At 69.1% G+C, this 223,181-nt stretch carries 221 protein-coding genes, 4 tRNA genes and 2 pseudogenes (2 of these 227 only partly in view); 100 read left to right on the top strand and 127 right to left on the bottom strand.

Translation table 11 applies throughout. The features are described 5' to 3' along the window. Positions 1-96, bottom strand: the start of a protein-coding gene (locus tag ABFX55_RS39370) for a hypothetical protein (protein ID WP_346128321.1). The gene continues 780 nt to the left of window position 1, outside the view; the window shows 96 of its 876 coding nt (coding positions 1-96); it begins with the start codon at positions 94-96; its stop codon lies off the left edge, out of view. Between the two features lie 304 nt (positions 97-400). Here ABFX55_RS39370 and purF point away from each other — a divergent pair, with 304 nt between their 5' ends. Both purF and purM read left to right on the top strand, forming a co-directional pair. Beyond that, on the top strand, positions 401-1,840 hold the full coding sequence (gene purF, locus ABFX55_RS39365) for an amidophosphoribosyltransferase (protein WP_346128320.1): 1,440 nt from the start codon (positions 401-403) through the stop codon (positions 1,838-1,840). Next, positions 1,837-2,862 carry a phosphoribosylformylglycinamidine cyclo-ligase gene (gene purM / locus ABFX55_RS39360; protein ID WP_346128318.1) on the top strand — a complete coding sequence of 342 codons (1,026 nt, stop codon included), beginning with the start codon at positions 1,837-1,839 and terminating at the stop codon, positions 2,860-2,862. Before purF ends, purM begins: the two co-directional genes overlap by 4 nt. A gap of 367 nt (positions 2,863-3,229) precedes the next feature. On the opposite strand, the gene ABFX55_RS39355 is transcribed toward purM, so the two are convergent. Together ABFX55_RS39355 and ABFX55_RS39350 are read right to left on the bottom strand one after the other, a co-directional pair. Further along, positions 3,230-3,457: a DUF3073 domain-containing protein gene (locus ABFX55_RS39355; RefSeq protein ID WP_183654366.1), complete on the bottom strand. Its 228-nt coding sequence runs from the start codon at positions 3,455-3,457 to the stop codon at positions 3,230-3,232. A gap of 149 nt (positions 3,458-3,606) precedes the next feature. Then, positions 3,607-4,686 (bottom strand): Glu/Leu/Phe/Val family dehydrogenase, encoded by a 1,080-nt coding sequence (locus ABFX55_RS39350; RefSeq protein WP_346128316.1) that lies wholly within the window; start codon positions 4,684-4,686, stop codon positions 3,607-3,609. A 159-nt stretch (positions 4,687-4,845) separates the two neighbouring features. Here ABFX55_RS39350 and ABFX55_RS39345 point away from each other — a divergent pair, with 159 nt between their 5' ends. Next, positions 4,846-5,709, top strand: coding sequence for a DUF8083 family protein (locus tag ABFX55_RS39345; RefSeq protein WP_183654360.1), 864 nt, complete (start codon positions 4,846-4,848; stop codon positions 5,707-5,709). A 322-nt stretch (positions 5,710-6,031) separates the two neighbouring features. Next, positions 6,032-6,235: a developmental transcriptional regulator BldC gene (gene bldC, locus ABFX55_RS39340; RefSeq protein ID WP_013133571.1), complete on the top strand. Its 204-nt coding sequence runs from the start codon at positions 6,032-6,034 to the stop codon at positions 6,233-6,235. Between the two features lie 270 nt (positions 6,236-6,505). On the opposite strand, the gene ABFX55_RS39335 is transcribed toward bldC, so the two are convergent. Beyond that, on the bottom strand, positions 6,506-7,159 hold the full coding sequence (locus ABFX55_RS39335; RefSeq protein WP_346128315.1) for a TetR/AcrR family transcriptional regulator: 654 nt from the start codon (positions 7,157-7,159) through the stop codon (positions 6,506-6,508). A gap of 109 nt (positions 7,160-7,268) precedes the next feature. On the opposite strand from ABFX55_RS39335, the gene ABFX55_RS39330 reads away from it, so the two are divergent. The 4 genes from ABFX55_RS39330 to ABFX55_RS39315 all read left to right on the top strand — a co-directional run bounded on the left by ABFX55_RS39330 (position 7,269) and on the right by ABFX55_RS39315 (position 11,171). Continuing rightward, positions 7,269-8,312, top strand: coding sequence for a LacI family DNA-binding transcriptional regulator (locus tag ABFX55_RS39330; RefSeq protein ID WP_346128313.1), 1,044 nt, complete (start codon positions 7,269-7,271; stop codon positions 8,310-8,312). Between the two features lie 118 nt (positions 8,313-8,430). Beyond that, positions 8,431-8,676 carry a hypothetical protein gene (locus tag ABFX55_RS39325; RefSeq protein WP_346128312.1) on the top strand — a complete coding sequence of 82 codons (246 nt, stop codon included), beginning with the start codon at positions 8,431-8,433 and terminating at the stop codon, positions 8,674-8,676. Positions 8,677-8,704: 28 nt separating this feature from the next. Beyond that, positions 8,705-9,547 carry an N-acetylmuramoyl-L-alanine amidase gene (locus ABFX55_RS39320; protein WP_346128310.1) on the top strand — a complete coding sequence of 281 codons (843 nt, stop codon included), beginning with the start codon at positions 8,705-8,707 and terminating at the stop codon, positions 9,545-9,547. Positions 9,548-9,560: 13 nt separating this feature from the next. Next, positions 9,561-11,171 (top strand): beta-N-acetylhexosaminidase, encoded by a 1,611-nt coding sequence (locus ABFX55_RS39315; RefSeq protein WP_346128308.1) that lies wholly within the window; start codon positions 9,561-9,563, stop codon positions 11,169-11,171. 56 nt (positions 11,172-11,227) lie between these two features. Here the strand turns inward: ABFX55_RS39315 and ABFX55_RS39310 are convergent, their stop codons facing one another. Then, a complete protein-coding gene (locus tag ABFX55_RS39310; protein WP_346128306.1) occupies positions 11,228-12,295 on the bottom strand; it encodes a quinone-dependent dihydroorotate dehydrogenase in 1,068 nt (355 codons plus the stop codon). A gap of 11 nt (positions 12,296-12,306) precedes the next feature. Further along, the gene (locus ABFX55_RS39305) at positions 12,307-12,966 is read right to left on the bottom strand and encodes a response regulator (protein ID WP_346128305.1); all 660 of its coding nucleotides are present in this window, start codon (positions 12,964-12,966) and stop codon (positions 12,307-12,309) included. Between the two features lie 18 nt (positions 12,967-12,984). Here ABFX55_RS39305 and ABFX55_RS39300 point away from each other — a divergent pair, with 18 nt between their 5' ends. Then, complete coding sequence (locus tag ABFX55_RS39300; protein WP_346128304.1) at positions 12,985-13,368, top strand: tautomerase family protein; 384 nt, start codon at positions 12,985-12,987, stop codon at positions 13,366-13,368. Here the strand turns inward: ABFX55_RS39300 and ABFX55_RS39295 are convergent. Continuing rightward, the gene (locus ABFX55_RS39295) at positions 13,279-14,190 is read right to left on the bottom strand and encodes a DMT family transporter (protein WP_346128303.1); all 912 of its coding nucleotides are present in this window, start codon (positions 14,188-14,190) and stop codon (positions 13,279-13,281) included. The genes ABFX55_RS39300 and ABFX55_RS39295 overlap by 90 nt on opposite strands. Positions 14,191-14,261: 71 nt before the next feature. On the opposite strand from ABFX55_RS39295, the gene ABFX55_RS39290 reads away from it, so the two are divergent. Further along, positions 14,262-15,167: a LysR family transcriptional regulator gene (locus tag ABFX55_RS39290; RefSeq protein ID WP_346128301.1), complete on the top strand. Its 906-nt coding sequence runs from the start codon at positions 14,262-14,264 to the stop codon at positions 15,165-15,167. Here the strand turns inward: ABFX55_RS39290 and ABFX55_RS39285 are convergent. Both ABFX55_RS39285 and ABFX55_RS39280 read right to left on the bottom strand, forming a co-directional pair. Then, positions 15,152-15,781, bottom strand: a complete 630-nt coding sequence (locus tag ABFX55_RS39285; RefSeq protein WP_346128300.1) for a response regulator — start codon at positions 15,779-15,781, stop codon at positions 15,152-15,154. The genes ABFX55_RS39290 and ABFX55_RS39285 overlap by 16 nt on opposite strands. After that, entirely contained in the window at positions 15,772-16,806 is a 1,035-nt protein-coding gene (locus tag ABFX55_RS39280) for a sensor histidine kinase (RefSeq protein WP_346128298.1), read from the bottom strand. Before ABFX55_RS39280 ends, ABFX55_RS39285 begins: the two co-directional genes overlap by 10 nt. A 160-nt stretch (positions 16,807-16,966) precedes the next feature. Here ABFX55_RS39280 and ABFX55_RS39275 point away from each other — a divergent pair, with 160 nt between their 5' ends. The 8 genes from ABFX55_RS39275 to ABFX55_RS39240 all read left to right on the top strand — a co-directional run bounded on the left by ABFX55_RS39275 (position 16,967) and on the right by ABFX55_RS39240 (position 27,114). Beyond that, positions 16,967-18,754, top strand: coding sequence for a GTP-binding protein (locus ABFX55_RS39275; protein ID WP_346128296.1), 1,788 nt, complete (start codon positions 16,967-16,969; stop codon positions 18,752-18,754). 410 nt (positions 18,755-19,164) lie between these two features. Continuing rightward, positions 19,165-20,421, top strand: coding sequence for a sugar transferase (locus tag ABFX55_RS39270; RefSeq protein ID WP_346128294.1), 1,257 nt, complete (start codon positions 19,165-19,167; stop codon positions 20,419-20,421). 2 nt (positions 20,422-20,423) lie between these two features. After that, positions 20,424-21,671, top strand: a complete 1,248-nt coding sequence (locus ABFX55_RS39265; RefSeq protein WP_346128292.1) for an O-antigen ligase family protein — start codon at positions 20,424-20,426, stop codon at positions 21,669-21,671. Then, the gene (locus ABFX55_RS39260) at positions 21,668-23,158 is read left to right on the top strand and encodes a lipid II flippase MurJ (RefSeq protein ID WP_346128290.1); all 1,491 of its coding nucleotides are present in this window, start codon (positions 21,668-21,670) and stop codon (positions 23,156-23,158) included. Before ABFX55_RS39265 ends, ABFX55_RS39260 begins: the two co-directional genes overlap by 4 nt. Continuing rightward, on the top strand, positions 23,155-23,856 hold the full coding sequence (locus ABFX55_RS39255; protein ID WP_346128289.1) for a polysaccharide deacetylase family protein: 702 nt from the start codon (positions 23,155-23,157) through the stop codon (positions 23,854-23,856). The genes ABFX55_RS39260 and ABFX55_RS39255 overlap by 4 nt, the downstream gene beginning before the upstream one ends. After that, a complete protein-coding gene (locus ABFX55_RS39250) occupies positions 23,853-24,953 on the top strand; it encodes a glycosyltransferase (protein WP_346128287.1) in 1,101 nt (366 codons plus the stop codon). The genes ABFX55_RS39255 and ABFX55_RS39250 overlap by 4 nt, the downstream gene beginning before the upstream one ends. After that, a complete protein-coding gene (locus tag ABFX55_RS39245; RefSeq protein ID WP_346128285.1) occupies positions 24,950-25,534 on the top strand; it encodes a Wzz/FepE/Etk N-terminal domain-containing protein in 585 nt (194 codons plus the stop codon). The genes ABFX55_RS39250 and ABFX55_RS39245 overlap by 4 nt, the downstream gene beginning before the upstream one ends. A gap of 47 nt (positions 25,535-25,581) precedes the next feature. Next, complete coding sequence (locus ABFX55_RS39240) at positions 25,582-27,114, top strand: glycosyltransferase (RefSeq protein ID WP_346128283.1); 1,533 nt, start codon at positions 25,582-25,584, stop codon at positions 27,112-27,114. A gap of 176 nt (positions 27,115-27,290) precedes the next feature. Here ABFX55_RS39240 and ABFX55_RS50060 read toward each other — a convergent pair. Next, a pseudogene (locus ABFX55_RS50060) lies at positions 27,291-27,524 on the bottom strand (glycosyl hydrolase); the annotation flags it as partial. 618 nt (positions 27,525-28,142) lie between these two features. Here ABFX55_RS50060 and ABFX55_RS39235 point away from each other — a divergent pair. The 3 genes from ABFX55_RS39235 to ABFX55_RS39225 all read left to right on the top strand — a co-directional run bounded on the left by ABFX55_RS39235 (position 28,143) and on the right by ABFX55_RS39225 (position 31,947). Beyond that, a complete protein-coding gene (locus tag ABFX55_RS39235) occupies positions 28,143-29,327 on the top strand; it encodes a carboxylate--amine ligase (RefSeq protein WP_346128282.1) in 1,185 nt (394 codons plus the stop codon). Between the two features lie 53 nt (positions 29,328-29,380). Beyond that, positions 29,381-30,550, top strand: a complete 1,170-nt coding sequence (locus ABFX55_RS39230) for an NAD(P)-binding domain-containing protein (protein WP_346128280.1) — start codon at positions 29,381-29,383, stop codon at positions 30,548-30,550. A gap of 92 nt (positions 30,551-30,642) precedes the next feature. Continuing rightward, on the top strand, positions 30,643-31,947 hold the full coding sequence (locus ABFX55_RS39225; protein WP_346128278.1) for a GEVED domain-containing protein: 1,305 nt from the start codon (positions 30,643-30,645) through the stop codon (positions 31,945-31,947). A gap of 67 nt (positions 31,948-32,014) precedes the next feature. Here the strand turns inward: ABFX55_RS39225 and ABFX55_RS39220 are convergent, their stop codons facing one another. Further along, a complete protein-coding gene (locus ABFX55_RS39220) occupies positions 32,015-32,689 on the bottom strand; it encodes an oxygen-binding di-iron domain-containing protein (protein ID WP_346128276.1) in 675 nt (224 codons plus the stop codon). A gap of 270 nt (positions 32,690-32,959) precedes the next feature. Between ABFX55_RS39220 and ABFX55_RS39215 the strand changes: the two genes are divergently transcribed. After that, positions 32,960-33,724: a hypothetical protein gene (locus ABFX55_RS39215; RefSeq protein WP_346128274.1), complete on the top strand. Its 765-nt coding sequence runs from the start codon at positions 32,960-32,962 to the stop codon at positions 33,722-33,724. 35 nt (positions 33,725-33,759) lie between these two features. Here ABFX55_RS39215 and ABFX55_RS39210 read toward each other — a convergent pair whose 3' ends face one another. Further along, positions 33,760-34,575, bottom strand: a complete 816-nt coding sequence (locus ABFX55_RS39210) for a helix-turn-helix domain-containing protein (protein WP_346128273.1) — start codon at positions 34,573-34,575, stop codon at positions 33,760-33,762. A gap of 146 nt (positions 34,576-34,721) precedes the next feature. Here ABFX55_RS39210 and ABFX55_RS39205 point away from each other — a divergent pair, with 146 nt between their 5' ends. Further along, complete coding sequence (locus ABFX55_RS39205; protein ID WP_346128271.1) at positions 34,722-35,126, top strand: hypothetical protein; 405 nt, start codon at positions 34,722-34,724, stop codon at positions 35,124-35,126. A 207-nt stretch (positions 35,127-35,333) separates the two neighbouring features. Here ABFX55_RS39205 and ABFX55_RS39200 read toward each other — a convergent pair whose 3' ends face one another. After that, positions 35,334-35,741 (bottom strand): MerR family transcriptional regulator, encoded by a 408-nt coding sequence (locus tag ABFX55_RS39200; RefSeq protein ID WP_346128269.1) that lies wholly within the window; start codon positions 35,739-35,741, stop codon positions 35,334-35,336. An 83-nt stretch (positions 35,742-35,824) separates the two neighbouring features. On the opposite strand from ABFX55_RS39200, the gene ABFX55_RS39195 reads away from it, so the two are divergent. From ABFX55_RS39195 to ABFX55_RS39185, 3 genes are all read left to right on the top strand, one after another. Then, positions 35,825-36,745: an NAD(P)-dependent oxidoreductase gene (locus ABFX55_RS39195; RefSeq protein WP_346128268.1), complete on the top strand. Its 921-nt coding sequence runs from the start codon at positions 35,825-35,827 to the stop codon at positions 36,743-36,745. Next, the gene (locus tag ABFX55_RS39190; protein ID WP_346128266.1) at positions 36,742-37,173 is read left to right on the top strand and encodes a PPOX class F420-dependent oxidoreductase; all 432 of its coding nucleotides are present in this window, start codon (positions 36,742-36,744) and stop codon (positions 37,171-37,173) included. The genes ABFX55_RS39195 and ABFX55_RS39190 overlap by 4 nt, the downstream gene beginning before the upstream one ends. 294 nt (positions 37,174-37,467) lie before the next feature. Continuing rightward, on the top strand, positions 37,468-38,250 hold the full coding sequence (locus ABFX55_RS39185; RefSeq protein ID WP_346128264.1) for a glycoside hydrolase family 16 protein: 783 nt from the start codon (positions 37,468-37,470) through the stop codon (positions 38,248-38,250). A gap of 158 nt (positions 38,251-38,408) precedes the next feature. On the opposite strand, the gene ABFX55_RS39180 is transcribed toward ABFX55_RS39185, so the two are convergent. The 10 genes from ABFX55_RS39180 to ABFX55_RS39135 all read right to left on the bottom strand — a co-directional run bounded on the left by ABFX55_RS39180 (position 38,409) and on the right by ABFX55_RS39135 (position 50,800). Then, a complete protein-coding gene (locus ABFX55_RS39180) occupies positions 38,409-38,876 on the bottom strand; it encodes a hypothetical protein (RefSeq protein WP_346128262.1) in 468 nt (155 codons plus the stop codon). Positions 38,877-38,928: 52 nt separating this feature from the next. Further along, positions 38,929-40,170 (bottom strand): phage baseplate protein, encoded by a 1,242-nt coding sequence (locus ABFX55_RS39175; protein ID WP_346128261.1) that lies wholly within the window; start codon positions 40,168-40,170, stop codon positions 38,929-38,931. Positions 40,171-40,404: 234 nt separating this feature from the next. Further along, positions 40,405-42,072, bottom strand: a complete 1,668-nt coding sequence (locus ABFX55_RS39170; protein ID WP_346128259.1) for a hypothetical protein — start codon at positions 42,070-42,072, stop codon at positions 40,405-40,407. Positions 42,073-42,226: 154 nt separating this feature from the next. After that, on the bottom strand, positions 42,227-42,769 hold the full coding sequence (locus tag ABFX55_RS39165) for an SMI1/KNR4 family protein (protein WP_346128258.1): 543 nt from the start codon (positions 42,767-42,769) through the stop codon (positions 42,227-42,229). Positions 42,770-43,082: 313 nt separating this feature from the next. Continuing rightward, a complete protein-coding gene (locus tag ABFX55_RS39160; protein ID WP_346128256.1) occupies positions 43,083-44,393 on the bottom strand; it encodes a serine/threonine-protein kinase in 1,311 nt (436 codons plus the stop codon). 394 nt (positions 44,394-44,787) lie between these two features. Then, complete coding sequence (locus tag ABFX55_RS39155) at positions 44,788-45,300, bottom strand: hypothetical protein (RefSeq protein ID WP_346128255.1); 513 nt, start codon at positions 45,298-45,300, stop codon at positions 44,788-44,790. Between the two features lie 340 nt (positions 45,301-45,640). Further along, positions 45,641-46,474 (bottom strand): hypothetical protein, encoded by an 834-nt coding sequence (locus ABFX55_RS39150; RefSeq protein ID WP_346128254.1) that lies wholly within the window; start codon positions 46,472-46,474, stop codon positions 45,641-45,643. A 722-nt stretch (positions 46,475-47,196) separates the two neighbouring features. After that, entirely contained in the window at positions 47,197-48,381 is a 1,185-nt protein-coding gene (locus ABFX55_RS39145; protein WP_346128253.1) for a hypothetical protein, read from the bottom strand. A gap of 875 nt (positions 48,382-49,256) precedes the next feature. Next, positions 49,257-50,030 (bottom strand): MerR family transcriptional regulator, encoded by a 774-nt coding sequence (locus ABFX55_RS39140; protein WP_346128251.1) that lies wholly within the window; start codon positions 50,028-50,030, stop codon positions 49,257-49,259. Beyond that, a complete protein-coding gene (locus ABFX55_RS39135) occupies positions 50,027-50,800 on the bottom strand; it encodes an alpha/beta fold hydrolase (RefSeq protein ID WP_346128249.1) in 774 nt (257 codons plus the stop codon). Before ABFX55_RS39135 ends, ABFX55_RS39140 begins: the two co-directional genes overlap by 4 nt. Positions 50,801-51,145: 345 nt before the next feature. Here ABFX55_RS39135 and ABFX55_RS39130 point away from each other — a divergent pair, with 345 nt between their 5' ends. After that, a complete protein-coding gene (locus tag ABFX55_RS39130; protein WP_346128247.1) occupies positions 51,146-51,451 on the top strand; it encodes a tyrosine-type recombinase/integrase in 306 nt (101 codons plus the stop codon). A 42-nt stretch (positions 51,452-51,493) separates the two neighbouring features. On the opposite strand, the gene ABFX55_RS39125 is transcribed toward ABFX55_RS39130, so the two are convergent. The 6 genes from ABFX55_RS39125 to ABFX55_RS39100 form a co-directional block, all read right to left on the bottom strand. Beyond that, positions 51,494-52,480, bottom strand: a complete 987-nt coding sequence (locus ABFX55_RS39125; protein WP_346128246.1) for a hypothetical protein — start codon at positions 52,478-52,480, stop codon at positions 51,494-51,496. A gap of 774 nt (positions 52,481-53,254) precedes the next feature. Then, positions 53,255-55,258, bottom strand: coding sequence for a hypothetical protein (locus tag ABFX55_RS39120; RefSeq protein ID WP_346128244.1), 2,004 nt, complete (start codon positions 55,256-55,258; stop codon positions 53,255-53,257). Positions 55,259-56,116: 858 nt separating this feature from the next. Continuing rightward, a tRNA-Phe gene (locus ABFX55_RS39115) sits at positions 56,117-56,193 on the bottom strand. Positions 56,194-56,198: 5 nt separating this feature from the next. After that, a tRNA-Asp gene (locus ABFX55_RS39110) sits at positions 56,199-56,273 on the bottom strand. Between the two features lie 91 nt (positions 56,274-56,364). Continuing rightward, a tRNA-Glu gene (locus ABFX55_RS39105) sits at positions 56,365-56,437 on the bottom strand. Between the two features lie 82 nt (positions 56,438-56,519). After that, entirely contained in the window at positions 56,520-57,938 is a 1,419-nt protein-coding gene (locus tag ABFX55_RS39100) for a metallophosphoesterase family protein (protein WP_346128242.1), read from the bottom strand. Positions 57,939-58,031: 93 nt separating this feature from the next. Here ABFX55_RS39100 and ABFX55_RS39095 point away from each other — a divergent pair, with 93 nt between their 5' ends. Together ABFX55_RS39095 and ABFX55_RS39090 are read left to right on the top strand one after the other, a co-directional pair. Next, positions 58,032-58,382 carry a metallopeptidase family protein gene (locus ABFX55_RS39095; protein WP_183654207.1) on the top strand — a complete coding sequence of 117 codons (351 nt, stop codon included), beginning with the start codon at positions 58,032-58,034 and terminating at the stop codon, positions 58,380-58,382. A gap of 116 nt (positions 58,383-58,498) precedes the next feature. Then, positions 58,499-59,785: an MFS transporter gene (locus tag ABFX55_RS39090; RefSeq protein WP_346128240.1), complete on the top strand. Its 1,287-nt coding sequence runs from the start codon at positions 58,499-58,501 to the stop codon at positions 59,783-59,785. Here ABFX55_RS39090 and ABFX55_RS39085 read toward each other — a convergent pair whose 3' ends face one another. Then, entirely contained in the window at positions 59,786-60,127 is a 342-nt protein-coding gene (locus ABFX55_RS39085; protein WP_346128239.1) for a PspC domain-containing protein, read from the bottom strand. Positions 60,128-60,192: 65 nt separating this feature from the next. Between ABFX55_RS39085 and ABFX55_RS39080 the strand changes: the two genes are divergently transcribed. Beyond that, a complete protein-coding gene (locus tag ABFX55_RS39080; protein ID WP_346128237.1) occupies positions 60,193-61,347 on the top strand; it encodes an acyl-CoA dehydrogenase family protein in 1,155 nt (384 codons plus the stop codon). 52 nt (positions 61,348-61,399) lie between these two features. After that, a tRNA-Lys gene (locus ABFX55_RS39075) sits at positions 61,400-61,475 on the top strand. Positions 61,476-62,705: 1,230 nt separating this feature from the next. Here the strand turns inward: ABFX55_RS39075 and ABFX55_RS39065 are convergent. Together ABFX55_RS39065 and ABFX55_RS39060 are read right to left on the bottom strand one after the other, a co-directional pair. Beyond that, positions 62,706-64,850: a replication initiator gene (locus tag ABFX55_RS39065; protein WP_428834781.1), complete on the bottom strand. Its 2,145-nt coding sequence runs from the start codon at positions 64,848-64,850 to the stop codon at positions 62,706-62,708. After that, the gene (locus ABFX55_RS39060; RefSeq protein ID WP_346128235.1) at positions 64,847-65,599 is read right to left on the bottom strand and encodes an FtsK/SpoIIIE domain-containing protein; all 753 of its coding nucleotides are present in this window, start codon (positions 65,597-65,599) and stop codon (positions 64,847-64,849) included. Before ABFX55_RS39060 ends, ABFX55_RS39065 begins: the two co-directional genes overlap by 4 nt. A 133-nt stretch (positions 65,600-65,732) precedes the next feature. Between ABFX55_RS39060 and ABFX55_RS39055 the strand changes: the two genes are divergently transcribed. Both ABFX55_RS39055 and ABFX55_RS39050 read left to right on the top strand, forming a co-directional pair. After that, positions 65,733-66,275: a hypothetical protein gene (locus ABFX55_RS39055; protein WP_346128233.1), complete on the top strand. Its 543-nt coding sequence runs from the start codon at positions 65,733-65,735 to the stop codon at positions 66,273-66,275. Next, positions 66,272-66,817: a flavoprotein gene (locus ABFX55_RS39050; RefSeq protein WP_346128231.1), complete on the top strand. Its 546-nt coding sequence runs from the start codon at positions 66,272-66,274 to the stop codon at positions 66,815-66,817. Before ABFX55_RS39055 ends, ABFX55_RS39050 begins: the two co-directional genes overlap by 4 nt. A 110-nt stretch (positions 66,818-66,927) precedes the next feature. On the opposite strand, the gene ABFX55_RS39045 is transcribed toward ABFX55_RS39050, so the two are convergent. Beyond that, complete coding sequence (locus ABFX55_RS39045) at positions 66,928-67,362, bottom strand: hypothetical protein (protein WP_346128229.1); 435 nt, start codon at positions 67,360-67,362, stop codon at positions 66,928-66,930. Between the two features lie 75 nt (positions 67,363-67,437). On the opposite strand from ABFX55_RS39045, the gene ABFX55_RS39040 reads away from it, so the two are divergent. Together ABFX55_RS39040 and ABFX55_RS39035 are read left to right on the top strand one after the other, a co-directional pair. Further along, positions 67,438-67,773 (top strand): hypothetical protein, encoded by a 336-nt coding sequence (locus tag ABFX55_RS39040; RefSeq protein WP_346128228.1) that lies wholly within the window; start codon positions 67,438-67,440, stop codon positions 67,771-67,773. Between the two features lie 383 nt (positions 67,774-68,156). Next, positions 68,157-68,333 carry a hypothetical protein gene (locus ABFX55_RS39035; protein ID WP_346128226.1) on the top strand — a complete coding sequence of 59 codons (177 nt, stop codon included), beginning with the start codon at positions 68,157-68,159 and terminating at the stop codon, positions 68,331-68,333. A 1,006-nt stretch (positions 68,334-69,339) separates the two neighbouring features. On the opposite strand, the gene ABFX55_RS50055 is transcribed toward ABFX55_RS39035, so the two are convergent. The 3 genes from ABFX55_RS50055 to ABFX55_RS39025 form a co-directional block, all read right to left on the bottom strand. Next, positions 69,340-69,597 carry a hypothetical protein gene (locus tag ABFX55_RS50055; RefSeq protein WP_428834795.1) on the bottom strand — a complete coding sequence of 86 codons (258 nt, stop codon included), beginning with the start codon at positions 69,595-69,597 and terminating at the stop codon, positions 69,340-69,342. A 1,306-nt stretch (positions 69,598-70,903) separates the two neighbouring features. Next, the gene (locus ABFX55_RS39030) at positions 70,904-74,239 is read right to left on the bottom strand and encodes a type ISP restriction/modification enzyme (RefSeq protein ID WP_346128225.1); all 3,336 of its coding nucleotides are present in this window, start codon (positions 74,237-74,239) and stop codon (positions 70,904-70,906) included. A 558-nt stretch (positions 74,240-74,797) separates the two neighbouring features. Beyond that, positions 74,798-80,044, bottom strand: coding sequence for a hypothetical protein (locus ABFX55_RS39025; protein WP_346128224.1), 5,247 nt, complete (start codon positions 80,042-80,044; stop codon positions 74,798-74,800). 935 nt (positions 80,045-80,979) lie between these two features. On the opposite strand from ABFX55_RS39025, the gene ABFX55_RS39020 reads away from it, so the two are divergent. After that, a complete protein-coding gene (locus ABFX55_RS39020; RefSeq protein ID WP_346128222.1) occupies positions 80,980-81,144 on the top strand; it encodes a hypothetical protein in 165 nt (54 codons plus the stop codon). Positions 81,145-81,635: 491 nt separating this feature from the next. Here ABFX55_RS39020 and ABFX55_RS39015 read toward each other — a convergent pair whose 3' ends face one another. Continuing rightward, positions 81,636-82,634: a tyrosine-type recombinase/integrase gene (locus ABFX55_RS39015; RefSeq protein ID WP_487047405.1), complete on the bottom strand. Its 999-nt coding sequence runs from the start codon at positions 82,632-82,634 to the stop codon at positions 81,636-81,638. A 390-nt stretch (positions 82,635-83,024) separates the two neighbouring features. Here ABFX55_RS39015 and ABFX55_RS39010 point away from each other — a divergent pair, with 390 nt between their 5' ends. The 3 genes from ABFX55_RS39010 to ABFX55_RS39000 all read left to right on the top strand — a co-directional run bounded on the left by ABFX55_RS39010 (position 83,025) and on the right by ABFX55_RS39000 (position 86,400). After that, entirely contained in the window at positions 83,025-83,534 is a 510-nt protein-coding gene (locus ABFX55_RS39010; protein ID WP_346128219.1) for a hypothetical protein, read from the top strand. Between the two features lie 1,092 nt (positions 83,535-84,626). Beyond that, positions 84,627-85,514, top strand: coding sequence for a LysR family transcriptional regulator (locus tag ABFX55_RS39005; protein WP_346128218.1), 888 nt, complete (start codon positions 84,627-84,629; stop codon positions 85,512-85,514). Positions 85,515-85,518: 4 nt separating this feature from the next. Next, on the top strand, positions 85,519-86,400 hold the full coding sequence (locus tag ABFX55_RS39000) for a LysR family transcriptional regulator (protein ID WP_346128217.1): 882 nt from the start codon (positions 85,519-85,521) through the stop codon (positions 86,398-86,400). Between the two features lie 43 nt (positions 86,401-86,443). On the opposite strand, the gene ABFX55_RS38995 is transcribed toward ABFX55_RS39000, so the two are convergent. The 11 genes from ABFX55_RS38995 to ABFX55_RS38945 all read right to left on the bottom strand — a co-directional run bounded on the left by ABFX55_RS38995 (position 86,444) and on the right by ABFX55_RS38945 (position 94,987). After that, positions 86,444-87,049: a DUF998 domain-containing protein gene (locus ABFX55_RS38995; protein WP_346128215.1), complete on the bottom strand. Its 606-nt coding sequence runs from the start codon at positions 87,047-87,049 to the stop codon at positions 86,444-86,446. Next, positions 87,046-87,585, bottom strand: coding sequence for a dihydrofolate reductase family protein (locus ABFX55_RS38990; protein WP_346128213.1), 540 nt, complete (start codon positions 87,583-87,585; stop codon positions 87,046-87,048). The genes ABFX55_RS38995 and ABFX55_RS38990 overlap by 4 nt, the downstream gene beginning before the upstream one ends. After that, the gene (locus ABFX55_RS38985) at positions 87,582-88,388 is read right to left on the bottom strand and encodes a GlxA family transcriptional regulator (protein WP_346128211.1); all 807 of its coding nucleotides are present in this window, start codon (positions 88,386-88,388) and stop codon (positions 87,582-87,584) included. The genes ABFX55_RS38990 and ABFX55_RS38985 overlap by 4 nt, the downstream gene beginning before the upstream one ends. Before the next feature lie 323 nt (positions 88,389-88,711). Then, entirely contained in the window at positions 88,712-88,897 is a 186-nt protein-coding gene (locus ABFX55_RS38980) for a dihydrofolate reductase family protein (protein ID WP_346128209.1), read from the bottom strand. Between the two features lie 33 nt (positions 88,898-88,930). Next, positions 88,931-89,578, bottom strand: a complete 648-nt coding sequence (locus tag ABFX55_RS38975; protein ID WP_346128207.1) for a DUF998 domain-containing protein — start codon at positions 89,576-89,578, stop codon at positions 88,931-88,933. Between the two features lie 437 nt (positions 89,579-90,015). Continuing rightward, positions 90,016-90,303: a pyridoxamine 5'-phosphate oxidase family protein gene (locus ABFX55_RS38970; RefSeq protein WP_487047404.1), complete on the bottom strand. Its 288-nt coding sequence runs from the start codon at positions 90,301-90,303 to the stop codon at positions 90,016-90,018. Between the two features lie 156 nt (positions 90,304-90,459). Beyond that, positions 90,460-91,632, bottom strand: coding sequence for a serine hydrolase domain-containing protein (locus ABFX55_RS38965; protein ID WP_346128205.1), 1,173 nt, complete (start codon positions 91,630-91,632; stop codon positions 90,460-90,462). A gap of 23 nt (positions 91,633-91,655) precedes the next feature. Beyond that, positions 91,656-93,527 carry a CocE/NonD family hydrolase gene (locus ABFX55_RS38960; RefSeq protein WP_346128204.1) on the bottom strand — a complete coding sequence of 624 codons (1,872 nt, stop codon included), beginning with the start codon at positions 93,525-93,527 and terminating at the stop codon, positions 91,656-91,658. Positions 93,528-93,572: 45 nt separating this feature from the next. Then, positions 93,573-93,980, bottom strand: coding sequence for a hypothetical protein (locus ABFX55_RS38955; protein ID WP_346128202.1), 408 nt, complete (start codon positions 93,978-93,980; stop codon positions 93,573-93,575). Between the two features lie 137 nt (positions 93,981-94,117). After that, positions 94,118-94,549: a hypothetical protein gene (locus ABFX55_RS38950; RefSeq protein WP_346128201.1), complete on the bottom strand. Its 432-nt coding sequence runs from the start codon at positions 94,547-94,549 to the stop codon at positions 94,118-94,120. Positions 94,550-94,609: 60 nt separating this feature from the next. Continuing rightward, positions 94,610-94,987: a VOC family protein gene (locus ABFX55_RS38945; RefSeq protein WP_346128199.1), complete on the bottom strand. Its 378-nt coding sequence runs from the start codon at positions 94,985-94,987 to the stop codon at positions 94,610-94,612. Positions 94,988-95,518: 531 nt separating this feature from the next. Between ABFX55_RS38945 and ABFX55_RS38940 the strand changes: the two genes are divergently transcribed. Both ABFX55_RS38940 and ABFX55_RS38935 read left to right on the top strand, forming a co-directional pair. Next, entirely contained in the window at positions 95,519-96,025 is a 507-nt protein-coding gene (locus ABFX55_RS38940; protein WP_346128198.1) for a hypothetical protein, read from the top strand. 118 nt (positions 96,026-96,143) lie between these two features. Next, on the top strand, positions 96,144-96,341 hold the full coding sequence (locus ABFX55_RS38935; protein WP_346128196.1) for a hypothetical protein: 198 nt from the start codon (positions 96,144-96,146) through the stop codon (positions 96,339-96,341). A 476-nt stretch (positions 96,342-96,817) separates the two neighbouring features. Here the strand turns inward: ABFX55_RS38935 and ABFX55_RS38930 are convergent, their stop codons facing one another. Further along, on the bottom strand, positions 96,818-97,369 hold the full coding sequence (locus ABFX55_RS38930; protein WP_346128195.1) for a nitroreductase family protein: 552 nt from the start codon (positions 97,367-97,369) through the stop codon (positions 96,818-96,820). A 269-nt stretch (positions 97,370-97,638) separates the two neighbouring features. Beyond that, positions 97,639-97,776, bottom strand: coding sequence for a hypothetical protein (locus ABFX55_RS38925; protein ID WP_346128193.1), 138 nt, complete (start codon positions 97,774-97,776; stop codon positions 97,639-97,641). A 502-nt stretch (positions 97,777-98,278) separates the two neighbouring features. Here ABFX55_RS38925 and ABFX55_RS38920 point away from each other — a divergent pair. Beyond that, the gene (locus tag ABFX55_RS38920; RefSeq protein ID WP_346128191.1) at positions 98,279-100,225 is read left to right on the top strand and encodes a WD40 repeat domain-containing serine/threonine protein kinase; all 1,947 of its coding nucleotides are present in this window, start codon (positions 98,279-98,281) and stop codon (positions 100,223-100,225) included. Between the two features lie 87 nt (positions 100,226-100,312). Here ABFX55_RS38920 and ABFX55_RS38915 read toward each other — a convergent pair whose 3' ends face one another. From ABFX55_RS38915 to ABFX55_RS38900, 3 genes are all read right to left on the bottom strand, one after another. Beyond that, positions 100,313-100,984 carry a hypothetical protein gene (locus ABFX55_RS38915; RefSeq protein WP_346128190.1) on the bottom strand — a complete coding sequence of 224 codons (672 nt, stop codon included), beginning with the start codon at positions 100,982-100,984 and terminating at the stop codon, positions 100,313-100,315. A gap of 305 nt (positions 100,985-101,289) precedes the next feature. Then, positions 101,290-101,757, bottom strand: coding sequence for a pyridoxamine 5'-phosphate oxidase family protein (locus ABFX55_RS38905; protein WP_346128189.1), 468 nt, complete (start codon positions 101,755-101,757; stop codon positions 101,290-101,292). Then, on the bottom strand, positions 101,754-102,155 hold the full coding sequence (locus tag ABFX55_RS38900) for a nitroreductase/quinone reductase family protein (RefSeq protein WP_346131381.1): 402 nt from the start codon (positions 102,153-102,155) through the stop codon (positions 101,754-101,756). Before ABFX55_RS38900 ends, ABFX55_RS38905 begins: the two co-directional genes overlap by 4 nt. A 442-nt stretch (positions 102,156-102,597) precedes the next feature. Here ABFX55_RS38900 and ABFX55_RS38895 point away from each other — a divergent pair, with 442 nt between their 5' ends. Continuing rightward, positions 102,598-103,086, top strand: a complete 489-nt coding sequence (locus tag ABFX55_RS38895) for a hypothetical protein (RefSeq protein WP_346128188.1) — start codon at positions 102,598-102,600, stop codon at positions 103,084-103,086. Between the two features lie 330 nt (positions 103,087-103,416). On the opposite strand, the gene ABFX55_RS38890 is transcribed toward ABFX55_RS38895, so the two are convergent. Both ABFX55_RS38890 and ABFX55_RS38885 read right to left on the bottom strand, forming a co-directional pair. Further along, positions 103,417-103,635 (bottom strand): hypothetical protein, encoded by a 219-nt coding sequence (locus ABFX55_RS38890; RefSeq protein WP_346128186.1) that lies wholly within the window; start codon positions 103,633-103,635, stop codon positions 103,417-103,419. 176 nt (positions 103,636-103,811) lie between these two features. Beyond that, entirely contained in the window at positions 103,812-104,306 is a 495-nt protein-coding gene (locus ABFX55_RS38885; protein ID WP_346128185.1) for a cupin domain-containing protein, read from the bottom strand. Between the two features lie 366 nt (positions 104,307-104,672). Here ABFX55_RS38885 and ABFX55_RS38880 point away from each other — a divergent pair, with 366 nt between their 5' ends. Then, positions 104,673-105,332 (top strand): hypothetical protein, encoded by a 660-nt coding sequence (locus ABFX55_RS38880; protein ID WP_346128183.1) that lies wholly within the window; start codon positions 104,673-104,675, stop codon positions 105,330-105,332. A 69-nt stretch (positions 105,333-105,401) separates the two neighbouring features. Here the strand turns inward: ABFX55_RS38880 and ABFX55_RS38875 are convergent, their stop codons facing one another. The 3 genes from ABFX55_RS38875 to ABFX55_RS38865 form a co-directional block, all read right to left on the bottom strand. Beyond that, entirely contained in the window at positions 105,402-106,550 is a 1,149-nt protein-coding gene (locus ABFX55_RS38875) for an NAD(P)/FAD-dependent oxidoreductase (RefSeq protein WP_346128181.1), read from the bottom strand. 67 nt (positions 106,551-106,617) lie between these two features. Beyond that, positions 106,618-107,463 (bottom strand): RNA polymerase sigma factor SigJ, encoded by an 846-nt coding sequence (gene sigJ / locus ABFX55_RS38870; RefSeq protein ID WP_346128180.1) that lies wholly within the window; start codon positions 107,461-107,463, stop codon positions 106,618-106,620. Positions 107,464-107,707: 244 nt separating this feature from the next. Beyond that, a complete protein-coding gene (locus ABFX55_RS38865; RefSeq protein WP_346128178.1) occupies positions 107,708-108,589 on the bottom strand; it encodes a sigma-70 family RNA polymerase sigma factor in 882 nt (293 codons plus the stop codon). A gap of 335 nt (positions 108,590-108,924) precedes the next feature. Here ABFX55_RS38865 and ABFX55_RS38860 point away from each other — a divergent pair, with 335 nt between their 5' ends. Further along, the gene (locus ABFX55_RS38860) at positions 108,925-109,236 is read left to right on the top strand and encodes a hypothetical protein (protein WP_346128177.1); all 312 of its coding nucleotides are present in this window, start codon (positions 108,925-108,927) and stop codon (positions 109,234-109,236) included. 36 nt (positions 109,237-109,272) lie between these two features. Further along, positions 109,273-109,905, top strand: coding sequence for a flavodoxin family protein (locus ABFX55_RS38855; protein ID WP_346128175.1), 633 nt, complete (start codon positions 109,273-109,275; stop codon positions 109,903-109,905). A 193-nt stretch (positions 109,906-110,098) separates the two neighbouring features. Here the strand turns inward: ABFX55_RS38855 and ABFX55_RS38850 are convergent, their stop codons facing one another. Beyond that, positions 110,099-110,269 (bottom strand): hypothetical protein, encoded by a 171-nt coding sequence (locus ABFX55_RS38850; RefSeq protein WP_346128173.1) that lies wholly within the window; start codon positions 110,267-110,269, stop codon positions 110,099-110,101. Between the two features lie 350 nt (positions 110,270-110,619). On the opposite strand from ABFX55_RS38850, the gene ABFX55_RS38845 reads away from it, so the two are divergent. Then, positions 110,620-111,627, top strand: coding sequence for a hypothetical protein (locus tag ABFX55_RS38845; RefSeq protein WP_346128171.1), 1,008 nt, complete (start codon positions 110,620-110,622; stop codon positions 111,625-111,627). Between the two features lie 112 nt (positions 111,628-111,739). On the opposite strand, the gene ABFX55_RS38840 is transcribed toward ABFX55_RS38845, so the two are convergent. From ABFX55_RS38840 to ABFX55_RS38830, 3 genes are read right to left on the bottom strand one after another with little or no spacing between them, the layout of a single operon-like run. Beyond that, on the bottom strand, positions 111,740-112,099 hold the full coding sequence (locus ABFX55_RS38840) for a DUF1801 domain-containing protein (RefSeq protein ID WP_346128169.1): 360 nt from the start codon (positions 112,097-112,099) through the stop codon (positions 111,740-111,742). Position 112,100: 1 nt separating this feature from the next. Next, positions 112,101-112,646: a dihydrofolate reductase family protein gene (locus tag ABFX55_RS38835; RefSeq protein WP_346128168.1), complete on the bottom strand. Its 546-nt coding sequence runs from the start codon at positions 112,644-112,646 to the stop codon at positions 112,101-112,103. A gap of 32 nt (positions 112,647-112,678) precedes the next feature. Then, entirely contained in the window at positions 112,679-113,329 is a 651-nt protein-coding gene (locus ABFX55_RS38830; protein ID WP_346128166.1) for a DUF998 domain-containing protein, read from the bottom strand. An 89-nt stretch (positions 113,330-113,418) separates the two neighbouring features. Here ABFX55_RS38830 and ABFX55_RS38825 point away from each other — a divergent pair, with 89 nt between their 5' ends. The 5 genes and pseudogenes from ABFX55_RS38825 to ABFX55_RS38805 all read left to right on the top strand — a co-directional run bounded on the left by ABFX55_RS38825 (position 113,419) and on the right by ABFX55_RS38805 (position 116,867). Continuing rightward, a complete protein-coding gene (locus tag ABFX55_RS38825) occupies positions 113,419-113,733 on the top strand; it encodes a YciI family protein (RefSeq protein ID WP_346128164.1) in 315 nt (104 codons plus the stop codon). Continuing rightward, positions 113,733-114,944 (top strand): annotated as a pseudogene (locus tag ABFX55_RS50050) (RNA polymerase sigma factor); the annotation flags it as partial. The gene ABFX55_RS38825 and the pseudogene ABFX55_RS50050, both read left to right, overlap by 1 nt. 856 nt (positions 114,945-115,800) lie before the next feature. Further along, a complete protein-coding gene (locus tag ABFX55_RS38815) occupies positions 115,801-116,187 on the top strand; it encodes a VOC family protein (protein WP_346128161.1) in 387 nt (128 codons plus the stop codon). Between the two features lie 162 nt (positions 116,188-116,349). After that, entirely contained in the window at positions 116,350-116,541 is a 192-nt protein-coding gene (locus ABFX55_RS38810; protein WP_346128159.1) for a hypervirulence associated TUDOR domain-containing protein, read from the top strand. After that, a complete protein-coding gene (locus tag ABFX55_RS38805) occupies positions 116,538-116,867 on the top strand; it encodes a DUF3140 domain-containing protein (protein WP_346128157.1) in 330 nt (109 codons plus the stop codon). Before ABFX55_RS38810 ends, ABFX55_RS38805 begins: the two co-directional genes overlap by 4 nt. A 125-nt stretch (positions 116,868-116,992) precedes the next feature. On the opposite strand, the gene ABFX55_RS38800 is transcribed toward ABFX55_RS38805, so the two are convergent. After that, entirely contained in the window at positions 116,993-117,469 is a 477-nt protein-coding gene (locus ABFX55_RS38800) for an iron chaperone (RefSeq protein WP_346128156.1), read from the bottom strand. 151 nt (positions 117,470-117,620) lie between these two features. Continuing rightward, positions 117,621-118,076 (bottom strand): carboxymuconolactone decarboxylase family protein, encoded by a 456-nt coding sequence (locus tag ABFX55_RS38795; protein WP_346128154.1) that lies wholly within the window; start codon positions 118,074-118,076, stop codon positions 117,621-117,623. A 182-nt stretch (positions 118,077-118,258) separates the two neighbouring features. Here ABFX55_RS38795 and ABFX55_RS38790 point away from each other — a divergent pair, with 182 nt between their 5' ends. Continuing rightward, the gene (locus tag ABFX55_RS38790) at positions 118,259-120,736 is read left to right on the top strand and encodes a tetratricopeptide repeat protein (RefSeq protein WP_346128152.1); all 2,478 of its coding nucleotides are present in this window, start codon (positions 118,259-118,261) and stop codon (positions 120,734-120,736) included. 42 nt (positions 120,737-120,778) lie between these two features. On the opposite strand, the gene ABFX55_RS38785 is transcribed toward ABFX55_RS38790, so the two are convergent. Beyond that, the gene (locus ABFX55_RS38785) at positions 120,779-120,916 is read right to left on the bottom strand and encodes a LuxR C-terminal-related transcriptional regulator (RefSeq protein WP_346128150.1); all 138 of its coding nucleotides are present in this window, start codon (positions 120,914-120,916) and stop codon (positions 120,779-120,781) included. On the opposite strand from ABFX55_RS38785, the gene ABFX55_RS38780 reads away from it, so the two are divergent. Further along, entirely contained in the window at positions 120,915-121,115 is a 201-nt protein-coding gene (locus ABFX55_RS38780; protein ID WP_346128148.1) for a hypothetical protein, read from the top strand. The genes ABFX55_RS38785 and ABFX55_RS38780 overlap by 2 nt on opposite strands. A 104-nt stretch (positions 121,116-121,219) precedes the next feature. Here ABFX55_RS38780 and ABFX55_RS38775 read toward each other — a convergent pair whose 3' ends face one another. From ABFX55_RS38775 to ABFX55_RS38765, 3 genes are read right to left on the bottom strand one after another with little or no spacing between them, the layout of a single operon-like run. After that, positions 121,220-121,414 carry a hypothetical protein gene (locus ABFX55_RS38775; protein ID WP_346128147.1) on the bottom strand — a complete coding sequence of 65 codons (195 nt, stop codon included), beginning with the start codon at positions 121,412-121,414 and terminating at the stop codon, positions 121,220-121,222. 11 nt (positions 121,415-121,425) lie between these two features. Beyond that, a complete protein-coding gene (locus tag ABFX55_RS38770) occupies positions 121,426-122,007 on the bottom strand; it encodes a hypothetical protein (RefSeq protein ID WP_346128146.1) in 582 nt (193 codons plus the stop codon). Between the two features lie 4 nt (positions 122,008-122,011). Next, positions 122,012-122,641, bottom strand: coding sequence for a hypothetical protein (locus ABFX55_RS38765; protein WP_346128144.1), 630 nt, complete (start codon positions 122,639-122,641; stop codon positions 122,012-122,014). A 313-nt stretch (positions 122,642-122,954) separates the two neighbouring features. Here ABFX55_RS38765 and ABFX55_RS38760 point away from each other — a divergent pair, with 313 nt between their 5' ends. Together ABFX55_RS38760 and ABFX55_RS38755 are read left to right on the top strand one after the other, a co-directional pair. Further along, positions 122,955-123,287: a hypothetical protein gene (locus ABFX55_RS38760; RefSeq protein ID WP_346128142.1), complete on the top strand. Its 333-nt coding sequence runs from the start codon at positions 122,955-122,957 to the stop codon at positions 123,285-123,287. Further along, positions 123,284-125,404 carry a carbon starvation CstA family protein gene (locus ABFX55_RS38755; RefSeq protein WP_346128140.1) on the top strand — a complete coding sequence of 707 codons (2,121 nt, stop codon included), beginning with the start codon at positions 123,284-123,286 and terminating at the stop codon, positions 125,402-125,404. Before ABFX55_RS38760 ends, ABFX55_RS38755 begins: the two co-directional genes overlap by 4 nt. A gap of 15 nt (positions 125,405-125,419) precedes the next feature. On the opposite strand, the gene ABFX55_RS38750 is transcribed toward ABFX55_RS38755, so the two are convergent. From ABFX55_RS38750 to ABFX55_RS38710, 9 genes are all read right to left on the bottom strand, one after another. Then, complete coding sequence (locus tag ABFX55_RS38750) at positions 125,420-125,722, bottom strand: hypothetical protein (protein ID WP_346128138.1); 303 nt, start codon at positions 125,720-125,722, stop codon at positions 125,420-125,422. A gap of 69 nt (positions 125,723-125,791) precedes the next feature. Next, on the bottom strand, positions 125,792-127,486 hold the full coding sequence (locus ABFX55_RS38745) for a DEAD/DEAH box helicase (protein ID WP_346128136.1): 1,695 nt from the start codon (positions 127,484-127,486) through the stop codon (positions 125,792-125,794). Between the two features lie 213 nt (positions 127,487-127,699). Beyond that, entirely contained in the window at positions 127,700-128,074 is a 375-nt protein-coding gene (locus ABFX55_RS38740) for a hypothetical protein (protein WP_346128135.1), read from the bottom strand. A gap of 2 nt (positions 128,075-128,076) precedes the next feature. Continuing rightward, positions 128,077-129,603 (bottom strand): ADP-ribosyltransferase, encoded by a 1,527-nt coding sequence (locus tag ABFX55_RS38735; protein WP_346128134.1) that lies wholly within the window; start codon positions 129,601-129,603, stop codon positions 128,077-128,079. Further along, on the bottom strand, positions 129,587-130,834 hold the full coding sequence (locus tag ABFX55_RS38730) for a WXG100-like domain-containing protein (RefSeq protein WP_346128132.1): 1,248 nt from the start codon (positions 130,832-130,834) through the stop codon (positions 129,587-129,589). The genes ABFX55_RS38735 and ABFX55_RS38730 overlap by 17 nt, the downstream gene beginning before the upstream one ends. Positions 130,835-130,879: 45 nt before the next feature. Continuing rightward, positions 130,880-131,185 (bottom strand): hypothetical protein, encoded by a 306-nt coding sequence (locus ABFX55_RS38725; RefSeq protein WP_346128130.1) that lies wholly within the window; start codon positions 131,183-131,185, stop codon positions 130,880-130,882. Further along, positions 131,182-131,556, bottom strand: coding sequence for a YbaB/EbfC family nucleoid-associated protein (locus tag ABFX55_RS38720; protein ID WP_346128129.1), 375 nt, complete (start codon positions 131,554-131,556; stop codon positions 131,182-131,184). The genes ABFX55_RS38725 and ABFX55_RS38720 overlap by 4 nt, the downstream gene beginning before the upstream one ends. A gap of 445 nt (positions 131,557-132,001) precedes the next feature. Then, a complete protein-coding gene (locus tag ABFX55_RS38715) occupies positions 132,002-132,283 on the bottom strand; it encodes a hypothetical protein (protein ID WP_346128127.1) in 282 nt (93 codons plus the stop codon). A gap of 82 nt (positions 132,284-132,365) precedes the next feature. Continuing rightward, positions 132,366-133,175, bottom strand: a complete 810-nt coding sequence (locus ABFX55_RS38710; RefSeq protein ID WP_346128125.1) for an alpha/beta fold hydrolase — start codon at positions 133,173-133,175, stop codon at positions 132,366-132,368. Positions 133,176-133,302: 127 nt separating this feature from the next. Between ABFX55_RS38710 and ABFX55_RS38705 the strand changes: the two genes are divergently transcribed. The 3 genes from ABFX55_RS38705 (at position 133,303) to ABFX55_RS38695 (ending at position 135,800) form a co-directional block, all read left to right on the top strand. Next, entirely contained in the window at positions 133,303-134,691 is a 1,389-nt protein-coding gene (locus tag ABFX55_RS38705; RefSeq protein ID WP_346128123.1) for a GAF domain-containing protein, read from the top strand. A 99-nt stretch (positions 134,692-134,790) separates the two neighbouring features. After that, the gene (locus tag ABFX55_RS38700; protein WP_346128122.1) at positions 134,791-135,600 is read left to right on the top strand and encodes a glutamate ABC transporter substrate-binding protein; all 810 of its coding nucleotides are present in this window, start codon (positions 134,791-134,793) and stop codon (positions 135,598-135,600) included. A 68-nt stretch (positions 135,601-135,668) separates the two neighbouring features. After that, positions 135,669-135,800: a hypothetical protein gene (locus ABFX55_RS38695; protein ID WP_346128121.1), complete on the top strand. Its 132-nt coding sequence runs from the start codon at positions 135,669-135,671 to the stop codon at positions 135,798-135,800. Positions 135,801-136,000: 200 nt separating this feature from the next. Here the strand turns inward: ABFX55_RS38695 and ABFX55_RS38690 are convergent, their stop codons facing one another. After that, on the bottom strand, positions 136,001-137,062 hold the full coding sequence (locus ABFX55_RS38690) for an SDR family oxidoreductase (protein ID WP_346128119.1): 1,062 nt from the start codon (positions 137,060-137,062) through the stop codon (positions 136,001-136,003). 104 nt (positions 137,063-137,166) lie between these two features. After that, complete coding sequence (locus ABFX55_RS38685; RefSeq protein ID WP_346128118.1) at positions 137,167-137,733, bottom strand: TetR/AcrR family transcriptional regulator; 567 nt, start codon at positions 137,731-137,733, stop codon at positions 137,167-137,169. A gap of 122 nt (positions 137,734-137,855) precedes the next feature. Between ABFX55_RS38685 and ABFX55_RS38680 the strand changes: the two genes are divergently transcribed. Further along, positions 137,856-138,746 (top strand): sigma factor, encoded by an 891-nt coding sequence (locus ABFX55_RS38680; protein WP_346128116.1) that lies wholly within the window; start codon positions 137,856-137,858, stop codon positions 138,744-138,746. 78 nt (positions 138,747-138,824) lie between these two features. Here the strand turns inward: ABFX55_RS38680 and ABFX55_RS38675 are convergent, their stop codons facing one another. Both ABFX55_RS38675 and ABFX55_RS38670 read right to left on the bottom strand, forming a co-directional pair. After that, positions 138,825-139,748, bottom strand: coding sequence for an NAD-dependent epimerase/dehydratase family protein (locus ABFX55_RS38675; RefSeq protein ID WP_346128114.1), 924 nt, complete (start codon positions 139,746-139,748; stop codon positions 138,825-138,827). Next, positions 139,745-140,137 (bottom strand): hypothetical protein, encoded by a 393-nt coding sequence (locus ABFX55_RS38670; protein ID WP_346128112.1) that lies wholly within the window; start codon positions 140,135-140,137, stop codon positions 139,745-139,747. Before ABFX55_RS38670 ends, ABFX55_RS38675 begins: the two co-directional genes overlap by 4 nt. 161 nt (positions 140,138-140,298) lie before the next feature. Here ABFX55_RS38670 and ABFX55_RS38665 point away from each other — a divergent pair, with 161 nt between their 5' ends. From ABFX55_RS38665 to ABFX55_RS38635, 7 genes are all read left to right on the top strand, one after another. Next, the gene (locus ABFX55_RS38665; protein WP_346128110.1) at positions 140,299-141,171 is read left to right on the top strand and encodes an SseB family protein; all 873 of its coding nucleotides are present in this window, start codon (positions 140,299-140,301) and stop codon (positions 141,169-141,171) included. Next, positions 141,168-141,557, top strand: a complete 390-nt coding sequence (locus tag ABFX55_RS38660; protein WP_346128109.1) for a hypothetical protein — start codon at positions 141,168-141,170, stop codon at positions 141,555-141,557. Before ABFX55_RS38665 ends, ABFX55_RS38660 begins: the two co-directional genes overlap by 4 nt. Positions 141,558-141,673: 116 nt before the next feature. Beyond that, positions 141,674-142,078 carry a YbaB/EbfC family nucleoid-associated protein gene (locus ABFX55_RS38655; RefSeq protein ID WP_346128107.1) on the top strand — a complete coding sequence of 135 codons (405 nt, stop codon included), beginning with the start codon at positions 141,674-141,676 and terminating at the stop codon, positions 142,076-142,078. After that, complete coding sequence (locus ABFX55_RS38650; protein ID WP_346128105.1) at positions 142,075-142,419, top strand: hypothetical protein; 345 nt, start codon at positions 142,075-142,077, stop codon at positions 142,417-142,419. Before ABFX55_RS38655 ends, ABFX55_RS38650 begins: the two co-directional genes overlap by 4 nt. A gap of 52 nt (positions 142,420-142,471) precedes the next feature. Continuing rightward, positions 142,472-153,274, top strand: coding sequence for a WXG100-like domain-containing protein (locus tag ABFX55_RS38645; RefSeq protein ID WP_346128104.1), 10,803 nt, complete (start codon positions 142,472-142,474; stop codon positions 153,272-153,274). A gap of 36 nt (positions 153,275-153,310) precedes the next feature. Further along, positions 153,311-153,838 (top strand): hypothetical protein, encoded by a 528-nt coding sequence (locus ABFX55_RS38640; RefSeq protein ID WP_346128103.1) that lies wholly within the window; start codon positions 153,311-153,313, stop codon positions 153,836-153,838. Then, positions 153,831-154,424: a hypothetical protein gene (locus ABFX55_RS38635; protein ID WP_346128102.1), complete on the top strand. Its 594-nt coding sequence runs from the start codon at positions 153,831-153,833 to the stop codon at positions 154,422-154,424. Before ABFX55_RS38640 ends, ABFX55_RS38635 begins: the two co-directional genes overlap by 8 nt. A gap of 79 nt (positions 154,425-154,503) precedes the next feature. Here the strand turns inward: ABFX55_RS38635 and ABFX55_RS38630 are convergent, their stop codons facing one another. The 8 genes from ABFX55_RS38630 to ABFX55_RS38595 all read right to left on the bottom strand — a co-directional run bounded on the left by ABFX55_RS38630 (position 154,504) and on the right by ABFX55_RS38595 (position 160,197). After that, positions 154,504-155,058, bottom strand: a complete 555-nt coding sequence (locus tag ABFX55_RS38630) for a DUF3995 domain-containing protein (protein WP_346128100.1) — start codon at positions 155,056-155,058, stop codon at positions 154,504-154,506. Continuing rightward, complete coding sequence (locus ABFX55_RS38625) at positions 155,045-155,497, bottom strand: hypothetical protein (RefSeq protein ID WP_346128099.1); 453 nt, start codon at positions 155,495-155,497, stop codon at positions 155,045-155,047. The genes ABFX55_RS38630 and ABFX55_RS38625 overlap by 14 nt, the downstream gene beginning before the upstream one ends. Positions 155,498-155,619: 122 nt before the next feature. Next, on the bottom strand, positions 155,620-156,381 hold the full coding sequence (locus tag ABFX55_RS38620) for an alpha/beta fold hydrolase (protein WP_346128098.1): 762 nt from the start codon (positions 156,379-156,381) through the stop codon (positions 155,620-155,622). Next, positions 156,375-156,962, bottom strand: a complete 588-nt coding sequence (locus tag ABFX55_RS38615; protein WP_346128097.1) for a TetR/AcrR family transcriptional regulator — start codon at positions 156,960-156,962, stop codon at positions 156,375-156,377. The genes ABFX55_RS38620 and ABFX55_RS38615 overlap by 7 nt, the downstream gene beginning before the upstream one ends. Before the next feature lie 76 nt (positions 156,963-157,038). Further along, on the bottom strand, positions 157,039-157,539 hold the full coding sequence (locus tag ABFX55_RS38610) for a GNAT family N-acetyltransferase (RefSeq protein ID WP_346128095.1): 501 nt from the start codon (positions 157,537-157,539) through the stop codon (positions 157,039-157,041). 101 nt (positions 157,540-157,640) lie between these two features. Then, complete coding sequence (locus ABFX55_RS38605) at positions 157,641-158,696, bottom strand: hypothetical protein (RefSeq protein WP_346128093.1); 1,056 nt, start codon at positions 158,694-158,696, stop codon at positions 157,641-157,643. A gap of 113 nt (positions 158,697-158,809) precedes the next feature. Beyond that, positions 158,810-159,631, bottom strand: a complete 822-nt coding sequence (locus ABFX55_RS38600) for an NAD(P)H-binding protein (RefSeq protein WP_346128091.1) — start codon at positions 159,629-159,631, stop codon at positions 158,810-158,812. A gap of 71 nt (positions 159,632-159,702) precedes the next feature. Next, on the bottom strand, positions 159,703-160,197 hold the full coding sequence (locus ABFX55_RS38595) for an anthrone oxygenase family protein (protein WP_346128089.1): 495 nt from the start codon (positions 160,195-160,197) through the stop codon (positions 159,703-159,705). Positions 160,198-160,406: 209 nt separating this feature from the next. Between ABFX55_RS38595 and ABFX55_RS38590 the strand changes: the two genes are divergently transcribed. From ABFX55_RS38590 to ABFX55_RS38570, 5 genes are all read left to right on the top strand, one after another. Then, positions 160,407-161,315, top strand: coding sequence for a hypothetical protein (locus ABFX55_RS38590; protein WP_346128087.1), 909 nt, complete (start codon positions 160,407-160,409; stop codon positions 161,313-161,315). Between the two features lie 56 nt (positions 161,316-161,371). Then, positions 161,372-162,310 (top strand): GlxA family transcriptional regulator, encoded by a 939-nt coding sequence (locus ABFX55_RS38585; protein WP_346128085.1) that lies wholly within the window; start codon positions 161,372-161,374, stop codon positions 162,308-162,310. A 58-nt stretch (positions 162,311-162,368) separates the two neighbouring features. After that, positions 162,369-163,337 carry an AraC-like ligand-binding domain-containing protein gene (locus ABFX55_RS38580; protein WP_346128084.1) on the top strand — a complete coding sequence of 323 codons (969 nt, stop codon included), beginning with the start codon at positions 162,369-162,371 and terminating at the stop codon, positions 163,335-163,337. 116 nt (positions 163,338-163,453) lie between these two features. Further along, positions 163,454-163,846 (top strand): VOC family protein, encoded by a 393-nt coding sequence (locus ABFX55_RS38575; protein WP_346128082.1) that lies wholly within the window; start codon positions 163,454-163,456, stop codon positions 163,844-163,846. 13 nt (positions 163,847-163,859) lie between these two features. After that, a complete protein-coding gene (locus ABFX55_RS38570; RefSeq protein ID WP_346128080.1) occupies positions 163,860-164,666 on the top strand; it encodes an alpha/beta fold hydrolase in 807 nt (268 codons plus the stop codon). A 5-nt stretch (positions 164,667-164,671) separates the two neighbouring features. Here the strand turns inward: ABFX55_RS38570 and ABFX55_RS38565 are convergent, their stop codons facing one another. After that, a complete protein-coding gene (locus ABFX55_RS38565) occupies positions 164,672-165,874 on the bottom strand; it encodes an FAD-dependent oxidoreductase (RefSeq protein ID WP_346128078.1) in 1,203 nt (400 codons plus the stop codon). A 5-nt stretch (positions 165,875-165,879) separates the two neighbouring features. Next, positions 165,880-166,434, bottom strand: a complete 555-nt coding sequence (locus tag ABFX55_RS38560) for a TetR/AcrR family transcriptional regulator (protein ID WP_346128077.1) — start codon at positions 166,432-166,434, stop codon at positions 165,880-165,882. Positions 166,435-166,630: 196 nt separating this feature from the next. On the opposite strand from ABFX55_RS38560, the gene ABFX55_RS38555 reads away from it, so the two are divergent. Together ABFX55_RS38555 and ABFX55_RS38550 are read left to right on the top strand one after the other, a co-directional pair. Further along, entirely contained in the window at positions 166,631-167,020 is a 390-nt protein-coding gene (locus ABFX55_RS38555) for a hypothetical protein (RefSeq protein ID WP_183653983.1), read from the top strand. Between the two features lie 117 nt (positions 167,021-167,137). Continuing rightward, positions 167,138-168,700, top strand: a complete 1,563-nt coding sequence (locus tag ABFX55_RS38550; protein WP_346128075.1) for an MFS transporter — start codon at positions 167,138-167,140, stop codon at positions 168,698-168,700. Here ABFX55_RS38550 and ABFX55_RS38545 read toward each other — a convergent pair. Then, on the bottom strand, positions 168,695-169,618 hold the full coding sequence (locus ABFX55_RS38545) for a hypothetical protein (protein ID WP_346128073.1): 924 nt from the start codon (positions 169,616-169,618) through the stop codon (positions 168,695-168,697). The two genes, ABFX55_RS38550 and ABFX55_RS38545, sit on opposite strands and share 6 nt — an antisense overlap. Positions 169,619-169,760: 142 nt before the next feature. Here ABFX55_RS38545 and ABFX55_RS38540 point away from each other — a divergent pair, with 142 nt between their 5' ends. Both ABFX55_RS38540 and ABFX55_RS38535 read left to right on the top strand, forming a co-directional pair. Continuing rightward, positions 169,761-171,029, top strand: coding sequence for a cation:proton antiporter (locus tag ABFX55_RS38540; protein ID WP_346128071.1), 1,269 nt, complete (start codon positions 169,761-169,763; stop codon positions 171,027-171,029). Between the two features lie 61 nt (positions 171,030-171,090). Further along, entirely contained in the window at positions 171,091-171,612 is a 522-nt protein-coding gene (locus ABFX55_RS38535) for a DoxX family protein (protein ID WP_346128070.1), read from the top strand. 36 nt (positions 171,613-171,648) lie between these two features. On the opposite strand, the gene ABFX55_RS38530 is transcribed toward ABFX55_RS38535, so the two are convergent. Together ABFX55_RS38530 and ABFX55_RS38525 are read right to left on the bottom strand one after the other, a co-directional pair. Then, entirely contained in the window at positions 171,649-171,939 is a 291-nt protein-coding gene (locus ABFX55_RS38530) for a nuclear transport factor 2 family protein (protein WP_346128068.1), read from the bottom strand. Then, positions 171,939-172,151, bottom strand: a complete 213-nt coding sequence (locus ABFX55_RS38525; RefSeq protein WP_346128067.1) for a nuclear transport factor 2 family protein — start codon at positions 172,149-172,151, stop codon at positions 171,939-171,941. The genes ABFX55_RS38530 and ABFX55_RS38525 overlap by 1 nt, the downstream gene beginning before the upstream one ends. A 112-nt stretch (positions 172,152-172,263) precedes the next feature. Here ABFX55_RS38525 and ABFX55_RS38520 point away from each other — a divergent pair, with 112 nt between their 5' ends. Together ABFX55_RS38520 and ABFX55_RS38515 are read left to right on the top strand one after the other, a co-directional pair. Beyond that, complete coding sequence (locus ABFX55_RS38520) at positions 172,264-173,172, top strand: LysR family transcriptional regulator (RefSeq protein ID WP_346128066.1); 909 nt, start codon at positions 172,264-172,266, stop codon at positions 173,170-173,172. Positions 173,173-173,363: 191 nt separating this feature from the next. Beyond that, positions 173,364-173,570, top strand: a complete 207-nt coding sequence (locus ABFX55_RS38515) for a cold-shock protein (RefSeq protein WP_183653956.1) — start codon at positions 173,364-173,366, stop codon at positions 173,568-173,570. A gap of 108 nt (positions 173,571-173,678) precedes the next feature. Here the strand turns inward: ABFX55_RS38515 and ABFX55_RS38510 are convergent, their stop codons facing one another. Together ABFX55_RS38510 and ABFX55_RS38505 are read right to left on the bottom strand one after the other, a co-directional pair. Next, a complete protein-coding gene (locus tag ABFX55_RS38510; RefSeq protein WP_346128064.1) occupies positions 173,679-173,867 on the bottom strand; it encodes an RNA polymerase sigma factor in 189 nt (62 codons plus the stop codon). A 312-nt stretch (positions 173,868-174,179) separates the two neighbouring features. Beyond that, positions 174,180-175,334, bottom strand: coding sequence for a diaminopropionate ammonia-lyase (locus tag ABFX55_RS38505; RefSeq protein ID WP_346128062.1), 1,155 nt, complete (start codon positions 175,332-175,334; stop codon positions 174,180-174,182). A 94-nt stretch (positions 175,335-175,428) separates the two neighbouring features. On the opposite strand from ABFX55_RS38505, the gene ABFX55_RS38500 reads away from it, so the two are divergent. After that, entirely contained in the window at positions 175,429-175,908 is a 480-nt protein-coding gene (locus tag ABFX55_RS38500) for an Lrp/AsnC family transcriptional regulator (protein ID WP_346128061.1), read from the top strand. On the opposite strand, the gene ABFX55_RS38495 is transcribed toward ABFX55_RS38500, so the two are convergent. Then, positions 175,905-176,417: a CGNR zinc finger domain-containing protein gene (locus ABFX55_RS38495; RefSeq protein WP_346128060.1), complete on the bottom strand. Its 513-nt coding sequence runs from the start codon at positions 176,415-176,417 to the stop codon at positions 175,905-175,907. The two genes, ABFX55_RS38500 and ABFX55_RS38495, sit on opposite strands and share 4 nt — an antisense overlap. 105 nt (positions 176,418-176,522) lie before the next feature. Between ABFX55_RS38495 and ABFX55_RS38490 the strand changes: the two genes are divergently transcribed. The 3 genes from ABFX55_RS38490 to ABFX55_RS38480 all read left to right on the top strand — a co-directional run bounded on the left by ABFX55_RS38490 (position 176,523) and on the right by ABFX55_RS38480 (position 178,454). Further along, the gene (locus tag ABFX55_RS38490) at positions 176,523-177,383 is read left to right on the top strand and encodes an alpha/beta fold hydrolase (protein WP_346128059.1); all 861 of its coding nucleotides are present in this window, start codon (positions 176,523-176,525) and stop codon (positions 177,381-177,383) included. A 90-nt stretch (positions 177,384-177,473) separates the two neighbouring features. After that, positions 177,474-177,974 carry an HPP family protein gene (locus ABFX55_RS38485; protein WP_183653936.1) on the top strand — a complete coding sequence of 167 codons (501 nt, stop codon included), beginning with the start codon at positions 177,474-177,476 and terminating at the stop codon, positions 177,972-177,974. A 54-nt stretch (positions 177,975-178,028) separates the two neighbouring features. After that, positions 178,029-178,454 (top strand): NUDIX hydrolase, encoded by a 426-nt coding sequence (locus ABFX55_RS38480; RefSeq protein WP_346128058.1) that lies wholly within the window; start codon positions 178,029-178,031, stop codon positions 178,452-178,454. Here ABFX55_RS38480 and ABFX55_RS38475 read toward each other — a convergent pair. Beyond that, positions 178,435-178,875 (bottom strand): Lrp/AsnC family transcriptional regulator, encoded by a 441-nt coding sequence (locus ABFX55_RS38475; RefSeq protein WP_346128057.1) that lies wholly within the window; start codon positions 178,873-178,875, stop codon positions 178,435-178,437. The genes ABFX55_RS38480 and ABFX55_RS38475 overlap by 20 nt on opposite strands. 164 nt (positions 178,876-179,039) lie before the next feature. On the opposite strand from ABFX55_RS38475, the gene ABFX55_RS38470 reads away from it, so the two are divergent. The 3 genes from ABFX55_RS38470 to ABFX55_RS38460 all read left to right on the top strand — a co-directional run bounded on the left by ABFX55_RS38470 (position 179,040) and on the right by ABFX55_RS38460 (position 182,216). Next, positions 179,040-179,900, top strand: coding sequence for a tryptophan 2,3-dioxygenase (locus tag ABFX55_RS38470; protein WP_346128056.1), 861 nt, complete (start codon positions 179,040-179,042; stop codon positions 179,898-179,900). 17 nt (positions 179,901-179,917) lie between these two features. Continuing rightward, entirely contained in the window at positions 179,918-181,258 is a 1,341-nt protein-coding gene (locus tag ABFX55_RS38465) for an FAD-dependent oxidoreductase (protein ID WP_346128055.1), read from the top strand. 211 nt (positions 181,259-181,469) lie between these two features. Next, a complete protein-coding gene (locus ABFX55_RS38460) occupies positions 181,470-182,216 on the top strand; it encodes a hypothetical protein (RefSeq protein ID WP_346128053.1) in 747 nt (248 codons plus the stop codon). A gap of 184 nt (positions 182,217-182,400) precedes the next feature. Here the strand turns inward: ABFX55_RS38460 and ABFX55_RS38455 are convergent, their stop codons facing one another. Continuing rightward, the gene (locus ABFX55_RS38455) at positions 182,401-182,703 is read right to left on the bottom strand and encodes an STAS domain-containing protein (RefSeq protein WP_346128051.1); all 303 of its coding nucleotides are present in this window, start codon (positions 182,701-182,703) and stop codon (positions 182,401-182,403) included. A gap of 446 nt (positions 182,704-183,149) precedes the next feature. On the opposite strand from ABFX55_RS38455, the gene ABFX55_RS38450 reads away from it, so the two are divergent. Then, positions 183,150-183,353, top strand: a complete 204-nt coding sequence (locus ABFX55_RS38450) for a cold-shock protein (protein ID WP_346128050.1) — start codon at positions 183,150-183,152, stop codon at positions 183,351-183,353. A 66-nt stretch (positions 183,354-183,419) separates the two neighbouring features. Then, complete coding sequence (locus ABFX55_RS38445; RefSeq protein ID WP_346128048.1) at positions 183,420-183,800, top strand: STAS domain-containing protein; 381 nt, start codon at positions 183,420-183,422, stop codon at positions 183,798-183,800. Positions 183,801-183,803: 3 nt separating this feature from the next. On the opposite strand, the gene ABFX55_RS38440 is transcribed toward ABFX55_RS38445, so the two are convergent. Continuing rightward, positions 183,804-185,045 (bottom strand): DUF5994 family protein, encoded by a 1,242-nt coding sequence (locus tag ABFX55_RS38440; protein ID WP_346128047.1) that lies wholly within the window; start codon positions 185,043-185,045, stop codon positions 183,804-183,806. Between the two features lie 205 nt (positions 185,046-185,250). Between ABFX55_RS38440 and ABFX55_RS38435 the strand changes: the two genes are divergently transcribed. Next, the gene (locus ABFX55_RS38435; protein ID WP_346128045.1) at positions 185,251-185,901 is read left to right on the top strand and encodes a hemerythrin domain-containing protein; all 651 of its coding nucleotides are present in this window, start codon (positions 185,251-185,253) and stop codon (positions 185,899-185,901) included. A 110-nt stretch (positions 185,902-186,011) separates the two neighbouring features. Continuing rightward, positions 186,012-186,464 carry a DUF4383 domain-containing protein gene (locus ABFX55_RS38430; protein ID WP_346128043.1) on the top strand — a complete coding sequence of 151 codons (453 nt, stop codon included), beginning with the start codon at positions 186,012-186,014 and terminating at the stop codon, positions 186,462-186,464. Between the two features lie 3 nt (positions 186,465-186,467). Here the strand turns inward: ABFX55_RS38430 and ABFX55_RS38425 are convergent, their stop codons facing one another. Continuing rightward, positions 186,468-187,322, bottom strand: a complete 855-nt coding sequence (locus ABFX55_RS38425; RefSeq protein ID WP_346128041.1) for an FRG domain-containing protein — start codon at positions 187,320-187,322, stop codon at positions 186,468-186,470. Between the two features lie 49 nt (positions 187,323-187,371). Then, positions 187,372-187,734 carry an STAS domain-containing protein gene (locus tag ABFX55_RS38420; RefSeq protein WP_346128039.1) on the bottom strand — a complete coding sequence of 121 codons (363 nt, stop codon included), beginning with the start codon at positions 187,732-187,734 and terminating at the stop codon, positions 187,372-187,374. A gap of 154 nt (positions 187,735-187,888) precedes the next feature. Between ABFX55_RS38420 and ABFX55_RS38415 the strand changes: the two genes are divergently transcribed. After that, the gene (locus ABFX55_RS38415) at positions 187,889-188,866 is read left to right on the top strand and encodes a glycerophosphodiester phosphodiesterase family protein (protein WP_346128038.1); all 978 of its coding nucleotides are present in this window, start codon (positions 187,889-187,891) and stop codon (positions 188,864-188,866) included. 68 nt (positions 188,867-188,934) lie between these two features. Further along, positions 188,935-190,221, top strand: coding sequence for a DUF1254 domain-containing protein (locus ABFX55_RS38410; protein WP_346128036.1), 1,287 nt, complete (start codon positions 188,935-188,937; stop codon positions 190,219-190,221). Positions 190,222-190,249: 28 nt separating this feature from the next. On the opposite strand, the gene ABFX55_RS38405 is transcribed toward ABFX55_RS38410, so the two are convergent. Then, positions 190,250-190,876, bottom strand: a complete 627-nt coding sequence (locus ABFX55_RS38405) for a hypothetical protein (RefSeq protein ID WP_346128034.1) — start codon at positions 190,874-190,876, stop codon at positions 190,250-190,252. A gap of 104 nt (positions 190,877-190,980) precedes the next feature. Here ABFX55_RS38405 and ABFX55_RS38400 point away from each other — a divergent pair, with 104 nt between their 5' ends. Beyond that, the gene (locus tag ABFX55_RS38400) at positions 190,981-191,517 is read left to right on the top strand and encodes an NUDIX hydrolase family protein (RefSeq protein ID WP_346128032.1); all 537 of its coding nucleotides are present in this window, start codon (positions 190,981-190,983) and stop codon (positions 191,515-191,517) included. 203 nt (positions 191,518-191,720) lie between these two features. On the opposite strand, the gene ABFX55_RS38395 is transcribed toward ABFX55_RS38400, so the two are convergent. Together ABFX55_RS38395 and ABFX55_RS38390 are read right to left on the bottom strand one after the other, a co-directional pair. Then, positions 191,721-192,803 (bottom strand): epoxide hydrolase family protein, encoded by a 1,083-nt coding sequence (locus ABFX55_RS38395; protein ID WP_346128031.1) that lies wholly within the window; start codon positions 192,801-192,803, stop codon positions 191,721-191,723. Between the two features lie 60 nt (positions 192,804-192,863). Beyond that, the gene (locus ABFX55_RS38390) at positions 192,864-193,838 is read right to left on the bottom strand and encodes a hypothetical protein (RefSeq protein ID WP_346128029.1); all 975 of its coding nucleotides are present in this window, start codon (positions 193,836-193,838) and stop codon (positions 192,864-192,866) included. A gap of 109 nt (positions 193,839-193,947) precedes the next feature. On the opposite strand from ABFX55_RS38390, the gene ABFX55_RS38385 reads away from it, so the two are divergent. Continuing rightward, positions 193,948-195,156: a sensor histidine kinase gene (locus ABFX55_RS38385; RefSeq protein WP_346128027.1), complete on the top strand. Its 1,209-nt coding sequence runs from the start codon at positions 193,948-193,950 to the stop codon at positions 195,154-195,156. Continuing rightward, a complete protein-coding gene (locus tag ABFX55_RS38380; protein WP_346128025.1) occupies positions 195,153-195,815 on the top strand; it encodes a response regulator in 663 nt (220 codons plus the stop codon). Before ABFX55_RS38385 ends, ABFX55_RS38380 begins: the two co-directional genes overlap by 4 nt. Before the next feature lie 78 nt (positions 195,816-195,893). Here ABFX55_RS38380 and ABFX55_RS38375 read toward each other — a convergent pair whose 3' ends face one another. Genes ABFX55_RS38375 through ABFX55_RS38360 form a run of 4 tightly spaced genes read right to left on the bottom strand, consistent with a single transcriptional unit; the run spans position 195,894 to position 201,076 of the window. Beyond that, a complete protein-coding gene (locus ABFX55_RS38375) occupies positions 195,894-196,157 on the bottom strand; it encodes a hypothetical protein (RefSeq protein ID WP_346128024.1) in 264 nt (87 codons plus the stop codon). A gap of 13 nt (positions 196,158-196,170) precedes the next feature. Beyond that, positions 196,171-198,321 (bottom strand): hypothetical protein, encoded by a 2,151-nt coding sequence (locus tag ABFX55_RS38370; protein ID WP_346128022.1) that lies wholly within the window; start codon positions 198,319-198,321, stop codon positions 196,171-196,173. Then, a complete protein-coding gene (locus ABFX55_RS38365; protein ID WP_346128020.1) occupies positions 198,318-199,886 on the bottom strand; it encodes a peroxidase family protein in 1,569 nt (522 codons plus the stop codon). The genes ABFX55_RS38370 and ABFX55_RS38365 overlap by 4 nt, the downstream gene beginning before the upstream one ends. Next, complete coding sequence (locus tag ABFX55_RS38360) at positions 199,886-201,076, bottom strand: cytochrome P450 (RefSeq protein ID WP_346128018.1); 1,191 nt, start codon at positions 201,074-201,076, stop codon at positions 199,886-199,888. Before ABFX55_RS38360 ends, ABFX55_RS38365 begins: the two co-directional genes overlap by 1 nt. A gap of 121 nt (positions 201,077-201,197) precedes the next feature. Here ABFX55_RS38360 and ABFX55_RS38355 point away from each other — a divergent pair, with 121 nt between their 5' ends. After that, complete coding sequence (locus tag ABFX55_RS38355; RefSeq protein WP_346128016.1) at positions 201,198-202,121, top strand: acyl-CoA desaturase; 924 nt, start codon at positions 201,198-201,200, stop codon at positions 202,119-202,121. Here ABFX55_RS38355 and ABFX55_RS38350 read toward each other — a convergent pair. Genes ABFX55_RS38350 through ABFX55_RS38340 form a run of 3 tightly spaced genes read right to left on the bottom strand, consistent with a single transcriptional unit; the run spans position 202,118 to position 203,585 of the window. After that, positions 202,118-202,267, bottom strand: a complete 150-nt coding sequence (locus tag ABFX55_RS38350) for a hypothetical protein (protein ID WP_346128015.1) — start codon at positions 202,265-202,267, stop codon at positions 202,118-202,120. The genes ABFX55_RS38355 and ABFX55_RS38350 overlap by 4 nt on opposite strands. 27 nt (positions 202,268-202,294) lie before the next feature. Beyond that, positions 202,295-203,059: a nitronate monooxygenase gene (locus ABFX55_RS38345; RefSeq protein WP_346128014.1), complete on the bottom strand. Its 765-nt coding sequence runs from the start codon at positions 203,057-203,059 to the stop codon at positions 202,295-202,297. Then, positions 203,040-203,585, bottom strand: coding sequence for a PadR family transcriptional regulator (locus tag ABFX55_RS38340; protein WP_346128012.1), 546 nt, complete (start codon positions 203,583-203,585; stop codon positions 203,040-203,042). Before ABFX55_RS38340 ends, ABFX55_RS38345 begins: the two co-directional genes overlap by 20 nt. Before the next feature lie 55 nt (positions 203,586-203,640). On the opposite strand from ABFX55_RS38340, the gene ABFX55_RS38335 reads away from it, so the two are divergent. Next, entirely contained in the window at positions 203,641-205,050 is a 1,410-nt protein-coding gene (locus ABFX55_RS38335; RefSeq protein WP_346128010.1) for an MDR family MFS transporter, read from the top strand. A gap of 1 nt (position 205,051) precedes the next feature. Here ABFX55_RS38335 and ABFX55_RS38330 read toward each other — a convergent pair whose 3' ends face one another. Next, the gene (locus ABFX55_RS38330; RefSeq protein WP_346128008.1) at positions 205,052-205,489 is read right to left on the bottom strand and encodes a MarR family winged helix-turn-helix transcriptional regulator; all 438 of its coding nucleotides are present in this window, start codon (positions 205,487-205,489) and stop codon (positions 205,052-205,054) included. Further along, the gene (locus ABFX55_RS38325; RefSeq protein ID WP_183653862.1) at positions 205,486-206,082 is read right to left on the bottom strand and encodes a DJ-1/PfpI family protein; all 597 of its coding nucleotides are present in this window, start codon (positions 206,080-206,082) and stop codon (positions 205,486-205,488) included. Before ABFX55_RS38325 ends, ABFX55_RS38330 begins: the two co-directional genes overlap by 4 nt. Before the next feature lie 59 nt (positions 206,083-206,141). Here ABFX55_RS38325 and mads6 point away from each other — a divergent pair, with 59 nt between their 5' ends. Continuing rightward, positions 206,142-207,473, top strand: a complete 1,332-nt coding sequence (gene mads6 / locus ABFX55_RS38320; RefSeq protein ID WP_346128006.1) for a methylation-associated defense system protein kinase MAD6 — start codon at positions 206,142-206,144, stop codon at positions 207,471-207,473. Here mads6 and ABFX55_RS38315 read toward each other — a convergent pair. Next, positions 207,442-210,165 carry an AfsR/SARP family transcriptional regulator gene (locus tag ABFX55_RS38315; protein ID WP_346128004.1) on the bottom strand — a complete coding sequence of 908 codons (2,724 nt, stop codon included), beginning with the start codon at positions 210,163-210,165 and terminating at the stop codon, positions 207,442-207,444. The genes mads6 and ABFX55_RS38315 overlap by 32 nt on opposite strands. Positions 210,166-210,245: 80 nt before the next feature. Here ABFX55_RS38315 and ABFX55_RS38310 point away from each other — a divergent pair, with 80 nt between their 5' ends. Continuing rightward, positions 210,246-211,160, top strand: coding sequence for a M23 family metallopeptidase (locus ABFX55_RS38310; RefSeq protein ID WP_346128002.1), 915 nt, complete (start codon positions 210,246-210,248; stop codon positions 211,158-211,160). A 40-nt stretch (positions 211,161-211,200) separates the two neighbouring features. Here ABFX55_RS38310 and ABFX55_RS38305 read toward each other — a convergent pair whose 3' ends face one another. After that, entirely contained in the window at positions 211,201-211,953 is a 753-nt protein-coding gene (locus ABFX55_RS38305) for an FKBP-type peptidyl-prolyl cis-trans isomerase (RefSeq protein WP_346128000.1), read from the bottom strand. Between the two features lie 71 nt (positions 211,954-212,024). On the opposite strand from ABFX55_RS38305, the gene ABFX55_RS38300 reads away from it, so the two are divergent. Together ABFX55_RS38300 and ABFX55_RS38295 are read left to right on the top strand one after the other, a co-directional pair. Beyond that, positions 212,025-213,074, top strand: a complete 1,050-nt coding sequence (locus tag ABFX55_RS38300) for a DUF2293 domain-containing protein (RefSeq protein WP_346127998.1) — start codon at positions 212,025-212,027, stop codon at positions 213,072-213,074. After that, positions 213,071-213,463: an MmcQ/YjbR family DNA-binding protein gene (locus ABFX55_RS38295; protein WP_346127997.1), complete on the top strand. Its 393-nt coding sequence runs from the start codon at positions 213,071-213,073 to the stop codon at positions 213,461-213,463. The genes ABFX55_RS38300 and ABFX55_RS38295 overlap by 4 nt, the downstream gene beginning before the upstream one ends. Here ABFX55_RS38295 and ABFX55_RS38290 read toward each other — a convergent pair. The 11 genes from ABFX55_RS38290 to ABFX55_RS38240 all read right to left on the bottom strand — a co-directional run. Beyond that, on the bottom strand, positions 213,425-213,997 hold the full coding sequence (locus ABFX55_RS38290) for a LysE family translocator (protein WP_346127995.1): 573 nt from the start codon (positions 213,995-213,997) through the stop codon (positions 213,425-213,427). The two genes, ABFX55_RS38295 and ABFX55_RS38290, sit on opposite strands and share 39 nt — an antisense overlap. Positions 213,998-214,099: 102 nt before the next feature. Then, positions 214,100-215,782 (bottom strand): LVIVD repeat-containing protein, encoded by a 1,683-nt coding sequence (locus ABFX55_RS38285; RefSeq protein ID WP_346127993.1) that lies wholly within the window; start codon positions 215,780-215,782, stop codon positions 214,100-214,102. A 71-nt stretch (positions 215,783-215,853) separates the two neighbouring features. Further along, positions 215,854-217,065 carry a serine hydrolase domain-containing protein gene (locus ABFX55_RS38280; protein WP_346127991.1) on the bottom strand — a complete coding sequence of 404 codons (1,212 nt, stop codon included), beginning with the start codon at positions 217,063-217,065 and terminating at the stop codon, positions 215,854-215,856. Positions 217,066-217,155: 90 nt separating this feature from the next. Next, positions 217,156-218,361 carry a kynureninase gene (gene kynU, locus ABFX55_RS38275; RefSeq protein WP_346127989.1) on the bottom strand — a complete coding sequence of 402 codons (1,206 nt, stop codon included), beginning with the start codon at positions 218,359-218,361 and terminating at the stop codon, positions 217,156-217,158. Next, positions 218,324-219,298, bottom strand: coding sequence for an amidohydrolase family protein (locus ABFX55_RS38270; RefSeq protein WP_346127987.1), 975 nt, complete (start codon positions 219,296-219,298; stop codon positions 218,324-218,326). Before ABFX55_RS38270 ends, kynU begins: the two co-directional genes overlap by 38 nt. Before the next feature lie 3 nt (positions 219,299-219,301). Further along, complete coding sequence (locus tag ABFX55_RS38265; protein WP_346127985.1) at positions 219,302-219,814, bottom strand: 3-hydroxyanthranilate 3,4-dioxygenase; 513 nt, start codon at positions 219,812-219,814, stop codon at positions 219,302-219,304. Continuing rightward, positions 219,811-220,221: a RidA family protein gene (locus ABFX55_RS38260; RefSeq protein ID WP_346131380.1), complete on the bottom strand. Its 411-nt coding sequence runs from the start codon at positions 220,219-220,221 to the stop codon at positions 219,811-219,813. Before ABFX55_RS38260 ends, ABFX55_RS38265 begins: the two co-directional genes overlap by 4 nt. Continuing rightward, on the bottom strand, positions 220,221-220,931 hold the full coding sequence (locus ABFX55_RS38255) for a 2-keto-4-pentenoate hydratase (protein WP_346127984.1): 711 nt from the start codon (positions 220,929-220,931) through the stop codon (positions 220,221-220,223). Before ABFX55_RS38255 ends, ABFX55_RS38260 begins: the two co-directional genes overlap by 1 nt. Continuing rightward, positions 220,928-221,926: a 4-hydroxy-2-oxovalerate aldolase gene (dmpG, locus tag ABFX55_RS38250; RefSeq protein WP_346127982.1), complete on the bottom strand. Its 999-nt coding sequence runs from the start codon at positions 221,924-221,926 to the stop codon at positions 220,928-220,930. Before dmpG ends, ABFX55_RS38255 begins: the two co-directional genes overlap by 4 nt. Beyond that, positions 221,923-222,834: an acetaldehyde dehydrogenase (acetylating) gene (locus ABFX55_RS38245; RefSeq protein ID WP_346127980.1), complete on the bottom strand. Its 912-nt coding sequence runs from the start codon at positions 222,832-222,834 to the stop codon at positions 221,923-221,925. Before ABFX55_RS38245 ends, dmpG begins: the two co-directional genes overlap by 4 nt. Continuing rightward, on the bottom strand, positions 222,831-223,181 hold the 3' portion of the coding sequence (locus ABFX55_RS38240) for a 2-keto-4-pentenoate hydratase (RefSeq protein WP_346127978.1). Its footprint extends 444 nt past the window's final position; only the last 351 of its 795 coding nucleotides appear in the window; the start codon falls outside the window, past its right edge — the gene reads right to left on this strand; it ends in the stop codon at positions 222,831-222,833. Before ABFX55_RS38240 ends, ABFX55_RS38245 begins: the two co-directional genes overlap by 4 nt.

Raw genomic sequence — 223,181 nt, 5'->3', positions numbered from 1 at the left:
CTCGTCGGCTCTGGGCTCGTTGGGATCGGGCGAGGGCTCGCCGCCCCGCCGATCCTGCCCTGCCCTGGGCTGGTTCGGGTCACCAGGTGTGGTCACGGTCTATGTCTCCCCCGACGTGTCGGCATGCCGGAACCTCCACACTCCCCTGGAGCACGCCGTCGAAACGGTCCGACACGGCAAAAGCCCGGCGATCCTTGGGTCACAGTGCACCAAAACGCCCGGGGAGCCTCCACAGCCGGCGAGAGCGCGACAAGGCCACCGAACCCCTGTTCCACCAGCCATCAGCGCCACTCCATCGAAGATCATCCGAGATCACCACATCCCCGGACGATCTAGTCATATCGTGTGATCTAGGCCCCGGGTGTGCGAGCAGGGACGCGGCCAACCTAAACTGAAGCATGTGCTGAAGGGCGACGGCCGACTCGGCCATGACCTGGACCCCAACGACCGCGCACCGAAGGACGCCTGCGGCGTCTTCGGGGTCTGGGCGCCAGGCGAGGAAGTCTCCAAACTCACCTACTACGGGCTGTACGCGTTGCAACACCGCGGCCAGGAGTCAGCGGGCATCGCGGTCAGCGAAGGCAGCCGCATCCTCGTCTACAAGGACATGGGGCTGGTAGCTCAGGTCTTCGACGAGTCGGTGCTCGGCACGCTCCGCGGGCATCTCGCGGTCGGCCACTGCCGTTACTCCACGACAGGCTCAAGTGTGTGGGAGAACGCGCAGCCCACACTGAGCTCCACCGAGGTGGGAGGCCTGGCCCTCGCCCACAACGGCAACCTGATCAACACCCCCGAGCTGGCCGAGCGCCTGGCGCCGGGGGCGACCAGGGCGACCACCGACACCGAGGTGCTGACCAGCCTGCTGGCCCAGGACCGCACGCGCTCCATCGAGGACGCGGCGGCCGAGCTGCTGCCGCAGGTGAAGGGCGCCTACTCGCTGGTCTTCATGGACGAGAAGACGCTCTACGCCGCCCGTGACCCGCAGGGCATCCGCCCGCTGGTCCTCGGCCGCCTCGAGCGCGGCTGGGTCGTCGCCTCGGAGACCGCCGCCCTCGACATCGTGGGTGCCACCTTCGTGCGTGAGGTCGAGCCAGGCGAGCTGCTGACGATCGACGAAGGCGGCGTGCGCTCGCGCAGGTTCGCCCTCGCCGACCCGAAGGGATGCCTGTTCGAGTACGTCTACCTGGCCAGGCCCGACACCACCATCGCCGGCCGTGGCGTGCAGACGACCAGGGTCGAGGTGGGCCGCGTGCTGGCCCGCGAGCACCCCGTCGAGGCCGACCTGGTCATCCCGACCCCCGAGTCGGGCACCCCCGCCGCCGTCGGCTACGCCGAGGAGTCCGGCATCCCTTACGGCCAGGGCCTGGTGAAGAACTCCTATGTGGGCCGCACCTTCATCCAGCCCTCGCAGACCATCCGCCAGCTCGGCATCCGCCTGAAGCTCAACCCGCTCAAGGAAGTCGTCGCGGGCAAGCGCCTGGTCGTCGTGGACGACTCGATCGTGCGCGGCAACACCCAGCGCGCGATCGTCCGCATGCTGCGCGAGGCGGGCGCGAGCGAGGTGCACGTGCGCATCTCCTCTCCCCCCGTCTCATGGCCGTGCTTCTACGGCATCGACTTCGCCACCCGCGCCGAGCTCATCGCCGGCTCGCTGAGCGTGGAGGAGATCCGTCAGTCGCTGGGCGCCGACTCCCTCGGCTACATCTCGCTCGAGGGTCTCACCAAGGCGACCACCATCCCGGCCGAGCGCCTGTGCAGGGCCTGCTTCGACGGCTCCTACCCCATCGCGATCGACCAGGACAACGTGGGCAAGTACGTACTGGAGAGTTCTCCCAAGTGACTACCTATGAGGCAGCGGGCGTCGACATCGAGGCGGGCGAGCGCGCCGTCGAGCTGATGAAGGACAAGGTCGCGCGCTCGCGGCGGCCCGAGGTGGTCGACGACGCCAGCGGCTTCGCCGGCCTGTTCGACGCCTCAGCCCTGCTGCGCTACCAGCGCCCGCTGCTGGCGACCTCCACCGACGGCGTCGGCACCAAGGTCATGATCGCCCAGCGGTACGGCAAGCACGACACCATCGGCATCGACCTGGTCGGCATGGTCCTCGACGACCTGGTGGTCTGCGGGGCCGAGCCGCTGTTCATGACCGACTACATCGCCTGCGGCAAGGTCGTGCCCGAGCGCATCGCCGAGATCGTCGGCGGTGTGGCGGAGGGCTGCCGCCTGGCGGGCGCGGCCCTGGTCGGCGGCGAGACCGCCGAGCACCCCGGCGCGATGGGCGCCGACGAGTACGACCTGGCGGGCGCGGGCACCGGCGTCGTCGAGGCCTCCGCCATGCTCGGCCCCTCCCGCGTCGCCGAGGGCGACGTGGTGCTGGGGCTGGCCTCCTCCGGCATCCACTCCAACGGCTACTCGCTCGTACGGCACGTCGTACGCGAGGCCGGGCTCTCCCTCGACGCCTCCCTGCCCGAGCTGGACCGCCCCCTGGGCGAGGAACTGCTCGAGCCGACGAGGATCTACTCACTCGACTGCCTGGAGCTGGCCCGCACGCTCGAGGTCCACGCCTACGCCCACATCACGGGCGGCGGCCTTGAGGCCAACCTGTCGCGTTCGCTGCCCTCGCACCTCGACGCGCTGCTCGACCGCTCGTCGTGGACGCCTCCCGCGATCTTCGGCGTGCTGGCCGGGCACGGCGGCATCGAGCAGGAGGCGATGGACCGCACGTTCAACCTCGGGGTCGGCATGGCGGCCGTCGTTCCCGCCGACGTGGCCGACGCGGCGATCAAGCTGCTGGTCGGGCGGGGGCTGGAGACGTGGGTGCTGGGCGAGATCGTGGCCGGCACCGGCCAGGCCCACTACCGCTGAGCCGTCGCGCCGGGGCCCCGCTGACCACTCGCCCCGGCACACCCACCCGACCCGCGCCCCTCGTGACGCGGTCCCTCATGACGCGGTCCCTCGTGTAGAGGGGCCGCTCCTGCGTACCCAGTTCGTGGCCCTGATCGCTACCCGATGACCGGCCGCGTACCCACTTCGCGGTCCTAGTCGCCACCCGGATGACCAGCCGCGTACCCACTTCGTGGCCCTGATCGCCACCCCCCGACGACCGGCCGCGTTCCCAGTTCGTGGCGCTGGTCGGGAAGCAGGGTGTGCCCGGGTCGGGGAGAGCCGGGTGGAAACGCGGAAGTGCCCCACGGGTGGTTCACCCGCGGGGCTCACCCCGACAACAGATCAGCTATCGACGCCCGGAAGGCCGGTCGTCGTCATCGTCGCCGTAGTCGTCGGCGTAATCGGCATAGCGATCCGCCAGCTCATCGTTGAGGTCGTCGGCGTCGTCGTCACTGTGGTTGGAGTCAGAGACTCCGAGCTCGTCGCGAAGACGCTCAAGATCCGTGCCACCGCTGTTGTACTTCAGCTGGCGAGCAACCTTGACCTGCTTGGCCTTTGCTCGGCCGCGCCCCATTGGCTCGACCCCCTCGTGTGGGGTCGTCCCCGACCCCTCGTCGCTAACGCACCACGCACTGACGCCATGACTTTGGGCGTCAGTCTCTTGTTCGCCTATTACCGTACCTGTTTTGCGCTCAGCTCGGTACGTCGTATGGGCCCGGGGCGTCAGCCGCCCAGCCAGATGCCCCTAATACGCCCGACTTCCGACATTCGGCGCTCTGCCAGCCTATCCGCTGCGACCGCCGGGGGCACGCCTTCCTCCGCGGCGATGCCGAAGATCTTGAGCGTCGTGTCGAAGATCTGGGTCGCCTTGGCCCGCGCGCGGTCCATGTTGAAGCCCTCGATCTCGTCGGCGACCTGGATGACCCCGCCGGAGTTGACCACGTAGTCGGGCGCGTAGAGGATGCCGCGGTCGGCGAGCTGCTTCTCCACGCCCACGTGGGCGAGCTGGTTGTTGGCCCCGCCGCAGACGATCTTCGCGCGGAGCCGCTCGACGGTGTCGTCGTCGAGCGCGCCGCCGAGGGCGCAGGGGGCGTAGACGTCGATGTCGGACCCGGTCATGGCTCTGGCGTCGGCGACGACCTCCACCGAGGGGTGGCGCTGCCGTACGCGCTCGACCGCGGCGGGGCTGACGTCGCAGACGACGACCTCGGCTCCGTCGTCGATCAGGTGGTCGACCAGGCGGTGGCCCACCTTGCCCACTCCCTCGACTCCGACCCGCTTGCCGCTCAGCGAGCTGGTGCCGTACAGGTGGGCGGCTGAGGCGCGCATGCCCTGGAAGACGCCGAAGGCGGTGAGGATGGAGGAGTCGCCCGCGCCGCCGTGGGCGGGTGTCCTGCCCGTGACGTAGCGGCTCTCGCGGGCCACGAGGTCCATGTCCTCGCTGAAGGTGCCCACGTCGCAGGCGGTGTAGTAGCGGCCGCCGAGCGACTCGACGAAGCGGCCGTAGGCCCGCAGCAGGGCCTCGTTCTTGTCCTTGGTCGGGTCGCCGATGATGACGGCCTTGCCCCCGCCGAGGTCGAGCCCCGCGAGCGCGTTCTTGTAGGCCATGCCCTTGGAGAGGTTGAGCACGTCGGCCAGGGCCGCCTGCTCGCTCTCGTACGGGTAGAACCTGGTGCCCCCGAGCGCGGGCCCGAGCGCGGTGTTGTAGATGGCGATGATGGCGCGCAGCCCGCTCTGCCTGTCGGCACAGAAGACGACCTGCTCATGCGAGTCCTTGTGGGACTGGCCGAAGACGTCGGTCACGGTAGTGACTCCCTGTCCGGTCCACCGCACCGTTCGCGGCGGAGATCCTCCTCAGATTAGAGGTCGGCACGGCCTGCCGTCGCCCGCCTCGCCCCCGGGCGGGGCGGCCTGTGCGACCACAACGGTGCAAGCAGGGTGTCTTCGTGACACGATGCCAGCGTGCTGCCCTACGCCGCTTACCTTCGCGTCTACGAACCGTTGACCGCGTTCCCCGAGCAGGAGCGCGCGATCTGGGCCGCGTACGCGGACTCGCGCGACCGCCCGCGCAGGGCGACCGCGCTCGAGGCCGAGCACGGCGAGTCCATCAGGAGGCTGCTCGCCAAGCCTCCGCATCCCGCGCCCGCCCAGGAGAGCCCCAACGCCTATCTGCGGCGCGTGGAGGACCGGCTCTACGTCTGCCCATGGCAAAGCCGTCTGCGCTCGTGGCTGGCGTTCTCAGACTTCCGTGGCAGCACTCCCGTGAAGCTCATGGACAGCTTCGTGCCCCAGGCGATCGCGGAGCAGACGGCCGACGACTTCGACAGGTTCAAGCGGCAGGGCGGTTCGGCGGCGCTGCGCACCCACATCAGGACCACGACATGGAACGTGCCGCCGGCCTGGTTCGTGCCCTTCGACGGCAACGAGCGCTGGCTGGTGCTGGGCAAGGCGGCCAACGGCCAGGACACCACGACCACGACTGGCCGCAACCTGATCTACGTGACCTCCATGGCGCAGGCGAGGCGGCGCTCGGCGCGGGCGCTGCAGGTCATCCGCAAGCACGTGGGAGAGGTCGCCACCGGCCTCGAGGTCGAGGACGTCGCCCGCTGGCTGGAGGAGTTCCATCCGCACTCGCTGGTGGAGCTCGACTACGGGGGCCTCGTCCACCTCATGGACGACGAGGCGTTGCAGGCCGATCAGTCGGTCGCGGAGCTCTCAGCCGCCCTCACGGGGCTGGACACAGGTCAAGAAGAACTTGCCTTTGCCATGTATCAGCGTGTGATCTTGCGGTGGAAGTCAATGCAACATCTGGAAAGTGCCAACTGAACCCCAAAGAAACGGTCTGACCTGCATGAGTAGGTCACGTGACACGACTCCACGCTTCTGCGAACTGAGTAGTTTGCCGTTTTCACTGCGATACCACGAAACGTGTCGCTAGAATCACCGAGCGTGACATCGCCATGTGGGCGGGCAGTTGGGTCAAAGAAGGGCTCGCCAATCGCTCAGCGTGGCGGTATGGTCACTTCGGGTGATGCCGCATATGGTCCAGAAAAGCCGCACGCACTGGGCCATAGGGGGACATCCGTGACACGCGCAGAAGCAGTCACAGGATCGCTGAGCCGGTCCACACGGAGGAGAGGCCGCACAAATGTCAGCTCGTACACCCGAGGCCGAGCCACTGCTCACGCCCGCCGAGGTCGCGACCATGTTCAGGGTCGACCCCAAGACCGTCACGCGGTGGGCCAAGGCGGGTAAGTTGACGTCGATTCGCACCCTGGGGGGGCACCGGCGTTACCGGGAGACCGAGGTTCGTGCTCTGCTCGCGGGGATTCCGCAGCAGCGCTCGGAGTAAGTCAGGGATCGTCACGATCCTTAGGGGGGTTCACGGTGGGCCAGGTTCCTCAGCCCGGTCCACCCGCGTGACGAAGTCAGGTCGCCCGCGCGTCGGGGGACGCATACGGGAGTTGGCGCCGCCCGCCCGGCGCCATCCTTCCACCCCGCACACCCCCTGAGATGCCGACCCCCTCACCCCCCGCCCGGCCCTGCCGGTCACCCGGGGCCGTGGCTCCCCCCAAGGAGCCGAGACCTCGAGCCGCCACGCCGTACGGCGGACGACCGCTCGTCAGGTGAGGTCGTTCAGGAGGAGTTCCACGCTGGCATCGTGCGCCGCCGCCACGCCGAGCAGCGCCACCATGTGATCCACCAGCATCCTCTCCAGCGTCGCGCGCTCCACGTCGCGATGCTCGAGCCAGTCGAGCCCGGCCGTCTCGACCGAGGCGATCCACGACCGCAGCGTGATGCGCAGCAACGGGGTGGGCTCCTCGACCCGCATCTGCTTCTGGATCATCCGGAACAACCGCTGCCGCACGCCGTCGACGATCTCGCCGACCTCGCCCGCGCGGTTGGCGGGACCCCCGCGCAGCAGCGCGGCGAACCCGGCAGCGTGCTCCTCGACGAAGTCGAAGTAGCGCCTGAGACCTGAGGCCAGCTCGTCCAGCGGGCGCCCGCCGTCCTGGGGGCGCAGCCGCGACTCGAGCTGCTCGGCCGCGCTCCTCAGCGCGGCGACGTACAGCTCCTGCTTGCCGCCGAAGTAGTGGTAGACGAGCGCCCGGGAGGCGCCCGCCGCCGAGGCGACGTCGTCGATGGAGACGTCCTCGGCATCGCGCCGGCTGAACAGCTCGAGGGCGGCCGCCATGAGCTCCTCGCGGCGCCGATCCACGCTCAGCCTGCGACGCGCAGGACGCGTGTCGCTGCCTGCGGATTTCCCTGCTGTCACCCCTGCACACTATCGGAGGCGCTGCCTAATAACGCTTCGGCCCGTACCCTGCCGCGTCCTCGATCGTTTGGTGAGACAGGTGCCCATCCACGCATCGCGGGGGAGACACATGTCAGGACCGTCAGTCAACACGACCGTCGTCGAGGTAGACACGTTGCCTCGCCCGAGACCCACCATCCGCAACGTCGCCGAGCGCGCAGGCGTCTCCAAATCGCTGGTCTCGCTCGTGCTGCGCGGCTCCCCGCACGTCAGCGAGCATCGCAGGCAGGCCGTCCTGCAGGCGGCCCGCGAGCTCGGCTACCGCCCCAACGCCGTGGCGCGCAGCCTCGTCGAGGGCCGTACCCACCTGGTCGGCGCGCTCGTGGCCGACCTGCACAACCCCTTCTACGCCGAGTTCCTCGACGGCCTGCAGGAGAGCCTGCACGGCGACGGGCTGAGGATGCTGATCGGCAACAGCCAGTGGGACCCCGCCTTCGAGGACGAGGCCGTTGAAGCGTTCCTCGAGTTGAGAGTGGACGGTCTGGTGCTGCTCGGCATCGCCCCGACCAGCGAGACCCTCATCGAGGCGACCTCCTACACCCCCACCGTGGTCGTAGGGGAACGTGACATCGAGCTCGACAACGTCGACATCGTGGTCGACGACGACCAGCTCGGCGCCCGTCTGGCCATCGACCACCTGGTCGAGCACGGGCACCGGCGCATCGCGCACATCGAGGGCTCGCGCGCTTCACGCTGCGAGGGCTACCTGGTGGCCATGCGGCGGCACGCGCTGGCGCCGTACATCATGGTCGAGCACGGTGAGAGCACGGAGGAGGGGGGCAGGCGCACCGCACGCGCGCTGCTCACCCGCGACCCTCGCCCCACGGCCATCTTCGCCGCCAACGACCTGGTCGCGCTCGGCGTGCTGTCGGCGGCGAGCGAGCTTGGACTGCGCGTGCCCGAGGACCTGTCCGTCATCGGCTACGACAACACGCACCTGGCGGGCGTGCACCACATCTCCCTCACCTCCGTCGACCAGCCCAGGCGCACGATGGGCAGGTCGGCCGCGGCGCTGCTGAGCGACAGGATCCAGGACCCGGGCAAGGTCGCCCGCCTGCGCCAGGTCACACCCGAGCTGATCGTACGGCGCAGCTCGGGCCCCGCCCACGAGTGAAGAGGGCGTCTTCTTCACCCGATGCCTTCCCCAAGCCTGGTTCAAACGGCCGTGGCGCCCCGCGGCCCCGGTTGTTAACTCGGACGGGTCACTGCCGTATCTGACCCGGGGGACAGTCATGCGTGATCCAGAACTGGTGTCATGCGCCCAGCGCGCCGCGGCCGAACTCGAGCGGGCCTGGGCGCACTGGCGCGCGGGGCGTGGGCGCGGCGAGGCGGGGGCCGAGTCGGTGGCCAGTTACGTGGCCCACTCCCTCGACCACCCGTGGGGCCGTCCGCGCGTGGTCCTCGGCCTGGACGCCGAGGACGCGAGGGAGCTGGCGGCCCTCCTCCAGCGCCAGGAAGTCGGCGAACACGTCTGGTGAGTCCGCGGGGTCACGTAAGTTGGAGCGCATGCGTGTTCTAGCTGCCTCCGCTCTCGCCCTCTGTGGCCTGGCCGCCGCCTCGTGCGGTGGCGCCGCCGCCAACAGTGAGAGGGTCGCCGCGCCCGTGGCCGCCCAGCCGTCCGCCTCGGCCGCGCCCTCGTCGGCCCCCGCGGCCTCGCCCGCGGCGGGTTCGGCGGCCCCCACGGCCGACAGGCCGCTGGAGGGCAGGACCATCGCGATCGACCCCGGTCACAACGGGGGCAACCACAAGAACCCGAAGGCCATCAACCGTCAGGTCAACGTGCTGACCCAGTGGAAGGCCTGCGACACCACCGGCACCTCCACGAACGACGGCTACTCCGAGGCCGCCTTCACCTGGGACGTCTCCCAGCGCCTCACCAAGATCCTCAAGGCGCGCGGTGCCACGGTGAAGCTGACCCGCGCCGACAACACCGGGGTCGGGCCCTGCATCACCGAGCGGGCCGCGATCGGCAACAAGGCCAAGGCCGACGCCGCCATCTCGGTGCACGCCGACGGCTCGGCGGCCGCCAACCGCGGCTTCCACGTGATCATCCCGAAGAAGATCAACGGCCCCGTCGACCCCGTGGTGAACGACTCGCGCAAGCTGGGCGTCGCGGTGCGCGACGCGTTCAGGAAGGGCACCGGCCTGCCGTACTCCACCTACATCGGGTCGAAGGCGCTCAGCTTCCGCAACGACCTGGGCGGGCTCAACCTCTCGACCGTGCCCAAGATCTTCATTGAGTCCGGCAACATGCGCAACGCGGGTGAGGCCGCCAAGTTCAAGGACGCCGCCTTCAGGCAGCGCATCGCTCAGTCGCTGGCGGACGGTTTGCAAAACTATCTGAAGTGACATCATTCCCGGCATGAACACGCTGCTGCCTCGCCCGAATGTGCTGTCCTCGCTGTCCGGCTCCTACGAGCTCGCCGTCGGAGCCACCGTCTCGGGCCCCGCCGAACTGGCCGACGCCGTACGGCGGGCGCTACCGGTCCTCGACCTGCGCCCCGGCGACACGGGCGCGATCGACGTCAGGTTGGACCCCGCGCTCGGCGAGGAGGCCTACCGCCTGGTCGTCGGTTCGCGTGGCGTCGAGATCACCGCGGGCGGCAGGGCGGGCGCGTTCTACGCCGGGCAGTCGCTGCACCAGCTGCTTCCCGACGCCACCTACCGCAGCGCGGTCACGACCGACGCGTGGACCGTGCCCGGCGTGCGCGTCGAGGACTCCCCCTCCCACAGCTGGCGCGGGCTCCACCTCGACGTGGCGCGGCACTTCCTGCCCAAGCGCGAGGTACTGAGGGTCATCGACCTGATGGGCGCGCACAAGCTCAACAGGCTCCACCTGCACCTGGTCGACGACCAGGGCTGGCGGGTGGAGAGCAGGGCCTATCCCCGCCTGCACGAGGTGGCCTCCCACAGGGCGCGCACCGCCACCAACTACTTCCGCGAGGAGCCCACCTACGACGGGATCCCGCACGGCGGCTACTACACCCTTGACGACCTGGCCGAGATCGCCGCGTACGCGAGGGCGCGCGAGGTCGTCATCGTTCCCGAGATCGACGTGCCGGGGCACGCCTCGGCCATCCTGGCCGCCTATCCGGAGCTGGGCGCGACGGGCGAGAGCTTCGAGGTGCTCGACAGGTGGGGCATCTCCCCCGCGATCCTGTCGCCGCTGCCGCCGACCGTCGACTTCCTCACGGCCGTCTTCGACGAGCTGCTCGGCGCGCTCGGCGCGACGCCGTACGTGCACATCGGCGGCGACGAGTGCGTGCTCGACGACTGGGAGGCCTCCGCCGAGATCTCCGCCTACCGCCGGTCGCTCGGCCTGGCCGACGTGGGCGAGCTGCACGGCTGGTTCCTGCGGCGGCTGGCCGACGTGCTGGCCGAGCGCGGCTCGCGCGCCGTGGTGTGGGACGAGGCCTTCGTGGCGGGCGGGCTGCGCGAGGACACGATGGTGATGCCGTGGCGCGGCATGGGCGTGGGCCGCAGGGCCGCCGCCGCGGGGCACTCGGTGATCGCGACACCGGTGTTCCCGCTCTACTTCGACTACGCGGAGGCCTCCTCCGCGCAGGAGCCGATGGCCATCGGCGACGCGATCACCGTGACGGACGTGGCCTCGTTCGAGCCGGCTCCCTCGTCGTGGGAGCCGGAGGAACGCGAGCGCGTGGTCGGCCTGCAGGCGCAGCTGTGGAGCGAGCGCATCCCCGACGCGCGCGTGCTCGACTACCGGGCGTGGCCGCGCGCCTGCGCGCTGGCCGAGGTCGCCTGGGCGGGAGAGGCCGGCTCCGACTTCATGGGCAGGCTCGAGCGCCACCTCGGCAGGCTCGACGCGCTCGGCGTGGAGTATCGCCCGCTGTCGGGCCCTCGCCCGTGGCAGCAGGGCCGCCCGCACCGCCCCGCCGTCGTGCCGGTGATGAACGCGATGGAGCACCTGGACGAGATGACCCACTCGGCCACCTCGACCAGGCCGAGCGTCTGACCGTCGGCACCTGAGGCGGGTCGCCTCGCGGCGGCCCGCCTGTGCGGGGGAGCGTCTCAGCCCTGCGAGCGGTCGGGCGCCGTGCGGCCGATCAGCTCGGGGACGGTCGTGGCGTGACGGCGCAGGCGGCGGGAGAGCCCGCGGTGGATGCGGGAGGCCCACAGCGGCCCCTCGTAGATCATCCCCGTGTAGCCCTGCACCAGCGTGGCGCCGGCGAGCAGCCGCTCCCACACGTCGTCGACGTCCTCGACCCCGCCCACGGACACGAGCGTCAGCCGGTCGCCCACGCGGGCCCGCAGCCTGCGCAGGACCTCGATCGAGCGCTCCTTCAGCGGACGCCCCGACAGGCCGCCGGTCTCACCCGAGTGGCGGATGGTGGTGTTGGTCGCGATGATGCCGTCGAGCCCCAGCTCGAGCGCCAGGTCCGCCACCGCGTCGACGTCGTCGTCGGCCAGGTCGGGGGCGATCTTCACCAGCAGCGGCGTGCGGCGGGGCGTGGAGTCGGCGACCTCCTTCACCGCGGCCAGCAGCGGTCGCAGCAGCTCGACCGCCTGCAGGTTGCGCAGCCCCGGCGTGTTGGGCGAGCTGACGTTGACGACCAGGTAGTCGGCGAGAGGGGCCAGCTCCTTGGCGCTGGTCACGTAGTCGGCGGCGGCCTCGGACTCGGGCACGACCTTCGTCTTGCCGATGTTGACCCCGACCACCACAGGAACCCCCCGCGTACGGCGCAGCCTGCGCGCCGCCGCCTGCGCCCCCGCGTTGTTGAACCCCATCCTGTTGATCACCGCTCGCCGCCTGACGTCGCGGAACAGGCGGGGACGCGGGTTGCCTGGCTGGGCGTGGGCGGTGATCGTGCCGACCTCGACGTGCCCGAACCCGAACGCCGACAGCGCCTCGGCGCAGGCCGCGTCCTTGTCGAACCCCGCGGCCAGGCCGAGCGGCCCGGGGAAGTGCACCCCGAAGGCCGTCACCCGCAGCGCGGGATCGCTCGGCGCGAGGGCGCGGTGGAGCAGCCGCTTGAGCAGCGGCAGCGTGGAGAGCAGCGCGAGCGCTCTGACGGTTGCGTGGTGCACGGCCTCGGCGTCGAGACGCCGCAAGACCTGCGAGAACAGGAGTCGGTACATCAAGGCTCAGGTTATCGGTCCTGTCCGACAAGGCCCGCTTCGTAGGCCACGATCGCGGCCTGGACCCTGTTGCGGACCTCCAGCCTGGTCAGGATCGTGCTCACGTAGGCCTTGACGGTCCCCTCGACGATGAACAGCCGCTTGGCGATCTCCGCGTTGGACAGCCCCTCGCCGACCAGGGCGAGGACGTCCTTCTCGCGGTCGGTCAGCACGTCGATCCTGTCGCGGGCGGCCGCTCCTCGCGCCATCTGGCCGCCGGAGAGCTGGCTGATGACGCGCTGCGCCACCTTGGGCGAGAGGTAGGCCGCGCCGCCGGCAACGGCGTGGATCCCGGCGATCAGCTCGCGCGGGTCGCCCGACTTGAGCAGGAAGCCGCTGGCGCCGACGTCGAGCGCCTTGGCGATGTAGTCGTCCTCGCCGAAGGTGGTGAGCATGATGATCGCCGTGCCGGGCGCCACCCTGCGGATCTCGGCGGCGGCCGCGAGGCCGTCGAGCTTCGGCATGCGGATGTCGAGCAGCGCGACGTCGGGCCTGTGGCTGATCGCCAGGTCCACGGCCTGCCTGCCGTCCCCCGCCTCGGCGACGATCTGGAAGGAGGGGTCGACGCCGAGGATCGCGCCCACACCCGCCCTGATCATGGCTTCGTCGTCGGCGAGGAGAATTCTGATCACGCCTGTATATTGCCCCATATGGCGCAAGTGAAGGTCTTCGGACGGCGTGACGTATGGGCTGGCCGGCAGCGGGAGATCTCCGACCTGCTCCACGAGTGCGTGGTGAAGGTGTGGGGGCTGCCCGAGGGCAAGCGCTTCCACCGCTTCCTGCTGCTCGACGCCGACGACCTGATCTGCCCGCAGCGCGGCGACGACTACCTGATCATCGAGGTCGTCTGCTTCACGGGTCGCAGCGACGAGGCGAAGAGGGCGCTGATCCGCGAGGTGTTCGCGAAGGCACCCGCGCTGGGGATCTCCACCGACGACCTCGAGCTAACGATCATCGAGATGCCCGCGGTCAACTGGGGCATCAGGGGCGTGCCCGCCGACGAGCTGGCGCTGCCGTACAAGGTTGAGGTTTAGCCGCAGCACCAGCACCGCGGCCAGGACGGCGATGCCGCCCGCCAGCTGACCCGCCGCGAGGCGCTCGCCGTACACCAGCGAGGTGGACACGAGCGTCACGACGGGCTCCGCGCACGACAGGATGGCGGCGGTCGGCGCGCCGAGCAGGCGCACGCCCATGAACAGCGCCACCATCGCCAGCACGGTCGAGACGAGCCCGAGCAGTCCCGTCCAGGCCCAGCCCTCGGCGGTCGCGGGCAGGTCGAGGCCGCCCGTGACGCCGAGCGTGACCGCCGCCGCTGTGAAGACGATCGCCGACAGCAGGTAGACGTCCAGGTTCTCGGGCAGCCCGTCGGCGACGGTCAGGTAGAGCGAGTAGGCGACGGCCGCGCCGAGCGCCAGCAGCACGCCCGACAGCTGCGCCGCCGAGCCGCCCAGGCCCAGCAGGAGCACCAGACCCACGGCCGAGCAGCCGAGCGCGGCCAGCTTGCGCCGGTCGAGCGACTCCCTGCGCAGCCCCACGGCCAGCGCCGTCACCAGCGCGGGATAGGTGTAGAGCAGGAGCGCCGCCAGCGACGCGTCGATGCGGGCGACCGCGCCGAAGTAGCACAGCGCCTGGACGGCGTAGCCGACGCCGCCGAGCCCGACGGCCGTCAGCGCCACCCTGGCGACGGGCAGCGCGGGCCTGCGCCAGGCCACGACGAGCCACAGAACGACGGCGGCGATGAGGAACCTGCCGGTGAGCATCCCCGTCACGCTGACGCCAGACGCGTAGGCCTCCTTGGCGAAGATCGGCGACAGGCCGAAGCCCAGCGCGGACACCAGACACCACAGCACTCCCATGACCGGCCAACCTAGGCAGCGTCGAGCCATCGAGGTAGCCTTGCTTTCCTTTGGATTCCATAGGGGATTCCTTGGTCACTCTCCACCAGCTGCGCTGCTTCCTCGCCACCCTGGAGCACGGCTCGTTCACCGCCGCCGCCGTGGCTCTCGGCTACGCCCAGCCGTCCATCTCCGAGCAGGTGCGCCTGCTGGAGCAGCACCTGCGGGTGACGCTGTTCCTGCGGGTGGGCAGGGGCGTGGTGCCCACCGAGGCGGCGCTGGCGCTGCGCCCCCACGCGGCCGCCGCCCTGGCCGCGGTGGAGGAGGCGGGCAGGGCGGTGGCCGCGGTGCGGGAGGTCCTGACCGGCACGGTACGGATCGGCCTGTTCGGCACCGCCCGCTTCTACCTGGGCGCCGACCTGGTGGCCGACGTCCTTGAGCGGCACCCGGGCGTGCGCGTCCAGCTCATCGGGCAGAACTCCGCCGAGGTGCTCGACCACGTGCGCAGGGGAAGGCTGGAGGCGGCCGTCTCAGCGGTGCCGGTCTCCGGCGAGGGGCTGTCGGTGACCCCGGTGATGCGCGACGAGCTGGTCTACGTCAGCACCGAGGCCCGCGATCCCGTCACGCCCGCCTACCTGGCGTCGCAGCCGCTCGTGCTGCCGCACGTGAGCTGGCGCGAGGAGGACACCACCCGCCGCGCGCTCACGCGAGCCGTCCAGGCGGCGGGTCACGTGCTGCGGCCCAGGGTGGAGGTGGAGGACCCGGAGACCGCGCTGGAGATCGTGGCCCGCGGCCTGGCGGCGACGGTCAGCTGGAGGGGCGTGCTGCACCGGCTGGCCGACCGGCTGCCTGACACGCTGCGCTGGTCGCCGCTCGATCCGCCGCTGCACGACACGTTCGCGATCGTGCACGGCCCGACGCTCTCCCCCTCCACCCGGATGGTCCTCGAGCTGGCCTCGGCGCGGCTGCGCGCCCTCGAGGCTCAGGTCCTCAGGTAGGCCAGGACGGCCAGCACCCTGCGGTGACCGTCGGCGGCGGGCGGCAGGTCGAGCTTGGCGAAGATGTTGGCGATGTGCTTGGCCACCGCGGCCTCCGTGACGACGAGCTCGCGGGCGATGGAGGCGTTGGAGCGGCCTTCGGCGATCAGGCCGAGCACCTCGAGCTCCCTGGGCGTCAGGCGCCGGAGCGGGTCTCGGCGGCGGCCGAGCAGCTGCCGCACCACCTCGGTGTCGATGACCATCCCGCCCCTGGCCACCCTGTTCAGGGCGTCGACGAAGTCGGCCACCTCGCCGATCCTGTCCTTCAGCAGGTAGCCGACGCCCTCGCCGGCGTCCATCAGCTCGGCGGCGTAGGTCTGCTCGACGTACTGGCTGAGCACGAGCACGGGCAGGCCGTCCGCACGCAGCCTGATCGCCGCTCTCAGCCCTTCGTCGGTGAAGCCCGGCGGCATGCGCACGTCGGTGACCACGATGTCGGGTCTGTGCTCGGTGGCAGCCTCCGTCAGCGCCTCGGCGTCGCCCACGGCCGCCACCACCTCGTGGCCGAACCGCTCCAGCAGCCCGACCAGGCCCTCGCGCAGCAGCACGGCGTCCTCGGCGATCACTACTCGCACGGGATCTCCACTCGCATCGTCGTCGGCCCGCCTGCCGGGCTGGACAGCGACAGTCTGCCGCCCACGACCGCGAGCCTGTCGGCCAGCCCCGTGAGCCCCGAGCCCTTGGCCGGGTCGGCCCCGCCCGCGCCGTCGTCGCCGATCTCGACGACGAGCGCTCCCGAGGCCCGGGAGGCCCTGATCCAGGCCCGTGACGCGCCGCTGTGCCTGGCGACGTTCGCCAGCGCCTCGGAGACGACGTAGTACGCGGCCGTCTCGACCGGCTCGGGCAGCCGTTCCAGCGCCGTCTCGACCTCCACGGGGATCGGTGAGCGGGAGGCGACCTCTCCGATCGCCGCGTCCAGTCCCCTGTCGGTCAGCACCTGCGGGTGCACGCCCCTGATCAGCTCGCGCAGCTCGACCAGCGCCTGCCTGGCCTCCTCGTGCGCGCTCGCCACCTGCTCGGCCGCGGGCGAGCCCGGCGGCAGATCCAGCTTGGCCAGCCCCAGCCGCATCGACAGCGCGACCAGGCGCTGCTGGGCGCCGTCGTGCAGGTCTCGCTCGATCCTGCGCCGCTCGACGTCGAACGCGTCGACCAGCCTGGCCCTCGACGCCACGACCTCCTCCAGCCTGTGCGGCTCCAGGAGCTCCCTCGCCATGGTCATGCGGGCCCTGCCCCACAGCAGCAGGACGGCGATCCCGACAGGCACCAGCACGACCCCCGCCACCGAGGCGACGATCGCGGGCCCGAGATCCTCCTGTACGGCCGGCGAGATGATCAGCACGATCGGCCCTCCGACCGCGAACGCGATCATCACCAGGTCGATCCACCACAGCACGAGCAGCGAGGCGAGGCCCAGCCCCAGCTCGCGCCACCGGTGCCGCGCAGGGGGCGAGCCGAGCCTCCACCGCTCGAACCACGCCACGAGGGGCACGGCCGGCACGGCCAGCGCCGCGGCGAACGGCGTGGCGAACGCCATGACCCCGATCGCCACCGCCGCCAGTCCGGGGACGAGGCTGGCCACCAGGTACAGCAGAGCTCTCACCCAGGAATTGTCAGCCTCGCCGTACGCGGGAGAAAACCGATGGACCTTCACAGGCCCCTGAAGCACAATGGACGCCGCACGAAACCTCGGGAGGACCAGATGCGGCAGAGCCTCGGATCGACTCAGCGCCCTGTCCTTCCTACCGAGGTTCCACGCATCCATGACCACCCTGAACATCGGCGTGCTCGCGCACGTCGACGCGGGTAAGACCAGCCTCACCGAACGCATCCTCTTCGACGCGGGCGCCATCCACAGGCTCGGCAGCGTCGACGGCGGCGACACCCAGACCGACAGCGGCGAGATCGAGCGCCGCCGCGGCATCACGATCCGCTCGGCCGTCGCCTCCTTCGCCCTCGGCGACCTGCGGGTCAACCTCATCGACACCCCTGGCCACGCCGACTTCGTCGCCGAGGTCGAGCGGGCGCTCGGCGTGCTCGACGGCGCCATCCTGGTGATCTCCGCGGTCGAGGGCATCCAGGCCCAGACCAGGATCCTGCTGAAGACGCTGCGCAAGATGCGCATGCCCACGCTCCTGTTCGTCAACAAGATCGATCGGAGGGGCGCGCTCGAGCGCGACATCCTCGAAGGGCTGCCGGCCGTCCCCGTCAACCACGTACGGCAGGGCCGCGTCGTCCCTGTGCCACTCGACGCGGAACTCCTCGCCGACCACGACGACACCGTGCTGGAAGCGCTGGTCGAAGGGCGCGCGCTCACGCCCGGCGAGCTGCGCGGGACGCTCGCCGAGCAGACCGCCGCCTGCCTGGTCTATCCGGTCTTCCACGGCTCGGCGATCAGCGGGCAGGGCGTGGCCGAACTGCTCGCGGGCGTCCGCGACCTGCTCCCCGTCCCCACGGCCCAGGACGACGACCTGCGGGGCACGATCTTCGCCATCGAGCGCGACAGGTCCGGCCACAAGGTCGCCTACCTGCGGCTGTTCTCCGGTGAGCTGCACGTGCGGCAGAAGCTCGACTCCGGCCAGGTGACCAGGCTGGAGGTGGTGGGCGCGGGCTCCGAGGACCGGCTCACCGCCGGGAACATCGGCAAGCTCTCGGGCCTGTCGGGCGCCCGCGTCGGCGACAGGCTCTCCCCCGCGCCCGAAGGAGCTCCCGCCTTCGCCAGGCCCAGCATGGAGACGGTCGTCACTTCCGCGGACCCTGCCGACGCCGCCCGCCTGCACGCCGCGCTGCTCCTGCTGGCCGAGCAGGATCCGCTCATCCAGACCAGGGGCCTGCCCGAAGGCGGCACCTCCGTGCTGCTCTACGGCGAGGTGCAGAAGGAGGTGCTGGCCGAGCGGCTGCGTGACGAGTTCGGCGTCGAGGCCGTCTTCGCCGACAGCACGCCGCTCTACCTCGAACGCCCCGTGGGCGTGGGCGAGGACTGGAAAGAGATCGGCAGGCACGCCGACAACACCTTCCTCGCCACCGTCGGCCTGCGGGTGGAGCCTGGAACGGGTTACTCGTTCAGGCGGGAGGTCGAGCTCGGCTCGCTCCTGCACAGCTTCAACCAGGCGATCGAGGACACCGTCCCCCTCACTCTCACCGAGGGCCTGTACGGCTGGCCCGTCGTCGACTGCGCGGTCACGCTGACCAGGTCGGGCTTCGTCGCGCCGCTCAGCACGGCGGGCGACTTCCGCAACCAGACCCCTGTCGTGCTGAGATCCGCCCTCGCCAGGGCGGGCACCAGGGTCTACGAGCCCTGCCACGCCTTCGAGGTGGAGCTGCCCGCCGACGCGTTCGGCCCCGTCACGGCCAAGCTGACAGGGCTGGGGGCCGAGCTGGACGACACCTCACCCACGCTCGTCACGGGCTCGCTGCCCGCTCGCCTGGTCAACGAGGCCAAGCGGCACCTGCCCGGGCTGACGCGCGGCGAGGGCGTGTGGTGGTCCACGCCGTCAGGGGATCGCCCGGTGAAGGGCCGTGCTTTCCCCGTCAGGCGACCGGGCCGTTAAAGACTGCTCGACATCCCGATAATCCTCGCCTCCACAGCCGCCCACAAACGCGGAATGGGTATTTCTACCGCCAACATACTCCCAACGAAAAGTTGCCCACGAATCTTCTGTTTCGCCTGCTCCAATACGGAATCTGCGATTGCCGGGCGGCTACGATCTAGTCTTTGTTGAGGGGTTTTCTCGCCTATTTTGCAGGGGCCGATCTCGGCCCTCGTCAGCAGTAGGAAAGAAAGCAAACAAAGGCTCGCCGATGATCTTTAAATTGATTAGGTCGGGCAAGGGGCGCATGCCGACTTAAGGTGATTTGCGGAGAAATGATGGCTGTATCTGTAGGGGATGACCGCCATGCCGCGGTGTGGGCGGGACACCGGCGATCTGGGTACTGGACAGCCGTCCAGCCGCTTGGCCTGATGAGCATCGACCTGGTGTGCATGACGTTCAGCGCGCTGATGGCCGGGCAGACGCCCTGGCGGGTCCTCCTCGCCTGCGTCCTGGTCGTCGCGGTGAACGCCGCCGGCCGGGTGTACGAGCCGAGGATCCTGCCCTCCAGCCTCGACAGGGGGTTCTGGCTGGCCTGCGCGGGACTGGTCGCCACCCTGGCCGCCTTCTGGGAATCAGCCTCCTTGACCGTGGCCGTCATCGCCGCGGCCCTCTTCACCTTCCTGGCCTTCTGCGGCAGGTGCGTCTTCCACGCCGCCGTGCGCGCCACGCGCAGGCGCGGCGGCATCAAGCCCGCCGTGGTGGTGGGCGCCAACCCGCACGGGCACCGCCTGGCCTCGGCCCTGCTCGGCTTCCCCGAGTACGGCCTGCTGCCGATCGGCTTCCTCGACGAGGAGACCGACAGGGACACCGGGCCTCCGGTGCTCGGCACCCCTGACGACCTCGCCGAGATCTTCCGCGCGCACGAGGTGCGCGCCGTGGTCATCGCGGGCCAGGAAGGACAGGACCTGGCCAGGGCCGCCAGGGAGCTGGGCTGCGAGGTCTACCTCGCCCCCGAGCCTGACGATCTGGTCCTGGACTTCGCCCCGCTGCGCGAGCACGTCAGGAGCTTTCCGCTGCTGCGCATGCGCCCCGACCCGCAGACCCGCCTGACCTGGCCGCTCAAGCGGGCACTCGACATCGCGGTCGCCCTGATCGGCCTGATGATCAGCGCGCCGATCCTCGCCGTCTGCGCGCTCATGGTGCGCTGGGAGATCGGCTCCGGCGTGCTGTTCAGGCAGCGCAGGGTCGGCTGCGGCGGCAGGCCGATCGAGCTCATCAAGCTGCGCACACTCAAGCCGGTGGACGCGCACGAGTCGGCCACCCGCTGGAGCATCGCCCACGACCGCAGGCTCGGTCCCGTGGGGAAGGCGCTGCGCAGGTCCTCACTCGACGAACTGCCTCAGCTCTGGAACGTGCTCAAGGGCGACATGAGCATCGTCGGCCCCAGGCCTGAGCGCCCCTACTTCGTCGACCAGTTCTCCGCCACCACCCCCGGCTACCGCCTGCGTCACAGGGTGCCGGTCGGGATCACCGGCTGGGCGCAGATCCACGGGCTGCGCGGCGACACCTCGATCGAGGACAGGGCGCGCTTCGACAACCACTACATCGACGACTGGTCGCTCAGGACCGACTTCAAGATCATGCTCAGGACCGCCTGGTCCCTGCTCCGCCCGGGTGGAAGCTAGGGATGCGCGACCTGCTCCCCACGACCCTGGCACGCGGGCCGAGTCTCCTGGCCGCCGCGACCGTGATGCTGACCTGCCTTCCCTCCCGCACCGACGACCCCGGCTCCGCGGTCCACGTGACCGTGGCGGACGGGGCGTCCGTGGCGCTGGTCGCCGTGGCCGCGACCTGCCTCGTGGCGGGGCGCCCGCGCCTTCCCCAGCGCGCGCTGGTACTGACCCCTCTGGTGCTCGGCGTCACGGCGGCGACGCTGACCTCCCCCGACGCGCTGACGAGCCTGCCCGGCTACCTCCGTTTCCTGCAGGTCTTCGTGCTGATCCCGCTGGCGGTCCTGATCACGCTGCGCCGGCGGGAGGACGTGTGGCTGGTGGGCGGGGCGCTGGTCGCCGCCGCCGCCGTCCAGGGGGTCGTCGGCTGCTACCAGGCGTTCACCGGAACGGGCGCCTCGTACGGAGGCGAGAGGGTGCGCGCCGTCGGCACGTTCGGCGCGCTCGACGTCATGGGCATGGCGACTGTCGTCAGCTACGGCCTGATCCTGCTGTTCGCGCTCGGACTGTGGCTGCGCGGCAGGCAGCGGATCGCCGCCCTCGCCGGCGCCGGCCTGCTGACCGTTCCGCTGGTCCTTTCGCTGAGCCGGGGCACCTGGCTCGCGCTGCTCTGCGCCGCGGCGGTCATGCTCGTCAGGTACGGCGCGCGCACCGCCGCCCGGGTGGCGCTGGTCACGGCGGCCGCCGCCTTCCTGCTGGTCTTCGGCTTGGGCGTGGGCTCGGACACGATCGGGCAGCGGCTGACCTCCATCACCTCCTCGTTCTCCCAGCCCGACCAGTCGGTGAGCGACCGCTACAGCCTGTGGGAGACGGCGGGAGCGATGTGGACGCACCACCCGCTGACCGGCGTCGGTCCCCGCCGGTTCGCCGAACTGCGCGACAGCTACGCGCCGACCGGGCTGTCGTCGGGCAGCGACACCGACGACCCCGTCAACGGGTTCACGCGGCAGCCGCTGCTGTCGCCGCACAACATGTACCTGCTGGTGCTGAGCGAGCAGGGCGTGCTGGGGCTGGCCGCCTTCGCCTTCTTCTTCGGCGCGCTGCTCGTCTGGACGTTCAGGCGGAGCGGGGTGGCGGTCGCCGGGCTGCTGACCTGGCAGGTCGTCGACTTCGCCTACTCCGACATCGGCGGCGCGCCCACCCTGGTCATGGCCGTGACGCTGGGTCTCGCTCTGACCTGGGCCACGAACGGGTGGCCGCGATGACCACGGCCGCCCCGGCAGGGCTGAAGGCCGCGAGCCTCACCGCCGTCCTCGTCGGGCTCGGCTCGATGCTCGGCTTCGGTCGCGACCTGCTGCTGGCCAGGACCTTCGGAGCCGACTCCGCCACCGACGCCTTCCTGGTCGCCTGGATGATCCCGGAGACCTCCGCGCCCCTGCTCATCGAGGGCATGGCCTTCCTGATGGTCCCGCTGTTCAGCAGGGCCGCCGAGCGGGGCGGCGACGTCAGGAACCTGGTCGCGGCGACGCTGCCGCACATGAGCGTCGCGCTGCTCGGCCTGACCGCGCTGACCGCCGCTGGGGCTCCCTGGCTCGTGGCCCTGCTGGCCCCCGGCATCGCCGACCCCGAACTGGCCGTGCGGTGCATGCGGCTCACCTCCGTGACGATCCTGATGTTCGGCATGGCCGGATATCTGAGCGCGGCGCTGCGCACGCTCCACGCCTTCGGCCCGCCCGCCGCCATCAGCGTCGCCTACAACCTGGGCATCATCGCCGTCCTCTGGGTCTTCCAGGATCACGGCGTGTCCGCGGCCGCCGCGGGGGTCGCCCTCGGCGCGATGGGCATGGTGCTGATACAGGCGCCTGCCTTCGTGCGGAGGCTCGGACGGCCGCGCAGGCCCACCCGCAGGATGCTGCTGCCGCTGGGGGCCTTCCTGCCGATCGCCGCCTACACCCTCGAACGCCAGGGGCAGGTCTTCGTCGAGCGGTTCGCCGGATCGTCGCTGGCCGAAGGGTCGATCTCGCACCTCAACTACGCCCAGAAGATCGCCCAGGTGCCGATGATCCTGTCGCTGATCGTCGCCACGGTCACCTTCCCCCACCTCGCGCGGGCCATCACGGCAGGCGACGGCCCCGCCGTCTGGCGCAGGCTGACCGACGACCTGGTGACGGCGGCGGCGACCGTGCTGCTCGCCACCGCGGTGCTGGTGGTGTGCGCGCCGGAGATCGTCAGGCTGCTGCTGCAGCACGGCGCGTTCACCGACGCCGACACCGAGGCCACGGCCCTGATCATGCGCGTCTACTCGCTCGGACTGCTCGGACAGTCGGTCGTCGGCGTCGTGTGCAGGGCGTTCTTCTGCGGCGCCCGCCCGACCTGGTATCCGGCGCTGGCGATGGCCGCGGGGCTGGCCGCGACGATCGCGCTGGCCACACCGCGCTGGGGGACGACAGGGATCGCCGCGGCCAACGCGGCCGGCATCACGCTGAGCGCGGTGATCCTGTTCGCGGGGATGCGCGGCCCCGCCATCGGCCTGTCCGTGCGCTCCGTCGCACGGCCGGCCGCCTGCCTGCTCCTGGCCGGCGCGCTCGCCGCCGCGGCCGGATGGGGCACTCGTTCGCTGCTGGCGGGCCTGCCGCCTGCGGCCGTCCTGGCGCTGACCGCGGCCGCCACCGCGGCGGTGTTCTGCGCCGCCGCGGCACTCACGGGAACAGAGGAGATCACCACAATGATCAGGATCCGAGGTCGCGCATGACCGCCATGCCGCTCGTCCTCATGTACCACTCGGTGACGAAATACGACGACGATCCCCTGAACATCACCGTCTCCCCCGACAGATTCGCCGCCCAGCTGCGCTGGCTGGCCAGGCGCGGGCTGCGCGGGGTCTCGATGCGCGAACTGCTGGCCGCCAGACGAGCCGGTACGGCGCGCCGCCTGGTCGGGCTCACCTTCGACGACGGCTACACCGACTTCGTGAGCGAGGTCGTCCCCGCGCTGCTGCGTCATCACTTCACGGCGACCGTGTTCATGGTCTCCGGCAGGCTCGGCGGCTCCAACGAGTGGGACGCCGGCTATCCCGTCAAGCCGCTCATGGACGCCGACGACCTGCGCAGGGTGGCGCGCCAGGGCATGGAGGTCGGCTCGCACTCGGTCGTGCACCCCTCGCTGACCTCCCTGACGGGCACCGAGCTCAGGCACGAGCTGACGGCGAGCAAGGCGGCGCTCGAAGAGATCGTGGGCGCCGAGGTCATCGGCTTCTGCTACCCGTACGGACACGTCGGCGCCCGCGAGGTCGCCGCGGCCAGGGGCGCGGGCTACGACTACGCGTGCGCCATCTGGAAGTCCGAGCACACCGGCCCCCACGCGCTGCCCCGCACCTACATCGGTGACAGGGACGGAGCGTTGAGGCTGCGCGCCAAGAGGATGCGACACCGGATGCGGTGGGGGTCGTGAAGGTCCTGCACGTCATCACAGGACTGGCGGCGGGCGGCGCCGAGCAGCAGCTGCGGGCGCAGTTGCCGTACATGAGCGCCGACTGCGAGGTCGCGGTGCTGACGGGGTCGGGCGTGGTGGCCGAGGCCATCGAGGCGTCGGGGGTGCCCGTCCACCGCATCGACATGCGCGGCAACCGCGACCTGCGGGCGCTCGGACGGCTGGCCAGGCTGATGCGGACGGGCCGCTACGAGGTCGTCCACACGCACCTGTACCGCGCGTGCGTGTACGGGAGGCTCGCCGCGCGGCTGGCCAACGTTCCCGCGATCGTGGCGACGGAGCACTCGATCGGCAAGGAGCTGATCGAGGGCCGTCGCATCACCAGGCCGGTCAGGGCGCTCTACCTGGCCAGCGAGCTGCTCGGGCACGTCACGGTGGCCGTCTCGCCCACCGTGGCCGACCGGCTGGCCACCTGGGGCATCCCTCGCTCGCGCATCGTCGTGATCGCCAACGGCGTCGACGCGGGCGCCTTCCGCTTCGACCCTCGCCTGCGCGAGCGGACCCGCGACGCGCTCGGCCTGCCGCGCGAGGCGTTCGTGGTGGGCGGCGTCGGCAGGCTGGAGCCCGGCAAGCGGTTCGACCTGCTCGTCGAGGCGATGCTGGGGCTCGACGACACCTTCCTGCTGCTGGTCGGAGCCGGATCCCGCAGGCTGCAGCTCGAGAATCTCGCCCGCGCGCTGGGAGTCGACCGCCACGTGATCTTCGCGGGCGAGTCGCCCGACACGCGCGCCATGCTGTCGGCGATGGACGTGCTGGCCGCGCCCTCGCAGGAGGAGACGTTCGGGCTGGCCGTCGTCGAGGCGCTCGCCGCGGGGCTGCCGGTCCTGTACGACACCTGCCCGGCCGTCGACGACCTGCCGCGTGACGCCGCTCCCGGAGCGCGCCGCGTCACGCCTGGCCGGCTCGGCGCCGAGCTCAAGGAAATGGCCTCCACGCGGCCGTCCAGGCTGACGCCGCCGGGGGCCGTCCGGCTCTACGACATCCGACACCAGGTCGACCAATTGGAAGCGCTATACCGGCGCCTGCTGGGCGCCCCGGGCAACGAGGAGAGGCGATGACGTCGATGACATGGACGCAGGCACGCGTGACGGGGTGGCTGAGGCGATGGTGGCTGCCGCTGTCCCTGCTGCTCGGGGCGCTGGCCGGGCTCTTCTACTCGCTGGCGAGGGAGCCCGTCTACAGCTCCGACGCTTATGTCGTGGTGGTGTCCGAGGGCGATCCTGGGCGAACGGCCAACTTCGCCCAGGCGTACGCGAGGATCGCCGTCCAGCCCGGGCTGATCACCAGTGGCGAGCAGGCGCACCGGACCCTGAGCGCCTCCGCCTCTCCCGACGCTCCGCTGGTGCGGCTCACGGCCATCGCTCCCACCGCGCAGGAGGCCGTCGCGCGGGCCGACCAGGCCTCGACGGCGCTGATCTCCTACGCGAACATGCAGGCGACCAACACCGGAGTGCGGCTGGCCAGCTTCGCGAGCGCGTCGATGCCGCTCGCACCCTCGTCGCCCGTGCTCCTGGTCAACGTGGGCATCGGGACGGCCGCGGCGGTGCTCGTCGCGGGGCTCGTCTTCCTCGCCTCGCCGTCCGTGGCGAGCGGGTCGCGCGGGGAGCGCGCTCCCTCGCTGGTCGGGGCCGAGGCATGAGGGCGCGCCGCCCGGCGGGCGCGGTGGGAGCACCGCGAGTCCTGCACGTGACACAGCCCGTGGACGGCGGCGTCGGCGCCTACGTGGCGGCCGCGGCGGCCGACCAGGTACGGCGAGGCTGGCACGTCGCGGTCGCCTGCCCCAGCGAGGGGCGGCTGCGCCCCCACCTGGCCGAGCTGGGCGTCCCGTGGCTCGACTGGCGGGCAGGACGCTCGCCGGGCCCCGCCGACCTCGCCGCGGGGCTGAGGCTCGGGAGGCTGCTGCGTGACTTCGCCCCCGACGCCGTCCACCTGCACTCCGCCAAGGCGGGCCTGGTGGGCAGGGCCGTCATCCGCGGCAGGGTCCCCACGCTGTTCCAGCCGCACGGCTGGTCGTGGCTGGCCGCACGCGGGCCCGTCGCCGCGATGGCGCTGGCGTGGGAGAGGGCGGCGGCCCGCTGGGCCGGCGTACTCGTGTGCGTGGGCGAGGGCGAGACGGCGACCGCCCTGCGGCACGACGTGCGGGGAAACCTCGTCATCGTGCGCAACGGAGTCGACCTCAGACGGTTCAGGCCCGCGGGACCGCAGGAGCGGGCCGCGGCGCGGGCGCGTCACGGCGTCCCGGAGTTCGCGCCGCTGGCCGTCTGCGTGGGCAGGGTCACCAGGCAGAAGGGCCAGGACCTGCTGCTGTCCGCGTGGGAGCTGGTCACGAAGGACTGCCAGGCGGCGAGGCTGGTGATCGTCGGCGACGGCGACCTGCTCGAAGGGCTGCGCTCGCAGGCGGGGCCCGGCGTTCACTTCGCCGGGCCCGTGGCCGATCCTCGATCCTGGTACGCCGCCGCGGACGTGGTGGTCCTGCCCTCGCGCTGGGAAGGTTTGCCGCTGACCGCCCTGGAGGCCTTGGCCACGGGGCGGGCGCTGGTCGCCTCCGACGTGCCTGGCCTGGCGGAGGTGGTCGGCGACAGGGTGGGCGCCGCCGTACCCGCTGAGGATGTCGAGGCGCTCGCCGGGGCTCTGCTGCTCAGGCTCGCGCAGCCGGAGCTCGCCGCCGCCGAGGGACGCGCCGGCGCGCTGCTCGCCTTGGCGTACGACGACCGCGTGGTGTTCGACGCGCTCGCCGAGCACACCCTCGGGCTCCTTGGCTCGGCCTGTGGAACCGGGTTCGGCACCAGCACCGCGCCCACGGCCACGGTCCCGGCGGGACGTTCCGAAGGCGTGGGCACCGGCGTGGCCGGCGTTCCGGGCGAGGGCGTCGGCGTCGCGGCGATCAGCACGGACGGTGCGGGTGTCTCGGATGCCGTCGGTGTGGCGGTCGCGGAAACCCCGGCGGCCGGCGTGGCGGTGGTCGGGGTGACGGGGCTCGGCGTGGTCGAGCCGGAGGTGCCCGGGCTGGATGTGGCCGAGATGGATGAGAGCGGGCTGGAGGTGGCCGAGATGGATGTGGCCGAGCCGGAGGTGACCGGGGTGGGCGTGCCCGGGGTGGGTGTGACCTCCGCCGGTGTGACGGTGGGCGTGGCCGAGGGAGTGGGCCTCAGCATCGTGCGGAAGACCGCCGACGAGCGCGGGTTCATCGAGCACTGCCAGACACCGTGCGAGCAGTAGTCGGAGATCGAGTGATACACCACGTCGTGCTTGGCGATCCAGTTCAGCATCCTGCGCACGTAGTCGGGGCGGTCGCCGTAGCGGAAGAGCCCCCATTCGGGGAAGGAGATCGGCTTGCCGTGCGCCTTCGCGAAGTCGGCCTGCGCCCGCAGCCCGTACGGCTGCTTGACGTAGTCGGAGAACTCCTCCCCCGGGGCCTGGTCGTAGCTGTCCATCCCGATGATGTCGACCACGTCGTCGCCCGGATAGCACTTGGTCCAGGGGATCGCGTCGCGTCCGCGGCTGGGCGCGAAGTCGAAGCGGAAGTTCTGTCCCGGCACGGAGCGCATGGTCGTGACAATGCGCCGCCAGTAGTTCTTCCACGCCTTGGGATTGGGCGCGCAACGGCTCGAGTAGGTGGTGCCGTTCATCTCCCAGCCGAGCACGATGATGGTGTCGGCCGCCTTCGCGGACACCAGTTTCTGCGCCAGCCGCTCGAAGAAGGGGTCGAAGGCGCCATGGGCCCCCGCGGTCAGCAACACGGAGACCGTACTGTCAGGCATCTCAGCCTCGTTCGGCGCGATCATGGGCACGTTCAGCGCCAGGATCCGGCCAGGTTCGGCGGCGCGCCAGGTGGTCCATGGTTCGAGAATGAAGCCGGGCCCCTGAAAGGCCGACCAGTTCTCACCGGGCAGATACGTACGGCCGACCGTCACCTCCGTGCCGAGCCACTCCTCGAAATAGGGCAGGCGTTTGGTGCCTCGCGCGTCGGAGGCCAGAAAGACGCCGAGCGCGGCGCTTTTCTTGGGCTCCGTCCTTGGCGTCGCACCGTTCACGCCGGTGCTTGTGGCAAGCCACGCGATCGCCGCCGATCCGGCGACTGCTGCGAAAAGCCAGCGAAAGTGTTCCTTTTGGGCTGTCATGGCAAACGTCCCTACACGTTGTCTCTAGTCTCACCCTATATACCCCACTCGCCGACTTGCCGAATATTCACCACGCGAGTTGGCAGTGAATGTCCTGCATAAGGCATAAGGAATGAGGTGGAGAATATGCTGGATTCGACGGTGCCCGCGCTGGTTCTGCGGCTCGACGACAACATCTTTCATCATGGGACACTCGGCGCAATTCGCTCGCTGGGAAGAGCGGGCGTCGAGGTGCACGGGCTTATCGAGGGCAGGCACGCGCCTGTCTCCCGGTCGAAGTACCTGGCGCACATGTACACCTGGCCGAAAGGCAGGAGCTTCGTCGAGACGCTGACCGCGGTGGCCGAAAGGATAGGTCGCAGGGCGGTGCTGATCACGATGGACGACGCGGGCGCCATCGCCGTCGCCGAGCACGCGGCCGCGTTGCGCCCGTTCTTCCTGCTGCCCGACCAGGCGCCCGCGCTGCCGCGCGCACTGGCGGACAAGGCGGGGCTCGCCGACGTGTGCGCGTCCCTCGGCATCGCCCAGCCCGAGACCCGCGTCGTCGCCACCGAGCAGGAGGTCGGGTCGGCGGTCGCAGCCCTCGGGCTTCCCCTCGTGGCCAAGTGGGCCCAGCCGTGGCTGCTCCCCCCGGCAGCGGGACTGCGCAACACCAGCGTGATCCACAGGCCGGAGCAGGCCGTCAGCCTGCTCGGCAGAGGCGGCGACAGCGACCTGCTCCTACAGCGTTTCGTGCAGGGAGGGGCGAAGTCCGACTGGTTCTTCCACGGCTACTACGACCAGGACTCGACATGCCTGTTCGGTGGCACGGGGCGCAAGGAGCGCGCCTATCCGCCGGGTGCGGGCCTGACGACGTACGGCTGTTCGGTGCCCAACCCCGCCATCGAGAAAGCGGCCAACACGATGGCCGCGGCGCTCGGCTACCGCGGCGTTCTCGATCTGGACTTCCGCTACGACGCGGCGCGCGACGCCTACTGCCTGCTGGACTTCAACCCCAGACTGGGCGCGCAGTTCCGGCTGTTCAGCGACGACCGCGGCCTCGACCTGGTGCGAACCATGCACCTGCACCTGTCGGGGAGGTGGAGGACCGCCGCCCGCCCGGTCTACGGGCGCACCTTTCTGGTGGAGAACTACGACGTTTTCCCCGCGTTTCGGATCGGGCGCGAACGCACCTGCGCCGGATGGCTGCGCGCGATACGGCAGGCGGACGAGCTCGCGTGGCTCTCGGCGGACGATTACTGGCCATTCGTGGCAATGACCGGACAGACGATAAAGCGTGGCTTTACTCGCCTCAAGAGCCGCCGGAAATAGGCTTTTGTCGCTCACGAACGGGAGGAGACGTTTTGCAGACGCCGGTGATAGACGTGGCAATTGTGGGCGCGGGTCCCTACGGGCTTTCCGTTGCCGCCCATGCGCTGGACGCCGGGCTCGACGCGCAGGTGTTCGGCCGTCCCATGCAGGCGTGGGAGCAGCACATGCCACGGGGTATGTTGCTGAAGTCCGAGCCCCAGGCCTCCCACCTCGGTGACCCCGATCGGCGATACGGGCTCGACGCCTACCGCCAGTACTCCTACGGCGAGCCCGTCCCCGTGGAGACCTTCGTCGCCTACGGCAGGTGGTTCAGCGCGCAGACGGTCAAGAAGGCGCTCGACGAGTCCACGGTGACCACCGTGGGATCCGAGGGCGGACTGTTCGCCGTCACCCTCTCGTCGGGTGACTCCGTGCTGGCCAGGACCGTCGTGCTGGCGGTCGGCTTCCTGCCGTTCGCCCACAGGCCCGCCGCGCTGGCCGGGCTGCCGCCCGAGGTGTCGTCGCACGCCAGCGACCACCACGACCTGTCGGCCTTCGCAGGCAGGGACGTGACCGTCGTGGGAGCGGGTCAGTCCGCGCTCGAGACCGCGACGCTACTGAAGGAGGCGGGGGCCATGGTCCGGGTCGTCGCCAGGTGCAAGGCGCTGGCCTGGAACGACACGCCCGTCGAGAACCGATCGATGCTCGACCGCATGCTGGCGCCCGGCTCGGGTCTCGGCACCGGCTGGCGCTCGTGGGTGTGGTCGGAGCTGCCGGGAGCCGTCCGCTACCTGCCGAGGGCGGCCAGGAGGCACATCGTGCGCAACACGCTCGGGCCGGCCGGGTCCTGGTGGCTGAGGGAGCGGTTCGAGGGGGCCGTCCCCGTGACGCTGGGCGCGAAACTGGCGGGCGCCGAGCACCGCGACACCGTGCGCCTGCGCCTGCGCGACGCGGCGGGCGAGGTCAGCACGATCGAGACCGAGCACGTCATCGCCGCCACCGGCTACAAGGTGGACCTCGGCAGGATCGGCGTCCTCGACCCGGACCTGCGCCGCGGGATCCGCAGCGAGGGCCCGACCCCACGGCTGACGAGGACCTACGAAAGCCCGATCAGCGGTCTTTATGTGGTCGGACTCGCTTCGGCCGCCACTTTCGGACCCGCCATGCGTTTCGTGCACGGCGCCGACTTCGCCGCGAGAAGGGTGACCCGCGGCCTACTGGGACAGGTGCGTAAATCAGCTTGAGCAGCGAGTTTTCCATGCCTTTGACCGTGTCCAGCGGAACAGAACTCCCGGTGGTGACGGAAGACAAGCCAAACGGTTTCTCGGGAGCGAAAATGTATGTTCGTAAAGTCCTCACCGGCGTGGCTGCGGCCCTCGTCGGGATGGCGGGAATCGTTCCCATGGCGTATGCGGACGGGCCTCAGACCTTCACGAACTCGGCGACGGAGGCCCATGGCAGCACCGCTTCGGGGGTGAAGGTCACCGTGAGGAAGGCGCCGGTCGGCAGCACCAAGGTGGTCTGGGCCCAGGTCGCCCCCGCGGACCCCGCGGCGCTCGACGACGAGTTCCTCATCCCGGCGAACGCCAAGGCGGGAGCCGGCATCCTCGACCTCTACGAGGAGTTCGACGTCAACCCGAACGGGTGGAGCGACGTCGTCGCCCTGACGTTCACCTTCTCGAGGCCGGTGCGCGACCCGCGCCTGCACGTGTACGGCACGGGCGGCGTGGTGACCGAGGGCACCGAGCGGGACGACTACTGGGCAGGCCTGCGCCTGATGGGCGGGACGCCGTCCACACCGACCTTCAGCAAGGTGGCGGGGTTCCCCGGCTACCGGGTCACGGACGACACCATCGTGCCCGAGCGGTTCACCAGGACGAGGACCACGACCTGCGGAGTGGTGTACACCTGCGGCACCGTCCAGGTGAACGGCACCCTGCGCTCGTTCACCGTCATGCTGCGCGCTCGTGACGTCCGCTACCGCGACGACGCGGGCCGCCCGCAGATGTGGGGCGCCTTCAAGCTGTCCCTCTACGAGGACGCCTCCGACGCGCCCGCCACCTACGGCGCCGCGTCGCACATCCTCACCGACACCTACCTCGGTGACGGCGTGACGGCCGACCACACCACCAGCGACAGCGTCACTCCTCGCGCGCTGAGTCAGGGGACCGACACCGACGACGCCATCGCGGCGGGCGGGCCTCCGCCGCTGGCGGGCAACGCCAGGACGTACACGCTGGCCGTCCCCGTGGGCGGACCTTCGGAGGCGGCGCTGGCGGGCTGGATCGACTTCGACCGCAACGGCAAGTTCGACGCGGGCGAGCGGGCACAGGCTTCGGCTGAGGCGGGGAGCACGACGAGGGAGCTAACCTGGAACGTTCCAAGGAACGTCAGGCAGGGTGCCACATGGCTGAGGCTGCGCACGGCCGCGACCGCCGACGACGTGGCACGGCCGACCGGTTGGGCCGACAGCGGTGAGGTCGAGGACCACCAGATCACACTCGCCGAGCGGGTCGCCGCGACGCCCATGGAGCGACCGGTGAGGGCGGAAAGGTCCGACAAGTGGGATAACCGGGACAGGCGCAACAGGCGGGAGAGGGTGGACCACCACGCGTTCAGGCAGTACCTGAACCTCTGGTAACCCACCGTTTCTCGGAGGCCACCGCCGGTGACACACCGGCGGTGGCCTTTTCCGTTCCGCCCGCGACCTAGACGGACGGCGTGACGGGGCCGTGGAGGCGGACGCCCTCGGCGGCGAGCCGCTCCTCGTAGGCGCCCGCGAGGTCGCGCAACGCCGCCCCGCCGTCCCCACGGTAGGCGGGTCCGTGCATGAGGCACAGCGCGCTCGGTTCCAGGTCGGCCAGCGCGCGCATGGTGGGGCCGGTTCCCGGGGTCAGGCACGTCGCGCCGAAGGTGTCCTCGGCGGCCAGGGCAGGGCTGACGATCTCCACGTCGGTGACCGCAGGGGACTCCCCCATCGAGGTGAACAGGTCACCGCAGAGCAGGGTGCCCGTGGTCTCCTCGAAGAACAGGCCGGCGTCCCAGCCGTGCGGCACGTGCGGGGTCTCGATCCGCCGCATCCGCTTGCCGCCCAGGTCCATGACCTCGCCGTCTGCCAGCGGCCTGGGTGGCCGGTCCGCGAGGTCGTTGACGGACACCAGACAGCCCAAGGCGCCGTGCGCGATCTGCGCGTGGGGCGCGGCGGCGAGCCAGGAGTTCATCGATCCGCACTCGTCGGCCTCGAGGTGCCCGAAGGTGACCCAGCGCAGCCGCTCGACCGGCATCACGCGCTCCACCGCCGCCGACACCAGTGGGAACAGCCCCCGCAGTCCGGTGTGGAAGAGCAGCGGTTCTTCCGCGTCGACGAGATATTGGTTGAACATGATCCCGGCGTCAGGGATGAAGGTTGACAACCGGTATATACCTGGCGCGACTTCCGCCACGGTGGTGTCCATCCTGTTGCTCCCCTCGGAGCGATTCCCCGTCCTTTTATCGTCTCACGGCAGGTCAAGAGGCCTTTCGTCATCGCATATCGGCGAGATTTCCCATGAATCCGAACCTTTGCGGCATTTGACGCGTCACACCCTGGCAACAGCCCTGTGACTCCTGAGCTTGGAGAGAACAACGTGGTGCTAGGACGCACACTCATAGCGGTGGCCGTGACACTGACCGCCGCGTTCAGCGTGGAAGGGGCGGCGGCGAAAGTCGCCAGGCCCGCCGCGAAGGCGCCCGCCCCCTCCGTCGCCGTACCCGCCGTTACCGGGGTGCCTGCCGGCGAGAGGTCGGTGAAAGCCGAAGAGGACGCCGAGTGCGTCCGCGTCAAGGGCGCGACGGCCTGTGTGGGCCCTGACGAGAGCGACAGGCCCGGCGTCACGATCGAGGACACCAAGAACGACAGGCTCCACCCCGCGGTGGAGTACTACCTGAACGGTTACCTCGGCACGAAGTACGTCATCCACAACCTCGGGCGCGAGGGCGAGATCAAGGGAAGCAGGGAGATCGGCAAGAGCGTCACGTTCAGGGCGGCCGTGTACAACGGCAGCCGGCTGATCAAGGTCAGCAGGTGGAAGACGGTCCGCGACGTCACCAAGTACCCCGTCAAGAGGGACACCCACGTGACCCCGGCCGCCGCCCAGGCCAGGTCGAAGGTCTGCACCTCGACGAAGGGCGCCGCCAGCGTGTGCTTCGGCGGGAAGAACACCTTCGTGTTCGCGTGTGACACGGGCGCTGACACGCATCAGGCGCGGGCGGAGTACTTCGTGGACGGCGACCCTTCGGCGCGCTTCGAGATCCAGCAGTTGGCCGGGTCGAACACGTGCGGCAAGGCCGAGCACGGTGATCTCCGCGTGAGCATGTACCGCGCCTCGGTCTTCGACGGCGAGGACGAGGTCGCCACCAGGCTGTACAGGTACAACTAGGTCCGTCCCTTCCCGGCCGGACCTGCGGGACGACGCTAGGAGGACCACTCCCCCAGGGCGTGAAGCGCCTTGGTGCTGAACTCGTCGAGCGGATAGAACAGCTCGATCGCCAGCTCCGACAGCGTCACATCGGCCGGTGCGCCGAAGGTGGCCATGGTGCTGAACATCGACAGCTCTCCGTAGGGGGTGCGGATCCTCAACGGCACCTGGATCGGGCTCGGCCCGTGCTCCCCCTCGCCGGTCCCCTCCGTCTCCCCGTCCATGGGTGCGGGATACCGGCGCACCTCCTCGTAGAGCGAGCGCAGCGCCTTGTCTCCCGTGGCGTTGACCTGACGCAGCAGTCGCTGGAGGAAGAGCGTACGGACTTCGCCCAGGTTGGCCAGCCGGGAGGCCAGGCCGTCCGGGTGCAGGGCCAGCCGGAACACGTTCGGCCGCGGCTCCAGGAGGTGCGGCGGTATGCCGTCCATGAGGACGGCCATGGCCCTGTTCCCCGCCAGCACGTTCCACAGGCGGTCGACCAGGACGGCGGGGTACGGCTCGTGCGCGGTCAGCATCGTGTCGATCGCGGCCCTGATCGAGGACATGTACTCCTCGTCGAGCCCGCTCTCCCTGTAGGCGGGCGCGTACTCCGCGGCCAGGAGCAGGGTGTTGCGCTCGCGCAACGGGACGTCCAGCGCCTCCGACAGGCGCAGCACCATCGCACGGCTCGGCTGCGCGCGGCCCGTCTCGACGTACGACAGATGCCGCGCGGAGGTGTCGGCCAGGTTGGCGAGATCGAGCTGGCTGAGCCTGCGGCGCTGCCGCCACTCGCGCAGCAGGACGCCGACCCTGGATGGCTGCTCCACTTTCATGCCCCGGAGGATACGACCCGCTCCGATTCCCTCCACCATGACCTCCGACGTCATTGAGTCGATGACCTCGCCGGTGAAAGGTTCTGTGACCAGGGCCGGTACGGCTCGCCCACCGACTGACTCGCCCACCGACTGAGGAGACCGGGATGACGGCTGACACTTTCCTGCGCACGACCCTGCGGATCGACGGCTGGAGCACGGCCGCCTTCGGCGTGGTCATGCTCGTGGCGAGCACGGCGCTCAGCGAGCCGCTCGGGCTGCCGACCGCCTGGTCCATCCCGTTCGGGGTCGCCATGCTGGGTGGGGCGGCCGCCCTGGGCCTCATCGCCGGATACCCGCAGATCCCGGCGCGCTATGCGACCTTCGTCGTCGTGGGCAACGCGGTGTCGGGTGCGGCGCTCGTGCTGCTCGCCTTCACCGACGTCATCCCGCTCACCGGCCTGGGAATCGCCTTCCTGCTGGTGGGCGCGCTGGTGGTCGCGATCTACGCGACGATGGAGTTCATCGGCCTGCGACGCATGACCACCGCCACCCCGCGACAGCCCGCCTGAACCCGCCGTTCGTCCGGTCCAGTGGTCCGCCGGGGTAGCGGCCGTGTTCGGCGGATCTCCACGATGGCGCCTACCTGCCGTCCGTCGGAACGGTCGCCGGAGAACGGACCGGTGGTGCCGTCAGGGGCACCATCGCGGCGGCGATCCCGACGCGCGGAGGCCTTCAGGTCCAGGCCAGGGCAGCGTGAAGTTCCGCCAGGGGCGCGGTCACGCGGGTGTCGGCTCCAGCGTGGTGGCGTCGCACGCCGGATAGCGGTGCGACACACGCTGTTCGGTGGAGGCAATGTAGTCATGGAGGGCCTGGCGGGAGCGGGAGAGCGTGTCGATGTGCTCGTCCAGCCCATGCAGGCGCGCTCGCAGGAGGTCCAGCAACTCGGGGCAGGACTCGAAGTCTGGAGCCGCGCCGATGGCGCAGGGCAGCATGTACGCGATCTCCTGGGTCGACAGTCCCGCTTCGAGCAGGTTCCTGATCTGAGCCACGGTGAGGAGGGCGTCGTCGGTGTACTCGCGGTAGCCGTTGGCTCCGCGGTTGGGCTCGAGCAGGCCCTGGGCCTCGTAGTAACGCAGCTGATGTGCATGGACTCCGGTCCGCCGGCTCAGCTCCCCGATCAGCATGCCCACTCCTCCTTGACCTTCATATCGGTGTGAAGGTTGATGATTCTGCCATGACCTCCAACAACACCTCGAGTGAGCAGAAAATGCCGAATCACGACGCCGGCCACACTCCCGTGACGGTCATCGGCCTCGGGCTGATGGGCCAGGCGCTGGCTGGAGCGTTCCTGCGCGGCGGGCACCCCACGACCGTGTGGAACCGCACGGCCGCGAAGGCCGAAGACCTTGTCGCCCAGGGCGCGAAGCTCGCCGACTCGGCCGGCGACGCCGTCGCGGCCAGTCCGCTCGTGATCCTCTGCGTCTCGGACTACGACGCCGTGCACGACCTCCTCGACCCCTTGGGCGAGCTCCTCGACGGCCGGGTGGTGGTGAACCTGACCTCGGGCACGTCGCGGGCGGCCCGTGAGAGCGCCGAGTGGGCGGCGCGGCAGGGCGCCACCTATCTCGACGGCGCGATCATGGCCATCCCTCCGGCCATCGGCACGGCGGACGCCCTCATTCTCTACAGCGGGCCGCAGCCGGCCTTCGACCTGCACGCTCCGGTCCTGAGGAGCCTCGGCGAGGGGGCGACGTATCTTGGCGAGGACCACGGCCTGTCGTCGCTGTACGACGTGGCCATACTGAGCCTGATGTGGAACATTCTGAACGGCTTCCTGCAGGGTGCCGCCCTGCTCGGCGCCGCAGGTGTGGACGCCACCACGTTCGCCCCGCTGGCGAAGGCGGGGATCACGACCGTGGCCGAGTGGGTGTCCGGCTACGCGCAGCAGATCGACGACGGCGCGTACCCGGCCCTGGATGCCACCATCGACACCCACCTGGCCTCGATGGAGCACCTCATCCACGAGAGCGAGTTCTTCGGGGTCACCGCCGAGCTGCCGAGGTTCGTCAAGGCCCTGACCGACCGGGCCGTGGCCGAGGGGCACGGCGGCAAGAGCTACGCGGCGATGATCGAGCAGTTCCGCAAGCCTTCAGATGAGCGCTCAAGACCAGCCGGCATCCTGCCGTGACCGCCGCCTCGTTCGACCCGCGCACGCTGCTGGCGGAGAGCTGGCTCGGCGTCCTCGCGACGATCAAGAGGGACGGCCGTCCCCAGCTCTCCCCCGTCATGCCCTTCTACGACCAGGAGGCCGGCGTCATCCACGTCTCGATGAACGAGGGAGCGGCCAAGACGGCGAACCTGCGCAGGGACTCACGAGCCGCGCTGGAGGTCACCAGCTCCGACGGCCTGGCGTGGGCCACCGCCGAGGGCACGGCGACACTCACCGGGCCGGGCACCGACCCCCACGGCCCCGAGGTCGAGGCGCTGGTGGACTACTACCGCATCGCCTCCGGTGAGCACCCGGACTGGGACGAGTACCGGTCGGTGATGGTGTCCGACCGTCGGGTGCTCATGACGATGACGGTCGACCACGTGTACGGCGCCGAGATCGGCTGACAGCTGTGCGGCGCCGACGGGCAGGGCGGCGAGACGGGCGCCCTGCCCAGGTGTTCGCATGACCGGCTCCTTTCCTGTCATCGTCAGGGCGAAACATGCCCCGATCGGCCAGGCATTGATGCCAATCGGACACTAAAGAGCCATACCTACAGGCTAAAGAGGTTTGCTGGCACTTGTCCGCATGGCAAACAGAGCGCACGGAGACTGCCGACACAGGTTTCCCTCTTGGGCGATGAATCAATGAATTGCCTGAGAAAGGCGGGAACCATGTGGTTGCTACGAATCTTGGCAGTGATGTCGGTCCTGACCATAACTACTGCTGAGCACAGGGTCCCGGTATTGCTTTCGGCGCCGGGAGACGTCGAACCTGTCGGGCCCGGCGGGCAATGGACGCTCAAGTTCCAGGACGAATTCCATGGATCCGCCGTTGACGGGGCGAAGTGGCAGCATCGCTCCACGGCCGAGTCGGACTGGTCGGACAATCCGTACGGCACCGGCAACCCGGACAGCAAGCAGATGGAGTTCGACCAGCCGGGCAACTGCTCCGTGGCCGGCGGGGCGCTGACCATCACGGCCAGGCCCGACGACATCCGGTCCGAGTCAGGGCACCACTACGAGTGGTCCAGTTGCCTGATCACCTCCACCGGCCACCAGGGCTACACCTTCAGATACGGGTACATCGAGATCAGGGCGACGCTTCCCTCCTCGAGGGGATTCTGGCCGTCGTTCTGGACCTGGCACGCGGCCGGTCACCGGCAGCGGGCCGAGACGGACGTCTTCGAGTACTTCTCCGACAACCACCAGCGCCTGTATCTCTCCTCGCACTGGGGCGGCCATCAGGGATGCATCCACACGCCCCGATTCGATCCGAGCGCCGGCATGCACGTCTACGGTGCGGACATCCACGAGTCGGGGACGGACTTCTACATCGACGGGGCGCAGGTGTGTCACGCGGAGGGCAGACCGCCGAGCCCGGTCAACCTGGTGGTGAGCAACTTCGTGTACGACGAGGTGCCTCCCGCGCCGAGGTCGGTGGGGAACATGGTGGTGGACTACGTCCGCGCGTGGCAGAGGTAGAAGTCGCACCAGCCGCCGCCCCTTCCCGGCGGCCGTCGGAGGGGTCACAGGACAGGCGCACTGAGGCGGTTGCTGTAGCGGACGAGCAAAAGCTGTACGGTCCGTTCTTTCCCCGCGGCGCCGGTTCCCCATGGCGCGGCTCCTGCGGGCGGCGGTCGTCAGGAAAGGACGGAGGAGAAGCCGTCCAGCCGGACCCAGGTGATCTTGTCGGTGGGCGTGGCTCCCAGGACGACGACACGTCCCTGGGCGTCCGCCTCCACGCGGCAGACATTCAAGCCGTTGTGGTTGTTGCGCGGGCAGACCCCACGCGTCGGCTCCCGTACGACCAACCCGGCGGGAAGCGAGCCCAGCGGGGCGTCGCCGGCGAAGTCGCACCTGATAGCGCCCCGCAGTTGCAGGAAGTCCGTTCCGGCGATCTTGACGACGCGCGCCTGCGACACGTCGCCGTCGAAGGCCATGACGCCGGGCCGCAGGGCGAGTGGCTGCCAGCCATGGACGACGCCGGTTCCGTCAGGGCCGGCGGCCGCGACAGCCGGCGCGGTGAGAAGGGAAGCGCCGACGACCGAGGCCGGCAGAGCGATGGCCGCAGTGAGCACGGCGCGGCGGCTGGGCTGGTGGAGGGGCATGGCTGATCCTTCGAGATCGCTTCAGGACGGGGGTGGTGGCAGGGTGGCGGCGTCAGAGCCACGGCACCGAGAAGCTGTCAAAGTCGATCCAGGAGATGCGGCTGCGGGCAGTAGCACCGAACGCCCACAGCTCGCCTGCCGCGTTCACCTCCACCCTGCACACGCCGCGCCCGTGGTCCATGTTGCAGGGGACGTTCGCCCGGACCGCGCGGCTGGGCACCAGCGAGGGTGGCAACTGAGCGACCTTGCCGTCACTGGACAGGTCGCGAGAGAGGGTGCCGCGAAGCTGTAACAGGGTCGTCCCGGCTACGTTCACCAGGCGTCCGCGCAGGCGCTGTCTTTCGGACGCCATGGGGGTGCCAGGGGCGGGGACGAGGCCGATCCAGTCGGACAGGACCTTGACGCCCTGCACCGCCTTGTCGGTCGAGAAGAAGCAGATCGTGGCCTTGCGCGGCATGGTGTCACCGCCGCTGAAACCGAAGAGCAACCGTGCCTCATCACCCATGGGCTCGATGGCCAGGCCCTCCGGCTCCCGGCGTGCCAGACCCGGCACCGCCGTGATGTGCTCCGAGCCGGCGACCACCTTGCCGTCCGTCCACGAGATGGCCGTCATGTGGGTGTTGCCCCCGGAAGGAGCCGGCGGCTCGGGGTCGCCTGTGTACAGGTAGAGGATGTCGCCAAGTGAGGCGAACCCCTGGAAGGTGTCCCATGTCCGCGGGGCCGCCGTCTTCGAGGGGTGCGGGATCGTTCTCGCTGCCCTCCCTGTGACCTTCCCCGTCTCGCTGTCGATGGGGTATCGGCTGTAGAAGTATCCCTTGGCAGTCCGGTACCTGATGGTGACCCAGCCGTGGATCGGGTCGACGGACGGTGCGCAGTTGTAGGCGCCCGGCTCCGGCTGGAACGGCCTGGACAGCGCAGTGGAGGTCATGGTGAGCGTCTCACCTGCGAGGAAGGGGAACCGGGTGACGTGGGTGCCGAACCCTCCCTGGACGGGGCCGGCTTCCGTCCACAGGTACGTCTTGCCGTTGATGTGCTGCGCGCCGATCTGATATCCGTGGCCGAAGCCGTCCAGGTGCATGTGCTCGCTGAACAACCCGGTCCTCTGACTGACGCGGTTCACGCACAGGTTCCCGGCAGCCGGCGCCGTCGTCGCGTCCCGCAGTTGCACGATGTACACATCACGCGTGACCGGGTCCACGGCCATCGACTGCATCGCCTGAGGATGGTGCAGCAGGGTTCCGCTCAGCACACGCCCCCAGGGGCCTGACAGGTCGATCAGGTCTGAACTCGTCATGGATTCCCTTTCTGGTTGATCTCGACATTCGAGTGAAGTAACCAGTTGTGGTCTGCATCGGCATCGCTCTCAGCGTCGATGCTGTCGGACCTGCTCACGCCTGCCCGTAGCCGGCCGTCCGCTGTGTCTGTTGCCGTAGGGGACACAGGACGCGCCCCGGAGCGATCAACGTTTCAGGGCTTCCTTGTTGCTGACGCCGAAAGATGTAGCGGCCGGCGTGACTGCCGGCCATCGCTACGCCGCTCTCCTGGCCGGATAGATGAGAATGAGATCCACGCCTGGACGCGTATACAGGCGCAGCCGGTAGCTGCCGGGACCGCTGCGCGCGAGATTGGGGAAGCGCACCTTGCTCGCCGACAGCGTCTGCATCACCAGGTGACCCGATTCGCTGACGATGTCCGCCTCGACCACCTGGTCCCAGCCTTTGCGTCGCAGGGGTGGCGGGGCCGAGCGCAGCGCCTTCGCCGTGACGCAGGTCGCCCAGTCCTGGCTGGGCGTGAAGATCATGGCCAGCTGACCGCTGGCTGCCAGGATGCCGGCCGATTCCGCATTCCAGATCGCCTCGGAATCTTCCTCGGTGTCGGCTTCCGCGTCGTAGATACCGTAGGGCTGGCTGTCCCAGTCGTAGTAGGACGCGGTCGCCTGGAACCGGGTGCGTAGCGCGGGCCACGGGTCGCGGCAACTGGCGTCCTCCTCGCGCGCCTCGCGCTCCCGCTGTTCGCGCGCGATGTTCTCCTTCTCTGCCTGCTGCCGGCCGATCTGAGCGGACGACAGCAACAGATTCGGATATTTCCGTCCGATCACCTCCGGGCAGAGCAGCGCGAGCAGCGCAGGCCGAGCCTTGACCGGCTCCCCGGCTGCGAACCTGGCGCATGCAGCCCAGCCCTTGCCGAGCAGTTCCCGGTCCGAGACCCGCAGATCAGACGGCTTGCTCACACTGCACATGTAGGCCCGGTTGCGCTCGTGGGCCGGGATGTCCGCGACACGTGGCGGTTGCGACGACGCCCAACATTCCATGAGGTCATCGCTCTGCCAGGTGTAGGTGAGATGTGGACGGCACTCGGGTCCGACGACCATCAGCAGGAGGACCGCGGCCACAGCCACGACCGCTGTCGGCACTCGCAGAGGCGCCTTCTGTCTCGGCTCACGGTTCAGCTCATGCGCCGTGCGCGCCAGCCAGACGATGTAGAGCACATCCATCGCCTCGGCGATCGACTCGATCGTGCTGCCGCGCGTCAGGCCGTCGACGAGTTCCACCAAGAACGCGCTCGCGAACGTGCCCAGACCGATGAGGAGCGTCACTCGGCTCCAGCGTCCGTCGCGCCGCTGAGCGAGCAGGAGCATCACCATCATGACGAACGCGGCCACTGCCGCGGCCATAGCGGTCGCTCGGTAGGCCGGACTCACGAAGAGCTGGGGCCTCAGATCGTCCACCAGGCCGCTCGCGAGCGATCTGGCCGGTTCCACCAGCCCGAGCAGGAGCAGAGCCAGTCGGAAGGGCCAACCTGACCCGGTGAGCACCACCGTGAGCAGCACGAGCGCAGGTACCCAGAGCGCCAACCCGATGACCATCTCGACCAGGCCTGGGAAGAACGAGGGGATCAGCAGCCACATCACGTTGGCGTACAGCAGCAGCCGTAGCCACGTGGCCGCCCGACGCGTCGGCACGGCCACAGGCTCGGGTCCCCGCAGAACCTGCCACAGCATCCACGAGTTCACCAGTGCAAGCAGCAGCAACCCGCCCAGCACCGGCACCAGAGGAGACTTCCCGATGATCTCGTCGGGCGGGTACCACATGGTGGCCAGCCATGCGGGTGTCGCGGCGCCGATCACAAGGCTGAGGATGATCGAACCGAGGGTGATGGCTAAGTAGGAAAAAGCCGCTAAACGGTATATGCGCACAGTGAGGCTTGATCGTAGTACGACCGAGTAATGCTCTCGTGGAGGTCCGGTGGAGGTTCCCCGGAGCCCGGCGCGGCGGGTCAGTTCTTACGCGGGGCGGGAACCCGACATCGAGGTCACGATGACGATCTACGCTCATGCCTCGCTAATTCACTCAACGGCACATCGCTTCGATGTACTCCGAGAAGCCCGGGAACTCCTCTCGCGCTCCCGCCACGATCTCCGTCGCGGAACGGCGTCTTCCCGGCGCGTACCGCTCCGCGATCGCCTGGAATGCCTCGTTCGGCTGCGTCGCACGATCCGGGTCGGCGAATGCCTCTGCCGGGCCGAATCCGTCCGCGAACAACTGGAGCAGATCACCGAGATCGCGAGCTATCACGCCGCATTCACCCTCGGAACCGAGGTAGACGACAGGCTGCTCGGTGACTGACATACCTGGCCGAGCCAGCCAGAAGCCGACATAGTCGCCTGCCCCGGTAGTGCCGAAGAAGCGGAATTCGCTGCCATCGACCTCTTCGTTACCGGTCCACAGGCGAAACCACCACGCGGTCCTCTCCGGCGCCTCGAACCGTTCGTACAGCTCGAAATCACAGCCGTGGGCTTCGTCGGCTTCTTCGTCCCACTCCCACTCGAAGCCAACCTTGGCAACCTCGGCCAAGACGGCGGGAAGGGCCAGATATTCAGATGTCTCCGTCATCCTGAGAGACTAGACCACTCAGATCAGGCGCCCGATCCAGCGCGTTGCCGCCATGGAGGATCACCGCGGTCACGAAGGATCGCAATGAATCTCTGGCCATCAAGAGCCTTATGGCCTCCTGCGCCGTATCACATCCCCATCCGGCGGGCCCGTCAGGCGATGTTCGCCCGTCTTCCACCGGAGTCAAGGCCTTCGCCTGCTCGCAACTGCGTGCCGGTGATCAAATCGACTACGTCACGGCCTCACCATCTGCCCTGGGCGCGGGAAACGGACGCGCTGTTCACCGATGACCGGCACCTACCGCCAGACGGCGTCAGCACGTCGAGGGAATGCAGGTGAAGGGATTCTCGGGCGGGGTCCAATACGGAGGGGGTGAGGCAAACGTGGGGGGTGGGGCAGTGGTGGTGGTCTGGGGGGCTGGTTCCGGGGTGGTTCCCGAGGTCGGGTCGGGGGTCGAGCCCTTTCGGGAATCGTCGCCTGTCGGCGTGTTCACGAGGCTCTCGGTGTGGGTCTGCTTGGCGGTCGGCGCCGCCGTCCTGCGGCTGGGCGTCTGCTTGGATATCGCCTGTTTGGGTACCGTCTGCCTGGACGCCGGGGGTGTCGTCAGCAGTTCCGCTTTTTTGGTCTGTGACGGCACGGCGGTGGGGGACGTGGTGGGTTGCACCGTCGGCTGAAACGTCGAGGTCTCCTTGGCGGGTGACCCCACAGGGTGCCCGCTCGCGTTCATCAGCAGACCGCCCGCGACGACCAGCGCCGCCACCGCGCCGCCGGCGACCGTCAGGATCACCGTACGGCGGCGGCCTCGCCCCGCGGGACGCACGTGGTGCGAGGTCAACCTGGCGGCCAGGGCATCGGCGCTCGGCCGCTTGGCCGGATCCTTGGACAGGCTGGCGGTGACGAGTTCGAGCAGCGTTCCGTCCAGCCCGGAGATCTCCGGCTTCTTGTGGAGGATGCGGTGGATCACCGCAGGGGTGGAGTCCGCGCCGAACGGGGGCTGGCCCGAGGCGGCGAACACCATGGTCACGCCCCAGGCGAAGATGTCGGCCGCCTCCGTCGCCGTCGCCCCGGCGATGTGCTCCGGCGCGAGGTACGACGGCGTCCCCATCAGCGATCCGGTCGAGGCGGTGCCCGGCGCGTCCAGAGCGCGGGCGATGCCGAAGTCGATCACGACGGGACCCTCAGGCCCCATCAGGATGTTGGCGGGCTTCAAGTCCCGGTGCAGGACCCCGGCACGGTGGATGGCGGCCAGCGCGGTGGCGGTGCTGATCGCCAGCCGCTCGAGCGCGGCGCCGCGCCGCGGCCCCTCCATGGTGACGAGGGCGTGCAGCGAGGGTCCTGGCACGTACTCGCTGACGATGTACGGCCGTTGGCCGGCGAGGTCGGCGTTCAGCACGGGGGCGGTGGAGAACCTGGCCACGCGCCGGGCGATCTCCACCTCGCGAAGGAACCTGCTCCTCGCGTCAGAGTCGGTCAGCAGGCCAGGATGTAGAAGCTTGACGGCGACTTGCTCGCCGGACTCCGTCCGCCCCAGGTAGACGACGCCCTGACCGCCCTGCCCCAGGCGACCCACGATGTCATACGGACCCAGCCGCCGCGGATCGTCCTCCACTAATGGCTGGTTCACGCTGGCCCCCAAAACGAATCAAACAGACAGAAAAAACGTATCAGCGTGACGATCAGGCTGTCTGTACAAGCGATCAAGAAAGGGCAAATCCCACATAAGCCGCATGCGCCCGCCCGGACCACCCAAGACGTTGCCGCGCCCCTCGCACGACGCCGCCGATGACCGCGGTCACAACCATGTGGACGGCTCCGGCCTCCGGCAGCGCACCTTCCCGGCAGGCGAACGGTGACCGTACGTCGCCGCGGTGGCCCAACTGGATGAGAGCACTGGAGTCGGGACCATCGCTCAAGAGACCATCGCCGAGATCGGCCGCCAGTTCGAACACCTCACCGGCAAGAAAGCCACCCTGCAACCAGCCGCCTGGCCTTGCCCGCCCCGCAAAGACATTCGGGCATCAGCACAGGCCGCCCCCGTCGGAGGCAGAGCTGACCTGCACGTAGTAGTCATTGACGTGCTTTTCTACCGGCCTATGCGGGAACCCCACTGAGAGGTACACCTTCCGGCCATCGATGGTCTTGACGAGGCAGCCCTCCCCCATGTCCTTTGGCGCGGGCTTCCAGCCGTCCTTGGTCACAGCCTTGCGGTAGAAGGACAGCACATCGGCGCGCGAGCCCGAAAGACGGTAGGACTGCCCGGCATACGCAAGCTGATCGTCATCATTGCATCCCCCATCGCGCTCCTCGTACGGCTTCGCATCGACTGGGTGCACATCGAGGATGGCGAGCGTCGCGAGGGAGGAAGCGAAGCGCTTGTCGTCGTCGGTGCACTTGTAGGGAAAGAACGACTTGGGGAGCACCAGCGAGACAAGGCGGTCTCCCACGAAAGAGCCGACACCCGCAACATTTACGGCGACAGCACCGCCCGCGACGCAGCCGGCAGCGAGCACCGCGACGATCGCACGCTTCATGACCCGAACCTTAGCGCCGGGCATGCCTCCGACAGTTTCTCTTCATCACGAGATCGTCCACAAGGCCGCTTGTGCCGTCCGGCGCTGGTCGGACCTCACGCGGCCGGCTCGTCGTCCACCCGCGTCCACGGTTGTTCGGAACCGTTGCAAGCAACCGCGCAAGCAAGATCGACAAGCTCCACCCCCGCACCCGCCTTCGGAGAGCGATGATCCTTCAGCTTGAGCTATGGCCTTCAACTGCCTCAACGCCTTGATCGGCTCTCTTGCCCTGCTTCATCACGTTGCGCAAGGCCCCGCGCCCGGCCACGTCGACACCATTTCGGGGCGGACGCGCCGGGCGTCACCCGTTCCCAGCACGGCATGCGTTTCGCGCACGATGACATAGGACGGGGAGTCGGCTTATTGCGTCCAACACAACGCGATCACCCAGCGGCTCGTCGAGCCTGACGACATCATGGCCGGTCCTGCCGGTGCCTGCGCACAACACGGTCCCCTGGTAGGGCAGGCTGAGCCCCAGGACCACCACATCCGGCTCCTCCCCGACTCGTATCCTGAAGTCGAGCGGGTCACCGTGACAGGAGCCGTACTCGTAGCTCACCAGCAGCCTGTTGCCGTCCAGCACCTCGAAGTCCGTGATTTCTTCGCCGCTTGGCAGATGGTCGCCGACGGCGTCTTGGACGGTACCAACCGCCTCCTGATCGACCGCGACACGGTCAATCGGGCCAGGAAGGTTCGAGAAGTACAGACGCCATGCGGGCACGGTCGCCATGCCGCGTACAGTCTTCAGCCGCATCGTCGTGAAGGTGGCGCCTGTCAGCTTGTAGGCCTTGCCGTCGGGGAAGGTGAATTCCTCAGGCCAGGGGGACAGCGCCATCAGCGCCTCTCGCGCCCCGATCACGGGGACCCGCATCGTGGACCCGTCGTCCCAGCGGACCTGCGCCGCGGAGGGCGGAGCAGGGAGCGATCCGGCCACAACCCAGCCGTACTCCTCATCGTGCCCGATCTGCTTGCTCACCTTTCGCGGCATTTTGCTCAGGTCCTCAAGCGGGACGAAACCCGTGCGCCAGATTGCCGCGGCAGCGCTGCTCCGCCAGGTCGAGACGGCTTGTGCGGCGATTTCTTCGAACGCGCGCGGTCCAGTCAGACCAGAGCTGCCGCCGAGGAGCAGCACCACAGCCAGAAGTGTCGCGGCTAATCGCACCATGTGACGATCTTGACAGAGGTCCGCAGCCGACCCCGACGGCTTCGACGACATCGAGACGCCGGAGGCTCCCTGAACCTGAGCCCCAACAACGATCAAAATGGGGTGCGCCGTTGGCTGGACATGTCCTCCTCCCCCGGAACCCTGGCCGAGATGATTCACACCCCCAACCTTCTGATCTGCAGCCAGTTCGAGTGTGGGGGGACGTTGCTGTCAGCACTGCTGTCACGTTAGCCACGGCCCCTCCGGTGCCGAGGCCCTCCGTCGTTGCGGCCTCGGCACCGATCGCCACACCCCCTCACCACGAGCACCGAAGTGTGCGATCGTTACGCCCTTAACAAGGGTCCGCGACGCACCCGCTGAGGGTGCATCCGGTCGAGGGCATGAACGTGCCGTCAGGTTGCCGTCGGCATTCAGCGAGGAACTACCTGAGCGCGCACGCCGGGGAGATCGTGGAATGCGGCAGACGCATCCATCGTGATCACTGTTCTCACGGTGGCAGCGGCAGTCGCCGCGATCAGCAGATCGTACGCGCCTCGCGACTTGCCCTCTCGTCGGACATGCGCCATGAGACGGGCGTGGACTCTGGCGACGTCCGTCGTGTATTCCTCGACAGGGATCAACGCGAGGACTTGGTCCACAAAGGCCTGCCGATCGGGCCGTCGTGCCGCATCGGCCACCTCCACACGCACGCTTTAGTCGAAGTCAGGGAAGAGGGGTTCATAGGTGGTGCGGGTGGGCCGCTGCTCCCACGTGAGGATGAGGTCGGCGAGGAGGAGGAGTTGCTGGGCGGCGGGCAGCTGGGCCAGGAGTTCCTCGACGCATTGGCGGGTGGGGCCGTTGATGCGGTTCAGTGGCGAACCGTAGTCGATCTGGTCTTCGGGGTGGAACGGGTAGCGCCGCTGCCGCTGCTCGCGTTCGGCTTGGGCGAGGGTAAACAGGTCGACGGCGAGTCGGTGGTGGGGTGTGAGGTAGGCGTCGGCGCAGTTGATTAGGGACGACACGAGCATGAAGGCTCGGGTCGGGTCGTCGGCGCGGCTCCATCCTTGAACAAGTGCGGGGTGGCGGGCCACCCAGGCGATGAGTGCTTCCTTGTCGGTGAGAGAAGGGGCGCGGCGGAACGCCGCCTGGACTGCGTCGGAGGTAGGGCGGGCCAGCAACTGCAGGGCCTGGTTGTCCTCCCTTCGGAGGCTGTTCCTGCTGACGTCGGCGTGGGGGTTGCGTCGGCCGTAGTGGGACAGGTCGACGGGGTGGCCGAGCAGGGATTCGAGGGAGAGCATCACGTGGGCGACCTGGGCCGATCCGATGCCGAGCATGAGGTCGGGGAGGTTGGAGCCGAGTTTGGTGAGCTGGTGGGCCAGGTCGCCGGTGTCGACGAGGGTGTCGCGGTTCTTCTCGGCGGCCGCGCGCTTGGCTAGCCGCCTGAGGTCGGGGGTGTCCAATTCCGGCGTCTGCCCGTTGGACAGGAGGAGGTGTTCGTAGGCGCGTTCCCAGTGGGTGCGGCACATTTCGATCTGGTTGAGGGCGATGTAGCAGGATCCGGCGCGCAGGTGCACCATGCCGGTTTCCCTGACGGTGAGGGTGTGCATGGGGTCGCCCAAGGCGGCGACGTAGTTGGAGCGGGCCTGGTCGATCATGGCGTGGACCTGGACGAGGGGGGCACGATGTTGGAGGAGTAGGGCTGATTCCTTGAGGTATGCGTCCCCGTCGTGGATGTGCCGGTAGATGAGTTCGCGGCGGATCTCGGTGGTGACGTCGTCGCTGACGAGGACGGAGACGGCTTCGATGAACTTGGCCGGGCTTCCGCTCGTCAGGATGTCGAAGGACCCTTCGACCACCAATGCCGCGATCTTGAGGCGCTTCTCTTTGTTGAGTGGCACGCTGGCATCTTTCCGTAGGGTGTCACCCGCTCGCCAGGCTGGGCACGGAATGTGCTGTCTGGGGCCGGGTTCACTCAGGACCGGAGATCCCTGCCAGAGGCGTTTTCTCTTCGCTTGGGGCAGCTCGCTGCTGCCTAGCTAGGTTGCGAGCGTGGGCGGTGCAGGCCGCGACCGGCCGAAGAGCCGCAGCGCGGCCAGCGACCGCCCGACGCGCGGCAGGCCGCCGTAGGCGGGCTGCCCTTGAGAACCGTGGAGAAAGTTCCGCCACAGGCCAAGGAAGTAACCACACGAGTATCAGCCTGCCGTGGGCGCCGAGCAGCGGCTGCGGCGCGCCGTTGCTGTCATAGACACAAAAACGCCCCGGAGCGATCATCGCTACGGGGCTTCCTTGTTGCTGAAGATGGTGGTCAGGGGCAGGGTCGAACTGCCGACCTTCCGCTCTTCAGGCGGACCAATCACCCTGTTCGGGTGTTGGGAACCGCGGTTAGAGGGGTGTGGACGGTAGCCCGAGTGTGCTCGTGGGTGGGGACGTTGCTGTCAGCGCTGCTGTCACCTCAGCCATGGTCAGCCGGTGCCGGGGCCCGACGAAGGAGGGCTTCGGCGTCGATCGCCCCAGCCATGGACGGCGAGAACCGAAGTGAGCGATCGTCATGGCCTGGACCGATCACTTTGGCGTGAAATCTTGGCAGCAAGATCGGTGCAGTCCGCTCCTGCTGGTCAACGGTCATTCCGGGTGTTAACGACGGCTGAATCTTGGGTCTGGCACTCATTCCGATCTCTGCGCCAGAGCCCTTCAGTTCCGGATCGGTGGCCAATTGGGATTACGGACCGTGAGCTGCGATTCGGATCCGACTGCGGTGACTCCGGGGCTGCGATTATTGGTGTGGGATGTCTACGCCGGCGGAGCGCAGTTTCGTCTCAACTAGCGTGGTCAGCCGGGCCATGGCCGGTTCCTGGTCTTCGCCGTGGTGGTTGAGCAGGCCGTATCGGGTGGCGTCAGTGCGGGCCTGGAGGCCGTTCGGGATCGCGAGCAGCGCGGGGTTGGCGAGGAAGCGGTCGGCCACGGCGGTAGCGAGTTCCTCTATGCGGGGGTCGTCGGGTTCCCAGTCCTTGGCGGCCCAGCATTGCTTGATCAAGGCGACGAACCGGGTGTCGTCGAGGGCGTGCTCGGGCTCGGTGAGAGAGTCGTCGAAGCCGTCGGGGACCAGGGCTCTGGCCAGCACCATGCCCTCGCGGTAGGCCGCCACCTCGTCCGGGGTGAAGCCGAGGTCGGCGGCCCGGTCCAACAGCGCGCAGGCCCGGTCGGGCAACAGGGCCCGGTCACCGTTGGCCAGCCGGTCCAGCAAGTCGCGGCGCGCGATCAGCTCCTCGATCCGCTCGGTCAGCCGCCGTTTGACCTCGGCCAGGTCGGCGGCGAAGCGCTGCGGATCGGCGCCGAGCAGGGCGCCGATCTCGGATAGCGGTACGCCGGACTCGGCCAGCGTCCGGACCTGGACCAGCCGCAGCAGGTCGGACGACCCGTAGCGGCGATAGCCAGAACCGTCGCGGCGCGGCTCGTCGACCAGGCCCAGCCGGTGGTAGTGGCGTATGGTCTTGATCGTGACGCTGGCGAAGGCCGCCGCCTGGGCGATCGTGACGCCGCTGGTCATGGTCGTCGGCGACTTTCGCGGGTGAGGGCGGCGACCTCGCGTGTGGCCTCGGCGATGGCGCGGAAATCCTTGCGCACGATCGTGCCGTGGTTGCTGGCGACCTTCGCGCTTATCGTGAGGTTCGGGTTGCGGGCGAGCACCGGGTCGAGGGTAGTGCGCATCTGCTCTTGCCAATTGTCCTTGCTTCCCAGAGCCTCCCCCGAGGCGACCACGTATCGGACCGGGACGGTCAGGCTGTCGAGGACCGGTTCGAGGGCGGCGTGGAGTATGTGGGCCTCGATGTTGATCTCGGCATGCTGTTCGGCACTCATCCGCGCGGCGTTGCCGACGAGGCGCACTATCGGCAACAACCATCGGCCCTTATGGAACATCCGCCGGATGTATTCGTGTCTGGCATCGTCGGTCCAGCCGTACGGATAAGGGCCGTCGACCCCGACCACGCCGGCGACGCGGTCCGGATTACGAGCGGCCCAATGCACCCCGAGCAACGCGCCGTAGGACCAGCCCACCAAAATCGGCCGCTCCATCCCCCTGGCTTTCAGGACGGCGTCGAGATCCCGGACGCAGGCCTCGAAGGAGTAGTCCGCCGACGTCTTCGATTTGCCGCGAGCCCGCTCGTCGTAGGTGATGTGTCGCCACCCCGACCCCAGGTCGTTGATGACGGGCCGCCAGTGCCGCTGGCTGGCGTAGGAACCGTTCAGGTAAACCACGGGGGTGCCTGTCCCGCCGGTGTCGGTCACGGCCAGCGCGGTGTCTTCCACCGGCAACATGCCCCTCCAGGCCGAGTAAGTCGCGTTTGAGTTCGTCATGCCACCAGCGTCGACTCTGACCTAAGGTCAAAGTCAAGCCGCGGTTTCGTGGACTCCGGCACAGCAGGTGCGCAATGACGAGGCCAGCCTCGCCGACCACGCCAAACTCGACCTGCCACGCAAGCGTGTGCTACTCGCCCCATGTAGGTCGCTACATAGCGTGACGAATGGCCGGGGAACTTTGCCGTCCGTCATGGCCTTAACAAGTCCTCGACGTCGTCGCGATCGGAGTGGCATTGAAGCTGACCAGTCACCGCAGGGTGGAAGCTCATCATCGACCGGGGCCCGCTGAGCCGTCTTGCGCGCGTGGGCGGTGCTGGCTGCGACCGGCCGAAGAGCCGCAGCGCGGCCAGCAGACCGCCCGACGCGCGGCGGACCGCGCAGCGGGCCGCCTTTGAAACCGTGGAGAAAGTTCTCATCCGACAGACTTTTGACTTCCACGATCTCCGCCACACCTGCGTGACACTCCTGCTCAACCTCGGTGTCCCACCGCAGGTCGTACGCGACATCGTTGGCCACAGCGACATCGAGGTGACCAGGACCATCTACGCCCACGTCTCCCTCGACGACAAGCGCACTGCCCTGCGCGAACTGGGCGACGCCCTCGGATAGCCGACCCGCTTCCCGGCAGACTCAGCACACTCGGTGACGCCGTTACCGAGCGTGCTTCCATTTGGTCCGATCTCGGAGAACCCGAACGTGGTCGAATCCCTGATCTTCTAGCTGCCGCATCACCCACTGAGCAGCGCGATCGTCGGGATCAAGTTCCCGCAAGTGGAATCGGAGGCTCTCGATGGCCTTCCGCTCACGGATCTTGGGCCTCTTGGGGTGGAAATCCTGCGGAAGGTTGTGACACACATTCGCGATCATGCGCATGTGCTCCAGATGCCTCAGTGCCGTGTCCGTTTTCCCAGCAGCCAACGCGTCCTTCACCAAGTGGCTGCAGGCTCGGATCTCGACGAACCCCCTGGCCATCAAGAGCCTTATGGCCTCCTGCGCCGAACCGCGTTCCAACCCGGCGGGCCGGTCAGGAGCCGTCCGCCTGTCTTCCAGAAACGTGAAGCAGGAGCCGTGGCCTTCACGTTCTTCAACGCAGTGCGGGTGCTCGCAACTGTGGTCGTGCCGATGATCACGGGACCACACATGGAAGTCCCGCCTTATGCGCCTCGCACGCCGCGCTGTCTGATACTCCGCCCGCAGTGACAGCGTCTTGGGAAGCTGCTGGAAACGCGGCATCGGTAGAGACCTGTGAAGCCCGCTCATGATGAGCGCACCGTCGTTCATTCTGAGCACCATGGCCGCAGAGAAACAGCCTTCGACAGGCGTATCCCACGACTTATGTGGCCGAGGAATCACATAGTGGGTTCCTGCCGGAGCAAGATGAGCAGCCAGAAGCTCGATGGCCCGCGGCTTGGCAGACCATGAGGTCTCACGTAGCAACTCGATCATCGTGGCCGTGTCCACGGCACGAACTGTCCGAAGCGCCCTGGGCAGCACAGTGCCGTGATCAAGATCTTTTGCCGCAGGCCAAGGAAGTAACCACACGAGGATCAGCCTGCCATGGGCGCCGAGCAGCAGAGGCAGCACGCCGTTGCTGTCAGTGCTGCTGTCACAGACACAAAAACGCCCTGGAGCGATCATCGCTTCGGGGCTTCTTTGCAGCTCAGAGATGGTGGTCAGGGGCAGGGTCGAACTGCCGACCTTCCGCGTTTCAGGTGTAGCAATCAGGCTGTGCGCGGGCTCTGACCAGAAGGTAGGTGATCGCTCGCAGTGCCCTCAGTGTAGGACCGGTGGCCGACGTTGCCGTCAGCGTTGCCGTCACGAGTCCCAGGAAGACGGCAATGGGAAGTGCCTACGCCAGGCACATGACGACGCCCCACCAGAACGCGTCCTCCGATGCGATCGTGCCCGGGCCCCCGAGCCGGAAGGCAGGCCGACTGTCCTGATACAGAGCGCTACCTTTGAGGTCAGCGGTGGTGCATGTTGGCCACGGCGCTTGTGGTGCTCCACGTTGTTGTCAGCACTGCCGTCAACCCTAGCTGCCCGATGGCAAGGTCCGACTGCAACCAACTGCCTGACCAGACCCCACTGAACAAGCCTCACCCGAGATCGTGGTCGAAGTTCGCTGCCGCCTGCCCAGCTGAGGACGCGGTTCCGGTTAGCCGGACCAGTTGGCCGGACATAGACGCCCTCTCCGAGTGGTGCGCGTTGGCCGCCGTACACAGTGGTGCTCCAAGCTGTGGTCAGCTCGAGCTGCGTACTGGCAAGTGCCGATTGGGCAGCCGATCGCCTAACCTCGTCAGGTCGAGGACCGAAGTCAGACATCAGCTGTTTTCTCGTAGCAGAACATGCCGACTGGTAAGCGGTGCGGCTCCGCAGCCGCACCGCTCACCCTCGAATCGGTCGTGGCGTCGGCTACCCGGCTCCACCTCGAATCGTGATCTGGCGGCTCGCCTCGGCCGGGAGGAACGCCCAGTCCCCGGTCCACCTGACGGTGTAGGTGTGTTCGCCGCCCTCGGACGGGGTGTCAGCGAAGGTAAACGACCCGTCACTGGCGAAAGCTACCGACGGCAGTGTGGTTGTGACGGTTCCATTGCGGTTGGTAACGGTCCGAAGCACCTTGATCAGGAGACCTGATGTAGGAAGCTGACCACCGCCATCCAGCGTTCCGCCGAACTGGAGTTGCTTGCCTGCGATCCCTGTCGTCGGTCCGGACAGCGTCAGCGACAAATCCCGCTTGGCCACCAGAACCGTCCTCGAAGTCATACTCCCCCAGAACATCGCATTGCCCTCCCAATGCACGTCATACCTGACGTCCCCGCTGACCGGCGGCATGTCGATGATGGTGAACGTACCGTCCGTCTTGGTTGTCACACTGGGGAGAATCTGGCTGGTGCCATCGGGCAGGTAGCGGATCGCCACCAGGGACTGAGCGCCCGGAGCCGAGCCATCCGTCAGAGCGACCCGACCGGTCATGGTCAGCGACTCGAGCGCTGGCACCTTAAATGGAGCCGTCAAGGTAAGCGAGGACTCACGCTTGACCACCCTGACCGTCGCCGAGGCCGAACTCCAGCGGAACTCCGAACTACCATCCCAGATCACGTCATACCTGATCGTGCCTTGGACCGGTGGGGTGTCAGTGACGGTGAACGTACCGTCCGCCTCAGTTGTCACACCGGCGAGCGTTGCGGTGGTGCCATCGGGCAATCGGCGGGTCACCACGATGGGTTGCGCACCCGCATTGGAGCCGCTCAGCGTCAGGCTACCCCTCAGGGTAAGCGGTTCGAGCACTTGCGCTGTGGACGGAGCCGTCAAAGTGAGCGTGGACGCCGGAAGGGTCGTACCTTCCATCCGCCATAGATGAAGCCGATCGGTGTATTGCTGCCTGATCACGCCGAAAATGTCGTTGCCGGAGAAGACAAGGCTTCCCCCGACCAACTCACCGATCGAGTTGTCGTTGGTGTACGTCCTCTCCGTCGTCGCCACGTCGTACAGAGCGATGCGCTTGGCTTCGGACGTGGGATAGGACCAGCCGCCCACGACACGTGCACTGTCTGGGCTCACCGCGACGGCCGTCGCACCTGCCTGCCACGTCGGTTCTCCACCATACGTGCGTACCCGCGTCAGACTGGTGGTGTCCCAGCCCTCGAACCGGTGGGGAGAACCGAACGCCGAAACAACCATCGAGCCGTCCGGCGTGATGGAGAGGTCCTGCAAGTTACTGAGGTCGTAGGTGGAACCGTCGATGACGCCACGCAAGGTGGCGGTGGCGCTGGACACGTCGTAGACCAGCAGGTCTGCGGCGCTGATCCCCTTCTCACCGACGACCAGCGTATTCCCCGCGGTGACGACCAGGGGAGCCCTGTGCAGCGCGATCGGGATCGGGGATGGCTCAGGAACCGTCGCCGACACATCTAGACTGACGACGCCGGCGTCCCCGTCGTCGTCGCAACCATGGCTGACCCACAGCCGATCGCCGACCAGCGCCAGGCTCTCCGGACACGGGTACGCGGTCAGGTCGATCCGCCGGATGATCTGGAGAGACTGGGTATCGATTTCGGCGACCTGGTGTGAACCGTTGAGCGCCGCATACAGCAAGGCGCCATCGGCCGTCACAGCGACGCCTGCCGGCCGAGGCAACCCAGTCATCGCGTCCTTGAGCTTGCCTTGAGTGTCAGTAACGACGATCCGATCGTTCGCGGACACGTACACCTTGCCGCCGCTGACGGCGATGTCCGCGCCACCCCAGGTAACACCGAGATCGGTCATGGTGTCGACGGCCAAGGCGGCGGGGGCTTGGGCCACAACAAGGCTGACAGCAACGATCAACGCGCCGCCGAGGGCGAGTAGGCGGCGTAATCGGGAGACTGGTGGTCTGATCAATGGCATACGGATGTCTGGGCGTTGTGGTGTCAGCACGGGCTCTCCCCTAATCGTCCACTAGTACGAAAACAGCAAGATCGACTCATGCAGCGGTATCCCACGTCAAGCTCGACGGAGAGTAATCGCGGAGTGAATCGATATCTGTCGGCGTAGGGCAGGAGCACGGGGAATGACCTCGCCTTTTGGATAGCACGAGCGGACTTGGGGCGATGTTACGCAACGTAGTAATGCCTAACAGGGTGGATATCGATAAGCCTCGTTCTGCGAAATTCCCAGGAAATTCGCAGCCTTCTCGGCGAACTTGCGGGCTCCCATCCGACACATGAGACTCCCTCTCGGTTCCGCAACCAGTGCAGAGGCTCCTCTGTGGGGTGATTACAGACGGTATGGCCAGCGCATCGCGCGGGCGCGTCACCGCAAGAGCTGGGACAGGCCGCTCTCGCCGAGAAGATCGGCAGTTCCGTCCTGGTTGTCGAAGGTTGAGAACGGGGTGGATGCCTCTGGACCGGATGAGCGTCGTGGGACAGCGCGCCGAGGTCCTCGGGAGGTGTCCGAGCGGCCGCCAGCCGTACCGGCACGAGACCAGATCTCAGCCCCGGGCACGCCGCGATCCCGGGCCCTGAGGCTCGACGCCGACCACGACCGGGCCGAGGCGCTGATGCTGGGCAAAAAGCGGCTCGAGCAGAGCGGTGCCGAAGCGCTCGACACCCCACTCCTCAACCTGGTGGTGGCTGTCCCCGACCAACCCGCCTCAGCGTCGCGATCCTCAGCATCAACGCTGTCGGGTGGGATACACCCGCTCGTAGACGACCGTCCGCCGTGTCTGTTGCCGTCAGAGGACACAAAAACGCCCCGGAGCGATCATCGCTTCGGGGCTTCTTTGCTGCTCAGAGATGGTGGTCAGGGGCAGGGTCGAACTGCCGACCTTCCGCTTTTCAGGCGGACGCTCGTACCAACTGAGCTACCTGACCCAGAGCGGTCCTGACGGGACTTGAACCCGCGACCTCCACCTTGACAGGGTGGCGAGCACTCCAAACTGCTCTACAGGACCTTGCTTTCGTTCCGGCCTTTCGGCCGGAGCGCCTCGCTTAGCTTACCAGTGTTTCGGAGGTCTTCGTCCTGCCGATCTTCCGGTGAAGCCGTGCCCCCAACGGGATTCGAACCCGTGCCGCCGCCTTGAAAGGGCGGTGTCCTAGGCCGCTAGACGATGGGGGCTCAGGACTTGCGTCCTGTTCCTGACGTCTTCCGTTGGAGACCTCTGAAGCATAGGGGACGATTGGCCCCAGTGCCAAAGTGGCTATCCATCGGAAGTTCCGCTGACGGTTCCCGTTGGCGACGGGGCTGTCGTTGGCTCTGGGGAAATCATACGTCGAGGGTCCGGCTCGACGTGACGTTGGATGTGAACAGACTGCTCCCCCAGCCCCCCGAGTGTGATGTCGTCCCAGGCCTGGAGCCTGTGGCTGGCTCTGTCGAAGTAGAGAACCGAGGCCTGGACGGGGGTCGGCTCGGCGTGTTCCAGCGCGCGGAGCCCTGCGCCGCCCGTGGAGCCCTGGACGAGCACGCGGGTTCCCGTGCGCAGGACCGTGGTCGATCGGCGATGCGAGTGGCCCGCCAGGACCATGGGAGCGGCGCCGGAGAAGCCCTTTGCCGCGTCTGGGTCGTGGATGGCCACGAGGTCGATGGGCGAGGGACGCGGCAGCCGTACGGCGTGTCGGCGGCCGAAGTCGCGCATGTGGGCAGGGTCGTTGTTGACCGGCACCGACTTGTCGGGCGTGAAGCGTGGGTCGCCCAGGCCGTAGATGCGCAGTCCCGCGACGGTCGCGGACGCGTTGTCGAGCACCACGGCGTTCTTCTGCTTGGCGATGGCCCGCTCGGTGGTCTGCGAGTCGTGGTTGCCCCTGACGAAGACGTACGGCACGCCGAGCTTGCCGATCTCCTCCATGAAGGCGTTCTCCGCCTTGGTGCCGTGGTCGGAGATGTCGCCCGTGTCGACGATGAGGTCGACCTTGAACTGCTCCTTGAGCGAGCGGATGACGTTCCACGCGATGGGGTTGATGTGGATGTCGGAGACGTGCAGCACCTTGATCGAGGCCGGGTCGGCGTCGTAGGTGGGCAGGGCGTTGACCGCGTCGTAGAGCTTGGAGACGTTCGTGACGAGCTTGGTGAGCTGCTGGCGGTACGACTCGAACTTGGTCACGATCGACTGCGCGCTGCCGACCAGGGACGGCGCGACGGCGATCACCCCCGAGTAGCGCGGTTCGACAAGGGAGCTGGGGCGGAAGGTGACGGCCGCGGCCACACCGGTCCCCGCGAGGGCGACGGCGGCGGCCAGCAGGCCGTACAGCGCGATCCTGGGGCTTCGGAAGACGACGAAGCCGGCCAGGAGCGCGCCCGCCGCGGCGCACAGCAGGGAGCGGACCACCAGGGCCTCGACGCCTGAGCGCAGGTCGCTCTCGATGATCTCGGGCAGCCTGTTGGCGATGCGCGGATCGTCGATGAGCGCCTTGGCCTTCTCCTGGTCGATGTTCTCGAGCGTGATGCGCAGCTGGAGCGGGGCGTCGTGGCTGCGGAATCGCAGGGTGCCCAGCGGGTGGGCGTCGACGACGGTCTCGCCGGTCCACGCGGGCCTCAGCGACATCCCCGTCTCGACGGGCCCCACCTGCGCGCGGACCGTCCCGCTGAGGATGATGCCGAGCCAGGCGCCGACTGCGGACACGAGGAGCACCGCAGCGATGCGCGCGGCGCGAGACCGTATGACTGTCCTTATGAAGTTCATACGCTTTCTTGCTTACCCGACGGACGGGGCAGAATGGCAACCGTGATCGAGGTGTCCCGGCAGAAGTTCGAGGAACTCGTGGCCGAAGCATTGGACACGATCCCTCCGGAGCTGACGCGCGTCATGAGCAACGTCGTGGTGGTGGTCGTCGACGATCCGCCGGAGCCGGATCTGCTCGGGCTGTACACCGGTGTTCCCCTCACCGAGCGCGGCGACTGGTACTCAGCGGTTCTGCCCGACCGGATCGAGATCTACCGCAATCCGATATGCCAGATGTGCGATACGGAAGCTCGCGTGGTGGAGGAAGTGCGGATCACGGTCATCCACGAGATAGCCCACCATTTCGGCATAGACGACGACCGACTCCACCAACTCGGCTGGTAAACCCCGCTCCCGATTACACTTTGCAAAGGCCTGACTGCTTTAGGTTGCGCTCAAGGTTCCCGGCAGGCACCTTAGGTGACATAGCGAGCACTCTGAGTCAGGTTCAGCGGGGACCTATGGGGGCCAGGCTTCCGGGGCGGCACAGACGTGCCTCCGAACGACAAGCCACGTACGGCGAGGTCGTCGCCATACGAGAGTTCCGCGCGCTCTGGTACGGCCAGGGGCTCTCCCTGCTCGGCGACCAGCTGGCGCAGGTGGCGCTGGCCGTCCTCGTGTTCAACAGAACGGGGTCGCCGCTGGCCACGGCCGCGGTCTACGCGCTGACCTACCTGCCGTCCATCGTCGGAGGCCCGCTGCTCTCGGGCCTGGCCGACCGCTTCGCGCGCCGCCGCGTCATGATCGTGTGCGATCTGCTCCGCGCGCTGCTGGTGGCCGTCATGGCCGTGCCTGGCATGCCGTTCGCCGCCCTGTGCGTGCTGGTGTTCTTCGTGGTCCTGCTCAGCGCGCCGTTCTCGGCGGCGCGGGCGGCGCTGCTGCCCGAGATCCTGCTGGGCGACCGCTACGTGGCAGGCTCTGCGCTGCAGAACATGACCAACCAGGCCATCCAGATGCTCGGCTTCGCCGCGGGCGGCGCGATGATCGCCTTCATGGGGCCCTACCGCGCGCTGGCGCTGGACGCGGCCACCTTCCTCGCCTCGGCGCTGATCATCGTCTCAGGTGTACGGCGAAGGCCCGCCGCCGGCCGTACCGACGGATCGAAGCCGTCGATGTGGACGATGACACGAGCCGGCGCCTCGCTCGTCTTCGGCGACAGGAAGCTGCGCACCCTGGTGCTCTTCGCCTGGCTGTGCGGGTTCTACGTGCTGCCTGAGGGCATCGCGGTGCCCTATGCGGCACAGCTGGCGTCCGGGACGACGCTGCCCGTGCCGGTGATCACCGGTCTGTTGATGGCGGCGATGCCGACGGGGACGGTGATCGGCGCGCTGCTGTTCAGCAGGTTCGTCTCGCCGTCGGGGCGGCTGCGTGCGATGGGGTGGCTGTCGATGCTGACCTGCGCACCGCTGATCGTCTGCGCGATGCGGCCACCGTTGATCGTGGTGCTCGCCCTGTGGGTCCTGTCGGGGATCGGCGGCGCCTACCAGCTGGCGGCCAATGCCGCCTTCGTACAGTGCGTTCCCGCTGAACGGCGGGGCCAGGCGTTCGGCCTGGTGCAGTCCGGGCTCATGGCGGCCCAGGGCATCGGCATCCTGATCGGCGGCTTTGCCGCCGAGAGACTCGGTCCCGAGCCCGTCGTCGCGCTCGCGGGCATCAGCGGGGTCACGGTCGCGGCCGTGCTGGCCATGATGTGGACCGAGTCTCGCGGCGACATCGTCGCCAGGGTGCGCGCCCAGGCTGCCGCCTGATCACGCCTGCGGCTTCTGGTCACCGGGAACCGTGGGCTCCTGGCGCTCCCAGCCGGCGGTGGGGCTGTAGTCAGGCGTCTCCTGCTGCCAGGTGTTGGTCTTGGCCTGCCTGTTGTTGATCAGATCCTGGACGATCGAGGTGTTCTTGCCCTCGTCGGGCATGAGCAGCCAGCCGATCGCGTAGACGCCGACACCGACCCCGCCGAACAGCGTGGCGATGGCCAGGCCGATTCTGACCAGGTTGGCGTCGATGCCGATGTAGTCGCCGATGCCCGAGCAGACGCCCGCGACGATCCTGCCGTTGCGGGTCCTGCGCAGCTGCTTGATGTTCGATTCGCTCATGCCTCAAGACTGCCCCTCAGCCAGGCGTTTCCACATCGGGATTCCCCCTGGTAGAACCCTGGGGTATGGATGACATCCTGCGCGTCGACGACCGTCTCACCGGCGACCAGCGGTTGATCAGGGACACCGTCAGGTCCTTCGTCTCCGACCGCGTCCTGCCGTACGTGGGCGACTGGTTCGAAGAGGCCGTCTTCCCCGCGCGCGAGCTGGCGCCCGCGCTGGGCGAGCTGGGGTTGCTGGGGATGCATCTCGAGGGGTACGGCTGCGCCGGAACCGACGCCACCTCGTACGGCGTGGCCTGCAGGGAGCTGGAGGCGGGCGACTCTGGGCTGCGCTCGTTCGTCTCGGTTCAGGGTTCCCTGGCCATGTTCCCGATCTGGAAGTACGGGTCACCCTCGCAGAAGGAGGAGTGGCTCCCCCGCATGGCCTCAGGGTCGGCCATCGGCTGTTTCGGCCTGACCGAGCCCGACCACGGCTCCGACCCCTCCTCCATGCGCACCTACGCCAAGCGCGACGGATCCGACTGGATACTCAACGGCTCCAAGATGTGGATCACCAACGGCTCCGTCGCCGACGTGGCCGTCGTCTGGGCGCAGACCGACGAGGGCGTGCGCGGCTTCGTCGTCCCGACCGACACGCCCGGGTTCTCCGCTCCCCCGATTCACAAGAAGATGTCGCTCAGGGCCTCGGTGACCTCCTCCCTGTACTTCGACGACGTCCGCCTGCCCGGCTCCGCCGTCCTGCCTGAGGTGGTCGGCCTGCGCGGGCCGCTCTCCTGCCTGTCGGAGGCGCGCTTCGGCATCCTGTGGGGCGTGGTCGGCGCCGCGAGAGCCTGCCTCGAGTCGGCGATCTCCTACTCCCAGACGCGCGTGCAGTTCGGCAAGCCGATCGGCGGCTTCCAGCTGACGCAGGAGAAGCTTGCGTGGATGTACGTGGGGCTGGCACAGTCTTCGCTGACCGCTTTCCACCTGGGGTCGCTGAAGGACGCAGGGGAGCTCTCCCCACGTCAGGTCAGCTTTGGGAAGCTCTCCAACGTGCGGGCGGCGCTGGACATCGCCAGGCAGGCCAGGTCGATCCTCGGCGGGAACGGGATCACCCTGGAGTACCCGGTGATCCGGCACATGACGAACCTGGAGAGCGTGCTGACGTACGAGGGGACGGAGGAGATCCATACGCTGGTGCTGGGAGAGGCCCTGACGGGACTGTCGGCGTACCGGTGAGGCTACGGACGTCGCGCGTGGGGCTGTACTCTCTGTACCCTGCATCTTGCGAGGGGCGTTAGCTCAATTGGCAGAGCTGCGGACTTTTAATCCGTAGGTTCCGGGTTCGAGCCCCGGGCGCCCTACCACTCTCCACCTCGAATCCCGCCCCCGAGCTGGGGTTTCTCTCCCGTACGGCGTGAGCCGCGTAGGCAGCTGAATGCCGCCGAAAGCAGCCGTATGCCACTCCTTCCGGAATATACGCGGAATGGATCTTGGGGCGTTTGCCCAGGTCGGCCGCGCGTTTCGGAAGCTTCCACGGCGCATTCCGCAGCCGCGAACGACGAAGGACCCCGAGTGTTCCCCGGGGTCCTGGTGACGAGCACCCTGTGTCATGCGGCGAGGGCATCGAGGATGCGCTGGTTCGCGACCGCACGTTGACCGTCGATGCACTTGGCATAGACGGCAGCAGGACATCGACGCCATGCCCGGCTCGCTCAGCCGCTTCGGGTGCATGGACGCCCGCGTTGAGCCAGAGGGAGACGGCCGCGTGCCGAAGGTCGTACGGCCTGCCCGCCAGTGGCGAGGTGACCTGATCAGGGGTGAAGGCGTACGTACGCGCCTCCCGCCAGACCTTCGACACCGTCGAGCCGGGGAACGGCTTGCCCGTGCTGGTACGGAAGAGCCGCCCGTCTTCGCCGACTCCGTGATCTTCGATGTGTTGCCGGAGGATCTTCACCAGCTCGGGTGGGATGGGTACCGGGCGCGTCGCCTTCTGCTCCCTGTGTTTCAAGCCCCGCTCGTCGTGGCTCTCCCCCGAGTCCGTGTAGCGGCTGTTCGTCTCGGGCGAAGTCTTCTCCAGCGTCAGCAGGCCCCATCCCTTCTCAGGTAGATGACAGTTCTTCTTCCGCAGGGCCGACGCTTCACCGGGCCACAGACCACCGAAGTACATGCAGGCGAACATGGCCATCATCATCTGACCGCGCGACCGCCCCACGTAGGTCACGGCGACGAGCAGCTCGCGCGCCTGGCCCGGGTTGACGACCGAGCGACGATCGATCTCCCCCGTTGACTTGATCTTGCGTAGCTTCACCTTGTGGAGCGGATTTGCCGAAAGCTCTTCCAACTCCACGGCGTACTCCAGCACGTGATGGAACACGGCCCGCTTACGGCGATAGGTCGAGGTGGCCGCAGGCTTGCCGTCCATGCGAAGCGACAGCGCCTCCAGGACGGCCCGCGTGTGCCTGGCCTCGTCCAAGGCGCTCAGGGGCAGCGACGCCGCTTCGATCCACCGGATGGCTTTGGCGATCTCGGGTGAAGTGGCGGGGCGACGATCTGGCGGGAGGAACGCGTACTCCCGCAGCGCCTTCCGGATCACCTCATCCTCGGGACGGCCCGGAGCGTCGGTGCTCAGGATGGGGGTGATGTTGGCCAGGGTGTCGGTCATGCCCTCGCGGGACTTGGGCCGCGGCGTGAGGCCACCAGGCGTGGACGTAGGCGACCGCGAAGGAGTACCAGGTGCGCGCGTCCTTGGCTTTGACCATCGACATGGGGAGGCCGCTGTCCGCGTCGAACGCCTCGCCGCTTTTAGCCGCCTGCCGTAGCTCCGAGAGGAAGCTTTCGGCCAGGCCCTTGGTCTTGAAGGTGGAGGACTTCTCGCGGTTGCCGACCGTCCAGCGCACGGTGTGGGAGATGACGCGGGGCTTCTTGCTCTTGCCGTCATTGCGGGTGTTGGTGCGGATGTCCCAGAACTTGACCTTGTACGAGGTGTTCATGCTGCACTCCGGAGGGATTCGAGCCAGGCGTTGAGGTCGCTGCGGTAGATGCGGAGTTCGCCGTTGGGCAGGCGGATGCCTTGCGGCGCCTTCCCGATCTCGCGCCAGCGGTAGAAGGTGCGGCGGGAAATGCCGCCGAGTTCGTCGAGGACCTGGGCGACGGTGAGCAGTTCGTCTCTCTTCACGCCGCCACCGCCTCAGTTGACGAAAGATCGCGGCTTGGACTTCCAGCTCGCGTAGGTGTGCGCGCCAGCGCTGTCGTTCATGGATGGATCGCAGGAGGCGCACGGCCAGCGGTGGCACGTTCGCGTCACCGGCCGGGACGGGCCGCCAGACGTACCGGTGCGGGTCCGGGGTGTCGCCTGTCTGGCCAAGGGCTTCCAGGACCCAGGTGCGGCGGTCCTGCTTGTGTTCGGTCAGGGTCTTGTTGCTCCACTTGCGGGAGACCAGGACACGGCGACCGGCGTAGCCGAGGTGTTCGGGCTTGTGAGCCTTGCCCCGGCATCGGCCGGGAGTCATCCCCTCTCGCGCGCCCTTCGGTTGGACGCCGTAGCGGAGCCAGTTGGGGCAGGTGGGCGAGCAGGGTTCGTATCGAAGGGCATCGACGAAGCGGGCGGCGTGTTCGCGTTGGGCCTGGCCGTCGAGGGCCTGGTCGAGGCTCTTGGTGAGGTACTTGGCCAGGTAGCGGATGCACTGGCCGGCATCCGGAGTGCCCGCCAGGACGCCCTTGACGTCCACCTGGTCGCCGTAGCGGATCACATGCGCCGGTTGAGCGTCTTCGTCGGCGTCGTGGTGGTCGAGGGCCTCATCCCAGGTGGGCAGCACCTCACCGGTTGCCGGGTCGAGGTAGCCGACTTCCTCGTCCCAGACGGGCAGGTGATCGCCCTCGAAGCGGACTTCGTCCACTTGGGGCCACCACACCTGGTGGTAGGTCGCCGCCGCGATCTGCTTGACCTCCGCACGGGGCAGGGTGCCCCGGATGGCCATGTGCAGGTGCGGGGCGAGCCGCTTTTGCGGTTCGACGCTGGCGAAGTACTGCACGTCGTAGCCCGCCACGCGGCGGAGATTCTGCACGAACCGGTCGATCAGCTTGGAGAAGTGCAGCGCGTCACGGGCCGCCCGCGTGTAGTCGTAGGCGTCCGGGTCGATCGGGGCGCCGTTCATGACCTTGCCGTAGGAGGGGAGGGTGAGGGTGACGAAGAGCGAGGGCCGGTAGACCTTGCCGTCCGAGCTGGTGAAGACCCGGCCGAGGGTGGTGTTGGTCATCGTGCGCTTGGGCAGGTCGGGTGCGTCCTGCCGCCGCCTGGTCGAGCGCGAGCGCTTCGGAGCGGTGCGGCCGAGGACGTTGCCGCGCATGCCCGCCTGATTGATCTCCTCGTCCAGGCCGACGATCACGGCGTCCAGGTCGGTGGTGTCCTCGCCGAGGCGGTCGGCCTGGTCGCGTTGGGCTTGGATGTCGGCGCGGAACTCGACCAGCCAGCGTTGTTCCTCGGTGGCCGGGTCAGGGGTGATGGCGGGTTCCTCGTCCAGGTGCCAGCCCTCGCGGCACTGGGCCATTCGCAACTGCTTGTTGCGCTTGGCGCAGGATGGGCACTTGCTGATGATCTCCCACTTGCCGGTGTGGGTATCGAGGCGCTTGAGCGGGACGGGCCGGATACAGACGCCGTACCGCTTGGCGACTTCTACGACGACTTCGCGGGCCTGCGGCATGGCCAGGCGTACTGCACGGGGCAGCGAGCGATCGGTCATGCAGCCTCCCCGTACTGGGCGACCATGGCGCGGATGTCGGCATCCGAGACGTAAGCCGCCCGCACCCGTACGGGTTCCGGTGAGGCTTCCAGCCGCATGTACGCCACGCCCGCTCCCAGCTCGGGGACGGGCGAGATGTGATCGGCGAGTGCTCCCCTGTCGCGTGCGCCGTCGCCGAGGACCATGTCCACCTGCTCGGACTCATCCAGGCGCAGGGCGATCTTGTCGGGGAACAGGTTGCGGATGTTCATGACCTCCTTGCGCGGGTCCTGCAAGGCCGCCATCACGCCGACCCCGACCGAACGGCCCTGGGTGGCCAGAGTCGCGAGCGCGGCCGAGATGCGCTGCCGGAGCTGCTTGTCGGGTTGGTAGGCGGTCAGGAACGCGACCTCGTCGACGAGCACCAGGACGAACGGGTCCTCCACCGTCGGTGTGTGGTTGCGCTGCTGACCGGCGAAGCGAGCGGCGCGTTTCTGCATGACGTCGACCGCGTCTTCTAACAGGTCGGCGCAGTCGCCGGGATGGGCGGCATACCGGGTGAACAGCTCTTGGCCGAAGGACAACTCCATCAGCTTCGGATCGAGCGCCCAGATCTCCACCAGGCCCGCCCGCATGGCCGGGAGGAGCCCGCGGATGGTGTCCCACAGGAACGAGCCCTTGCCTGCGCCCGTCGCGCCCGCGATCAGGATGTGCGTGCCGAGCACCTTTAGCCGTAGCGGCTTGCCGTTCTCCTGCTTGCCGATCTCCACCGGTCCCCACTGTGGGCTCGCCGGGAATCGGCAGCGCCGGGATGGGAGCGGCCAGCGGATCACAGCGCGGGAAGGTCAGCAGCAACCTCCCGCCCCTGATCAGTGCCACCCGGCAGGAGGTGGCGCCGAAGCCTTGGGCCAGGTTGTCGAGGCGGTCGGTCCAGTCCTTGACCGCCTGACCTTTGAGCATCCGGACAGTGACCAGGTCGGCCCAGTCGTCGCAGCGAACGCGGACCAGGTAGGGCAGGTAGTCGCGGCCGTTGATGCGCTTGGCCAGCCCGGAGACGAAGGTGACCGACTGCCAGTGATGCCGGTAGATCCACACCAGCCGCCACCAGGCCAGCAGCCGCCGGCCGACCAGTCGGGTGAAGGAGCCGCGATCGACGAAGGCCCAGGCGGTCAGCGCCAGGACGACGAATCCCAAGACGCTCGCCGCGAGCGGCCAGCCGTAGAAGTACCAGACGGCACCGAGGGCGAGCGGGATGGCGCCTTCCTGATGTGCGGCAAGCACGAGCAGGCTTTGCACATCCTGCGCGCCGCTGGAGAGATCGCGCCCGAGGAGGTCTCAGGGCGGGAAGCGGCATTGCGGTTGGTCCGTGACATTCTGGCCACAGCGCCGATCAGTGTGCGGCGCGAAGCTCGTGAGTACGCCGAATCCGTGGGAGTCATCGCGTGACCCAGCCTGGCAAGGTCCTGTACATCATCGTGTGCGCCGCCGGACCGGCCACAGATGTCGGCCGCCTCGTCGCCCTGGCCCAGGACGACGGATGGACTGTCCAGATCATCGCCACCCCACCAGCACTCGACTTCATCGACGCGCCAGAGCTGGAGCAGCAGACCGGCCGTCCTGTACGTAGCCAGTACCGCAAGCCGTCCGAGCCCAAGTCGCCCCGAGCTGACGCCATCATCGTGGCCCCCGCCACGTACAACACGATCAACAAGTTCGCCCAAGGCATCGCCGACACCTACGCCTTGGGCCTCCTGTCCGAGGCTCCTGGGCTGGGGATCCCGGTTGTGGTCCTGCCGTTCGTGAACAGCGCACGTGCCTCGCGAGCCCCGTTTCTGCGCAGCGTCGAAGACCTACGCGCCGAAGGGGTACGCGTCCTGTTCGGCCCCGGCCAGTTCGAGCCAGACGCACCGAGCACGGGCGGGGAGCAGTTCGACACTTACCCGTGGAAACGCGCACTCAGCGGTCTTCCGCGAGTTCAACTTGATTGAAGGCTCTTCAAGAGGAACCGGGGATCCTTCAGCTCGTTAGGGCTGCGGGTTCGGGTGTACTACATGGTGTGCGGTACCAGTCACAGGTTGTCTCTAACCCCTTCTGCCCACTACGACGGCAGTGAAGGGGGTATTCGGATGGCAGGCGAGTCAAGCCATCGGTTCAGCGTGTTTGCGACCTCGATAATGTCGTTGGTGCCCATTCGCCACCGCAGAGCGGTTCCGCCCTGCTGTCGAAAGGCGGTGCAGTTGTCCGCTCGGTCGTCAATGAGCAGCGCATCGTGGAAGGCCATACCGTGCCGCCTCAGCCAAGGCCCGAAGAACGCGATGGGATCCTCGCTTTTGAGAGCTGCGACGTCGCTGGAGCAGATGATGTCGACGCAGACGAGGGCCCACTGGGCCAACGTCACCGCAGCAGGGAGGCCTCTCGGGCGCCGGGCCCTGCGAACCCGAGTGAAAGTGTCGGCGAAGCAGTCCATGTTGTCGGTGGCCAGGACGATCGAGGCGATCGCCTTGACCGCGCGGAGCACCTCCAAAGGCACCACAGCCAACCCGTTCCAGCAACCCGGGAACACCGACCAGTGGGGGCATCGCGGCCGTCACGTCGTAGCCTTGCCGGCATGACGGAGCTGGTCGGCCGCTGGCGTTCGGCGAACGGGACGGCGGGGGTGTTGTTCGGCGACGAGGTCGTCTTCTCCGCCGACGGCACGGGCGAGCTGCGCCACCACTCGGCCCTTCACGGCGAGGAGACGCTGGCCTTCCGCTGGCGGATGGAGGGCGAGGCCGTCCTGCGGCTCCGCCTGATCGACGACGAGGAGGACCAGGACGAGGACGATCTGGTGGCGGTGGAGTTCCGCGCGCACGACTCCGACGCCGGCCGTCACGTGGTGCTGGCCGAGGTGGGGCTGGACGGCTTCTGGCTCTGCCTGGACCCGCTGGAACGGGTGGGGAGCTGACGGGCGCTCCGGGCTACGTCACCCGGCGCCCCTCGCGTAACTTCACGCTCACTGAAGACTCCCCTACGTAACCATGGGTCTTTCGCCTTGTCCGGCGAACCTTCAAAATCGGCCGCCCCGTCGATACCGAGCTAAGACCCCAGGCCAGCACGGATGCGCCGGCCGAACTCCGACACAGAGCCTCCAGGAACCCACGTGCACTAACACAAACTTGCCGAATTGGGCTCATAGGAATCAAGGGCGGCGCTCCCCGCCGCCACGCGGCCCGAGCTTGCGGGCCGCACGCTGCGCGTGCGGTCTGGGGGCCGTTCTCGCGCGCGCCCGCCACTCGGGCCGCGCCTGCCCTTGGCGCCGGCTTCCATCAGCCCATCAGGGTCATCGTCATGGACGAGAGCGATGCCTACATCGACCTTCCCGGCGGTGCCGCGCTTCTCTTCGGCCAGATCGTCGTCTGGACCGTCCTTCTCCTACCGACCGCCGTCTTTCTTATCTGGGTCGCCAGCGTGATGGCACGCCGCTCAAAACAGAGCCTCCGGCGGGGGCCTCGGGATCAAGGATGATCGCGACGAGCGGCAGGCAGTCAGTGGCTGAGGTGGAAACCTGATCGTCCCGTCACCATCGCCCCAGGACAAGCCCAACAGACCAGGGGCCAGCTTCCCTGACGGGTGGGACGACGGTGACGGGACGATCAGGCAAAGGAGCTATGCGGAGGCGCATCGTGGATCGCTTGTGGCCGAGACAACCGCCATATCCCCCAGGAGCAGAGGAAGCCCTCGCTTTCGTGATACATCGCGCTTTCATCGAGATCCGACACATGGTTCGGTACCGTGACCCGCTCTGGCTGGACGACGCAGGCGTCTCCCCGAAGGCGAAAGAACATCTCGAACGAATCCACATGCTCTCCGATCTTGGAGATCAACTACCTGGATGCCTTGCCGCCATGGTGCGCCGCCCCAGATCGCGACAGAGAACCCACCGGAACCTGACCTACACCTGGAGAACCGCAGGACCTACCAAGCGTCAGTGGCTGCGCGACGCCTTCGCCCAGGTCGGCTACGACCATCGCCACCTGTTCCCTGACCAGGGCGACCATGACAAGTACGACCAAGCAACCTTGCTGGGTAAGGGCGTCCGAACGGCCCGGCGAGCGGCAGAGGCGGAACTGACCTTTCAGGGATATGACAAGGAGGCTTGGAGAGAGGATGAGTGGCACACATTGGAGGAGGTGGCTGGTCCGGATGGCCTCCGCCCCCACGTCATCTTCACCTTCGTCGCTCGCTCTCGGGCCGCCCGGTGGCGGAGAAGGTCGCCGTTGACGATCGCCGTTGATGTGGAAACCAATCGGGCTGTGCTGTTATCCCGAGATCCGGAACATATGCGGAACGAGAGTGGCGCCGCCTGATCATAACGACGCTCCGTCGCAGGTCAGAGGCCCTCGCAGCGCCAAAGACAACATCCACTTTTAATCCGTAGGTTCCGGGTTCGAGCCCCGGGCGCCCTACCACTCCCACCTGCAGGTTCACCCACCCCCTTGATCCAAAAATCAAGAGGTGGGTCATAGCTGGGTCACGTCTGGGACACACTGACACCACAAGACCTTTCCGGCGAAGCGCTCAGCGGGGCGGACCGGCTCACGGGACGACGCCGGAGCTGGATCGTCCGCTTCTGCAGCCGATGACCTGTTCTTCGCGCTGTGGTGAGGACCAGGCGTGCAGTGGCCTCCGCCGCCTCGTGATGGAGTTCGGGCAGGACCGAGGTGTAGGTGTCGGAAGTCAGCACAATACTGGCGTGCCCGAGTTGACCCTGGACCGTACGCAGGTCCACGTGCGCGGCCAACGCTGTGGAGGCGGCGCCGTGCCGCAAGTCGTGCAGCCGCACCGGCGGCAGGCCGCTGGCCGCTGGCCGCTACCAGATACCGGAACCGGTAGGTCAGATAGTCCGGTCGGATTGGCTGGCCGTCCTCGCGGGTGAACACCCAGCCGGCAGTGCCGAGTCCGCTCAGATGTTGGAGTTGCTGATGGCGGCGCAGGAGGCGGATCGCCTCAGTATCCAAGGCGATCGTGCGCTGACTCGCCTCGCTCTTGGGCGGGACGACTCTCAGCCGGCCGTTTACGTGGATGAGTTGCTGGACGACCGTGAGTTCACGTGTCTCCAGGCTGACATCCAGCCACCGCAGCCCGGCGAGCTCGCCGCGGCGCAGACCGCGCAGCGCGGCCAGCCACCACAACGGATACAACGCGTCCTCGCGCACGTAGTCCAAGAATTCCGTCAGGTGTTCGGTTGTCCACACCGCAACCGCTGGACGCTGCCCCGTGGCCCGCCACACCGACACCCGGCTCCGGGTCCAGACCTGGGCGTGAGGACGCCGAGTACGGGGCAGACGCAACCGGTGTGCCGGGTTCGTGTCGATCAGGCCTTCGCGGATCGCCTCGTTGAGTGCCGCCCGGAGGGTGGCGTGCACCCGCTGCACAGTTGACGGCGACAGCGCCCTGCCGGTACCGATTACGCCGCTGAGCCAAGCCGGCGAAGAAGCGGCGCAGATCGGTCGATCCCAGCTCCGCGATCAGGATCCGGCCCAAGCCAGGGATCAGGTGAATCCGCACATGGTCGGCATAACCCTGCCGAGTACGCTCGCGGACCGGCTGGAGGGTAGTCAGCCAGTGGCGCAACCACTGCGCCACGGTGCACGCTGCACTCACCCCACCCGGAACATCAGCGGCGGCGAGTTCCCGGACAGCTCGCATGGCGTCCTCTGCGGTGCGGAAGCCGCCCCGCCGCGTCCGCACTTTACGTCCGTTCAGGCCTATTACCTGAATCGCGTAGTACCACGAACCGTGACTTTCGTCGGCCAGGTCGGGACACGCCCTGTCCTGGCCTGAGCACCCACACCGCTTGTACACCACCGGCTCGCCCATCTTGCTCCTTTCTCTTATTCACAAGACGGGCGAATCAAGAAGACATGACGTCGCTCGAGCATGGTTTTGCGTCCCTACGAGTGCCGAAGATGTGTCCCCACGCCCGCCTCAGCAGGCCTCATCTCAGTCGCACAGTTCGGGCTCACCCGCGGACGGGCATCAGGCCTGAACAGAGCTGGTACCCCCATAGACGATCATGGACCCGCAGGTTGAGATCACTCGCTAAGAAGTTGAACGCCAGCCTGGGGTGGCTTCGGCGGCCTCGTCGCTGATTGCGGAACTGGCAGCACGCCGGCGGCGGCAAGGTCGGCCTCGCCGATCAGCGGGCCCGAGCACACGTCGGTCAGCAGCTGGTCTTGCTCGGGGTGAAGCAGGACGCATCCGGTTAGGACGGAAAGGAGTGCGAGGAATTCGAGTGTCAATTCACGGTTCCAGCAGGGCTGCGTGATGTCGTCCAGGGCCGAGGTCCGACGCTTGTTTCGAGGCTGGGCGGTCCGGTCGTTCAACCAGCGCCACACGATGCGCCGACCGGAAACCGTGTAGTCGACGACCTCTTGGCGTACGGGGGCGAATGTCCCGCTGCCCACGGTGAGCGTCTGGATTCCGGGGTCGTAATCGAGCTGCTCGCCGAGTCGCTCGGGAAGTACCTTGACGGCGGTCAAGCACCTGACGCCGAACCGTTCGATAAGGGCACGCTCTGTGCGTCCCCGTCCCGCGGCGGGATCGATGCAGCGACTGCCGTAGGTGTGAAGCCAAAGGATCTCGAATCCGATCGTCACCGCGCGCTTCCACAGCGCCAAATCCTGGGTGAGCGGAACGCGAACGCCTGGTTGCCGAAGATGCTCCCGGAATCGGCGTACGAATCCGGGGTGAGCTGTGATCGCCGCGATGTACGCCAGCACGTCCTCCACGCTGACGGGAGCGCCCAGCCTGATACGGAGGTGATCGAGCAGGGCCGGAGTTATGTTGGGGATGCTGCCCTGGCGATCGCGCCAGAGCGGACGCACGCCGCCACCGCCCCAGCCGTTGAAATGGTCCAGGTCGGGGATGAGATTGGAGAAAACCAGAGCCGGACCGTCAGCGATCTCGTGGGCGTCTTGCTCGGAAACGTAGATTTGCCGCTCGGAGCGGACCTGCCAAAGCGGCGGGCGAGCCATGACGAGAAGCCGATTGTCAGGGATAAGCCACTGCCGGTCGAACGAGCGGTAAGCGACCCGAACCGGCTCGGGACATGGCCCCGACTCCTCCACCAGCGAGCGCTCGACTGGCGGGAACCCAGGCAGCGGGCCGACTCGGCTGCTTAAAGTACGATCTCGACCCTCTCGGAAATACTCACGCTGCTCCTGTGCCGAGGCGGCGAGGAATGTCTGCCACCGCGTGCGCAGGACCTCTGCGGTAGGCGCATATACCCATGTTCGCCCGGGAGTGACGCCCCTCGACCGCCAGGGCATCAGGTCACCGAGCGAAGGGAACGCTGCCCATTGCGGGTTGGTAGCAGGGAGGAAGGAGTCCTGCCATCCGGTGCCGCAGGTGCGCCAGCGTGATCCTGTCGTCGTTAACTGCTCCAGCGCGGTCATCTTCTCCTCGCGCGTTCCGCGCAGCTCCAGATAACGGACAGTCGCTGGAGTCTCCGGGTCGGAGTGCGCTGTTCTGGCGAAGACCAGGATGCTGAGCTGGCGTCCCACGTCGGCTCCGAGGAGCCTTGTCGCGATGGGTGGGCGGTTTCCTTCCGGAGCCAGCTCGATGATCCATCCCTCGTCGCAGGTGTGTCGCAGGTACTGGCGCAGGCCACGGAAGGCGGCCCCCTTGATCACGCTGGAGGGGACGATGAATGCCACCACACCTTCCGGCATGCGATGTTCAGCTTCGAAGACCTTCCAGGCCGCCCAGCGCAGGAAGTACCACGGCATTCCGTGCAGGTCTGATTCATACCGGCCAAGGCCGCGGGCTCGGAACTCGTCGAGCGAAGGGCGGTCAACCGAGGCTCCGAGGCGGGGCATTCTCCTGCGAGGACGTTCTATCCATTCGGCTCGACCCTTGGCGTTTTCCACATGCGGCGGGTTGCCGATCACCACCATCACGGGGACCCTGCGCTTGATGTCGTTCGCCTTGTCCCGTGCCTCCTCCATCACGCGGTATGGCGCGCCCAGCGTTCCCTGCACATGGTTCGGATCGGCTAACGCGTCGGTGAGAAACCGCAGAGCCTGAGGCGGAGTCTCCACCCCGAACCGGCTCTGGAACGATCCATGAATACGCAGCTCAGCCACCGCGTACGGAGCAACCTGGATCTCGAACCCGATCAACCGATCGGTCACTAGGTCGTTGACATAATCCTCCCGGGACCCGTGCCCGAGCTTGTCGGCGACCCGGTCGGCCACACAGCCGATGACCTCGACCAAGAAGGTGCCGGTTCCCATTGCCGGGTCGACGACCACCACGTTGTCGTCAGCGAAGCCCCATTCCTTACCAAGATGCCCACGAAGCACCTCGTCTACGAACCGAACAAGATGGCGGGCGACGCCGACTGGCGTGTAATAGGAGCCGGTCTCCTTACGGAGCGTCGGGTCGTAGCTGGCGAGGAAACGTTCGTAGAGGTAGGCGTAGGCGTCCGCTGGGCTGACGTCGAGCGTCTCCAGGTCGGCAACGCTGATCACACGGCGGAGGGTCTCGATGGTGTTGAGCTCGTCGTCGGCCCCGCTGGTGAGCGCTGCAAACGCCTGGCCCATCAGCAAGTGCCGTTTGCCCAGCTTCCGAGCAATCTCCTGATAGGACTCGCCAACTAGGTCAATTCCATCCGAGCGGGCCAGTAGCAGCGCGAACGTGACGGTCTGGGCGAAGGCGTCGGCGAAGCGCTCATGGTTGAGCCCGGGGAACAGCAGCTTCCGCCAGTCGTCGGCCAACAGTGCGAGCCGCATCTGGGAGCGCTTCTTTAACGGGTTTGTGATCGCGGCGTACACCTCGTCCTTTAGCAGGCCGCACAACCCGCCGAGGATCTTCACGAGGGAGCTGAGCGTCTGAGGAGACTCTGGCTCCCAAAGCATGAAATCCCCGACGATGCCGACCAGTTCGGTGACGGCCGGCACCGCCGGACGCCGCAAATCCGCGACGGTGTTCGCCAACCTCACAATCGGCGAGATCCGCACGCCGAACGAGTACTGCGCCCAAGTGACCCCGTCGGAGTAGATCACATTGGGGAGCGCGGAGAGCTTGCCCCACTGCTCCAGATCCCGCTTGCAGGGGCGCCACTCGGGCGCACCGGGCACCCCTTTCCCCGGTCTCTTCAACTCGACGTAACCGACGCGGACCCGTCCGATGTTCACCGCGTAGTCGGGCCGCGCCCGAAGATGCTTCAACCGCACCTCGCCGTAGGGGATCGCCTCAACACCGATTAAGGCGCCGAGGTCGCGCAGTAAGGTCTCCAACGGCCCACGGAACTGGTCCTCCTCCGCACCGCCAAGTCCTCGCTTCTCCGCCACCATCCGGCCGAACCTAGCGACGATCGTGTACGCACTGGCTGCGGTGTCGAGCTTGGGGACTCGGGTCACGTTCACCTCCGGTCGATGACCAGCACCCCACTCACTGTGACCGCCGCACCCAGATCCATCAAGATACGAAACGGAAACCACGCTATTGAGCGGGCGCCTCCCGACCTCAGCCGAGCCCATGCTGGCCTGTTCCACCCTCGCGCGTTTGGTTCCCGACGTCCGAGCACCCATCGCGTACTTAGGGGCTGAATTGACGTCACCGCCTGCTCACCCGTCTGCTCCGACGGAGTCGCTCCAGCCGAGCGTCCTCCTACGCTGGGTGGCACCAGCTATCGCCTCTTCGAGTGACCTGGCCGGACGGGATTGTCGGCAGGCGCACAGTCGCCCAGCGCCCTGGGAACGCTCGGCCCGCCAAAGCGAGGAAGCCCAGCGCTGGCGACAAATTGTGTTCATGAGTCCCACACCAGCACCAGCAAGAACTGTCGGCTTGTCGCGCTCGGCACGGAGGCCGCTGTGGCTGAGTACAGAATCAACGACGTCCCAGGCCAGCAAAACAGGCCGACGAGCTCGTCCTCAACAAGACCACCGCCCGCTACGGACGCTGTGGCCACGTCTTCGAAATCACTACTCGTCCAATTGCTGAAGGCTCACCGCAGCTCGATCGCCAGCGGCGGCCAGGCCGTCGACGATCCGGTGGTAGCGGCTCCTTATGTCCCCTACGATCGCACCACGGTTGCGGAGTTCCGCCAGCCATTCCTCCAGGAACCAGAGACGATTGGCGAAGAGAGCGTGGCGCCCGTCGATGATCGACTCGATCCAGGCCAGCGCGATTGTCGCCTGCCACTGCCGCGGTGCGCTCTTCGCGAACTTGATCACGGCGTCAGCGGCTTTGGGCTCCCAGCGGGCGAGGCGTAGCCAGCGGTCCGCAAGCTGACCTAGAGCGTCGGGCTGAAGCCAGTTCTCGCGGCATCGAGCGAAAGTGCCATCGATGTCCGGGTCTGCCATCCTCGCGTTCGGGGTGGGGAGCAGGGCCGCAGTCATGTAGTCGAACGAATGACGGCGTTGCGCGCACAGCCTGACTCCGTCACCGACGGAATCAAGAGCGACTTCCAGCGCCCACGGCCAGAAATCGACCATGGATCGTCGAAGCTGCTCGTCGTAGGTGAAGACGGTGCCGAATCCGCTGAAGAGCATGTGCAGAGCGTTGGAGTCTGTGGCGAAATGCTCGATGTGAGCCCTGATGGGGTCTCGGTCGCCAGCCAACGCGATCGTGATCATTCGCTGGGCGATCGGCTCGTGGTGGATGTGCGCGTGATGGTCGTATCCCTCCTTCCACCAATGGGCGAGACCTCTGCGGTGGGCGTCCCAGAGCGGCGCCCAGAGATCGCCGACCCTATCCTGAAGGCACGGCACGCGTCTGGCGTCGACCAGGCACGCCAACGGCATTCGCAGCCGATTGACCATGAACTGGTCGTCGGCAACGGCCGAGAGCGACTCGTGGAACGGCACTGGCAGCGGATCAGGCTCCCGCTGCTGCGTTTCTTGGTTCCACGGCCCCAGCCTGCAGTCGATCAGTCCCGCAGTCGCGGCGATCCACGCTGGTCCGTGCCGGTGACATGGGGCCGAGCCTTCGTCGATGTCGCACGGGATGGCCCAAATCGGCTCGCAGCCCTTGACGTAGATCGCACGTACCTCATCGAAGAGGCTTGTGGCGAGGGACCGCAGACAGTTCTCAACACGCGGCCGGTCTAGATCTAGGTTGTCGAATGGCTCGAGGAGAAGTAGTGGTGCGGCCGCAGCCGCAGCACGGTCGGCCCCCATTGAGAACCATGTCCCGCTGTAGGTCATCTCATCAGTTCGTGGGTTCTCGGCAGCCCAGATTACAGCGTCAATCGCCCAGGTCAGGCTGGATATATCCAACCTCGCACGTCCCAGGGCGTGGGCTCGCACTGCTGCCGCGGCGACGGCCACGAGGCCGTTCTCCGGCCACAGCGCTTCTTCTGGGATTTGCTCGTCCTCAACGAGCCTACGGGCGATCGCAAGATCTTCTGCGAGGTTTTGGACAGGCCAGCTTTCGGGGGCATCGTTGTAGCGCCCGTAGCGGTTTTGGAGGCCGAGTAGAGCGTTCCCTCTCTGAAGTTCGGCGCTGCGGGGCTCGAGTACTCTGTCGATGCGTTCGGGTCGCTCGAACTGGATGACGAGCTGGTCCCCGTCTCGACTGGCTCGATAGTTCTCGATGCGAAACTCCTCCGCCCAGCTCTCGATCATCGCGAGGTAGACCTCGTGATCGCCTTCGACGTCGGCGAGCTCGGCGCGGGCACTCTCGACGAGTTGGATGCCGACTGCCTGGAGTTGGGCGAGTCGATCCTCGTCGCCAGAGAGCCGAGAGTTGATCACCATCGCGCTAACGGTCTCATGGAAGGTGTGCCTGCGCCGGTCAGCCCCGGTCAAGTTGTCGGCATCCGCATCTCGTCCTCGAAATCCGAAGTCACCGGTAACGCGATTGGTCTCAAGGTGCCAGACGGCCGGGGAGGCAAGGAAAGGATCGAGGAGGGTGCCAGTCGCCTCCCGATGTCGAGTCAAGAAGCCCACCACGAGTCCAGGCACCGCGAGGTTGTGGCAGTGGCGAAGGAGAAGTTCGACGATCGTTTGGGCTGGGACGTTCAGCTGCTCCAGGAGGTGGTCGATGAAGCGCTCCAGCGCGAGAAGCGCGCTCGTACATGCACGTGGTCCGACGCTCGTGCCGCGATACCACGCCCAGACGTGGCCATCGCCGACATAGAGCCGATCACCGACCCCGGGCATATCGAGGCATACGCCCTCAGGCTCGGCAGAGCGGTCGCCGTGAGCGGTCAACTGGTCAACCCGGAACCTGGCGGCGTGATCAAGCATCCGGTTGATGAAGCCAATGGCGTCTACCGGGATCGTATTGAGCAGGCGGAAGAAGGGACCGTAGTACCAGGCGGCCTGCGGTATCGCGAACCCGGGGGTAGGGCCGTGGCGGAAGTCCCGAATGCCATCGTCGAAGGGGAAGCCGCCACCCCAGCGACCACGTGGATTGGGGCGTTCGATGTAGTAGGCCTCAGCGAGATCCAGCAGCAGCTTCGGCCGCTCCTGCGCCATGCTGACTGCGACGATCGCCGACTCCACCGCGGGGTTGAGGTCTCCCGGCCTGTCCGCGGCCACTTCGCGGAGCCACGCCTCCGCCCGGTCGTCGAGATCCGGTCCCAAGGAGGCGAGCGCCTCCACGGCGAAGTCGTCATAGAACGGCGGGGCGCTGTCGAGGATGACGTCGCGAACCTCTTGACGCAGAGGATGTGACGGTCGGCGGGTACTCGCCATACCGCGGAGCCAAGCCAGGACGAGGTCCTGGACGGCCTCATGCATGGCTCGACTGCCGAGCCGCGGTCCGCGCTCAATCGTGGGCCGCTCGCAGAAGACCACCTTCACGATTGGTGCGAGCGCATAGGCATCGCCCATCGTGCCGGTCACATATCTGGTCTGGGCGAGGCGGAGCAGGGTCCCAAGGCCAGCACAGTTGTCTTCCATCAAAGGCCCCCAGTGTTCGCGGATGGCCGACTCCGCGTCCCCGAGAGCCAGAAGGGCTTCATACGGCACCTCCGACCACCTGTCGCCGTGAACATCGGCGATCTCACCGAAGGTCGTCGACAGGCTCACCCAGCCACTCGAGTCGTCGCGGTGAAGCAATGTGGTCTGGCATCCGAGGCGAGCCGCGCGGATCGACCAGCGTGGGGCTCCAGCCGAAGCAAGGAGATCCCATCCGTGCGCGATGAAGAGACGACAGAGTGCGAAGTCACGGAACAGATCGGTTGCGAATTCATCGCCTGGCGAAAAGGCGGGGTTGTTGGGCACCCGAAGGACGCCGTCCGAGCGCAGCTCAGCGGAGCTGCTGCCATGAGGAGGTTGGCCGGCGATGCCGAGGGCACGTTTGGCCACGCTCAGGGCGGCCTGTTCACGATCATCTGGGGATGCGGTACCTGGGGCATGGATCTCGTCCCGACGGATGAGACTGCGCCAAACCGCGGAAAACACGTCCGCCTCGCATAGCAGGTTGGCTGGATCGAGAGCCGCGCCCGTCCGGAGCAGCACGTCGACAAGACCTGGTCGGCCAAGAAGCCACCCCGCGCGCGGGTCGTCATCCAGACGAGCGAGGGCAGCGAAGGCCGCCGGAAGGGCTTGACGCTCTTCGTGGGTCAGTGGCGGCACCACATGCTCGGCCGGGGGTCCACCAGATTGAGCCAGCTCTACGGCTCGAGCCAGCTCGTCGCGAACCTGGCGGGAGCCATCGCCGCGCGTGACGGCAACCACGCCGAAGCCAGCCCTCAGCGCGCCTGTGGCGACTGTCCGGAAAAGCTGGCCCTTACCTTCGAGAACAGACTCCGCGCCATCGATCAGAAGGAGACGGATGGGCTGCACTTCCCCACTTGCCATCACCTCGTCGATAGCGGATCCGCCCAGCTGGGTCTCGAGGTCGGCTGGGGCGTGGGGGAGATCGCGCAAGCTGAGACTGGAGACGGCGGCGCCCTCCATTTCAAGGTTCTCGACCGCGCGTAGTGACAAGGCGGACTTACCGACGTCTGGATCGCCGGTGACCACAAGAGCGCCGACGGACACGCCTGCCGATCGCATGGCCTGAATGAGGCTCGATCTTTCTTCGGCTCGCTCCAGCTCCAGCGACTGCGACGCCGACCGCAGCGCCGGCCTAATCGACTCGCGCAGACGAACGCCGAGCCGATCCAATGTCCCCCACGCGCTGGCGAACCTGACGGATCTCGCTAGCGAGAAGGGGCTCAGGCTCCGGCGGATCACCGATTGCGTCAGCACCGCGCCCTGCGGCGCCCATCCCCCCACCAGCTCTTCGATTCGGGAGAAGAGTGCGTCTGCCGCGGCGGGCGTGCCGTCGCGAATCATGCGCTGCAGAGTGTTGACTGCTGTCGTCCGGTCTACTCGGTCCGTCCTTTCCAGACGCAGGTTTCGTGTTCTGAGACTCCAGAGGAGTCGCCAGGTCAGCTCTTCTACGCCCAATCCGCTGGTCGAGGCGAGTCCTGTGGATGCCTGCCGGACCAAGTCCTTGATGTGGGTATGCCGGCTGCGAATCTCGGTATTCGTTCGCCCCGGCTGCGTCAAGCGATCCGCCAGAGCAGCCGCGCCAGGAAGAGCGCGAGCAAGCTCCGCGAGTTCAGCGAGCTGTGATATCGCATTGGCGTTCGTTGATACCGCGAGCACGATCCGCCACCGCCCCGAAGCCGCCTCGGGCCAATGATCCGTGACGACCGTCAAGAAGTCGCGAATCAGGGGAACTGACGCGCTATCGCTTGAGGTGAGCGCAGGGCTCCTGCGAACGGCAATCGAGGAGCGGTGCATCTCGCCGTGAGAGTCACGCCCTTCGATGAGAATGTCGTCGACATCGCTCAGATCGCTCGCCTGAAGACGAATGGTGTCGACGGATACGGCATCGCCAAGCTCGGGCAGGGCTTCACCCGCGAGGAATCCGGCAATCAGACACGCCGCGTAAGAGTGCTCCAAGCGGACGCCACCGCCGCCCGTCGAGTACGGACTCGATCCGGTCGAAGGCACCGCGCTGATAGGCGTTGTCTCCTCGAGCCAGGCACTGATCGAAGGGTTCGAGACCGCGAGCTGCCACAGGATGGCTTTCCCTGATCTCTTCGAGATGGCGAACCCGGCTTCTGACAATTTGGCCAGCGCGGTGTTCGCTGTGGTCGGGGAAACGCCCAGAGCAGTTGCGACCTTTCGGCCGGAGAGCGGGACGGCGCTCTCGGCAAGTACCTTGAGGGCGCCGTACGCGCTCTCGCTGAGCGTTGCCTGAAGCGTCTCTCCCGCCGTTGCCATGACACCAGCGTAGCGCTGCATGTCCAATTTTGCTGGACATGGACGGCGCTACCGTTTCGATCGCCTAATGACCTCAGGTATTCATTCATGAGAGTTGAAGCGATCACCTCAAGCGATACGAAAAGGTGCCCCTGACCTGCGGGGATGCGAATGTCTACGTCGCATCCGGCAGGCAGGGAATCGGGGCACCTTTCAGGTGAAGACTCCGGGATGGGACTTCCGGCTGTCTGTGACCGCGGAAGGAAGGGGACTGGTCGGGCACACGGGCGCGATACTCCTACGCCGCTACGTCGACTGGGTGCGACTGACGACCACGCTCGGCCGGGCCTTCAACCGCTGCGCCGCCCGACGGGATCGCCTACCGGGCTGGGACTGCAGCATCGCGCTGGTCCAGCCGGCCATCGCGATCGTGCTGGGAGCCAGGAGCATGCGCCAGATCGCCCTATTGTCCCACCAAGCACCGCTGTTCAGCGCGCCACTTTCCGACTCCACCATCCGCCGGGTGCTGGCCGCCACCGCCGATGACCGGCTCACGGCCGCGATCAACCGGGCGCGCGCCGCCACCCGCGCTCAGACAAGGGACCTGCTGGCCGCCCGCGAGCCGGGATTCCCCTGGGTGAGCGCGGGCGGGCAAGACGTTGACGGGCTGGACGGTCCTGGACATGGACGCCGCGTTGACCACCGCGCACTCACCCAAGCAGGGCGCCGCCCCCACCTGCAAGAAGGGCTTCTGGTTCCACTCGCTGGCGACCTGATGCGTCAACACCGCCAAGTCGCTGGCGATCCGGCCACGGTCGGGCAACGCCGACGCTAACGACGCACCCGACCACATCGACCTGCTGGATACGGCCGTCACCCAGATCCCCACCACCTACCGCAGCAAGCTGCTGCTCCGCATCGACGGTGCCGGCACCACCAACGACCTGGTCGACCACATGAAAGCACGAGTCACCACGCAGCGGACCATCCGTTTCACCATCGGCTGGACCATCACCGCCACCAACGAGGCCACGATCACCAAGCTGCCCGCGAGCGCCTGGCAGGCCGCCCTCCCCAAGACGGCAACCTGTACTGCTTCAAAACTCGCACACGCGGCCTGATCTGGGCTTCCTCGGCCGGTCAGTCGGTTGGTGATACTCGTTGATGGCTCCGCTGAGCACCCTCCGGCGCTGAATCCGGCCTTCCAACGGCACCAGGACGTGCTCGTCTTGATCGGGCGAGCATTGCCGACGGGACTGGTGCGGTCGATGCTCGTTGTACTGCTCGGCGTGCTCGTTCAGGGCTGATCACAGATGACGTTCGTCGTAGATCAGCATCCGGTCGGTGAATTCGGCTCGGACGGCTCGGACCCAGCGTTCGGCGTAGCAGTTTGCTCAAGGCGTGGGGGTCTCTGTCACCGTGACGCTCGAGCGGCCTTGCCAAGCACCTCACCACCCCGTCGTGCTGCCCGCACCCATCCACAATCCGTGATCCATCAATAATCCGTAGGTTCCGGGTTCGAGCCCCGGGCGCCCTACCCCATATGACCTGGGCGGACTCCCTGATCTCAATGATCGGGAAGCCCGCCCAGTTGCATTTTCCGTTGCAGTTCTCAGAGCTGGTCACCCCAGAGCGCCCGTCCCATTCGAGTCGCCGCCTCCGTCGAGAGGGCCGCCGTCACGTGCGTGTACCGCTTGGTCGTGGCCAGTTGGGAGTGCCCGAGGATCTGCTGAACGACGCTGATATCCACACCTTGCTCGATGAGAAGAGTCGCGGCGGTGTGCCTCGCGTCGTGAACGCGCGCGTCCTTGTCCACTTCGGCTGAGCGGAGGAGCTCCTTCCACTCGTCCCAATCGGCGCCCGGATCTATTGGACGTCCATCCGGATGGCACCAGACGAGGTCGTAATCCTGCCACCGCTCCCCCGCAGCGTCGCGCTCCACCTGCTGCATCTCCTGTTGGCGCTTGAGCTGAGGGATCAGAGGGGGAGGGATCATGACGGTTCGCTTGCTCTTGCCCTTGGGCTTGACGAAGATCCACCCACCTACCCGCTCGGGACAGGAAGGGGCGTGCTTCGCGCAGTCAGGCGCGCAGAGCTTCGGACACTTACCGCTGTGCTGGGAACAGTTCGGCGAACAGGCGGTGAGGCAGATATGCCGTCGGCCGGAGGCGCGCTTCGCCTTTGGGCAGTTCTTCGGGCAGGGGTAGCGGTGAAGCCTCTCGCCGCAGGCGTGAGGATCTTTGCAACCATGACGGAAGCGCTGGTGCTTGATCTGCCAGAAGACACGGATCACGCCTCGTTTGAGGTCTACGTACTTCCAGCGCAGGCCGAGCGCCTCACATTGCCGAAGACCGAGAGCGAGCGCCACGGACCACCGACTTCCGTTCCTCCGGTGCATGGCCACATCGAGGATGTCGCGTGATTCCTCCTCCGTGAGGGGCTCGATCTCCACGTCTTCGACTGTGGGTGCGTCGATCAGCGTGCAGACGTTCCGCACGATCTTCTCCCGCCGAACAGCGATCTTGAGTGCACGCGACAGGATGCGGTGGATCTGAACGATCGTGTTCTGTGAAAGACCTTGCTGGGAGAGGTGGGCGTAGAAGGCGTCCAAGTGCTCCGGCCGTAGCCGATCGAGGCGGTGAGCGCCGAGCCGAGGAATGATCAAGCGGCGGCGCGGCGCGCCGCCGTACCCCCGGCCCTCCGCCCGCCCGCCGTCCGGGCGTGCGGCCTGGGGGCCGGTCCCGGACGGCGGCGGGACACCGGGCCGGGCACCGCACGCCGACCCCGCCGTACCGATCGAACGCGCCGGTCAGGGTTGCCGCGCCGCCGCACAGATGCAGCCCTACGATCGCCACGGCATGGCTGGCCGCCGGACATGGTTGGGGGCGATCGAAGGTCCAGAGCTTCGTTCCTCAGCCCTGGCCCACCGAGTAACGTGGCTGATCTTCGAACTGCGGACAGTTGGCCGGTCTGTCGGTGGCGGACTCTACGATCGCCACCTATGAGCCCCTATGCGGAGACCGTCCGGGTGGAAGTAGACGTCGAGGACTGCAGCACTGTCTTACTGACGGACTGGGACGGCGACGACGCGGGCGACGTGGTGTGGTCCGTCGCGCTCGTCACGGTACGGAAGGCCATGGCCGAACTGTCGATCGTGTATCAGCACGGCGACAGCATTCCCTTCACGGTGACCATTGCCGACCACGACCCGGGCGCCGACCTCGACGGGTACGAGGAGATCGTGGAGATCGACTTCCTGTCAGAGACCGGCGAGGTCTCCCTGATCGGATGGTGCATGGACTGGGACGATACGGCGATGCGCCGCCTTCCCTCGCTACCAGCCGGTCCAGGCCTCCACCGGCTGCGTTACCACGTCTGCAGCACGCTTGAGAAGCGGCCGGATTTCGCCGGCAACCATCACTACCTACAGATCTGGCCCGCACAGCCGTCACCGCCCGTCGTCGTCAAGCAGGGCGAATGGATCGCTCATTTGAACGACGCCGCCACCTGAGCCTCGTGGCCGGGCGGCGTGTGCAATATGCGTGTAATGATCAAGAGCATGAAGGTGCGCCTCGGAGGTTCCACCGTAGGTAGAAGGACGTGCATAGTTCGCAACGGTCACGAGCTGTAAAACCGTCGGCACCGCTGCCGCCAGTTGCAGTTGCCGTTGCAGTTCCATGCCGTTCAGGAGCGTTCAGGGGAGACCCTACACAGCCACTGACCTGCATTGAACGATCTGGAACGGCTCGAACTGGATCTTTAATCCGTAGGTTCCGGGTTCGAGCCCCGGGCGCCCTACCACTCCACACCCCATCTGACCTGCGATTCCTCGGTTCTCGGCCGCCTTCTGAGAGGCGAAGATGGCCGAGATCGTGCTCGTCACATGCTCTTCGGCACGCGTTCGGCACGTCAGCGGGCGGGACAGCAGGGAAGAATGCACCGGTTTGCGCCAGCGGTCGCGGAGCGCCCGAACTTGGCCGGTCAAGCCAGACCCACGGGAAGCTCAAGAGAAGGGCTATACGGGAAGGCTCGGCGGGCAAGCCACGCCCGACTTGATCGCAGACCCGTCCAAGCACGCGCAAAGCCGCTTTTCGGCCGAGATAGAGCACGTAGCGGACACTGCGGCTCGGGCAGGCAGGCGGCGTGTGCGGAGACCGTCTTGTCCACTGCCGCGCCCAGGTTCGCCGCTGCGCTTGGAACGTGCCGAACAACTGTCGCGGCAGGGCGCCACCACCGAGGTCGCCGCCCGCGAGAGCGCCTTCGCGGACACCGCGATGCTGCGCAGACTGCGCGCCCGCCCAAGGGCTGAAGGTCCTTCAACACCAGCTACTGCCTCGCCGGCGTGATTGAGGTCAAGTTCTGAGCCTCGGAGCAATCCCCAGGCAGATCGGGAATGCCGTTCTTGCCAAGGAGTTCCGCGTCGAGAAGGAGTGCCGCTCCCGGTCAACCTCCGGGCCGATCTGGACACGCATAAACCCGGCCACGCCTGATGACCTGGCCGTTCGTCTCCCGGGGCCGCTCACTCCGGGAGGTGTCTGTTTTGCGGAGAACAATGCGCGCATGCCACTCTTCTCCTCCGAATGACGAGATGAGAGGAGGAAACGTGGAGCTGCGCGATATAGAGATCTTTTTGACGCTGGCCAAAGAGCTGCATTTCGGCCGGACGGCCGAGCGGCTCCACGTGTCGGTGGCCAGAGTGAGCCAGGCGATCAAGAAGCAGGAGCGCGGCATCGGCGCCGCGCTGTTCTACCGCGACAGCCGCAACGTACGGCTGACCCTCGCCGGAGAGCAGCTCCGGAAGGATCTGGCTCCGATCTACCAGGGCCTCCAGGAGAGCATGGAACGTGCCAGGCTGGCCGCCCAGGGCAAGACCGGCGTGTTGCGTATCGGCACCATCTCCGTCAACAACTACGAACTACGCCGCTACTGGGAGACCTTCCGTAGCCGTCACCCGCAGTGGGGCCTGCGCCTGGGGATCGCCCCCTGGGTCGACCCCTTCGGCGGACTGCGCCGCGGCGAGATGGACATGTTGCTCACGTGGCTGCCCGTGCTGGAGCCCGATCTCGTCATGGGGCCGACGATGTTCTCCGACGGCCGGGTGCTGACGCTTGCCGTCGACCACGAGCTGGCCGGCCGTACCACGGCCACGATCGAGATGCTCGGCGACTTCCCGCTCCCGCTCGCCAACCCGGCCCCTGACTACTGGCTCGAGGCCTACACACCGCGGCAGACCCCCGGGGGCCACCTCATTGTGCCCGGGCCGGTAGTCACCAGCAACGACGACCTCTACTCCCACCTCAGCATGGGTGAGATCATCAATGCGTCTCCCGCGCACGTGGCTCGGTACTTCGCCCGCCCGGACCTCGCCCACGTGCCCATGCCCGACATGCCCGCGCTGGACTACGGCCTGGTCTGGCGAGGAGAGTCGGAGAACGACATGATCAGCGCATTCGCACAAGTCGTCCGCGACCTAGGACCGCTGGACTCGTGACCTGGTGGAACTGCGCGATATCGAGATCTTCCTGACCCTGGCCGACCTGCTGCACTTCGGCCGGATCGCCGAGCGCCTGTTCGTCTCAGTGGTCAGGGTGAGCCAGGCGATCAAGAAGCAGGAGCGGGGCATCGGCGCCGAGCTCTTCTACCGTGACAGCCGCAATGTACGGCTGACGCCCGCTGGTGAGCAGCTCCGGAAGGATCTCACCCCGACCTACCGGGGCCTCCAGGAGAGTATGGAGCGTGCCAAGCTGGCCGCCCAGGGCAAGACCGGCGTGTTGCGCATCGGCATGATCCCGGCCAACGCCCACGACCTGCGCCGCTACTGGGAAACCTTCCGCACCCGCCACCCGCAGTGGGGGCTGCGCCTGCGGCACGCCCCCTTCGTTGAGCCCTTCGCCGGGCTGCGCCGAGGCGACATCGACATGCTGGTTACCTGGCTGCCCATCCACGAGCCCGACCTGATCGTGGGGCCGACGATGTTCGCCGAGCGGCGAGTGCTAGCCGTCTCTGTCGATCACGAGCTGGCCGGCCGTTCCTCGGCATCCGTGGAGATGCTGGGCGACTTCCAGGTGGCACGCGGCAAGCCCATCCCCGATTACTGGGCGGAGAGCTACACACCGTGGCACACGCCCAGAGGCAACATCATCGAGCGGAGCGCGGAGATCGAGAACGTCGACGACATCTTCACCCTCATCAGCGCCGGTGAGATCGTCAACGTCTTCCCCGTACATGTGAGCCGCTACTGGAACCGGCCGGACATGGACTGGCTGCCCATCCCCGACATGGCTGCGCTGGACTACGGCCTGGCCTGGCGCGGTGAGACGGAGAACGACATGATCCGCGCCTTCGCCCAGGTCGTCCGTGACCTCGGCCCCCTCTGACACACGAAAGCGGCCGGGCTCCCCTCAGAGCCCGGCCGCCGTTCTACGCGTTGACCGTGGCGCGCACTCTGACTGACACCACGGCCAGCCAGATGAATCCCAGCCCCGCTCCGGCGGTGAACGCCAGCACGGTGGCCGAAGAGGCGGCGAACCCGGCCAGCACGCCGACCGGCACGAGCCGGGAGGCGATCGCCCACCCGCGCTCGCCCCGGGCGGCGAAGTACCGGCCCATCACCACGAACGCCGCGCACAATGACAGGAAGCCGACCGTGGCTCCCGCCATGTGGACGGCGCCGGTCGTGCTGAGCACGGCTGCCTGATCGCTCGCCTCCGGGAAGCCCGCCCCGGGATCAGCGCTGAATACTGAGCTGACCAGGAACGAAGCCCCGAACACCGCCACCAGCGGCGGAGCCCAGGTGCCGCCGGGAGCGCCGTGCAGCGCCTGGCGTAGCCCGATCGATCCGGCAATGGCCAGGCAGGCGGTGATGACGAAGCTGATCACCTGGATCCAGCCGAGCTCGCCGAGGCTGAGCTGGCTGATGGCGTTGCGGGTGAAGTCGAAGGGCTCACGGGTGAGCCCTTGGATCAGCGCCACGCCCAGGAACCAGGGGCCCGCGGCGATACCGCAGGCCAGCAGGATCCGGGTCATGCCGGCTGGTAGGTCAGGTCGAGCACGCCGGTGGCGAAGGTGACCGATCGGGTGAGCTTGAGCGGGATCTGGCCGGTGCTGTCGGGGAAGAGGCGGCGGCCGGTGCCCACCGCGATGGGGTGCACGAGGAGCCGCAGCTCGTCGATGAGCCCGGCGCGCAGCAGGGTGTGGGTCAGGGTGATGCTGCCGGTGACGTTGATGTTCTTGCCGGGCTGCTCCTTGAGCTCTTTGAGGGCGGCGATGACGTCACCTTCGATGACGGTCGAGTTCTGCCAGGCGGCCTCCTTGAGGGTGGTGGAGGCGACGAGCTTGCGGATGCCGTTGAGCGCATCGGCCATCTCGCCGCTCTGGTGCGGCCAGACGGCGGCGAACTCCTCGTAGGTCGTCCGGCCCAGCAGCAGGGTGTCGGCCGCGGTCGAGATCTCGCCGAGCGCGGCGCCCATCTCGTCGCTGAGATAGGGGAAGTGCCACTCGGTGGGCGCCTCCACGACGCCGTCGAGCGAGATGTACTGCCCAGCCACGATTTTGCGGCTCATGTGTTTCTCCTTGAGGGGTTTCCTTCTGGTGACGCCGCGCGGGCACGGAGCCTGCGCAGCGTCCTGGTGTCCCCGAAGCCGACCTCGCGCGCGGCGACTTCGGTGGTAGCGCCCCTACGCAGGAGGTGCTCGGCACGTTCCAAACGCAGGGAAGTCTGATAGGCCAAGGGCGTGAGCCCGGTCGCCTGGCGAAACAGCCGGGTCACGGTGCGTTCGCTACATCCGGCCGCCTTGGCCAGCAGGCGCAGCGGGAGCCGTTCGGTGAAGCGGGACTCGATCAGGTCTTGGATGCGGTGCACCGACTCGTCCATGTGCGAGCGCGGCCGCAGCATCGGGCTGAGCCGCGCCGCCGTACCCTCACCAAGGGCAGGGCCCAGCAGGGCGCGGGCCACCCGCCCCGCCGCGTACGGCCCATGCCGCACGCCCAGCAGGTGAAGAGCAAGGTCGATGCCTCCGGCCACGCCCGCCGTGGTGACGGCCCGACCGTCGGCGCCCCCGTACTCACCGGCCACCGTGCCGCCCGCCGCGTGGTGGCCGCGCAGCCGACGCAGAGTCTCCCTGCTTATCGGCGGGGCCTGGCCGCCCCGGCCGGGCACGATGATCAGATCGCCGGATGCCAGGCGCGGCCATCCGGTCTGCGCCTGCAGCGCCAAGCCCTGGGCGCTGAGGACCAGGCTGGCCTCGGCGACGTAGGCGAGGGTGTGCGGGTAGCCGAGGTCGTCCGCGGTGGAGAAGACCAGAGCGGGACCGGCCACGTCGAGAAGATGCACCTGCGGCATGAGCAGGAAGACGACGAGGGACATGACATGGCTCGAGTCAGCGTCGGGTGGCGTACTCGGCGAACGCCTGCCGGGTTGCCGAGCATGATGTTGCGGCCCGCGCCCGGGACGGTGTGGGCCCGTATAGCTGAGGCTTCCAGTTCCTGTCGTCCCGACAGCGGCACCGTGCGCGCACACACGGGGCAGGTTCGGCACCGGCGATCTCCACCCATCGCATCCTTGAGCCGTCAGGCCCGGCCATCGCGTCTAGCACTGCTCTCCTCCATGTCCTCCTGTGCTGCCTCCGACCGGGTGGTGGAGACGACCAGCTTGCGGATGTTGTTCAGCTGGTCGGCCAGTTGGCCGGTCTAGTAGGGCCAGACCTCGGCGGAAGACTCGTCGGTGGCCCGGTCCAGCAGGAGCGCGTCCGCCTCGGCCTGGATGGCCCTGACCACCGTGCTCACCTCCTCGTTCATGAAAGAGAAGTGCCACGTCTCGGGCGAGTCCACGACGCCGTCCGGCGAGACGGACAGCCCGGCAACGATCTTTCTCATGGTTTCTCCCTCGGGGCTGAAGTGGTGGGTGATTCAGGCGAACTTGCGCAGGTGAGCGGCGACCAGGGAGATCCAGCCCATCGCGATCATGACTCCGGTGGCGAGCGTCACCGAGCCTGCATGTCCGCCGCTGATCGCCCAGCCATCGCCCACCAGCACGGCCAGGCCGGCCAGGCGGGAAGCGACGGCCATGCCCCGGGCACCGGCGCGGGTGAAGTAGCGGCCGAGAACAAAGCAGGCCGCGGCGAAAGCGATGAACGTCACCGACCCGGCCACCATGTGCATGATGCTGTGCCAGCTCATCGCCGCCGGCGGCCCGGCCGGCGTGCCCACGGGGAAACCATCGCCCGGATCCATGACGAACACGCCCGCGCCGATCATGCCGATCCCGGCGACCCGGGTCAGACGCGGCGCCCAGGTGCCGCCGGTCTTGCCGTACAAGGCCTTGCGGAACCCGAAGGAACCGGCGATGAGCAACGAGCCGACGATCAGGAAGTTGGTGATCTGGATCCACCCGAGCGAGCCCGTGGCGAGCTGGCTGAAGGGGTGGCGGACCAGGTCGAAGCCCTCGCGGGTGAACGCCTGCGTCAGGGCGACCACGGTCCAGACGGGCATGGCGGCCGCCGCGGCGGTGAGCAGCGGGCGGGCGGAGACGTTGCTGCGGGTGATGGTGGTGGTCATGTTCCTGGTTCCCTTCGTGGTTCTGCCTACGCGTCGTCCAGGCGATGTGACAGGGAACGCGGAATACTCACAAGAGCTCAGCCAGGCGGTGAGCCTGGTTCTCCAAGGGTCACCTGCCCCAGCTCGCCGAACTGCCGTGCCACCCAGTCCAGGAGCAGCCGGATGAGGTTGCCCGCCGCGCCGTCCAGCTTGCTCGGCTCACGCTTGCCCAGTTCTGCGACGAGCGTCCCGGTCGGACAGCCGTACGCGCGGCCACGTCGCGCCGGGAGATCCAGCCCTCCACCAGCCCCTTGAGGCGATGGTGAAGTGACCAGCTCGTCCTGGTCTTGACGTGGTAGTACACGTTGCCCACTCCCAGCCGGTGAACCACCCGGGCAGAGGCTTCCATCAGGCGCCTGTTATGAGTCAGTGTGTTACCGTCCTTCTAAGTCAGCTAGCTAACTAAGAACTGAGGGGCTCATCATGATTGTTGTTACGGGTGCCACCGGGAACGTCGGCCGGACCCTGGTGCGGCTGCTGGCCGGGACGGGCGAGCAGCGTTCGGCGTACCGACAGGCGGCATGGCCGATGCGCTCAGGGTCGGTGCGGACGGTCGCCGGGCCTTCGAGGGTGCCCCAGCGGAAGCCATCCACCTGGCACAGCGCGGCGCGGCGGTGCGAGCCGGCCACGGTCAGCACGCGGGCCAGTCCCGCGTGCCGATCCCAGGTGAAGCGCACGGCTGTCACGTGGGGCGAGCCGTCTGGGCGCACGGTGGTCAGCGTCGCGACGCGGGGCTCGCGCGGATCCGGGCGGCCGGCGCGAACCGAACCGGCTGAGCAGACACCACTCGGCCGGTCTGGTCCCTGACGGCCCGTCGAGTGGTTGTGCCTGCTCGGCGCCGTCTATTGAGCCGGGCCAGTCTGCTCGTCGCAGAACACCTGCTTGACGAGGGTGTCGGTCAGCTTCTGGAAGTCCTTGGCCGGGCCTCGGGTGGCCGAGTCCACCCAGGTCACCGAGGCGGTCAGGGTCTTCTTGCCGTCAGGAGAGCTGTACATCAGGGTCCCGTAGCCGTGCGGGGGGCTGCCGTTGTGCTGGTAGACGCTGCCGCAGTTCGGGCCCAGGTCCTGCACGAACAGCCCGAGCCCGTAGCCCATCTTCGGGTGCGGCTTGCGCATCTCGGCCAGCAGCTCGGCCGGCAGGAGCTTGCCGCCGTTCAGCGCCGAGAAGAACGTGTGGAGGTCCTGGGTGGTCGAGATCAGGTCCCCGGCACCGGCCAGCAGGGAGAGGTTCTGGCGGGAGATGTCGGCCACCCGGCCGTCCTGGGCGCGGTAGTAGCCGTGGGCGTGCGGCCCGGGCAACTGTGTCTTGTCGCCCGGGACCACGGTGCCCTTCAGGCCGAGTGGACGCAGGATGCGCCGCTTCATCTCCTCGGTGTAGGAGCGGCCGGTGACCTTCTCGATCAGCATCAGGGCCACCGTGTAGTTGGTGTTGGAGTAGTTCTGGCCGGTGCCCGGCTCGAACCGCGGCTGTTTGGACAGCGCCAGCCGTACCAGCTCTTCAGGCTTGTAGCTGCGGAATCGGTTGGCCAGCCAGGCGTCGCCGGTGGCGAGGATGCCCGGCTTGACGGTCCCGTCCTCGTAGTACTCGCCGGTGTAGTTGAACAGGCCGCTGGTGTGCTGCAGCAGCATCCGGACGGTGATGCGCCGGTCCAGCCCGAACTCAGGCAGGTGGTCGGCGACCGGGGCGTCCAGGGTGAGCTTGCCTTCGGCCACCAGTTGCAGCAACAGGGTCGCGGTGAAGGGCTTGATGACGCTGCCTGTCCAGAACCGGCCGTTCGTCGGCGGCTTGGCGGCCGAGCCCAGCTTGCGCACCCCGGCGCTGCCGGTCCACTCGCCTCGCTCGTCGTTGATGCGCACCTGCACGCCGAGGAAACCGGCATCGATGTACGCCTGGACGGTCTTCTGCAGCTCCGGCCGATCCCGGTCGGCGGCGAGCGCGGGTGTGGCGGTGCCTGCCAGCACGGCCGCTGCCAGCGCGGGGATCGCCACTCGCCTGAGGACTTTGCTGGTGTTCATGGTGTGTCGTCTTTCGTGTCGCGTTACTTGCCGGTGACGAGCGGCAGTGTGATCGAGGTGCCGGCCAGGTCGAGGGTGACCTTGGTCCCGGTGCCGGGTTCCGCGCCACCCAGGGCGGGTTCGCCGAGGTCGGCGTTGGTTCCGGTCAGCACCAGGCCGAGCCGGTGTCCTGCCTTGAACTCGTAGTCCTGCGGCAGCATCTTCCAGGTGATCTGGTACGACCTGTCCGGCCGCAGCGGTGTCTGGCGGCTCAGCGACGTGTGGTTCTGCGCGTCCATGATCCCGCGGGTGACCACGTGGAAGCCGGATGTCACCGTGTTGTCGACGGCCCTGCGGTAGCAGCCGTCGTCATCGGCCGTGCTCTCGCCGACGCAGTCGTCGCGATCGAGGAACTTGAAGCCGTACGCGCGATCCGGGCCGATTTCGCTGTAGTTGATGCGGGTGTCGGTGCCGTAGTCGACGAGCATGACGCCCAGGTTGGCGGTCGGCTTGTCCAGCTTGACCTTGAGGCTCACCGACGGTGTGCCCGACAGCCGTGTCGCGCTCTTCAGCGGCGGGGTCAGGAAGGCCAGCCGGTTGGGGTTGACGGTGGCCGGGTCGGCGGCCACCGCTTCCTCGCTCTGGCGGGTGTCGAGGTAGCTGCCGGTTCCGTTCGACGGCTTGCGGCCCAGAGAGCCGGCCTGCTGCGGCCGCAGGGTCGTCCTGCGCGCCGTGGGTGCGGGCCAGTCGGCCTGGGTGATCCACCGGTCCGGGCCGAGCTGCACGTCGGCACGCGGCTGGCGCATGATGTCGTTTTGCACGCCCATCAGTTCGTGGTCGAACCACCGGTGCAGGGTGTTGACCCACACTTCGCGGCGGGCCCAGAACGGGTCGAGGTGCCCGTACTGGGTCACCCACGCCTTGCGCTGCACGGTGCTGGGCAGCTTGGCCCACCACTCGGAGAACTGGTTGCCCATCACGTTGCGGTCCTGCATGCCCATCACCGAGAAGACGCTGGCGCGTACGTTGCGGACGTTCGAGATCGGCCCGTTGCGGTAGTCGAGTTCGCGCCAGTAGGAGTTGTAGTTGCCGGTGGCGTCGTCTGAGCCCTCGTTCATGCGCTGGTGCGCCGCAGCGCATTTCTCGTCCGGGTCCTCGTCGACCATGGTGGCCATGTATTCCTGGCCGCGCTTGAAGTCGGTGAGGGTGCCGTTCGCACGCCACATGTCGTACCAGCTGCTGGGCCCGGCGAGCGGCACGATCGTCTCCAGCCCCGGCACCCCGGTGCCGGCGACCCCGATGGCGAGCCCTCCTTCGTAGGAGTGGCCGATCATCCCGGTGCGCCCGGTGGTCCACGTGGCCTTCACCGGTTCGCCCTTGGCGTTGTAGGCGGTCGCCCGGCCGTTCAGCCAGTCGATGACCGCCTTACCGCCCAGCACGTCGGACGGGCCGCCGGTGGTCGGGCAACCGTCGGACAGCCTGGTGCCGATCATGTCGACGGACACGTACGCGTACCCGCGCGGTACGAAGTAGTTGTCGTAGAACAGCGGGAACTTCGTCAGGTTCCCGTTCGCGTCGTACTTCTTGTGGTCCAGCTGAAAGCCGGCGCCCGGTTTGTCGAAGTACGGGCTCTGGTGCATGATCACAGGGACCTTGAGCCCGGAGTCGGACTCCTTCGGCCGGATGATGTCCACCCGGACCAGGTCCTTCTCGCCGTCGCCGTCGCTGTCGAGCGGCGACTGCACCCGGACGTGCTCACGGATGGCGTCGGCGTAGGAGAAGACCGGCTGGGTGACCTTGCCTGAGACCGTGATCCCCGGCTCCGCCGTCGCGGAGGCGGCGGGAGCCCCCGCGGCCGCGATCGCGGCCGCGAGGGAGGCGGCGGCGAGGAGGCCTCGCCGCTGGAAGACTGACATATGCATCCTTTTGCGTATTTCGTAACGGTCCGGGCCGACCTGCTGTCAGGCGGCGTCGAGAGCTTCGGTGATCTTGCGGATCATGTCGGCCGCGGTGGGGCTGCGCTCGCCCTTGTGCGCCGTGGCGGCGGCTTCGACGGCGACCAGGACGGTGCTGCGGAAGTTGCCGGCCTCCGCCGGATCCTGCTTGTTAAGCAGGCCCATGGCCGCTGTCAGGGCGGGCAGCACGTGGTCGGCGATCGCGGCCACCGACTTGCCCTCCAGGTGGACGTCCCTGGTCTTTTCGGCGAGCACGTGCCCAACCGGTCCGGTCGCGGAATACAGCGAGAGCGAGCCCGCGGTGGCCGCCTTGTGCGGCGAACCGGCGACATCAGCGGCGGCCAGCAGCGTGACGGCACCGTAGGCGGCAGTGCGCAGGGTGAGCTTGTCCTGGCCGGTAAGGGTGATGGACATGGTGGTGAGCTCCAAGAAATCAGTTAGGGATTGTTGATCGGGCGGCTTAACCGCTCATGGCATCTACGATCGCGGACCGTCCTGATAGCGGGCAGCCGCCGTTCTGACGTGGCCGCTGACACGGCACCGCTCACATGTCAGTGCGCGGCGGCCGGAGCCGGCTCGGCCGGGGTCGAGGAGGTGGTGTGCGCGCCGCGCTTGCGGCCACGGAGCAAGAGCAGAGCCAGTACGGCGGCGCCCAGCACACCTGCCATGGCCCCCAGGAAGGCGGAGGACATGGCCGCGCTGTAGGCGTCCCGAGCGAGCGCGGCCAGGGACGGGTCGCTCACGGCGACGGCCAGGCTGCGGCGCGCCTCCTCCGGCGCGCTGGCGGGCATGGCGGCGGTGTAGCTGCTGGTGGCCAGGCTGCCCAGGACGGCAACGCCGAGGGCGGCGCCGGCCTGCTGGATGGTGTCGTTCATCGCCGAACCGACCCCGGCCTGCTCGGTCGGGACGGCGCTCATCAGCGCGGCGATCGCCGCAGGCCCGGCCAGGCCGCTGCCGGTTGCATACTTACAGATTCCATTCATGTACGGAAAGTGATCGGTCATGGGTGGCGCCGTTCAAGGGCCATCCCAAAGGGGGGTGGATCAGGCGCCGCTGGGTGGGATCCATTCGGTCAGCTCGACGACGATGCCGTTGGGGTCGGTCAGGCGCATCAGCCGCTCACCCCACGGATCGCAGCGCAACCGCGTGGTGATGGGTGCGCCTGCGGCGCGCAGGCGCTCGTACTCCTTGGCCAGATCGGTGACCGCGTAAGCCACCACCACCGGCTGAGCCTCCGACTGCCACGCCAGCTCGAGGTCTCGCCGGCGCAACAGGATGTCGGCGGCCCCGTCGTCACGGCTCAACCAGGTGAAATCCGGCGTGTCGAGGACCTCACGAAAACCCAGATGGGTGCTGAAGAACCGACGGGAGCCCGCCGGATCATCGACCGTGAAGACAACTGTTGACGTGATGATGTTCATGGACGTGCTCGTGTATGGCTGTTTGTCATGCTTTCCCTACGATGCGGTGATTCGTCCTGGATCAAGGGTGTCGGAACGACACGATCGGAACAACGGCGAAGCACACAACGCAGCGTTAACCCAGTGCTTCACGATCAAGGGCCAGGCCGAGACCCGGGCGGTCTGGCGATCGCGTGACTCGCCCTGTGCGGCACACAGTCCGTTGCGTTACTACCCGCCGCAACACCGCACTCAGGCGGAGGGGCCGGTCGCGTGTTCTTCGGCACGGGCGCGGAGGATCCGCAGGCCGGCGCCCGCTATGTCGTAGGCGGCGCGTTCGTGGTCGCGTTCGCCGCGGCGGGCTTCGCAGGGTCCCCAGTGGCCGGGGCGTGCGCCGTTGTTGCCTCTGGCCGGCCACAGGGCGGGCGGGTAGTGGTCGGTGATGGGCCGGAGTTTTCCCCAGCTGTGCCGTCCGGGGGCGATCAGGATGAGGTCGGGGTGTGCGGCTGCCGAAAATTACATCCATGCAGTTCAAGCTGCCTGTGAGTATTCGTGGAGGGCGCAGACGACGTCGAACGCTCGCTGTCGGCCATCGTCGGCGTCCGCGCCGAACTGGCCGCCGGCGACCTGCGCCCGCTCTATTTGGTCTGGCTGTCGGCGTACGGGACATGGGAGCGCGACGAGGACGCCTTCGACTACGAGGTAGAGGACGCCCTGGAGCCACCCGTCCCACCCGGATTGGGTTCGCTCAGCGCACCGCAACGGGCCCTGGCCGACTTCCTGCGTCTGGACGACGACCTGCTCGCGGCCGCCGCCGAGGCCAGCCGTCCGGCGCAACCCGTACAGCACGACCGAAAGTCCCTGGCCACCTGGATCGGCACTCTGCCCGCCAAGCGCAAGGACGCGCTGCTGCTGCGAGTGGTCGAGGAGGACGCCGCAGGGGTCCGCTGGGAACTACTGCGCGAGTTCGGCGGCGAAACCACCGACCAGGAGGTGGAGACGGGACGGACGATCGCCGAACTGCTGGACGCCGCGGCCGCCCGCCGCACACGACCGTGAGCGACAGGAGGCGGCCCGGCGCGCCGAAGAACAAGCCCGACGGGAACAGGAACGACGGCAAGCCAGAGAAGTCCATCTGAACCGGCTCGCCCAGGATTTCGAAGCAGCATGGGACCGGGTGGAGACCTCCATCGGCACCAAGAAGCCCCGCCAACACGACCAAGCCGTCGAGCTCCTCCGCGACCTGCACGCCCTGGCCATCCGCGACAAGCATGCCGACACCTTCGCCCAGCGCCTCACCCACCTCCGGGAACGACACCAGGGCAAGCCCAGCCTCATCAAGCGACTCAACGACGCTGGCCTCATGGCCGGGTGACCGGCGATTTCCAGGTCTGGGAATCAGCGATCTGCGCCACCGAGACTGCGGATGGATCTCGCGCCCCGGCCAGCCAATGGATGGAGAATGCGCATGGTCAAGGGATGCCATCCGCCCCATGGTTGCTCGTTGGATGCTCGTCGGCACCTGACACGGCATGGCACCGGGCGACATTCGTCAGCATCTCGAAAGCAGACAATGCGTGACACGGGCCGCACCTACAAGGCCACCATCAGCATCGACATCCTGTTGACAGAGCCGATCAGCCCTTGACTTCACGGCCTTGATCTAAAGAGTGGCCCTGTGGGCGTGGCCTCCTGCATTGGGATGATGCGTCGTGCGGCCTCGCTGCACCCCGGAGACGCGGTCACCACGCGCGTGCGCGGGGGTCGGACCGCTTCCACCTCCGAGAGCATCCTCCGTAGGTGCCTTCATCGGACAGGCTGACACACCGTGCCACTTCCGGGTCACGTTCGTCAGGTTTCCATCCATGGATCGCCGCACATCTCGGCCACGCTGCGGCGCCGCCGTACCTGCTGCCCACGATCGGCCGCGACGCCGACGGCCGTCATCGACATGACCACCCACCCCGGGTTCGGCCGCAACTCCGCGGTCAAGCCTTCGATGTCGAAGGCGCGGAACTGGTGGCATGTCAGCCCCATCGCCTGTGCCTGCACGGTCAGGTAGGCCACGGCCTGTCCGAGGTCGTAGTCGGCGAACTCCGAATAGACGAGGTCGGTGTCATCGACGTACCGGCGGGTCAGATTCACGATCAAGAGCCCCGCGTTCGGCGCCCACCGTGCCGAGCTCCGTGCGAGATGCCGGATGACCCGCACATGGCCGGGCTCACGGGGACGGACCGGGAGGAATCCCCAAGGCTGAGAGTTCCCCGCAGACGGCGCCCACCGCGCGGCCTCGAGCAACAACCCGAGCTGTTCGTCATCGATGCTGCCTGCGGGGTCGAACTGGTCCGGGCTGAACCGGTCCGCCAGGAGTGGATGGATGCCCAGCCGGAGATCTTGATCCATGGTCACACTCGACCCAACTCGCCAGCCCGCGCGTCTATGCCGTCCCCGCCATCCGATGAACCCGTCCTGGCCTTGAACGTCCGCCATTGCCTGGCTGACGTAATCGCGCAGAAAATTCCCTCGCCGAGCCGCCACCCCAAACCACCACAAAGCGAATGGCCAATGTCCGGTAAGCGCCGGATCCGTTGCTCGCTGGCCGCTCTTCGGCATCCACACCGTGCGAACACAGAACGGCATTCCCGGGCATTTCAAAAGCGACAAAAGCCAGCTCAATGATACAATAGAATGCGTTGCGATATGTCCCGGCATAAAAGCTTGCGACCGTCCTTGTCGATCTCGGCTTCCTTGAGGATCGCCTTCCACTCGTCCCAGTCGTCGCCCGCGTCGATCGGGCTTCCGTCCGGCATGCAGCCAGCAGACGAGATGCGCTGACGTGCTCGGCTCGCCGCTCGCAGCGAGGGTGGAGCTGACGGCAGCCGGCGAGCCCGGAGACGGGTTCGTTCGACGATCCGGTGCCATCGCCTGCCCCTCTTTTCGACCCCGGCCGGGCTTGATCGGTCAGGCAGCGAAGCACGCGGATGGCCGGTGCGCTCGTCAAGGTGTCGTTCATCTGGTGAGAGGGTGGCGAGGCGCCGGAAATGATGTCGCCAGCATGCGGCTGAAGCGTAGGGCGCGGGCGTGCATCCTGCTGATTTCTACACCGTTGTCGACGGGCATACACGAATACGAGGCGTCCAGTTTTTCAGGAAGCCAATCTCCCAGGCGCCGCCTTGAGCCCACCGGGGAATCCAGGCCCGAAGCCTGGAACAGGTCCCCTCGAGAGTCTTCACTGCCGACGAGTAGGATCCGACCGAATAGACGAGGTTGTCCCCCGATCGGAAAGAGGGCTCTGGCCAGGTGGAACCTGGAATGATGCTCGGCGGAAAGTATCGACTGACGCGGCGCCTCGGTCAAGGCGGCATGGGCGAGGTCTGGGCCGCCACTCACGACGGCCTGGGCCGTCAGGTCGCCATCAAAATCGTCCTCGCGGCTCTGGATCCCGCTCCAGGGCTGATCTCGAGACTGCGCAATGAGGCCAGGACAGCAGCTGCGCTGCAGCATCCGGGAATCACCGTCGTTCACGACATCGGGGAGCATGACGGCCACCCGTTCTTCGTGATGGAGCTACTGACGGGCCGCGACTTCGACGAGTTGCTCACGGAGAGACCGAATGGACTCACAGTCGATCATGCCACTGTCCTGATGGCGCAGGTGGCCGACGCGTTGGACTACGCGCACCGCAAAGGCGTGGTCCACCGCGACATCAAGCCTGCCAACCTGATGGAACTGGCCGATGGCGGGGTGAAGATCTGCGACTTCGGAATCTCTCGATACGCCGAGGCCGGCACCCGGCTCACCGCCACGGGCGGAATCATCGGCACACCGACCTACATGGCTCCCGAGCAGTACCAGGGCAACCCCGCCGACGCACGGACCGATCTGTACTCCTTCGGCTGCACGCTGTACGCCCTGTTGACCGGCGCACCGCCGTTCCCCGGCCCATCGTTGGCAGCGCTCGTCCATCAACACCTCTCAACCATCCCGCGTAAGGCCTCCGAGTCTCGCCCAGACATCCCGCCTCACCTCGACTGGCTCTTGGAACGCCTGCTCGCCAAGGACCCCGCCCATCGACCATCCACGGCCGCCGAAGTCGCCGACGCCCTCCGTGCTGCACCGAACCTCCGCCCAGCCGCGACACAACCGCACCATGCAGGCGCGGACTGGGACACACTGCAGCGATCAGGCGCCGCCAAGCCGCCCGCGATCGGCCGCCGTGCGTTCCTCATGGGAGGCCTCGCGACCCTGTCTGTAGTAGTGCCGGGAGGAGGGTTCCTGCTGTGGAAGACGTTCAACGATGCGAACGGACCTCACAGAGTATTCAACGACGCCACTCGCGCCGAGTCCCTGGCCTTCTCGCCGGATGGCAAATACTTGTTCGCCCACGGGCACGGCAGTCAGATGATCGACGTGGCCTCCGGGAAAGTGCGGCCGGGATTTGATTACAACCCGGGCGACGAATGCGCCTTTTCTCCAGATGGCCGGCTTCTTGTGGTCGAAGCCAATTTCGATGCCTCATTGAGGGAGGGCTCACCCGACGGCTCCATATTCACGGTGAAGGAGGGCGGCAGCGACAAGCTGGTGGCTGAATTCTTATTGCCGGATGAGCTCGACGGAGCAAGCCTCAACGGCCTGACGGTCTCGCCGAACGGTAAGCATTTGGCGATCAGCGTCTTCCTGCGACCGGGATGCCTTGTCGTACGGTGGGACATGGCGACTCGCAAGAAAATCGTCAGGTTGGCGATCGGTCAAGAATCCTTCGCTGCGCCCCCTGCGGTACGGTTCTCGCCCGGAGGTTCTCTATTCGTCTCCGAGAGGACAGCCGACGGGTTCACCATCTGGGATGCAGGTGACCGGAAACCCGTCAACAAACTGAGATCCCCGAATGGCTTCCGACAAGAACCCGAGCAGCCCTACTCTGCATTCTCGCATGACTGCCGGATGCTGGCCGTCAACGGTGAGGGCGAAGCCGGCGACGTCTTCTTGTGGGATCGGAGCCGTCGCGGTATCAACGCCACCTTCGGGGCCCATGAGAGAGGGTCGAGCTCTTTGGCCTTTTCGCCTGACGGCAGGTTCCTTGCGAGCGGAAGCGGTGACAAGATTTTCGTATGGGACATATTTGGCCGCCGGATCAAGACGACCTTTCACATGCCCAGCACGGGGAATTCATACGAGGCCGACAGCATTGCATTCTCACCCGATGGGAGACTGCTCGCCAGTGGCGGTGCAGACCAGATTCGACTCTGGCGGGTCGAATAGATTGATCCTGCGCACAGAAACACCAGCCGTGACTGTTCCTCCCTGAGGAGAGGAGTAGGCGGTAGCGCGTTCGCCACGGCGTTCCCGTCAGCCGTCTGGACGTTCCTCCGAAAGCTCCGGGTAGTAGCCGCGTTCGCAATCCTGCAGGTCTGCCGCATACTTCTCACCGGCACCGCGGCAGATCGGGCACACCCGGTCTTGGTGGCACTCCGGGCAGCGCCGTCGGCCCCGCTCGGTGTCCGGGACCCAGCCGCGCCCGTAGCAGCACGGGCACCAGCCCAAACCGTCGCACTCGTAGCACAGCACATAGCCGGGGTCCAGTGTGTCGGCGGTCCGCAGGGGTTCGGGCCGGGTGAAAGGCTCCGGCGTAGCGAGCGCCATCTTCGGGGTTTCAGCGATGTACAGCACCACCTCGGAGACCGTGGACACCCGAACCCTGATCATGACGTCCTCGCTCCGACCGGTGACGCAGTAGGCGTCGGCGACCTCCTCCACCACCGCCCAACCCGCCGCGGCCAGCACCTCGGCCGCCCGCTGTGCCAGCTCGGCCGGGGGCACGGTATCGGGCCGGGCGCCACGCGACGTCATCCCATACGTGTATTTCAGCGGTTCGTGCCAGTCGGCGACGGAAGGGTGGCCCAACTTCTCAGGAAAGACCTCCGCCTCCGGCGTCAGTCGGGCCACCAGTTCGAGCAGGTGCGCGCGCATATGTCTGCCCAACCGCTCCAGCTCCGCCTTCGCTCCTGGAATCTCGGCCATCGAACCTCCTCGCCGAACCCAATGTAGACCGCGTCCTGATCGGTGATCACATGGTGAGTCGAGCACGGAAGCGTTCGTAGATCGGCTGGTTCCTGACGAGTTGTGGGCGCTGTTTCAGCAGGCGATGCCGCCGCCTCCGAAGCGTCCGCAGGGTGGCCGGAGCGGTCGCCAGATGTGAAGGCGGGCTTGGCCACCTGGCGCCGCATGACCGCCGATGGTGTCGCGGCACCAGAATCCCGATCTCCTTGTCACGATCGCTTCCCGGCAGCAGGTGCTGAGCAGGATCGTCGCCCGCCTGCGGTGACCTACTTGTCCTTCTTCCAGATCTGGCTGCGCAGGTCCGTACCCCGGATCACCTGGACCCGCCACGGTTCCAGCCGCAGCACGTGCAGCTTCGGGTCGCCTGGACTGGTCCAGAAGTTGCCCAGGTTGTAGCCCGCCCCTCGGGGGCTGGTCTTGCGATACAGATCCCACACGCGACGCTTGACCTCGATGTCCTCCACCCATTCCGCGACCGTGTCGACGCTCACCGCGTTCTGGCGCGGCGTCCAGTACGAGAACGTGGTGTGCGGATTCCCGGCCAGGTGGGCCGCCTTGACCGGCGTCTTGTAGGTCGCCAGCCAGCCCAGCGGCTCGCCGTCCACGACCTCCCAGACCGGGATGAGCACCCGCGCCCGCGGGCGGCCCTTCTTGTCCACCGTCGTCATGGTCGCGTAGACGATGTCGCCGATGTAGGCCTCGAAAGCGTCCTGGATCTCGCTGAACTCCGTCATGCCGTCTCCTCCAGCACCACCACCGGGATCTCACCCCGTGCCGCGTCCGCGTAACGCTGGTAGACCGGCTCGCGTGCCACCAACGTCTTCCACAACTGCCGCCGCTCCGCGCCCCGGGCCGTGTGCGCCCGCACACGCAACGTCCTTCCGTCCACCCGGACCTCGGCGTCCGGGTTGACCATCAGGTCCCGGTACCAGCCCGGCAGGTGCGGACCCGCCTCCGAGCCCGGCCCGACCAGAACCAGGTGCCCCCGGTCCGCTCCGTAGAAGTGGGTCGTCGTCCTCGGCCGCCCGGTCTTGCGGCCCACCGTCGTGATCACCAGGTCGTCACTCATGGCCGCAGCATCGCCGAGGCGACTCCGGATTTCCTTCGGACGCTCTTCAGACCCGGATGCCACGTCCCGCGAAGTTGCCGTGGTTGCTCGGTGGATGCTCACCGGTGCCTGACACCTCCTCCCGGAAGATACGCGGAATGGATCTTGGCAATTTCACCCAGGTCGGCCGCGCGTTCCGGAAGCCTCCAGGACGCATTCCGCAGCCGTGAACGACGCGGGACCCCACGTCATGCGGCGAGGGCATCGAGGATGCGCTGGTTGCGACCGCACGTTGACCGTCGATGCACTTGGCGTAGACCCGCAGCAGAACATCGACGCCAGGCCTGGCTCGTTCAGCCGCTTTCGGGTCCGCGTTGAGCCCGAGGGAGACGGCCGCGTGCCGAAGGAGGGCAGGGGCGTTTGGGATCACCCAGGAAACCCTCTTTCGCACATACATTCGATCTCCTACTCTGTCGGCCAGACATAGCAGGCGGAACAACCCTGACCGGAGGATCACTTGGGGGTCTTGTACGACTACTACAGGGCGGCCGACAGGCAGTCCGCCATGGCCGAGCCGGACAGGGGCCGTGCCGTTTCCGCGAGCCCCGCTTTCGACGCTGTGGACGCCAAGGGGATTGATCCGGGGATCATCCTGGGGCAGCTCGTCGCCCTCATCAGGGACGTGCCGTACCACTTGGATCTCATCCGGACGATCACCCTCTACCCACCGCCCGAGGGCGGCCCCAAGTCTCTTGAGGAGTGGGAAGCGCTGCCGGAGGACTCGCCGTACAAGGAGGGGCCCTGCATTGAGGAGCTCCCCGCCGACGTACGGGACTCGCTGGCCGGCGTGCCTGACGCCCGGTTGGCCGATCTTGCCGAACGGTGGGGGCAGATCGAAGAGTTCTTCGGCCGCCCTGACGAGGGCTACCTGACGACACTGATAGGAGAGCTGAGAGATCTCGCTCAACGGGCGCAAGTAGAAGACCAGATGGTCTATTGCTGGACGTGCGTATAGACGAGGAACTCGGAAGGCTCGGAGCGGAACGGCTGCTCGGCCAACCGATCACCAGCGTGGCGGGCCGCAGGTCGCGAAAGCGTCTCGCCACCGATGGCCAGATCCACTTGTCATCCGATGGCCATTGACGTTTGCGCCGAGGACAAGCCTCCGGCGAAGGCGCTCCGGGTCCTGGGGATGTTCGTCGCACCAGCTCAAGAGTGGCTGGCGCGGAGGCCTGGTCATCCCGACTGCGAGCGACCCGGGACAAGCCGAGCAGACCAGGGCCATGGGTGCCGGATCTCGTGGCTACATGACCTGTTCACCAGGGCCAGCGGCGGCTCCGACCCCTCATCGGCTGTTTGCCAGCAAAGCCAGGAGGATCAGGCCGATGATCACCAAGCCGACGACATCCAGCGCGGTGAGTCCGTCGTCGCTTCCTGCGTTGCGGCGCCGAGCATCCCAGTCCCGCTTGTTGCTTGCCCGATTCATATCGGCGAGGTTGCGGCTCATCCGGTCCACCTGACCCTGGGTGCGCCTTTCTGAGGCCCTGTAATCGTCGAAGCCCATTGAGTGTTCCCTCTCCCCAGAGTTACTCGGTGCGACAACGATGGCACTCCATGCCATTGCGCGGAAGGGATGAATCCGTAACCCTCCGCCTGCAGCCGACAAGCCAAGCGATTCGTACCGTTGCCGGCTCTGACTTCAGGCGAGTTGACGACCGATGGGATGCAGGAGGCCCATGTTCACGGTGCGACGTACTGGTCGTGCTTGGCATACAGCTCGGTCCATTCCTCGTCGGTGAGCCGACGGCCGGAGGCGACGATTTCGGCGAGCTCCTGGAAGTACGCCTCCCGGGGCGCCCCCGGCGTGAACAGCACCAGCATGGAAGCAGGTGCAGCGGAGTTGTTGCTGAAGGCGTGGACCCCGCCTGGTGGCACGTACAGGAAGTCGCCAGGGGTCGCGTCCAGCCATCGCTCGCCGTTGTACAGCGAGACCGTGCCCTCCAGGACGAAGAACGATTCGGAAATGGTTCTATGAAAGTGGGCGCCGGGGCCGTTCGGTATCGCGGCCATGTCCCAGCGGTAGAGACCGAACTGGCCATCGGTGCTCGCACCGGTCGCCAGATAGCCGACCCGGGACTTGACTCCGATCGTGAGGTCCGGCGGCGCGTCGGCCGACCGGTAGGTCGCGTTGGCGATCCCGTGATCCTTCAAGTATCGCGGCGGCGGGTAGGACATCGTTTCTCACTCCTGGCGGTGGATCGTTCTGAGCGGCATGACCCTACGTGCTGAAGTGGCCCCGTCGGCAGATCCAATTCCTGCCTGTTTGATTGCGCCAAATCCGGCGCGCTCCGGTGCGGCCGCAGTCCAAGATCGAGCGCGCCTGCGCGTTCGCGGCGGCCTTCCGGGACGGATCACGCCCATCGATCTCGGCCAGGGCGCGCCAGGCGGTCGGTGCCGAGGCGACCGGGCCGTGGCGCTGCGCCCCACTCCCCTGCCCTTCAACGCCTCGGGCCCGTCTTCGGAGATCGCGGGGGCCGTGCGCCAGCGCCGATCCCGGTGCGGGATGCTGTCCCCGCTACCGGATCTTGGAGGCGGACGTCCATGAACGAGCGCAGGCACCCGGCCCTCCGTGTGCTGCGAGGTGTGGCGCTGACCCTCGCGGGGTTCGCGCTCCCCACGGCAGGGATGTGGCTCGGCCACCACACCGGCATGTGGGGGCTCGGGGTGACCATGTGCGCACTCGGCGGCGTCTTCCTGGTCGCGGGCCCTGTCCTGCACGCGGCGATCCGGGAGGCGAAGGCGAAGGCCGCGCTCGCGCTGCTGGCGCTGGGCATGCCGCTGTTGCTCCTCTACTGCGGGATGCTGAGAGACGAGCTCGCCTTCGGCGACCTGACCAGGTACGGCACGACCGCCGTCTGCCCAGTCGTGAGCGCGAAGGCTATCGGGGACGAATCGGACGCCACGGGCGCCACGACCTACGACTACAAGCTGGCCTGCCCGGGAGGCGAGATCGAGCTCGTCGACGACGCCTTGACCGCGCCCGGCACGACGAAGGAGGTCCGCTATGACCCGGCGGGCCGCACCTCCGCGGTGATGACCGGCTGGGAGTACTACCACCACACCCAGAAGCTGCCAGTGATGCCCTGGGTCCTTGCGGGGCTGGTGGCGGCGACGGCGCTCTCGTGGGCGCCGGCGATCGTGTCTTCGCGTCCGCGCAGGCAGAGCGGCCCTGGTCCGGTCACTCGACCAGGACCGCCATAGTGGGTGACAGCTTGGATGAGCCATGAAGAGGTCCCACGTGGTGGCGGTCCCGGTTCGCGAACGTGAAGGTCATCGGCCGGCGCGTGACGTGACTGGGGCCGCGCTCGATCGGGCCGAGCCCTTCGGCCACAGGTAGGTGCCGGGGCGGCGCCGTTCCAGCCGGAGCGAGCCGAGGGTGAAGCGGCAGACCTGCTCCTTGACCCAGGCGGCGACCCGCCCGGTGAGGACCAGGCCGAGCGGAGAGTCGTCGTGGCGGACCGTCTGGATCACGCCGTCGCGGCGGCCGAGGCTGATGCACTGGATGAGGTACCTGAACCGGAACGCCGTGGGCGTACGGCCTGCGGCTCTGGCGTTGATGACGTCGGCGGCATGGGCCGCGATCGGCATGCCGACGGCGCACGACATGCGGGAGGCTCCCGCGCCCGGGATCTCGACGGCCGCGGCGTCGCCGATCACGTAGACGTCGGAGTGCGACACCGATCTCAGCGTGTCGTCGACGACGGCTCGGCCGTGTTCGTCGACCGCAAGACCGGACTCGGCGGCCAGCGGCGGCACGGTGAACGATCCCGCCCAGACCACGACGTCGGCCTGGATGTCTCCCTGGTTCGTGAGCAGCCGTCCCGGTTCGACGGCGGCGACCTGGGTGTCGAGGTGCGTGGTGACGCCGAGCCCGGCCAGCGCTCTGGCGACGTGGGCTCTGCCCTTGGCCGAGAGTCCTGCCCCCGGCTCCGTGCCGGTCACGAGGCCGACCCGCCACGAGGGGTAGGTCTCAGCCAGTTCGGCGGCCAGTTCGATGCCGGTCAGCCCGCCGCCGACGACGGTCAGGTCGCCGCTTCCGCCGTGCAGGCGGGCTCGTAGCTCGCCTGCCTTCTCGGGGGTGAGGGCGTGCTCGGCCACGCCGGGCAGGCTCACGTCGGTGCGGCTGCCGAGGGCGTAGACCAGCGTGTCGTAGCCGAACGCGCGCCCGTCGGCCGTGCGGACGAGCTTCGCCTCCAGGTCGAGGCCGCTCACCGTGGCGGTGACCGTGTCGATGCCGGTCCCGCGCGTCAGCTCCGTCAGCGGCACGGTGATGCTCGGCCTGCCTGCGGCGAGTTCGTGCAGCCGGATGCGCTGGCTGAAGTGCCCGTCAGCGCTGATCAGCGTGACGCGATGACTCCGGTCCAGCCGCAGCGCCGCCGTCGTTCCCGCGTATCCCGCTCCGATGACCACGATGTCCATGTCCGTCTCCTCATGGGTGCCTGCAGGGGAGACGACGTGGCGAGGCGAAACGTGAGAGTGATCCGTGTCACACGTGGCGGAGCTTGTGCGGGTTCCTGACGACGTCGATCTCGGTGACGCGCCCGTCGGCCACGGTGAAGGCCATCACGCTGTCCACCCCGCCGTCCGCGCCACGGATCACCACGCCAGGAGCGCCGTTGACCTCGAGGAATTCGGCGGACATGCCGACGTACCAGCGCTCGACCATCCCGAGGAGCAGCCTGGCGACCTTCATGGCGCCGACGACGGGCACGAGCGCCACGGTGACGACGCCACCGCCGTCCGCCCGCCAGACGACCTCGGGGTCGAGGACGGCCACCAGGGCGGGCAGGTCGCCGGTGGTGGCGGCCGCGGCGAACGCCTCGACCACCTTCAGATGCGCCGAACGGTCGGACGTCCGTCGCGGCGCGTAGTCCTGCACCCGCCCGCGAGCCCGGGACGCCAGCTGCCTGACAGCATCGACACTCCTCCCGAGAATCCGCGAGATCTCCTCGTAAGGCAGCGCGAAGACGTCGTGGAGGACGAGCGAGGTGCGTTCGGCGGGAGAGAGCCGCTCCATGACGGCGAGGAGCGCCAGGCTGACCGAATCGTCCATGGCCACCCGCTCGTCCGGCCCGAGCTCCTTGACCACCGGTTCGGGAAGCCATTCGCCGACGTAGGTCTCCCTTCGGGAACGGGCCGAGGTCAGGGAGTCGTAGCAGATCCTGCTCACCACCATGGTCAGGTAGGCGCGCTCGTCGTCGACCTCCCGCACGTCGACCTGCCGCCATCGCAGCCACGTCTCCTGGACGGCGTCATCGGCGTCGACGGTCGTACCGAGGATCCGGTACGCGACACCCCACAGATGGCCACGATGGGCCTCGAACCCCTCCACGGCCCCCGACTCTATGCCCGCCCCCCCGCTCCTGCGCCCCGCGGATTCCGCAGGCAACGCCGGTGCGGAAGCCGCCCGGGATCCCGCCACGTCGAATGCCGCGCCCTGCTCGGCACGCGCCTCCGCCGGCCTGAACATGCGACAGAGGCGCGGACACACGCCTCTGTCGCTGTCTCATGCCCGTTTCCGCGGGTCACACATCAGATCGACGCGGACCACCGACCGTGGGTGGTCGAGGCCACCGTCATGAGTCGAGGACGGCCAGGTCGAGCTCGTGGAGGCGCGCCGGGTCGGCGATCACTTCGTACTCGGCGATCTTCCCGTCCTTGAACTTGAGGGTGAGGGCGAGGACAAGTCGTCCATGCGGAGCCACGACGATTCCCAGGGCTCCGTTCACGAGGGCTGGCTCCGCGAACCGGGCACGCTGCGCGAGGAGAAGCGTCTCCTCCACCACGGCTTCCACACCGCGGATCTCTGTCGGTACGCCCGGTGGCAGCGCGGCAGCGTCCGCCCTGCGCACGACGCCCGGGTCGAGAACCGCGAGAAGCCCGTTGATGTCACGACCGCGTGAGGCGGCCAGGAAGGCCTCGACGACCCGGCGGTGCCAGGCGAGATCGGCGCCGGTCACCGCGGCTGTGCCTTTCACCCTTTGGCGGGCGCGACTGGCGAGCTTCTTGGTCGTGACGGATGACCGTCCCACGATGGGCGCGACCTCGTCGAAGGGTACGGCGAACATGTCGTGCAGCACGAAGGCGATCCGCTCCGCGGGCGACAGCCTTTCCAGCACCACCAGCAGCGCGCGGCCGACCGAGTCGGCCAGCACCGCTTCGTGTTCGGGATCCGTCTGGCGGCCGCTCGTGCTCGGTTCGGGAACATTCCACCCCACGGGTTCGTCGCGTCGCGCCTTCCGGGAGCGAAGCATGTCGAGACACACGTGCGCGACGACCGCCGTCAGCCATCCCGCCAGGTTCTCGACACCGCTGACGTCGGAGCGGTTGAGCCGCAGCCAGGATTCCTGGACAGCGTCCTCGGCGTCGCTCAGTGAGCCGAGCATCCGGTAGGCAACCGCCCGCAAGTGGCCGCGATGGGCCTCGAATTGTTCCGCCAGAAAATCATGCTCGTCCATCGGTCACCTTTCCTCGTCGCATTTCGTCATAGCCGATGGAGTGAGGTAGGGCTCGATGATCGAGCGTGTGGTCGCCTGTGGGCCAAGGCATGTGCCGTGCCTTTGACCTGCAGGGCCACGAGTGTAACCGGTCAAGGTTCACTCGCAGGGCCTGGGTTCGCCAGGCACCGGATGATGGGCGTCCCCTGGCAGTGGCGGACGCCCTTACGGCCCTTCGGCCCCAGCAGAGGCGGGGCGAGAGGCGCAGCGATCCAAGCCGACAGCTGAGCGTTCCTGGCCGCCTTGGCGCCGGCCGAACGACAGAGCCGTCGATGACGAAAAGGAGAAGATCTCAAGTGAGTCTGTTCGTCGTGCGTTCCCGAGTCAGGGAAGACAGTGTGCCCGCGGTCGAGGCCGGCATCGACAAGATGATCTCGGCCCTCACGTACGAGGCCCCTGAGGGCGTTCGGTACGCGTACTGCAAGCTTCCCGACGGTGTGACCTTCATGGCGCTACTGGAGCTCGCGGAAGGGACCGAGAACCCGCTGCCCGGTATCGCGGCCTGCAGGGAATTCCAGGAGAACCTCAGGAACCACTGGATCGATCAGCCCCAAGCCCCGGCCCCCGAGCCACTCGAGGTCGTCGGATCGTTCGGGCTGTTCAAGTAGACGAAGTCAGCAATGCGTAGCTATCAGGAGGATGGCATGTTCGACGAGACTCAGGTGCGGGTCGCGGTGGCCTTTCACAGCGCCTACGGGCACACCGCCCGTCAGGCCGAGGCCGTGGCCGACGGCGCCAGGGAGGTGGAAGGGACGACGGTGGAACTGCTGGCGGTCGACGAGCTCGACGACTCACTGTGGTCGAGCCTTGACGCCGCGGACGCGATCGTGTTCGGCGCCCCTACCTACATGGGCAGCCCGTCGGCGGGTTTCAAGATCTTCGCGGAAGGGACCAGCGCCGTCCTGAAGGACAACCTGCGCTGGAGGGACAAGGTCGCGGCGGGGTTCACCAACAGCAGCTGCATGAGCGGCGACAAGCTCAACACCCTGGTCGACCTGGCGATGTTCGCCGCCCAGCACGGCATGATCTGGGTCGGGCTGGCCCAGTCCGGTGGATGGTCGAGCAGCGGCGGTTCGGTGGAGGACCTCAACCGGCTGGGCAGCTGGCTGGGTGCGATGGCCCAGTCCGACAGCGACGTCGGCCCGGACATCGCGCCGCCTGCCACCGACCTGCGGACGGCGAGCGAACTCGGACGGCGGGTGGCCATCGTCACCCGGGCGTACCGACGCGGCGCCGATCTCGAGCAGCTCTCGGCTCACCAGGCCGTCTCGGCCTGATCCGGCCGTTCGGGAGCGCCGTCTCCGGCGGGACGGCGCTCCCTGGCGACACGCACATGGCATGTTCTCGGCGCTTACCCCTCTTTCGGTCGGGGTGAGGCGTCAACGCCTCCTGCGAGGGTTGGAAACAGCTGTGGAATGGGGGTGAGGCGAATCGCGTCCCCACCCCGATCCGATGGCCTTATTCCGAACCTCAGCCGTTGCTGCAGTAGGTCCCCAGCGTGCCGTCCGAGAACTCCGCCGTCGTTCGAATGCACACGATGACATCGGAGAAGTCCGCCGCGGCGAGTGCGCTGCTCGCACCCGTCAGGGATGCGCCACACACAGCAATTCCGACCACGATCCAGCCGATCATCTTCTTCATGTCCATGTCCTCTCAGAGGGTGCTATTGCATTAGTTGTTTCATTTCAAGGATGGCGTGGGCGACGAATGATTTGTAGATCGACGAGTGGCAGGATGCTGCGGAGGGAAAGGCAGCATCCTGCATTGGGAGGCCGGCCCGGCATCATGTTCTTCCCCCATCAGATCTCCTTGCGCTCTCCGACGAACGGTCCGTCACCGCACACGGCGAATGGGCCATGGACCCGGTGACGCGGCGAGGAAATGGGCTGCGGCCCTCCGCTGAGAGCGGTGAGACTCCGCCTGTCTGCTGCCCGGCTAGTTTGTGCTCCGTGGTCACCAGGCACGCGGGACGGAGCACGCGGGGAGCAGACATGCAGGGCCACGCCATGTCCGTACTCGGCCTGACCTGCGCCGAGGAGGACGTCTACCGCTACTTCCTGCGCCATCCACGCACGCCTGCGCACGAGATCCACGGGGTGTTCTCCTTCGGAGAGGAGAGAGCGACGCGGGCGATCTCGCGCCTGCGAGACCTGGGGCTCCTGCACGGGGACGACGAGAGCACGTGGGCGACGGAGCCCTGTGTGGCCGTGCCACGTCTGGTGGAGGAGCGGTTGGAGGCGATGCACCGGACGATGCGTCAGCTCACCAACCCATGGCCCCTACTGCGGTCGCTGCAGCGCGATCGGCAGGAGCCGCAGCTCTCCGGGACGGCCGGCGGCGCGGGCGCGACGCTCCGCCGGCTGGAAGACCTCCGGGAGGTACGCGCCCACATCGACGAGCTGGCCTTCAGCGTCCAGGAAGAGGTACTGGTGGCCGAGCCCTACGACACGCTGTCGCCGGAGAACATCGCGCACGGGCGGCCCATCGACGTCCGCTGTCTGCGGCGCGGCGTACGCATCCGCAATCTCGTGCGCACGTCCGCCCTGGAGGACCCGGCGACCCTGAGCTACCTGAGGGAACTGCATGACGACGGTGCGCAGATCAGGGTGGCGGACGAACTGTCGGAACTGATGCTGGTCTACGACCGCCACACGGCACTGCTCCCGATCGACCTCCACGACACCGCCAGAGGTGCCCTTCGCATCGAGGAGAGCACGCTGGTGGGCAGCGTCATCAGCCTCTTCGAGAGGCTGTGGGCGGCGGCGACGGACTTCGCCAAGCTGACGGCCCCCGGTGCAGGGCAGATCACCCTGCTCTCCGAGGCGCAGCAGCGGGTGCTCATCTTCATGTGCACCGTGAGCAAGGACGAGGTGGGCGCCCAGCGGGCCGGTATGTCGCTGCGCACCTACCGCCGCCACATAGCGGATCTGCTGCGCATGCTCGACGCCGGCAACCGGGCACAGGCGGCGTTGACGGCCCGCGAGCGGGGCTGGGTGTGACCCCTGCGCCGGAGTTCCTGCTGGCGGACGCCGCCCGCCGGGCCGCAGCGTGGCCGGGTGGAAAAGGCGGAGCCCCGCCCCGGACGCTCCGGGACGGGGCTCGGGGCCTCGGTCAGCTTTCCAGGTCATGGGCCAGGCGCAGCCACGTGGCGAACAGGTCGGGGTCGATGTCGGCCGGAGTGCGGAGCTTGACCGCGGCCATCTGCCGGCCGGCCGGCTCCAGGCGGCCGGAGGGGTCGGAGATCTCCTGGCCCCGCCACAGACCGAACGTCACGTAGGAGGAGTAGGCCTTGAAGTAGGCCACCGGGGTCTTGCCCGGGGCCGGGCCAAGACTCCAGACCGGGTGGCCGTGCCAGACCGCACCCGGCTGAGGAAGCGCGGCGTCGACCATGGTCTGCAGCTTTTCGGCGATCTCGCGCAGGGGCTGGTCGAGGGCGGCGGCGTACGCGGTGACAGTGGTGGGCTTGGTCATCTCAGGCTCCTTGGGCGGGCTGGTAGTGGAGGTTCAGGACACCGGACCTGAAGGTGGTCGAACCGACCAGCTTGAGCGGCAGGCGACCGGTGCTCTCGTCGAACAGCCGGGTTCCGGTGCCGAGCACGATCGGGTGGACCATCAGGTGGAGGTCGTCGATGAGGCCTGCCCGCAGCAGTGCCCTGGTCAGCGTGATGCTGCCGGTGACGCTGATGTTCTTGCCCGGCAGCTTTCTGATCTGCTCCAGTTCGTCGATCACGTCCGCGTTGATCAGGGTGGAGTTGTTCCACTCGGCCGTCTGGAGAGTGGTGGAGACGACCAGCTTGCGGATGTCGTTCAGTTGGTCGGCCATCTCGCCGGTCTGGTGGGGCCAGACCGCGGCGAAGGACTCGTAGGTGGCCCGTCCCAGCAGGAGCGTGTCCGCCTCGGCCTGGATCGCCATGACCGCCGCGCCCATCTCGTCGTTCATGTAGGGGAAGTGCCACGTCTCGGGCGACTCCACGACGCCGTCCAGCGAGACGAACAGCCCGGCAACGATCTTTCTCATGGTTTCTCCTCGGGGATGAAGTGGTGGGTGGTTCAGGCGGACGTGCGCAAGCGGGCGGCGACCAGGGAGATCCAGGCCATCGCGATCATGACCCCGGTGGCGAGCGTCACCGAGCCGGCGTGCCCGCCGGTGATCGCCCAGCCGTCACCCAGGATCAGGGCCACACCGGCCAGGCGGGAGAGGACGGCCATGCCGCGGGCGCCGGTGCGGGTGAAGTACCGGCCGAGGACGAAGCAGGCCGCGGCGAAGGCGATGAACGTGATCGACCCTGCGACCATGTGCATGACGGCGTGCCAGCTCATCGCCGCCGGCGGCCCGGCCGGCGTGCCCACGGGGAAGCCGTCTCCTGGATCCATGACGAAGACGCCCGCTCCGATCATCCCGATGCCGGCGACCCGGGTCAGGCGAGGCACCCAGGTGCCGCCGGTCTTGCCGTACAGGGCCTTGCGGAACCCGAAGGAACCGGTGATGAGCAACGAGCCGACGATCAGGAAGTTGGTGATCTGGATCCACCCGAGCGAGCCTGTGGCGAGCTGGCTGAAGGGGTGGCGGACCAGGTCGAAGCCCTCGCGGGTGAACGCCTGCGTCAGGGCGACCACGGTCCAGACGGGCATGGCGGCCGCCGCGGCGGTGAGGAGCGTGCGGGTGGAGGCGTTGCCGCGGGTGATGGTGGTGGTGGTCATGTTCCCTGTTCCCTTTGTGGTTTTGCCTACGCGTCGTCCGAGCGATGTGACAGGGAACGCAGCTAAGGTTGGCCAAAAAGGAGTGCGGCATGCGATTTCTCTTGACGAGCGTGGGCGAGCAGAGGGCGGACGAGACGCTCCAGATCGAGATGGGCAAGTTCATCCAGGAGCTGACCCAGGCGGGGGTGCTGCTGGCCACCGGCGGGATGGAGCTGGGCGGCAGCCTGCTCAAGTCCGTCGGCGGCGAGCTCACGGTGACGGACGGACCCTTCGCCGAGGCCAAGGAGATGGCGGGCGGGTTCGCGCTGATCGAGGTGGGGTCCAAGGAGGAGGCGCTGGATCTGTCCCGCCGATTCTTCGAGATCATCGGCGATGGTGAGGGCAGGATCCAGCAGATCTACTGATGAATGCCGCACGGGACGCCCACGGAGCGGTCAACGCGGTCTGGAAGCTCGAGTCCGCGCGGATCATCGCGGGCCTGACCAGGATGGTCCGCGATGTCGGCCTGGCCGAGGAGCTCGCTCAGGACGCGCTGGTGGCCGCGCTGGAGCAGTGGCCCGAGCAGGGCGTCCCTGACAACCCCGGCGCATGGCTCATGACGGCGGCCAAGCGTCGCGCGATCGACCACATCCGCCGCGACGAGCGGATGGGGCGCAGGCACGAAGAGATCGCCCGCACGCTGGAGCGCCAGGATCCCGAACCCGACGACGACGTGCTGCGCCTGATGTTCGTCTCCTGCCATCCCGTGCTGCCCGCCGAGGAGCGGGTCGCGCTGACGCTCCGGCTGCTCGGCGGCCTGGGCACCCCGGAGATCGCGCGCGCGTTCCTGGTGCCGGAGCGGGCCGTCTCCCAGCGCGTCGCCAAGGCCAAACGCACCCTCACCGAGGAGCAGGTCCCGTTCGAGCTGCCGCCGGGGCCGGAGCTGGCCGGCCGGCTGACGTCCGTACTCGACGTCATCTACCTGATCTTCAATGAGGGCTACTCGGCGACCTCCGGCGACGACCTGATGCGCCCGTCGCTCGCCCTGGAGGCGCTCCGACTGGGCAGACTGCTGGCCGAGCTGGCGCCCCGCGAAGCCGAGGTGCACGGCCTGGTCGCCTTGATGGAGATCCAGGCCTCACGCGCGACCGCGCGCACCGGGCCTTCCGGCGAGCCCATCCAGCTGCACGAGCAGGACCGCGGGCTCTGGGACCGGCTTCTGATCACCCGCGGCTTCGCGGCGATGTTGCGGGCGAAGGAGGCAGGCGGCCCGCTCGGTCCCTACGTGCTACAGGCGGCCATCGCCGTCTCCCACGCGCAGGCGGGGACCGCGGAGGATACGAACTGGGCGCAGATCGCGACGCTCTACGAGGCGCTGGTCCGGCTGAGGCCGTCCCCGGTGATCCAGCTCAACAGGGCCGTGGCCCTCGGCATGGCCCACGGCCCCCAGGCAGGTCTTGACCTCGTCGAGACGGTGGCCGCCGATCCGGCTCTCAAGGACTACCACCTGCTGTCGGTGGTGCGCGGCGACCTGCTGTCCAGGCTCGGCCGGCATGACGAGGCCGGCAAGGACTTCGCACGCGCCGCCGCGCTCACCCGCAACGCCGCGGAACGCGCGTTCCTCCTCGGACGCGCCGCCACCGGCGCCGCCCAGGTGCCCTCCAAGCAGACGGGCATCACGCTGGGTGAGGCCACGGAGGGCTTCCTGGCCCGTGCCGACCTGGACGCCGAGACGATCCGCTCCTACGGCCAGACCCTGCGCCGCCTGCGCCTGGACCTCGGACCCGGCACTCCGCTGGCCGACGTGACCGCCAGGCAGGTGGCCGGGGTCTTCGCCGTCGCCTGGGGGACGGCGGCCCCGAGAACCTGGAACCGGCATCGTGCCGCCGTACGCTCGTTCTCGTCATGGGCCGCCATCGAGGACCTGTCGGCCGAGCTGGGCAGGAAGCCGGAGAGCCGCGAACGACGCCCAGCCGTCCACGGGCCGGATCTGGAGGCCCTGTGGCGGCATCCGTCCCTGCGCGAGCGGGCGCTGTGGCGGCTGCTGCACGAGTCGGGAGCGTCCGCGAGGGCGGCCCTGTCGCTCGATGTCGAGGACCTCGACCTGGCCGCCCGCCGCGGCCGGGTCGCGACCAGGACCGGGCCGGTCTGGATCTCCTGGGGAGACGGCACGGCGGCCCTGCTGTCCGAGCTGGTGGCGGGCCGGACTCGCGGCCCCCTGTTCCTGGCCGACCGGAGACCCGCCCCAGCCCGGATGCCCAAGCCCGCCGACCTGTGCCCGGACACGGGACGGGGGCGGCTGTCGTACGAACGCGCCGAGTACCTCTTCAAGAAGGCCGCGGGTCACACCCTCCACCAGCTGGCTTTCCGGATGAAGCATTCCGTCCAGAGTGGACCGGGGCAGGCGTGAGCAGGCTTCAGGACCGGCCGCCGCCATGGCCCGGTTGGCGGAACCGTGTGCCCTCACCGTCGTGCGGGGGAACAGGTGCCGCATGGAGGTATTGAGCAGCCGCGTGCTGCTGCGTCCCCGCGACCTCGCGCGCAGCCGGCACTTCTACGCCGAGACGCTCGGCTTGGCGGTCTATCGCGAGTTCGGCCCGGCCGACCATCCCGGAACGGTCTTCTTCCTGGGCCAGGGATTCCTGGAGCTCTCGGGGCACGCCGACGGCGAGGCCTGCTCGGCGATGTCCCTCTGGCTGCAGGTGCGCGACGTGGCACGCGAGGAGGAACGGCTTCGCGGGGCGGGCGTCACCATGCTGCGCGAGGCCCGCCTGGAGCCGTGGGGTCTCACCGAGCTGTGGATCGCGGATCCCGACGGCCATCGCATCGTCCTGGTGCAGGTCCCGCCCGACCATCCCCTGCGCCGCGACCCGCGCTGACCCGGAACTTCAGCTGTTCGTCCCCTGCCGGGAACGGGCCCGCCGCACCTTGACCTGTCGATGAGCGAATCCATGGCTGTGCTTGCGCATGTGAGCCTGAGTCGGGGTAGGCCCACGCTCATGACCAAAAAGCGCAAGGAAGACCCTTCGGTAGGTGATGAGGTGACCTGGCGAAGCCACGGATCCACCGCCCACGGCAAGGTCGAGAAGAAGATCACCAGTCGGCGGGAGGAGGCCGGCAGGACCGTGGCGGCCTCTCCAGACGAACCCCAGTACGTGGTGCGCAGCGAGAAGAGCGGCAAGAAGGCCGTCCACAAGCCTTCGGCCCTGCGCAAGGACGAGGGCGCCGGATGACAGCGGACGAGCGGCAGGTCGCGGCCGAGTTCGGTCAGGCGGTGAACATGACCGCCAAAGAACTGGAGCGCTGGCTGGCCACGGAGGAGTCCAGGACGGTGGGCCAGAAGAGCGACGGCGGCGAATCCACCGGACACGAATCCGGCCGCAAGATCGTCGAATTGCTCCACGCGAAGAAATCGTCCCTGACCGAGCAGGACTACGCGCACATGCGCAAGGTGGTCGGCTACATACACCGCCATCTGGCCCAGCGCCCCTCCGGCGACGTGAGGGAGACCAGATGGCGTTACTCGTTGATGAACTGGGGCCACGATCCGCTCAAATGAGCTCGTCAGGCCGTCCCCGCCTGGCCGTCTGCGCCCGGACACCGTCTGCGCGCTCCTCCGGCGGTCATCACCCAGCCCAGGATCGTCCCATACCGGGGCCGGGGGTTCAGCGGCCTGCTCAGTGATCAGCTGACCGCTCGCTTCACGAGCTCGGCGATCCTCGCCTCGTCGGCGTCGGTCAACCCCGTGACAGCGAAGGCGGCCGGCCACATGGTGCCCTCATCGAGGGTCGCGATGTCGTTGAAGCCGATGGTCGCGTACCTCGCCTTGAACTTCTCCGCGCTCTGGAAGAAGCAGACGACCTTGCCGTCCTTGGCGTAGGCGGGCATCCCGTACCAGAGCTTCGGCGAGAGGTCCGGCGCGCTGGCCTTGACGATGGCGTGGAACCGCTCGGCCAGGACGCGATCCGACTCCTTCATCTCGGCGATCTTCTCGAGGACGTCGCGCTCCCCGTCGGCCTTGGCCGCGCCCGAGCCGCGGCGCGCGGCCTTCTTCAGCTCCTTGGCGTGGTCCTTCATCGCGGCTCGTTCTTCGTCGGTGAACCCGTCGAACTTCTTGTCGGCTGCGGCGGTGCTCTTGGCGGCGTTCTGCGTTTCGTTCATGGTGGAATTCTCCTTGTTTGCGAAGCTTGGTTAGGACGACAATCGTGCAAGGGCTTGGCGGCTTCTCCGGCTCAGCGGAGAAGGATCGCGGGGATCAGGCGAGCGGTCCAGGGCCACGGGTTCGAGCGTGCTGCCCGGGGCCGCGCACCGCTCATCCCCACGCGCCGGCGATCTGCCGGGTGGTGGCGTTGAGCCGGTTGAACAGGTTGGTGACGCCGATCATCAGAACGATCGCGGCCAGCTGCTTCTCGTCGAAATAGGTGGCGGCCCTGTCCCAGACCTCGTCGCTCACCGCGTCGGCACGGTCGGCCAGCCGCGTCGCGGCCTCGGCCAGCTCGAGCGCCGCCCGCTCCTCCTCGGTGAAGTACGGGGTCTCCCGCCAGGCGACGACCGTGGCCAGCCGCTCCTCGCTCACTCCGGCCTTACGAGCGGTCTTGGTGCCCGCGTCGACGCAGGAGCTGCAGCCGTTGATCTGGCTGACCCGCAGATGCACCAGCTCCAGCGTCTGACTGTCCACCCCACCGGCGTTCACGGCCTTGAAGAGCTGCTGGATGGGCTGCATCGCGTCGGGCAGGATGAAGGCCGGGTTCTGCATGCGAGACTGCATTGTGGTTCTCCTCTTCCGGTTCGGCGCCCCGTCCCTCGGGGCGTGACTCCATAACAGCCGAACGGGCTCGCCACGACGACGGCGGTGGGACACCGTGGGACAGGCGAAAAGGCTCTGGCCTGCGGCGATTCGTCCCGATAAGTTTCTTCCGGGACGGGACAGAGAGGCAGGATGCAGTGGTTGTGCAACAGCGGACGGCGAAGGCTGATCCTCAGGACGAACTGGCCACCCGGCTGCGCCTGCTCCAGGAGCTGTCCGGGCGCGGCGTGCGGGCTCTAGCGCGGGACACTGGCCTCAGCTCGTCGTCGCTGTCGCGTTACCTCAGCGGCCAGTCGGTGCCACCCTGGCCCGTGGTGATCGAACTCTGCCGCCTGGTCAAGCGCGACCCCCGCCCGCTGCGCCCCCTGTGGGACCGGGCGACGAACCCCCTGCCGGCGCCCCCGAAGGCGAGCCGCCAGGTCCAGCCCCCGTCGCCGCCCGCCGACGTCCCACGCCCACCCCGCAACGACCTGCCGCGCGACGTGCCCGACTTCACCGGGCGTGATGACCAGCTCGCCGCCGTCCTCGCCGCGGTGCGCGACAACCGGGTGGTGGCCGTCGACGGCATGGCGGGCGTCGGCAAGACGTGTCTGGCGGTGCACGCCGCGCACCGGCTCGCCGACGAATACCCGGACGCCCAGCTCTATCTGGACCTGCACGGGTTCACCGACGGGCGGGAACCGCTCGACCCCGATCCCGCGCTGCGGGCACTGCTCGCCGCGCTCGACGTCCCGTCGGAGAAGATCCCGCAGGAGGGTGGCCTCGAGCCGTTGGCCGCCTGCTGGCGGTCGGAGCTGGCCGGCCGGCGTGCCGTCGTGGTCCTCGACAATGTCGCCAGCGCTGACCAGGTCCGCCCGCTGCTGCCCGGCGCGGGCGCCTCCGTCGCCCTGATCACCAGCCGCAACCGGCTGGTGGGCCTGGAGGACGTGCCTCCGGTGTCACTGGACGTGCTGACCCCGCAGGAGAGCGCGGAGCTGCTGGCCCGCGCCAGTGGCGATCCCGTCGGCCCCGACGGCCGGCTGGCCCGCGACCCGGAGTCCGCGGCCGAGGTGCTGCGCCTGTGCGGCCATCTGCCGCTGGCCCTGCGGCTGGCCGGGGCCCGGTTGCGGCACCGGCCGGGCTGGACCGTGGGCATCCTCGTCGAGCGCATGGCGGAGGGCGCGAGCGAGTTCGACACCGCGTTCGCCATGTCCGTACGGCAGCTGGACCGGGCCGAGCGCCGGCTGTTCCGGCTGCTGGGACTGCTGTCAGGGTCCTCCTTCGACGAGTACGTGGCGGCAGCACTGGCGGACGTGCCGCTGCGCAGCGCCCGGGCGATGTTGGAGGACCTGCTCGACGCCCACCTCGTCCAGCAGCCGTCGGCCGGCCGCTACACGCTGCACGACCTGGTGCACCAGCACGCGCGCCGAGCCGCCGCCGAGCAGGACTCTCAGGCGGAGCGGGAGCAGGCGCTCGGCCGGGTGCTCGACTACTACGTGTACGCGGCGGCCGCCGCCGACGCCGCGATGCCGTACGTGTCCGGCAGCCGCGCCGCCTCCGCAGGCCGGCCCCCCGCCGAGTTGCCGCAGTTCACCAACAAGCACGCGGCCCTCTACTGGTTCGTCACGGAGTACACCAACCTGATGGGGGCCTTCGAGGTGGCGGTCGCCACCGGAGCCGACGCGCACGCGTGCGAGCTGCCGCGCTTCATGCGGGCGTTCTTCGCGCGGCGCTGCGGCACGACGCACCTCAACGTCCTCTTCGAGCGATCGCTGGCGGCCGCACAGCGCCTGGGCGATCCGTGGCAGCTGGCCGAGGCGCACAGCGACCTGGGCTTCGCCCGCTACAACGCGGGCCGGATGGCGGAGGCAGGCGCCGCGTACGAGGCGGCGGCACCGCTGGTGTCCCAGGCAGGGGACACCCGCTCCGAAGCGGATCTGATCATGCGTCGCAGCCACCTGAGGTGGGACGAGGGCTATGTCGAGGAGCCACTCGGCCTCTTCCGTCAGGCCGGGAGGCTGTACGCGGACGCAGGCTGCCCGATGGGCGCCGCCCATGCGACCGCCGACGAGGCGTGGGCGATGCTGCAGCTGGGACGCCACGAGGAGGCGGCGCGGCTGGCCCGCGAGGTGCTGGACACCGCGCACGCCGACCCCGACTGGCCGGCCGTACTGACCGCCCGTATCACCCTTGGCGTGGCCATCACCCACGAGCAGCCCGACGAGGCCGCGGAGCACCTGCACCGAGCCCTGGAGACCGCCCGCGAGGACGGCCACAAGCACAACGAGGCGTGGTGTCTCAACTGCCTGGGCGTCGCCCTGCGCCAGATGGGCCGCTACGAGGAGGCGCTGGTCAGCCACCGGCAGGCGTTCGCGCTCCTGGACGAGCTGTTCGAGGAGCACTGGAAGATTCACTTCCTCAACGGGTACGCCGAGACCTGCCGGCTGGCCGGGCTGCCCGAGGAGGCCTTGCGGTTGCACCGTCAGGCACTCGAGCTGGCCCCGAAGGTGGGCAACAGGCACAAGGAGGCACTGGCCCACGAGGGGATCGCCGCCGTGCTCGACGAGACGGACCCTGCTGCCGCCGCCGAGCACCGCGCGGCGGCGCAGGCCATCCGTGAGGAGCTCGAACCAGGGGCCTGACGTGGCTGGTCGCTCCCGCGGACCGCGGGCGAGGACTGCCCGTCAGCCGAGGCCGGCGAGCGCGGCGAGCTCGCCGGGGGAGGCGACCCCCAGCTTGGGACAGGCCTTGTAGAGGTGGTAGCCGACGGTGCGGGGGCTGAGGAAGAGCTGGCCGGCGCCCAGGCGTTCGAAGGTCTCCATGGCCTCGCGCAGGTGGCCGACCGCGACGCCGCGACGCCTGACGCTCAGCGGCGACGGCCTCGGCCTGCCGCCGGAGCGGCTCGCCGATCGCCTGCGCGTCAGGCGCGTCCGGTTCGCCGAGTTGGGCGGCGGGCTGTCGGTGAACGCGGTCCTCTGCGGCGGCGTCACCGTCAGCGCCGTACTGCCCGCGAGCGGGTGACCGGGCCTTGCGCATGGTCAGCCGAAGCGGCCGCACCACCCTCCCTGCTCGACGAGCTCAAGCAGGGAGGGTGATGGGCGTACCGGCCCGCACGCCGTTCGCTGTCAGCGTCGTGTCCCGCGCGAGCCACCGAGGAGGCCCCCGGTGCTTCCCGCGCCGATTCCCGCCTGGTGCAGGGCCAGCAGGCACAGGCCGAGCAGCATGAATGTCACACCGCTGATCCCGCCAGGGATCTCGAAGGCCAGCAGTTCGAGCAGGAAGCCCAGCCCGAAGATGATCGCTGCCACGATGGCGAGCATGTCACCTCACCTCACTTCTGAGGGCCGGACAGCGCGAGCAGTTGTTCTAGCATGGCCCCGTAGTCGCGAAGAGCCAGCCTGAGCTGCTCGGTGTCGCCCTGGTCGGTGTTCTTCCATCGACCGCCCAGCTCGCTCGTGCGCGTGGTCAGCGAACTGGTGAGCGCGTTGACGACCTCGTCGACCAGCTGGTCCGCCTGCTCCATCGCCTGGCGCGGGTCGTCCACGAACGTGGCCTGCAGGTCGTGCCAGCGCGTGTGGGCCTGGTCGACGTCCTGGTCGAACAGGGCAGCGCCCTGCGGTGGTACGGCCTGCGCCCCGGCGGGTGCGGACTCGACCGGCACGTCGCCGGTGGCGGTGTCGGTGTCGGTGGCAGTGGCGGGGTTTGTGGCGTCGGTGTCCGTGAACCCCCTGTCCTGAACCCCTACGTCGCGGTCGGCTGTGCCCTGGGTCCCGAGACCCGCCGGCTCCTCCATCGGGCGCTCCTCCTCCATGTACACAGGGCCAGGGCCTGCCACTGGTCCGCGGGTGTCGTTCACGTCGTCGTACTGCCTCGGTGATTGCAGTCCTTCGTCTTCGTGCTTGCGCGGGTCCATGTCGTCACCATCCTCCAGAATCGCGACGGGAGGTGCCTTCGTCATGGTCATCGCGGTTCGCCGCCGGATCGCGGCGGGACGCGCGGCCGTCCGACGGCGACTCCCCGAGGAGCTCTTCGAACAGGGCGCGGTAGTGCACCATCGCCTGGCGCAACTCCTCCGTCGAGGCCCTCTTCGTGACCGCACGGCCGCTGATCTCATGGGCTTGCCGGTAGTGGTCGAGAGTGGCGCCGTGTCCTACCGAAAGGTCGGACACCCGCTGCTCGAAGTCCCCGATCGGGTAGCCGCGCTCGGCCATGACCTCCGTCACCAGCTGGTCGGCCTCCGTCACCGCGAAACCAGGGGCGTTGACGAACCGCTCCTGCACCTCCGTCCAGCGGACGGCATAGGTCCGCCGGCGCTCCGGGTCCAGTGGACGGATGTCGAGCTCGGCGACGCGCTCCTCACGGGCGAGCAGCTCCTGCTCGGCCGCGCCCCTGCTCTCCTGCTCGGCCAGCGTGCGGTCGTACTCAGGGCCGAACCGTTCGCGGAGACGGCCACGGCGCTGATGCCGCAGCACGAGGAACGCGACTGCGGCGAGGGCCACCACCACTACCACGACGACGGCCACCCAGATCAGAGTCTCGGTGGTCATGTGACGCCTCCGAATCTGTTTGCTAGGACCACGGCTGCCCCGAGAGCCACACTCGAAACGACCAGGTCAACCCACTTTTGTGGCTTGTTTTCGCAACGGCTGATGACTGTCGGCACCCCCGGCCCCGAAGCCGGGCCGGAGGCTTCCACCCGGCCAGGCAGGAGGCGGGTCGCCCGGCGCTGCGGCCACCGCGGCGGCGCGGGCCGCAGCGTCGGCGCGCGGCTGTTTCGGGACAGGTTCTGGCACGTCAAACGGTGTTTCAGCCCCCGGTGCCCGGGTAGCGTCCGGGGCACCTGGGATGCAGGAGCCGCGGATGTCCAGGATCACGCTCACAACCGCCGCCCGTGAAGCGCTGCGCGCCGATGAAGTGGTCTTCTTCGACTGGCATGCCACCGGCCTGTGCTGTGCCGACGCGGGCGAGTTCTCGGTCCGGCCACTGCGACGGCCCAACCTGCCCCGGCGGGCGCGCCTGCTGGAGACCGACCTGGTGTACGCCCATCCCATCGCCTGGGTGCATCTCGCCGAACTGCCGGTCATGGTCGACTGCCGCCCGCTGTGGCGCTGGCGGCGCTTCACCACCGATCTGCCACCGGACGCTGGGCTGCGCTGCTGCCTGGGCAGGCCCGTAGGGGGAGGTAACCGGTGAAAGCCCGTTCCATCATCATCTGGACGGTGGTCGCCGCCGTCGGCGCCACAGGGTGGGGAGTGCTCGCCCTGTCCAGGGGCGAGAACGTCAACGCGGTCTGGCTGCTGGCCGCGGCGCTCGGCTCCTACGCCATCGCCTACCGCTTCTACGCCCGGTTCATCCTGCACAGGGTCCTGGGGGCGGACAGCCGCAGGGCCACGCCCGCCGAGCGGCTCAACAACGCCATCGACTACCACCCGACCGACCGCCGGATCCTGTTCGGCCACCACTTCGCCGCCATCGCCGGTGCAGGGCCGCTGGTGGGGCCGGTGCTGGCGGCCCAGATGGGCTACCTGCCCGGCACCATCTGGATCGTCGCCGGCGTGATCTTCGCAGGGGCCGTCCAGGACATGGTGATCCTGTTCTTCTCCATGCGGCGGAACGGCAGGAGCCTGGGGCAGATGGCGCGCGAGGAGATCGGCCCGGTGGGCGGCGCCGCCGCGCTCGTCGCCGTCTTCGCAATCATGATCATCCTGCTCGCCGTGCTGGCGCTGGTCGTGGTGGGAGCCCTGGCGCAGTCTCCGTGGGGCGTCTTCTCCATCGCGATGACCATCCCCATCGCCCTGTTCATGGGGTTCTACCTGCGCACGATCCGGCCTGGCCGGGTGGTGGAGACCACCGTGATCGGCGTCGGACTGCTGATCCTGGCGATCATCGCCGGCGGCTGGGTCCAGGAGTCGAGCTGGGCGGCCACCTTCACGCTGAGCCCTTCGGCGCTGGCGCTCTGGCTGATCGCCTACGGCTTCGTCGCCGCGGTGCTGCCGGTGTGGATGCTGCTCGCGCCCCGCGACTACCTGTCGACGTTCATGAAGATCGGCACCATCGTGCTGCTCGCCGTCGGCGTGGCCATCACCCTGCCCTCGCTGCAGAACACCGCGTTCACGGAGTTCGCCTTCACCGGCAAGGGGCCGGTCTTCGCGGGGTCGCTGTTCCCGTTCGTCTTCATCATCATCGCCTGCGGAGCGCTGTCCGGGTTCCACTCGTTGATCGCCTCGGGCACCACGCCCAAGATGATCCAGAAGGAGACCCAGGTCCGGATGATCGGCTACGGCGCCATGCTCATGGAGTCGTTCGTCGCCGTCATGGCCATCACCGCGGCCTGCCTGCTGAGCCCTGGGCTGTACTTCGCGATGAACTCTCCGGCGGGGGTCGTCGGCACCACGGTCGAGTCCGCCGCCCAGGCGGTCAGCAACATGGGCTTCGTCATCACGCCCGAGCAGTTGCAGGCGGCGGCGCAAGCCGTACAGGAGGAGACGCTGATCGCGCGGACCGGGGGCGCGCCGACGCTCGCCGTCGGCATCTCACAGATCTTCTCCGGCTTCCTCGGAGGAGCCGCGCTGCAGGCGTTCTGGTACCACTTCGCGATCATGTTCGAGGCGCTCTTCATCCTCACCACGGTCGACGCGGGGACCAGAGTGGGCCGCTTCATGCTCCAGGACACCCTGGGCAACCTGTGGAAGCCCATCGGCCGGGTGAGCTGGTGGCCAGGGCTGATGGCGGTCAGCGCCATTGTCGTGGGCGCCTGGGGATACTTCCTCTACCAAGGCGTCAACGACCCGCTCGGCGGCATCAACCAGCTCTTCCCGCTCTTCGGCATCGCCAACCAGTTGCTCGCCGCCGTGGCGCTGACCGTCGCCACCACACTGCTGATCAAGAGCGGGCGGCTCAAGTGGGCGTGGGTGACCGCGATCCCACTCGTCTGGGACGTCGCGGTCACGCTGACCGCGAGCTACCAGAAGGTCTTCTCCAGCGATCCGACGCTCGGCTTCTTCGCCCAGCGCAACCGCTTCCAGGCGGCGCTGGACCAGGGGCAGGTGCTGGCTCCGGCCAAGAGCGTCGGCGCGATGCGGCAGATCGTGGTCAACTCCACCGTCGACGGGATCCTCGCCGCGCTGTTCGCCATCCTGATCATCATCGTCATCCTGGACGCCATCAGGGTGTGGGTGAAGGCGATCAGGGCCAAGGAGCCGCTGCCTGACACCGAGGTGCCGTTCGAGGAGTCCAGGCTCCTCGCGCCGGCCGGGCTCATCGCCACCCGCGAGGAGCGCCGGCAGATGGCCGCGACGGAAGGGGGGTAGGTCCCGCGGGGACGCTCACCGGTCGTACAGGTCGTGGTGGGTCACACGGAACTCCTTCTCCAGCAGGTAGTCGCCGTCGAAGTCGTAGTACTTGGCGAGGGTGACGTCGTCGCCCGCGAAGGCGGCGATCGCCTGCTCGGAGTCCCAGAAGGTCAGCGTGATGAAGTGGGCGACGCCTCCGTCCTCGCGATGCAACACGTACGCGCCCCGGTTACCGGGAGTCGACCGGTAGTCGGGGAGCGCGACGTCGCGCATCAGGCTCAGGTAGTCCGCTGACTTCTCGATCGGGGTGGCACCGTGCCAGATTCTGGCGATCATCGGATCCCTCCGCTCTGTTTCATCGAAGCACCCAGTCCTTCGGCTATCAGGCCACTGTGAGCGGCCTCGTCATCGTGTTCGTCCGCTGCGCGTGTCACGCTCGCGGCGGACGGTCGGCCGCCTCCCCTTGATCGTGGTACGCTGGAGGGCGGCGATCACCTCATTGGCCGCGGACTGCGGCACCTCCACCAGCGAGAACCGGTCGGCGATCTCGATCGCGCCGATGTCGTGCCCGCTCAGGCTCGACTCGCCGGCGATCGCACCGACCAGGTCCTGCGGCCGGATGCCCGCGCTGCGCCCCAGGCTGAAGAACAGGCGGGCCATTCCACCCGCCGGGGTGCGGGCGTGTCGCTCGCCGTCCCTGGCGGTCTCCCGCTGCCCACGCCGCTTGTCCACGGTCCGCGGGGCCACCTCGGGAATCTCCTCCTCGTCGAGCGCGGCGCCGCTGGACTCGTGCGCCAGCTTGACGGCGGCGAGCGCCACCTCCATGAGGTCGAACTCGTCGGTGAGCGACTCGACCAGGACGCGGAAGTGCTCCAGGTCGTCCCGCAGCAAGCATTCCTCCAGCGCGACCCGGGTCAGCTCCATCCGGCGCGTATGCAGGTCGGCGAGGGTCGGCAGTCTCCCCACCGGGATCCGCTGCCTGGTCACCCGCTCTATCGCCTTGAGCATCCGGTGCTCGCGCGGCTCCACCAGGGTCAGCGCCACCCCTTCGCGGCCGGCGCGGCCCACCCTGCCGATGCGGTGTACGTACGCCTCCGGCGCGGAGGGGACGTTGTAGTTGACGACATGGGTCAGCTGTTCGATGTCGAGGCCCCGCGCCGCCACGTCGGTCGCGATGAGCAGGTCAGCGGTCCCCGCACGCAGCCGTGACATCACTCGATCGCGTTGCTCCTGCTCCATGCCGCCGTGCAGGGCCTCGGCGCGGTGGCCGCGTCCGTTCATCGCCTCCGTGAGCTGGTCGACCTCGTCACGGGTACGGCAGAAGATGATCGCGGCTGTCGGCGCCTCGATGTCAAGGAGGCGGCCGAGCGCCGCGGGTTTGTGCGCCCTGGCGACCAGGTACGCGCTCTGCTCCACCAGCGGCGTCGTCTGGCGCCCCTCCGCCGCCTTGTGCCCCATCTCTATCCGAACCGGGTCGCGCAGGTGACGGCGGGCGATCCCATCGATGCGCAGCGGGATCGTCGCGGAGAACAGCACGGTCTGGCGATCCTCGGGGGTCGCCGCGAGAATCGCCTCGATGTCGTCGGCGAACCCCATGTCGAGCATCTCGTCCGCCTCGTCCAGCACGACGGTGCGCAGACCCTCCAGGTCGAGCGTCCCCCTGCCGATGTGATCGAGAGCCCGTCCCGGTGTCGCGACCACGACGTCCACCCCGCGCCTGAGCGCCTGCAACTGCCTGCCGATGGGCGCGCCGCCGTAGATCGGCAGCACCCGGGTGCCCAGGATGCGGCCGTACCGATGGAACGCCTCCGAGACCTGAACGGCCAACTCCCGGGTGGGCACGAGCACCAGCGTCGCCGGCCCGGCGTCACCACCGGAGTGGAGCATCCGCTGGAGCACGGGCAAGGCGAACGCCGCGGTCTTCCCCGTGCCCGTCGCCGCCTGCCCCAGCAGATCGCGCCCCTGTACCAACGGGGGGATCGCCTCTCTCTGGATCGGAGTGGGCTCCTCGTAACCCAATGCGGACAGTACGTCCAGGAGCTCGGATCGCAGCCCCAGCTCGGCGAACGTGCCCTCGCCTCCGGTCGCGTTCATGGTCATCGCCGACTCCTCACGTCATTCGACACCGCCTGCCGCCGGCCATCTTCCCGGAAAGGTCCGTCGACAGGCCGGTGCGGGGGCGTCAGGCTGCGGGCTCGTCCCGCTCGGCACGGCGGTCGTCGCTGTCCCACTGTGGCCCCACCATGCGCAATACCGCAGCTCTACCCTTGCGAAGAGCCCGGGAACGTCGAGGGGGTCATGGGTGGTGCGGGTTCAGCTCCGCCGTGCGCGCTCGTCGAGCGCGGCCAGCGAGGACAGTTCCTCCCACTGACCGGTTGGGACCATCCCGCACAGCGGGTCTTCGGGCTCGTCGGCCCATCGCTCCAGGGCCGCGAGCGGGGAGTCGTTCGCGGCCTTGGCCTGGCGCAAGCGCTTCGCCCATGCGATGGCCGCGTTTCTGCCGTGCGCCGTCGCGGACCCGGCGGGCACGAATCCCGCCGCCTCCTCTCTGAGGGCGGCCCATAGATAGCCCAGAAGCCTGCTCTGGCGCGAGACAGGGACGCATCTGATCGCGCCCGCCGCTGTCCACGACCATTCGTCCGGGGCGTCGACGGTGTGGAACTCAGGGTTGTCCCATGCCGAATTCATGATCAGTCTCCCTGTTCCAAGACGGTACCGAACACCTTGTACTGGCCGTCCTCAAACAGCACCTTGTCCACCCGATACCGCGTCCCCCTGTCGAGCAGCAACTCGGTGGTAGGTCCCAAGAGGGCGTCGACATGCGGGTGCACTCCCTGCAGGTGCACGGCGTGCGTGCCCGCGGGGAGTCTGAGCCAGACCTTGACCAGATTCTCGATAGTAGCGAAATGGATCAGATGGAGGGGATTCTTGCCGGTGGACGTCGACAGGTATGCGAGATCCCGCTGCGTCGTTCCTTCGAGACGGTCCAGCGGACGATCGAAGGCGTCGGCCCCAACCTGTCTGGTCACCACGACGTCTGCAGGTACGACGGAGTGCAGCATCGCCGCGTCGAGGTTGGTGACGTGCGCCGCCGCCTCCGGCGACAATTCCCCGTGCCCGCGCAAAGGTTGGTTGATCGGTCCGTACCCGGCTGTCTCCCTGTAGGTGTACAGCGAGTCCCTTTGCGCTCCCGTGAGCCCCCCGGACTGCGGAGTCATGTGCTGGGCGACCCAGTCGCCCCATTCACCATCCGTACGGAACCGGGCGGCGCCCTCGCTCCACTGGGACAGGCCGTCCCAGTCAGTGACCTCCTGCGAGCGGAAGCTCCGGTCGGCCAGTGCTCCGTGGAACTCGTGTTTGAGGTAGCGGACGAAGTCCTCGTTCACCGAGCGCCACTTCATCTCCTGGTGCACGTGCAGGGTGTTGGTCCCCTCGTCGTAGAAGACGCTGGTGTCCCTCCGCTCGTGCTCCCCGAAGAGGGAGATCTCCAGATTCACCCCGAGATCTCTGAACGCGATCAATCTGTCCCTCGGGACGCTACCGTCCCGCTGTATCCATTCCGTCAAGTCGGCGATCCGCTCGGCCTGCCGGGCGTTGTGCTCCGCGCGCGCACGGGCGTGCTCGAGCATCTCGGGAGACTGACGCGCCCGCTCCGCCGCGGCTCTGGCCGCGTCGGCGGCCGCCCGCGCGCCCGCGACATCTCCCTCGGCCAGTGCGTTCCTGGCGTCGTCGAGGTGCCGGTGGCCCTCCACTGTGTGCAGCGGTGCCTCACGCGTCCAGCCGTCCCCCGACGCCCGCGTCTGGGCCTGCGGTGCGGGCGGGAGCACCTGCTCGGAGTCCGCGAGCCGGGTACCCGGCTGCTCCCAGCCGCCGTCCCATACCTCCAGTCCCTCGGGTTCGTCGGCTCGTGCCGTCTCGCGGTGGGCCGGCGGGTCGATCGACCGGTTGATCAGGTCGTCGACCGTGGGCCTGGCGTGCCCGGAGCCGTTCGCATCGCCTGCCCGACCCGAATTGTCGCCGGCGAGACGCTCCTCGACGGAGTGGACGCCCGGGGCGCGGTCCTTGGAGCCGTCGACGCCGGCGGTGCGGTCGGCGGTGGTCGCTGAGGTGCGTCCGCCGCCCTCCTGCGGGACGGCGTGTGCTGGAGCCGTCTCGTGGATGGCGCGGTGAGGCGCGGCGGCTGGAGGGCGGACGGGCACCTCAGGGATCTCCCCCACCACGGTTCTGGTGCGGGGGGCCGCCGGCCGGCTGGTCTCGCGCGGGCGTGACCGTCGGCGGGTCAGGACGCGCGGCCACGACCGGTGAGATGGGCTCGATCTGTGGACCGCGAGCGGAAGGGCCCGGCGTGCCGGGCTGTTCTCCGCGCGGCGTGTGGGCGAGGCCGTCAGGGGCGGCCTGCGCGAGGCCGGTGGGGGGCGTACCGTCCGGACGCGCACCGTCCTCGGCGCGATGGACGCCGGGCGCGGAAGCGCCGGCGGCCTGGTGGCCGAGTGGAGGCCCGGCGTCAGGCATCCCATCCGAAGAGCGACCAGGCGGGGATGCGCCGCCACCTTCGGCGTGACGAGGGGACAGATGGGGGCCGAGCAGATGCTGGCCGTCGACGCCCAGTACCGCGGAGGTGCCACCTTTGACGATGAGATCCCAGTCCAGTGGCCTGCCGTCCAGCACCATGCTGATCGCGGTAGTGGCCGACCCGGCGATGCCGTACTGCAATGACTGGCCGGGCAGCGTAGTCGTCAGGCGTGCCAGCAGGTTCTCGCCCAACGTCGCCTCCGCGCGCGCCACGCCGGCGCGCAACGCGGGGGTGGCCAGCCGCCCGAGCCCGCCGCCCAGCAGCCCGGTCAGCAGCCCGTTGATCGCTCCGTCGCGTGCACTGATCAGTAGCTCATAGCCGTCGATCTCGTCCAGCCGGCCACCCTCGCGCTGCGTGTACCGCGTCAGGAAGGTCAGCGCCGCGCCGAAGGCGCCGAACGCAATCATGTACATCACGGTGGTGTTACGGATCTGCACCGCACTCATCCTGGCAACCTGCAGGAACGCCCGGAGCGCCCATGGCGCCTGCCAGATCACCAGCGGCAGCGCGATGAGCAGGAAGAGCACGATCAACGTGATCATGCGTTGGGCGTGCTGGATCGCCACGCCCACTCCGTTCAACGAGATCGCCGCGCGTATCAGCCGTTGGACCAGGTCCGCTCGCCGTCCGCCCACCGTCCGCTGAACGTGAATGACGAACTCCTGCTGGGCGGCGCCGTCCCACAACTCGCCGACCATGCGGGCCGTGGCCGGATCAGCCGCCTCAGTGTCGGCGACCACCTGATGTGCCGCGACCACGCAGGCGTCGGCCATGCGGAAACAGCCCTGTGGGTCCCCTTCAGGCCAGGCCATGCCGGTGACCCAGTCGATGTACGGCCGCAGCGCTTCCGGCACCACGCAGCCGTCAAACGGCATGCGCGACGGCCATCGGTGTCACCGCGAAGAGCGAGTGAACGGCGATCACGGATCCGCCAGATTGGCGTGCTCGGCCGTCTCGTAGTTGGTGGCGTTCGCGTTCAGTCCCTTGCTCGTGCCCTCGAGCTCGTGGAGATAGGCGTCGAACGCGTCGTAGATACCCTGCTCGATCGCGGGCAGCTGTCTGGCCAGCTCGACGCCGTAATGATCGTTTCCAAGGGCGGTCCTATCTCTGTCCAAGGCCGCCCGCAGCGTGCTCTTGGCCGATGACGCCTTGGCATGACGTTCCCTGGTGGAAGCGCCCTCCCGCCGCAGGTCCTGCCACTCCGCGGAGTAGCCCTCATGGTTCATGCAGCGCCCGGCCCGGGAAGAAGGGAGTCGAGATCCACACCCTCACCGAAAAGTTCCTCGTACGGCACGCCGTCGGGCATGAGCGGGCTGATCAGCTCCTTCGACCGGTCCGCCACGATGGCGGCGGCGCGGTTGAGCTGTTCCGTGATCGTGCGCGCGAGCTCGGAGGGTGGCAGCCTGCGGTAGACCCTCGCATCAAGCTCGATGGCCTTGACCTGCCCGCGTGCACTCACCGTCACCGTGACCATCTCGTCGCCTGATCGCACAGTGGCCTCCAGCTCGTTGAGCTTGCCGTACGCGTCCTTGACCAGGCGAGCGTGTCGCTCGTACTCCTCGGTGAGCTCGTTGAGCGTCGCACTGAACTCGTCCAACCCCCACACCCATCCTTCATCGGCTCGTAGGCGCTGTGGCCGGTCAATCCTATGGGGACAGATATGAGATACGGGCTGAAGGTCCAATGGGTGACGAATTGGCAGGGTCGACATCCGCCCAGTTCACCGCGGCGCAACCCGCGTAGCGCGGTCAGCCGCCACAAGAGATGGAGCGGATTGTCACGAGCGAAGGTCGGGCAAGCCGCCGAGAGGTTCACACCTCCACGCAGGCCGCTGACCGGTCACCTACCGCAACGCCAGGTGAGCAGGCGTCCACACCCCGGGCGTGGGGGGTGAACGCCGGGGCAGTCACAGACGATGAGCCGGGATGACAACGATGGGGCCCTGGCGCACGGCCTCGTGGCGCTCCTTCGGCTTCGGAAGCGGTGACGGCCACCCCGCGCGCTGCGGTGCGCGGAGCGGCCGTCACGTCATGGGGTCGCGCCTAGCGGGCGACGTGGTCGGCCAGGACCGCGGCCGCTCCCTGGGGGTCGTCGACCGGGTGCCGCTTGTTGGCGTTCTGCCAGGAGTAACTGCCCCCGCCATAGCCGACGAAGACCCATATCGGCAGGCCGGGCGCGGGCCTGTGCACCATGAGCGCGGTGTTGTTGTCCCTGAGCTCGGCGTTGACGCCCAGCAGGATGAGCGCGTCGCGCAGCCGGACGAGCTGATGCTCCTGGTCGAGCCGGGCCAGGTCGACGGTGTCGGCGGGAGCGATCCTGGTCACCTCGCGCTCCTTCTGCTCCGCCACCCGCGGGTCGGTCGAGACACGTCCTCTCCCCCTTGTGCGTATGGTCCAGGGCCCTGCGTCAGGAACGCAGGAAGGCGCCCAGGGTCTGGTTGAACTTGTCGGGCTCCTCGCTGAACGGGGCGTGGCCGCTGTGGTCGAACCTGGCCACCTGTGCCTTCGGCAGCCGGCCGGCCAGCCACTCGTCGAGATCGCCGGGGAAGATCTTGCTGCGGGCGCCGTACATCAGGAGGGTAGGGACGGAGAGCTCCCGCAGGACGGGGCGCAGGTCCGCGTAGGCCATGTCGTACCAGATGGACAGGGCCGCCGACGTGGCCATCTTGGTGGTCTCGGCGTAGACCGCGTCGATCACCTCGTCCGGCGGAGTCTCGGCGAAGCACGCGGCGATGAACGGCTTGATCACGCTCGGCCTGGCGTACCGGACACCCTGCGCGAAGACGGCGAGGTCGGTCGTGGAGTAGCCGCCGAGCAGCGGGAAGTCCCAGCCCTCCCCGTCGAGGAATCTCGGCGACTGGTCGACGAAGGCCGCCGACCGCAGCAGGTCGCAGCCGAACTGCTGGACATACGACAGGATGACCGCGGTGCCCATCGACCAGCCCACCATGGACACGTCGCGCACCTGCAGATGCTCCAGCAGGGCGCGAATGTCGCGCGCGTATTGCGACAAAGTGTGGCCATCATCTGTTTTCCCGGACAAACCATGCCCGCGCAGGTCTACAGTTATGACCCGATTGGACTCGCTGAGCGCGCCTACGTTCTGTCCCCAGAACGTGCTGTTCATCGTCCACCCGTGAATGAGCAGCACGGCGGGCCCAGAACCATGGTCTTCGTAGTAAAGCGGCACACCGTCCGCCAACTCCAGGTATGACATCTTGTCTCTCCAACAAGTTGAAATGTCCGGGCCGTAACGACTATCCGCTATGCCCCTTCGCCTCCCAAGGGTTTCGGCCGCGTTGCATAGGGGTTGCAATCGGTACTAGCTTTCTCGTCAGGAGATCATGGACGACTCGACGCGACGGCTGGCCCGCGCTCGCGAGAGCGCGCTGAGTGGCCAACGACCTGCGCAGGTACGCCCGGAGGTACGTGCGTCGTGGGATCGCGCCCGCCTGCAGGGCGTCCACCCCGACCGCTCGCTGCCGCCCATCGAGCTGCAGGACGACCGGGTGCGCAGGCTGCAACGCGACCATCCGATGGCCTCGGTCTGGCCCACGCTGCTCGGCACGCTGCGCGACGCGGCCACCCAGCCGGGCCATCTGATCTTCGCCAGCGACTCGGCGGGGCACCTGCTCTGGGTCATGGGCGACCGATCGGCGCGCAGGCTGGCCGAGAACGTGCACCTGGTGCCCGGCGCGCTGTGGAGCGAGGGCAAGGCGGGCACCAGCGGGGTGGGGACGGCGCTCGCGCTGGGCCGGCCGTTCCGCGTCCGCGGCCCCGAGCACTTCCTCTCGGTCGCGACGGACTTCACCTGCTGCGCCGCCCCCATCAGGAACCCGGTCACCGGCGAGCTGCTCGGCGCGATCGACGTGACCTGTCCCACCTCTGCCGCGAACTCGCTGTCGCTGTCCCTGGTCGCGGCGGCCGCGCGGCTGGCGGAGGCGCAGCTGGGCGAGCAGACCAGGCAGCAGGACGAGCGGTTGCGCATGCGCTATCTCGAACACGTCATGCGCCACAAGGGCATTCACAGCGCGCTGGTCGGCACCGACGGCCGCGTGCTGCACGCCTCGCCGGGCGGCTGGCTGCCGCAGCGCTGGCCGTCGCCGCCCCGCGAGGGCCCCGCGACGCTGCCCGACGGCCGGAGGGTGGTGTTCGAACGGCTGTCGGCGAGCGGGCCCTTCGCCGTCCACTGCACCGACGGCGTCGACAGCACCAGCGAGGCCCTGCTGCTGCACGCCCTCGGCCGCGACCGCGCGTGGATCCGCCTGGACGGCGTCGCCCACGAGCTCAGCGCCAGGCACAGCGAGCTCGTCGTGCTCCTGGCCGCCCATCCCGCAGGGCTGACCGCCGACGCGCTGGCCCGCCTGACGTACGGGCAGGGCGGCAAGACGGTCACCGTCCGCGCGGAGATGACCCGGCTGCGCCGCGTCCTGGGCTACCGCCTGGCCTCCGATCCGTACCGGCTGCTCGGGCAGACGGTGGCCGACTTCCTCACCCTGGACGACGAGCTGGCCACCGGCAGCGTCGGCGCGCTGCTCGACCGCTACCGGGGGCCGCTGCTGCCGTCGTCGCGGGCCGAAGGCGTCGAGGCGCTGCGCGACCGGCTGCACCAGCGGCTGCGCGGCAGGGTCCTGTCCCACGGCGACGCCGACGCCCTCACCCGCTGGACCACCGCCCCGCACGGGCGGGACGACCTGCTGGTACGGCAGGCGCTGGAACGAGCCGAGAGCTGACCATCGGTCTGTTCGGCCCGGAGACCTCTTGATCCACGGCCATGCGCCGTTCACCGGCACGTCACCGGCCCTGCCTACGCTGAGCCCCTGGAGGGGCTCATGCGGAAGCTTGTCTCGGCCGTCGCCGCGGCGCTGCTGCTGTCCGGCTGCGGCGGCGACCTCGCCGGCGCCAGGTCGATCCTGGACGACGACGAGCTGGTCGTGGCCGTGAAGTCGGATCAGCCTGGCCTGGCCGTGAGAACCAGCGGCGGGGTGTTCCAGGGCTTCGATGTCGACGTGGCCGCCTATGTGGCCGCTCGGCTGGGCAAGAAGGTCTCCTTCGTCGCGACGACCTCGGAGGGCCGGGAGGCGAAGCTGCGCGAAGGGGCGGCCGACATGGTGGTCGCGACCTATTCCATCAGCGCGGAACGCAAGAGGCAGGTGACGTTCGCCGGGCCGTACTACGTCTCTCGCCAGGACATTCTGGTCCGCGCGGGATACGGCAGGATCCGGAACGTGCGTGATCTCAAGGGGCGCAGGCTCTGCGAGGCACAGGGGTCCATCTCCACCTCACGCATCGTCGACGGGCACCAGATCGCCGCGGTGCTGGTTCCCGCCAGGACCTACGGCGAGTGCGTCGACCTGCTCAGATCGGGGGCCGTGGAAGCCGTCTCCACCGGAGATCTGATCCTGGCCGGGTTCGCCGTCCGCGAGCGCGGCGCGTTCGCCATCGTGAACGCGCCGTTCACCGCCGAGAGGTACGGCATCGCCCTGCCCCTGGGTGATGTGGAGGGGTGCGAGCAGGTCAACCGGGCCATCACGGACATGTACCAGGACGGCACCGCGGCCAGGCTCCTGGACAAGTGGTTCGGCGCGAGCGGTCTCCAACTGTCGGCCTTCGTGCCGGAGTTCGAGGGCTGTACGCCGTAGGCCCCGGCAGGAAGGGGCTCCACTCACGGACGGGAGCCACGACTCGCGACCGCGGCCACGTGGGCGGGATGACTGAGCTGCGGGTGATGGCCGGCTCCGGCGACGATGGTCACCGCGGCATCGGAGGCGTCGCCGACGAGCGGGTCGAAAGCGTCGGTGACGGCAGGACCGAGCAGCACCTCGCCGAGCCGCCGGGCTGAAGCCGTCCGGATGAGGGGACCGACGAGCGCGGGTGCGCGCAGGTGCCACCGGGGGCGCCGCTGGAGGAAGTAGGGCGAGACGAGGACCAGAGCGGCGACCCGTTCAGGGTGGGCGTGGGCGTGGCGCAGGGCGGGCGCGGTGCCCGCCGAGTGGGCGACGAGGACCGGCCTGCTGGTGAGGGGCGCGAGGAATCCGCCGCTCAGCGGCGCTGGGCGCGGCCGAACCGCTCCGCGACGAGCCGGTCCGCCCAGCGGCGCGCGGCGTCCTGCACAGGCGGATGGCTCAGCCCGGCGGCCCTGGCCAGCGCATCGGCTGACGACGTGTCGTAGCGATCTTCGGACAGGAAGGTCAGCGTCTCGGGGTCGACTCCGGTGAGCGCGCGAGGCAGCCGCCGTACGAGGCCGACCGGCAGCACCGCGCGGGGCGCGCGCACCCCGAGGTGGCGGGCCAGCAGCGCGACCAGGTCGGGCAGCGGTGGGGTGGCGTCGTCCAGGAGCCAGTGAGCGCGGTAGGGCCCATCGTCGTGCTCTGGGACGGCGGCCAGGAAGCGGGCGAGGTGATCCACGGTGACCACGGGGACGAACGTGCGTCGCGTACCGGCCAGCGCAGGGAGGCGCCCCGTCCACAGCTGCTCGACCAGGTCGGCCAGGCCGAGGTACTGACCGGCTTCGCCCGTCCTCGAGTGCCCGATCACGGTGGCGGGATTGACCACGGTCAACGGGATGCCCTCGTGCGCGGCGATGGCCCGGACCGCGCCATCGCCCTCGCGCTTCGACGCCTCGTACGAGCCGTACCGCCGGTACAGCCGGGCCAGCCGGTCCTCGGGAGCGGGGTAAGGGAGCGGGTCCGCGGCCCCGACGCGGTACCCCGAGATGTGGACCACGCGCCGCAGCTCCGGGCGTGTACCAGCCCAGCGCAGGACGTTCACGGCACCGTCGACGTTGGCTCGCCGGGCCTCCTCGCGACCCAGACCGAAGCGGTACACGCCGGCGGCGTTGAAGACGTCCCGTACGGAACTCAGCCGCTCCCCGTCACCGGGGTCGAGCCCGAGCCCCTGCTGGGTGATGTCTGCCGTGATGACGGTGAGCGCCCCTTCGTCGATGTCGTGCTCACGGAGCCAGGTGCGCAGCTCCGCACCTCGGGCGGACCCGCCGCGGACGGTCACGGCGACCGCCCGTCCCTGCGTGAGCAACTCCGCTGTGAGCCAGCGGCCGATGAGGCCGGTGGCACCGACGACCAGGGTCTCGGGCTTCTTCGCCATGAACGCCTCTCTAGACCGATCTACATATTTTATGGACAAATGGAAACCTGGTGACTTTTCCGCGGGCCTGAGGCGGGCCTCCCCCGTCCGCCGCGGCCGTCTTCTCAGGCTCCGAGCAGGACCGCCGCAGAACGTCGTGCCCGCTCGATGGGCACGCGACTGCGCCGGGCGCGGGCCAGGACGAGCGCCCCCTCGATGAGGGCGAGCAAGGAGCACGCGAGGTCCTCGGCATGGCCGTGGCCGTCGGCGACCAGGCGGTCGGCGAGCGCCCGTTCCCAGCCGTCGTAGGCCTCCGCGCAGACCTGCTGCAACGAGGCGTTGGTCGCCGCCACCTCCAGCGCCACCGTGGCGATCGGGCATCCCTTTGCGTACCCGGCCTCCTCCATGCGGTCGGCCAGCGCGTCCAGAACCGCCTCGATCAGCTCCCTGGTGTCGGTGACACCGTCCGCGAGGCTCCTGATCAGCTCGTCGATCTCCCTGGCGGAGACGGAGAGTGCCTCCGCGGTCAGCTGGTCCTTGCCGCCGGGGAAGTGGTGGTACAGCGACCCCCGAGGGGCCCTGCCCGCCTCGATCACCTCGTTGAGTCCGGTGCCGAAGTACCCCCGCGCCTCGACCAGAGTGCGGGCGGCGTCGATCAACCGGGTCCGCGTCTGATCCCCTTTGACTGCCATGAGATTAATGTAGACCGATCTACATAATATTGTCGAGTCTGTCACCGGTCGCGGTCGCCTGTCATCCGAAAGCGCCTCCCAGGCGGTAGTCATCGCCGGAGACAACGAGACGGAGTTGATGGATGGACGACGGGTTCACCGAGTATGTGGCGCACCGGTATCTCGGGCTGTGCCGGATGGCGTACCTCCTCGCCCGGGACTGGGGCACGGCCGAGGATCTGGTGCAGACCGCGCTGGCGAAGGCCTGGGTCGCCTGGCGGCGGATCGAGGGCAACCCCGACCCGTACGTCTACCGGATCATCGTGAACACCCACGCGTCGTGGTGGCGCAGGCGCTGGCGCGGGGAGGTGCCGGCCGAGCGGGTCCCGGCCGGACCGCCCGGCCCTGGTGAGACGTCGGTCGCCCAGCGTCCTGTGGACTCGGCCCAGGTCGAGCCAGGACCGAAGCTGCCCGAGAGGTTTCCCGTGGTGTTGGGGGCAGTGAAATTCGACCTTTCCCTCATCGACTCCCAGCGGTTCGAGACGATGGGCGTGGCCAGGACGGTGACCTTCACGCCGACCAGCCTCTCCACCGGGCACACGGTGGTCTGCGACGATCCCCAGGCGTGGGTGGTCATCAGGGGCAAGCTCAAGGGCGGTGAGATGGGCGGTTCGGCCGGGCGCTGCGGTGAGTCGGTGGGCGGGCATCACGACCGGCTTTCGGCGCCTTCCGGCTGGCTGAAGCGTCCGCAGTCCCTGCAGGTCTGGGTCTTTCCCGCGGACGCCCCGGTCCGGGAGGTCGCGGAAGCCGTCACGGGCTGCCGGCCGCTCGTGAAGTCGAAAGGGTGCGACGAGACGGCCCTGTCCAGGGAGCTGATGAACCCCGAAGTGCGGGAGCGTCTGTCGGCCAAGGTCGGCGAGGTACCAGGCAGGTGGGCCGTCGGGATCTACGACCGCCCGGGGAAGGGCAAGCCCGCCCCGACCGGCGACCCCCTGACAGAGGCTGAACCTCCGGCGTCCACGCCGGCCGGCTAGGGGCGTTCCACGCAGGTCACGTGTCCCCCGCCGGCCTGCATGGAAGCACCCAGACGTCGCGATCGAGGGCCCGCCGTCTCAGCCGAGCCCCAGGCCTTCGCGCAGGTTCCGGTACACCGGGGTCCAGCCGAGCTCCCTGGTGGCCTTGGCGTGGGAGACCCGCATCGTCGTGTCGATCATCAGGCAGCCCAGATACGGTACGGCCAGCCGTATCAGCCACCGCGGCGTCACGACAGGACGAGGGGTGCCGTGTGCTCGGGCGACCGCGGTGAGGAAGGCCCGCCAGCTCGCGGGCTGGTCGTCCACGATGTTGTACGCCTCCCCGTCACGGCCGCGTTCCATGGCCGCGACCGCGGCCGTCGCCGCGTCCTCCACGTGGATGAAGGACGTGGTCCCCGTCTCCCCCCGCGGCAGCACCGGCGCTCGCTTACGCATCAGGGTCGCGAACATGTCGCTGAACGCGTTCCTGCCGTAGAACATCCCGTACCGCAGCGCGATGCCCTCGATGCCGTCCGCGGCGAACACCTGCCGCTCGGTGGCCACGCTGGAGTCCGTCACCAGGTCGCCCACGTTGCCGGCGTGCAGGCCGAAGACGTCGTTCTCGGTCAGGAGCCTGGTGCCGTGATCGCGGTAGCCGTACCCGGTGATCAGCGACTGGGTGACGAAGCGACGCGCGCCCACCGCCCGCGCGGCCTGGAGGAGATGCTCGGTCCCCCTGCCGCGCAGGAGGATGGTGGGGTCGTCGGGGCGCAGCCTGCGCCCGGCCTCCCGCAGCGCCGTGGCCTGGTGCATGACCACGTCGGCGGCGTGGCCGTCGACCGCGCGCAGCAGGCCGTCACGATCCATCACATCCGCGATCACGGGGAGCGCGCCGTGATCCGCGACGAGCCGCCGCTTGGCGGGATCGCGGATGACCGCGATCACCTCGTGCCCCGACGCGGCCAGCGCCGACAGCAGCGGCCGCCCGATCGCACCGGTGGCCCCGGCGAGCAGCACCCTCATCGTGCCTGCTCCTTCGCCCCGCTCACGCGCAGGTGGCGTGCGCGGAGCACGATGCCCACCACCGCGACGAGGGCCTGAGCGCCGATCACGTAGGGATCGCTCGCCGCGCCGCCGAGATGGGAGTCCATCGCGTGGTTCGCCGTGTGTATCAGGCCGGCCGTGGCGAGGCCGACAAGGACGACCAGGATGGCGTCCCGCCACACCAGCGCCGCCACCAGGGCGATCCCGATGCCGACGTGGAAGGCGCCCAGGTCGTGCAGGAAGTGCTCATGAGGGGGGAAGTTGACGTATTCGGCGAACGACTGCGGCCATCCCCACATCCAGACGCCGAAGACCAGCGTGTACAGCGCACTCAAGGCCACGACCACATTCGTGACAGACCGTGCCATGACGACCTCCTGTCTCGGTTGAACTGACGACTGGACGAGACAGCCGGTCCCGATGTGACAGAAAATCGCGTATCACCTCCACACCCCGTCACCGGCCCGGCCCGGGTGGAAGCTGCGGCCCGCGGCTTGGAATCAGGAGACCGCTGATTAGGGTGATCATCGTGCAGCAGCCGTCAACTGAGTTCGAGGAACGCCTCTGGGCCGCGTTCGAGGCAGGCGCGACAGCCCTGTGCCTGGGCATGCTGAGGGACGCCGACTTCGCGCTGCCGATGACCAAGGCGGCCGCCGAAAGGCTGGAACCGGTCGCGTGGCCGACGGCCGTCGCGGACGGGCGCACCTGGATACTGGCCTACACCTCGGCCGCCGCCATGGTCACGGGAAACGGCGGCTGGACCGAGTACCACAGGATCGCCTCGATGGTGGACCTGGCCGCCGGCTGGCCGGATCCACGCTGGGGGCTGGCGATCAACCCGGGGCTGCCGGTGAGCTTCTTCCTCGAGTCGGGGACGGTCGCCAGGCTGGCCGTCCCCACGCTCGCCCAGGACCTCCTGCTCGACCCCGAGGCAGGGGTGCCCCTGCTGCAGAAGCTGCTGAGCCCGTCCGCCATCAAGGACATGGTGCTCGGCGGCGAGGACAGGATCTCCGGCTACGTCCACCACGCACTGGACGTCGCGCACATCGCCACGCCCGCCGTCCTGGTGGACGCGCTCGGCCAGCCCGCCATGCTCTCTCCCACGGGGAGCGTCAACCTGCTGCGCTGGCGTCCGGTGGGGCTCGAGCTGTACCGCACGCCGTACGGCGGGCTGGACGAGGAACAGCGCGACGCGGTGGCCGGCTGGGTGGTGGAGGAGCCACCGTTCATCGGTCTCGGCCTGGTGCCCAACGTCGACCAGGTGATCCGCGAGTACAAGGTGTACGGCGTCGGCCTCACCCACGGCGCGGAGATCTGGGAGCTGGCCGACGACGGCCTGGAGTACAGGCGCGCCGTCTACCACGGCGACCTGCGGCGCTGGCTGCTGGTGAAGCCCGCATGAGGTGGCACTCCTACCGCGCCCGCTGGCAGGGTGCGGACTACCCGGCCAGTCCTGAGGCGTCCGCGCTCGAGGTCTGGTTGCGGCTGCGCAGCGACGAGCCCGCCGAGGGGTTCACGGAGGTCGAGGAGGGGTGCCACGTCATGCCCGTCCCCGCCACCGCGTGCGAAGCGGTGTGGCACGTGACAACGGTGTGCCGATGGCGGGGCGTGGAGTGTCATGTCCACGACGAGCGGGAGGGAGAGCTGCTGCTGGAGTACCTCGGCGGTTCGGCCGTCGAGGCCGCGGCGCTCGGCATGGAGAGGATCGAGCGGGGCGTATACCGGCGGTGGGTACCCGTGGCCGAGGTCGCAGATCTCCAGGAGCACGCCGTACCGCTGGCCTTGTGAGTTTGCCGCGATTAAGGCGAATTATCTGGACGTTCTTGTCGAATGATGTTCATGTGGCGGAAACTAGCCAGTAACACACATGATGCAGGAGCGTGTGCCGGGGCCGGGGAGGTCGGATGGAGTCATTGGATGAGGGGGACGCCGCAGGCCTTCAGGCCTACGCGGACGAGCTGCGGGCGACCTTCATGCGGATCCAGGACGAGGGCGCGGAGCTCCACGCCAAGGCCAAGGCCGTACAGGTGACGGAGAAGTCGCGCGACGGGCTGGTGTCGGTCACGGTCGGCTCGCGCGGCGAACTCGTACGGCTCGACATCGACCCGCGCGTCTACCGGCACCCGGACGCGCGAGGCCTCGCCGACTCGATCACCGAGACGGTCCAGCGGGCGGCCGCACAGGCCCAGGAGCGGATCACCGAGCTCTTCGCGCCGCTGGTCCCCGCCGAGCAGATGCAGGCGCATCTTGAGGGCGATCTCGAGACGGTGATGAAGCAGCTGGCCGAGCAGATGGGTGGCAAGCGATGAACGGGCTCAACAAAGGCGTGCTGGTCTCGAAGACCGAGTTCTACCGCGGGGTGAGCGTGTGGAACACCAACGTGACCGACATGGAGGCCACCTATCACGAGCGCATGGCGGAGATCGAGGAGCTCCACGCCGCCGCGCCTTGGGGCGAGGGGACGGAGGGCCGCGCCTTCTACCGGAGCTACCTGGGTGACGGCGCTCCCACCATGCTGCTGGACAACGGCAAACACACCATGCGTCAGCTCGCTGACCTGGGGCCGAGGGTGCGCAAGGGCGTGGAGAACCTGGTCAGCACGGACGCCGCCATCGCGGAGAACGTGAGGAACTCCGTGCGCGAGGTGTGAGGCCTCCGCATCATCCATCTGCAGGCACACGGTCGGGTCAGAACGGGGCTGCGTGGCCACGAACACGAATGCGGAAACGGTGGTGCAGGCCCCGGAAGAGGCCGTCGCCGTCGCCGTCGTCATCGACAGAGACGTGGTTCCCGCATGGGAGATGAGCGGCCTGCCGGACTTCGTGAACTACGTCGTGATTCCGCTGTTGGCGGCGGGCGAGAAGTGGCCGCTGGCCAGCGAGAGCCAGCTGTCGGCCCTTGCGCGCGCCTGGGAGTCCCTCGCCAACGGCATCACGCCGCACACCGAACCCGCGGCTGAGGCCGTCCACTCCATCGTCACAGGCATACAGGCGCCTTCCACGGCCGAGTTCCTCGGCAGGGTAAAGAACCTCTACAGCGGCCCCGGCGGCGTGGTGGCGGTGCAGCAGGGCGCGAAGTCGTACGCCACCAAGGCCAGCAACTTCGCCGTCCAGACGCAGTACTCCAAGCTCTCCATCAACGTGGCGTTCTGGATCACGGTCATCGCCATCGCCATCTGGATGCTGACCGCCTTCTTCACCGCGGGCTCGACCACCACCTTCATCGGTCCCTACGCCGCGGCGGCGCGCGCGGCCATCCATCGCATCCTGGTCAGGCTGGCCGCGCTGGCGGGAAGGCCGGCCGGGACCGTCGGCCTGGCCAGAGCCACCACCCTGAGCGGCACGAGCCACTTCCTCCCCCGCCTGATCCCGTTCGCCAAGGAGATCGTCGAGGAGGCCGGCGAAGAGGGCGTCATGGACTGGATCGCCCAGGGCCAGCAGATCGAGATGGGCACCAGGAAGGAGCGGGACACCAAGATGACCAAGGCCGCGCTGCTCGGCGGCGCGGCCGGCGGCGCGATGGGCATGGTGCTCTCTGGACCCATCTCCCGCATGACCAGAACGGTGCCCGGCTTCACCGGCAGGGCGCTGACCACGATGCTCAGCAACATGGCCGCCTCCCCCTTCGGCAGCTTCGTCGCCAACGCGGTGGTGTACGACCAGATCAGCAACCCGTTCTCGGCCGAATCCCTGACCGGCGCCGCGTTCGGCGCCCTTGGCCGGATGAAGTCGATCAGCCCCACCAACGTGGACGTCTGGCTGACGCCTTTCAGACCGTTCACGGCGCTCGCCACAGCCAACGACCTGGCCAGCGCCGCGGACGCCGCCCGGGCGGGTGGTGGTACGGGCGGCGGACCCTCCTCCCCCGGCTCCCCCGACCCAGGCAGTCCCGACGGCCCGGACTCCCCCTCGTCACCCCCAGGGCCGGCTCCCGCCCAGGGGACACCCGGCTCGGGCGGCCCCACCTCGCAGACGACCAGGCAGGGCACGGGGCAGACCACCCAGGAACCCGGCGAGGCGAGCAGGCCCGCAGGGCAGAGTGACCCTGGCACCACGGGATCCCGGCGCGGCTCGTCGACCAACGGCGGCCCCACGATCGCTCCCACTCCCGACGAGATCGGGGAGCAGGAGGAGGAGCAGCAGGGCCGGCGGGGGTCGTCCGGCGAGGCCGCCACCACCCCGGTCTCCCCCACGACGCCTGGCGAGGCCACGCCCAGGCCTGGGTCCACGCCTCCCGCCGCCTCCGGCCAGCAGACCTCCTCCACCACCGCGGGCGACCCCGCAACGACGGGCGACCCGAGCACCACGGGCGAGGCCACCTCCCCGGGCGAGGCCGGCACGACGGGCGACGGGACCGTCCAGGGCGAGGCGGGCACCGGGCGGAACACAGGCGAGGCGCAGACCACGCCGGGCGAGACGTCCACCGGTGACCCGTCGGCCGACGAGAACGGTGACGCGGCGACCGGCGAGAGCGGCCCCGGCAGTGAGGCGGACCCCGGCATCATGGACCCGTCACGGTCCGAGGTCTCGCCGGGCGCCCCCGCCGCCGCGGACACAGGTCACACGCCCGACACCGAGCTCTCCCAGGGCGCCGCGGCCGTCTACGCCGCGAGGGCCAGGGACGCCGTCTCCGCCGCGCTCCTCGATGGGCACCCGAACGCCGTCCTCATGCCCGACGGCAGCCTGATCGTCCCCCTCTCCGGCGGGGACGCCGTCCTGCCCGCCTCCACCGTCGAGCGGGTGCGGCACAAGCTCCAGGAACGGGCCAAGAACACCGACGACGTGACCCTGCGCGCCGAAGCGAACGTCATGCTCGAAGTGGAACTGGCGGCCGAGACAGCGCAGGACGAGTTCGCCGACTTCCTGGCGAGCACCCAGCCCGCCGGCCTGCGCGGCCACGGCGCGCTGCGGTACGCGCTGAGCAGGCTGGCGCCCACCGCCCTCGAGCAGAGCGACGGCAGCCTGCGCGTGTCCGACGCCAGGGGTGACTACCTGATCACCGCGGACCTCGTCGGCCGCCTCCGCCTGGCGCTCGAGGCCTCGGCCCGTGCCGGCAGCGACCCGACGGCGATGCGGGTCCAGGCGCTGGCCGCGCTGGCCGAAATCATGGCGTTCAGTGCGGAGAGCGCGCCGCTCCCGCCGCCCGTCACCAGCCGCCCAGGTACGGTCACCACCGCCCCGGTCGTGGGCACGAGGTTCGTCCCTGGACGTTCTGACGGTTCGACCCTCTCCGACGAGGAGGTACGTGCCGCCGTCGACGACCTCCTGGCCGGCGACATCCTCGACGGGGGCGTGCGCGGCTGGCGCTGGTCCGACGACGGCACGACGCTGGTGGTGGACACCACCGCCCACGGCCGCCAGAGCTTCACACCCAGCCACGCCGCCCTCAGCCGCCACGTGATGGGCAGCACGAAGATCGCGGGAGGTCCCAACGGCGAGCACCTGGTCACGTTCAACTCGGCCGCCCCCACTGACCAGGTCGCGCGGATCTGGCTGCGCCAGATCACCGACGTCCTGCAGAGGCTGAGCGCCCCGGAGCCACAGGGCGTCATCCGCACGGCGCTTCGCGCAGGCAGGCGACAGACGGTCAACGAGAACGTGACCGGCCTGCTGAACGAGCACGCCCACCTCTCGCGCAGGTGGAACGAGACGCCGCAGTCGCGCGAGCGTCAGGAGATCCGCGTCGACCTGGACGGTGTGGCCCGTGAGCTGCGCGCACTGGGACAGATCCCGCCACCGCCGCCCTGGGCCCCGACCACACCGACCAGGGACACCCACACGCCCGACGCGTTGACCGTCGACGCGACCGACAGCGCTGTGAGGGAGGTGATCGCCGCCCTCCACAAGGCCGAGGCCGAGCTCTCCAAGCAGATCAAGAGCAAGCAGGACAGCGCGGAGCAGGCCGGCAAGGACGCGGCCGCGGCCAAGGACAAGCAGAAGAAGCAGAGCGACATGAAGGACAAGGGCCGCGAGACACGCGCCGCCCAGGAGGAGCAGAACATCGAGAAGCACCTCGCCAAGCAGGCGAGGGACCTGCGGATCGCGGAGGCGTACCAGGCCGCTCTGGACAAGGCGAAGGAGACGCGGTCGGCCTACGAGGCGGTCCTCGCCACCATGGACATCGCGAACACGGAGTCGGGCGTGCCGTCCGGCACGGCGGCAGCGGCCGCGCGCAACTCGCTGCGCCTGGCGGGTGAGTTGCACGCCGAGTACCAGAAGGCGGTGAAGCAGGCGCTGCCGCAGGCGATCACTCTGTCCTCGGCCCTCCCGACCGCCACGCTGCCGCACCTGTCCAAGCTGACCGACTCCCTCAACGAGCTTCTGGCCAAACACGGTGTGAACCAGCGGTTCACCCCCAGCGAGCTGAACCACATCCTCCGCGCCGACTTCCGCATGGTCGTCTCGGAGGACGGCATGGTGATGCGGGTCGGCCACGGCGACAGGTCCGCCGAGCTCAAGATCAAGCTGGAGCTCTCCGACCTGGTCGAGATTCTCGACCCCGAAGTAAAAGCCTCCGAGATCATGCTGGGCACCATGCCGCAGGGCGGCAGGACGGGCAGGGGAACGCACGCGGGCAGCATCGGCTTCAACGGGTCGCACAAGCCCGCCACCCTCTTCGCACCCGAGGGACTCGGTACCGCCCTGCTCGAGGGGGTCGGCAGTCAGTGGGCCCCCGCCTGGCACGCCTTCCTGACCGCGGCCGACGTCGAGTTCGCCGCCTCCATGGGCCGGGGCTGGTCCCGTGACGGCAGCGCGGCCGAGTTCGCCCTGGGCGGGGCGGTGGAGGACAACAGGGGCGAGTCGATGCTGTTCGACGCCGCCGCCACCTGGAGGGTGCAGATCAGGACCGCGAGGACCGACGGCTGGCAGGACGGCGTCACGATCAGCTCGGGCAACCCGGAGGACGCGGCCTCCCAGCGCATCTGGGTCGCCCACAGCTACGCCGACCAGCCCTCCAAGGTCACGGAGACCCTCGACCCTTCGAAGCGATCCGACAAGGCCATGCCCGAGGGCGTCGTCAGCACCATGACCGGGCTGCACGATCTGGCGGACAGGGCCATGGCCAGGCTGGGCGAGAGTCGCACCGAGCTCGGGACCGTCGCGAGGGACCAGCTCCGGACCATGATCACGGAGGAGATGCCGAGCAGGCTCAACGAGGTGATCACCCGGGTCATCACCGATGAGACCGGCAGGCAGGTCGCCACGGTGACGGCGAGGTCCAGGATCAAGGTGACCTCCGCCGTCATGATCGGAGGGCGCAGCGCCGACCACTGGATGGAGCGGCTGCGCATCGCCTTCTCCGCTGCCGCCGGTGGTGGCGGGTACAACGGTTCTCTCGGTGGGTCGGTCAGCGCGTCGCTCGCCGCCCTCCTCGGCTTCGGGCTGAAGCTGAAGGGCGGGCGTGGAGTCTCCAGGTCAGCTTCAGGGTTCGTGAACGACCAGGCGATCCACCCGAGCGTCCATCGCGTCACCGATCCCACCCAGGGCTACCAGGTCGAGGTGGAGACCGAGGTCGTGATCCAGCCCGTCGGCGACACGCGGCCGCTGCGGGCGGTCAAGGGCAAGCACGAGGCGCTGATAAGGCTGCCCGAACAGGACGCCTTCGACATCGGCCTGCCGGTCGCGCGGGAGGCGCTGGTCACGGACAAGGACGGCAACCTCGTGCTGGACGCCGAGGGCGTCCCCCAGTTCAAGGTCGACTCGCTCACGGACCCGCCTGCCGGCCGAAAGGCGGAGCTCCCGGTGTTCCTGGGCGACGAGGAATGGCAGATGAAGGGCGCTGGGCCTGCCCTGGTCCAACGCATCAAGGGCATGGGCAACGTCGCGCAGCAGGTGGTGGCCAAGCTCGGTGCGCTCGGCGTGGTCCCCACCTTCACCCCGGACGGCCCGCAGTTCTCGAGCAACGAGCAGGAGCGGGCCACCCAGGTGTCGAACCTGCGCCAGGTGCTCGAGCAACTCACGCCCGAGCGACTGGAGGCCGGCTACGACCAGGCGGCGCAGGGCGGCATCTCGATCGACCTGGCCCGCTACAAGGCCAACGGGAAGCCTGAGCACTACACGGTGCGGATCAAGGTCGAGCAGGATTTCAAGAACGCGAAGTATCTCCGGCGCAAACGAGGACTGGCCGTGGTCAACCTCGACATCGGCTCCGACACCGGGGGGCGCGCCGGCAGCCGGACGTGGAACGTCAACGGTGAAGCTTCGAACGGTGATCTCAAGGTTGCCCCAGAGGAGGGCGAGGACGGATTCAAGGCCGAGGCCGGTCTTTCGGCCAAGGGCGCTCTGTCGCAGACCGCCGGTTCGAGCAGCGCCACGACGTTCAACCGCGTGGCACTGGTGGAGAGCGACGGCGAGGTCGCGCTCTTCACGGTTCCTCACGAGGTGACCGTGGAGATCATCCGCGACGGAGTGGTCGTGGGCTCACCGGTGAAGGCGAAGGGACGCGCCCAGCTGGTGTTCTCGACCGAACTGCTCCCTCGGGCCGACGGGCAGGCCAGGACGGAGCACAAGATCAGCAAGGAGACGATCGCGAAGCTGCTCCCGTTCGCGACGACGGTCCACACGGACGCGTCCGGCGTGCTCAAGGCCGGTTCGCAGGTCGCACCCACCCTCATGGAAGCCGGCGCTCTCTCCTCCCACCATCTCACCGCCGCCGCCAATGTGCGCGGCCTCCTCGCACACATGGAATGGCTCCTGAACCAGTACGCGACAGGGCTGGCCGTCCTGCCCCAGGGGCCGCAGCCGACGGTGGGCGGGCTGGCGATCTCCGGCGAGTTCCTCTCGGGCAAGGTTCTGGACATCGCGAAGCTGGTGTTCGGCGACATCGGTCTCGCACTGGCCAGCGCGGGAATCTCGGTCAGCGGCAACTGGAGCCACGGGTTCGGCGTGTCCCCCAGCATGGCTGACCTCGACGACGACGGGAAGTCGAGCGACGGCGCCTCCGGTGGCTACTCCCGTTCGGCCAACAGGTCCGTGGGGGCGAGCGTCCTCGACATCTACGGCGTCGAGCTGCTCACCATCCTGCTGGGCGGCCACTACCCGATCGTCACGGAGACCGAGTTCACGGTCTCAGGGACCGAGGGCACACCCAACCCCCTGGCGCCGGGCACCGTCTCCGCCGGCGAGCCCCAGCAGCAGCGCGTGAAGGCCTACAGCCTCATGTTCGTCCCCGAATATCACATGTTGCGGATGTACGCCGAGGGTGAGCGGACCCTGTCACTGGCGGACGTGGGTGACGCGGTGGAGAGGTTCGTCAACGGAAATCTCACTCTCGACCGGTCCCTCGCGACCTCGCTGCTCCAGCAGTACCTGGCCGATCTGAAGAAGGCGCGCGACGCGGGTGAGGACGTCACTTTCGCCGACGAGCACACGCCGCAGGCACTGAGGGAGGCGTTGAGCAAGGTCGAAGGCCTGGAGAACATCGCGAAGGAGACCGACCACAAGGGCCGGACCCCAGAGGAGATGCTCGACCGCGCGCTGAGCCGTGCGCAGCAGGTGACGGACGAGCTGAGCGACGTCGAGGTGGCCCCGCATTACGTGGGCAAGATGGGGCTCAGCGGGGTGGAGTCCCTCACCCTGACGGAGCCAGACACCGCCCAGGAGGGCGACAACAAGCCGGCCGTCGCGATGCTGGACGCGGTTCGCGGCGCCATCGACGAGGTCGCGCCTGGAACGCTCGCCGACCCTGTGCTCAGCCGCAGCATCAGCGGCGACTTCGCGATCGACCGCCTCGAGGGGCAGCTCGACGCCATGCTCAGCGAACAGGGATTCTCCAAGGGCTACCCGACGGTGGTCGATCCGGAGACGGGCCGCGCCGAGCTGGTCGTCGTCCGCGCACGGCTGGAGCCGAAGGGCCCGCCCGAAAGGGCCAAGCTGATCGGCCACAACTCGGAGGCAGGCCTCATCCGGCAGCTCTACGGCTACCTGGAAACGGCGATGTCCCGCTCCTTCGGCTCCTCCCACGGCTTCAACGTGGAAGGTTCGAGCAGCGACGCGACGGACGGCGGCAGGCTGGGGCTCAGCACCGACAGGTCACGCTCCTTCTTCGCGGGCGTAACCAAGCAGCTCACCCGGATGCAGCGCTTCAGCATGTTCGGCGGCCTCGATCGGGTGCAGCAGGAGTTCACCCTGAACATCACGGTGGAGACCGTCCCGCTCAGGTCGGGCACGGTCAGGTCGGCCACTCGGCGCAAGGTGGACCTGGTCAGGGGCAGGCCCCGGCGCTCTGTTCCCGTCACCCTCGACGCCACGATGGTCAGGCTGCTGCCGAAGGGCATGACCAAGCACAGGATCGAGGGAGAGAGCGACCCCGTGCCGGCCGTGACGGACCCTCGGCGCGTCCAGCTGCCCGAGAAGATCATGGTGAGCTCGGTCGGAGATCACCCGAATCATCGACGTAGCCTTCACGATGCGGTCCTCGACCTCATCGACAAGCACTCCCCTCAGCCGCTCAGCCCGGAGGAGAGGCTGGAGGTCGCGTCCAGGCTCTCGCCCAACTCGATCGCCAGCCGCTTCCCCCATCTGGCCGGAGAGGGCGGCTTCGACCTGATCCGCCGCGCCTACAAGGGCCTTCTCAACCAGGGCGAGGACGTTCGGGTCGAGGCTCATCTCTCGGACATGCAGGTGCTCACCACCCCGTTCGAGGCGGAGCTCGGCGAGGTCCACAGGGACATGACCACCACAAGTCAGGGGGTCGGCCGTGGCCATATCCTCCCCCTCGGCGTCTCCGGGGGTCACTCCGACGCGAGCAGTGGACTCTCAGGTGGAGCCTCGGTCGGAGAGCAGGCCTCCGAAGGCATCACCGACGTCGGCGGGCGCAGGATCGAGGCCAGCGAGTTCATGAGGGGCAAGGTGGTGCTCGTCCGCTTCCGCGTGGACTACGACCTGACCCATCAACGCGTGGCGCGCCTTCCCGACGGCAACACGAAGCCGGTCGGCGACGCGGTCAGGGAGCAGTCCGCCGCCACCGGGACGATAGACGTGGCCATGTTCGAAGCCGACCTCAAGATGATCCAGGCCAGGCAGGAGCTGGGGCACGGCGTCCGCTGGGACTTCGACAACGACGGCACGCCGAGGTTCCGCTTCGTTCCGAAGGTCGGCGAGGTGGGCCTGGCGCAGCAGCTCGCCACCGCCAGGGCCGAGGCCAGGGACAAGGGCGAGCTCGCCTTCGTGAGCGTCACGGAGCACGGCAAGAAGTACAGCTTCCTGGCGGCCCCGGACGGCTCGCTGCACAGCCTTCAGCCCGACGGCGGCTTCGCGCAGGAACTCGCCACGCTGCCGCCCGCCGTTCTCGACGCGGCCATGGACCCCCGCGTCGACCTGCACACGATCTTCATGGACTCGCTGGTGCCCGGCACCTTCACCGACCGGGTGAAGGCAGCGCTGGCGGACCTGGGCATCGACATCCCACCGGGCCCTCCCGTGTGGGAGGTCCCGGTCGCCTCGACCGAGGATGCAGGCAACGCGGGCCAGGCGGCCACCTCGCCCGCGGCCGTGGGGGCCGCCCCTGCGGGCAGCGCCGGCGTGACGTCGCCCGCGCTGCCCGGCACCCCCTTCGACGCGCACGCCAGGCCGGCGGACCAGCCCCTGACCATGTCGGAGGTGGTCGGCCAGGACGTCGTGCCCGAGGACTTCGGCGGCGCGGCTCCCAGGCTGACCTGGACGAACGCGGAAGGCGTACCGATCACCCCGGAGACCGCGGGCGATGTGGGCGACCACGCGATCCTGATCGTGTCGCAGGCGGACGGCGACCAGTACATGCGCGTGGCGGTGGCCGAGCCCGGCGACGGGCTGCTCGGCCTCACCGATCTTCGCTCGGGCACACCCGACGACCCGCACCTCACCTGGATCGCCCCGGGAACCGGCCCGCTCGTGCTCTCGTCGGTCCTGGTGCACGAGATCTCACATGTCGCCCAGTCGGGCGCGGCGGCTTCCGCGGGAGCGCCCCAGGGTGTCGTGAGAGCCGCGCTGTCCGAGTCCGAGCAGGCGGAGGGCACCGATCTCTGCCTCGTCCCGCGCCTCAACGAGCACAAGCATCTGTCGCGCAAGTGGCAGGAGGCGGGCGACCAGGCCACACAGCTCGGCCTCGCCGACGCCATCGACGCGATCGCCGCGGACATCACCGAGCGCGGGCACACCCCGCCCGTACCTCCCTGGGGCTCAGGGCCGAGAGCGGCGCAGGCGGCGCCGGAAAGGATCTCCATCGCTCAGCTGCTCGGACCGGGGGAGCCTTCGACCGGCGGCAACCGAGCGGTCGGCGCGCTGTCGACCAAACCGAAGGCGCTCCAGCGGCTCGCGAGGGCCGCCGGGGTGACGGAGATCGCGCCGACCGATCAGCCGCACGTGTTCACGGTCAGCACGGGCGAGTCCGCCTTCACGGTCGTGCTGACCGAGACGGCCGCCCCCAGCTCCTTCCCGAGCGGGAGGGATCTGGCGATCGGTGTCTCGTACGGCGCCAACCCGATGAGCGCGGAAGCAGACACCGCCGGCATGATCGCGGGGCACGTCGCCCAGACGGCGGGCCGTCCACCTGGCAGCCTGATGCGGCCGGGCTCCGCACCCACGGACCTCCTGGCGGAAACACCCGTCTTCGGTGTCGACGACGCCGTGAAGTTCGCCAGACTCCGCAGTCTCGCCGACACGCTCAGCGAGGCCTCGCTCCTCATGCGCCCCGAGGTCGACGCCTACTTCAGAGCCGAGATCGAGGCCGCCGGGCTGGCCCCGGGGACCCAGGGGGCGACGGCCAGGCTGCTGGCCGCCGCCAGAGCGGGCCAGCTGTCCCCCGGCCACGTCGAGGCGATCCAGGGATCGTCCTTCACGCTGCCCGAACTCGCGACGGCGCAGGCGGTGGACAGGGTGGCCACCACCATGGAGGTCGGGATCCGCCGCCACGGCAAGGGCCTGTTCGACCTCCTGCCGCCCGGCAGGCCGCCGGTGCCCGTCCACCTCGTGGCCGGCGGCCAGGGCGGCGCGTCGATCAGGGACGGCGTGCTCGTCTACGAGATCGACAGCCGCCTCTCGATCGGCGCCAACGAGCGGGCCGTGGCCTCGGCAGTGGCCGGAGCCCTGGCCGAGGCGCTCGGCAAGCCTCGTACGCCCACGGTCCTGTCCGGCGACCCGAACGCCGCAGAGCTGGCCGTGAGCGACTACCGCGCACTCGCCGAGTTCAGCGAAGCCGTACGGCAGGTGGCCACGGCCACGCGGCAGCAGCGAACGAGCAGGGTGCGCGTCGCCGAGGAGATCGCCCAGCGGCTGGGGCTGACCGGCACCAGGACCGGGGGCCCCGGGTACGCGGTGAACGACACCTTCCACGAGCAACTGGTCGAGCTGGCACACGGCCGGCGCCACACCAGCCGGCTGCACGACTTCCTGGAGCGCGGTCGCCAGCTCAGCAACACCACAGGAGGCTGGTTCCCTCCCGAGGAGGAGGACGAGAAGCACAAGGACAGGAAGAAGGACGAGAACGAAGGCGGGACGGCACCCGCCGGCGCCCAGAAGGCGGTCTGATCAGGCATGATGGGCACTCCCGAGGAGAGGACGGCTATGGCGTTCGCGGTCGCACGGACAAGGGACGAGGCGCATCTCTACCTCGACCTGCATCCGTGCAAGCGATGCGGTTCGGTGGAGACGACCTGGGACAGGGCGCTGGTCAGCGTGAACGGAGAGCTCGCCGAGCGCTACGCGGGCGCCTGTGAGGACTGCGGGGCCGCCAGGGAGTTCCTGTTCGGCCTGCCCCAGAAGCCGGTCATGCCCGTGGGGTACCCCACGTTCGGCGGCCAGGAGCCTTCCGAGCTCGTCGACGCGGGCGAATGGCTGTGGGTGGCGGACCTGAGCGCGGGCAACGTGCCGACCGGCGACAGCAAGGAGGCGCACCGCACGCTGTCGGTGGCCGCCGCGGCGGTCGATGAGGTCGTCAAGTTCATCCCGCCAGGTGAGGAGGAGGTTCCCGACGACGGGTTCTGGTCCGAGCGCGGACGGCAGATGCGTACGGCCGAACCCGGACGCTTCCATCTGGACCGGCTACTGATCGTCCGCGACACCTATCGTGACCTCGCGGCGCGTCATGTCTGACTTCCTCGACGGCTCGTCCTGGCCGGAGGCGCCCTACGGCGAGGGGTCTGCCCGCTCGCTCGTCGAGGCCTATGTCCACCTCGACCTGGCCGTGCTCGGCGAGCGGCCCGGCGCGGCCGAGCGTGCCGTCAGGACCGAGGAGGAGGACGGCTGGCGGGTCAGGCTCGACGACGCCGAGGTGTTCGTCCCCTACGAGGCGGAACTCGAGGCTCGGAGGGAGGAGCTGACGTTCGGCTCGGGTCTCTCCCAACTGATCGACCCGGGCCAGTGGGTGCTGCTGGGTGCCACGTACGCGCGCAGGGCGATCGACGCGGCGCTCTTCTTCGCCGCCGACCCCGCCTCCGACGACGAGTACACGGCCATCGTGACGGACTGGCGCTTCGCCGCCGACGCGGTCGCCGAGGCGCTGAAGTTCCTGCCGGACGGCGCCGACCGGCTGCCGGCCGGCTTCTTCTGGACCGACCTGGGCAGGGCGGCGTTCGAGCGCGAGCCTGCGCGGTTCACGCAGGCCAGGATGGAAGACGACCTGGCCTTCTACCGCAAGGGCCTCGACGACTTCGTGCGCCTGCACGCCGAACCCGAATGACTCCCAGCTGGTCCACTGGCCTCCGCGCGGGTTCGTCCTCCTCGAGGCCGGCCTCGGCCGCTTCGGGCCGGAGGAGAAGTCAGCCGCGGTGGCGGCCGAGCGCGTCCTGACGTTCTTTCGCTGAGGCGTGCGGGCCGCGCCGGGTCAGCCGCCATCCGGCCGTGGCCCAGCACACCCCCCAGAGCAGGAAGAACGGCGACCACAGCAACAGGTCCCAGCGCGCCAGGGTGCGGGCCAGCGCGGCGTGCTCCACCGGCGGCGGGCGGACCCCCGTCAGCACCAGCGCGTCGCCGACGAAGCCGAACCCCACCACCCCGATCGACCGGGCGATCATGAAGATCCCCAGCGTCCAGGTGATCGTGAGCAGCAGCCGGCGCGGGACTCTCGCGCCCCAGGGCCGTACGGTGGCCAGCGCGACGAGGACGCCGACCACAGCGGCTCCGGCCAGCACCCAGTGGCTCGCCACGAACAAGGGGTCACGGGCGAGCAGCTGCTCGCGCAGATGCGGGGGCAGCGGGTCCTTGTCGGCCAGCGCGTTGGCTCCCAGCGCCTGGGCGAGCTTCATCGAACCGTAGGCCGCGGCGCACGCCGCCGCCCCGTACGCGCCTGCCCGCGCCCGATCAGTGCGCGACACGTCTCGTCGCCGTCGCGTAGGACCGGATCATCTCCAGGAACAGCGCGATCACCAGGATTCCGAGGACTCCGTGGTACCACTGCCAGCCCACACCGATGCCGACGAACGCGTCCAGGATCATGATCCCCGCGCCGCCGCCGACGGCCAGCAGCATCCCGGCCAGCACGAGCAGCATCAACGTTCTCGGCACCCTGCGCCCCAGCGCCGTGACCGTGGCGATGGCGACGCACGCGCCCACCACGCCTGACGCGGTCGCGAACCACTGTGCGGTGGCCGCGTCCATGAAGTAGCTTCCGGTCTCGGCGGCCGACACGGGCGGACCGCCGGGAAATCCGAGCCGGGCCTGCAGGGCGAAGGCGGCCTTCCCCGCGGCGTAGCCGAGGAACAGCACCGCCACCGCGTAGGCAGGCCAGCGCCGTGGGCGATCAGAATCAACCATGACTGCGACGGTAGAGACCGGACGCCGGGCAGCACTCCCCCTGGGAGGGGAAGAGCCTCCCCTCCCAGGGGGAGCGGGCCGACGCATCCGTTCACGACCACAGCGGCGGCGCGAGGGTCTGATCAGCCGCGTTTCAGGAACGCCAGCGTGTCGCGGGCGAAGCGCTTGTCGGTGAACGTGCGGCTGTGGCCGCGGCCCTGGTAGACGATCAGCCGCGCGTCGGGGATGCCCTCGACCGTCTGCCTGGCGAGCTCCACCGGGTAGACGACGTCCTCGCCGCCCTGGACCAGCAGCGTGGGGGCCCTGATGTCGCGCAGCCGTCCGCGAAGGTCGAAGCCGTCCTCCGCGTTGAGCATGGTGACGGCGTCGGTGTGGTCGGCGCCTCCGCCGTCGGACAGCCACAACAGGCCCGCCAGCAGCCGCCTGCCGATCGCCGACTCGGTGACCACCTCGGCCAGCGCGGGGCTGGGCCGCTTCCCCTGTCGCGCGCGTTCGATGTAGGCGCGTTGGGCCCGTCTGCCGACGGGGCCCAGGGTGGCTGCCGTCCCTCCGAGCGCCAGTCGGTCGACGAGGTGGGGATGGTCGGCGGCCAGTTGCAGGGCGACGGACCCGCCGGTGGAGATGGCCAGCACCTTCACCGGGTCCTCGAACGCCGCCTCGATCGCTCCGGCGTAGACGGCGGCGAGCTCGGCCATCGTCGTGGCCGGCGGCAGCCCTGGCGGCCGGATGACGACGTGCACGGTGAAGTGTTCGGCGAACGGCCTCAGCATCCGCGTCATGGACCAGCGCGCCGCCCCTTCGGGGTCGGCCGCCCGCGGTGTGTAGAGCAGGACGACCAGCGGCGGCCCCTGCCCGATGGACAGGTGCGGCAGGCCGTTCAGCATGAGGCCATCCCTTCGGTCACCGCGTCGATCAGGCGCTCCATCACCGCGGGGTAGAGGTCGGCGCCCAGATGGCCGGCGTGCAGCGGAGTCAGCAGAACCGCCCTGAGCACGCCGAGCTGCACGTGAGGGTCTCCGTCCAGCCGTTCGCCGAGGAAGGCCACCAGGTCGGCCATCGGGCCGCCCGCCGCCGCGGCCATCCGCTCGGGGGTGAGCCTGGCGGCGACCGCCTCCATCTCCTCGGGGTGGGACATCAGCCGCCGGTAGAGCGGATTGGTGTCGAGTTCGCGGACGGTGGCCCTCAGGAAGCGGCGCAGCGCGTCACGGGTGTCCGCGCCCTGGTGCAGCCCTTCGCCGATGACCCGTCGGCGAACCTCCTCGTTCTGCCTTAGCGCCGCCTCGAAGTAGAGGTCCTCCTTGCAGGTGAAGAAGGCGTAGAACGAGGTCTTGGCGATGCCGGCAGGGGCGGTCAGCTCGTCGAGGGAGGTCTTGCGCAGGCCCTGCGTGGAGAACAGGCGGGTCGCGGTGTCGAGCAGCTGCTCGGTGATCCGCGCCCGCTCCGCTTCGGAGAACGCCGGTGGCATCCTATCTCCATATGAACAGATTGGTTTTTTGTTCATAGTAGCGCCGAGCGAAACGGAGCGGGGGCACGGTGCAGGGTCAGCCGGTCCTGCGGTAGCGGACCATCGGCCCGAGCAGCCCCTCGACCGTCTCGAAGGGGGTCATGCCCAGGCGTTCGACGACAGCGACGGACGCGGTGTTGCCTTCGTCCACCTCGGCCAGCACCTCGGGGAGGCCCAGGGTGGTCAACGCGTGGTCGACCACCGCTCGCGCCGCCTCGGTCGCGTAGCCGTGCCCCCATGCGGTCGGCGCCAGGCTGTAGACCACCTCGAGCCCGAGCTCCTCCAGCTGGCGCAGCCCGGCCGTCCCGACCAGCTCGGTCCCTTCGCGCTGCCTGACGGTCCAGAGGCCGTAGCCCGAGGTGGCGAAGTCCTGCTCGCTCGACTTGATGATCTCCACGATCTCCTCCGACGACAGGACCGCCCCGTCGAACAGGAACCGCCGTACGTCGGGCGCGGTCCAGTGCGCCCGCAGCTCGGCCAGGTCACCCGGACGCACAGGACGCAGCACGAGCCGCTCGGTAGCCAGAACGTCGTTCATCCACCCGACCGTAACCACCGCGGAGCGGCGCAGCATCCCGATTTCCGCTCGCTACCCGGCCACTCTTGTGAGCAGGTCGCGGATCGCCCCGACGACGGTTTCTAGCCGTTCCTTGCTCGCCTGGCCGTCAGGGCCGTCACACCGGCGGCGCAGATGGCCACGGCCGCCACGAGCGCACCGGCCACGGACAGGGTCAGCTGGTCGGGACGCGTCAGCGGCTGCCCGCGCTGCGCCTGCCACACCAGCAGCCCGGTCAGGCCCGCGTAGCCGAGCGCGGCCACGATCACCAGTCCGGTGCGGGTGGCGGCCCCGCGCAGGACGGCGAAGCGGCGCGCGAGAAGTCGCAGCACGATGGCGAGCAGCGGCAGCGCCTGCAGGGCGTGCAGACCGACGAAGTGCGCGACCCGGAGATCTCCGGTCTCGGTGGACCAGCCGGTCACCGGCGCTCCCGCGCCTCCGTCGAGCCCGCCGACGCTGTGGGCGCCGATCGTGGTGATCGCGATCCCCGCGTCCAGCGTCTGCGCCTGCTCGGCCGTGGGAGCGGTCATCAGGTAGCCGATGGACATGCCTGCCAGCGAGATGGCGACCCCGAGCGGGATCGCCCAGGCCATCGACCTGTCGGTCCTGCGCTGGAAGAGCAGGAACACCCCGAGCGCGAACGTCAACAGCCATCCCAGATAGGCGGCTCCGCCCATGACGGCGAAGACGATCTCGTCCAGCTGGGTCGAGAAGTTGAAGTGGCTGCGCACGCCGCGCACCGCCTGGAAGGTGATGGCCGCGATCTCCGGCAGGACGAAGCCGAAGACGGTCACCGTGCCCAGCCACCACAGGGTGCGGCGCCACCGCTGGACCTGGCCGATCATCCAGGTGAGCGTGATCGCGTAGAGGGAGAAGGAGGCGGCGAACTTGAACGGCTTGAGCCAGACGGGCTCGCCCATCACGAGTCGCTCGTCGATCACCAACCCGAGCCCGCTGATCACGCCCAGCACGGCCATGGCCGCCGCGCACAGCACGAGGGGACGGTGAGGGCTCGTCGTCGCCACCTGTGGGCGGGCGCTCGGCTGCGCGATGGTGAGCACGGTGGAGGTCCTTTCGCTGTCGTCCTGACGCCCTCCAGCGTGCTGGCCTGCGACGACGTGAACCAGAGAGGTGATCACGCATGAGGCATGAATCGCTCATGAACCAGACATACGGGGACCCTCTGGGGCGGCGCTGGCCTTCTCAGGAGCCCGCGCCGCCCCTTCACCGATGGGATTCACATGGTCGGCGGTCAGGCACGGAACTTGTCGGCGTTCTCGGTCGCCCACTGGGCGAAGGTGCGTCCAGGCCGGCCGGTGACCTTCTCGAAGGTGGGCATCACGGTGTAGGGCCCCCACGGCAGGTCGCCGAAGACCATGAACTTGAACGCGATCATCTCCTCCGGCACGCCCGCCGCCAGCATCTCCGCCCTGGCCTGCTCACGGGTCAGCTCGACGAGGCGGATCTCACTGCCTGTGGCCTCGGAGATGAGGCGCAGCTTCTCGGGGACGTCCAGCAGCTCGGGGCCGGTCAGGAAGTAGCTCTCCCCCGCGTGCCCGTCCTCGGTCAGCGCCGTGACGATGACCGCGGCGATGTCGGCCTCGTGGATCATCGCGGTCTTGGTGGCGGCGAACGGCTCGCGCACCTCGCCGCTCTCGCGGATCGGCTGCGCCCAGTCGAGCGCGTTCGCCATGAACTCCGTGGGCTGCACGAGAGTCCACTCCAGCGAGCTGGCCTGCACGGCCGGCTCCAGCGGGCCGTCGTCCCACGCGCTCAGCACCGTCACCCTGCGCACCCCCGAGGCGACCGCGAGGTCGACGATCTCCTTGCCGTTCTGGAGCACCGCCAGGTCGTCGCCCCCGCAGTTGATCAGGTGCGCCGCGGTGACGCCTTCGAAGGCGGCCGTCAGGGTCGCGGTCACGGTCAGGTCGCCGGCCACGACCTCGACGCCCTCGGGGAAGCTCGCCCTCGCCGGGTTCCTGGTGAGGGCGCGCACGCGCTCGCCTCGCTCGACGAGCTGCTCGACGACGTGGCGGCCGACGGTCCCTGTGGCACCGGTCACGAGGATGGTCATGTGGATCTCCTTCACACCTTGCGGGCTGTGAGAACCACATTAGGAACCAATGCGGAAAGGTAGGTTCCGCGTTAGCGCGATTGGCCGTGCAGGATCAACGCCCAGACGAAGCAGCCGAACGAGCCGGTGGCGGCGACGGCGCGGACGATGTTCCAGGTGATCCAGCGCGCCTCGAACGCCTCCCTGACGGCGGCCAGGTCAGCGATCCCTGCGGGGTCGCCCGCCTTGGCGAGCTGGTCGTTCAGCGGCACGTTGACGCCGCTGGTGACGGCGAACATCACCAGATAGAGCACGGAGCCGGCGATCACCCAAGGCAGGGCCGGGTTCCCCCCTCCCCGCCAGTGCAGGATCACGGCGGCCACCATGACCACGACCCCGCCCATGAACAGGATCATGAAGAGCGGGTTGATGATGGCCACGTTGATGCGCTGCATCGCCTCGACGAGGGTGCGGTCGCTGCTCCTCTTCAGGCCGGGCATCACCGCGTAGGCGAAGGCGGCGAACAGCCCAGCCATGAGCCCGGCGCTGAGCGTCGACAGGATGAGGGCGATGGTGCTGAGTTTCAAGCGGGTCTCCGGTTCATGGTGTGGCTGGGGCCGTACAGGCTACTGCCGGTCCCAGATGTCGGTGGCGGCGGTGCCGCGGGCGAATCGGCGCCGCCTGCGCGACGATGGTCACCCTGGCGCACTGGCCGACACAGATGCCAGTTCGGAGAGCTTCAGGTTGTTGCACGTGGTTTCTGCAGCAATGTGCAGAAATCTATAGATTTGGCGCTGTGAGCTTGGAATTTCTCGGGATCTCGCCATCTGACGAGCTGGTCTACCGCCATTTCCTGAGGAATCCCGGCGCCTCGGCGCACAGCGTCGATCCCGCCGTCCTCGAACGGCTGGTCGCCCTGCGCCTCCTGGAGGTGGACCAGGCCGGCCGCGTCGCGGCCGCAGGACCGCACTCCGCGATGGACCAGCTGATCGAAAGGCGGATGGACGAGTTCAGCGGCGAGCTGCGCCGCGTCACCGCTGTGCTGCCCTCGCTGCTCGCCGAGCACGCCGCGGGCGAGCCCATCGAGCTCGTCGAGCGCATCAAGGGAATGGAGCAGATCCAGCACCGCATCTGGCAGGTGTCCACCGGCGCCAAGGAGGTCATGGCGATGCACCCGGTCCGTAAGCGCGTGGATCCGCGCGTGCGCGAGCGCACCCTTTCCGACCTGCGGGACGGTGTCCAGTACCGGACGATCGTCCACCGGAGCACGCTGGACGACCCGGAGGTGGCCGCCTACTTCCGCGAGATCCATCGGGCAGGCGACCGGCACAGGGTGATCGACGAGCCGATCCAACTGCTGCTCGTCTTCGACAGGGAGACCGCGTTCGTGCCGCTGGAGCCCGACGATCCACCCGCGGGGGCGCTGATGATCCGCCAGCCCGGCATCGTGGTGACGTTGATCGACCTTTTCGAACAGGTCTGGCGCAGGGCCACCGATCTCGAACCCGACACGGCCGATCCGAGCCCCGTCGAGAAGCAGGTGCTCGACCTGCTCAACCGGCTGGGCAAGGACGAGGTGGCGGCCAGGGCGATGGGCGTGTCCGTGCGGACGTTCCGCGGCTACGTCGCGGACCTGATGGCCAGGCTGGGCGCCGGCAACCGCTTCCAGATCGGCGCGCGGGCCAAGGAGCGCGGCTGGATCTAGCCCGCGGGCCGAGCGGAAGCCGCCGTGATGGCCCAAAAGCCCCTATCGTGGCTTTCGTGCCAAAGTTTCGATCGGTCGCCGCCTACGCCCCGCAGGGAGTGACCGCGCTCGGACTGGGCATCGTGAACGAGATCTTCAACCGCTCCGGCTTCGACTTCGCCATCTGCGCCGAGCGACCCGGCACCCTGCGTACCGACCTCGGCCTGCCCCTGCCCGTCGACCATGGCCTCGACGTGCTCGCCCGTGCCGACCTGGTCCTGGCTCTGCCGGGCATGGACTTCCGCGCCGATCCGCCGCAGGCCGTCCTCGCCGCCTTCCGCGACGCGCACGCGAGGGGGGCGTTGATCGCCGCCCACTGTGTCGGCACGTTCCTGCCCGCGGCCGCCGGGCTGCTCGACGACCTGGAGGCCACCACCCACTGGCGCTTCGCCACCGACCTGGCCGCCCGCCATCCGGCCGTGCGGGTCCGCCCTGAGTCCCTCTACATCGACCAGGGCAGGCTCATCACCGGGGCGGGCGCCGTGGCGGGCATCGACCTGTGTCTCTACCTGATCCGCCGTGAGCACGGTGCCGCGACGGCCAACCAGATCGCCCGCGACCTGGTGACCACGCCCTACCGCAGCGGCGGTCAGCTGCAGTACCTGCCCGCCCCCGTCGCGGACGACGGTGACGACGAGCGGCTCTCCGAGGTGATCGCCTGGGCCAGGGCGAACCTGGACCGCCGGATCTCCGTCGACGACCTCGCCGCCCGCGCCCTGATGAGCCGCCGCTCCTTCGCCCGCCGTTTCAAGGCCGCCACCGGCGCGACCCCGCACGCCTGGCTGCTGGCCCAGCGCCTGAACCTGGCCGAGGAGCTGCTGGAGACCACCGACCTGCCGGTCGAGAACATCGCCCACCACGTCGGGTACGGCAGCGCCGCCGTCTTCAGGGAGCAGTTCGCGCTGCGCCGAGGCGTGCCGCCCCGCGACTACCGCAGGGCCTTCAAGCAAGGCTGACGCGCGGCGAGGGCGTCGCTACCATCGGCTGGAGCAGCCTCAACGGAGGGCGACGACGATGGCCGTCCTGATCCGCACGCGTGACGTGCCCGCCGCACGCAGGCATGACGCGTGGCGAAGCATCGTCTGCGACACGCTCGGCCCCCTCGACCTGCGGATCGACCCCGACGCGCCGCTGCGGGGCGAGATCGACGCGGGGCAGCTCGGCCCCGTGGGCGTGGGCAGGGTGCGCACCTCCACGCCTCACAGCGTTCACCGGACACCGGGGCTGATCCGCCGCGACAGCCCCGCGCTCTACCGGGTGGTGCTGGCCATGTCAGGAGAGCTGGCCCTGACGCAGGACGGCAGGTCCGCGCAGCTCGAACGCGGGCAGTTCGCCATCTACGACTTCGGCAGGCCGTACGAGCTGGCCTACCGCTCGGCGGTGCACCTGGCCGTCTTCAGCCTTCCGCACGAGATGCTGGCCATGCCCTTCGACTCCGTCGCCAAGCTGACCGCGGTCTCGATCGCGACGGACGGCGGCAGCGGCGCCCTGGCCGCGCCACTGCTCCGCAGGGTCGCTCTCGACCTGGAGACCTACCAGCCGGCCAGCGCGGCCCGGCTCTCCACCGTCGTCATGGACCTGATCACCACGGCCGTCGCCGAGCGGGCCGACAGGGCCGAGAGCCTGTCCGCCGAGTCGCAGTCGCGCATGCTGCTGCTGAACATCCACTCCTTCATCGAGGAGCACCTGGGTCTGCCCGATCTCGATCCTGGAACCGTCGCCGCCGCCCACCATGTCTCCTTACGCCAGCTGCACCGGCTGTTCGAGACGCAGAACACGACCGTGGCCGCGTGGATCCGTCACCGGCGGCTCGAACGCTGCCGCAAGGACCTGGCCGACCCCGCCTTCCACCGCGTCTCGGTGAGCTCGATCGCGTCCAGGTGGGGGCTCGCCGACTCGGCCCACTTCAGCCGGCTGTTCCGGCACACCTACGGCATGCCGCCTGCCGAGTACCGCCGCTCCTGCCTCATGCCACAGCCGTGAGAGGCATGGCACGCGAAGTCAATCGGCGGGCACGGGGAGACAAGCCCCGCAGGCGCCGGATCAACAGACTTGAGGTGTTCGCCCGCACCGGCGAACCCCTCGGAAAGGATCCAGCGATGTCCTACACCCTCTTCGTGAACCTGCCGGTCAAGGACCTGAGCCGCTCGAAGGACTTCTTCACCGCGCTCGGCCTCACCCACTTCGGCGCGACCGAGGACATGGCCTCCGTCGTGATCAGCGAGCAGACCCAGGTCATGCTCCTGACCGAGCCCACGTTCGCCGGCTACTCCAGGACCGAGGTCGCCGACCCCACCAAGACCACCCAGACGATCCTCGTCCTGGGCCTGGACAACCCCCAGCAGGTCGACGAGCTGGTCGACAAGGCGATAGCGGCGGGCGCCGAGCCCGTCGGCGAGCCGGTGAACGACGGCTACCGCTACCAGCGCGGCTTCGCCGACCTCGACGGCCACCACTGGGCGGCCCTGTGCCTGGCGACCCCCGCGGGCTGAGGGCGGGCGCGTGATGACCGAACCCGTGTCCCGCACGGCGACGTCGGCCGACGGCACCAGCATCGCGTTCGACCGATCAGGCTCGGGACCGGCGGTCGTCCTGGTGCACGGCGCGTTCACCGACAGGAGGCACCCCACGCTGTACGGCGTGGCGGCGGCCCTGGCCCCGTGGTTCACCGTCTTCAACTACGACCGTCGTGGCCGAGGAGCCAGCGGCGACACCCCGCCCTACGCCGTGCACCGGGAGATCGAGGACCTGGCCGCCGTCATCGAGGCGGCGGGCGGGTCGGCCATGGTCTTCGGCGGATCCTCCGGCGCCGCCCTGGCGCTGGAGGCCACGGCCCGCGACCCGGCCATCTCCAAGCTCGCCGTGTGGGAGCCTCCGTATCACGTCGACGAGAGCGCGCCCTTCCTGCCGGACGACTTCGCCTCCCAGCTGGAGGCGCTGGTCGGGCAGGGTCGGCGCGCGGAGGTCGTCGGACGGTTCATGGTCGAGGCCGCCGAGGTCCCCGTGGAGGCGGTGGCCGCGATGCGGGCCGAGCCGTCCTGGCCTGAGCTGGAAGCGGTCGCCCACACCCTGGCGTACGAGGCCGCCGTCATGGGGCCGGGCAACGCCCTGCCCACGGGGCTGCTGGGAGCGATCGCCCGGCCCACCCTCGTGCTGAACGGCGAGCGCAGTCCCGCGTGGATGACCAGCGCGGGAAGGGCGGTCGCGAAGACCGTGCCAGGGGCGCTCCACCGCATGCTGGAAGGCCAGACGCACAACGTGTCCGCTCAGGCCCTCGCCCCTGAGCTGCTGGAGTTCTTCGTCGCCGCCTGACGACGTCAGAGGGCGACGTGCTCGGGGCGTACGCCCATGCCGATGAAGCGCCCCATGAGGTGGCGCAGCGGCGGCAGCGCCCTGAACGCGGTGAAGATCGGCGGCACGTGCTCGGTCGTGTCGTCGGTCAGGTCCTTGGGGTACAGGTCACGCAGGATGCCGAGCTGGAAGGCCTGGGTCACCTTCGCGGCGCGCTGCCTGCGCGACTGGACCGCCGCCAGGTCGGCCTCGCCCGGCGCGCCGGGTCGCAGGAGGACGGGGCCGAGCAGGTTAGCGGTGGCGACCGCGTCCTGCACCGCCAGGTTGATGCCCACGCCGCCCGCCGGCGACATGGCGTGGGCGGCGTCACCGATGCACAGCAGGCCAGGCCTGTGCCACCGCGGCAGCCGGTCGACTCTCACCGTCAGCTGGTGCACGCGGTCCCAGCTGTCGATCAGCTCGACGCGGTCGCGCAGGGCGGGGGCCAGGCCCGCGATCTGCTCCCTGAAGGCGGGCAGGCCCGCCTCCTCGATCCCCGCGAACGCGGCCGCCGGGATCGCGTAGGCCAGCTGCCAGTACTCGCCCCTGTCGATGGAGATCAGCGCCCCCTTGCCGCCCTGGAAGAAGGGCACCTGGTCGCCCTGCCGTCGGGGCAGGTGGAACCACAGCACGTCCATGGGAGGCGAGCCGGCCACGGGCTCCAGGCCGGCGCTCGCGCGGATCGTGGAGTGCCGGCCGTCCGCGGCGATCACCAGGTCGGCCCGTACCTCGACCGGCCCCTCGGCGGTGGTCGCCAGCACGCCGACGGCGCGCCCCTCCTCCATGATCAGCTCTGTCGCCTCGGTGCTGCGCAGCAGGCGGAAGGACGGGTACGCCTCCGCCTTGCCCGCCAGGAAGTCGAGCACGTCCCACTGCGGCATGAAGGCGATGTAGGGGCAGCGCACCTTCAGCCGGCTGAAGTCGGCGAAGGTGACGGCCTTGCCGCCCAGGTTCACGGTGACGTCGGACATCCTGGTGTGCGGCAGGCGAAGGAACTCCTCGATCCAGCCCAGCTCGGCGATCAGCTCCAGCGTGGAGGGGTGGACGGTGTCGCCCCTGAAGTCCCTGAGGAAGTCGGCGTGCTTCTCCAGCACGATCACCTCGACTCCTTGGCGGGCCAGCAGCAGGCCGGCCATCATCCCCGCGGGGCCGCCGCCGACGACGCAGCATCTGGTGGTCTCGGTTCGCACGTGTCTCACCTTTCGTGGGGGAAGAGCAGCTCGACGAGGCGCGCGACGTCGAGAGGGGATCCGGTCCTCCGGCTGACGGCCACGGCGGCGAAGAGCGTCCTGGCCGCCGTGGCCGTGTCGTGGGGGCGAAGCTCGCCCTCCGCGACCCGCGCGGCCAGGAAGTCACCGATCAGCCGCTGCCCCTCGCCCACCAGCTCCGCCAGCGCCGCGCGCGCCTGGGTGGCGCTGAAGAACACCGCCATGAGGTCGGCGTTGTCGGCGAGCAACGCGTCGAAGGCGCCCAGCAGCTCGGTCAGCACCGCGACGGCCGGCCGTCCGCGGTGGTCGGCCGTCAGGAGCTCGCGCAGCCGCGGCAGGAAACCCCGCTCGGACAGCAGGGTCGCGACCAGGGCCTCCTTGCTCTCGAAGTAGCGGTACAGCAGCCCCGGCGTCACCCCCGCCGCTTCGGCGATGTCCTTGACCGACGCGCCGTCCACGCCCTTGGCCGCGAACACCTTCAGCGCCGCGTCGAGCAGTTGCTCGCGCCGCCACTCGGCCTGTTCCCTTCGCGTCTTCGTCATCAGCCCATCCATTGAATAAACGTTTACTCAAACAATAGGCGATCAGGAAAACCGTCGCAACGGGGGCATCCCGCGCGGCTTCAACCGCGCCGCACGCGAGGCTAGGCTCGGATGTGTCGGAACGTAGGCGTGAAGGGATCGGATCATCAGCAGCGACTCCTATCCCCCGCACGGGGATCGGCCGGCGCGCCGCCGCGTGACCGAGGCCGCGATCCTGAGCACCCGCGACCAGAGCCGCGCCGACGTCGTCCAGTGGACCTGCCCGCACGGTCAGCACGCCGGACGCGGCTGCGTCACCTGCTACCACGCCTCGGCCGAGGCCGACCCCTCGCTGCCGCTGTGGGATGTGGCCGCGTGGTTCACCACGGCGCGGCCGATCCCGATCAGGGCGCTGCAGGACGTGCACCGCCACGACAGGGGCCTGGCGCTCACCCAGCCGTCGACCCCGCTCGTCTACCTGCTGAGCGGCCAGGTGAGAGCGGCCCTGGGCGCGGAGGCGGTGGCGGGCGTGGTCGGGTTCCTGCTGCAGAACCGCCACATCGTCGACGAGTTCACCGTGACGGAGATCCGCGCCGTCCACTTCTGAGCGTCAGAGGGCGATCGCTCCCGACGGACAGAGGGCCACGGCTCTCCTCACGGCCGCCTCGTGCTCGGGCGCGGCGCGGTTGACCTCAACCATGCTTGAGCTCCTAGCGTGAGGCCCATGAACGCCAACGTGATCACCAAAGCGGGGCGGCGGGAGTGGACCGGCCTCGCCGTCCTGGTCCTGCCGACCCTCCTGCTGTCCATCGACATGAGCGTGCTCCACCTGGCCGTGCCCATGCTGAGCGCGGATCTGCGGCCCAGCGCGACCCAGCTGTTGTGGATCAACGACATCTACGGATTCCTCGTGGCGGGCTTCCTGATCACGATGGGCACGCTGGGCGACCGCATCGGCCGCAGGCGGCTGCTGCTGATCGGGGGCGCCGCGTTCGGCCTGGCCTCGTTGCTCGCCGCCTACGCGCCCAGCGCCGAGTCGCTGATCGCCGCGCGGGCGTTGCTCGGCATCGCGGGGGCGACGCTCATGCCGTCCACGCTGTCGCTGATCAGCAACATGTTCCACGATCCCGGCCAGCGCACGGTGGCCATCAGTTTGTGGATGACCGGATTCACCGGCGGCATGGTGCTCGGTCCCGTCGTGGGCGGAGTGCTGCTGGAGAACTTCTGGTGGGGCTCGGTCTTCCTGCTCGGCGTGCCGGTCATGGCGGTGCTGCTGGTGGCGGGTCCGATGTTGCTGCCCGAGTACCGCAACCCCGGCGCCGGACGCCTGGACGTGGCCAGCGTGCTGCTCTCCCTGACCGCCATCCTGGCGATGATCTACGGTCTCAAGGAGATCACCGCCTACGGCCTCGCCCTGCCGCCCGTCCTGACCGTCCTGGCGGGGCTCGCGCTCGGTGTCGCGTTCGTGCGCAGGCAGCGCGGGCTGGCCGACCCTCTCCTGGACCTGAAGCTCTTCGCGGAACGGAAGTTCAGCGCCTCGCTTGGCACCCTGATGCTCACCATCCTGGTGGGCCCCGGCATCGGCCTGCTCTCCGCGCAGTACCTGCAGCTGGTGCTGGGCCTGTCACCGCTGGAGGCGGGGCTGTGGTCGCTGCCTCCCGCGGTGGCGGTCACGGTGGGCCTGGTCGTCTCGCCGCTGCTGGCCCGCAGGCTGCGGCCGGCCGTCGTCATCGGCGTGGGACTGCTGGCAGGCGCCGCGGGGGTCGCCCTGATCGCCCAGGCGAGCTCCACGTCCGGCCTGGCGGCCGTCGTCATCGGACAGGTCGTCTTCTTCCTCGGCGCCTCCCCGCTCATGGTGCTCGGGACCGACCTGATCGTGGGGTCGGCGCCGCCCGAGCGTTCGGGCTCCGCCTCCTCCCTGTCGGAGACCGTCCAGGAGTTCGGCGGCGCCTTCGGCCTGGCGCTGTTCGGGAGCATCGCCACCGCCGTCTACCGGGCGCGGCTGACCCTGCCCGAAGGGCTTCCCGCCGAGGAGGCGGCCACCGCGGGCGACACGCTGGGCGGCGCCGCCGCCGCGGCGGGACGGCTCCAGGGACCTGCCGCCGACGCGCTCCTCGACGCGGCGGGATCGGCCTTCACCAGTGCCCTGCAGACAGCGGCGATGATCAGCGCGGGGATCGTGGTCCTCGCGGCCGGCGTGGCCTTCGTCTTCCTCAGGCAGGTCCCGCCCACGGCCGAGCAGACACCCGACCTGGAGCCGGCACCCGCGGCCCCCGTGCCCTCATGAGCCGAGGGCGGCGCGCAGTCGCTCATAGGTCGGGGCCAGCTCGCGCAGCCCCGCCATGAGCGCCGCGTCGTCGCCCGCCACGACGGGCCGCTGGAGCCCTCCCACGATGCGGGCCTGTCCGGCGGCGACGACGGCGCCCTCCCCCAGCCCCATCGAGGCGAGGCAGACGGCCAGATCGTTCAGCCTGCGCGCGCCCACCCTGACGGCGAACGCCTGCCACAGCTGCCTGACCTCGGGATCCAGCCCTTCCGCCATGAGCTCGGCCGTGCGCTCGGCCGCCGCCGCCTGCCCCAGCGTCCCCGGAGGGACGCGCTTGTCCGTCCTGCCGCCCAGCCAGGCCACACCCGCCGGCAGCGAACGCCGCAGCGCCTCGGCCTGGCTCACCCGCTCCCGCCTCACGAAGCCCGACCGCATCGCGTAAGGGCGTTCAAGGTAGTCGACCAGCTCGCCGCACCAGGACTCGGCGAAGACCCCGGTCGGCACCGTGGCGTACGGGTAGCCCTGCGGGTCGTGCAGGAGCACGGTGTCGCCGTCCACCGCCAGCACCACCACGTAGTGGTCGGCCCCGACCGCCCGGCCGGAGCCGGGCTGGTGCGCGAGCAGCCCCATCTCCAGCGGGCCCGCCAGGACCGGGCCCTCCTGGCAGGCCCTGCGCAGCCGGTCGAGGGCCTCGGCCGCCGAGCCGCCGTCGCCACGCTCGCACGACCAGCCGAGCAGCTCGATCGCGGCGTCGAGCCCCTGCTCGGGGTCCCAGCCGAAGGGATCGAAGAGGGGCAGCCGGCCACCGATCAGCTGCATGCCGTACGGCGAGCCGGTCAGGACCTCGATGACGGAGGGCGCGGGCGCCTCGGCGCCCAGCATCATGGCGAGCGCGTTCGCGTAGCAGTACGGACCTGAGCCGACATAGGGGATGGACATGCGGGGAGCATGACGGCTGACACGGTGTCAGGGTCAAGCGCCACATGAGGACGGAGGCCGGCCTGGCGCGGCGGTGCCGCCGGTCGCCCACGGAGACGTGATATTTCAGTTTTCATGAGACCAGCGGGGCAGGTGAAAGCCGGTGAACAACCCTGATCTCATCTTCGCCCTCGGTGGCGCGGGCGCGCTGCTGGCCGCGGTGCTGCCCGGCGTGCTGAGTCGGCTGCCCTTCTCCCTGCCGCTGGCCTGCCTGCTCGGCGGGCTGCTGCTGTTCCTGCTCCCCCTTCCGCTGCCCGAGATCGATCCCGTCGCCCACAGGGTGGCGCTGGAGCACGTCACCGAGATCTGCGTGGTCATCTCGCTCATGGGCGCGGGCCTGGCGATCAACCGCAGGCTCGGCCTGCGCAGTTGGTCGACGACCTGGCGGCTGCTCGGCGGGACCATGCCGCTCACCGTGGTGGCCGTCGCGGGAGTCACCGCGTGGCTGCTGGGCTGGCCGCTGGCGGCGGCGGTGCTGCTCGGCGCGGTGCTCGCGCCCACCGACCCCGTTCTGGCCTCCGACGTGCAGGTGGGAGAGCCCGTCGACGCCGAGAACGCCGACGACGAGGTCCGTTTCTCCCTCACCTCCGAAGCCGGGCTCAACGACGGGCTGGCCTTCCCCATCGTCTACGCCGCCATCGCCATGGCCGCGACCGGCGGCACCGCGTGGCTGGGCGAATGGGCGCTGGTGGACGTGCTCTACCGGATCTCCGCCGGAGTCCTCGGCGGGCTGCTGATCGGCAGGCTGCTCGGCCGCCTGTTCTTCCACGCCAAGACGGAGAACCTGCGCCTGGCCGAGCACCGCGACGGGTTCGTCGCCCTGGCCAGCACCTTCCTGGCGTACGGCCTGACCGAGCTCGTCCACGGCTACGGCTTCATCGCCGTCTTCGTCACCGCCTGCGCGATCAGGAACGCCGAGCGCAGCCACGGCTACAACGGCATCCTGCACGGCTTCATCGAGCAGATCGAGCGGCTGCTCACCGCCTGGCTCCTGCTTCTGCTCGGCGGCTTCGTCGCGGCGGGCGGCCTGGCCTCGCTGACCTGGCGCGGCGCCGCCGTCGCCCTCCTGCTGCTGCTGGTGATCCGCCCGCTGACGGGGTGGCTGGTCCAGTTGGGCGGCCCGGCGGGCCCGCGCGAGCGGGCCGTCACGTCCTTCTTCGGGATCCGCGGCATCGGCTCGCTCTACTACCTGGCGTTCGCGCTCGGGCAGGCCGATTTCGGCGTGCCCCAGGAGGAGCTTTGGGCGGTGGCCGCCTTCACCGTGGTGGTCTCCATCGTGTTGCACGGTGTCACCGCCACCCCGATCATGTCGCGCCTCGATCGGCTGCGGGGCACTCCGCAACCGTCGTCACTCGCCGAACGCGACTCCTGACGCCCAGCCGCCTCATTTCGGCGCAGCCATAATGCCCGGCTTGTACGGGTAAGAACCCCGCATGAAGGTAACCGCAGAGGACATGGGCGTGCTGCTGCTACGCGTGCCCGCCGGGCTGCTGCTCATGGGGCACGGCGCACAGAAGCTGTTCGGCTGGTTCGGCGGGGGCGGCCCCGAGGCGACCGGCGAGATGATGACGGCGCTCGGCTACCCGCAGGGCAGGCTCATGGGCCTGGCGGCCGGTCTGGGCGAGTTCGGCTCGGGCGCGGGGATCGCCCTCGGCGCGGCCACGCCGCTGTCCTCCGCCGGGCTCATCGCGACGATGACCAACGCCGCCGTCTCGGCGCACCTGTCCAAGGGGTTGTGGGCGCAGCACGGCGGGTTCGAGTACCCACTCGTTCTCGCCACCGGCGCGGCGTCGCTGGCGGTACACGGTCCAGGCAAGCTCTCGGTCGACGCGATGCTGGGCTGCGAGCGCAAGGGCCTGACCTGGGGCCTGGCCGCCCTCGCCCTGGGCCTCGGCAGCGCCGCCGCCGTCCTGGCCCTCCGCCACCGGAACACCACCCCGGCCGAGCCCGAGTGACGCCCGCCGCCTCACGCGTGAGTGCCCCGCGCATGCTCAGCCGCTGAAAATGGCTGCGGGGTCGCCGGTGTACCAGGCGTTGTCGATGCGGACCCTCCGCATGAGCCAGCGCTCGCCCTCGCGGACGAGGTCGACGTCGTAGAGGTTCTTCAGCAGGGCGTGCGTGCCGCGGTCCGCGATGAGCAGGTGCTGGGCCTCCACCAGCGCGGTCAGGCGGGCGGTGTCTCCGTCGACGGCGACGCGCGGGTTGGTGACCTGGTGGGTGGTGTTCACCCGGCCCGCGAACATCCCGAGGATGGTCGCGACGATCGTGTCCCTGCCGGACATCAGCGGCGGCTCGGCACCCACGCGGCGGCCGCGGGGCGGAAGTCGAGTTCGGCGTCTTCGGCGAAGGACGAGGCGAACAGCTCGCCGTCCTTGAGGTCCTGGCCGAGCCCGAAGCGGTAGAGCGCGTCGGTGATCTCGACGCGATCCCTGAGTTCCCTGGTGACGGCGCCGGCCGCGACCGCTGACACGGCGTGCTGGGTGGTGACGTACATCGATGCTCCCGTGCAGGTGTCTGTGTGCCTCCACCCTCGACGGGGCGAGGCTCGCGATCAACGAGGGCCTGTGCAAGGATCGTGAACCCAGACTTAACGATGGGGAGCGGTCATGCTGGAGCGCCACGAGGTGGAGGCGTTCCTGACGCTCGCCGAGGAGCTGCACTTCGGCCGTACGGCGGAGCGCCTGCACGTGTCCACCGCCAGGGTCAGCCAGACGATCAAGAAGCTGGAGCGGCGCGTCGGCGTCCCCCTGTTCGACAGGACCAGCCGCCGCGTACAGCTCTCCCCCCTCGGACGGCAGCTCTTCGAGGAGATCAGGCCGGCCTGGACCCAGATCGGCACCGCGCTCGAGCGGGCGATCGAGTCGGGAAAGGGCATCGCGGGCACGCTGCGGGTCGCCTTCACCGGCGCCGCGGCCGGTCAGCTGCTGGTCGGGGCTTCCGAGCTGTTCAGGAAGCGGCAGCCCGACTGCGAGGTGCGCATCAGGGAGGCGCAGATCGGGGAGATCGTGACGTGGCTGCGCGACGACGAGGTGGAGATCGTTCTGGCGAATCCGCCTCCTGGATTCCCCGAGCGCGAACTCGGCTTCGCCGCCGGGCCCGTGCTGGTGAGCGAGGCGCGCATGCTGGCCGTACCCGCCGGGCATCCCTTCGCCAGGCGGACGTCCGTGTCCGTCGAGGACCTGGCCCGCGTCCCGATGCTCCAGCTGCCCGACACGCTGCCCGTATCGCTGCGCGAGGACCACACGCCGGCGCGCACACCCTCGGGCCTGCCGATCGCGCCAGGGCCTTCGGCCGCGACCTTCCAGGAGATGCTCACGCTGGTCGGCGCGGGTCTCGGGGTCTTCCCCGTGGGCGCGCAGGCCAGGCGCTACTACGCGCGCCCTGACGTCGCCTACGTCCCCTTCAGCGACGCCCCACCCCTGGAGTGGCGGCTCCTGTGGCGGGCCGGCGGAGCCACCGCCAGGGTCCTCGCTTTCAGCCACGCGGCGTACGACATGGTGACCGACTACCGCTGAGCTCAAAAGTGTGCTACCTTAATGGAAGTTGCAGTTGTGGTACCCATACAAAGACTTTGTGTGCGCCTGATGTCATCATGTGACCTTCAGGTGCATTTTTGTTTGCCGGTCATCTCCGGGTGGGGTCATCTCAGCGACAAGCGACCCGTGCAGGGGCGGAACTCGCCCCGCATCTAGTTAGGGAGATTGACATGGCTACTGGAACCGTGAAGTGGTTCAACTCGGAAAAGGGCTTCGGCTTCATCGAGCAGGACGGCGGCGGCGCTGACGTCTTCGCCCACTACTCCAACATCGTCTCCCAGGGCGGCTACAGGGAGCTGACCGAGGGTCAGAAGGTCTCCTTCGACGTCACCCAGGGCCAGAAGGGCCCGCAGGCCGAGAACATCGTTCCCGCCTAATTCGGGCTTAGCGCCACGAGCCGGGGCTCGCACCTTTTGGTGCGGGCCCCGGCTTTTTGGTGTCACCGGCCACCCACGCGGGGCGTTCGGGCCTGCTGAATTCAGGACTCATCCAAGCCGAGCTTCGATGTTGCGAGCGACGCGGAGGAGCCATGGTAACTGCGCGTGGTCGGGGATGCTGTTCAGACGCCGCCAGGCCACCAGGAAGGTCTCGCTGACCACTTCCTCCGCGAGTTGGTGTCCGGCGCGACTCGCCGCATAGCCGTACACCCGCGCTTGGTAGGTGTTGTAGAGCACGATGAAGCGCTCATGTGGGTTTGGCAAGCCGGTTCCTCCGGTTGGGTGCACATCGTTCGGAGAGCATGTGGTCCGAAGGAAGGCTTTCCTACATCCCGATTCCGTTTCTCCCCAACAGTTCGACCTCGGGCCCCTACCAGGAACCGGCCCCGAGCGGCGGCAGGTCATGGAGGCACCGCCCGGAGCGCGCAGCACCCGGACGCGCTGACCACATGGGACGAACTCGCGCACGGGGCCGAGAAGACGAGCGGGCAGCCGGCGGACCGCCTCGAGCGACAGCTCGTATCGAGCGAGCCGGCGGTCGCGGCCGGGTCAGAGCGCCCCTTCGGACCCCACGAGGAGCACGCGGGAGGCCGGGCCCAGGTCCAGCGCGGTGCGGGTGGCCTGGTCGAGGGAGAGCAGGCCCGCCGCTCCGGCGGCGCCGCAGGCCGAGACCCGCACGCCCTCGGCGGCCAGGAGCCTGGCGGCGCTCTCGGCCTCCTCGTCGGTGATGGTCACGAAGGCGTCGGCCAGGCGGGACAGCAGCCGCCATGCCACCAGGGACGGCTCGCGGCAGTCGAGACGTCCGAGCAGGGTCCGCCCGCCCTCGACCCGCGTCGGCCTGCCCTCACGGGCGCTCACCAGCAGGCAGGGGGCGGCCTGCGGTTCGACCACGACGATCTTCGGCTGCTCGCCCCAGCGGTCGCGCACGTACCCGGCGGCCGCCGCGGCGAGACCGCCCACACCCGCCTGGACGAACACGTGACTCGGCGCCTGCCCAACCTCGACGCCGCCGGCGCCACCAGGGCCGCCCACGCCCCCGGTGCTCTCGGCGGCCCCGCCGCGCAGGGCCTCGGCGGCCTCGTCGAACAGAGCGGTGTAGCCGCGCATGATGTCGAGGGGGACGGTGGTGTAGCCGTCCCATGAGCTGTCGGAGATCAGCCGCCAGCCGTGGCGTTCGGCGGCCTCCTGGGCCGCGGCCATGCTCTGCTCGTAGTCGCCGGGGCTGCGCCGTACCTCAGCGCCGAGCCTGCGAAGGCGGCGGGCGAAGTCCTCGGGGACGTCCTCGCTGAGGAAGACGATCGGGTCGCCGCCGAGCTCGCGCACTCCTGCCGTCACGGAGATGCCGTGGTTGCCCGCGCTGGCACAGACGAACGGGGTGCGCGCGGCGACCTCGCGCATCTGCTCCTCGGTGGGCCGTGGACCGTGGCGCTCCTCCGCCTCTGTCCGCACCAGCCGGGCGACGGCGTACATGCCGCCCAGCGCCTTGAAGCTTCCCAGCCCCATGCGCCCGCTCTCGTCCTTGACCTGGATCGAGGCGACGCCTGCCGTACTCGCCATGGAGGGAAGGGGGCACAACGGGGTGACTCGGTGGGCGGGGTGGCGGCCGAAGAAGGCACGGGCCTGCTCGGCGTGGGCGACGCCGAGCAGCTCACGCTCGTTCGCGGTGCAGGTCTCTCGTGCGCTGTTCAGCCAGCTGTTCTCCATGAGGAAAATGCTAGGGAGACCACGCGCGGCCAACTTGCGACTTCGGGGGCGATGATGTCGTTCGGCCGCGCCGTACGGCGCTAATCTGCGGTTCATGCGCACGCCGGACCTGGACGACCTCGATCGCACCATTCTCGACCGCCTGCAGCGGGACGCCCGCACCATCGCCGAGTCGATCGCGGTCGAGGTGGGCATGTCGACCGCCGCGGTCCAGCGCCGCATCAAGCGGCTCCGCGAGACCGGCGTGATCGCCCGCGAGGTGGCGGTGCTCAACCCGAAGGCGCTCGGCCAGGCGATGACGTTCATCGTGGAGGTGGAGATGGAGCGTGAGAAGTCGGAGGTGCTCGACGCGTTCCGTTACCAGATGGACGCCGACGAGAACGTCCAGCAGTGCTACTACGTCACCGGCGCCTACGACTTCGTGCTGATCGTGACCGCGCGGGACATGGAGGACTTCGAGGGATTCACCCAGCGGACGTTCTTCGACAACGGCAACGTGCGCAGGTTCACCACCAGCATCGTGATGCGCCCGATCAAGGTGGGCCTGACGCTTCCCGTTCGCTCCCGCCCCTAGGCCGATCGCTGGCGCTCCTGGAAGCGGCTGCTCTTGGCGCGGTTGCCGCAGGTCTCCATCGAGCACCAGCGGCGGCTGCCGTTCTTGCTGATGTCGTAGAACCAGAGCACGCACACCGGGTTGGCGCACTTGCGGATCCGCTCGGGGCGCTCGCCCATCAGGCGGACGAGGTCGGCCGCCGCCACCCATGCCGCATGCCAGGCCGGGTCGTCGACGACGGTCTCCTCGTACGGCCGTGCCCCCCGCAGCCGCGGTCGCCGTGAACCGTGGTCGAGGACGGCGTCGAGCGGGCCTTCCCTTCCGACGAGGGCCGCCCGCAGCGCGTCGCGCGCCGCGACCAGCGGCTTCCTCGCCTGATCGGCTTCACCCTGCAGTCCGTGCTCGGCGAGCCACGCCTCCGTTCCGCCGGGATCATCGAAGAAGTCCACCCAGGCGTCCTGCTCCACCCAGGCGGTGTTGACCAGGTCCAGCGCCAGGGGTTCGCCCAGCAGCGGCCGCGTTCGCGTCATGCCTCCATCTTAACCCCCTAACTCGATTTGACCGGTTGGACGCATGCGCGCTACGTTGTCCACACCAACCGGCAAAACTGATTTAGATGGTTAGTGAGGATCGTCATGACCGTTCGCCACCACACAGTCGAGATCGACGGGCTGAACGTCTTCTATCGCGAGGCGGGCGACCCCTCCGCGCCGACGCTCGTGCTGCTGCACGGCTTCCCGACCTCGTCGATCGCCTACCGGGAGCTCATGGAGGAACTCTCCGACGAGTTCCATCTCGTCGCACCGGACTACCCCGGCTTCGGCCACAGCTCCGCCCCCGCGGCCGACGAGTGGGACTACACCTTCGACCACCTGGCCGACGTCGTGGACCGGCTACTGGAGACCCTCGGCCTGACCAGCTACGCGCTCCACATCCACGACTACGGCGCGCCGGTCGGCTTCCGGCTGGCCCTGCGCCACCCCGAGCGGATCACCGGCATCGTCACCCAGAACGGCAACGCCTACGACGAGGGCCTGACCCCCTTCTGGGAGCCGATCCGCGCCTACTGGGCCGACCCGAGCCAGGCCAACGGCGACGCCCTGCGCGGCCTGCTCACCCGCGAGGCCACCCACTGGCAGTACACCCACGGCGTCCCCGACACCTCACTGGTCAACCCCGACAACGAGGCCTTCGACCAGGCGCTGCTCGACCGTCCGGGCAACCAGGAGATCCAGCTGGCCCTGTTCCTCGACTACGGCGTCAACCCCGGCCACTACCCCGCATGGCAGGACTACCTGCGCACCCAGCAGCCGCCGCTGCTCGCGGTCTGGGGAAGGAACGACGAGATCTTCGGCGCCGACGGAGCCCGCGCCTACGCCAGGGACGTGAAGCAGGCCCGCATCCACCTCCTGGACGCCGGCCACTTCCCGCTCACGACCCGCCTGAAGCAGAGCGCCGCCCTCATCCGCGACTTCCTCCGCGGCCTGTCCGACTGAGGAGTGCGGCCTTCCGACCGACCGGGAGAAGCGGGCCCGCCCTCCGGCGAGCCGGGCCCGCTCCTCCATCGACCCGAAGGAGGACCGCCGATGGCGTCCATGACCTCCCCACCCCCCGCCGCCCCCGCTCGGCCGCCGGCCACCGCGATCCTCGTCACCACCACGGCCACCCTGGCGGGCCTGCTGCTGCTCGCCGCGGTGACCTCCGCGACCAGCCTCCCGCTGTTCGCGCTGCCGTTCGCGGCGAGCGCCGCCATCGTGGCGGTCGCTCCCGCCGCGCCGTTCGCGCAGCCCCGCAGCATCCTGCTCGGCCACCTCAGCGCCGCCGTGCTCGCCCTCGCGATCACCGCGCTGACCGGCCCTTCGATCTGGGCCGCCGTCGTCGCGGCGGGCCTGGCCACCGCCCCCATGCTCCTGCTGCGCGCCCCGCATCCGCCCGCGACGGCCACCGCGGCCCTGGCAGGGCTCACCGACCCAGGCCCGCTCTTCGTGCTCAACCCGGTGCTGGCCGCCAGCGTGGTCGTCGTCCTCGGCGGCGTCGTGCTCGGCCGCGCGCTGCCGGGCCACCGCTATCCCACGTACTGGCGCTGATCGACGGTGACCCGGACGCCGCCGGATCCGGCGCGTCTGGCAGGGTGGCCGGTTGTGGACGGACAAGAACGCGAGGGCATCGACGTCGTGGCCGCGGCGGTCATCGACAAGGGACGCCTGCTCGTGGTCAGCAAGAAGAGCGCCCCCGACCTGTTCTACCTGCCTGGCGGCAAGCCCGAGCCGGGCGAGAGCGAGGAGCAGACCCTCGCCCGCGAGCTGAAGGAGGAGCTCGGGGCGGCGCCGACCGGGGTCTCGCTCCTGGCGCGCTTCGAGGGCCTCGCCGCACTCGAAGGGGTGCCGATGCGGCTGGCCGTGTTCAACGCGGCGCTCGACCAGGCGCCTCTGGCCGCCGCCGAGCTGGCCAGGCTCGGGTGGACCGACGGGACCGACGAGTACGTCCCGCGGCTGGCCTCTGCCATCCGCGACCAGGTCGTTCCTCTGCTCATGGAGACGGGGGCGCTCACGGGGTCGCGGCCGTGAGCGGGTGCGCGGTGAGCGGGCTGGACAGGACCATGGTGCTCGACGGCTGCCCGTAGACGGCCAGCCTGTCGATCAGGTCCTCGAAGGCGGCCATCGAGGCCGCCGCCACCTTGAGGATGCTGCACACGTCGCCGGTGACCCGGTGGATCTCGCGCACCTCGGGCCAGCCGGCCACCTCGGGGTCGCGCAGCACGCAGCGCGGTCCGTAACACGACATGCGGATGAACGCCGACACCGACCAACCGGCCATCGCCGGATCCACCTGCGCGTGATAGCCGGTGATCACCCCCGCCTCCTCCAGCCTGCGCACCCGCTCGGCCACCGCGGGCGGCGAGAGGTGGACCCTGCGCGACAGCTCGTTGAAGGAGAGCCTGGCGTTGGCCTGCAGTTCGCGCAGCAGCTCCCAGTCCATGTCGTCCATCGGGGGCACCTTTCGATCGGAAAGCAGCCGCCAGGATATAGCCGGAATCGCACACCCATAGTGGGTCATCGCCGTTGAACCGGCATTCCTTCCCGACCCTTCACCCGGCCATCATGAGGTGGTCAGTCAGGGGAGGGTGACCAGTGGACGGTACACGTCAGACAGTGCGGCCGACGACGGCCGTGGAGCGGGCCGAACGGGCCATGGCCACGGGTGGATCACCGACTCTGGAGTTCCAGGCCGAGGTCCCCTACGACGCCTACGTGCACACCGAGGTGCTGCACAACCTGCAGCAACCGCTCAGCGACGACCCCGGCGAGATGTCGTTCCTGATGATCACGCAGGTGATGGAGCTGTACTTCAAGCTCGTCACCTTCGAGCTGCGCAACGCCAGGGCGGCGCTGCGCGACGACGAGGTGGGGGCGGCTCTGGCACCGCTGCGCCGTACGGCGCTGCACCTCGAAGGGCTCAACGGAAGCTGGCGCGGGCTGCGGTGGATGACCCCTGCGGACTTCAACCGCTTCCGCGACCAGCTCGGCGAGGCGTCCGGGCTGCAGTCCTCGATGTACCGGCACCTGGAGTTCCTGCTGGGGCTGAAGAGCGTCGCGCTGCTCCGGCCGTTCAGGCGGCAACCGAAGGTCCACCGCGAGCTGATGCGCACCTTCGAGTCGTCGAGCGTCTGGGACGAGACCATCGCGCTGCTGGCCCGCCGCGGCCACGACGTCCCCCTTGAACTGCTCGAACGCGACTTCTCCTTGGAGCACGAACCGCACGCGGCGGTCGAGAAGGCCTGGGTCGAGGTCTACCGCGACGACAGCCCGACCAACGAGCTGCGGATGCTCGGCGAGGCGCTCTCCGAGGTCGCCGAGCAGTTCGGCGACTGGCGCTACCAGCACGTCGCCGCCGTTCGCCGCTCGATGGGCGCCAAGCCTGGCAGCGGCGGCTCGAACGGCCTCGCGTGGCTGGAGCGCAGCATGGCCCGGGTGGTCTTCCCCGAGCTGTGGTCGGCCCGTACCCACATGTGAAGAAAGCGAAGGACACCATGAACGTGGCCATCGTCGGCGCGGGGCTCACCGGCTGCCTGCTCGCCTGCTATCTGGGCAGGCGCGGTCTCGACGTGACCGTCTACGAACGGCGGCCCGACCCGCGCGGCGGGGCCGTGGAGCGGGGCAGATCGATCAACCTGGCCATCTCCGAACGCGGCCTCGACGCGCTGCGCAGGATCGGCCTGGAGGAGCGGGTCATGGCCGACGCGCTGCCGATGCGCGGCCGGATGATCCATCCGGTCTCCGGCCCGCTGGACTTCCAGAGGTACAGCCGCGACGGCGATCTGGCCATCAACTCGATCAGCAGGGGCGCGCTCAACAACACGCTGCTCGACGCCGCCGAGTCGGCTCCCGGCGTGAAGGTCCTCTTCGGGCACCGGCTGACCGGCCTCGACCCCGCGACAGGGACGATGACGTTCGAGACCGAGCAGGGCGACGTCCTGGCGGAGGCAGGCGTGGTGCTCGGCGCGGACGGCTCGGGCTCGGCCGTACGCGGGCAGCTGCTCGCCCACGGGCGCATCGAGGAGAGCCTGGACTTCCTCGACCACGGCTACAAGGAGCTGACCATCCCCGCGGCGGACGGCGAGTTCGCGCTCGACCCCGGCGCCCTGCACATCTGGCCGCGCGGCACCTCCATGATGATCGCGCTGCCGAATCCCGACCGCTCCTTCACCTGCACGATGTTCTGGCCGACGGGCGGCACCGCGAGCTTCGCCTCGCTGAGCAGCCCGGCGGCCGTCGAACGTCACTTCCGCGCCCGCTACCCCGACGTGGTGCCGCTCGCCCCCGACCTGGCCGACGACTACCGCCACAACCCCGTCGGCCTGCTCGGCACCGTCCGCTGCGCTCCGTGGCACGCCGACGGCAGGGTCGGACTGATCGGCGACGCGGCGCACGCGATCGTGCCCTTCTACGGCCAGGGAGCCAACTGCGGCTTCGAGGACGTGGTGGAGCTCGACCGGTGCCTGGAGGAGAGCGGCGGCAGGTGGGAGCGGGCGCTGCCGCTGTTCGAGGAGCGGCGCAGGGAGAACACCGACGCCATCGCCGAGATGGCGCTCGCCAACTTCGTCGAGATGCGCGACAAGGTGGCCTCGCCGATGTACCGGCTGGTCAAGAACGTCGAGCACTGGCTGGAGGCGGCGCTGCCCGGCCGTTACCTGTCGCGCTACGCGCTGGTGTCGTTCTCCACCGTGCCCTACGCGCAGGTCAGGCGCAGGGTGCGCGGGCAGCGGCGACTCCTCGGGACGGCGGTCGCCGCCGTGCTCGCGGGGCTGCTCGCGGCCGGCGTGTCGGCGCTGAGGTCATCCGGGCGAAGGCGAGGCCTCACGCGCCGGTGACGGCCTTCCGCTCCACGGCCGCTGCCGCCGCAGGCTGGTGTCGAGTCACGTGTGGTCTCCTTCTGGACGGGGCGTCATGGCGTCCGGCCGGACAGGAGGAGATGACACAGGGAGGCGTGTTACGACGACGTAAGCGGTAGTGCCAGGTATACCTCCGGCTCTCGCTTCCGCGCCCGTGTGCCCGAGGGCGGCCGTCGGTTGAATGAGGCGCATGACGATCGCCGATGCACCGCAGACCGCCGTGGACCACCGCGCCACCCTTCCTGGACCGTGGGTCGAGGGCGTGAGCCTGATCCTCGGCCCGCTGCTGCTCCTCGCGGGGGCGCTGGCGCGGATCGGGGAGGCCGACTTCTTCCCCGGCCAGCTGGCCGCCTACGCCGCCGAGCCTGGCCGGATGGTCCTCTCCTACAGCCTCTTCGCGGCGGGGACCGTCCTGCTGTGGCCCGCCGTGACCTCGCTGGCCCGCGGGATCGGCGTCACCTGCCCCGGCTGGGCCAGGTGGGGCGTCACGCTGGTGGTTCTCGGGCTGTTCGGCCGGGTCTTCCACGCGGGGGTGAGCCACCTGGCCTTCCAACTGGTCGACGCCCTCGGTCTCGAGGCCGCGCAGAAGGCAGTCGCCTCGACCTACGGCGCCTTCCACGTCTTCAAGGCGGTCAACGTCTTCATCATGGGCGGCTGGATCGTGCTCGCGGTCGGCGCCTTCCGCGCCAGGGCCATGGGCACGGGGGCCGTCGGCGTGGCGCGGTGCGTCGCGCTGGCGCTCGCGGCCGGGCTTCCGCTGGGCGTGCTCAAGGGCAGCAGCGACCCGATCTCCTTCGCCGCCCTCCTCGGCCTCGCCTTCGCCCTGGTCCCCCTCGGCGTCACCGTCCTGCGGCAGGCGCCCGCGCCCAGGTGGTGGGCCGTCGCGCTGACGATCGCCCTGGTCCCCGCCGCCTTCTTCCTCGGCGTCTCCGGCTGACGACCGTCTCGATGGACACCCGGGCGCGCCGAGCCACCTCGTGGCTGGTCATATCCATAAGCCTTTATGACTGTAAGCGCTTTCACAGTAATGTGCGAAAGCGCTTACAAGGCCTTCTACGCCAGTCGGCCGAAGACCGTGTAAAGAGAAGGTGAAACAAAAGCGCCGACAGGACGTCTTCGATTCAGGCCACCGTCGGCAGCCTGCGGTCCAGCCCGGTGGTGTGCAACAGCTGGGCCATGTACGGCAGTGCTCCCGTCAGCGCGAGCGTGATGCCCATCAACCTGGCGCGACGCTGGATGCCCACCAGGACACCGAGACCCGAGGTGTCGCAGAACGACACTCTCGACAGGTCGAGGACGAGCAGGCTGGAGCTGCGGCGCAACTCCCCCAGCAGCCGCTCCCTCAGGGCGGCGCTGCTGAAGATGTCGATCTCGCCGGACAGCCGGACGGTCGTGGTCGAGGCCGAGGCGTCGAAGACGTTCATGGGTGCTCCGATCGGAGAGGATGAGACGCCTGCGCGGACCTCGTGCACGAGATCGACGAGCCGCCGTCGGCGGCGTGAGGCGGTGAAGCGGCACCGGCGTCGTGATCGCCTGCTCAGAGGCCGGAAAAGACCGGGAAAATGGCCGGATAATCGTCTGTCGCCGCGGGCGACGCGAGCCTGAATGCCAACGCACGAAATGTCCTCGGTCCCCGAAGTCTACCTTGGGAGCGGTCCCGCGGCGGCGGCCCGCGGGAATGCTCGAACCGGCTCGTCCGTTATACGTTGCAGCCGGATTATCCGTGCACGTGGTTTGCTCTCGCACGCTCGTGGATGGCATGGGTGTGCCCCTGTTTCGTCGAGAGATGGCGCGGTACCGCCGCTGTGACAACCGGTCGGCGGAGCGCGAGCCTGCGATCCGCCCTCATCTCGGGCAAGGGAGAGACCACATGGCACAGGGAACTGTGAAATGGTTCAACGATGACAAGGGGTTCGGCTTCATCGCCGTCGACGGTGGTGGTCCTGATGTCTTTGTGCACTTCTCCGCGATCGACGCGGGCGGCTTCCGCAGCCTCGCCGAGGACCAGCGCGTCGAGTTCGAGGTGAGCCAGGGTGACAGAGGCCCTCAGGCGCAGGCCGTACGACCTGTGTGAGTTCCGGCCGCGTGGCGGCCGGGACGCCATGAAGCCCTTCCCATCCCATCGTCGATCGGACCTGCCATGATCATCGTCAGTACTCGACAACCCGGCCTCAAGGCGGGCGCTCGGCCTCTTCCCTCCGACGCCACCGTCGTCCGTCTGCACGGCGACATCGACATCTTCACCAGCCCCGCCCTGCGCGACCTGTTGATCCACGCGCTCGACCAGAGCACGGGCGCACTCGTGTGCGACCTCACCGATGTCGTGTTCTGCGACAGCTCAGGGCTGGCCGTCCTGGTCGGCATGCAGCGCCGCGCCCGCGCGCGGGGCGTCGACTTCGGCGTGGCCTCGCCCCGCCCCTACATGGTGACGCTGCTGCACCTCACGGGTCTCGACCGCAGCCTGCCCCTCTACGGCAAGGCCACGACCCTCGTGCCGCCGCCGCGTCCCGCCAGCAGATAGACCTCACCCTCTGGCGTACGACGCCAGATGGTCGACGTCGACGAAGCCCGCCGTGTCGAACAGCGACCGGGCGGGTAGTGGCTCGCCCTCGGCGTAGAGCACGATCTCCCTGGCTCCGTTCGCGTAGAGCAGCGCGAGAGCCCGGTCGAGCACGGCCTTGTCGAGCGCGGCGTCGTCGTGGGCGGTGTCCATGCCGAGCCACCACAGCACCCCCACGCCGTGGGAGGGCGTTCCCGCGACCGCCTCGACCCCGATCTCGTGCTCGGCGACGCTCAGCCACCATCCCGACGGCCGCAGGCAGGCCGCCACCCTCACCAGCGGACTGGTCTGCGCCAGCCCGAGTCCTCTGACTCCGCGGTGCAGGTAGCGCCATGAGTCGCGGCCGGCGAAACCCGCGTGTTCGAGCACCTTGCGCGTGGTCGCGCGGCGGACGCCGGGGAGCGCGCCGAGCCCCGAGGTCAGCGCCGAGGCGACGGTGAACGCGTGGACGAAGGAGCACCCCTCCAGACAGTCGAGAGCCCGCTGGACGAGAGCTTCGATCACGGTCATGTTCTCGCTCCCGTGCAGCCACAGGATGAGTCCCGCGGCGTCGCGCGCCCTGGTCGTGTAGGAGATCACGCCGACCACGTCACCGGAGTCGTCGATCAGCACCTCCGTGCGGGGTGGGTCGAGCTCGGCCCAAGGCGACGGATTGTCCACGCACGTCCCCTCGACGGCGTCGGCGAGCATCTGCCTCGAGCACATGGGCTGCCCCGGCAGCCGGTCGGCGTTGACCAGCGCGAGAACCGCCGTCTCGTCGGCCTGCGTGTAGGCGCGCGTCATGGCGAGCCTGGTCTCCGAGGGCGGCGTCTCCTCGGCGGCGCCCCTCGACGCGAGGAGCTCCGCCGCGCAGGTGCCGTTGGCGGGGCGCGCGGCGGCCGCCATCATGGAGGCGGCCCGCGTGGCGGTGGTCTCGGGCGGGACCACCAGCAGGAGGAAGCCGTCGTGGCCGCCGCGGATCACCGTGATCGTCCCCATCGGCGAGGGGAAGTCACCGATCCTGAGGAACCGTCCGGCGATCATGAGGCTGGACGGCACGTCGTCCCATGCGTCGTGGTCGACCCTTACGCGGAGGATCGTGCCCAGTCGACGGCCCAGGTCGGTGACGAGGGCGGCGAGCTCGCTGCGCAGGTCGTGGGAGCGAGGCCACCAGGCGCCGTGCAGGACTCCGTCACGGGTCTCCGTCGGCTCCAGCACCAGTCGCACGCCGGCAGAGTCGGTGGTGTGGTTCGGCATCATGACGTGCCGCCTGTCTTCGACTCGTGAGGAGTCGATTGCTGACCGGGGCCTGCGTCGATGCGAATGCCGGCGCACGGAACTTCTCGGTACTGCCACTCTACGCCTGTCAGCGTCTGGCTGGATTTGCCGCTCGACTGACTACGGAGCGTGTTCGCGGGGTAGCTGATCCCGTATGCCGACAGATGTCATCACGCTGATCACCAGCGATCACCGCAAGATCGAGGCCCTCTTCGAGCGGCTGCAGAGCAATCGCGACAGCAGGACGGCCGACGTGGCCGAACTGGCCGCGCTGCTCACCTCGCACGCGCGCGCGGAGGAGGACAGGGTCTATCCCGTGATCCGCGAGGCCGCCCCCGCCGAGAAGGGCGAGGTCCACCACGGCTTCGAGGAGCACAAGGAGGCCGAGATCCTCCTCCACAAGCTCAAGGCGGCCAAGCCGGACAGCCCCGACTTCGACAGGGTGCTCATGCAGCTCGTCGAGTCGGTCACCCACCACGTCGAGGAGGAGGAGAACGAGATCCTGCCCGCCCTCGCCGAGGCGGTGGGCACGAAGCGGCTCCAGGAGCTGGGCAGGGCCTTCAAGGAGCGCAGGGACCAGGAGATGCTCGCGCTGAGCGTGCCCGCGCAGAAGGCCGCCCCCGCGCGGAAGGCCGGTCGCCCCGCGCCCGCGCGGAAGGCGACCCGGGTGCCTGCGCAGAAGTCGAGCGCCGAAGGGGAGCTCACCAAGGAGGAGCTCTACGAGAAGGCCAAGGCCATGGACCTTCCCGGCCGGTCGAGGATGACCAAGACCGAGCTGGAGGCCGCGGTGAGCAAGCGCTCCTGAGCCGCGCGGGGTCCGGAGGCGCATCGGCTCGTCCGCGTCTGTCGCGACGACTGGTTCGACCTCTCTCGGGTAGCTGGTCAGGGTACCAATGGCTCCCAGGGAGGTCTGCCATGGACACCCCTCGTACCCCGGCCCGCACCTCGCCGGTGCAGCTCGCCTCGCTCGTCGTGGGCGCGGTGTTCCTGCTCGTGGGCGTGCTCGGCTTCATTCCCGGCGTCACCAGTGACTACGGTGACCTGCGGTTCGCCGGCCACCACTCCGACGCGCTCCTGCTCGGCGTGTTCCAGGTCTCGATCCTGCACAACATCGTCCACCTGCTGTTCGGCGTCGCCGGCATCCTGCTGGCCCGCACCTGGGCAGGCGCCCGCAACTTCCTCATCGGCGGAGGGGTCATCTATCTGCTGCTGTGGCTGTACGGCATGGTCATCGACCGTGACAGCGCCGCGAACTTCGTGCCCGTCAACGTCGCCGACAACTGGCTGCACTTCGTCCTGGGCGTGGGCATGATCGCCCTTGGCTTCCTGCTGACGAGGGGCCGGGTGCCCACCGCTCGCAAGCACTGAGGATCAGCCGCCCATCCGGCCCTCCTGCTGGCGGTCCGTCTCCATGCCGCTCATCGACGCGCCGCCGTCCTCCGTACGGCCTGCGAGGCAGGGCGTGTAGTAGCGGCGCAGCCAGGCCGCCAATCCGTCGAGCCCTGGCAGGAGCACTCTCTCGGTGATGTTGGCCTGGTCGAGCCGCCCCCTGATCTCGGCCTTGACCTCGGGAGGGATCGACCACGCCCACCACAGGTCCTGGTGCTTGCCGAGCCACTGCTCGACCTGGAACTCGGGGCAGGAGATCACCGACAGCACCGACGACTGGTTGACCACCCGCTCGTCCAGTGACGGCGGCTCGAAGAAGGCCAGGAAGGGCTCGTCGCCCAGCGCGTCGAAGCTCGCGAGGTCTTTCGCCTCCCTCGCCAGCATCTCGGTGGTGAAGAGCAGCGCTCCCTCGCGGTCGAGCATCACGCGCAACGGTTCGGGAAGCAGCCGGTGCGCCGCCGCGCAGTCCACCGCCAGCAGCACGCCGTCGTCGGCCGGCCAGGAGGCGGTCGCGAAGTGCAGGGCCACCAGCGGCGAGAAGGTCCAGTCCAGCAGCCGCGTGGGCAGGCCGTGGTGCTGGCCCAGCGCCAGCCAGTCCCACACCGTCGGGCCCGGCGTCTGGCGATGGGCGTACTTGCGGAAGTTGCGAATCAGGTGCGGCTCGAGGACGGCGTAGTCGCCCTGGAGCCTGGCCAGCCCCGACACATGCGAGTAGCTGCTCTTGGCCAGGCCACGGAAGACCAGCGTCGAGTGCGCGTGGCCCGAACCGTGCCTACGGTCCACCCCGGCGATCGCGTCGTCGAGCTCTCTCCACGACGACACCTCGACCATTCCCATCGGTCTCCGATGCCCCAGCTCTCCGGCTCCACACCTCTGATCAGGCAGATCACTCAGTGATGCGCGCGGCGAGGGCGTGGGTGAGCGCCTCGAGAGCGGTGGCGCAGACCCGCAGATGACGACCGGCGCCGGTGATCTCGACGAGCCTGGCCGGTTCGGGCTGCAGCGCGGCCAGATAGACCGCGCCTCCGTGGCCGGCACCCGCGCGGTGGGCGTCGAGCACCACCCGAAGGCCGCTGCTGCCCATGAACGTCAGCTCACCGAGGTCGAACACGAGATGGTCGGAGAGCCGTCGGCGGGCCTGCAGCACGAACGCCCGGAGTTGCGTGTCGTTGGTCACGTCGAGCTGACCGCCGACCTGGATCAGGGTGACGCCCGGCAGTTGCTGACACGACAGGCTCAACGCCTCCAACTGGACCTCCGGTGGGGGGAGCGCACGGGCGCACGGAGAAGATCCCACGGGCATGACCATCAGGGATGGTACTCGCCCTCGCTTCGTCTGTGAGGTCCACACAGGATGTTCATAGGATTCGGTATCGGATATTTCGGTCCTTACCATAATTGGCATGCGAGCGATCATCATCGGACACAGGGGTGCGGCAGGTCACCGCCCCGAGCACACCGCGGGAAGCTACGAGCTGGCGGTGGCCATGGGCGCCGACTGGATCGAGCCCGACCTGGTGCCCACCAAGGACCACGTGCTGGTCGTCAGGCACGAGAACGACATCTCCTCCACCACCGACGTGGCCCGACATCCCGAGTTCGCGGGACGCCGCACCACCAAGGTGATCGACGGCCTCGAGGTGACCGGCTGGTTCACCGAGGACTTCACACTGGAGGAGCTCAAGACCCTGCGGGCGGTCGAGCGGCTCCCCGAGCTGCGCCGGCGGGCCACCGTGTACGACGGCGTCCACGAGGTGATGACCTTCCAGGAGGTGCTCGACCTGGCCGAGCGACTGTCGCTACGGCACGGGCGCGAGGTCGGCGTGTTCCCCGAGACCAAGCACCCCACCTACTTCAGGTCGATCGGACTGCCGCTGGAGGAGCCGCTCATCGAGACGGTCGCCTGCGGCCGGCAGGAGCGGATCGTCATCCAGTCGTTCGAGCCTTCCAGCCTGCGCCGGGTGGCCAAGGAGCTGCGGGTGCCGCTCTGGCAGGCGCTCGGCACGGCGGGCCGGCCGTACGACCTGGAGGTGGCGGGAGATCCGGCGACCTACGCCGACATGATGCGTCCCGAAGGGCTCGCGAGGATCGCGGAGTACGCCCAGTGGATCGGTCCCGACAAGTCCTCGGTGATCCCGCTCGGGCCCGACGGCGCCTCAGCGGCGCCCACCACGCTGGTGCAGGACGCGCACGCGGCGGGGCTCAAGATCGGTGTCTACACCTTCCGCAACGAGAACCGCTTCCTGCCTGCCGAGCTGCGGCGAGGGCCGCTGCCCTGGGACCACGGCGACGCGCCGGCCGAGTACCGTGCCCACCTCCGCCTCGGGGTGGACGCGTTCGTCACCGACTACCCAGACACCGCCGCCGTGGCGATGACTTGACCTTCCACAGGAGCAGAAAAGGCGGACATCCGGGCATTTCCCTATGAAAGCCTGATGGGGGTGCGGTCATGGTCGACAGGGCAGAGGCGCGGCGGATCGCCGCGGAGGGCTGGATCTACGGCTTCCCGATGCTGATGAACTACCGGACCATGTACAAGCAGGCGATCGACGTCGACGATCCCCACTACGTGGGCGGGTTCGGCCGCTTCCGCCACTACGCCGAGCCCTTCACCCCGCACGACATCGACGTGACGCTGCCGAACAGCGACACGCCGTTCTCGTGGGCGTGGCTGGCCGTGCGGACCGAGCCGTACGTCCTGACGGTGCCGGCCATCGACCGCTACTACGTGCTGCCCTTCCACGACCTCGACACCTCCTACATCGGCTTCGTCGGATCCAGGGCGACAGGCAAGGGCCCTGGGACCTACCTGATCGCGGGTCCCGACTGGGACCGCTCCACCCCCAAGGGCGTCGACCAGGTGTTTCGCGCCGACAGCTATCTGGTCGGCGTGCTCGGCCGTACCTATCTGGCCGGTCCCGGCGACGTCAAGGCGCTGCGCGCCGTCCAGCGGAGCTACGATCTGCGCCCCCTGCACACCTACCTCGGCACCGTGCCGCCGGCTGCCGTGAGCCACCCTCACTGGCCCGTCTGGCGCGAGGACGTGCTCGACAGCGTCGAGTTCTACACCTACCTGGACTTCCTGCTGCACTTCTTCCCCGTCCTTCCCAGCGAGAAGGGCATCCGCGACAGGCTGGCCTCGATCGGCGTGGACGGCGCGGGCAATTTCTCCCCCTCGCCCGAGCTGCGCGAGGCGCTGGACCAGGGCATCGCCGACGGCAGGGACGCGCTGGAACAGGCCGACTCCTCCCCCGACCACTCCGCGAGCTGGTTCGGCACCCGCGCCCAGCACGGCGACCACTACCTGACCCGCGCGGTCGGCGTGGACAAGGGCCTGTACGGCCTGCCGCCCGAGGAGGCCTTCTACGCCGGATGGCTGAAGGACAGCGAGGGCGAGAGACCCGACGGCTCCCGCAAGGACTACGTCATCCACTTCCTCCCTGGACAGCTGCCGCCCGCGCGGTTCTTCTGGTCGGCCACGATGTACCACCTGCCCGAGCGGCTGCTCGTGGAGAACCCCATCGACCGCTACTCGATCGGCGACCACACCCCCGGCGTGGTCTACGACGACGACGGCGGGCTGACCCTGTACGTCCAGCGCGACCGCCCTGCCGAGGGCCAGAGCAACTGGCTGCCCGCCCCCGACGGCCCCTTCGTCATCGTCATCCGCATGTACGGCCCCGCCCCCGAGGCACTGAGCGGCGAATGGCGCATCCCAAGGCTCACACCACGCTGACCAGTCATCGACGCGGCGACAAGGACCGCTAGCTCGGCGACGGCGAGAGGGCGGGTCCGCGCAGGGCCAGGGCCAGCGCGCCGAGCCCGAGGCAGAGGCCGACCGTGCCCGCGGTCATCAGCGCCACGTCCTGGCTGCCGATCAGGACGCCCGACAGCAGGACGGCGAGGGCGACGGCCACGCCGACCCTGCGCAGGACCGCGGCCAGCACGACGAGCAGCACGATGCCCGCCAGGTAGAGCGAGGGCACGAGACCGTAGAACAGGACGGAGACGCCGGGGTAGGCCTTGAACCCCGCGCTCACGGCGCTCATCGCCTCGCGGTGACCTGCCTGGAAGCCGACGGCCAGGTCGATGACCATCTGGCCGACGAAGCCGCCGACGCCCACCAGTGAGAGCGCCGTGAGAGCGCCCGAGGCGAGCTTGACGCCGGTGCCCGACCCTTCGCTCACCAGGCGGCCGAGCGTCAGGATGACCGGCACGAACGCGACGTAGGCGGCCAGGTAGAACACGTGCCCCGCGGTCCACACGGCCAGCGCCTCGGTCCACGGGAGCGAGTGGCTGTAGGGGACCCAGGCCAGTTTCATGACGGCCCAGCCGGCCAGGAGGAGGAGCGGGGCGGCGACGAGCGTGGCCACCGCGGTTCTGTTCGTCATGGTTGAAGTTTCGCGGGCCCGTATCCCCCGGCCCATCGGGGACTTCCCCGGCTGACCCCGAGTCCGTCCCCTACAGGACGGGCGCGGGGACGTACGATCAGCCAATGACCGAAAAGACCGAAACGGCGCCAGGTTGGCTTGCTCCCGAAGAGCTGGAGTCCATGCGGGAGCGCTTGCCGATCCTGTACGTCGACGCCGTGCCGGTGCGCCTCGACGACACCGGCATCGTGACCCACGTCGGCCTGCTCCTGCGTATCGGCTCGGACGGCACGGTCAGCAGGGCACTGGTCTCGGGACGGGTGCTCCACAACGAGCGGGTCCGCGACGCGCTGCTGCGCCACCTGGAGAAGGACCTCGGCCCCGTGGCGCTGCCGCACATCCCTGCCTCGCCCCAGCCGTTCACCGTCGCCGAGTACTTCCCGACGCCGGGTGTCACGCCGTACCACGACGCGCGCCAGCACGCCGTCTCCCTGGCCTACATCGTTCCCGTCGTCGGCGACTGCCGCCCGCGCCAGGACGCGCTCGACCTCGTCTGGTTCACGCCGGAGGAGGCGGCCTCGCCCATGGTGCAGCAGGAGATGACCGGCGGGCAGGGTGTGCTGCTGAAGCAGGCGCTCGCGCACGTCGGCAGGCTCTACTGACCTCTCAGCGCTGATCCGGCCCGAGCAGGGCGCGCAGCGCCGCCTCCCCCGCCTTCCTGCGCCCGACCGCGTCCTGCCGTACGGGCTCGGAGTCGGGCCCGCAGGCGTGGACGCTCTTCACGCTGAGGCAGCCGCGCGGCGTGTGGTCTCCCGTCGTCAGTTCGACGATCCCGAGGGCCCACCCTCCATGCTCGGCCGTCTCGTCAGCGAAGGCTGGTGAAGAAGGCCCGCACGTCGCTCGCGAGGACCTCGGGCACCTCGTGGGCGGCGTAGTGGCCGCCGGTGTCGTAGGTGTTCCACTGCGCGATGTTCTTGTGGTCGCGCTCGGCGAAGCGGCGGATCGACTGGAAGTCGTTGGCGAAGCCGGCCAGCCCGATCGGCACGGTGGTCGGCTCCACCGGGTGCTCGGCCTTGGCGTCCTCGAAGTACAGGCGGATGGACGAGCCCGCGGTGCCGTAGAACCAGTGGATCGCGATGTTGGTCAGGGTGAAGTCGCGGTCGAGGTGGCCGCCGATGAGCTGGCCCATCCAGCCGAGCAGCCCGGCGGGCGAGTCGGCGATGGCGTGGGCCAGGGTCTGCGGCGACTGCGACTGGAGCTGGTTGAAGGCGCCCATGTTCTCCCAGAACCACTGCAGGTGCGCCATCGCCGCCTGCTCCTGCTCGGTCAGGTCCTGCAGCTCGGCGGGGTCGCCGGAGGGGAAGGAGAAGATCTGGGTGACGTGCACCCCGACGACGTGCTTGGAGTCGACCCTGCCGACCTCGGGCGAGACGAACGAGCCCCCGTCGTTGCCGACGGCGCCGTAGCGCTCGTAGCCCAGGCGGGCCATCAGCTCGGCCCACGCCTTGGCGATCCTGAAGCGGTTCCAGCCCTTCTCCTTGGTCGGCCCCGAGAACCCGAAGCCGGGCATCGAGGGGATGACCAGGTGGAAGTCCTGAGAGAGGTCCTCGATCACGTCGAGGTACTCGACGACCGTGCCGGGCCAGCCGTGCGTGAGGATCAGGGGCAGCGCGTCCTGCTTGGCGGAGCGCACGTGGATGAAGTGGATGTTCTGCCCGTCGATCTCCGTCGTGAACTGCGGGTGGGCGTTGAGCTTGGCTTCCCACGCGCGCCAGTCGTAGCCGGTGCGCCAGTAGTCGACCATCGACCTGACCCACGCGACGCTCACGCCGTAGTCGGAACCCGCACCCTCGACCTCGTCGGTGAAGCGGGTCAGAGCCAGCCGCGCCTGCAGGTCGTCCAGGTCGGCCTGGGGGATCTCGACGCGGAAGGGGCGAATCTCAGCCATGACGGTTCCTCTCGAACTTTTCGGAACGGTTTGTTCTGTTCCAACTATAGCAGAACGGAATCATCCATTCCATAGTTGTTGATAGAAAGCCATCAGACCCACCAGCGCGGCGCCCCAGCACAGGAAGCCGCCGTAGGTCAGGCAGATCACCCACAGGTCCGCGCTCCCCGGCGCAGTCGGAAGTTCGGCCAGCCCCGCGAGCGCACCGACCGTCGTCACGGCCGCGGGCAGACCCATGGAAAGCAGGCCGACACCGCCGGCCCAGCCCGCCGTCAGCACCATCCAGCGCGGCACCCAGCCAGCCAGGCCTGAGATCAGCGCGATCGCGCACAACGAGCCGAACACCGGAATCGTGACGCTCGGATCGGCCAGCGGGCTGTACCAGTGGTGCTCTCCCGACAGCCCCGACTCGACGTATCCACCGACCGGCCAGCCGAGCGCCCACACCGCCTTCAACACCGCGTACGGCAGTGGCGCCACCGCCGCCATCCAGCCGAACCTGCGAAACCACCTGCGCGCGGCCTCCACGTCCACCGACTCGGAGCCAGTCCTTCGCCGGAAGGACCAGACCGCGACGACGAGCGTCCCCACGCCCGCCAGCACGATGAGCTGACCCGCGAAGAGCGCCCAGTACGGCTCGCCCGCCCAGCCGGGCAGCCCCGTAAACCAGAAGAGCACACGAAGCAGGCCGAGCAGCAGGATCTGGCCGCCCAGGCACAGCAGGACAAGTGCGGCGACCAGGGTCGTCACGAGCAGGCCCGTCCTCGGCAGGCGCCGCCCGAAGGGCCGCACGGTGGCCAGCGCCAGCACCGCCACCGCGATCAGCGCGAGCACGCTCCCCCACCCGGCCAGGGCGTCCAACTCGGGCAGCGGCCTGGTCTCGCACGGATCGGCGGCGGTGGCCTTGGCCGCCTCGGTGGCGTCGCAGCGAGCGGCGAGCCAGTCGCCGCCCATCGTCCAGTAGGCGCGAAGTCCCGCATAGGCCAGCGCCCAGGCCGCGGCGGCATATCCGGCGACGAGTGTTCTTGATCGCATGAGCCCACGGTCCCGCCGTTGAGGCCCTCTACGCGTCTGCCCTGCGGCCAGAGAAGATGAGACCTCAGGCAGACGCGGGGGCTCCGCTCCCGTTCGTAGACTCGGGCCCATGTCATCGCTGCCTCGGCTCAGGACGCGGCCGGCGGCCGCGGACGCCGCCCTGGCCGCGCTGGTGGGCCTGCCACTGATGGGCTGGACCTGGCTCGTGCTCGGCGCGGGCCCTGCGCCTGAGCCTCTCGTGGTCGCCGGCGCGCTGCTCGCGACGGCCGCGATGGCCTTTCGCCGCACCACGCCGCTGTGCTCCTTCGCCCTGGTCTCCGCCGGGTGCGCGGCCATGCTGGCGGCTACGGATCTGCTGCTGCCGCCACCCATGCTGATCTTCCCCTGGTCGCTCTACTCGCTCTGCGCGAACGGCCCGCGGGCGGCGTCGGCGGCGGGAGCCGCCACGGCCGTGCTCGGATCGGCTGCGGTCGGCGCGCGGTTCTGGCTGGAACCCCGGCAGGCCGCGGGTCTGCCGCCCTCCTTCGTCTTCCTCTTCCTGCTCGCCGTCAGCATGGTGGCCTGGAGTCTCGGCTTGTGGCGCAGGACGCAGCGCGCGTACCTGGCCTCGCTCGAGGAGCGGGCGCGCAGGGCCGAGGCCGACAGGGAGGAGCGCGCCCTGCGAGCCGTGACCGAGGAGCGTGCGAGGATCGCCAGGGAGATCCACGACGTGGTGTCGCACTCGCTGTCCGTGGTGATCAGCCAGGCTCAGGGCGGCACCTACGCCGTGCGCGCCGACCCCGGTAGAGCGGCGGGGATCCTCACGACGATCGCCGACACGGGGCGCCACGCGCTGGCCGACATGCGCGGCCTGCTGGGCGTGCTGCGCGCCGACGCGCCGCTGGAGCTGGAGCCTGCCGACGCCCAGCCCACGCTGGCGGAGCTGCCCCAGCTGCTCCAAGGGGCTAGGGCCGCGGGGCTGGAGGTGACGTTCCTGTGCGAGGGCGCCGAGCGGCGGCTGAGTCCCGCCGCCGAGCTGGCGGTCTACCGGCTGGTCCAGGAGTCGCTGACGAACACGCTCAAGCACGCGGGACACGGACATGAGGCCATGGTGCGGCTGGACTGGGAAGCCGCCGAGCTGATGGTGCGGGTGGAGGACGACGGTCCTGGCCTACCTCGCGAGCACGGCACCGTGGGCGGGCACGGCCTGGTGGGCATGCGCGAGCGCTTCGTCGCCTTCGGCGGCGCGGTGAGTGCGGCCCCTTCGGCGTCGGGCGGGTTCCACGTGGTGGCCCGCCTGCCGTACCTGCCGATGAACACGGCGAAGGGGCGGGAGTGACGATCAGGGTCTTCCTCGTCGACGACCAGGTGATGGTCAGGGCGGGTTTCGTCATGGTCGTCGAGGCCCAGGAGGACATGACGGTCGCGGGCGAGGCGGGCGACGGCGCCGAGGCGCTGGACAGGCTCGCCTCCGCCCGAGCCGACGTGGTGCTGATGGACGTCAGGATGCCGCGCATGGGCGGGGTGGAGGCGACCCGCCGTCTGCTCGCCCGCCAGGGCCCGGCGCCCCGGGTGATCGTGCTCACCACCTTCGACCTCGACGAGTACGCCTTCGCCGCGCTCCGCGCCGGGGCCAGTGGCTTTCTTGTCAAGGACGCGCCGCCCGAGGACCTGCTCGCGGCGATCCGCACCGTACACCGAGGCGACGCGGTCATCGCCCCCTCCACCACGCGACGGCTGCTCGACCACGTCGCCGCGGACCTCCCAGTGCCGGGCGACGGACCGGATCCGCTGGCCGCGCTGACGCCGAGGGAGCGCGAGATCCTCCAGCAAATCGCGCTGGGCCGCTCCAACGCCGAGATCGCCGGCCTGCTGTTCGTGTCGGAGGGGACGGTCAAGACGCACGTCGGCCGCGTACTGGCCAAGCTCGGGCTGCGCGACAGGATCCAGGCGGTGATCTTCGCCTACGAGAACCGTCTCGTCAGGGCGCGAGGATGAGGCCGGGGTTCAACTCGGCTTGGCGCGCACGTGCATGCGCTCGCCCTGCCGGCCGAAGAGGGGCGCTGGAGTCGGGGCTCAGCGCCGCGCGGGCCGTCCACCTGGCAGCGTGACGGCGGCGTAGCGGCGCAGCCATGCCGCGGCCTCCGCCACGTCGGCGGAGGCCATGGCGCAGGCGGCCAGATGGGCCCGCACCGAGTCGCGCAGCCATGGCGGCGCCGCCCCCGCCTCCTCCAGCCTGGCCTCGATCGCACGCAGCCGCTCGGCGCACTCGGACAGCGCGAGCGCGTCCTCCTGCAGGACGGCGGCGTGGCCGGCGATGTCCTCTGGTACGGCGCTCATGCCGGTGCTCCGTTCAGCCGGTCGACAGGGGGACTGCGGTGTCCGTCAGGCTCTGGCGGCGCGGAGCCGTCACGCACAGCAGGGGGCGGGCGCCGTCGAGGCCCAGCTCGCCCAGCCGGAGGGCCAGCGGGTGCTCCGATCGGGCGACGGCCAGCCGCGCGCTCGGCGCGGGATGCAGGCGCGCCCAGCCACGGGCCCGCACGCAGGCGCGCAGCGTGGCCGCCTGCCCGCTCACGTAGCCGACCAGGTCGCGCTCGCCGACCGGCGCCCACGGGCCGAGCCGTCCACGCAGTCGCAGCAGGCCGCCGACCGCGACGTCCACGCTCCCGCCCGCGAGCCCGAAGCCCACCGGCAGCACGTACGGCTCGCCGCCCCACAACAGGGAAGCCGCGCCCACGACGCCCTTGGCGTCGACCACCGAGCCCGCCAGGTGGAGGCCGGAGCGCCGCCGGTCGGCCCCGCGCAGCAGGTCGGGCCAGACCAGGAGCGACCGCGAGCGCCAGGGATCGGCGACGACGACCCCGAGATGGAGCTCGCGGTAGGCGCCGAGGCTGCTGCGCCTGTTCCACGCCGCGTGCACGACGACGAGAGCCCTGCCGCCGACCCTGACCGCCCGGCCGAAGCCCGTCCCCTCCAGCAGCAGGTCCGCCGCCGCGGGGTCGGCGCCGAACCACGCGGTCAGCGCGCTGCCGTCCTGGCACCTGACCGGAAGCTCGACGCCCTCCTCCACGCGGGTGGGCACGGTCAGGAAGGGGAAGCCCTCGGGGTGGGGATCCCGGTCGAACAGCAGGTAGGCCTGCTCACGCACGACGGGACCCCGGTAGGCGGACAGGGCCGTGTCGATCCGCCCGCGCTCCTCGGGCAGGTCGGCCACCAGGTTGGCGAGGTAGTGCTCGATGCTGTGGCAGAGCGGGAACAGGTGGGTCGAGTCGAAGTAGTCGACCACGTACCAGTCGGGGTGCAGGTCGAAGCAGCCGCCCGCGCCCTGGCCGTCGAGGGTGGGGATGATGTCGTGCTGGTTGGTGACGCTCGCCACCCAGGTGCGGGGGTCGGCGGGCCGCTTGAAGTCGACGGGCGCGCCGACGGCGACGACGTGGGTGACGGTGTGACGGGCGCAGAACCCGGCGTCCTGCGCGAGGTTCATGATCGCCGCGCCGCCGGCGCTGTGCCCGATGAGAGCGACCTCGGCGCCCTCGGGCAGGCCGTAGTCCTCGACCGCCCTGGTCAGCGCCCGGCTGTAGGGGCTGCTGTCGAGGACGGCGCTGCTGAAGGCGCCGAGCAGGTCCTGCGGCGAGTCGTTGTCGGGCCTTCCGGCCCGCATGCCGGGGGCCTGGACCACGTGGCGCACCACACCGTCGGGGCCTTCGACGCTCTGGATCAGGACCCTGCCCGTGGTGCCGAGCTCGGCGATGTTGCCGAGGAAGGCGAGCAGCGAACCCTCCCTGCCGAGGCGCCCTTCCACCCGGACGCGGCGCGCCGCGCCCTCCCCCTTGTCGAGGACCGCCACGGCCCTGTTGCTCATGCCGGTGATCGGGTCGGCGTTGGCGAAGCCCTTCCCCGTCGCGATCAGCCAGGCGGCGTCGTCGTTGAGCGGGTTCTCGTCGAGCAGCGCCCGCAGGGCGAGGACCTCGCCGAAGACCGGCGCCAGCTGGCTGAGCGCGCGCACCGCGCCGCGGTCCTTGAGCAGCGCGCGCAGGGCGCGGACCGCCTCGAGATCGCGGTCGGCCGCCGCGGCCTCGATCAGCCTGCCCAGCATGGGGTCGGCGACCAGCTCGGGATGGTCCAGGGCGACGGCGGCGATCCTCAGGCGCAGCGAGGTCGCCAGGACGCGCACGGCCAGGCTCTCCGTCCCCGCCATCGCGCCGATCTTGGCGGCGACGCCGGCGATCCTGCCTCCCGTGAACGCGCAGCCCAGGCCGTCGGGGTTGGTCAGCGCTCGCAACAGGGCGCTGTGGGTGAGACAGGCTGCGGTGAGGGCGCGCGGCATCGCCGCCAGGGTCGCGCGGCCGGTGAGGGCGGCGGTGGCGTGGGCCGACGCCTCATGCACGCGGATGCCCACCTCGACGAGGTCGCGCGCCGCCGCCCGCAACGCCTCGCCTGCGGCCTCCTCCCCCTGATCGCGCCCTGCCCCTGGCGCGGGACCCGGTGGAGAGGCGGAGGTCACGGGTGTCCCAGCCGGGTCATGGCGACGCGGCGGGGTGTGGGGTCCTCGGGGGTGTTGCGGCGCACGACGTCGGCCAGCCTCCTGGTGGCCGCGATGATCCTCATGCCCTGGGGCGAGAAGGTGGCGGAGTTGAAGATCCGGGGGGCCAGCAGCGGGTTGGTCAGCGCCTGGGAGAAGGCGTCGATGGCGATGATCTTGGTCAGCAGCGGCGGCAGCATCGCGTCGGGCGAGCCAGGCTCCTCGGCGAACAGCCCCACGTAGAGGTCGAGGTCGTCCACGCTTCTGTAGAGCGACCTCAGCCCCTCGACCACCCGAGGATCCCCCGACACGTGCTCGAACCTGCGGACCCTGGGGAAGCGGCAGTGCTCCCTGTAGCTGTTGTAGGGCGCGAGGGCCAGCGCCCGCGAGTCGGCGATGCTGGCGACGTCCACCTCACGCAGCAGCGGGTCGGTGTTGAACAGCCCGATGCGCCCGGCCCGCTGCCTCGAGGCCTCCTCGAAGAGCCTGGCGAGCCCCGCCTCGGGCACGAGCGGGCCGCCGAGCAGCGTCTGCGCCATCGGCAGCTCTCTCCCGCCGACCGTGAGCGTGGAGGGGATCAGGGCGTGCCAGCGGTAGACGAGGTTGAACTCCACCGAGGCCCAGTTCTCGCGGTGCCAGGGCGCGCGGGCCAGCGCGGCCGGCAGCCGGGGGTCCATGGTGAAGCGGAAGTGGTAGGGGGTGATGTGGTTGATGTACTCCTCGACCACCAGCTTGATGAGCACCACGATGAGGATGTTGCGCGCCGTCTGGAAGAGCCTCTCGTCGTCCCAGCGCGGATGGTTGTCCGCCAGCACGCGGGCCACCCTGTTGTGCTCGCGCAGGAACAGCACCGTGAGCATGGTGAAGCCGATCTGGATGTTGCCCCTGTCGCTGCCGGTGGCGAACAGGGTGTCGCGCTGGGCCTCGGTGAGCTCGCCGAATCGGATCACGCTGAGCGCGGCGAACTCCGGCTTGATCTTGCCGTGTTCGCACAGGTGGGGAGGGAACTCGCCGCCGTTGATGATCTGGCTCTTGAGCCGCCCGCCCTCGAAGGTGCGCAGCGCGGCGGTGGCCGCGGGGTGCAGGCCGTACACCTGGTTGAGGTCGATGTGATGGTTGGAGGTGTTCTTGCGCGGGTCGCGCGGCACGTTGGTGTCGCCGCGCAGGAAGCCGTCGGTGAACCACTGGGCGAAGTAGGCGAACAGCACGGTGGAGCGCGGGCAGGGGATCATCTCCTCGCCCCTGGCGAACAGGCTCGCCGCCTGCTCGGGGGTGGGCCTGCCCTCGTCGCCGTGGTGCGGCGCCACGTGCCTGCCGCTGTAGGTGCGGTCGGTGAGGGAGGCCCACGAGGTGTAGTCGGCCATGGTGCTCAGCGGCTCGGGCCTGGGCGGCATCTCGCGCACGGCGAGGTCGATCAGCGCGGAGTTGACGCGGCGCCTGAGGGGTTCGACGCTCTGGACGAGCTCCCAGAACGGCCGCCCGCGCGTCAGTGCCAGGAACCTGAGCCTGTTGACGGCTCCGTCGGTGGCGATGCCGCGTGCTGTCATCACGCCTCCAACCCGAGGACGAACCGGTCGGGGAAGATCCCGTCGGCGCGGGTGACGCCTTCGATCACCCGCACGCCCCGCCGCAGCAGCAACCGCCGTACGGCTTCGCAGATGATCGCCCTGGCCGGATGCACGCCGAGGCACGCGTGATGGCCGTAGCCGAAGAACAGCTGGTGGTGGCGTGGACGGTCGAGACGGAACTCGTCGGGCTCGTCGAGCACCGCCGCGTCGAACATCGCCGAGGCGGGCGCGGCCAGCACGAACGTGCCCGCGGGGATCACGGTGCCCGCCAGCTCATAGTCGCGCTCGCAGATGCGGGGAAGCAGTTTGAAGAACGGGTTGAACCGCAGCGCCTCCCACACGTAGCGGTCGAAGTCGTCGTCGGTCACGGCCCGAGCGAGCACCTCGGGGCGCAGCAGCAGCTGCTCGGTCGCCTCCACCATCGCGCCAGGGCCGCTCTCGACGAATCCGAGCGGCAGCCCCGCCATGTTGACGACGACCCGCTCCTCGTCGAGGCCGCTCGCCACCAGCCTGGCGAACACATCGCCCGAAGGGCCCCGCCCGGCTTTCCGCGCCTCGAGCTCAGCGCGCAGATAGGCGGTCATCTCCGCGCCCGCCTCGACCGAGGCGGCCTGGACGGCGGGATCGCCGAGGTAGTTGGCGAAGCAGTCGGTGATGATGGTCCTGGTCCATCGGGACAGCGTCTGCGGATCGGGGCCAGGCAGGCCGAAGTACTGCGCGCACACTCCCAGCGCCACGGGCCTGAACAGCTCGTGGACCACCTCGATCTCGCCCCGCGCCGCGGCCGCGTCGAGCGCCTCGTCGGCCAGGCGGCCCGCCAGCTCGCGCACCCCCGCCACGTCGCCGGGGTCGAGCACGAACTGCATGATGCCCTTGTCCCGCCAGTTCATGGCGGTGGCGTCCCTGCCGAGCATGAAGGGCCCGCCCAGCGCCGCGTCGAGGCGAGGGCCGAAGGCCCGGACGGTGAAGACCTCCTCGCGCGAGAGCACCTCGGTGACGTCGGCGAAGCGGGTCACGACCGTGAGGACGGGGGTGGCGAAGACCGGCCGCCGCTCGCGCAGCTCGGCGAACAGCTCCCGCCACTCGGTCCGCATCCACTCCCTGACCAGGCCGAACGCGGCCATCGGGTCGCGTGCCAGCGTCTCGTCGTACTTCTCCAGATGGCCCATGTGGCTATGGAGCCACATACTGGGGTGACTACCCAATGGAGTGTTATGACTCCCGTGAGTGATTGATTCGTGGCTTCCAGGCAACTGACGTGATGTGGGAGACGCCCGTTGAATCAGGGACGTGAACCCGGAGACCGTCTCGGTCAGCACTGGCCGACGCACCGCCTACCTGGTCGTCCTCGTCCTGGCGCCCCCGCTGCTGCTGGCGCTCGCGGTGCCGGCGGTGTGGGGGTGGGGCATCGGCGTACGCGATGTGCTCATCGCGGTGGTGATGTACCTGGTCAGCATCTTCGGCATCGCCATCGGCTACCACAGGCTCTTCACCCACAGGTCGTTCAGGTGCGCCAGGCCGTTGCGGATCGCGCTCCTGCTCGCGGGCGGGATGGCGGTGGAGGGTCCCGTCACGCTGTGGGCCGCCGAGCACCGCCGCCACCACAAGTACGCCGACAGGCAGGGCGATCCCCACTCCCCCTGGTGTTACGGCGACAGCGGCCTGGCCCTGCTGCGCGGCATGGCGCACGCGCACGTCGGCTGGTTCTACAGCGCCCGCCTGCGCTCCAACCGCAGGCACTGGGTGCCCGACCTGCTGGCCGACCCCGACGTGCGGCGGTTCGACGCCTGGTATCCAGGGGTCGTGGCGCTGTCGTTCGCGCTGCCCGCGCTGGCCGGCGGGCTTCTGTCGATGTCGTGGGCGGGCGCGTGGACCGGGTTCTTCTGGGGCGGCCTGGTCCGCTACGCCGTCGTGCACCACGTCACCTGGTCGGTCAACTCCGTCGCCCACACCTTCGGCGAGCGGCCGTTCACCACCAGGGATCGCTCCTCGAACGTGCGATGGGTGGCGATGCTGACGCTCGGCGAGGGCTGGCACAACTGGCACCACGTCGAGCCGACCTGCGCCAGGCACGGGGTGCTCAGGGGCCAGTTCGACCCGAGCGCGCGGCTGATCCGCTGGTTCGAGCAGGCCGGATGGGCCTACGGCGTGCACTGGCCCGACCCCTCCCGCCTGGCCGTCAGGGTGACGACGAGGCAGCGACCGCCGGGCTAGAGGAGCCTGCGCAGGAACGCCTCGGCGGTGGCGAAGCCCGCGACGACGTCCGCGGCGGGCCGCCGCTCCCTGACCATCCCCACCGCCTGGCTCGCGTAGATGTAGGCGAGGTCGAAGTCCTCGTCCGCGCGTGCCTGCGCGAGCACGGCGACCGCCTCGTCGTCGAGTTCCTCCTACCTGCCCTCCCACTGGTCGAAGAAGGCGTTGCGGAGGGCGCGGCCGCCGTACTCGGGTGGCCAGCCGAGCCGCTGGGCCACGTCGAAGACGCGCCCGTAGGCGGTGGAGGTCTCGTCCGCGGCCAGGATGCGCTCCAGCGCGGCCGCCGGCACGGTCGCCTCCTGGCAGGCCATGAAGGCGGTGCCTGCCCACGCCCCCTCGGCTCCGGCCGCCAGCACGGCGGCCAGCCCGCGCCCCGTGGCGATGCCGCCCGCGGCCAGCACCGGGATCCGCACCGCGTCGAGCACGCCTTCCAGCAGCGGCAGGGTGGCGACGTCGTTGCGCCCGTGGCCTCCGCCCTCGCCGCCCCTCGCCACGACGGCGTCGACTCCCGCCTGCTCGGCCGCCCGCGCCTCGTCCGTGGTGCCCGCCTGGGTCACCACGGTGATGCCCGCCTCCTGGAGCGGCCCGACGTAGCGGGCGTAGGGCCCGAAGCTCACCGACACCAGCGCGGGCCTGGCCGCCAGCACGGCGTCGAACTGCTCAGGGTTGCCGGGCAGCACCCACGCCATGAGCCCGACCCCGTACGGCAGGCCGCTCCCTGCCGCTACGGCCGCCTGCTCGGTGATCCACTGCGCCGGGGCGGAGGCCGCCACGCCGATCATGCCGAGCGCCCCCGCCCGCGAGATCGCCGCCGCGAGGCGGCCTCCACTGATGCCCGCCATCGGCGCCCCGACGAGAGGCACCGCGCGGTCGAAACGATCAGTCAGCCACGTTCTCATCACATGACCCACCATGCCCGATGTCGCGGCTGATGGTGGCGATGGTGTCGTCGACCCACTCGATGGTGGTGCGCACGTGCCTGAGCCCGTGGTCGAGCGCGTACCGGCCGAACGCCTTGCTCCCGTGCTCGTCGCAGAGCGTCTCCAGCATCGCGACCTTCTCGACATAGCGCTCACGCACGCGTTCCAGCGCCGCCACCGCGTCCACGGGGTCGAGCACGGGCAGCAGGAACGCCTGCAGCGCGCTCTCGCTCCTGACCGTGAGACTCGGCGTCTGCTCGAGGAGCCATCCGCGCAGCTGCGCCGAGCCCTCCGGCGTGATCGCGTAGACCTTGCGCCCCCTGGCCCCCTCGGCCTCGACGGTGACCAGCCCGTCGGCGGCCATCTTCACCAGCTCCGGATAGATCTGGCTGTGCCCGGCCTGCCAGACGTAGTTGAGCGTGGACTCGAACGATTTGGCCAGGTCGTAGCCGCTGGACGGGCCCGAGGCCCGCAACAGGCCGAGCAGTGCGATCCGTAGGGACATGCGCCCAGGATACCTAAGTTTTGACATGTAAATTCTTACATGTCAGGCTCGACATATGCTGCTCCTCCTCGCCGTACTCGGCGGCATGTTCCTCGCCATGCTCGATCAGACGATCGTGGGCACCGCGCTCCCTCAGATCACCGCGGACCTGGGCGGCACCGGGCTGTACACCTGGGTCGTCACCGCCTATCTCCTGACCTCCACCGTGACCGTCCCCCTGTACGGCAGGCTCTCCGACCAGTACGGCCGCAAGCCGCTGCTGCTCATCGGCGTGGTGGTCTTCCTCGCCGGGTCCGCGCTGTGCGGCCTGGCCCAGGACATGCCCCAGCTCATCGCCTTCAGGGCGCTGCAGGGCCTGGGCGCGGGCGCGCTGCTCCCGCTCTCGCTCGCGCTGGTCATCGACCTGTTCCCGGCCGAGCGCGGCGCGAAGGTCCAGGGCGCGATCGGCGGCGTGATGGCGCTGAGCTACCTCGCGGGACCGTTCCTCGGCGGCCTCTTCACCGACTACGCCAGCTGGCGGTGGGCCTTCTACGTCAACGTGCCGATCGGCGTGGTGCTGATCGCGATCATCGCCTGGCGGCTGCCGTACCTGAAGGGCACGGGCCGGGTCAGGCCCGACTACCTCGGCATCGCGGTGTTCACCGTCGCGATCACCGCGCTGCTGCTCGGCCTGACCGAGAAGGGCCTCGACGGCAACGACTGGACCTCTCCCGCGGTCGCGGGCCCGCTGCTGGGCTCGCTCGTCGCGCTGGTGGCGTTCGTACTGGTGGAGCTGCGGGCCGAGCACCCGATCATGCCGATGGAGCTGTTCGCCGACCGCACCTACGCGATCGTCAACGTGACCTCGTTCTTCACCGCCTTCTGCATGTACGCGGGGGTGGTCTTCCTGCCGCGCTACTTCCAGGAGGCGCTGGAGCTCAGCGCCACGGAGTCGGGCCTGCGCGTCTATCCGCTGATGCTCGCGATGGTGTTCGGCAGCGGCCTCGTCGGCGCGGTGATCTCCAGAACGGGGCGCTACAAGCCGTCACTCGTCGTCGCGCCGTTCCTGCTGGCCGCAGGCAGCCTGCTGACCGCGAACCTCGCCCTCGGCACCTCGGGCGTGGCGCTGGCCGCCTGGATGGCGCTCATCGGCCTGGGCATGGGCCCGATGCTCTCGGGCCTGACCGTCGCCATCCAGTCCTCGGTCGCGCCGCGGCACATCGGCACCGCCTCGGCCAACCTGACCTTCTTCCGCCAGATCGGCGGCTCGGTCGCGCTGGCGATCGGCGGCACCGCCTACGGCTCGGTGGTCGCCGCCGACGCGCCCGTGCACGGCCTGCCTGCCGCGCACGCCGCCGCGTCCGCCACCGTCATCCCCTGGCTGGGCGTCTCGGGCGCGGTGATCGCCCTGATCGCGCTGCTCGCCCTGCCGGGCGGCGCCGTCGTGCGCAGGCAGGCCAGGCCCCTGGTTACCGCCGACAGCTGACCTACTGCAGGCGGTCGATGGCCGCCGACAGCCGCTGCAGCGCCTCCAGGATGGCGGCCCACTCCGCCTCGCCCAGCTCCTCCGCCAGCCGCGCCGCGAGGGCGGCGTGGCCTGGCGTGATCTTCTCGACGGCCGCCCTGCCCTCGGGGGTCGGCCGCAGCAGCTTGGCCCTGCGGTGGGCGGGGTTGGGCTGGTACTCCGCCAGCCCTCTCTCCACCAGCAGGTCGGCGATGCGCTGCACCCCCTGGCGGGTCATCCCCATCACCCTGGCGATGCCCGCGACCGGCAGCGGCTCGTGGAGCACCGCGCCGAGCACCTGCCACCATGAGGCGGTCAGGCCCGCCGGCCTGGCCAGCTCCTCCGACACCTCGAGGAACTGGCCGTTGAGCCGGAAGGCCGTCAGCGCGGTCGCGGACAACAGCTCTCCCCTGTCGCTCATGAGCCCATCATGACCTCGGCGGCCGCCGGGTCGCTGTACTTGAAGAGCCTGAACCACGCGTCGAGCATGTCGGGCTTGTAGACGTCGAGCCTGCCGAGGATCTCGCGGGCGAAGGCGACGGGCTCGGTCGGCCCTGCCGTGATGAGGTCGCCGCCGGTCACCGCGTCGGCCTCCACGTAGCGCGCGGCACCGCCGTAGCCCTCCTGGGCCAGCAGGTAGCCGTCGACGGCGCTGGTGTGGTCGCGCTCGTCGAGCAGCCCGGCCCGCGCCAGACCCGCGACCGCGCCGCAGATGGCCGCGACCGGCACGCCCTCGGCCAGGAACTCGCCCGCCTTCGCGGCGAACGCGCGCAGGTCGTCTCCGGCGTCCCACAGCTCCGCGCCCGGCAGGATCAGCATCGCGCTGTCGGCGGGAGAGAGCGAGTCGAGCGTGATGTCGGGGAGGATGCGCATCCCGCCCATGGTCGTGATCGGGTCGAGCGTCTCGGCGACGGTGACGACGTCGTACTGCTCTCCACGCAGGTGCGCGGTCGCGTACCCGGTCTCCCAGTCGGCGAGGGTGTTGTAAACGGCGAGGTGAACGATTCGCTTCATGACAACATCTTGTCACTTCGACAGCATGTTGTCAACTGAAAGTCTGCAAGGATGGTCCCATGGCAGAGATCGTCGGCGGGGGACGTCCGGTCAACGACGCCGAGCGGCGCGTGATCGCGCATCTGCGCGACCGCGCGCCCGACGACTGGCTGCTGTTGCACAACATCGAGATCCCGCGCGGCGCCGACCTGTTCGAGGTCGATCTGATCGTGCTGACCGGCCACTCGGTCGTGGTCATCGACGTCAAGGGCACCAGGGGCCGCATCGAGGTCTCGGGCCAGCGCTGGTTCCCCCCGCGCAGGGAGGCGTTCGGCTCTCCCGTGGCCAAGCTGCGCGGCACCGCCAGGGCGCTGAAGGGGCTCCTGGTCGACAAGCACAGGGAGCTGGAGCGGGTCTACGTCGACAGCCTCGTGGTGCTGTCCTCCCCCGACGCCGAGCTGGTCGACGCGGGCGGGCGCGACGCCGCCAACGTCACCGACCTGCCCTCCCTCATCGACACCCTGGCCGACCCCTCCCGCGTACGGCGAGGCGGCACCCGCGACGCCAAGCCGTACCTGCCGAAGATCCTCGACGCGCTCAACGCCACCGTGCGCCGCAGCACCGCCCCGCCCAGGTTCGGCAACTGGGAGGTCGAGGAGCGCCTCGGCGGCGACAGCAAGGTCACCGAGTACCGCGCGTTCAACGCCACGCTGCCGGGCAGCGAGACCGTGCTGCTGCGCGTCTACCAGGCCGACCCCCTGGCCGACCAGGAGCAGCGGGCGGCCGAGCGGCAGCGCATCGCCAACGCCTACCAGTCGCTGACCAGGATCCCCTCGCACCCCAACGTCGTCAGGTCGCGCGACTTCTTCGCCATCGACGACGAGAGCAGGTTCGTGCTGGTGCTCGACGACGCGCACGGCAGGGCGCTGCACCTCCAGCTGCAAGATCGGCGCAGCGAGGTGCTGAGGGGCCTGCTGGCAGGGCTCGCGCACGTGCACGCCCACGGCGTGGTGCACAGGGCGCTGACGCCCGCCTCCGTGCTGGTGTCCGAGGACGGCCAGGCGATGCTGACCGGCTTCGACTACGCCAAGGGCGCGCCCAGGCCCTACACCGTGGCCAACGAGCTGACCAACGTGCTCGACGCCCACTACGTCGCCCCCGAGTGCCACGACAGGCCCGACCTGATGACCTCGGCCGCCGACGTCTACGCGGCGGGCGTGATCGCCCACCAGGTGCTGACCGGCGAGCTGCCCGAGGGGCCCGACGCGCTCTCCCACGACGTGGTGCGGGCCATGCTCGACCACAGCCCCGCCAAACGGCCGAGCGCGGCCGAGGCGCTGGCGGCGCTCGACGGGGTGCCGGCCGTACGGGAGGGCAGGCTCAGACGGCTTCTGCGGCGAGTGATCCTCTGAGCACCACCGCCTGGTCGAGGTAGTCACGGGCCAGCTCCGCCCGTCCCGCCGAGCGGTGCAGCTCGCCGAGCAGCTGGGCGGAGGAGGCCTCGCCGCTGCGGTCGCCGAGCTGCCTGAAGATCACCAGCGATCGTTCGAGACCCACGGAGGCGGGGCCGAGGTCGCCGCTGACGGCCTGGAAACCCGCCAGGCTCTGCATGGCGTAGGCACCGCAGTGCCGGTCACCGAGGCTCTCGAAGATGTCGAGCGCCCGCCCGTGGAAGCGCTCGGGCTCGCGCAGCTTGCCGAGGTGGATCGACACGCAGCCCTCGCGGTGGACGTCACCCAGCTCCTGGGCCAGGCGCAGCGCCTGTCCGAGCCACTGGGCGGCCTGGACGAGGTCGCCCGACTTCAGGCAGACCCTGCCGATGGCCTGGCGGGTGTAGGCCTCGCCGCTGAGATCCCCCACGGAGCCGAACATGGCCAGCGCGCGGTGGAAGTGCGCCAGCGCCGCCCTGTGCTCACCGCGGAACTGCGCCACGGCTCCGAGACCGCAGACCGAGGTGGCCTCCGCCCTGGTGTCGCCCAGCTCGTGGAAGGCCCTGCGGGCCCTGGCGAACATCTCCTCCGACTCGGCGTAGCGGTCCTGGTAGAGGCAGACCTGGGCCAGGCCCCTGAGCATGGCTGCCTCGCCGTAGCTGTCGCCCGCGACCCTGGCCGCCGCCAGCGCCGTCCCGTGGGTGCGCTGCCAGGTGCCGAAGTGGCAGCGCAGGTCGAGGTAGGGCACCATCGCGGCGGCGAGCCCCCACGCCTGCCCGCCCAGACCGGAGGAGGCGGCCACGCGCACGGCCTCCTCCAGCTCCTCGTGCTCGGCCTCGAACCAGGCCAGCGGGTCGGCGGTGAGCCGCTCGAGCGTCTCGCGCGGCAGCCACCAGCGCTCGGCGGCGGCCGAGCTGAGCGTGAAGACGGTGGTGGGCAGCCTGGCCGTGGCCAGCTCGGTGGTGGCGGTCCAGGTGGCGACGACCCTGGCCAGGGCGGCCAGGTCGGGTCCCTGCTCCAGCGCGTGGCACCTGACCAGGTCGGGCAGCCGGTAGCGGGGCTGGCCGAGCGGGTCGGTGCCGACCAGCCTCAGCAGGTCGGCGTCCACGAGCGCGTCGGTGACGTCGTCGGCCCTGTGCCTGCCGAGCACGGCGTCGACCACCCAGCCGGGCAGCGAGGCGCCGCCGAGCCTGCCCAGCGTGTGGAGTGTCCTGGCGGCCTCTGCCGGCAGACCCCTGTAGCTGTGGTCGAGCCCGAGGCGCACGTCCAGGTCGCCGATGCGCAGCTCGCCTATCCTGCGCGACTCGTCCTTGAGCCTGTTCTGGAACAGCGCGAGCGACCAGCCCGGACGCGCCGCCAGGCGCGCCCCCGCGATCCGTACGGCCAGCGGCACGAACCCGCAGGCCCGCACGATCGCCGTGGCCGCCTCCCGCTCCCTCCTCGCCCTGTCCGCCCCGATGATCCTTTCCAGGAGCTCCTCGGCCTCGGGCGGCGACAGGGGCTCCAGATGGATCTGGAGCGCGCCAGGAACCGACGTGAGCTTCGACCTGCTGGTCACGATCACCGAGCTGCCCGCGCCCGGCAGCAGCGGCCTGACCTGTGCGGCGTCGGCCGCGTCGTCGAGCACCACGAGCATCGGGCGCTCGGCCAGGACGCTGCGATAGAGGGCCGAGCGCTCGGCGAGCGTGGCGGGGATCGCGCTCACGCCCAGCGCCCGCAGCGCCTGGGCGAGCAGGTCGGCGGGGTCGGCGGCGGCCATGCACAGGTAGAGCTGCCCCGAGGGGAAGGCGTCCGCGAGGGCATGCGCGCCGCGGACGGCCAGCGCGCTCTTCCCCGCTCCCGGCGGTCCCGAGATCACCGCGACAGGGAAGGGCCCACGGCCGACGCCCTGGCGCGTCAGGAGGGCGAGCGCCTGCCTTCTGCCCACGAAGTCGGGAAGGTCGGGAGGGAGCTGCCTGGGTGTCCACACCCGCTGGGAGGGCGGCGTTCCCGCCAGCACCGTCGCCTGCACCTCGCGCAGCTCGGGGCCGGGCTCGACGCCCAGTTCGGCGACCAGCTGTCTCCTGATCTCGGTGTAGCACGCCAGTGCCTCCGCCTGCCGTCCGCTCCCGTGGAGGGCGAGCATGAGCTGTCCCCACAGGTCCTCACGGAAGGGGTGCTCGGCGCACAGGGCGCGCAGCAGGGTGACGGCCTCGCCGTACTCCCCTCGCTCCATGCGGGCGGCGATCAGCTCGCGCGCGGCGGCGAGCCGTACCTCGGGAAGGGGGGCGAGGCGGCGCGTCCACAGGGGATGGTCGGGGAGGTCGGACAGCGGGGCGCCGCGCCACAGCGCCAGCGCCTCGGCCAGCGACTCGGGATCGCGGCGGGCCACCAGACGCTCGAACGTCAGCAGGTCGAGCTCGTCATGAGCCACCTCGATCAGGTAGCAGGACCCCTCGGCGCGGATGCGGGCACCGAGTTCGGAACGCAGTGAACTCGCGTAGGTGCGCAGGTTGGCGTGCGCGGAGCGGGGTGGGCGCTCCCACAGCACGTCGACCAGATGGTCGGCCCCCACGAGATGGTTGGCGTCGAGAAGCAGTGTGGCCAGCAGCATGCGCGGCTTCCTGCCGGAGATGCGCACGGGCCGTCCTCCGGCTCGCGCCTCCAGCGGGCCGAGCACATGGAAGGACACCATGGCAGCCCTCTGTACGTTTTTTGTACGGATTATTCCCACCCTGGGGCCTGCGAAGACTTACCGGTGTGGAAGGGGTCCCAGTGAAACTCCGAGCAGTCCTCATCGCAGGCTTAGCCCTGGTCATGAGCATCGCCGCCGCCGACCCAGAGGAGGGGGGCGACCCTCCCAACGAGGTGACCGCCGATGTGAGCATCATGGCCACCAACTTCCAGCTGCCCTTCCCCTGCGGCCAGGCATGGACGGGCAACTCCAGCGCGAGCAGCGCGCACCAGTCCTGGGAGATCGACTTCAACAGGGGCAGCACGGCTGACGCCGACCTCGGCGACCCGGTCGTGGCGGCCGCCTCAGGCACCGTGGTCATCTCCGCCCACCAGGGCTCGGCCAACGGCTACGGCAACCTGGTCAAGATCGACCACGGCGGCGGCTGGTCCACCTACTACGCGCACCTGAACGTCCGCTCGGTCAGCTCCGGTCAGGCCGTCTCCCAGGGCCAGCGGATCGGCACCGTCGGCAACACCAGCAAGCCGGGCAACTACATCTCCCCGCACCTCCACTACGAGGTACGGCTGGGCAGCAGCTACCCCTCCAACATCCAGAAGGCCGTCTTCAACGGCACGACCTTCGGCTACCCCGTCCAGACCCTCACCTCGAGGAACTGCGGGAGCACCACCAACCCCTACACCCCGCAGGAGGTGTGCGGCTCGGGCTACAGCGTGATCGACTCCGCGGCCCTCGGCACCTCGGGAACCGTCTACCTGCTCTACAACAGCGGCAACGGCTACAACTGCGTCACCACGATCAAGAAGACCTCGCTCGGCTCGGCCACCGCCACCTCCGCCTATCTGGAGGTGCAAGGCAGTAGCCGGATAACCGACTCGGGCAACTTCTCCTACTACGCGGGACCCGTCAGGGCCTCGGCGGCCGGCAAGTGCGTGAGGTGGGGAGGCAAGGCGGGCTCCTCGGTCTACGACAGCCCGTTCGAGCACTGCGGCTGATCTCCTTCCGCAAAGGGCCCCCGGCGCGCCTGGGGCCCTTTCACACGAGGTCGATGATGTCGATCACCGTCACCACCGAGCCCCGCGTGACGGCGACCCTGCTCCCCACCCGCTTGCCGACCAGCCCCTCGACCCACTCGGACGGCACGGCGCCCTCCTTCAGCACGAACGCCCTCGGCCCGCCGTCCGCGCGGGAGGACGCCACGACCTCGCGCCCCGGCCTGCGGATGGCGACGTACTGCACGACCACCGTGGAGCCGGGGCCGACCTGGCGCCCCGAGCCGTCGATCAGCGTGCCCGAGCGTGCAGGGCCCGCGAGTTTCGGGAGCTCCTCGCCGACCAGCCTCGCGTCGGGCGGATAGCCGCCGAGGATGTCGAAGACGAGAACGAGCGGGTCGCCCTGTCCCGCTCCCGCCCCGCCGTACGCGAGACGCCCAGGGCCGACCAGCATCACCCTGCTGCCCGCCCTGCGGCCGATCAGCACCCGCTCCCAGATCCCGGGAACCCCGTCGCGTCCGAAGACGACCGTGAGGGGCCTGCCCGCGTCGTAGGTGTTGAGATGGGTCGCGTCGCCGCTCCATCCGCGGATCACGACCTCGGTCACCACCACGTCCCCCGGACTCGTGCGCGGCCCCGTGCCCTCGGCCAGCACGCTGATCTCGGGCGTACCGCCAGGGCGCTGTGAGGGCAGCTCGATGACCGGCCTGCTGCCGAACACCCCGCTCACGACCGGCGTGGTGGCGGAGGCGCAGGAGGTGACGAGCATGAGGAGCACCAGCACGGTCACGCGCACGGTGATGACCTAGCCCCGATCGTCCCAAGCGACTCCTGACCACCCTCCATCTCCCGGCAAACTGGGATGCTGTGAGCCGACCGAACCTGGCGCGCAGGGTCGCGGACGCGGCCGAGATCGCGCTCACCACCCGCAAGTACGTCACCTTCATCGACGTCGTCACCGGCCTGCGCTGGCTGCACAGCCGCCATGTCGACACCTGGAGACAGGGCAGGTCGGCCACGCTCGGCGAGCTGGCGGCCGTCGACGACGCGCGCCTGCTCGACGCGGCCGCCGCGCTGCGCGAATGGGCGCTGTCCAGGGGGCTGCGGCCGGTGGAGACGCCCTACCTGTCAGGCAGCAGGGAGCGCAGGGAGCTGCGCTTCACCGCCTCAGGTGAGCAGGGCTCCTTCCGCGTCCACTGGATTTCGCCCGACCTCAGCGACGCGCGGGTGAAGCAGCTGGCCGAACGGCAGAGCAAGGCGCCCGACCTGGTCGTGGTCGCGCCGCTCGAGACGTGGACCTGCGCCACGTGCGGCGACACGGGCCCTTACCTGATCATGGAGGACGACCGCCCGCACTGCCTCACCTGCGCCGACCTCGACCACCTGGTCTTCCTCCCCTCGGGAAACGCGGCGCTGAGCCGCAGGGCCAAGAAGGAGAGCGGGCTGTCGGCGGTGGTGGTCCAGTACAACAGGCGGCGCAAGGTCTACCAGCGCCAGGGGGTGCTGGTCGAGGAGGCCGCGCTGGCGCGCGCCGAGGAGCAGTGCCTGGGCGACGAGGAGCTACGCCTGCGCCGCCGCGACCGCGACAGGGAGCGCAGGGCCGAGCAGGACCTCGACTACCGGTCCAGGATGGCCGCCGAGATCCTGCGGCTCTTCCCCGCCTGCCCTCCAGGGCGCGCCGACTCGATCGCCGCCCACGCCGCCCTGCGCGGCAGCGGCAGGGTGGGGCGCACGGCCGCCGCCAAGGCCCTCGACGAGAACGCGATCACGCTCGCCGTCGTGGCCTCGATCCGCCACCTCGACACCGGCTACGACAGGATGCTGATGGACGGTGTGCCCCGCATGGAGGCCCGCGACCGCATCAGACCGGCCATCGATGCCAAACTGTCGGAGCTCAGGGGTAGAAGAGAACCATGAGCGACTGGCACGCCGTCAGGCAGACCATGCGCGACTTCGCGCTCAGCCTGCCTGAGACCCACGAGGACTTCCCTTGGGGCGATCGGGTCATCAAGGTCAACAAGAAGGTCTTCCTGTTTCTCGGCATCGACGAGCCGACCGAGAAGTGGAACCCCTCCTTCGGGGTCAAGCTCCAGTCCGAGGCGCACGGCCACGCGCTGACCGTCGAGGGCGCCGAGCCCAGCGGCTACGGCCTGGGCAAGGCGGGCTGGGTGACGGTCCCGTTCCAGAGCGCGCTGCCCGACGTCGAGCTGCTGCTCGACTGGGTCGAGGAGAGCTACAGGACGATCGCCCCGAAACGGGCCATCAAGCTACTGAACAGCGAGGCGCAGGGCGAAGCCGACCAGTAGTACACCGGTGATCCGCTCGACGCGCCGCCGCACCCGCGGCGTGCGCAGCAGCGCGCCCACGCGGTCGACCACGAGCACGTAGAGCGCGAACCAGGCGGCGTAGAGCCCCGCGAAGACGGCCGACAGCAGCAGCGCGTCGCTCGTTCCCGTCATGAACTGCGGCAGGAAGGTGACCTGGAAGAGCAGCACCTTCGGATTGAGCAGGTTGGAGAAGAAGCCGTTGCGGATGTGCCGCCGGCCCGCGTCCCGCACCGCCTCCTTCGGCTTGGCGCGGAAGGACTGCACGCCCAGCCACACCAGATAGGCGATGCCGATCCACCTGAGCGCGGTGAAGGCGGTCGGCGAGGCGGCCAGCAGCGCCGACAGGCCGAGCGAGGCGGCGGTGGCGTGGACGGCGAGGCCGAGCAGCCCGCCCGCCATCGTGAGCAAGCCGGCCACGCGGCCGTGCGTGAGGGAGCTGCGCATGATCAGGGCCGCGTCGGGCCCGGGGATCATGATCATGACAAGTGCGGTGACCGCGAAGGTCAGCAGCATGGCGGGGGTCTCCCGGAAGCTGGGCGCGCTCCGGGAGACCCGCGGGTGTGCAGGCCGCACGGAACCGCGGACGTACATGGGTGCCTTGTGGGCACCCTGATGTTACTTGTCCGAATTCCGGTACGGCGCCAGGGGCCTGCCCAACGTGGGCGCGCCCAGCAGCTTGGCCGAGGAGACGGCGTAGATGCCGTCGTTGGTGAACACCCAGACGATCTTGCGGTCCCACTCGACGTAGATGGCGTGGGTCTGGTTGCCGAGCGCGTAGTCCGGCACGCCCTTGCTGAACCCGCTGGGCACGAACTGCGCGACCCGCTTCGGCCGCCTGATGTCGGTGGTGTCGAAGAACTGCACGCCCGCGTTGTAGAAGGCGTAGGTCAGCAGGCCCTGCTTCGGCTCTCCCGGCGAGGTGTAGGAGCCCGACCGCTTGGGGCCGAAGCTGCCGCCGCGCTGGCAGTAGTCGGCGAACGGGGCGCCCGCCGCCGGCGCGGGCCTGGGCAGCGTGCCGACGATCCGCGGGTGGCGCGGGTCGCGGGCGTCGACCTGGAAGACGTCCTTGTAGGGCTCGTGGCAGTCCTCGCCGAGTGGGTAGCCCGAGACGTAGACCATGCCGGTCTTCTCGTACTGGGAGACGTCCACGTTGTCGGCCTCCGTGCCGCCGACCGACATCGGCAGGTCGAGGTGGCCGATCTCCTTCATCTTCGCCGGGTCGGAGATGTCGAGGATCGACAGGCCGTAGCCGCCGAGCGCGGCGAAGCCGTACTTGCCTGAGACGAAGAACGGCATGCGCGCGCCCATCCAGGAGGTCTGGTTGCCGCAGCGCGGGTTCTTGGCGTAGGCGGCCTCCTCCCCCGCGACCTGGCCCTTGCGGTGCCACTCGCCGACCTTCTTCGGCCGCTTCAGGTCGGACATGTCCCACGCCTGGTAGCCGGGCGAGTAGAGGTAGGTGGGCACCTCGGTGTTGCGCCAGGTGTCGAGCGGGGCGACGGCGATGAACATGTACTTCCCGCCGGTCCAGTACGGCACGTCCAGCGAGCCCGAGCCCTGCTGCACGCCCGGCTTCGGGTCGCTCAGCGTGGGGTCGGTCGTCACCGTGGACAGCAGTTTCCAGTCCTTCCTTCGCGGGCCGTCCAGGCGGTAGACCTTGAAGCCCTTGAAGGTGGTCTCGCCGCGCAGCTGCTCCACGCCCGAGGGGTTGTGGAACTTGCTCTTCTCGACGCTGTCGCCGAGCTGGTCGACCTGGCGCTTCTGCTCGAAGGACTGGATCATCACGTAATGGCCGTCGCGCCACTGGATGGTGGCTGCGCCCCAGTAGTCGGCGGCCTTCCAGTCCTTGCCGGTCAGGCTCTCGACGATCTTCACCTTGCGCACGTCGGTGACGTCGTAGACACGGGCCTCGGTGCGGTCGTACTGGAACAGGTAGCGGCGGCCGTCGAAGTCGACGACGTTCTGCCAGGTGTGGAAGTAGTCGGGGGTGAAGTCCGCGCCCCTGTAGGAGGCCTCCACCTTGATCGGGCCCTCGACGTGGCTCTTCGGGTCGTAGCCCTTGGTCTTGGGGAAGAGGTCCTGGGCGCCGCCGGGGAAGGAGAAGCGCTCCTCGCCCGCGGGGGTGAGTGCTGGGTGGCGGAACGTGCCGTCGAGCTGCATGCCGTACTCGCCGGGGGCGGGGTCGCTCGGGCGGCGGTCACCGCAGACGGTGGGGAAGGCGTCGTCGGGTTCGGCCTGCGCGGGAGCGGCCACCAGCAGGCTTGCCAGGCAGGCGGTGGTGGCCAGAGTCGCTCTGAACATCTTGTGACCTTTCGGGGGATGCGCCCCAGAGTGATGGGTGCGCGTCCCGTTCCCCAATGCCTGGTTCCGCGTTACGGAACCAGGGCGGCCAGCGCCACGCTCAGGCCGCGCTGGTTCTGGCCCGAGGCCTTGGCGTCGGTGGAGTTGATGGAGTAGACGACGGTCCTGCTCAGGTCGCGGGTGGCGCCCACGCCTGCCGAGAAGCCGTACCTGGCGCCCGTCTTGCCGTAGGCGACCTGCCCGCCGGGCAGCACCATCCTGGACATGCCTGAGGTGTACACGGCGGGGTCGCAGCCGCCGAACGCCGTCACCCTCGGGACGGTGAACATCGGCTCCAGCTGGGCGGGCGGCACGACCTTGCCGGAGAAGAGCGCGTTCACGAACGTCTCCAGGTCGCGGGCGGTCGAGATCAGGTCGCCCGAGGCCCAGGTGGAGGTGACGCTGGTCGCGGTCATGTCCACGACGGACGCGTCGCCGTACCGGATCGAGCCGGGGAAGCCGGCGGGGACGATCTGGTAGCCGTGGTTGTGCCTGCCGCGGATGTGCACCGACCGTCCGGGCAGGTAGCTGTCGCGCATGCCGAGCGGGCGCAGGATGCGGGTGGTGACCTCGTGCTCGTAGGAGCGGCCCGTGACCTTCTCGATGAGCAGGCCGGCGACGAAGGTGTTGGTGTTGAGGTAGTGCTGCCTGGTGCCGGGCGTGAACTCGACCGGGTTCCTCACGGCCAGCGCGACGTACTCCTCTGGCGTCCAGGTCTTGAACCTGGTCCGGTAGACCTCCTCGAAGCCGCCGTCGATCTCGGGCGCGGGCAGGCCACTGGTGTGGTTGAGCAGCTGACCCACGGTGATCTCCGGGTAGCCGGCGGGAAGCAGGCCGGGCAGGTACTCCTGGACGGCGCCGTCGAGCGACACCCTGCCCTCGGCGACGAGCTGGAGCACGACGGCGGTGGTGAACATCTTGGTGACGCTGCCTGCGCGGAAGCGGACGTCGTCCTTGGCGGGCCGCTCGGCGCGCAGGTCACCGACCCCCGTGACGCCCTTCCATGTTCCCTTCGTGCCGCCCACGCGCACGATCGCCGCGGTGGCGTCGGGCGCGGGCAGCTTCTCGACGCTCTTGGCGAGCGCCGCCTCGTTGATCGGCGGCACCTTGACGACGGGGTCGGTGGCGGGCTGGGGGGCCGGGCAGTCCTCGACGGAGGCGTGCGCGGGGGCACCGACGACGGAGGCGGTGACGAAGGTGGCGAGGGAGGCGAGCGCGAGGGCCGCGGGGAGGCTCTTGTTCATGTCCTCGATCCTGTCGAGAACGCCGAGTCTCCGGATCGCCTGTGCCGGTGAACTCCGGCCTCCCTCCTGAGAGGGAGGCCGATGGGTCGCTCAGGTGACGGCGAGCCGCTGGGCGTACTTCTCGTCGCGCCACAGCTCCTTGTCCAGCACCTCCAGCAGCGTCTGGGCGGCGTCGTAGACGTCGACGTGCCTGATGTAGAGCGGCGCGAAGCCGAAGCGGAGAATGTCGGGCGCCCTGAAGTCGCCGTGCACCCCCCTGTCGATCAGCGCCCTCATCACCGGGTAGCCGTCGGGGTGGAAGAAGCTGACCTGGCTGCCCCTGCGCTCGGGTTCGCGGGGCGAGGCCAGCTCCAGCGCGTCGCCGACCAGGTCGACGAAGAGCGAGGTCAGCTGGACGCTCTTGGCGCGGACCTGCGCCAGGTCCACCCGCTCCCACACGTCGAGCGAGGCCTCCAGCGCGGCGAACGACAGCACGTGCGGGGTGCTGACCGTGAAGCGCCTGATGCCGTCGGCGGGCCTGAAGCGCGGCTCGAAGGCGAACGGCTCGGCGTGGGCGTACCAGCCGGACAGCACGTTCTCCGCGGCCTCGTGATGACGCGGGTTCACGTAGAGGAACGCGGGTGCGCCCGGCCCTCCGTTGAGGTACTTGTAGGTGCAGCCGAGCGCGAAGTCGGCCGCCGAGACGTCGATCTCGAGCGCGCCGACGCTGTGGCAGAGGTCCCAGACCATCAGCGCGCCCGCGGCCTGCACCCTCGCCGTCATCTCGGCCACGTCGTAGCGCTCTCCCGTGCGGTAGTTCACCTCCGACAGCAGCACCACCGCCACGTCGTCGCCAAGGCCCTCGGAGATGTCGCGGATCTCGCAGTCGAGGCCCTCGAGGACGTAGTTGTCGGTCGGGAAGTTCGTCACGTCGGCGACCACGACCTTCCTCGAGGGGTTCAGCCGCAACGCCGCCGCCACCGCCTGGTAGACCGCGATCGACGTGGTGTTGCCCACCACCACCGAGCCGGGGCCCACGCCGATCAGCGGGGCGAGCCTGTCGCCCGTGGTGAGCGGCTGGGCGTACCAGCCCGCGCTGTTCCACCCGCCCACCAGCTCACGGCCCCACTCCTGCTCGACGGCGCGCCGCACCCTCTCGGACGTACGGCGGGGCAGCGCGCCCAAGGAGTTGCCGACGAGGTAGACGACCCCCTCGGGCAGCACGAACTCGTCCCTGAACGCCTTCAGCGGATCCGCCGCGTCGAGAGCCAGACAGTCATCACGATTCACGGTGTTCTCCCAGAAATATCGCCGCATTCCCTCCCAGGATCCTGGCGCGGGCCTCGTCGGAAAGGAAGGCCGCCTCCCTGACCACGGCGCCCACGGGGGTCTCGCCGAGCGGATAGGGGAAGTCGGAGCCGAGCATCACGCGGTCCTCACCCATGGTGTCCACCAGCAGCCGCAACGCCCGCTCGTCGAAGACGACGGAGTCGACGCTGAAGCGGTCGAGGTAGTGCGAAGGCGGGTGCTCGGAGGTGCCGATGACGTCGTTCCTGCGATGCCAGGCGTTCTCGAAACGGCCGAGCCAGAAGGCGAAGGAGCCGCCGCCGTGGGCGAAGCAGATCCTCAACGACTCGGGGACCCTGTCGAAGACGCCGCCGAGGATCATCGCGAGGATCGACAGGTGGGTCTCGGCGGGCATGCCGACCAGCCACTGCGCCATCCACCTGTCCACGCGGGGCCCCGAGGGCAGGTCCCACGGGTGGACGAAGACGGGCGCGTTCCTGTCGGCGCAGTGCTGGAGGAACTGCACCACGCCCTCGTCGTCGAGGTCCCTGTCACCGACGTGGTTGCCGATCTCGACGCCCCTGTGCCCGTTGGCGAGGCAGCGGTCGAGCTCCTCGCAGGCCAGGTCGGGGTCCTGCAACGGCACCTGGCAGAACGGGATGAACCGCTCGTCGGCGCAGATCTCAAGACTGAGGTCGTTGAAGACGCGGGCGGCGCGGACCGCCTCCCCCGCGGGGCGGTCGTAGGCGAAGAACACAGGCGTGGGCGAGACGACCTGCCTGTCCACGCCCATCGTCCTGGCCCGCACCTCAGGATCCCAGCAGTCGTCCTGGACCCTCCTGAACTCCCTGTCACCCACGAGGATCATCGCCTCGCGCTCGGAGTCGATCCGCAGCCGCGGCGCCCCCGGCCAGCCCAGGTCGGGCCAGCCCTTGGGGACGTGGTGCGTGTGGATGTCGGTGATCAACGACTATCCCTTGCCGGGGTGCAGCGCCCCGCAGCTGTCGCAGGTGCGCGCCTTCTCGTCGGCGTAGAACGCGGCGAAGACCGGCGGCAGGTCCTCGACGATGTCGCGCACCTGCAGCTCGACCTCGTGCACCACGGCGTTGCACTCCTGGCAGTACCAGCGGAACCGCTCCAGCGTGCCCTCCTCGCGGATCCTCTCGATCACCAGGCCGACGGAGTCGGCCTCGCGCTGCGGGGAGTGCGGCATGTTGCCCGGCAGCAGCCACATCTGACCTTCGCGGATGTGGACGGTGTCAGGGCCTTCCGGCGTCATGACGTTGAGACGCATGTTCCCCTTGATCTGGAAGAACAGCTCCTCGTAGGGGTCGACGTGGAAGTCGGTGCGCTGGTTGGGGCCGCCGACGACCATCACGATGAAGTCGTCGGCCTGCTCGAAGACCACCTTGTTGCCCACCGGCGGCTTGAGCAGGTGGGAGTGCTCGTCGATCCACTTGGTGAAGTCGATGGGCGGAATCATGATCGCTCCTTTGGTAGGTAGGCCACGGCCTGCATCTCGATCAGCAGGTGAGGGTGCGGCAGCTGGTGCACCGCCACCGTCGTGCGGGTGGGCCCTGTCTCGTCGAAGAACTCGCCGTAGACCTCGTTGTAGCCCTTGAAGTCGTTCATGTTCACCAGGTAGGTGGTGATCTGGACCAGATCGCCGAGCGCTCCTCCCGCTGCTCGCAGGATGTCGCCGATGTTCTCGATCACTGCCCTGGTCTGCGCGCGGATGTCGAGATCGGTGGTCCCCATCTCGTCCGACTCCACGCCCGCGAACGTGTTGTCGGGCCGCCGCGAACTCGTGCCGGAGACGTAGAGGAAGTCCCCTGCCCGCTTGACGTGCGGGAACCTGCCCCTCGGCGTGGCCATGCCCTCGACCAGCATCACAGCACCACCTTCCCGAGGCGCTGGATCTCCACCTGGACGTGCGCGCCCTCGCGCAGCGGCTCGGCGGGCGTGGCCGCGCCCGCCAGCAGGATGGCGCCCTCCTCGATCGCCAGCCCCACCTGTACGGCCAGCCGCGCCGCCTCCACGACCGCCCTGCGCGGATCGCCCAGAATGGCGCCCGTGGACCCGACGTGCACGGGACGCCCGTCGATCTCGAAGAGCACGCCGAGGTTCCAGTCGTCGGGGTCGTAGGCCCTCCACGGGCCGATCGCGTAGCCCGCGGCCGAGGTGTTGTCGGCGATCACGCTCTCCAGCGAGAACCTGAAGTTCTCGTAGCGCGAGTCGATCACTTCAAGCCCCGCCGCGACGGCCACGACGGCGCCCGGCCTCAGGGCGTCCTCGACCGTCTCGATCCTGCGCCCGACCAGGTAGGCCACCTCGGGCTCGACCCTCGGATGGATGTACTTCGCCACGTCGACCTCGGCCATCGACGGCGTCAGCCGCCCCAGGATGAGGTCGTTGACCCCCATCTGGCGGCGTTTGCCCTCGCTGGTGAAGCCCAGCTTGACCCCCGAGAGCGGCTCGCCGCGCAGGGTGAGGAGCTCCTCCTGGATCTCGTAGGCGGTGGCGACGTCGAAGTCGTCCACAGGCTGTGGAATCGGCGTCCTGCTGAGCGCGGCCTCGTGCAGCGCCTGGGCGAGCTTCATTTGGTCAGGTCCAATGCGATATCGACGATCATGTCCTCCTGCCCGCCGACCATACGGCGGCGGCCCGCCTCGGCGAGGATGGCGCGCGTGTCCACGCCGTACCTCTCCGACGCGGCCTCGGCGTGGCGCAGGAAGCTGGAGTAGACGCCCGCGTAGCCGAGCGTCAGCGTCTCCCTGTCCACCCGCACGGGACGGTCCTGCAACGGCCTGACCAGATCGTCGGCCGCGTCCATCAGCGCGTAGAGGTCGCAGCCGTGCTCCCAGCCCATGAGGTCGGCCACGGCCGCGAACACCTCGAGCGGCGCGTTGCCCGCGCCCGCCCCCATGCCGGCCAGCGAGGCGTCCACCCTGGTGCAGCCGTTCTCCACCGCCACCACCGAGTTGGCCACGCCCAGGCTCAGGTTGTGGTGGGCGTGGATGCCGATCTCGGTCTCCGGCCTGAGCGCGTCGCGGTAGGCCCTGATCCGGTCGCGGACGCCGTCCATGGTGAGACCGCCGCCCGAGTCGGTCACGTAGACGCAGTGCGCGCCGTACGACTCCATGAGTTTCGCCTGCTCGGCGAGGACCTCGGGCGGGGCCATGTGCGCCATCATCAGGAACCCGGCGACGTCCATGCCCAGCTCGCGGGCGGTGGAGATGTGCTGGGCGGAGATGTCGGCCTCGGTGCAGTGCGTGGCGATCCGCACCGAGGTGACGCCCAGCGCGTGGGCCCTCCTGAGGTCCTCGATGGTGCCGATGCCGGGCAGCAGCAGGGTGGTGAGCCTGGCCCGCCGTACGGCTCCCGCGACGGCCTCGATCCACTCCTCGTCGGTGTGGGCGCCTGGACCGTAGTTGAAGCTCCCTCCGGCCAGGCCGTCGCCGTGCGCCACCTCGATCGCGGCCACGCCCGCCTCGTCCAGCGCCTTGGCGATGGAGACGGCCTCGGCGGTGCTGTAGCGGTGCCGGATGGCATGCATGCCGTCCCGCAGCGTCACGTCCTGGACGTAGACCCTCATGCCCCGACCTCCGCCAGCCGCTCGGCGGTCCGCAGCGCGGCGGCCGTCATGATGTCCAGGTTCCCCGCGTAGGCGGGCAGGTAGTGCGCAGCCCCCTCCACCTCCAGGAACACGCTCACCTTCACCCCGCCTCTCGCTCCTGGCGCGAGCGTCCGCACCGGCTCGTCGTCGCCCACCTTGGTGAACTGCACCTCCTGCTTGAGCCGGTAGCCGGGCACGTACTCCTGGACCGAGGCCACCATCGCCTCGACCGAGGCGACCATCTCGGCCTCCGAGCACGACTCCACCAGGCAGTAGACGGTGTCCCGCATGATCAGCGGAGGCTCCGCCGGGTTCAGCACGATGATCGCCTTCCCTCGTCCCGCGCCGCCCACCCGCTCCAGCGCCCTGGCCGTGGTCGTGGTGAACTCGTCGATGTTGGCGCGTGTCCCTGGACCCGCCGACCTGGACGCGATGGAGGCCACGATCTCGGCGTACAGCACGGGAGCCACCGACGACACCGCCGCCACGATGGGGATCGTCGCCTGCCCTCCGCACGTCACCATGTTGAGGTTGGGCGCGTCCAGGTGCTCCTCGAGGTTGACCGACGGCACCACGTAGGGGCCGAGCGCGGCGGGCGTGAGGTCGATGACCCGCTTGCCGTGCGCCTGGACGGCCTCGGCGTTGCGCGCGTGCGCACCCGCCGAGGTGGCGTCGAGCACCACGTCGACCGAGGCGAACGAGGGCAGCGACACCAGTCCTTCCACCCCCGAGGAGGTGGTCTCCAGCCCTCTGCGCCGCGCCCTCGCCAGGCCGTCCGAGTCGGGGTCGATCCCCGCCATCGCCACGACCTCGACCTTCTTCGACAGCAGGGCCTTGAACATCAGGTCGGTCCCGATGTTGCCCGACCCGATGATCGCGATCTTCACGCGAACACCGCCCGCACCGAGCCGAGCCCGTCGATGACCGCCTCGAAGGCGTCACCCGCCTCCACCGGCACGACGGGGCCCAGCGCCCCCGTCAGCACGACGTCACCGGCGCGCAGGGGGTGGTCACCCGCGCCCAGGGTGTCGGCCAGCCAGACGGCGGCGTTGAGCGGGTGCCCCATGCAGGCCGCGCCCGCGCCCGTGGAGACCTCCTGTCCGCGCCTGGTCATCGTCATGCCCGCCAGCCGCAGGTCGAGCCCGCGCAGCCCCACGGGCGTGTTGCCGAGCACGAAGGCCCCGCTGGAGGCGTTGTCGGCGATGGTGTCGGCCAGCGTGATGTCCCAGTCGGC

It is taken from the genome of Nonomuraea roseola, from assembly GCF_039535395.1.
Classification (GTDB): domain Bacteria; phylum Actinomycetota; class Actinomycetes; order Streptosporangiales; family Streptosporangiaceae; genus Nonomuraea; species Nonomuraea roseola.
Note: the sequence above shows the minus strand (reverse complement) of the source record. Positions and strands in the feature narration are given on the sequence as shown.

What these genes read in the sequence shown, in the direction of transcription:
- ABFX55_RS38680 (WP_346128116.1), top strand. Translation starts at nt 137,856, where the DNA reads ATGGACGACGGGTTCACCGAGTATGTGGCGCACCGGTATCTCGGGCTG.
- ABFX55_RS39185 (WP_346128264.1), top strand. Translation starts at nt 37,468, where the DNA reads ATGTCGGTCCTGACCATAACTACTGCTGAGCACAGGGTCCCGGTATTG.
- ABFX55_RS38795 (WP_346128154.1), bottom strand. Translation starts at nt 118,076, where the DNA reads ATGCAGTCTCGCATGCAGAACCCGGCCTTCATCCTGCCCGACGCGATG.
- ABFX55_RS38650 (WP_346128105.1), top strand. Translation starts at nt 142,075, where the DNA reads ATGAACGGGCTCAACAAAGGCGTGCTGGTCTCGAAGACCGAGTTCTAC.
- ABFX55_RS38745 (WP_346128136.1), bottom strand. Translation starts at nt 127,486, where the DNA reads ATGACCATGAACGCGACCGGAGGCGAGGGCACGTTCGCCGAGCTGGGG.
- ABFX55_RS38260 (WP_346131380.1), bottom strand. Translation starts at nt 220,221, where the DNA reads ATGCTGGTCGAGGGCATGGCCACGCCGAGGGGCAGGTTCCCGCACGTC.
- ABFX55_RS38625 (WP_346128099.1), bottom strand. Translation starts at nt 155,497, where the DNA reads ATGGTTGATTCTGATCGCCCACGGCGCTGGCCTGCCTACGCGGTGGCG.
- ABFX55_RS39065 (WP_428834781.1), bottom strand. Translation starts at nt 64,850, where the DNA reads ATGACCGATCGCTCGCTGCCCCGTGCAGTACGCCTGGCCATGCCGCAG.
- ABFX55_RS38785 (WP_346128150.1), bottom strand. Translation starts at nt 120,916, where the DNA reads ATGGAGACCTTCGAACGCCTGGGCGCCGGCCAGCTCTTCCTCAGCCCC.
- ABFX55_RS38730 (WP_346128132.1), bottom strand. Translation starts at nt 130,834, where the DNA reads ATGCCGTTTGACGGCTGCGTGGTGCCGGAAGCGCTGCGGCCGTACATC.
- ABFX55_RS39010 (WP_346128219.1), top strand. Translation starts at nt 83,025, where the DNA reads ATGAGCCCCTATGCGGAGACCGTCCGGGTGGAAGTAGACGTCGAGGAC.
- ABFX55_RS38455 (WP_346128051.1), bottom strand. Translation starts at nt 182,703, where the DNA reads ATGAACGTCTTCGACGCCTCGGCCTCGACCACGACCGTCCGGCTGTCC.
- ABFX55_RS39220 (WP_346128276.1), bottom strand. Translation starts at nt 32,689, where the DNA reads ATGTTCAACCAATATCTCGTCGACGCGGAAGAACCGCTGCTCTTCCAC.
- ABFX55_RS38830 (WP_346128166.1), bottom strand. Translation starts at nt 113,329, where the DNA reads ATGACCACCACCACCATCACCCGCGGCAACGCCTCCACCCGCACGCTC.
- ABFX55_RS39265 (WP_346128292.1), top strand. Translation starts at nt 20,424, where the DNA reads ATGCGCGACCTGCTCCCCACGACCCTGGCACGCGGGCCGAGTCTCCTG.
- ABFX55_RS39270 (WP_346128294.1), top strand. Translation starts at nt 19,165, where the DNA reads ATGAGCATCGACCTGGTGTGCATGACGTTCAGCGCGCTGATGGCCGGG.
- ABFX55_RS39355 (WP_183654366.1), bottom strand. Translation starts at nt 3,457, where the DNA reads ATGGGGCGCGGCCGAGCAAAGGCCAAGCAGGTCAAGGTTGCTCGCCAG.
- ABFX55_RS39325 (WP_346128312.1), top strand. Translation starts at nt 8,431, where the DNA reads ATGCGTGATCCAGAACTGGTGTCATGCGCCCAGCGCGCCGCGGCCGAA.
- ABFX55_RS39085 (WP_346128239.1), bottom strand. Translation starts at nt 60,127, where the DNA reads ATGAGCGAATCGAACATCAAGCAGCTGCGCAGGACCCGCAACGGCAGG.
- ABFX55_RS38530 (WP_346128068.1), bottom strand. Translation starts at nt 171,939, where the DNA reads ATGTCCGGCAGGGACACGATCGTCGCGACCATCCTCGGGATGTTCGCG.
- ABFX55_RS39205 (WP_346128271.1), top strand. Translation starts at nt 34,722, where the DNA reads ATGACGGCTGACACTTTCCTGCGCACGACCCTGCGGATCGACGGCTGG.
- ABFX55_RS39155 (WP_346128255.1), bottom strand. Translation starts at nt 45,300, where the DNA reads ATGAAGCGTGCGATCGTCGCGGTGCTCGCTGCCGGCTGCGTCGCGGGC.
- ABFX55_RS38885 (WP_346128185.1), bottom strand. Translation starts at nt 104,306, where the DNA reads ATGTCCTACCCGCCGCCGCGATACTTGAAGGATCACGGGATCGCCAAC.
- ABFX55_RS38930 (WP_346128195.1), bottom strand. Translation starts at nt 97,369, where the DNA reads ATGGATCAAGATCTCCGGCTGGGCATCCATCCACTCCTGGCGGACCGG.
- ABFX55_RS38610 (WP_346128095.1), bottom strand. Translation starts at nt 157,539, where the DNA reads ATGAACGACGTTCTGGCTACCGAGCGGCTCGTGCTGCGTCCTGTGCGT.
- ABFX55_RS38255 (WP_346127984.1), bottom strand. Translation starts at nt 220,931, where the DNA reads ATGAAGCTCGCCCAGGCGCTGCACGAGGCCGCGCTCAGCAGGACGCCG.
- ABFX55_RS38375 (WP_346128024.1), bottom strand. Translation starts at nt 196,157, where the DNA reads ATGAGCGCCGTACCAGAGGACATCGCCGGCCACGCCGCCGTCCTGCAG.
- bldC (WP_013133571.1), top strand. Translation starts at nt 6,032, where the DNA reads ATGTCAGCTCGTACACCCGAGGCCGAGCCACTGCTCACGCCCGCCGAG.
- ABFX55_RS39020 (WP_346128222.1), top strand. Translation starts at nt 80,980, where the DNA reads ATGAAAGCACGAGTCACCACGCAGCGGACCATCCGTTTCACCATCGGC.
- ABFX55_RS38365 (WP_346128020.1), bottom strand. Translation starts at nt 199,886, where the DNA reads ATGACAGCACGCGGCATCGCCACCGACGGAGCCGTCAACAGGCTCAGG.
- ABFX55_RS38390 (WP_346128029.1), bottom strand. Translation starts at nt 193,838, where the DNA reads ATGCGATCAAGAACACTCGTCGCCGGATATGCCGCCGCGGCCTGGGCG.
- ABFX55_RS38710 (WP_346128125.1), bottom strand. Translation starts at nt 133,175, where the DNA reads ATGTCATACCTGGAGTTGGCGGACGGTGTGCCGCTTTACTACGAAGAC.
- ABFX55_RS38485 (WP_183653936.1), top strand. Translation starts at nt 177,474, where the DNA reads ATGGCGTCCATGACCTCCCCACCCCCCGCCGCCCCCGCTCGGCCGCCG.
- ABFX55_RS38325 (WP_183653862.1), bottom strand. Translation starts at nt 206,082, where the DNA reads ATGAAGCGAATCGTTCACCTCGCCGTTTACAACACCCTCGCCGACTGG.
- ABFX55_RS38535 (WP_346128070.1), top strand. Translation starts at nt 171,091, where the DNA reads ATGAAGGTAACCGCAGAGGACATGGGCGTGCTGCTGCTACGCGTGCCC.
- ABFX55_RS39320 (WP_346128310.1), top strand. Translation starts at nt 8,705, where the DNA reads ATGCGTGTTCTAGCTGCCTCCGCTCTCGCCCTCTGTGGCCTGGCCGCC.
- ABFX55_RS38335 (WP_346128010.1), top strand. Translation starts at nt 203,641, where the DNA reads ATGCTGCTCCTCCTCGCCGTACTCGGCGGCATGTTCCTCGCCATGCTC.
- ABFX55_RS38945 (WP_346128199.1), bottom strand. Translation starts at nt 94,987, where the DNA reads ATGAACATCATCACGTCAACAGTTGTCTTCACGGTCGATGATCCGGCG.
- ABFX55_RS38430 (WP_346128043.1), top strand. Translation starts at nt 186,012, where the DNA reads ATGGACACCCCTCGTACCCCGGCCCGCACCTCGCCGGTGCAGCTCGCC.
- ABFX55_RS38865 (WP_346128178.1), bottom strand. Translation starts at nt 108,589, where the DNA reads ATGGACGAGCATGATTTTCTGGCGGAACAATTCGAGGCCCATCGCGGC.
- ABFX55_RS38425 (WP_346128041.1), bottom strand. Translation starts at nt 187,322, where the DNA reads ATGGGAATGGTCGAGGTGTCGTCGTGGAGAGAGCTCGACGACGCGATC.
- dmpG (WP_346127982.1), bottom strand. Translation starts at nt 221,926, where the DNA reads ATGAGGGTCTACGTCCAGGACGTGACGCTGCGGGACGGCATGCATGCC.
- ABFX55_RS38465 (WP_346128055.1), top strand. Translation starts at nt 179,918, where the DNA reads ATGAACGTGGCCATCGTCGGCGCGGGGCTCACCGGCTGCCTGCTCGCC.
- ABFX55_RS38905 (WP_346128189.1), bottom strand. Translation starts at nt 101,757, where the DNA reads ATGACGGAGTTCAGCGAGATCCAGGACGCTTTCGAGGCCTACATCGGC.
- ABFX55_RS38725 (WP_346128130.1), bottom strand. Translation starts at nt 131,185, where the DNA reads ATGAACCATGAGGGCTACTCCGCGGAGTGGCAGGACCTGCGGCGGGAG.
- ABFX55_RS38660 (WP_346128109.1), top strand. Translation starts at nt 141,168, where the DNA reads ATGAGGTGGCACTCCTACCGCGCCCGCTGGCAGGGTGCGGACTACCCG.
- ABFX55_RS38435 (WP_346128045.1), top strand. Translation starts at nt 185,251, where the DNA reads ATGCCGACAGATGTCATCACGCTGATCACCAGCGATCACCGCAAGATC.
- ABFX55_RS39090 (WP_346128240.1), top strand. Translation starts at nt 58,499, where the DNA reads ATGGGGGCCAGGCTTCCGGGGCGGCACAGACGTGCCTCCGAACGACAA.
- ABFX55_RS38890 (WP_346128186.1), bottom strand. Translation starts at nt 103,635, where the DNA reads ATGGGCTTCGACGATTACAGGGCCTCAGAAAGGCGCACCCAGGGTCAG.
- ABFX55_RS38505 (WP_346128062.1), bottom strand. Translation starts at nt 175,334, where the DNA reads ATGGAGAACAGCTGGCTGAACAGCGCACGAGAGACCTGCACCGCGAAC.
- ABFX55_RS38995 (WP_346128215.1), bottom strand. Translation starts at nt 87,049, where the DNA reads ATGACCCGGATCCTGCTGGCCTGCGGTATCGCCGCGGGCCCCTGGTTC.
- ABFX55_RS38750 (WP_346128138.1), bottom strand. Translation starts at nt 125,722, where the DNA reads ATGATCGCCAGAATCTGGCACGGTGCCACCCCGATCGAGAAGTCAGCG.
- ABFX55_RS38360 (WP_346128018.1), bottom strand. Translation starts at nt 201,076, where the DNA reads ATGGGCCATCTGGAGAAGTACGACGAGACGCTGGCACGCGACCCGATG.
- ABFX55_RS38925 (WP_346128193.1), bottom strand. Translation starts at nt 97,776, where the DNA reads ATGCCGGACGGAAGCCCGATCGACGCGGGCGACGACTGGGACGAGTGG.
- ABFX55_RS38490 (WP_346128059.1), top strand. Translation starts at nt 176,523, where the DNA reads ATGACCGTTCGCCACCACACAGTCGAGATCGACGGGCTGAACGTCTTC.
- ABFX55_RS38740 (WP_346128135.1), bottom strand. Translation starts at nt 128,074, where the DNA reads ATGAATTCGGCATGGGACAACCCTGAGTTCCACACCGTCGACGCCCCG.
- ABFX55_RS38960 (WP_346128204.1), bottom strand. Translation starts at nt 93,527, where the DNA reads ATGTCAGTCTTCCAGCGGCGAGGCCTCCTCGCCGCCGCCTCCCTCGCG.
- ABFX55_RS38835 (WP_346128168.1), bottom strand. Translation starts at nt 112,646, where the DNA reads ATGAGAAAGATCGTTGCCGGGCTGTTCGTCTCGCTGGACGGCGTCGTG.
- ABFX55_RS38475 (WP_346128057.1), bottom strand. Translation starts at nt 178,875, where the DNA reads ATGGACGACATGGACTGGGAGCTGCTGCGCGAACTGCAGGCCAACGCC.
- ABFX55_RS39255 (WP_346128289.1), top strand. Translation starts at nt 23,155, where the DNA reads ATGACCGCCATGCCGCTCGTCCTCATGTACCACTCGGTGACGAAATAC.
- ABFX55_RS38495 (WP_346128060.1), bottom strand. Translation starts at nt 176,417, where the DNA reads ATGACGCGAACGCGGCCGCTGCTGGGCGAACCCCTGGCGCTGGACCTG.
- ABFX55_RS38950 (WP_346128201.1), bottom strand. Translation starts at nt 94,549, where the DNA reads ATGAATGGAATCTGTAAGTATGCAACCGGCAGCGGCCTGGCCGGGCCT.
- ABFX55_RS39295 (WP_346128303.1), bottom strand. Translation starts at nt 14,190, where the DNA reads ATGGGAGTGCTGTGGTGTCTGGTGTCCGCGCTGGGCTTCGGCCTGTCG.
- ABFX55_RS38515 (WP_183653956.1), top strand. Translation starts at nt 173,364, where the DNA reads ATGGCTACTGGAACCGTGAAGTGGTTCAACTCGGAAAAGGGCTTCGGC.
- ABFX55_RS38615 (WP_346128097.1), bottom strand. Translation starts at nt 156,962, where the DNA reads ATGCCACCGGCGTTCTCCGAAGCGGAGCGGGCGCGGATCACCGAGCAG.
- ABFX55_RS39330 (WP_346128313.1), top strand. Translation starts at nt 7,269, where the DNA reads ATGTCAGGACCGTCAGTCAACACGACCGTCGTCGAGGTAGACACGTTG.
- ABFX55_RS38845 (WP_346128171.1), top strand. Translation starts at nt 110,620, where the DNA reads ATGCAGGGCCACGCCATGTCCGTACTCGGCCTGACCTGCGCCGAGGAG.
- ABFX55_RS38500 (WP_346128061.1), top strand. Translation starts at nt 175,429, where the DNA reads ATGCGCACGCCGGACCTGGACGACCTCGATCGCACCATTCTCGACCGC.
- ABFX55_RS38315 (WP_346128004.1), bottom strand. Translation starts at nt 210,165, where the DNA reads ATGGTGTCCTTCCATGTGCTCGGCCCGCTGGAGGCGCGAGCCGGAGGA.
- ABFX55_RS38400 (WP_346128032.1), top strand. Translation starts at nt 190,981, where the DNA reads ATGACCGAAAAGACCGAAACGGCGCCAGGTTGGCTTGCTCCCGAAGAG.
- ABFX55_RS38805 (WP_346128157.1), top strand. Translation starts at nt 116,538, where the DNA reads ATGACAGCGGACGAGCGGCAGGTCGCGGCCGAGTTCGGTCAGGCGGTG.
- ABFX55_RS39210 (WP_346128273.1), bottom strand. Translation starts at nt 34,575, where the DNA reads ATGAAAGTGGAGCAGCCATCCAGGGTCGGCGTCCTGCTGCGCGAGTGG.
- ABFX55_RS39135 (WP_346128249.1), bottom strand. Translation starts at nt 50,800, where the DNA reads ATGTTGCCGGTGGAAGACACCGCGCTGGCCGTGACCGACACCGGCGGG.
- ABFX55_RS38635 (WP_346128102.1), top strand. Translation starts at nt 153,831, where the DNA reads ATGTCTGACTTCCTCGACGGCTCGTCCTGGCCGGAGGCGCCCTACGGC.
- ABFX55_RS38575 (WP_346128082.1), top strand. Translation starts at nt 163,454, where the DNA reads ATGTCCTACACCCTCTTCGTGAACCTGCCGGTCAAGGACCTGAGCCGC.
- ABFX55_RS38640 (WP_346128103.1), top strand. Translation starts at nt 153,311, where the DNA reads ATGGCGTTCGCGGTCGCACGGACAAGGGACGAGGCGCATCTCTACCTC.
- mads6 (WP_346128006.1), top strand. Translation starts at nt 206,142, where the DNA reads ATGGCAGAGATCGTCGGCGGGGGACGTCCGGTCAACGACGCCGAGCGG.
- ABFX55_RS39140 (WP_346128251.1), bottom strand. Translation starts at nt 50,030, where the DNA reads ATGACCAGCGGCGTCACGATCGCCCAGGCGGCGGCCTTCGCCAGCGTC.
- ABFX55_RS38840 (WP_346128169.1), bottom strand. Translation starts at nt 112,099, where the DNA reads ATGACCAAGCCCACCACTGTCACCGCGTACGCCGCCGCCCTCGACCAG.
- ABFX55_RS39235 (WP_346128282.1), top strand. Translation starts at nt 28,143, where the DNA reads ATGCTGGATTCGACGGTGCCCGCGCTGGTTCTGCGGCTCGACGACAAC.
- ABFX55_RS38825 (WP_346128164.1), top strand. Translation starts at nt 113,419, where the DNA reads ATGCGATTTCTCTTGACGAGCGTGGGCGAGCAGAGGGCGGACGAGACG.
- ABFX55_RS38290 (WP_346127995.1), bottom strand. Translation starts at nt 213,997, where the DNA reads ATGCTGCTGACCTTCGCGGTCACCGCACTTGTCATGATCATGATCCCC.
- ABFX55_RS38580 (WP_346128084.1), top strand. Translation starts at nt 162,369, where the DNA reads ATGGCCGTCCTGATCCGCACGCGTGACGTGCCCGCCGCACGCAGGCAT.
- ABFX55_RS39245 (WP_346128285.1), top strand. Translation starts at nt 24,950, where the DNA reads ATGACGTCGATGACATGGACGCAGGCACGCGTGACGGGGTGGCTGAGG.
- ABFX55_RS38330 (WP_346128008.1), bottom strand. Translation starts at nt 205,489, where the DNA reads ATGAGCGACAGGGGAGAGCTGTTGTCCGCGACCGCGCTGACGGCCTTC.
- ABFX55_RS38670 (WP_346128112.1), bottom strand. Translation starts at nt 140,137, where the DNA reads ATGGCACGGTCTGTCACGAATGTGGTCGTGGCCTTGAGTGCGCTGTAC.
- ABFX55_RS38550 (WP_346128075.1), top strand. Translation starts at nt 167,138, where the DNA reads ATGAACGCCAACGTGATCACCAAAGCGGGGCGGCGGGAGTGGACCGGC.
- ABFX55_RS39315 (WP_346128308.1), top strand. Translation starts at nt 9,561, where the DNA reads ATGAACACGCTGCTGCCTCGCCCGAATGTGCTGTCCTCGCTGTCCGGC.
- ABFX55_RS38345 (WP_346128014.1), bottom strand. Translation starts at nt 203,059, where the DNA reads ATGAGAACGTGGCTGACTGATCGTTTCGACCGCGCGGTGCCTCTCGTC.
- ABFX55_RS38285 (WP_346127993.1), bottom strand. Translation starts at nt 215,782, where the DNA reads ATGTTCAGAGCGACTCTGGCCACCACCGCCTGCCTGGCAAGCCTGCTG.
- ABFX55_RS38815 (WP_346128161.1), top strand. Translation starts at nt 115,801, where the DNA reads ATGGAGGTATTGAGCAGCCGCGTGCTGCTGCGTCCCCGCGACCTCGCG.
- ABFX55_RS38620 (WP_346128098.1), bottom strand. Translation starts at nt 156,381, where the DNA reads ATGCTGAACGGCCTGCCGCACCTGTCCATCGGGCAGGGGCCGCCGCTG.
- ABFX55_RS38800 (WP_346128156.1), bottom strand. Translation starts at nt 117,469, where the DNA reads ATGAACGAAACGCAGAACGCCGCCAAGAGCACCGCCGCAGCCGACAAG.
- ABFX55_RS38295 (WP_346127997.1), top strand. Translation starts at nt 213,071, where the DNA reads ATGAGCGACTGGCACGCCGTCAGGCAGACCATGCGCGACTTCGCGCTC.
- ABFX55_RS39125 (WP_346128246.1), bottom strand. Translation starts at nt 52,480, where the DNA reads ATGATCGCTCCAGGGCGTTTTTGTGTCTGTGACAGCAGCACTGACAGC.
- ABFX55_RS38915 (WP_346128190.1), bottom strand. Translation starts at nt 100,984, where the DNA reads ATGGCCGAGATTCCAGGAGCGAAGGCGGAGCTGGAGCGGTTGGGCAGA.
- ABFX55_RS38760 (WP_346128142.1), top strand. Translation starts at nt 122,955, where the DNA reads ATGTCCAGGATCACGCTCACAACCGCCGCCCGTGAAGCGCTGCGCGCC.
- ABFX55_RS39195 (WP_346128268.1), top strand. Translation starts at nt 35,825, where the DNA reads ATGCCGAATCACGACGCCGGCCACACTCCCGTGACGGTCATCGGCCTC.
- ABFX55_RS38765 (WP_346128144.1), bottom strand. Translation starts at nt 122,641, where the DNA reads ATGACCACCGAGACTCTGATCTGGGTGGCCGTCGTCGTGGTAGTGGTG.
- ABFX55_RS38770 (WP_346128146.1), bottom strand. Translation starts at nt 122,007, where the DNA reads ATGGACCCGCGCAAGCACGAAGACGAAGGACTGCAATCACCGAGGCAG.
- ABFX55_RS38600 (WP_346128091.1), bottom strand. Translation starts at nt 159,631, where the DNA reads ATGACCATCCTCGTGACCGGTGCCACAGGGACCGTCGGCCGCCACGTC.
- ABFX55_RS38880 (WP_346128183.1), top strand. Translation starts at nt 104,673, where the DNA reads ATGAACGAGCGCAGGCACCCGGCCCTCCGTGTGCTGCGAGGTGTGGCG.
- ABFX55_RS38570 (WP_346128080.1), top strand. Translation starts at nt 163,860, where the DNA reads ATGACCGAACCCGTGTCCCGCACGGCGACGTCGGCCGACGGCACCAGC.
- ABFX55_RS38280 (WP_346127991.1), bottom strand. Translation starts at nt 217,065, where the DNA reads ATGAACAAGAGCCTCCCCGCGGCCCTCGCGCTCGCCTCCCTCGCCACC.
- ABFX55_RS39310 (WP_346128306.1), bottom strand. Translation starts at nt 12,295, where the DNA reads ATGTACCGACTCCTGTTCTCGCAGGTCTTGCGGCGTCTCGACGCCGAG.
- ABFX55_RS38855 (WP_346128175.1), top strand. Translation starts at nt 109,273, where the DNA reads ATGTTCGACGAGACTCAGGTGCGGGTCGCGGTGGCCTTTCACAGCGCC.
- ABFX55_RS38955 (WP_346128202.1), bottom strand. Translation starts at nt 93,980, where the DNA reads ATGTCCATCACCCTTACCGGCCAGGACAAGCTCACCCTGCGCACTGCC.
- ABFX55_RS39080 (WP_346128237.1), top strand. Translation starts at nt 60,193, where the DNA reads ATGGATGACATCCTGCGCGTCGACGACCGTCTCACCGGCGACCAGCGG.
- ABFX55_RS38980 (WP_346128209.1), bottom strand. Translation starts at nt 88,897, where the DNA reads ATGAGAAAGATCGTTGCCGGGCTGTCCGTCTCGCCGGACGGCGTCGTG.
- ABFX55_RS38775 (WP_346128147.1), bottom strand. Translation starts at nt 121,414, where the DNA reads ATGCTCGCCATCGTGGCAGCGATCATCTTCGGGCTGGGCTTCCTGCTC.
- ABFX55_RS39225 (WP_346128278.1), top strand. Translation starts at nt 30,643, where the DNA reads ATGTATGTTCGTAAAGTCCTCACCGGCGTGGCTGCGGCCCTCGTCGGG.
- ABFX55_RS38415 (WP_346128038.1), top strand. Translation starts at nt 187,889, where the DNA reads ATGCGAGCGATCATCATCGGACACAGGGGTGCGGCAGGTCACCGCCCC.
- ABFX55_RS39175 (WP_346128261.1), bottom strand. Translation starts at nt 40,170, where the DNA reads ATGACGAGTTCAGACCTGATCGACCTGTCAGGCCCCTGGGGGCGTGTG.
- ABFX55_RS38990 (WP_346128213.1), bottom strand. Translation starts at nt 87,585, where the DNA reads ATGAGCCGCAAAATCGTGGCTGGGCAGTACATCTCGCTCGACGGCGTC.
- ABFX55_RS39040 (WP_346128228.1), top strand. Translation starts at nt 67,438, where the DNA reads ATGACGGAGCTGGTCGGCCGCTGGCGTTCGGCGAACGGGACGGCGGGG.
- ABFX55_RS39200 (WP_346128269.1), bottom strand. Translation starts at nt 35,741, where the DNA reads ATGCTGATCGGGGAGCTGAGCCGGCGGACCGGAGTCCATGCACATCAG.
- ABFX55_RS38525 (WP_346128067.1), bottom strand. Translation starts at nt 172,151, where the DNA reads ATGTACGTCACCACCCAGCACGCCGTGTCAGCGGTCGCGGCCGGCGCC.
- kynU (WP_346127989.1), bottom strand. Translation starts at nt 218,361, where the DNA reads ATGCGGCGATATTTCTGGGAGAACACCGTGAATCGTGATGACTGTCTG.
- ABFX55_RS38405 (WP_346128034.1), bottom strand. Translation starts at nt 190,876, where the DNA reads ATGACGAACAGAACCGCGGTGGCCACGCTCGTCGCCGCCCCGCTCCTC.
- ABFX55_RS39035 (WP_346128226.1), top strand. Translation starts at nt 68,157, where the DNA reads ATGGACGAGAGCGATGCCTACATCGACCTTCCCGGCGGTGCCGCGCTT.
- ABFX55_RS38975 (WP_346128207.1), bottom strand. Translation starts at nt 89,578, where the DNA reads ATGACCACCACCATCACCCGCAGCAACGTCTCCGCCCGCCCGCTGCTC.
- ABFX55_RS38780 (WP_346128148.1), top strand. Translation starts at nt 120,915, where the DNA reads ATGGCCTCGCGCAGGTGGCCGACCGCGACGCCGCGACGCCTGACGCTC.
- ABFX55_RS38395 (WP_346128031.1), bottom strand. Translation starts at nt 192,803, where the DNA reads ATGGCTGAGATTCGCCCCTTCCGCGTCGAGATCCCCCAGGCCGACCTG.
- ABFX55_RS39275 (WP_346128296.1), top strand. Translation starts at nt 16,967, where the DNA reads ATGACCACCCTGAACATCGGCGTGCTCGCGCACGTCGACGCGGGTAAG.
- ABFX55_RS39165 (WP_346128258.1), bottom strand. Translation starts at nt 42,769, where the DNA reads ATGACGGAGACATCTGAATATCTGGCCCTTCCCGCCGTCTTGGCCGAG.
- ABFX55_RS38450 (WP_346128050.1), top strand. Translation starts at nt 183,150, where the DNA reads ATGGCACAGGGAACTGTGAAATGGTTCAACGATGACAAGGGGTTCGGC.
- ABFX55_RS38655 (WP_346128107.1), top strand. Translation starts at nt 141,674, where the DNA reads ATGGAGTCATTGGATGAGGGGGACGCCGCAGGCCTTCAGGCCTACGCG.
- ABFX55_RS38705 (WP_346128123.1), top strand. Translation starts at nt 133,303, where the DNA reads ATGGACGACTCGACGCGACGGCTGGCCCGCGCTCGCGAGAGCGCGCTG.
- ABFX55_RS38695 (WP_346128121.1), top strand. Translation starts at nt 135,669, where the DNA reads ATGACTGAGCTGCGGGTGATGGCCGGCTCCGGCGACGATGGTCACCGC.
- ABFX55_RS38445 (WP_346128048.1), top strand. Translation starts at nt 183,420, where the DNA reads ATGATCATCGTCAGTACTCGACAACCCGGCCTCAAGGCGGGCGCTCGG.
- ABFX55_RS38410 (WP_346128036.1), top strand. Translation starts at nt 188,935, where the DNA reads ATGGTCGACAGGGCAGAGGCGCGGCGGATCGCCGCGGAGGGCTGGATC.
- ABFX55_RS39260 (WP_346128290.1), top strand. Translation starts at nt 21,668, where the DNA reads ATGACCACGGCCGCCCCGGCAGGGCTGAAGGCCGCGAGCCTCACCGCC.
- ABFX55_RS38920 (WP_346128191.1), top strand. Translation starts at nt 98,279, where the DNA reads ATGATGCTCGGCGGAAAGTATCGACTGACGCGGCGCCTCGGTCAAGGC.
- ABFX55_RS39300 (WP_346128304.1), top strand. Translation starts at nt 12,985, where the DNA reads ATGGCGCAAGTGAAGGTCTTCGGACGGCGTGACGTATGGGCTGGCCGG.
- ABFX55_RS38875 (WP_346128181.1), bottom strand. Translation starts at nt 106,550, where the DNA reads ATGGACATCGTGGTCATCGGAGCGGGATACGCGGGAACGACGGCGGCG.
- ABFX55_RS38545 (WP_346128073.1), bottom strand. Translation starts at nt 169,618, where the DNA reads ATGTCCATCCCCTATGTCGGCTCAGGTCCGTACTGCTACGCGAACGCG.
- ABFX55_RS38340 (WP_346128012.1), bottom strand. Translation starts at nt 203,585, where the DNA reads ATGTCCCTACGGATCGCACTGCTCGGCCTGTTGCGGGCCTCGGGCCCG.
- ABFX55_RS39095 (WP_183654207.1), top strand. Translation starts at nt 58,032, where the DNA reads ATGGCAACCGTGATCGAGGTGTCCCGGCAGAAGTTCGAGGAACTCGTG.
- ABFX55_RS38850 (WP_346128173.1), bottom strand. Translation starts at nt 110,269, where the DNA reads ATGAAGAAGATGATCGGCTGGATCGTGGTCGGAATTGCTGTGTGTGGC.
- ABFX55_RS39180 (WP_346128262.1), bottom strand. Translation starts at nt 38,876, where the DNA reads ATGCCCCTCCACCAGCCCAGCCGCCGCGCCGTGCTCACTGCGGCCATC.
- ABFX55_RS38685 (WP_346128118.1), bottom strand. Translation starts at nt 137,733, where the DNA reads ATGGCAGTCAAAGGGGATCAGACGCGGACCCGGTTGATCGACGCCGCC.
- ABFX55_RS38460 (WP_346128053.1), top strand. Translation starts at nt 181,470, where the DNA reads ATGACGATCGCCGATGCACCGCAGACCGCCGTGGACCACCGCGCCACC.
- ABFX55_RS38560 (WP_346128077.1), bottom strand. Translation starts at nt 166,434, where the DNA reads ATGACGAAGACGCGAAGGGAACAGGCCGAGTGGCGGCGCGAGCAACTG.
- ABFX55_RS38520 (WP_346128066.1), top strand. Translation starts at nt 172,264, where the DNA reads ATGCTGGAGCGCCACGAGGTGGAGGCGTTCCTGACGCTCGCCGAGGAG.
- ABFX55_RS38690 (WP_346128119.1), bottom strand. Translation starts at nt 137,062, where the DNA reads ATGGCGAAGAAGCCCGAGACCCTGGTCGTCGGTGCCACCGGCCTCATC.
- ABFX55_RS38385 (WP_346128027.1), top strand. Translation starts at nt 193,948, where the DNA reads ATGTCATCGCTGCCTCGGCTCAGGACGCGGCCGGCGGCCGCGGACGCC.
- ABFX55_RS38265 (WP_346127985.1), bottom strand. Translation starts at nt 219,814, where the DNA reads ATGATTCCGCCCATCGACTTCACCAAGTGGATCGACGAGCACTCCCAC.
- ABFX55_RS38675 (WP_346128114.1), bottom strand. Translation starts at nt 139,748, where the DNA reads ATGAGGGTGCTGCTCGCCGGGGCCACCGGTGCGATCGGGCGGCCGCTG.
- ABFX55_RS38985 (WP_346128211.1), bottom strand. Translation starts at nt 88,388, where the DNA reads ATGTCCCTCGTCGTCTTCCTGCTCATGCCGCAGGTGCATCTTCTCGAC.
- ABFX55_RS38965 (WP_346128205.1), bottom strand. Translation starts at nt 91,632, where the DNA reads ATGAACACCAGCAAAGTCCTCAGGCGAGTGGCGATCCCCGCGCTGGCA.
- ABFX55_RS39025 (WP_346128224.1), bottom strand. Translation starts at nt 80,044, where the DNA reads ATGGCAACGGCGGGAGAGACGCTTCAGGCAACGCTCAGCGAGAGCGCG.
- ABFX55_RS38700 (WP_346128122.1), top strand. Translation starts at nt 134,791, where the DNA reads ATGCGGAAGCTTGTCTCGGCCGTCGCCGCGGCGCTGCTGCTGTCCGGC.